Source organism: Natronomonas sp. (genome assembly GCF_046483325.1).
Taxonomy (GTDB): Archaea; Halobacteriota; Halobacteria; order Halobacteriales; family Haloarculaceae; genus Natronomonas.
The window spans coordinates 1-200,079 of sequence record NZ_JAWODL010000024.1; the positions used below are offsets into that span (position 1 = coordinate 1).

Annotated in this window: 204 protein-coding genes, 3 tRNA genes and 6 pseudogenes; 112 read left to right on the forward strand and 101 right to left on the reverse strand. The window is 62.2% G+C overall.

Features of this window, described 5'->3' with window-relative positions:
• Positions 1-111: 111 nt before the first annotated feature.
• Positions 112-258, reverse strand: a pseudogene (gene rpsK, locus R6U53_RS07485) (30S ribosomal protein S11); the annotation flags it as partial.
• Here rpsK and R6U53_RS07490 point away from each other — a divergent pair.
• Positions 258-476: pseudogene (locus R6U53_RS07490) on the forward strand (transposase); the annotation flags it as partial. The pseudogenes rpsK and R6U53_RS07490 sit on opposite strands and share 1 nt — an antisense overlap.
• A 2-nt stretch (positions 477-478) precedes the next feature.
• Here the strand turns inward: R6U53_RS07490 and R6U53_RS07495 are convergent.
• Entirely contained in the window at positions 479-1,108 is a 630-nt protein-coding gene (locus tag R6U53_RS07495; protein WP_410321740.1) for a hypothetical protein, read from the reverse strand.
• 235 nt (positions 1,109-1,343) lie between these two features.
• Here R6U53_RS07495 and R6U53_RS07500 point away from each other — a divergent pair, with 235 nt between their 5' ends.
• Complete coding sequence (locus R6U53_RS07500) at positions 1,344-1,691, forward strand: cupin domain-containing protein (RefSeq protein ID WP_410321741.1); 348 nt, start codon at positions 1,344-1,346, stop codon at positions 1,689-1,691.
• A gap of 210 nt (positions 1,692-1,901) precedes the next feature.
• Here R6U53_RS07500 and R6U53_RS07505 read toward each other — a convergent pair whose 3' ends face one another.
• The 6 genes from R6U53_RS07505 to R6U53_RS07530 form a co-directional block, all read right to left on the reverse strand.
• The gene (locus tag R6U53_RS07505; RefSeq protein ID WP_410321742.1) at positions 1,902-2,930 is read right to left on the reverse strand and encodes a sodium:calcium antiporter; all 1,029 of its coding nucleotides are present in this window, start codon (positions 2,928-2,930) and stop codon (positions 1,902-1,904) included.
• A gap of 336 nt (positions 2,931-3,266) precedes the next feature.
• Complete coding sequence (locus R6U53_RS07510; protein WP_410321743.1) at positions 3,267-4,667, reverse strand: sodium-dependent transporter; 1,401 nt, start codon at positions 4,665-4,667, stop codon at positions 3,267-3,269.
• A 397-nt stretch (positions 4,668-5,064) separates the two neighbouring features.
• Entirely contained in the window at positions 5,065-5,490 is a 426-nt protein-coding gene (locus tag R6U53_RS07515) for a hypothetical protein (protein ID WP_410321744.1), read from the reverse strand.
• 628 nt (positions 5,491-6,118) lie between these two features.
• Positions 6,119-7,288, reverse strand: a complete 1,170-nt coding sequence (locus R6U53_RS07520) for a CBS domain-containing protein (RefSeq protein WP_410321745.1) — start codon at positions 7,286-7,288, stop codon at positions 6,119-6,121.
• Positions 7,289-7,641: 353 nt separating this feature from the next.
• Positions 7,642-10,344 (reverse strand): cation-translocating P-type ATPase, encoded by a 2,703-nt coding sequence (locus tag R6U53_RS07525; protein WP_410321746.1) that lies wholly within the window; start codon positions 10,342-10,344, stop codon positions 7,642-7,644.
• An 829-nt stretch (positions 10,345-11,173) separates the two neighbouring features.
• Positions 11,174-11,905, reverse strand: coding sequence for a hypothetical protein (locus R6U53_RS07530; RefSeq protein WP_410321747.1), 732 nt, complete (start codon positions 11,903-11,905; stop codon positions 11,174-11,176).
• Between the two features lie 204 nt (positions 11,906-12,109).
• Here R6U53_RS07530 and R6U53_RS07535 point away from each other — a divergent pair.
• Positions 12,110-12,383, forward strand: a pseudogene (locus R6U53_RS07535) (amphi-Trp domain-containing protein).
• A gap of 1,716 nt (positions 12,384-14,099) precedes the next feature.
• Here the strand turns inward: R6U53_RS07535 and R6U53_RS07540 are convergent.
• Genes R6U53_RS07540 through R6U53_RS07555 form a run of 4 tightly spaced genes read right to left on the reverse strand, consistent with a single transcriptional unit; the run spans position 14,100 to position 17,542 of the window.
• Positions 14,100-14,948, reverse strand: coding sequence for a sugar phosphate isomerase/epimerase family protein (locus R6U53_RS07540; RefSeq protein WP_410321748.1), 849 nt, complete (start codon positions 14,946-14,948; stop codon positions 14,100-14,102).
• A 6-nt stretch (positions 14,949-14,954) separates the two neighbouring features.
• Positions 14,955-15,905 (reverse strand): UbiA family prenyltransferase, encoded by a 951-nt coding sequence (locus R6U53_RS07545; RefSeq protein ID WP_410321749.1) that lies wholly within the window; start codon positions 15,903-15,905, stop codon positions 14,955-14,957.
• Between the two features lie 4 nt (positions 15,906-15,909).
• Positions 15,910-16,740, reverse strand: a complete 831-nt coding sequence (locus R6U53_RS07550; RefSeq protein WP_410321939.1) for a sugar phosphate isomerase/epimerase family protein — start codon at positions 16,738-16,740, stop codon at positions 15,910-15,912.
• Between the two features lies 1 nt (position 16,741).
• The gene (locus tag R6U53_RS07555; RefSeq protein WP_410321750.1) at positions 16,742-17,542 is read right to left on the reverse strand and encodes a TatD family hydrolase; all 801 of its coding nucleotides are present in this window, start codon (positions 17,540-17,542) and stop codon (positions 16,742-16,744) included.
• A 243-nt stretch (positions 17,543-17,785) separates the two neighbouring features.
• Between R6U53_RS07555 and R6U53_RS07560 the strand changes: the two genes are divergently transcribed.
• Both R6U53_RS07560 and R6U53_RS07565 read left to right on the forward strand, forming a co-directional pair.
• A complete protein-coding gene (locus R6U53_RS07560; protein ID WP_410321940.1) occupies positions 17,786-19,054 on the forward strand; it encodes an inositol-3-phosphate synthase in 1,269 nt (422 codons plus the stop codon).
• A complete protein-coding gene (locus R6U53_RS07565; protein WP_410321751.1) occupies positions 19,051-20,406 on the forward strand; it encodes an alkaline phosphatase family protein in 1,356 nt (451 codons plus the stop codon). The genes R6U53_RS07560 and R6U53_RS07565 overlap by 4 nt, the downstream gene beginning before the upstream one ends.
• A 463-nt stretch (positions 20,407-20,869) precedes the next feature.
• On the opposite strand, the gene R6U53_RS07570 is transcribed toward R6U53_RS07565, so the two are convergent.
• Positions 20,870-21,277, reverse strand: a complete 408-nt coding sequence (locus R6U53_RS07570) for an NAD(P)-binding protein (RefSeq protein WP_410321752.1) — start codon at positions 21,275-21,277, stop codon at positions 20,870-20,872.
• Positions 21,278-21,888: 611 nt separating this feature from the next.
• On the opposite strand from R6U53_RS07570, the gene R6U53_RS07575 reads away from it, so the two are divergent.
• Both R6U53_RS07575 and R6U53_RS07580 read left to right on the forward strand, forming a co-directional pair.
• Complete coding sequence (locus tag R6U53_RS07575; RefSeq protein ID WP_410321753.1) at positions 21,889-22,038, forward strand: hypothetical protein; 150 nt, start codon at positions 21,889-21,891, stop codon at positions 22,036-22,038.
• Positions 22,039-22,041: 3 nt separating this feature from the next.
• The gene (locus R6U53_RS07580) at positions 22,042-23,061 is read left to right on the forward strand and encodes a sulfite exporter TauE/SafE family protein (RefSeq protein WP_410321754.1); all 1,020 of its coding nucleotides are present in this window, start codon (positions 22,042-22,044) and stop codon (positions 23,059-23,061) included.
• A 37-nt stretch (positions 23,062-23,098) separates the two neighbouring features.
• On the opposite strand, the gene R6U53_RS07585 is transcribed toward R6U53_RS07580, so the two are convergent.
• Complete coding sequence (locus tag R6U53_RS07585; RefSeq protein ID WP_410321755.1) at positions 23,099-23,941, reverse strand: universal stress protein; 843 nt, start codon at positions 23,939-23,941, stop codon at positions 23,099-23,101.
• A gap of 453 nt (positions 23,942-24,394) precedes the next feature.
• Positions 24,395-25,102: an enoyl-CoA hydratase/isomerase family protein gene (locus R6U53_RS07590; protein WP_410321756.1), complete on the reverse strand. Its 708-nt coding sequence runs from the start codon at positions 25,100-25,102 to the stop codon at positions 24,395-24,397.
• Between the two features lie 152 nt (positions 25,103-25,254).
• Between R6U53_RS07590 and R6U53_RS07595 the strand changes: the two genes are divergently transcribed.
• From R6U53_RS07595 to R6U53_RS07620, 6 genes are all read left to right on the forward strand, one after another.
• Positions 25,255-25,926, forward strand: coding sequence for a hypothetical protein (locus tag R6U53_RS07595; protein ID WP_410321757.1), 672 nt, complete (start codon positions 25,255-25,257; stop codon positions 25,924-25,926).
• Positions 25,927-26,276: 350 nt separating this feature from the next.
• A complete protein-coding gene (locus R6U53_RS07600) occupies positions 26,277-27,470 on the forward strand; it encodes a tyrosine-type recombinase/integrase (RefSeq protein WP_410321758.1) in 1,194 nt (397 codons plus the stop codon).
• 92 nt (positions 27,471-27,562) lie between these two features.
• Complete coding sequence (locus R6U53_RS07605) at positions 27,563-28,192, forward strand: MjaI family restriction endonuclease (protein ID WP_410321759.1); 630 nt, start codon at positions 27,563-27,565, stop codon at positions 28,190-28,192.
• Between the two features lie 48 nt (positions 28,193-28,240).
• Positions 28,241-29,344 carry a DNA-methyltransferase gene (locus tag R6U53_RS07610; RefSeq protein WP_410321760.1) on the forward strand — a complete coding sequence of 368 codons (1,104 nt, stop codon included), beginning with the start codon at positions 28,241-28,243 and terminating at the stop codon, positions 29,342-29,344.
• A 217-nt stretch (positions 29,345-29,561) separates the two neighbouring features.
• Positions 29,562-29,633: transfer RNA gene (locus tag R6U53_RS07615), tRNA-Thr, on the forward strand.
• A gap of 225 nt (positions 29,634-29,858) precedes the next feature.
• Complete coding sequence (locus tag R6U53_RS07620; protein WP_410321761.1) at positions 29,859-30,275, forward strand: DUF4870 domain-containing protein; 417 nt, start codon at positions 29,859-29,861, stop codon at positions 30,273-30,275.
• A 43-nt stretch (positions 30,276-30,318) separates the two neighbouring features.
• Here R6U53_RS07620 and R6U53_RS07625 read toward each other — a convergent pair whose 3' ends face one another.
• Positions 30,319-30,747, reverse strand: a complete 429-nt coding sequence (locus tag R6U53_RS07625; RefSeq protein ID WP_410321762.1) for a PaaI family thioesterase — start codon at positions 30,745-30,747, stop codon at positions 30,319-30,321.
• 100 nt (positions 30,748-30,847) lie between these two features.
• On the opposite strand from R6U53_RS07625, the gene R6U53_RS07630 reads away from it, so the two are divergent.
• From R6U53_RS07630 to cofG, 5 genes are all read left to right on the forward strand, one after another.
• Complete coding sequence (locus R6U53_RS07630; protein ID WP_410321763.1) at positions 30,848-31,813, forward strand: complex I NDUFA9 subunit family protein; 966 nt, start codon at positions 30,848-30,850, stop codon at positions 31,811-31,813.
• 98 nt (positions 31,814-31,911) lie between these two features.
• Positions 31,912-33,087 carry a tubulin/FtsZ family protein gene (locus tag R6U53_RS07635; RefSeq protein ID WP_410321764.1) on the forward strand — a complete coding sequence of 392 codons (1,176 nt, stop codon included), beginning with the start codon at positions 31,912-31,914 and terminating at the stop codon, positions 33,085-33,087.
• Positions 33,077-33,838, forward strand: a complete 762-nt coding sequence (locus R6U53_RS07640) for a hypothetical protein (RefSeq protein ID WP_410321765.1) — start codon at positions 33,077-33,079, stop codon at positions 33,836-33,838. The genes R6U53_RS07635 and R6U53_RS07640 overlap by 11 nt, the downstream gene beginning before the upstream one ends.
• Positions 33,838-34,446, forward strand: a complete 609-nt coding sequence (cofC, locus tag R6U53_RS07645) for a 2-phospho-L-lactate guanylyltransferase (RefSeq protein ID WP_410321766.1) — start codon at positions 33,838-33,840, stop codon at positions 34,444-34,446. Before R6U53_RS07640 ends, cofC begins: the two co-directional genes overlap by 1 nt.
• Positions 34,447-34,501: 55 nt before the next feature.
• Positions 34,502-35,590, forward strand: coding sequence for a 7,8-didemethyl-8-hydroxy-5-deazariboflavin synthase subunit CofG (cofG, locus tag R6U53_RS07650; RefSeq protein WP_410321767.1), 1,089 nt, complete (start codon positions 34,502-34,504; stop codon positions 35,588-35,590).
• Here cofG and R6U53_RS07655 read toward each other — a convergent pair.
• The 9 genes from R6U53_RS07655 to R6U53_RS07695 all read right to left on the reverse strand — a co-directional run bounded on the left by R6U53_RS07655 (position 35,587) and on the right by R6U53_RS07695 (position 45,058).
• Positions 35,587-36,126: a hypothetical protein gene (locus tag R6U53_RS07655; protein ID WP_410321768.1), complete on the reverse strand. Its 540-nt coding sequence runs from the start codon at positions 36,124-36,126 to the stop codon at positions 35,587-35,589. The two genes, cofG and R6U53_RS07655, sit on opposite strands and share 4 nt — an antisense overlap.
• A gap of 55 nt (positions 36,127-36,181) precedes the next feature.
• Positions 36,182-37,528, reverse strand: a complete 1,347-nt coding sequence (gene cofH, locus R6U53_RS07660) for a 7,8-didemethyl-8-hydroxy-5-deazariboflavin synthase subunit CofH (RefSeq protein WP_410321769.1) — start codon at positions 37,526-37,528, stop codon at positions 36,182-36,184.
• Between the two features lie 110 nt (positions 37,529-37,638).
• A complete protein-coding gene (gene rnhB, locus R6U53_RS07665) occupies positions 37,639-38,271 on the reverse strand; it encodes a ribonuclease HII (RefSeq protein WP_410321770.1) in 633 nt (210 codons plus the stop codon).
• A 58-nt stretch (positions 38,272-38,329) separates the two neighbouring features.
• Entirely contained in the window at positions 38,330-39,955 is a 1,626-nt protein-coding gene (locus R6U53_RS07670) for a PKD domain-containing protein (protein WP_410321771.1), read from the reverse strand.
• A gap of 56 nt (positions 39,956-40,011) precedes the next feature.
• The gene (locus tag R6U53_RS07675; protein ID WP_410321772.1) at positions 40,012-42,810 is read right to left on the reverse strand and encodes a hypothetical protein; all 2,799 of its coding nucleotides are present in this window, start codon (positions 42,808-42,810) and stop codon (positions 40,012-40,014) included.
• A gap of 51 nt (positions 42,811-42,861) precedes the next feature.
• Complete coding sequence (locus R6U53_RS07680; RefSeq protein WP_410321773.1) at positions 42,862-42,993, reverse strand: hypothetical protein; 132 nt, start codon at positions 42,991-42,993, stop codon at positions 42,862-42,864.
• Positions 42,994-43,119: 126 nt separating this feature from the next.
• Positions 43,120-43,407: an ArsR family transcriptional regulator gene (locus R6U53_RS07685; protein WP_410321774.1), complete on the reverse strand. Its 288-nt coding sequence runs from the start codon at positions 43,405-43,407 to the stop codon at positions 43,120-43,122.
• 60 nt (positions 43,408-43,467) lie between these two features.
• Positions 43,468-43,710 carry a hypothetical protein gene (locus R6U53_RS07690; protein ID WP_410321775.1) on the reverse strand — a complete coding sequence of 81 codons (243 nt, stop codon included), beginning with the start codon at positions 43,708-43,710 and terminating at the stop codon, positions 43,468-43,470.
• Positions 43,711-43,789: 79 nt separating this feature from the next.
• Positions 43,790-45,058 (reverse strand): tRNA pseudouridine(54/55) synthase Pus10, encoded by a 1,269-nt coding sequence (locus R6U53_RS07695; RefSeq protein ID WP_410321776.1) that lies wholly within the window; start codon positions 45,056-45,058, stop codon positions 43,790-43,792.
• Between the two features lie 186 nt (positions 45,059-45,244).
• Between R6U53_RS07695 and R6U53_RS07700 the strand changes: the two genes are divergently transcribed.
• Both R6U53_RS07700 and glmS read left to right on the forward strand, forming a co-directional pair.
• Positions 45,245-46,429 (forward strand): sugar phosphate nucleotidyltransferase, encoded by a 1,185-nt coding sequence (locus R6U53_RS07700; protein WP_410321777.1) that lies wholly within the window; start codon positions 45,245-45,247, stop codon positions 46,427-46,429.
• Complete coding sequence (gene glmS / locus R6U53_RS07705; RefSeq protein ID WP_410321778.1) at positions 46,429-48,225, forward strand: glutamine--fructose-6-phosphate transaminase (isomerizing); 1,797 nt, start codon at positions 46,429-46,431, stop codon at positions 48,223-48,225. Before R6U53_RS07700 ends, glmS begins: the two co-directional genes overlap by 1 nt.
• A 21-nt stretch (positions 48,226-48,246) precedes the next feature.
• Here glmS and R6U53_RS07710 read toward each other — a convergent pair whose 3' ends face one another.
• Entirely contained in the window at positions 48,247-48,939 is a 693-nt protein-coding gene (locus R6U53_RS07710) for a hypothetical protein (RefSeq protein ID WP_410321779.1), read from the reverse strand.
• A gap of 115 nt (positions 48,940-49,054) precedes the next feature.
• On the opposite strand from R6U53_RS07710, the gene thrS reads away from it, so the two are divergent.
• Positions 49,055-50,983 carry a threonine--tRNA ligase gene (gene thrS, locus R6U53_RS07715; protein ID WP_410321780.1) on the forward strand — a complete coding sequence of 643 codons (1,929 nt, stop codon included), beginning with the start codon at positions 49,055-49,057 and terminating at the stop codon, positions 50,981-50,983.
• Between the two features lie 18 nt (positions 50,984-51,001).
• Here thrS and R6U53_RS07720 read toward each other — a convergent pair whose 3' ends face one another.
• On the reverse strand, positions 51,002-51,814 hold the full coding sequence (locus tag R6U53_RS07720; RefSeq protein ID WP_410321781.1) for a PspA/IM30 family protein: 813 nt from the start codon (positions 51,812-51,814) through the stop codon (positions 51,002-51,004).
• Between the two features lie 77 nt (positions 51,815-51,891).
• Positions 51,892-53,400 carry an amidohydrolase gene (locus R6U53_RS07725; RefSeq protein ID WP_410321782.1) on the reverse strand — a complete coding sequence of 503 codons (1,509 nt, stop codon included), beginning with the start codon at positions 53,398-53,400 and terminating at the stop codon, positions 51,892-51,894.
• Between the two features lie 104 nt (positions 53,401-53,504).
• Here R6U53_RS07725 and hmgA point away from each other — a divergent pair, with 104 nt between their 5' ends.
• Positions 53,505-54,713 (forward strand): hydroxymethylglutaryl-CoA reductase (NADPH), encoded by a 1,209-nt coding sequence (gene hmgA, locus R6U53_RS07730; protein WP_410321783.1) that lies wholly within the window; start codon positions 53,505-53,507, stop codon positions 54,711-54,713.
• A gap of 19 nt (positions 54,714-54,732) precedes the next feature.
• Here the strand turns inward: hmgA and R6U53_RS07735 are convergent, their stop codons facing one another.
• Positions 54,733-55,209 (reverse strand): universal stress protein, encoded by a 477-nt coding sequence (locus R6U53_RS07735; protein ID WP_410321784.1) that lies wholly within the window; start codon positions 55,207-55,209, stop codon positions 54,733-54,735.
• A 95-nt stretch (positions 55,210-55,304) separates the two neighbouring features.
• Here R6U53_RS07735 and R6U53_RS07740 point away from each other — a divergent pair.
• A pseudogene (locus R6U53_RS07740) lies at positions 55,305-56,270 on the forward strand (formate/nitrite transporter family protein); the annotation flags it as partial.
• 146 nt (positions 56,271-56,416) lie between these two features.
• Here R6U53_RS07740 and R6U53_RS07745 read toward each other — a convergent pair.
• The 3 genes from R6U53_RS07745 to R6U53_RS07755 form a co-directional block, all read right to left on the reverse strand.
• Positions 56,417-56,728 (reverse strand): hypothetical protein, encoded by a 312-nt coding sequence (locus R6U53_RS07745; RefSeq protein ID WP_410321785.1) that lies wholly within the window; start codon positions 56,726-56,728, stop codon positions 56,417-56,419.
• Positions 56,729-56,994: 266 nt separating this feature from the next.
• The gene (locus tag R6U53_RS07750) at positions 56,995-57,387 is read right to left on the reverse strand and encodes a glutaredoxin family protein (RefSeq protein WP_410321786.1); all 393 of its coding nucleotides are present in this window, start codon (positions 57,385-57,387) and stop codon (positions 56,995-56,997) included.
• Positions 57,388-57,453: 66 nt separating this feature from the next.
• On the reverse strand, positions 57,454-58,251 hold the full coding sequence (locus R6U53_RS07755) for a sulfurtransferase (protein WP_410321787.1): 798 nt from the start codon (positions 58,249-58,251) through the stop codon (positions 57,454-57,456).
• Positions 58,252-58,343: 92 nt separating this feature from the next.
• Between R6U53_RS07755 and R6U53_RS07760 the strand changes: the two genes are divergently transcribed.
• From R6U53_RS07760 to aglJ, 13 genes are all read left to right on the forward strand, one after another.
• A complete protein-coding gene (locus tag R6U53_RS07760; protein ID WP_410321788.1) occupies positions 58,344-59,552 on the forward strand; it encodes a carboxypeptidase-like regulatory domain-containing protein in 1,209 nt (402 codons plus the stop codon).
• Positions 59,553-59,841: 289 nt separating this feature from the next.
• Positions 59,842-60,708: a sulfurtransferase gene (locus R6U53_RS07765; RefSeq protein WP_410321789.1), complete on the forward strand. Its 867-nt coding sequence runs from the start codon at positions 59,842-59,844 to the stop codon at positions 60,706-60,708.
• A 153-nt stretch (positions 60,709-60,861) separates the two neighbouring features.
• Positions 60,862-61,488 carry a rubrerythrin family protein gene (locus R6U53_RS07770; protein ID WP_410321790.1) on the forward strand — a complete coding sequence of 209 codons (627 nt, stop codon included), beginning with the start codon at positions 60,862-60,864 and terminating at the stop codon, positions 61,486-61,488.
• Positions 61,489-61,571: 83 nt separating this feature from the next.
• Positions 61,572-62,537: an NADPH:quinone reductase gene (locus R6U53_RS07775; protein WP_410321791.1), complete on the forward strand. Its 966-nt coding sequence runs from the start codon at positions 61,572-61,574 to the stop codon at positions 62,535-62,537.
• A gap of 26 nt (positions 62,538-62,563) precedes the next feature.
• Positions 62,564-63,325: a nucleoside phosphorylase gene (locus R6U53_RS07780; protein ID WP_410321792.1), complete on the forward strand. Its 762-nt coding sequence runs from the start codon at positions 62,564-62,566 to the stop codon at positions 63,323-63,325.
• A gap of 70 nt (positions 63,326-63,395) precedes the next feature.
• Entirely contained in the window at positions 63,396-64,229 is an 834-nt protein-coding gene (locus R6U53_RS07785; protein WP_410321793.1) for an NOP5/NOP56 family protein, read from the forward strand.
• The gene (locus tag R6U53_RS07790; protein WP_410321794.1) at positions 64,226-64,852 is read left to right on the forward strand and encodes a fibrillarin-like rRNA/tRNA 2'-O-methyltransferase; all 627 of its coding nucleotides are present in this window, start codon (positions 64,226-64,228) and stop codon (positions 64,850-64,852) included. Before R6U53_RS07785 ends, R6U53_RS07790 begins: the two co-directional genes overlap by 4 nt.
• Positions 64,853-64,913: 61 nt before the next feature.
• Complete coding sequence (locus R6U53_RS07795) at positions 64,914-65,990, forward strand: glutamate--cysteine ligase (protein WP_410321795.1); 1,077 nt, start codon at positions 64,914-64,916, stop codon at positions 65,988-65,990.
• A gap of 184 nt (positions 65,991-66,174) precedes the next feature.
• Positions 66,175-67,782 (forward strand): exo-alpha-sialidase, encoded by a 1,608-nt coding sequence (locus tag R6U53_RS07800; RefSeq protein ID WP_410321796.1) that lies wholly within the window; start codon positions 66,175-66,177, stop codon positions 67,780-67,782.
• Between the two features lie 6 nt (positions 67,783-67,788).
• Positions 67,789-70,245 carry an efflux RND transporter permease subunit gene (locus R6U53_RS07805; protein WP_410321797.1) on the forward strand — a complete coding sequence of 819 codons (2,457 nt, stop codon included), beginning with the start codon at positions 67,789-67,791 and terminating at the stop codon, positions 70,243-70,245.
• 66 nt (positions 70,246-70,311) lie between these two features.
• Entirely contained in the window at positions 70,312-70,809 is a 498-nt protein-coding gene (locus tag R6U53_RS07810; RefSeq protein ID WP_410321798.1) for a winged helix-turn-helix transcriptional regulator, read from the forward strand.
• A gap of 68 nt (positions 70,810-70,877) precedes the next feature.
• Positions 70,878-71,378, forward strand: coding sequence for a phosphopantetheine adenylyltransferase (locus R6U53_RS07815; protein ID WP_410321799.1), 501 nt, complete (start codon positions 70,878-70,880; stop codon positions 71,376-71,378).
• Positions 71,379-71,429: 51 nt separating this feature from the next.
• The gene (aglJ, locus tag R6U53_RS07820; RefSeq protein WP_410321800.1) at positions 71,430-72,365 is read left to right on the forward strand and encodes an S-layer glycoprotein N-glycosyltransferase AglJ; all 936 of its coding nucleotides are present in this window, start codon (positions 71,430-71,432) and stop codon (positions 72,363-72,365) included.
• Between the two features lies 1 nt (position 72,366).
• Here aglJ and R6U53_RS07825 read toward each other — a convergent pair whose 3' ends face one another.
• Complete coding sequence (locus tag R6U53_RS07825; protein WP_410321801.1) at positions 72,367-72,696, reverse strand: hypothetical protein; 330 nt, start codon at positions 72,694-72,696, stop codon at positions 72,367-72,369.
• A gap of 89 nt (positions 72,697-72,785) precedes the next feature.
• Between R6U53_RS07825 and R6U53_RS07830 the strand changes: the two genes are divergently transcribed.
• Positions 72,786-72,995 (forward strand): ribbon-helix-helix domain-containing protein, encoded by a 210-nt coding sequence (locus R6U53_RS07830; protein ID WP_410321802.1) that lies wholly within the window; start codon positions 72,786-72,788, stop codon positions 72,993-72,995.
• A gap of 4 nt (positions 72,996-72,999) precedes the next feature.
• Here the strand turns inward: R6U53_RS07830 and R6U53_RS07835 are convergent, their stop codons facing one another.
• The 5 genes and pseudogenes from R6U53_RS07835 to R6U53_RS07855 all read right to left on the reverse strand — a co-directional run bounded on the left by R6U53_RS07835 (position 73,000) and on the right by R6U53_RS07855 (position 77,456).
• Entirely contained in the window at positions 73,000-73,410 is a 411-nt protein-coding gene (locus R6U53_RS07835; protein ID WP_410321803.1) for a hypothetical protein, read from the reverse strand.
• Positions 73,411-73,466: 56 nt separating this feature from the next.
• The gene (locus tag R6U53_RS07840; protein ID WP_410321804.1) at positions 73,467-74,882 is read right to left on the reverse strand and encodes a methyltransferase domain-containing protein; all 1,416 of its coding nucleotides are present in this window, start codon (positions 74,880-74,882) and stop codon (positions 73,467-73,469) included.
• Positions 74,879-75,610, reverse strand: a complete 732-nt coding sequence (locus tag R6U53_RS07845; protein WP_410321941.1) for an NAD(P)-binding domain-containing protein — start codon at positions 75,608-75,610, stop codon at positions 74,879-74,881. Before R6U53_RS07845 ends, R6U53_RS07840 begins: the two co-directional genes overlap by 4 nt.
• A gap of 171 nt (positions 75,611-75,781) precedes the next feature.
• Positions 75,782-76,231: pseudogene (locus tag R6U53_RS07850) on the reverse strand (IS200/IS605 family accessory protein TnpB-related protein); the annotation flags it as partial.
• 46 nt (positions 76,232-76,277) lie between these two features.
• A complete protein-coding gene (locus R6U53_RS07855; RefSeq protein ID WP_410321805.1) occupies positions 76,278-77,456 on the reverse strand; it encodes a M24 family metallopeptidase in 1,179 nt (392 codons plus the stop codon).
• 78 nt (positions 77,457-77,534) lie between these two features.
• Here R6U53_RS07855 and aroA point away from each other — a divergent pair, with 78 nt between their 5' ends.
• Both aroA and R6U53_RS07865 read left to right on the forward strand, forming a co-directional pair.
• The gene (gene aroA / locus R6U53_RS07860) at positions 77,535-78,848 is read left to right on the forward strand and encodes a 3-phosphoshikimate 1-carboxyvinyltransferase (RefSeq protein ID WP_410321806.1); all 1,314 of its coding nucleotides are present in this window, start codon (positions 77,535-77,537) and stop codon (positions 78,846-78,848) included.
• A 104-nt stretch (positions 78,849-78,952) separates the two neighbouring features.
• Positions 78,953-79,243: pseudogene (locus R6U53_RS07865) on the forward strand (formate transporter); the annotation flags it as partial.
• A 173-nt stretch (positions 79,244-79,416) separates the two neighbouring features.
• Here the strand turns inward: R6U53_RS07865 and R6U53_RS07870 are convergent.
• Positions 79,417-80,481: a guanosine monophosphate reductase gene (locus R6U53_RS07870; RefSeq protein WP_410321807.1), complete on the reverse strand. Its 1,065-nt coding sequence runs from the start codon at positions 80,479-80,481 to the stop codon at positions 79,417-79,419.
• Between the two features lie 122 nt (positions 80,482-80,603).
• On the opposite strand from R6U53_RS07870, the gene R6U53_RS07875 reads away from it, so the two are divergent.
• The 3 genes from R6U53_RS07875 (at position 80,604) to R6U53_RS07885 (ending at position 83,414) form a co-directional block, all read left to right on the forward strand.
• Positions 80,604-81,071, forward strand: a complete 468-nt coding sequence (locus R6U53_RS07875; RefSeq protein ID WP_410321808.1) for a hypothetical protein — start codon at positions 80,604-80,606, stop codon at positions 81,069-81,071.
• 67 nt (positions 81,072-81,138) lie between these two features.
• Complete coding sequence (gene aroC / locus R6U53_RS07880; protein WP_410321809.1) at positions 81,139-82,326, forward strand: chorismate synthase; 1,188 nt, start codon at positions 81,139-81,141, stop codon at positions 82,324-82,326.
• An 80-nt stretch (positions 82,327-82,406) separates the two neighbouring features.
• Positions 82,407-83,414, forward strand: a complete 1,008-nt coding sequence (locus tag R6U53_RS07885; protein ID WP_410321810.1) for a TIGR04024 family LLM class F420-dependent oxidoreductase — start codon at positions 82,407-82,409, stop codon at positions 83,412-83,414.
• A 25-nt stretch (positions 83,415-83,439) separates the two neighbouring features.
• On the opposite strand, the gene R6U53_RS07890 is transcribed toward R6U53_RS07885, so the two are convergent.
• From R6U53_RS07890 to R6U53_RS07900, 3 genes are all read right to left on the reverse strand, one after another.
• The gene (locus R6U53_RS07890) at positions 83,440-84,027 is read right to left on the reverse strand and encodes an MBL fold metallo-hydrolase (RefSeq protein ID WP_410321811.1); all 588 of its coding nucleotides are present in this window, start codon (positions 84,025-84,027) and stop codon (positions 83,440-83,442) included.
• Positions 84,024-84,230 (reverse strand): hypothetical protein, encoded by a 207-nt coding sequence (locus tag R6U53_RS07895; RefSeq protein ID WP_410321812.1) that lies wholly within the window; start codon positions 84,228-84,230, stop codon positions 84,024-84,026. Before R6U53_RS07895 ends, R6U53_RS07890 begins: the two co-directional genes overlap by 4 nt.
• Positions 84,231-84,689: 459 nt before the next feature.
• Positions 84,690-84,872 carry a hypothetical protein gene (locus R6U53_RS07900; protein ID WP_410321813.1) on the reverse strand — a complete coding sequence of 61 codons (183 nt, stop codon included), beginning with the start codon at positions 84,870-84,872 and terminating at the stop codon, positions 84,690-84,692.
• A 175-nt stretch (positions 84,873-85,047) separates the two neighbouring features.
• Here R6U53_RS07900 and R6U53_RS07905 point away from each other — a divergent pair, with 175 nt between their 5' ends.
• The 9 genes from R6U53_RS07905 to R6U53_RS07945 all read left to right on the forward strand — a co-directional run bounded on the left by R6U53_RS07905 (position 85,048) and on the right by R6U53_RS07945 (position 94,669).
• Positions 85,048-85,536, forward strand: coding sequence for an Lrp/AsnC family transcriptional regulator (locus tag R6U53_RS07905; RefSeq protein WP_410321814.1), 489 nt, complete (start codon positions 85,048-85,050; stop codon positions 85,534-85,536).
• Positions 85,533-86,675 carry a pyridoxal phosphate-dependent aminotransferase gene (locus R6U53_RS07910; protein WP_410321815.1) on the forward strand — a complete coding sequence of 381 codons (1,143 nt, stop codon included), beginning with the start codon at positions 85,533-85,535 and terminating at the stop codon, positions 86,673-86,675. The genes R6U53_RS07905 and R6U53_RS07910 overlap by 4 nt, the downstream gene beginning before the upstream one ends.
• Positions 86,676-86,775: 100 nt before the next feature.
• Positions 86,776-89,472: an ATPase, T2SS/T4P/T4SS family gene (locus R6U53_RS07915; RefSeq protein WP_410321816.1), complete on the forward strand. Its 2,697-nt coding sequence runs from the start codon at positions 86,776-86,778 to the stop codon at positions 89,470-89,472.
• Positions 89,469-91,484, forward strand: coding sequence for a type II secretion system F family protein (locus R6U53_RS07920; protein ID WP_410321817.1), 2,016 nt, complete (start codon positions 89,469-89,471; stop codon positions 91,482-91,484). Before R6U53_RS07915 ends, R6U53_RS07920 begins: the two co-directional genes overlap by 4 nt.
• Positions 91,481-91,987 carry a hypothetical protein gene (locus R6U53_RS07925; protein ID WP_410321818.1) on the forward strand — a complete coding sequence of 169 codons (507 nt, stop codon included), beginning with the start codon at positions 91,481-91,483 and terminating at the stop codon, positions 91,985-91,987. The genes R6U53_RS07920 and R6U53_RS07925 overlap by 4 nt, the downstream gene beginning before the upstream one ends.
• A 1-nt stretch (position 91,988) precedes the next feature.
• Positions 91,989-92,579 carry a hypothetical protein gene (locus tag R6U53_RS07930; RefSeq protein WP_410321819.1) on the forward strand — a complete coding sequence of 197 codons (591 nt, stop codon included), beginning with the start codon at positions 91,989-91,991 and terminating at the stop codon, positions 92,577-92,579.
• Positions 92,567-93,460, forward strand: coding sequence for a hypothetical protein (locus tag R6U53_RS07935; RefSeq protein ID WP_410321820.1), 894 nt, complete (start codon positions 92,567-92,569; stop codon positions 93,458-93,460). The genes R6U53_RS07930 and R6U53_RS07935 overlap by 13 nt, the downstream gene beginning before the upstream one ends.
• Positions 93,453-93,911: a hypothetical protein gene (locus R6U53_RS07940; protein ID WP_410321821.1), complete on the forward strand. Its 459-nt coding sequence runs from the start codon at positions 93,453-93,455 to the stop codon at positions 93,909-93,911. Before R6U53_RS07935 ends, R6U53_RS07940 begins: the two co-directional genes overlap by 8 nt.
• Complete coding sequence (locus R6U53_RS07945) at positions 93,908-94,669, forward strand: hypothetical protein (RefSeq protein WP_410321822.1); 762 nt, start codon at positions 93,908-93,910, stop codon at positions 94,667-94,669. The genes R6U53_RS07940 and R6U53_RS07945 overlap by 4 nt, the downstream gene beginning before the upstream one ends.
• 6 nt (positions 94,670-94,675) lie before the next feature.
• Here R6U53_RS07945 and R6U53_RS07950 read toward each other — a convergent pair whose 3' ends face one another.
• Positions 94,676-96,058 (reverse strand): hypothetical protein, encoded by a 1,383-nt coding sequence (locus R6U53_RS07950; RefSeq protein WP_410321823.1) that lies wholly within the window; start codon positions 96,056-96,058, stop codon positions 94,676-94,678.
• Positions 96,059-96,209: 151 nt separating this feature from the next.
• Between R6U53_RS07950 and R6U53_RS07955 the strand changes: the two genes are divergently transcribed.
• Positions 96,210-96,440: a hypothetical protein gene (locus tag R6U53_RS07955; RefSeq protein WP_410321824.1), complete on the forward strand. Its 231-nt coding sequence runs from the start codon at positions 96,210-96,212 to the stop codon at positions 96,438-96,440.
• On the opposite strand, the gene R6U53_RS07960 is transcribed toward R6U53_RS07955, so the two are convergent.
• Together R6U53_RS07960 and R6U53_RS07965 are read right to left on the reverse strand one after the other, a co-directional pair.
• Positions 96,441-96,776 carry a hypothetical protein gene (locus tag R6U53_RS07960; RefSeq protein ID WP_410321825.1) on the reverse strand — a complete coding sequence of 112 codons (336 nt, stop codon included), beginning with the start codon at positions 96,774-96,776 and terminating at the stop codon, positions 96,441-96,443.
• Positions 96,777-96,819: 43 nt separating this feature from the next.
• Entirely contained in the window at positions 96,820-97,386 is a 567-nt protein-coding gene (locus R6U53_RS07965) for a GNAT family N-acetyltransferase (RefSeq protein ID WP_410321826.1), read from the reverse strand.
• A gap of 50 nt (positions 97,387-97,436) precedes the next feature.
• On the opposite strand from R6U53_RS07965, the gene R6U53_RS07970 reads away from it, so the two are divergent.
• On the forward strand, positions 97,437-98,006 hold the full coding sequence (locus R6U53_RS07970; protein ID WP_410321827.1) for a class I SAM-dependent methyltransferase: 570 nt from the start codon (positions 97,437-97,439) through the stop codon (positions 98,004-98,006).
• On the opposite strand, the gene R6U53_RS07975 is transcribed toward R6U53_RS07970, so the two are convergent.
• The gene (locus tag R6U53_RS07975; RefSeq protein WP_410321828.1) at positions 97,993-98,406 is read right to left on the reverse strand and encodes a DUF3054 domain-containing protein; all 414 of its coding nucleotides are present in this window, start codon (positions 98,404-98,406) and stop codon (positions 97,993-97,995) included. The genes R6U53_RS07970 and R6U53_RS07975 overlap by 14 nt on opposite strands.
• 55 nt (positions 98,407-98,461) lie before the next feature.
• Complete coding sequence (locus R6U53_RS07980) at positions 98,462-99,736, reverse strand: MFS transporter (RefSeq protein WP_410321829.1); 1,275 nt, start codon at positions 99,734-99,736, stop codon at positions 98,462-98,464.
• 184 nt (positions 99,737-99,920) lie between these two features.
• On the opposite strand from R6U53_RS07980, the gene R6U53_RS07985 reads away from it, so the two are divergent.
• Positions 99,921-100,181 (forward strand): hypothetical protein, encoded by a 261-nt coding sequence (locus R6U53_RS07985; RefSeq protein ID WP_410321830.1) that lies wholly within the window; start codon positions 99,921-99,923, stop codon positions 100,179-100,181.
• A gap of 37 nt (positions 100,182-100,218) precedes the next feature.
• Positions 100,219-101,217: an ornithine cyclodeaminase family protein gene (locus tag R6U53_RS07990; RefSeq protein WP_410321831.1), complete on the forward strand. Its 999-nt coding sequence runs from the start codon at positions 100,219-100,221 to the stop codon at positions 101,215-101,217.
• A 1-nt stretch (position 101,218) separates the two neighbouring features.
• Here the strand turns inward: R6U53_RS07990 and R6U53_RS07995 are convergent, their stop codons facing one another.
• From R6U53_RS07995 to R6U53_RS08010, 4 genes are all read right to left on the reverse strand, one after another.
• A complete protein-coding gene (locus tag R6U53_RS07995) occupies positions 101,219-102,250 on the reverse strand; it encodes a presenilin family intramembrane aspartyl protease PSH (RefSeq protein WP_410321832.1) in 1,032 nt (343 codons plus the stop codon).
• A gap of 69 nt (positions 102,251-102,319) precedes the next feature.
• Positions 102,320-102,547 (reverse strand): H/ACA ribonucleoprotein complex subunit GAR1, encoded by a 228-nt coding sequence (locus R6U53_RS08000; protein WP_410321833.1) that lies wholly within the window; start codon positions 102,545-102,547, stop codon positions 102,320-102,322.
• Complete coding sequence (gene srp19, locus R6U53_RS08005) at positions 102,544-102,822, reverse strand: signal recognition particle subunit SRP19 (RefSeq protein WP_410321834.1); 279 nt, start codon at positions 102,820-102,822, stop codon at positions 102,544-102,546. Before srp19 ends, R6U53_RS08000 begins: the two co-directional genes overlap by 4 nt.
• A 59-nt stretch (positions 102,823-102,881) precedes the next feature.
• Positions 102,882-103,943 (reverse strand): PGF-CTERM-anchored ABC transporter substrate-binding protein, encoded by a 1,062-nt coding sequence (locus tag R6U53_RS08010; protein ID WP_410321835.1) that lies wholly within the window; start codon positions 103,941-103,943, stop codon positions 102,882-102,884.
• 59 nt (positions 103,944-104,002) lie between these two features.
• On the opposite strand from R6U53_RS08010, the gene btuC reads away from it, so the two are divergent.
• Positions 104,003-105,049: a vitamin B12 ABC transporter permease BtuC gene (btuC, locus tag R6U53_RS08015; RefSeq protein ID WP_410321836.1), complete on the forward strand. Its 1,047-nt coding sequence runs from the start codon at positions 104,003-104,005 to the stop codon at positions 105,047-105,049.
• Positions 105,046-106,224 (forward strand): heme ABC transporter ATP-binding protein, encoded by a 1,179-nt coding sequence (locus R6U53_RS08020; RefSeq protein ID WP_410321837.1) that lies wholly within the window; start codon positions 105,046-105,048, stop codon positions 106,222-106,224. Before btuC ends, R6U53_RS08020 begins: the two co-directional genes overlap by 4 nt.
• Positions 106,225-106,239: 15 nt before the next feature.
• Here the strand turns inward: R6U53_RS08020 and R6U53_RS08025 are convergent, their stop codons facing one another.
• The 4 genes from R6U53_RS08025 to R6U53_RS08040 form a co-directional block, all read right to left on the reverse strand.
• Entirely contained in the window at positions 106,240-106,398 is a 159-nt protein-coding gene (locus R6U53_RS08025; protein ID WP_170964419.1) for a hypothetical protein, read from the reverse strand.
• Between the two features lie 101 nt (positions 106,399-106,499).
• Entirely contained in the window at positions 106,500-107,003 is a 504-nt protein-coding gene (locus R6U53_RS08030) for a cupin domain-containing protein (RefSeq protein ID WP_410321838.1), read from the reverse strand.
• Positions 107,004-107,239: 236 nt separating this feature from the next.
• Positions 107,240-107,312: transfer RNA gene (locus R6U53_RS08035), tRNA-Thr, on the reverse strand.
• Between the two features lie 63 nt (positions 107,313-107,375).
• Entirely contained in the window at positions 107,376-108,365 is a 990-nt protein-coding gene (locus R6U53_RS08040; RefSeq protein WP_410321839.1) for a class I SAM-dependent methyltransferase, read from the reverse strand.
• Between the two features lie 105 nt (positions 108,366-108,470).
• Between R6U53_RS08040 and dph5 the strand changes: the two genes are divergently transcribed.
• Entirely contained in the window at positions 108,471-109,271 is an 801-nt protein-coding gene (gene dph5, locus R6U53_RS08045; RefSeq protein ID WP_410321840.1) for a diphthine synthase, read from the forward strand.
• A gap of 98 nt (positions 109,272-109,369) precedes the next feature.
• Here the strand turns inward: dph5 and R6U53_RS08050 are convergent, their stop codons facing one another.
• The 3 genes from R6U53_RS08050 to R6U53_RS08060 all read right to left on the reverse strand — a co-directional run bounded on the left by R6U53_RS08050 (position 109,370) and on the right by R6U53_RS08060 (position 112,537).
• The gene (locus R6U53_RS08050) at positions 109,370-110,386 is read right to left on the reverse strand and encodes a hypothetical protein (RefSeq protein ID WP_410321841.1); all 1,017 of its coding nucleotides are present in this window, start codon (positions 110,384-110,386) and stop codon (positions 109,370-109,372) included.
• Positions 110,383-111,336, reverse strand: coding sequence for an archaeosortase A (artA, locus tag R6U53_RS08055; protein WP_410321842.1), 954 nt, complete (start codon positions 111,334-111,336; stop codon positions 110,383-110,385). The genes R6U53_RS08050 and artA overlap by 4 nt, the downstream gene beginning before the upstream one ends.
• A gap of 85 nt (positions 111,337-111,421) precedes the next feature.
• Positions 111,422-112,537, reverse strand: coding sequence for an OBG GTPase family GTP-binding protein (locus R6U53_RS08060; protein ID WP_410321843.1), 1,116 nt, complete (start codon positions 112,535-112,537; stop codon positions 111,422-111,424).
• A 117-nt stretch (positions 112,538-112,654) separates the two neighbouring features.
• Here R6U53_RS08060 and R6U53_RS08065 point away from each other — a divergent pair, with 117 nt between their 5' ends.
• From R6U53_RS08065 to R6U53_RS08075, 3 genes are all read left to right on the forward strand, one after another.
• Positions 112,655-113,146: a 50S ribosomal protein L11 gene (locus R6U53_RS08065; protein WP_410321844.1), complete on the forward strand. Its 492-nt coding sequence runs from the start codon at positions 112,655-112,657 to the stop codon at positions 113,144-113,146.
• A 126-nt stretch (positions 113,147-113,272) separates the two neighbouring features.
• The gene (ribH, locus tag R6U53_RS08070; protein WP_410321845.1) at positions 113,273-113,689 is read left to right on the forward strand and encodes a 6,7-dimethyl-8-ribityllumazine synthase; all 417 of its coding nucleotides are present in this window, start codon (positions 113,273-113,275) and stop codon (positions 113,687-113,689) included.
• A complete protein-coding gene (locus R6U53_RS08075; protein WP_410321846.1) occupies positions 113,686-114,834 on the forward strand; it encodes a pyridoxal phosphate-dependent aminotransferase in 1,149 nt (382 codons plus the stop codon). Before ribH ends, R6U53_RS08075 begins: the two co-directional genes overlap by 4 nt.
• Positions 114,835-115,094: 260 nt before the next feature.
• Here the strand turns inward: R6U53_RS08075 and R6U53_RS08080 are convergent, their stop codons facing one another.
• The 3 genes from R6U53_RS08080 to R6U53_RS08090 all read right to left on the reverse strand — a co-directional run bounded on the left by R6U53_RS08080 (position 115,095) and on the right by R6U53_RS08090 (position 117,995).
• A complete protein-coding gene (locus tag R6U53_RS08080; protein ID WP_410321847.1) occupies positions 115,095-116,678 on the reverse strand; it encodes a bacterio-opsin activator domain-containing protein in 1,584 nt (527 codons plus the stop codon).
• 85 nt (positions 116,679-116,763) lie between these two features.
• Positions 116,764-117,168 carry a hypothetical protein gene (locus R6U53_RS08085; protein WP_410321848.1) on the reverse strand — a complete coding sequence of 135 codons (405 nt, stop codon included), beginning with the start codon at positions 117,166-117,168 and terminating at the stop codon, positions 116,764-116,766.
• 56 nt (positions 117,169-117,224) lie between these two features.
• Positions 117,225-117,995, reverse strand: a complete 771-nt coding sequence (locus R6U53_RS08090; protein WP_410321849.1) for a DUF2797 domain-containing protein — start codon at positions 117,993-117,995, stop codon at positions 117,225-117,227.
• A 93-nt stretch (positions 117,996-118,088) separates the two neighbouring features.
• Between R6U53_RS08090 and R6U53_RS08095 the strand changes: the two genes are divergently transcribed.
• Positions 118,089-118,415: a BsuPI-related putative proteinase inhibitor gene (locus tag R6U53_RS08095; protein ID WP_410321850.1), complete on the forward strand. Its 327-nt coding sequence runs from the start codon at positions 118,089-118,091 to the stop codon at positions 118,413-118,415.
• 1 nt (position 118,416) lies between these two features.
• Here R6U53_RS08095 and R6U53_RS08100 read toward each other — a convergent pair whose 3' ends face one another.
• Positions 118,417-119,346, reverse strand: a complete 930-nt coding sequence (locus R6U53_RS08100; protein ID WP_410321851.1) for an NAD-dependent epimerase/dehydratase family protein — start codon at positions 119,344-119,346, stop codon at positions 118,417-118,419.
• Between the two features lie 97 nt (positions 119,347-119,443).
• Between R6U53_RS08100 and R6U53_RS08105 the strand changes: the two genes are divergently transcribed.
• The gene (locus tag R6U53_RS08105; RefSeq protein ID WP_410321852.1) at positions 119,444-119,986 is read left to right on the forward strand and encodes a tRNA (cytidine(56)-2'-O)-methyltransferase; all 543 of its coding nucleotides are present in this window, start codon (positions 119,444-119,446) and stop codon (positions 119,984-119,986) included.
• Positions 119,987-119,993: 7 nt separating this feature from the next.
• On the opposite strand, the gene R6U53_RS08110 is transcribed toward R6U53_RS08105, so the two are convergent.
• Positions 119,994-120,350 (reverse strand): HesB/IscA family protein, encoded by a 357-nt coding sequence (locus tag R6U53_RS08110; RefSeq protein WP_410321853.1) that lies wholly within the window; start codon positions 120,348-120,350, stop codon positions 119,994-119,996.
• Positions 120,351-120,499: 149 nt separating this feature from the next.
• On the opposite strand from R6U53_RS08110, the gene R6U53_RS08115 reads away from it, so the two are divergent.
• The 5 genes from R6U53_RS08115 to R6U53_RS08135 all read left to right on the forward strand — a co-directional run bounded on the left by R6U53_RS08115 (position 120,500) and on the right by R6U53_RS08135 (position 123,459).
• Positions 120,500-120,769, forward strand: coding sequence for a hypothetical protein (locus R6U53_RS08115; protein ID WP_410321854.1), 270 nt, complete (start codon positions 120,500-120,502; stop codon positions 120,767-120,769).
• Positions 120,770-120,826: 57 nt separating this feature from the next.
• Positions 120,827-120,901: transfer RNA gene (locus tag R6U53_RS08120), tRNA-Val, on the forward strand.
• Positions 120,902-121,125: 224 nt separating this feature from the next.
• A complete protein-coding gene (locus tag R6U53_RS08125; RefSeq protein WP_410321855.1) occupies positions 121,126-122,412 on the forward strand; it encodes a hypothetical protein in 1,287 nt (428 codons plus the stop codon).
• A gap of 310 nt (positions 122,413-122,722) precedes the next feature.
• A complete protein-coding gene (locus R6U53_RS08130) occupies positions 122,723-123,208 on the forward strand; it encodes a DUF5796 family protein (protein ID WP_410321856.1) in 486 nt (161 codons plus the stop codon).
• Positions 123,208-123,459: a hypothetical protein gene (locus tag R6U53_RS08135; protein ID WP_410321857.1), complete on the forward strand. Its 252-nt coding sequence runs from the start codon at positions 123,208-123,210 to the stop codon at positions 123,457-123,459. The genes R6U53_RS08130 and R6U53_RS08135 overlap by 1 nt, the downstream gene beginning before the upstream one ends.
• Position 123,460: 1 nt before the next feature.
• Here R6U53_RS08135 and R6U53_RS08140 read toward each other — a convergent pair whose 3' ends face one another.
• Entirely contained in the window at positions 123,461-123,595 is a 135-nt protein-coding gene (locus tag R6U53_RS08140) for a hypothetical protein (RefSeq protein WP_410321858.1), read from the reverse strand.
• A gap of 105 nt (positions 123,596-123,700) precedes the next feature.
• On the opposite strand from R6U53_RS08140, the gene R6U53_RS08145 reads away from it, so the two are divergent.
• Positions 123,701-125,824 carry a CDC48 family AAA ATPase gene (locus R6U53_RS08145; RefSeq protein ID WP_410321859.1) on the forward strand — a complete coding sequence of 708 codons (2,124 nt, stop codon included), beginning with the start codon at positions 123,701-123,703 and terminating at the stop codon, positions 125,822-125,824.
• On the opposite strand, the gene R6U53_RS08150 is transcribed toward R6U53_RS08145, so the two are convergent.
• Both R6U53_RS08150 and R6U53_RS08155 read right to left on the reverse strand, forming a co-directional pair.
• Complete coding sequence (locus R6U53_RS08150) at positions 125,821-126,405, reverse strand: DsrE/DsrF/DrsH-like family protein (RefSeq protein ID WP_410321860.1); 585 nt, start codon at positions 126,403-126,405, stop codon at positions 125,821-125,823. The two genes, R6U53_RS08145 and R6U53_RS08150, sit on opposite strands and share 4 nt — an antisense overlap.
• A 2-nt stretch (positions 126,406-126,407) precedes the next feature.
• Positions 126,408-126,662: a sulfurtransferase TusA family protein gene (locus R6U53_RS08155; RefSeq protein WP_410321861.1), complete on the reverse strand. Its 255-nt coding sequence runs from the start codon at positions 126,660-126,662 to the stop codon at positions 126,408-126,410.
• Between the two features lie 243 nt (positions 126,663-126,905).
• On the opposite strand from R6U53_RS08155, the gene R6U53_RS08160 reads away from it, so the two are divergent.
• The 6 genes from R6U53_RS08160 to R6U53_RS08185 all read left to right on the forward strand — a co-directional run bounded on the left by R6U53_RS08160 (position 126,906) and on the right by R6U53_RS08185 (position 131,479).
• The gene (locus tag R6U53_RS08160; RefSeq protein WP_410321862.1) at positions 126,906-128,105 is read left to right on the forward strand and encodes an MBL fold metallo-hydrolase; all 1,200 of its coding nucleotides are present in this window, start codon (positions 126,906-126,908) and stop codon (positions 128,103-128,105) included.
• Positions 128,106-128,144: 39 nt separating this feature from the next.
• Positions 128,145-128,657 carry a YeeE/YedE family protein gene (locus R6U53_RS08165; protein WP_410321863.1) on the forward strand — a complete coding sequence of 171 codons (513 nt, stop codon included), beginning with the start codon at positions 128,145-128,147 and terminating at the stop codon, positions 128,655-128,657.
• On the forward strand, positions 128,654-129,115 hold the full coding sequence (locus R6U53_RS08170) for a YeeE/YedE family protein (protein ID WP_410321864.1): 462 nt from the start codon (positions 128,654-128,656) through the stop codon (positions 129,113-129,115). The genes R6U53_RS08165 and R6U53_RS08170 overlap by 4 nt, the downstream gene beginning before the upstream one ends.
• A gap of 262 nt (positions 129,116-129,377) precedes the next feature.
• Positions 129,378-129,863, forward strand: a complete 486-nt coding sequence (locus R6U53_RS08175) for a peptidase dimerization domain-containing protein (protein ID WP_410321865.1) — start codon at positions 129,378-129,380, stop codon at positions 129,861-129,863.
• Positions 129,842-131,026 carry an inorganic phosphate transporter gene (locus R6U53_RS08180; RefSeq protein WP_410321866.1) on the forward strand — a complete coding sequence of 395 codons (1,185 nt, stop codon included), beginning with the start codon at positions 129,842-129,844 and terminating at the stop codon, positions 131,024-131,026. The genes R6U53_RS08175 and R6U53_RS08180 overlap by 22 nt, the downstream gene beginning before the upstream one ends.
• Before the next feature lie 75 nt (positions 131,027-131,101).
• The gene (locus R6U53_RS08185; protein WP_410321867.1) at positions 131,102-131,479 is read left to right on the forward strand and encodes a thioredoxin family protein; all 378 of its coding nucleotides are present in this window, start codon (positions 131,102-131,104) and stop codon (positions 131,477-131,479) included.
• A 6-nt stretch (positions 131,480-131,485) separates the two neighbouring features.
• Here the strand turns inward: R6U53_RS08185 and R6U53_RS08190 are convergent, their stop codons facing one another.
• Positions 131,486-132,859 carry a geranylgeranyl reductase family protein gene (locus R6U53_RS08190; RefSeq protein ID WP_410321868.1) on the reverse strand — a complete coding sequence of 458 codons (1,374 nt, stop codon included), beginning with the start codon at positions 132,857-132,859 and terminating at the stop codon, positions 131,486-131,488.
• A 51-nt stretch (positions 132,860-132,910) separates the two neighbouring features.
• A complete protein-coding gene (locus R6U53_RS08195) occupies positions 132,911-134,089 on the reverse strand; it encodes an MFS transporter (RefSeq protein WP_410321869.1) in 1,179 nt (392 codons plus the stop codon).
• A 274-nt stretch (positions 134,090-134,363) separates the two neighbouring features.
• On the opposite strand from R6U53_RS08195, the gene R6U53_RS08200 reads away from it, so the two are divergent.
• The 3 genes from R6U53_RS08200 (at position 134,364) to R6U53_RS08210 (ending at position 136,384) form a co-directional block, all read left to right on the forward strand.
• The gene (locus R6U53_RS08200) at positions 134,364-134,642 is read left to right on the forward strand and encodes a hypothetical protein (RefSeq protein WP_410321870.1); all 279 of its coding nucleotides are present in this window, start codon (positions 134,364-134,366) and stop codon (positions 134,640-134,642) included.
• A 117-nt stretch (positions 134,643-134,759) separates the two neighbouring features.
• The gene (locus tag R6U53_RS08205) at positions 134,760-135,548 is read left to right on the forward strand and encodes an aldo/keto reductase (RefSeq protein WP_410321942.1); all 789 of its coding nucleotides are present in this window, start codon (positions 134,760-134,762) and stop codon (positions 135,546-135,548) included.
• Between the two features lie 86 nt (positions 135,549-135,634).
• Entirely contained in the window at positions 135,635-136,384 is a 750-nt protein-coding gene (locus R6U53_RS08210; RefSeq protein WP_410321871.1) for a hypothetical protein, read from the forward strand.
• A gap of 19 nt (positions 136,385-136,403) precedes the next feature.
• On the opposite strand, the gene R6U53_RS08215 is transcribed toward R6U53_RS08210, so the two are convergent.
• Together R6U53_RS08215 and R6U53_RS08220 are read right to left on the reverse strand one after the other, a co-directional pair.
• On the reverse strand, positions 136,404-137,465 hold the full coding sequence (locus R6U53_RS08215) for a M42 family metallopeptidase (RefSeq protein WP_410321872.1): 1,062 nt from the start codon (positions 137,463-137,465) through the stop codon (positions 136,404-136,406).
• A 41-nt stretch (positions 137,466-137,506) separates the two neighbouring features.
• The gene (locus tag R6U53_RS08220; RefSeq protein WP_410321873.1) at positions 137,507-138,253 is read right to left on the reverse strand and encodes an NAD(+)/NADH kinase; all 747 of its coding nucleotides are present in this window, start codon (positions 138,251-138,253) and stop codon (positions 137,507-137,509) included.
• Positions 138,254-138,376: 123 nt separating this feature from the next.
• On the opposite strand from R6U53_RS08220, the gene R6U53_RS08225 reads away from it, so the two are divergent.
• The gene (locus R6U53_RS08225; RefSeq protein ID WP_410321874.1) at positions 138,377-139,438 is read left to right on the forward strand and encodes a polyprenyl synthetase family protein; all 1,062 of its coding nucleotides are present in this window, start codon (positions 138,377-138,379) and stop codon (positions 139,436-139,438) included.
• Between the two features lie 38 nt (positions 139,439-139,476).
• On the opposite strand, the gene R6U53_RS08230 is transcribed toward R6U53_RS08225, so the two are convergent.
• Positions 139,477-139,887 (reverse strand): DUF5778 family protein, encoded by a 411-nt coding sequence (locus R6U53_RS08230; RefSeq protein ID WP_410321875.1) that lies wholly within the window; start codon positions 139,885-139,887, stop codon positions 139,477-139,479.
• 107 nt (positions 139,888-139,994) lie between these two features.
• Positions 139,995-140,189: a cold-shock protein gene (locus R6U53_RS08235; RefSeq protein ID WP_410321876.1), complete on the reverse strand. Its 195-nt coding sequence runs from the start codon at positions 140,187-140,189 to the stop codon at positions 139,995-139,997.
• A gap of 125 nt (positions 140,190-140,314) precedes the next feature.
• Here R6U53_RS08235 and uppS point away from each other — a divergent pair, with 125 nt between their 5' ends.
• Positions 140,315-141,232, forward strand: coding sequence for a polyprenyl diphosphate synthase (gene uppS / locus R6U53_RS08240; RefSeq protein WP_410321877.1), 918 nt, complete (start codon positions 140,315-140,317; stop codon positions 141,230-141,232).
• 27 nt (positions 141,233-141,259) lie between these two features.
• Here uppS and R6U53_RS08245 read toward each other — a convergent pair whose 3' ends face one another.
• Positions 141,260-141,868, reverse strand: a complete 609-nt coding sequence (locus R6U53_RS08245; protein ID WP_410321878.1) for an undecaprenyl diphosphate synthase family protein — start codon at positions 141,866-141,868, stop codon at positions 141,260-141,262.
• An 83-nt stretch (positions 141,869-141,951) separates the two neighbouring features.
• Here R6U53_RS08245 and R6U53_RS08250 point away from each other — a divergent pair, with 83 nt between their 5' ends.
• Positions 141,952-143,277: a DUF92 domain-containing protein gene (locus R6U53_RS08250; RefSeq protein ID WP_410321879.1), complete on the forward strand. Its 1,326-nt coding sequence runs from the start codon at positions 141,952-141,954 to the stop codon at positions 143,275-143,277.
• Positions 143,274-143,681 (forward strand): GNAT family N-acetyltransferase, encoded by a 408-nt coding sequence (locus R6U53_RS08255; RefSeq protein WP_410321880.1) that lies wholly within the window; start codon positions 143,274-143,276, stop codon positions 143,679-143,681. Before R6U53_RS08250 ends, R6U53_RS08255 begins: the two co-directional genes overlap by 4 nt.
• Here R6U53_RS08255 and dnaG read toward each other — a convergent pair.
• Positions 143,658-144,938, reverse strand: coding sequence for a DNA primase DnaG (gene dnaG, locus R6U53_RS08260; protein ID WP_410321881.1), 1,281 nt, complete (start codon positions 144,936-144,938; stop codon positions 143,658-143,660). The genes R6U53_RS08255 and dnaG overlap by 24 nt on opposite strands.
• Positions 144,939-145,096: 158 nt before the next feature.
• Positions 145,097-145,522, reverse strand: a complete 426-nt coding sequence (locus tag R6U53_RS08265) for a bis(5'-nucleosyl)-tetraphosphatase (protein WP_410321882.1) — start codon at positions 145,520-145,522, stop codon at positions 145,097-145,099.
• Between the two features lie 124 nt (positions 145,523-145,646).
• Here R6U53_RS08265 and R6U53_RS08270 point away from each other — a divergent pair, with 124 nt between their 5' ends.
• The gene (locus R6U53_RS08270) at positions 145,647-145,976 is read left to right on the forward strand and encodes a 30S ribosomal protein S10 (RefSeq protein WP_410321883.1); all 330 of its coding nucleotides are present in this window, start codon (positions 145,647-145,649) and stop codon (positions 145,974-145,976) included.
• A gap of 55 nt (positions 145,977-146,031) precedes the next feature.
• A complete protein-coding gene (locus R6U53_RS08275; RefSeq protein ID WP_410321884.1) occupies positions 146,032-147,303 on the forward strand; it encodes an amidohydrolase in 1,272 nt (423 codons plus the stop codon).
• Positions 147,304-147,307: 4 nt separating this feature from the next.
• Here R6U53_RS08275 and R6U53_RS08280 read toward each other — a convergent pair whose 3' ends face one another.
• Positions 147,308-147,805, reverse strand: a complete 498-nt coding sequence (locus tag R6U53_RS08280; protein ID WP_410321885.1) for an NYN domain-containing protein — start codon at positions 147,803-147,805, stop codon at positions 147,308-147,310.
• 53 nt (positions 147,806-147,858) lie between these two features.
• Positions 147,859-148,599, reverse strand: coding sequence for a proteasome assembly chaperone family protein (locus R6U53_RS08285; RefSeq protein ID WP_410321886.1), 741 nt, complete (start codon positions 148,597-148,599; stop codon positions 147,859-147,861).
• A 128-nt stretch (positions 148,600-148,727) separates the two neighbouring features.
• On the opposite strand from R6U53_RS08285, the gene R6U53_RS08290 reads away from it, so the two are divergent.
• Together R6U53_RS08290 and R6U53_RS08295 are read left to right on the forward strand one after the other, a co-directional pair.
• Entirely contained in the window at positions 148,728-149,639 is a 912-nt protein-coding gene (locus R6U53_RS08290) for an RsmB/NOP family class I SAM-dependent RNA methyltransferase (RefSeq protein ID WP_410321887.1), read from the forward strand.
• Positions 149,636-150,157 carry a hypothetical protein gene (locus R6U53_RS08295; RefSeq protein WP_410321888.1) on the forward strand — a complete coding sequence of 174 codons (522 nt, stop codon included), beginning with the start codon at positions 149,636-149,638 and terminating at the stop codon, positions 150,155-150,157. The genes R6U53_RS08290 and R6U53_RS08295 overlap by 4 nt, the downstream gene beginning before the upstream one ends.
• Here the strand turns inward: R6U53_RS08295 and R6U53_RS08300 are convergent.
• On the reverse strand, positions 150,154-151,656 hold the full coding sequence (locus tag R6U53_RS08300) for a DUF790 family protein (RefSeq protein ID WP_410321889.1): 1,503 nt from the start codon (positions 151,654-151,656) through the stop codon (positions 150,154-150,156). The genes R6U53_RS08295 and R6U53_RS08300 overlap by 4 nt on opposite strands.
• Positions 151,657-151,757: 101 nt before the next feature.
• On the opposite strand from R6U53_RS08300, the gene R6U53_RS08305 reads away from it, so the two are divergent.
• Complete coding sequence (locus tag R6U53_RS08305) at positions 151,758-152,105, forward strand: hypothetical protein (protein WP_410321890.1); 348 nt, start codon at positions 151,758-151,760, stop codon at positions 152,103-152,105.
• Between the two features lie 12 nt (positions 152,106-152,117).
• Here R6U53_RS08305 and nth read toward each other — a convergent pair whose 3' ends face one another.
• Both nth and R6U53_RS08315 read right to left on the reverse strand, forming a co-directional pair.
• Complete coding sequence (gene nth, locus R6U53_RS08310; RefSeq protein ID WP_410321891.1) at positions 152,118-152,930, reverse strand: endonuclease III domain-containing protein; 813 nt, start codon at positions 152,928-152,930, stop codon at positions 152,118-152,120.
• Between the two features lie 75 nt (positions 152,931-153,005).
• On the reverse strand, positions 153,006-153,425 hold the full coding sequence (locus tag R6U53_RS08315; RefSeq protein WP_410321892.1) for a DUF371 domain-containing protein: 420 nt from the start codon (positions 153,423-153,425) through the stop codon (positions 153,006-153,008).
• Between the two features lie 276 nt (positions 153,426-153,701).
• Here R6U53_RS08315 and R6U53_RS08320 point away from each other — a divergent pair, with 276 nt between their 5' ends.
• Both R6U53_RS08320 and R6U53_RS08325 read left to right on the forward strand, forming a co-directional pair.
• Positions 153,702-154,592 carry a coiled-coil protein gene (locus R6U53_RS08320; protein ID WP_410321893.1) on the forward strand — a complete coding sequence of 297 codons (891 nt, stop codon included), beginning with the start codon at positions 153,702-153,704 and terminating at the stop codon, positions 154,590-154,592.
• Positions 154,593-154,683: 91 nt separating this feature from the next.
• Positions 154,684-155,532: a succinylglutamate desuccinylase/aspartoacylase family protein gene (locus R6U53_RS08325; RefSeq protein ID WP_410321894.1), complete on the forward strand. Its 849-nt coding sequence runs from the start codon at positions 154,684-154,686 to the stop codon at positions 155,530-155,532.
• Positions 155,533-155,538: 6 nt separating this feature from the next.
• Here the strand turns inward: R6U53_RS08325 and R6U53_RS08330 are convergent, their stop codons facing one another.
• The 3 genes from R6U53_RS08330 to R6U53_RS08340 are packed head-to-tail and all read right to left on the reverse strand — an operon-like array spanning position 155,539 to position 157,662.
• Positions 155,539-155,985, reverse strand: coding sequence for a UPF0179 family protein (locus tag R6U53_RS08330; RefSeq protein ID WP_410321895.1), 447 nt, complete (start codon positions 155,983-155,985; stop codon positions 155,539-155,541).
• Between the two features lie 58 nt (positions 155,986-156,043).
• Positions 156,044-156,496: a Zn-ribbon domain-containing OB-fold protein gene (locus tag R6U53_RS08335; protein WP_410321896.1), complete on the reverse strand. Its 453-nt coding sequence runs from the start codon at positions 156,494-156,496 to the stop codon at positions 156,044-156,046.
• Entirely contained in the window at positions 156,493-157,662 is a 1,170-nt protein-coding gene (locus R6U53_RS08340; RefSeq protein WP_410321897.1) for a thiolase C-terminal domain-containing protein, read from the reverse strand. The genes R6U53_RS08335 and R6U53_RS08340 overlap by 4 nt, the downstream gene beginning before the upstream one ends.
• A gap of 111 nt (positions 157,663-157,773) precedes the next feature.
• Here R6U53_RS08340 and R6U53_RS08345 point away from each other — a divergent pair, with 111 nt between their 5' ends.
• On the forward strand, positions 157,774-159,387 hold the full coding sequence (locus R6U53_RS08345) for a long-chain-fatty-acid--CoA ligase (RefSeq protein WP_410321898.1): 1,614 nt from the start codon (positions 157,774-157,776) through the stop codon (positions 159,385-159,387).
• A 16-nt stretch (positions 159,388-159,403) separates the two neighbouring features.
• Here the strand turns inward: R6U53_RS08345 and R6U53_RS08350 are convergent, their stop codons facing one another.
• The 3 genes from R6U53_RS08350 to R6U53_RS08360 are packed head-to-tail and all read right to left on the reverse strand — an operon-like array spanning position 159,404 to position 161,771.
• Entirely contained in the window at positions 159,404-160,516 is a 1,113-nt protein-coding gene (locus R6U53_RS08350) for an acyltransferase (RefSeq protein WP_410321899.1), read from the reverse strand.
• Positions 160,517-160,570: 54 nt separating this feature from the next.
• Positions 160,571-161,338 carry an enoyl-CoA hydratase/isomerase family protein gene (locus R6U53_RS08355; RefSeq protein WP_410321900.1) on the reverse strand — a complete coding sequence of 256 codons (768 nt, stop codon included), beginning with the start codon at positions 161,336-161,338 and terminating at the stop codon, positions 160,571-160,573.
• A gap of 46 nt (positions 161,339-161,384) precedes the next feature.
• A complete protein-coding gene (locus R6U53_RS08360; RefSeq protein ID WP_410321901.1) occupies positions 161,385-161,771 on the reverse strand; it encodes a DUF5820 family protein in 387 nt (128 codons plus the stop codon).
• Between the two features lie 338 nt (positions 161,772-162,109).
• Here R6U53_RS08360 and R6U53_RS08365 point away from each other — a divergent pair, with 338 nt between their 5' ends.
• From R6U53_RS08365 to R6U53_RS08390, 6 genes are all read left to right on the forward strand, one after another.
• Positions 162,110-164,182 carry a PrkA family serine protein kinase gene (locus R6U53_RS08365; protein WP_410321902.1) on the forward strand — a complete coding sequence of 691 codons (2,073 nt, stop codon included), beginning with the start codon at positions 162,110-162,112 and terminating at the stop codon, positions 164,180-164,182.
• Complete coding sequence (locus tag R6U53_RS08370; RefSeq protein ID WP_410321903.1) at positions 164,179-166,455, forward strand: PrkA family serine protein kinase; 2,277 nt, start codon at positions 164,179-164,181, stop codon at positions 166,453-166,455. Before R6U53_RS08365 ends, R6U53_RS08370 begins: the two co-directional genes overlap by 4 nt.
• Before the next feature lie 12 nt (positions 166,456-166,467).
• Positions 166,468-167,799, forward strand: a complete 1,332-nt coding sequence (locus R6U53_RS08375; protein WP_410321904.1) for a YeaH/YhbH family protein — start codon at positions 166,468-166,470, stop codon at positions 167,797-167,799.
• Positions 167,796-169,784, forward strand: coding sequence for a SpoVR family protein (locus R6U53_RS08380; protein WP_410321905.1), 1,989 nt, complete (start codon positions 167,796-167,798; stop codon positions 169,782-169,784). Before R6U53_RS08375 ends, R6U53_RS08380 begins: the two co-directional genes overlap by 4 nt.
• 51 nt (positions 169,785-169,835) lie before the next feature.
• Positions 169,836-170,384, forward strand: a complete 549-nt coding sequence (locus R6U53_RS08385) for a hypothetical protein (protein ID WP_410321906.1) — start codon at positions 169,836-169,838, stop codon at positions 170,382-170,384.
• Positions 170,385-170,461: 77 nt separating this feature from the next.
• A complete protein-coding gene (locus R6U53_RS08390) occupies positions 170,462-170,977 on the forward strand; it encodes a High potential iron-sulfur protein (RefSeq protein ID WP_410321907.1) in 516 nt (171 codons plus the stop codon).
• 36 nt (positions 170,978-171,013) lie between these two features.
• On the opposite strand, the gene R6U53_RS08395 is transcribed toward R6U53_RS08390, so the two are convergent.
• Positions 171,014-171,403, reverse strand: a complete 390-nt coding sequence (locus tag R6U53_RS08395) for a DoxX family protein (RefSeq protein ID WP_410321908.1) — start codon at positions 171,401-171,403, stop codon at positions 171,014-171,016.
• Positions 171,404-171,609: 206 nt separating this feature from the next.
• Here R6U53_RS08395 and aceA point away from each other — a divergent pair, with 206 nt between their 5' ends.
• The 4 genes from aceA to R6U53_RS08415 all read left to right on the forward strand — a co-directional run bounded on the left by aceA (position 171,610) and on the right by R6U53_RS08415 (position 175,917).
• Positions 171,610-172,674 (forward strand): isocitrate lyase, encoded by a 1,065-nt coding sequence (gene aceA / locus R6U53_RS08400; protein ID WP_410321909.1) that lies wholly within the window; start codon positions 171,610-171,612, stop codon positions 172,672-172,674.
• 378 nt (positions 172,675-173,052) lie between these two features.
• Positions 173,053-174,363: a malate synthase AceB gene (gene aceB / locus R6U53_RS08405; RefSeq protein WP_410321910.1), complete on the forward strand. Its 1,311-nt coding sequence runs from the start codon at positions 173,053-173,055 to the stop codon at positions 174,361-174,363.
• Between the two features lie 83 nt (positions 174,364-174,446).
• On the forward strand, positions 174,447-175,091 hold the full coding sequence (locus tag R6U53_RS08410; RefSeq protein WP_410321911.1) for a non-canonical purine NTP pyrophosphatase: 645 nt from the start codon (positions 174,447-174,449) through the stop codon (positions 175,089-175,091).
• A gap of 256 nt (positions 175,092-175,347) precedes the next feature.
• On the forward strand, positions 175,348-175,917 hold the full coding sequence (locus R6U53_RS08415) for an MFS transporter (RefSeq protein ID WP_410321943.1): 570 nt from the start codon (positions 175,348-175,350) through the stop codon (positions 175,915-175,917).
• Positions 175,918-176,104: 187 nt separating this feature from the next.
• On the opposite strand, the gene R6U53_RS08420 is transcribed toward R6U53_RS08415, so the two are convergent.
• The 3 genes from R6U53_RS08420 to R6U53_RS08430 all read right to left on the reverse strand — a co-directional run bounded on the left by R6U53_RS08420 (position 176,105) and on the right by R6U53_RS08430 (position 179,343).
• Entirely contained in the window at positions 176,105-176,617 is a 513-nt protein-coding gene (locus R6U53_RS08420; protein WP_410321912.1) for a PIN domain-containing protein, read from the reverse strand.
• Between the two features lie 84 nt (positions 176,618-176,701).
• Positions 176,702-177,784 (reverse strand): putative sulfate/molybdate transporter, encoded by a 1,083-nt coding sequence (locus tag R6U53_RS08425; RefSeq protein ID WP_410321913.1) that lies wholly within the window; start codon positions 177,782-177,784, stop codon positions 176,702-176,704.
• Between the two features lie 344 nt (positions 177,785-178,128).
• Complete coding sequence (locus R6U53_RS08430; protein ID WP_410321914.1) at positions 178,129-179,343, reverse strand: MFS transporter; 1,215 nt, start codon at positions 179,341-179,343, stop codon at positions 178,129-178,131.
• Between the two features lie 151 nt (positions 179,344-179,494).
• Here R6U53_RS08430 and R6U53_RS08435 point away from each other — a divergent pair, with 151 nt between their 5' ends.
• The 8 genes from R6U53_RS08435 (at position 179,495) to hflX (ending at position 188,350) form a co-directional block, all read left to right on the forward strand.
• Positions 179,495-179,803: a transcription initiation factor IIB family protein gene (locus tag R6U53_RS08435; RefSeq protein ID WP_410321915.1), complete on the forward strand. Its 309-nt coding sequence runs from the start codon at positions 179,495-179,497 to the stop codon at positions 179,801-179,803.
• A gap of 98 nt (positions 179,804-179,901) precedes the next feature.
• Positions 179,902-182,754: an oligosaccharyl transferase, archaeosortase A system-associated gene (locus R6U53_RS08440; protein WP_410321916.1), complete on the forward strand. Its 2,853-nt coding sequence runs from the start codon at positions 179,902-179,904 to the stop codon at positions 182,752-182,754.
• A complete protein-coding gene (locus tag R6U53_RS08445) occupies positions 182,751-183,695 on the forward strand; it encodes a DUF368 domain-containing protein (RefSeq protein ID WP_410321917.1) in 945 nt (314 codons plus the stop codon). Before R6U53_RS08440 ends, R6U53_RS08445 begins: the two co-directional genes overlap by 4 nt.
• A 79-nt stretch (positions 183,696-183,774) precedes the next feature.
• Positions 183,775-184,509 carry an RNase P subunit p30 family protein gene (locus R6U53_RS08450; protein WP_410321918.1) on the forward strand — a complete coding sequence of 245 codons (735 nt, stop codon included), beginning with the start codon at positions 183,775-183,777 and terminating at the stop codon, positions 184,507-184,509.
• 423 nt (positions 184,510-184,932) lie between these two features.
• Complete coding sequence (locus tag R6U53_RS08455; protein WP_410321919.1) at positions 184,933-185,418, forward strand: Rpp14/Pop5 family protein; 486 nt, start codon at positions 184,933-184,935, stop codon at positions 185,416-185,418.
• A gap of 2 nt (positions 185,419-185,420) precedes the next feature.
• Positions 185,421-186,194, forward strand: a complete 774-nt coding sequence (gene psmA, locus R6U53_RS08460; RefSeq protein ID WP_410321920.1) for an archaeal proteasome endopeptidase complex subunit alpha — start codon at positions 185,421-185,423, stop codon at positions 186,192-186,194.
• A 59-nt stretch (positions 186,195-186,253) separates the two neighbouring features.
• Positions 186,254-186,979, forward strand: coding sequence for a ribosome assembly factor SBDS (locus tag R6U53_RS08465; RefSeq protein WP_410321921.1), 726 nt, complete (start codon positions 186,254-186,256; stop codon positions 186,977-186,979).
• A 63-nt stretch (positions 186,980-187,042) separates the two neighbouring features.
• Complete coding sequence (hflX, locus tag R6U53_RS08470) at positions 187,043-188,350, forward strand: GTPase HflX (protein ID WP_410321922.1); 1,308 nt, start codon at positions 187,043-187,045, stop codon at positions 188,348-188,350.
• Between the two features lie 25 nt (positions 188,351-188,375).
• Here hflX and moaC read toward each other — a convergent pair whose 3' ends face one another.
• The 4 genes from moaC to R6U53_RS08490 form a co-directional block, all read right to left on the reverse strand.
• Positions 188,376-188,861: a cyclic pyranopterin monophosphate synthase MoaC gene (gene moaC, locus R6U53_RS08475; protein WP_410321923.1), complete on the reverse strand. Its 486-nt coding sequence runs from the start codon at positions 188,859-188,861 to the stop codon at positions 188,376-188,378.
• Between the two features lie 97 nt (positions 188,862-188,958).
• Positions 188,959-190,404 carry an NAD(P)H-hydrate dehydratase gene (locus R6U53_RS08480; protein WP_410321924.1) on the reverse strand — a complete coding sequence of 482 codons (1,446 nt, stop codon included), beginning with the start codon at positions 190,402-190,404 and terminating at the stop codon, positions 188,959-188,961.
• Between the two features lie 70 nt (positions 190,405-190,474).
• Positions 190,475-190,753 carry an acylphosphatase gene (locus R6U53_RS08485; RefSeq protein WP_410321925.1) on the reverse strand — a complete coding sequence of 93 codons (279 nt, stop codon included), beginning with the start codon at positions 190,751-190,753 and terminating at the stop codon, positions 190,475-190,477.
• 63 nt (positions 190,754-190,816) lie between these two features.
• On the reverse strand, positions 190,817-191,731 hold the full coding sequence (locus R6U53_RS08490; protein WP_410321926.1) for a DNA-3-methyladenine glycosylase family protein: 915 nt from the start codon (positions 191,729-191,731) through the stop codon (positions 190,817-190,819).
• 121 nt (positions 191,732-191,852) lie between these two features.
• Here R6U53_RS08490 and R6U53_RS08495 point away from each other — a divergent pair, with 121 nt between their 5' ends.
• Positions 191,853-192,314, forward strand: a complete 462-nt coding sequence (locus R6U53_RS08495; protein ID WP_410321927.1) for a DUF555 domain-containing protein — start codon at positions 191,853-191,855, stop codon at positions 192,312-192,314.
• A 107-nt stretch (positions 192,315-192,421) separates the two neighbouring features.
• Here R6U53_RS08495 and R6U53_RS08500 read toward each other — a convergent pair whose 3' ends face one another.
• Positions 192,422-192,658, reverse strand: coding sequence for a UPF0058 family protein (locus R6U53_RS08500; protein ID WP_410321928.1), 237 nt, complete (start codon positions 192,656-192,658; stop codon positions 192,422-192,424).
• 167 nt (positions 192,659-192,825) lie between these two features.
• On the opposite strand from R6U53_RS08500, the gene R6U53_RS08505 reads away from it, so the two are divergent.
• Positions 192,826-193,230, forward strand: a complete 405-nt coding sequence (locus R6U53_RS08505) for a translation initiation factor IF-2 subunit beta (RefSeq protein WP_410321929.1) — start codon at positions 192,826-192,828, stop codon at positions 193,228-193,230.
• Here R6U53_RS08505 and R6U53_RS08510 read toward each other — a convergent pair.
• The 6 genes from R6U53_RS08510 to R6U53_RS08535 all read right to left on the reverse strand — a co-directional run bounded on the left by R6U53_RS08510 (position 193,227) and on the right by R6U53_RS08535 (position 197,780).
• Positions 193,227-194,297 carry an ATP-NAD kinase family protein gene (locus tag R6U53_RS08510; protein WP_410321930.1) on the reverse strand — a complete coding sequence of 357 codons (1,071 nt, stop codon included), beginning with the start codon at positions 194,295-194,297 and terminating at the stop codon, positions 193,227-193,229. The two genes, R6U53_RS08505 and R6U53_RS08510, sit on opposite strands and share 4 nt — an antisense overlap.
• 251 nt (positions 194,298-194,548) lie before the next feature.
• On the reverse strand, positions 194,549-195,247 hold the full coding sequence (locus tag R6U53_RS08515) for a competence/damage-inducible protein A (RefSeq protein WP_410321931.1): 699 nt from the start codon (positions 195,245-195,247) through the stop codon (positions 194,549-194,551).
• A 72-nt stretch (positions 195,248-195,319) separates the two neighbouring features.
• Positions 195,320-196,141 carry a DUF5803 family protein gene (locus tag R6U53_RS08520; protein ID WP_410321932.1) on the reverse strand — a complete coding sequence of 274 codons (822 nt, stop codon included), beginning with the start codon at positions 196,139-196,141 and terminating at the stop codon, positions 195,320-195,322.
• A 6-nt stretch (positions 196,142-196,147) separates the two neighbouring features.
• Positions 196,148-196,819, reverse strand: a complete 672-nt coding sequence (locus tag R6U53_RS08525) for a DUF2110 family protein (RefSeq protein ID WP_410321933.1) — start codon at positions 196,817-196,819, stop codon at positions 196,148-196,150.
• The gene (locus R6U53_RS08530; protein ID WP_410321934.1) at positions 196,819-197,367 is read right to left on the reverse strand and encodes a transcription factor; all 549 of its coding nucleotides are present in this window, start codon (positions 197,365-197,367) and stop codon (positions 196,819-196,821) included. The genes R6U53_RS08525 and R6U53_RS08530 overlap by 1 nt, the downstream gene beginning before the upstream one ends.
• A gap of 80 nt (positions 197,368-197,447) precedes the next feature.
• Positions 197,448-197,780, reverse strand: coding sequence for a 2Fe-2S iron-sulfur cluster-binding protein (locus R6U53_RS08535; protein WP_410321935.1), 333 nt, complete (start codon positions 197,778-197,780; stop codon positions 197,448-197,450).
• A 103-nt stretch (positions 197,781-197,883) separates the two neighbouring features.
• Here R6U53_RS08535 and R6U53_RS08540 point away from each other — a divergent pair, with 103 nt between their 5' ends.
• Positions 197,884-199,635: a DNA mismatch repair protein gene (locus tag R6U53_RS08540; protein ID WP_410321937.1), complete on the forward strand. Its 1,752-nt coding sequence runs from the start codon at positions 197,884-197,886 to the stop codon at positions 199,633-199,635.
• Between the two features lie 75 nt (positions 199,636-199,710).
• The gene (locus tag R6U53_RS08545) at positions 199,711-199,854 is read left to right on the forward strand and encodes a hypothetical protein (RefSeq protein WP_410321938.1); all 144 of its coding nucleotides are present in this window, start codon (positions 199,711-199,713) and stop codon (positions 199,852-199,854) included.
• Positions 199,855-200,079: the final 225 nt, after the last annotated feature.

Below are 200,079 nucleotides of genomic sequence, written 5' to 3' on the forward strand. Positions count from 1 at the left end.
TTTGAAAACGGATCATTTAGGGCCACGATCACCTAACTGAACTAGCATCCCTGGTGATCCGAGAGTCAAACTGAAATACTCGATATACTCTTCAAGTATCGTTAAACTTCTCTAATTCTCATAGAAAACCTTCATTATCCTTCCTATCCTGAGGCCGGCCCTTGACAGAGACCTGATAACCCCCTGAGCACCGGGTCCCGGGGAGCTGGGTCCGTTACCTCCGGGTGCCCTGACCCTAATATGGATGTTGCTTATTCCCATTGATTAAACATCGGGAGTTCCGGCCCATCGATCACGCGCACAACGCGCGGATCGATGGGCCTCGCTACCGCCAACGAGCGATGTGTGAAACCGTCTTCTCGACGATCAAGCGCACGCTCGGCGACGCCGTGCGTGCGCGAACTTGGTACGGTGAATTTCGTGAACTCGTTCTGATGTGTGCCGTTCACAACATCAAGCAATCACTGAAATCGTGAAATCAAGCTACGTCTGGCGATTCACCACGGCCGATCCCGTTGACCGTCGGGAATTTCGAGTCCTCAGTTGTTTCCTGATCGAGGTTTCGGATCTCGTTGTTCGTGATTTCGATACCATCGTGATCGCCTTGACCGACGGTGATCCCGGTGACGCCAAAGCGTCCGGTCGGACCGATATTTTCGACGGTGTTACGTTTGATTGTCGTGTCGTCGTATCCTTTTTCGACTTTGATTCCGAGGAGTCCGCCTGGATTCGTGACGGTGAATCCCTTGACCGTCACATCATCAGCCGCGATACTGATCGCCGCACCAGTCCCACCGTCGCCTTCGATCGTTGGATCGTCGGTCGCTTCCAGTGTGATGCCGTCCTCAATCGTTACGGAATCGTACGTTGCAGAGTCCGTCACGACGACTGTGTCGCCGTCATTAGCGTTGTCGATCGCGGTTTGAAGTGCAGCACCACCCCCACTAACAGAAACTGAGTCGCCAGCGACAGTGCCGACGCTGCCGAGTCCGAGCGCGGCGACGCTCGTTCCGAGACCTAGTCCGCGGAGGACATGTCGTCGATTCAGTAGCTGTGTTACTTGATTCGACTTGACCGGTGGATTGATAGACTGGTCGTTATTTGTCATCGCTTCACTCTATGTGAGTCTTGTAACATAAAACACCTAGCTAGTATTTCCGAACGGCTGTCCTGGTCGACCCCGGGGATAATTCCGTGCAACATTGGCGTTTTGTACCTTGCACGCGTCGAACTGACCTATCTAGAGACAATCAGAAACTGGTCGCAGCGTACGGATGCTTCGGGGCTGTCCGCAAAGAGGCAAGCGAAGTTTGAAGATTTAGAGGGCATAATGACAAGTCGGTATGACCCACGTTTCTACGGGAGAGTTGATAACGGAACTCGAAAATGAAGATATCCAGCACGCTGAAGTGCTCGATAAAGAGTCCGTATTCATCGAGATAGGGAGATATCCAACCTCCTCGCCAAAGAATCCCCACACGGAGGACGAAATCTACTACATCATTTCCGGATCGGGAATGATTCGTGTTGGTGACGAAACATACGAGGTCGAGGCTGGCGATGTGGTTTTCGTTGATCAGGGAATCGAACACGACTTTTTCAATATAGATGAAGAGATTACTGCGCTGACAATCTTCGTCGGATCTGACAACCCGAGTTCGTATAGCATTCGTGAGCACAAAAACGATTGAGCTCGTCGCAACAACGCTGTATTACTGTTGCGGCTTCAACTCAAACAAGATGGTGTATTAACGGAGTCACTCCCCGTTTTGTTGCTCGGGATCAGTACTGCATATGTCGTGATACTACACCGATGGACGCGTTCTACATTTAAATGAGGTTGAAACTACCGCTGCCATACGAAGGGACGAGAGCGATCGTACGTCGAAAAGACCTCGATCTCAGATAAATATGAGAACGATCCCAGATACGTATATGACGAAGATCAGATAGCTTTCCGTTCCGACGTCTGTCCCGAAGTCCTCTGTCTTCCGGCGGATCAACATGATCATCAAGACGCTATTCATGAGGATGGCTATCCCGGTGAGAAACGGCACTTCAGGACTTACGTCCCCGTAGATCGGGGCCGCCGAATAAGCGAGGTCACCAAGCGCAATCATGAGTGTATCGAACACGTTTCCCCCGATGATATCGCCGATCGCCAACGCGACCGCACCTCGCTTGACGGCTGAAACGGCTGTGACCAGTTCGGGGATCGATGAGGCGATGGCCATTCCCGTCATCCCCACGAGCATCGGAGAGGTTCCGGTCTCCGCGACTAGCCCCTGACCACTGTACGAAATCAACCACCCAGCCCCGCCGATGAGCCCAGCGATCACGAGATACTCTCCGAAAAGGCCCAGTGATAAGAGCGAGTCACGACGGGTACGTTTGGACTCGGAATGAGCATCCTGCTGAGTGGTCCGCCCAGTTAACCGGCGGGCGTACCACTTCGGTTCGACTTCAGACGTCTGAATCATCCGGAACCCGAGAAACACAGCGGTAACGAGAACGAACGTCGCCGGGTGAAGACCGAAGATGGTGAACACGGTGGGGACCAGCATGGCCAGTAACGCGAGGGTCAACAGGAACAGAAGGATCGCTAACTGCATGAGACTCGCAGACGCTGTTACCTCTTCACTGAGCGGTCCGCGTCGCATCACGACGTCCGCAACGGCGATGAATACGGTCTGGGCTGCGATTCCGCCGACCGCATTACTTACGGATAACGTTGCTTGCCCACCGAGTGCTGTATCAAACGAAATAATGATGCCGGGTAGCGAGGTACTCGCTCCCAGAAGGATCATCCCTCCGAGCGACTGCCCGATGCCGAAGGCATCGGCGAGGTCTTCTGCGAGGTGGCTGAGCCGGGGACCCGTGACTAAGATAACGATGGCTCCCAGCACAAAGAGCCCGACGTCCTGCCACATACTCAGCCTTTACATATTCAAAAAGTGTCTACAAAAAGTCTCGGTTAACGCGGACGAATATCGATATCGAGAGTTGAACGATATTATATACGAACTGGCCATGGCGCAGTCGAAGCAACGGCCGCCCCTGTGTCAGGAACACTCCGACCAAGAGAATCTGAGGAATCTCGACGTCGCCTCCGGGGACTCCGTGTTTCGGGGGCAAACTACTCCAGCCGAGGGTACCTCGGACACAGCATAGTCAGGCGACGTTACCCGAGTCATCTGTACATATTACTAGTGTTCTGAACAGCAAGTACATCTCAGACGATTTGGTTCGGTCAGAACTGGGTTTGGTCACCTAGCCACTACTCCTCGGAGACGGACCAGAAGGTAGCCGAAGCCCCCGATAAGTACGAGGGCTCCGACAGACAGCAGCGCTCGATCCCGTGAATTCCCGGGGAGAATGTGCCAACTCGGGAAATCAACCCCGAGGAGCAGTTGCGACACGATGATACCGACGAGAACCGGTGGGAGGAGATACTTCGTCGAAAGGGCGGTCAGTCGCTCAGTACGCGATACTCGCGTCTCGTCTCGGGTCACAAAATGCCCGAACGTGAGCGAGATTACGAGTGCCGCGACTGGTAGCCCGAGCGTTCCAACAGAGTCGTCCAGGAGGTCGAGGAATGGCGTTCCGAAAACCCGGAATTGGAACGGCGTGTAACTCAACAGCGACGGCATCCCGAGGACAAAGACCAACAGAGAAACGAGAACAGTGGCTTGCCTCCGAGAGAGTCGCGTCGAACCTCGAACTGTCGAAACCCCGACTTCCATCATGGACACAGCAGAAGTGATAGCGGCCGCGAACAGAAGCCCAAAGAATGCCCCGGCAACGATCCGTCCACCGGGGAGGAGCGAGAAGGCCGCGGGGAGTGTCGAGAACGCCAGCTCAGTGCCGAGTGACGGTTCGAGGTCGAACGTAAAGACAATCGGGAAGATGACGATACCGGCCAAGACGGCGACGACCACATCTGCCACGGCAATGATGACCGTCGCCTCGGGTATATTCATATCTTCGCCGACATAACTCCCATACGTGATGAGAATCCCCATGCCCGCAGACAGAGAAAAGAACGCCTGACCAAACGCGGCACTCCATATTAGGGAATCGTCGAGGACAGAGAGATCCGGTGTCAAAAAGAATGCAACCCCCGCGGAGAATCCCGACAACGTCATTGAGAACGCCGTCATCCCGAGGAGAATCACGAACACCAGTGGCATGAGAACGGTGGTCAATCGCTCGATCCCTTCCCGCACGCCGAGTGAGAGGACGCCACCAACGAGGACAAGTGAAGCAGTGAAGCCGACGAGCGGGGTATACGTGCTTGTTAAGCCACGCAGCGAAATGTCGCCCCCAGCTAGCGCTGACACCAGAAACGCGAGAATCCAGCCCGTGATAACGAGATAGTAACTGAGGATCAAGATAACGATCGCCACGATAAACCATCCAAAGACTTGGAAGCCCGGTCGGACCCCTCGAAACGTGGCGACGATGTTAGCACGCGTCCGCCGTCCGCTGTCGATTTCGAGGATCATGAGCGGCACCGCGAAGACGAACACCGCGACGAGGAATGGAATCAGATACGCGCCACCGCCGTTTCGACCGACGACTGACGGAAAGCGCCAGATGTTTCCAATACCAACGGCTGCACCGGTGGCAGCGAAGATAAAACCAGTGCGTGACGACCACAGATCCATTATGCTGTTCTCTTCAGATCCTGGTTTGTTATAGCTCAGTATTTCCCAACGCGGTATCGGAAGCCCAATTGGTCGTTTTATAACAGTGACGGAACGGATGCACGGCGAACGACGGTCTCTGTGACGATTCCGAGCACCCGTCTAGCGACCCGTCTCGTCCGTGACATCCGGTCACCACGTGATCGACGTCGATCCCTTCTTCTGTATCGGCTGCCGACCCGGTGACGCGAACGGTCGCGACATCGGCCGGCGGGCCGCCGGCATCGAACGAGAGCCGCACGCGCAGTTCGACGGCCGTGACAGCCCCCTCGCGCGGTTCATCAGCGGCCGCAGCACGGGTCACTTCCGTTTCGACGATCGGGAGACCGTTCTCGGTTATGAACGGCTTTTCGACCAGTTACAACTCGTAGCACGTCTCCGATGGGAAGGCCTGCACGTATACGAGGCGACCGCCATCCTCGAACGGTGTCTCCTGAATAAACGCCCGCACCTCGTCGCCCACGTCGTCTACGCCACCGAAGTACTCGGCAGCGACGCTCTGGCTGGCGACGAACAGCCCCCACGCGCCCGAGTCAGACGCCGGCTCCACGTCGGGCGCAACAACGGCGGCGCTCACCGTATATCCGGTCAAATCTGGCACCGAATCGGGGTCGCTGAACTCGCTACGTGGCGTCATCCCCGGTTCTATCTCGCCGGCTGTCGTGTACCGGGTATCGACGTATCCGTCGAAGACGTCGTCGGTCGGCTCGATAGCAATGGTGAGCGTCTCGGACAGCTCCGTCTCGTTGACGGCGACCGTGAACGTCTGCGTGGCTCCAGCCACCCAACCCGCAGCGACCCGCTCAGTCCCGCCCCCGGCGCCTCGAAGGCATCGTCCGTGAGGACGTACCCCTCTTCGGTCTCGACGGTTACGTCGAACGTGTCGGTCTCTTCCGTGCCATTGTGCAGTCGACCGTCGGTCGATATGTTCCCCGGATCTGGGCGCGCCGGCCCGCCGTCGTGCGTACCACCCAGACACCCGGCAAGCACGCCAGGGAGGGTAAGCCCCGTGCCAGTGACGAACGCACGCCGGTTGACGGTTGGTAGATACAGGTAGAGACGGCACGTCTAAAGCCCTCTTGGAAAATCGAACACTATTTTAATGCTAACTGATATCACTGGCCATTCGGGTCAGACACTGGCTGGATGAACGACTACTGACCGAACCGAATATTGACCCCCTCCCGCGCCTGAAAACGCGGGAATCCGGCCACGGGATTTCAGACCGAGCGAAGCGAGCGGGGTCTGGAACCGCTGTGCCCCGGGGTGCAAGTTCCGTAGTTGTCTCCACACCGTGGGCCGGAGATACTCTCGATTCACGTCGGAGACCTCCGTATCCCCGGTAATTCACGTGCTTCGCTCCCACCGTGAGAATGTAGCATTCGCCGCAATTTTTCCGTAAGAGCCAGTTCTCACTGGAGATCGGGTTCGGAGGTCGGCTGGCCGAGCGTCCGTGGCGGCCCGCCACCCTGGATCACCTCGAAAGCCCGCATCATGTCGGTCCGGGAGACGATTCCAACGAGGTCGCCTGCCTCGTTGACGACCGGCAAGCGGCCAACGCCGTTCTGCTGCATCTGCTCGAAGGCGGTCATCGCGTCTGCGTCGGGGGTGATGGTATAGAGTTCGGTTGACATCACGTCCTCTACGCGATATGCATCTCGTTCGACCTCCTCGACAGCACCCGCGTCGTCCAACGTCACCATCCCGATGAGGGAACCGTTTCGCACCACCGGGTATCCGATATGCCGCTCGGTGAACATCCGTGCCAATAGCTCAGAGATAGTGGTCTCCTCGGAAACCGTTATGAGATCCTCTTGGCGTGTCATCAAATCTTCGACAGTGACGTCTTCGAAGGCCGCTTTGATCGTTGTCTGTTGAGCCTCGCCGGATGCGGCGATGTAGATAAAAAACGCCAGTACGATGAGAAACCAGTTAATAAACAACCCGAGAAGGCCCAACCCGAAGGCGAACAGTTTCCCAACGGCTGCGGCCTGTTGGGTAGCCTTTGCGTGTGGTTGGTTTCGAGCGAGAAGCGCTCGGAGGATACGCCCACCGTCCATCGGAAATCCGGGTAGCAGATTGAACGCGGCGAGCACCACATTCAAGATTGCGAGATAGCCGAAAACGAACCGGACTTCGTCGACGCTCGGCGGAAGACTGGTAAAGATCACGTAAGAACCCACCCCGAGAAGGATGCTCACGACCGGGCCAGCGATAGCGATCACGAGTTCGTGACGCCAGTCTTCGGGGAAGTCGGTAAAACTCGCGACACCGCCGAGTAACCAGAGCGTGATTGAATCGATCTCATATCCATATCGGAGGGCAACTACCGAGTGGCCGAACTCGTGCAACAGGACGCCTCCGAACAATCCCAAAGCCGAAGCTAGTCCGAGCAACCACGGAAGGTTTCCTTCGGTCAATGGGTCCGGATCCATCGTCGCACCAAGCATCTCGTTTATTATCACGGCTAACTCGGCGATATCCCAGGCAATGAATACGGCAAAGAGCGGGAGGACGATCAGAAAGGTCCAGTTGAGCCTGACCGGGATACCAAACGCCGAACCGATTCGGAATCCACGCATACGTGAACGATTACCGACGTAGCGTGTTAAAACAGTCTGTTGAGTAAAACGGCAGTTATTGGTAAAATGATATATTTCGCCTGAGGTGCGTGTATCTATCCCGCTGTAAATACGCGTACTACATCGAAACGTGGCACAGTGGCCCGATGTCCAGCGGTGTCGAACTCAACTCATCTACGCGGACCGAAGGCGTTCCGGGGGTTCAACGCCGGCGTAGACACTGTGAATCGAGAATCGTTACCCGACTTTATCCGATTGCCGACCTAACGTGTCGTATACAGAGCGTATGGGAGTATTCGGAGAGTTCGGCCCTTTAGATCTCCAATTCGTGGGGTTCGGAGATCGATCGGGGTCTATTCCCTCGTCCGGGGGTACCGCATTTTCCAACTCAGTTTGTGGAGTTCGATTGCGACCGCTATGCTCAGGGCAACGCCACCGAGGACAAGCCATTGTTGCAAACTAACCGGTGCCGTCCCCAAAACCGCCTGGGCGGGTGGGAAGTACATCGCTCCGAGGTGGATTAGAAACGCTACGATCGTCCCGGTGAGCAAGATCGGGCTCTGCAGGGGCGACAGCCGGAACAGAGAGGTCGTCTCGGAGCGTGCGTTACCGATATTTACGATCTCGAACAGGACGATTAGCAGTAGCAGGTGGTTACGGGCGGCGGCCTCTGAGAGCCCCTGATCCAGAAACCGGATAAACGTTCCAAACCCGATTACGCCGATCACGAGCGCGGCGACGAGCGTCCGTTCGATCATTATCCGATTGAAGATCCGCTCGTCCGGCGACCGTGGGGGCCGATTCAACACGTCGCCTCCTTTTGGTTCGAACGCCAGAGCAACGTCTTGGATTCCGTTCGTGACGAGGTTCAACCAGAGGATTTGGACGGGTAACAATGGGAGCGGAAGCCCGGCGGCGAGGCTCAACACGACGAGTACCACTTCGCTGGCGCCGGTGGAAATGAGTAAGTAGATCACCTTGCGAATGTTGTCGAAGGCGACCCGGCCCTGTTCGATGCCGGCGACGATGGTTGCAAAGTTATCGTCACTGATTACCAACTCTGCCGCATCGCGGGCAACGTCAGTTCCCATCTGTCCCATGGCGATACCGATATTCGCTTGCCGGAGTGCTGGTGCGTCGTTGACGCCGTCGCCGGTGACAGCCACGTAGTGCCCAATACGACGGGCCGCTTCGACGATTTTGAGCTTTTGATCCGGCGAGACGCGCGCGAACACCCGCGTCGTTTCGAGGGTCTCCTCAAGTTGTTCTTTGGAGGCATCGATGAGTTCGGCCCCGGTTGTAACCTCCTCTAGGGACTCGGCAAGTCCGATATCACGGGCGATCGCGAGTGCGGTTTCCGGATGATCTCCGGTAATCATCGTGACCGAGACGCCAGCGTGTCTTGCAGATACTATCGCCTCCGCGACACCTGATCGAAGGGGATCGATTAACCCGAGAAACCCCAAAAACGTCAGATCGGTCGGTTCGGATGGCGGCTGTCCGGGTTCGGTGTCTGGTTCCAGCGATCCCTCGGCGACAGCGAGTACACGATACCCATCGTGAGCCATCTCGTTTGCCTGCTGCCGGAGCGTCTGTTGTGAGAACTCGCCCTCACTGCTAGCCGTGCACATCCCCAGAACGCGCTCGGGCGCGCCCTTGACGAACACCCGTGTCTCCTCGTCTGTCCGGTGGAAGGTCGCTGCATAGCGCTGTTCAGGTTCGAACGGGATTTCGTCGGTTTTCGGCTGCCCATCGAGCGCCGACCGGCGGGACCACCCGAGCTTGCGCCCGAACGCGAGGAGCGCGATGTCCGTCGGATCACCGCGCCACGTCCACTCGTCGTTGCGTCGAGATAGGTGGCCCTCGTTGCAGAGTACGGAAGCGCGGGCGAGACGAGACAACTCGTCTGCGAGATCGGGCTCTGGGGGGTGCCCGTCTCGAAGCACGTTTCCTTCCGGGGCGTACCCCTCGCCGGTCACCTCAAAATCGCTCCCATCGGGGAGTTGGACCTGTTTGACGGTCAGTTCGTTAGCGGTCAGTGTCCCGGTCTTGTCCGAGGCGATCATCGTACAGCTTCCGAGTCCCTCGACAGCCACCAAGCGCCGAACGATGACGCCGACTTTGGCCATCCGCCGACTGGCGACACCCAATGCGACCGTGATCCCCACGGGGAGGCCTTCGGGAATCGCCGACACAGCCAGTGCCACGGCGAATAGGAACATCTCGACGGCGTCGTACTGCTGGAGAAAAATCCCGAGGAGTGCGGTAATCGCTGCAGCGACGAGCACGACGAGACCGACGATGCGGGTGAATCGCTCCATGCGCGTCACGAGCGGTGGTTGCCCGCCCTCGACGGCCGTGACGTCCTCGGCCAATCGACCGACAACTGTGTCGGCACCGGTTTCGACGACCACGCCGCGCCCCCGCCCGCGGTTGACCACCGTTCCGGCGTGTGCCATGTTGTGTCGATCGCCCAGTGGAGCCCGGTCGTCGCCTTCCCACTCCTCGTCTTTTAGTACAGGTGCAGACTCACCCGTGAGTGCTGACTCATCGATCTCTAGACCGTGTGTCGATACGAGTCGAATGTCCGCAGGAACGCGGTAACCAGATTCGAGGAGGACGACATCACCCGGAACGACTTCCTCCCCGTCGATGTCGCGTGTCTCTCCGTCCCGGATGACCGTCGCGCGGGTTCGAATGAGTTGCTGAAGCGCCTGGCTACTGCGTTCTGCACGCCACTCTTGGACTCCTCCCACGAGCGCGTTGATCAACAGTACCGCAGCGATGAATCCGCCGTCAGTCCCCTCTCCGATGGCGAACGAGACGATTGCAGCGATAGCGAGAATGTAGATGAGCGGGTTCTTGAACTGATGCAGTAATATCTGCCAGATTGTGACCGGCTTTGATTTCGGCAAGCGATTCGGTCCGTATTCAGAGAGGCGATCTGCGGCTTCTTCCGTCGAAAGACCATCCGGATCAGCTTCGAGGGTGCGATAAACCTGGTTACGTCCCCGCGAATACCACGGCTCGGTGTCCCTCGACGAGGAGCCAGCCATTGGATACCGGATGTACGCTGTGGGACGACTTAGTGGTCAGTGATCACTCGAGAACGAAAGCCCCGTTGAAATCCTCAAAGCGTTACAATCTCAGCCGGCAATCCAACGGGATGGACGACCTCCCGAAGCCGCGGTTATCTTATTCACCGAGACTGTAAGCCATGGATCCCGGCGCGCTGTCGCTTGGTACTGTTCGAAATTCTCCAAACATCGCCATACAATTCCTCAACATGTCGTTCCACCGTGTCTCAAGGTGCCGACGAACACGAAGTATCGAGGGACCGCTTGACGAACTCATCGAGATGTCACGGACCCGTCGTACCATTGACTTGGTTGAACGTCCCTCACGATCGGCGGTGTGTAAAGCGTTTGAGCGGTTCGATATGGCGACCTGGTGCGTGTTATTATTTCTCTCGGAGACGATGGTTATGCCGATCAGAACTTCCGGGCACTCGCCCACCGACTCGGAGTCGACCCGCTCATTCAATTACCGTGAGTTTACGCCGCTGGAAAAAGCCTGGAACGCTTGGATAGACGCTGATTTCTATGAACAGCCCAGCCGATCCGAGTTACCAAACTCCACGCTCGAGCCGAAGTACGGTGCCTCCGAGTGGTCACGACGATGGCGAAAGCAGTTCCGAAAGCTCACCACCGCTTGTGCTACTCACGGCATTGACCGCTCTCACCGAACGGGCAACTCTGGAGCGTGGTATGCGACGCTACCTAGAGAGTGACAACTGAAGCTGCATTCGCATCGGGGGGAGTGAACCGATCAACAAGCCGTTGAGAAGCACGCTCTTGGAGTTCCGGTTCGGAGGGACAGGTCGGTTCACTCGCTTGGCAGACTCGAAATAATCGACTTTGTAAGTGCGGCTTCTAATCCAGTGTTTCGGTATCCCGCTGCCAGATTGACATCGAAAGCCCAATACTGCCCGTCGTCATCTTTGACAAGGTCAACCCCGACACCCCGGAGGTCGAACCGCTGAACAAGTCGTCGGAGGGACGCTGCAAGCGCTGGCCTGTTCCGTATCTGACCGAGGAACTGTTTTTCGCCATAGAGCTTCGAGGTGACGCGCCTCCCCGCGACGTGTATCCGTGTTCCGTCATCAACAGCATAATACTTGTAATCGATCGGTTCCGTCGGGATAAGCTTTTGATAGAAATCTCCCTCACCGTTGAGTTCGGGTTCGCCGTTCCATATGTAGTAGCCTTTTGCGACGTATTCGCCCTCGGGTTTCTCAAAGGTGACTTCGGGTGTGCGAAACCCCAGCTTCGAAAGCGCTCGAAGACCGATCAGTCGTGAACTGAACAAAACCGTCGCCTGGAGGTTGTTCCACAGAGGCGTCCCCTCCTGTCGAGCATGCCTGAGAGCCGGGAGTGCGCTCGGGAGCGTCTTTTTGTTAACGATCAACGAGAGGTCGACGACATGATCCAGTGAGAGACGAGATCGAGGATGGAAGAATCGAACCCGAAAGCCTGCGTTCCGAAGACGCTCGGCCACCTCGCTGAACACTGGCTTGTGCTTTTGACACAGGATACCGATACTGCCGTTTTTTCCCATGGTCGGGATCTATATCGCTGTTCAAGTGCGAATATGAATAACATTCGGGTACGTGGTTGAACGAATTCAACCACACAGCGGGTGTCGTGGAGAGTGGGAGGGGTCCGGAAAGGCTGACATGCACTGACCAACTCATCTACACGATACGGCGGACGGATCTATCCATTGAGGCTCTGTAGCACCTAGTGTGCGACCGAGGAAGTCTTGTTCAAATCGGAGAGCGACCAGAGCCGAGAAGATATCGCCTCGTATCTTCGGAAAATCGCGGATAATCTCGACTGAGGACACGGAATCACGCTCACGTCCGGTTCGGAGTCCGTGACGATGGAGCCGCCGGCCCGCCCGACGTTCCAGGTCAAAGCCGAACGAGAGGGGCCGAGAGACGGACCGGCGGAATTTGAGTATCGAGTTCGAACTCGAATGGGCTGAGAACGGCAGTGGGGAGAACGGTGGGAGCGACCAGTTGGACATCGAGTGAGCAATTCGTGGCTCTATCGAGTAGTCGGCTCACCTGTTTCGACGTGACACAAACGATGCCGACGTGCTGGATTCTATCCTCTGTATCGGTCGTGTTGACGTTTGACGATTAATAGATATATCGACCCGGATCGTCCAAGACGTACGGCGCGCATCCCGTAGACCCCAACTGATAGAGGTTACTACAAAACGTCTGACTCAGTTTCACCGTGCTCCTACAGAGCAACGAGGCGAGTGGGTACAACTTCGAATCGGGGACGGCAGAAGTGTTTGTCAGCCATTACTATTTTTGATTTGATATTAATCTGCCTCCGCGGGTGGACGAGGATGTTGAGACGTTCGCTGATCGATTCTTGCTCCACAGCCGGGGCAAACGAGTGAGCGGCTGTTTTCATTACGGACTTCGAGCCAGTCTTGGGAGAAATGTCCCCTGTACTCACATTTAAAACAGAAGAGAGTCCCCTTCTGTTGGGTGATTTGATCGGGGTCGGTATCGTTTGGTGCCATCAGCTGTAATTAGACCTCAACGAGTAAAGCGCTTATTTGCGATCAACGATGGTTATATACTCATGGCTGGGGCGCGTATGGGTATCCACCCGATGCGTGTGGGAGACTTTTTGATATTTTCCACGCTATCGGTTGACAGGGATTAGATAAATAAAACGACCCACGGAGGGCGCGTACACAGCGGGCAGATCATTGAAATCGCGCTCTGCGAGAAGGTGTACCTGAACCGGATTTTCCTACACTGGGTTCGCCTTCCTCGTACGAATCGACAGGGGTCAACTAATTGAGACCCGACTCGACGATGTCGGTTCGCCAATCGCGCCGGTATTTGTTTCCAGGTGCCGGCAAAATAGCGCATATCCGGGTACGACATCCGCTACTGGTACTACGTCGAGGTTCAACAGGGCAAAAACGTGAACACTCGGCCGAGATCCTCGACGACCCGGAACTGCCAGTGGTGTCCGAGCTTCGCACCCACGAGTAGCCGAACTTAGCGATCGGTCCAACGCAGCGTCGACGGCGCGCACCACCGACGCGATGGTTGACGGCGTCTCCCGACTATATTCTGACGGTGTTCTGCGCGGGCCGTTCAGTTACGAGCGCAATGGAATCATAGTGGAGGGCGGATCTCGGTCAGTGATACGGTTTCTCTTCGTGCATACATAACTTGTTACTCTCCTTGGGGCTTGGATGAGCGGCATGGATCGCGCCGGGGGCGTCCGACCGACCCGCGCGCGTCGACGCGACGAGTCTTCAGGCGTCGGGTCAGAGGACAGACAGCAGTGCTTCGCGAAGCGCTCAGGTCCGGTGCGTTCGACGGCGGATTTCGACTCGGGGTTGAGTTCACGGTCTACATCGTGGATTACGCTCGATAGCTTGCGCTGTCTTTGACCTACCTCTGTCGTCGGTCTGTGAACGCGAACTGGGACGGCACAACGCCGAGGCGAACACGCCGGTAGTGACGCCGTGGGGTCGAACGTAACCCGGAGGCCGGCGGCGAGGTCGAAGCGCTCGAACGCTGCGGGCGTGAGCTCGCGGTCGGGTGCAAGCCGTCAGATGCTCGGGTCCGGTGCCCAATCGTACATCCCACCAGCAATCGATAGCCGGAGCCCGCTGGTGGGGAGCTCGAACTCGACCGCTTCGCCGAACGACCGGCGGGCTGACCGGAGGGGACGAAATCGTCGGGAGGTCCGTCCTGACGGGGTGAGTCTCAGATGTACGGTGCCAGGGCCTCGTAGGCCCTCTGTGCCGCGTGGTCCGGCCTCTGAGAGTATGTGTACAACTCCAAGGTGACGAACCCGTCGTAGCCGATGTCATCGAACGCGTCGAACATCGGAGCGAACGAGAGCTCCCCCTCACCGGGGATGAGGTGGTAGTGCTTTCCACGTATCCCGCCGGCGATGTCCTCGAGGTGGACGCCGGTGATGACGCCCGCACACTGGTGGACAGCGTCGACAGGGTCATTCCCGTGCACCGCCGCGTGACCGAGATCGAGGTTGACACCGAGGTTATCGCGGCCCATATCATCGAGCAGGGCCAGCGTCTCTTGGACGCTTTCGACGATCAGTTCGGGTTCGAACTCGACACCGACCTCGACCCCTCGCGGTTCCGCGTAGTCGAGGATCTCGTGGAGTGAGCCGACAAAGTAGTCATACGCCGCCCCGGGGCGCGTGCCGGGAAGTGCTGCCCCCGAAGCGACGCAGACGGCCGGCGCGTCAACCAGTTCGGCGAGGTCGATCGCCCGCTTCGTGTACTCGATACGCCACCGGCGATCGTCCTCGTCGGCCGTCGAGAGGCTCGGATCGAAGAAGGCCGAGGGTGGAGGGTCGTCGTAGAATCCCGTCGCCGTGTTGGCATTGATGTTCGACACCGCGAGACCGGTGTCCTCGAGAACCTCGCGGACCGCATTCTGATCCGCATCACCGAACTCCGGAAAATAGGCGTGGGGGACGTCGCCGAGCAGTTCGACCCCGGTGTAGCCGTGGTCTGCGATGCGCCCGATCGCTTCGGGGAGGTCGTGCTCTGTGTACGCGTTCGTGGAGAATGCGAGTCGTGTCATGATCGATCAGCTTACATCGAACCGCTTGGAGAGGACCGTCGCGGGGACGAGAAACGACAGTGCCGTGATCGCCCAGCCGAGGCCGCCGGCCGCCGCCGCACCCCCGACGAGTAGCGACTCGCCGACGACACAGGTCCCGACCGCGGGAACGACCCTCTCGGGTACCGGGTCGGTGTACGCCCGACGGAGCGCCAGCCAGTTGCGCGCGAGGAACGCGCCGAGCGAGAGGAGGCCCACGACGACTGCGAGCGCCGACGGACGGGCGGCAAAGATCGCGCCGGCGGTGACGACCGCCGCGAGTACCGACGCCGCGCCCACGGCGAGAATGCGCCGACGGGAGCCGCCGGTCGCCTCGTCGTCGGCCATCGCAGTAACGGCCGCGATGTAGCCGAAAACCGCCGTCGCGACGACGAGGCTCAAAGCCCCGTCGGCCACATGACCGTCCAGCGCGGTGAGAACCTCCCCGCCCGCGACGCTGGCACCAAGCAGAACGTTGAGCCCGCGAGCCGCGCCCATCGCGAGGAACCCGGCCGAGGTCCCCTTCAGTAGGGCGTCGTAGCCGACAACGACGGTCGACAGGAGGCCGGCGACTGCGGCGGGCGCCGGGCCGACGGTCACTGCGAGCGCGACGCCGCCGCCGAGTGCCGCGAGTCCCACGCCGAGTGCGGCCCGTCGAGGAACGACCCCGGAGGGGACGGGACGCCAGGGGCGCTCCTCGGCGTCGACGGCGGCGTCGGCCCAGTCGTTCAGCGATGTCCCGCCGGCGTACAACAGCATCGAGGTGACCGCGAGAACCGCAATATCGCCGGATGGGACGGGACTGCTGACGATTCCGGCGGCAGTCACGAGCGCTGCACCGGCGACGATGTCCGGTGGCGCGGTGAACAGGTTCGGCACGCGGACGAGCTCTGCGTACCCCGCGAGTCGGTCGCGGACTGTCGGGGACACCGTCGCCATCACCCTACCCCCACCCGTGGTCGCGGAGGTAGTCAATCGCCTCCCGAGCCGTCTCCGCGGCGGTCTCCTGGTATGGGTACAGTTCGACGGTGACGTACCCATCGTAGTCTGTGGCCACGACCGCGTTGAGGAACGCGTCGATGTCCATCGCCCCGTCACCGAGTTGGGTGTGCTCGTGACGCCGGTCCGCCGGGATGTCTTCCAAGTGGTAGTGCTGGGTGTACGGCGAGAGCTTTTTTATCTGTGCCGCGGGCTCCTCGCCGACGCAGAAAAGATGGCCAGCGTCGAAGTTACAGCCGACGACGTCCGTGTCCACCCGGTCGACGAGGGCGAGAAACTGGTCTGTCGTCTCGATCAGGAGGTCCGGTTCCGGTTCGACGAGGAGGTCGACGCCCGTCTCCCGGGCAACCGGCGTCAGTTCCTCGATAGCGGCGACGAACCGATCCATCGCCCACTCGCGGGACTTCCCGTCTGGAACGGGACCGCCCGGTTCGATAGAGATGTACGGCTGGTCGATCGCCGCGGCGACCCGAAGGGCGTCGGCGGTGTAATCGATCCGTCGCTGCCGGTAGTCATCGTCGGGTTCGACGTACGAGGGGTGGTGAAACCCCTCGATAGCGGTCAGCATGAACGCGTTACAGTTACTGATCTCGACGCCCGCGGCCGCGAGCTCCGCCTGCACGCCGTCGAGATCCGCGTCGGTGGCCGTCGTGGGATAGAGGTGCGGCTCGTCGAACAGCAGTTCGACGCCGTCGTATCCCGCGTCCGCGATCGTCTCGATTGCCTCACCCAGAGCGTACTCCCGGAAGGCGTTCGTCGAGAAGCCCAGTTGCAACTCAGAGCTCATACTCGAAGTTCGGCGATTGGCTGAAGAACTCGTATGGGTTCTCGAGGACGACCTTTCGAACCTCGTCGCGGCTCCAGCCGCGGTCGAGCATCTCGTCGCGGGCCTTCGGCACCGCGAGCGGGTCCGAGGGGTCCCAGTCGGCGGCGCTGTTAAACAGCATCTTGTCGGTGCCGTACTCCGCCAAGAGATCGATCGCCGCGTCGACTTCGATCTTTCCCGGGTAGAGCGTGAAGCCGATCCAGCAGTCGGTCCGCAGGCTCGTCTCGATCGTCTCCTCGGTGTTGTGGTCGATGATGATGCGCTCTTGGGTAACGCCCTCCTCTTCGATGACGTCGACGATGCGCTCGGTCCCCGAGGGCTTGTTCTCGTGGGGTGTGTGGACGATTACGGGGAGTTCCCGCTCTTCCGCCATGTGGAGCTGGCGACGAAACGCCCGGTCTTCCGCCTCCGTCTGCTGGTCGTAGCCGATCTCGCCGACGCCGACGACGTTCTCGCGGTCGAGGTACTCCGGGAGCCGTTCGAGCACCGACTCGGCCATCGCCTCGTAGTTCGCCTCCTTCGGCTCGAGCCCAATCGTGACGTAGTGGTCCATGCCCCCCGACCGTTTGGCCCGCTCTGTCTCGAACTCGATGATGTGCTCGAAATAGTCGAAGAACGACCCGGCGTGTTGCTTGTCGGTTCCGCTCCAGAAGGCCGGTTCGATACAACACTCGACGCCTGCGCGCCGCGCTCGCTCGTAGTCGTCCGCTGAGCGCGACACCATGTGCATATGTGGATCAATGATCCGCATGAGAATGTTCAGTTAGCGAACAGTATTAATTATCTACACACTAAACAGCAGCTCGTCTGTTACACGAAGTCGGTATCGGGCATTAATGGGTCATATAATCCTGACAACATTAGCGAGATATCCGTTAGCCAGCCTATTCCTTAGGCGGTGGGATTGAAAATACGTCGAGATGACATCCAGCATTTACCACGGCGCCGAACCGACGTGGTTCAGGCTCCAGCGGCGACCGGCATGGAGGCGGCTATGACCGTCGGCGTTTGGTTGGTCGGAGCGCGCGGAAACGTCGCGACCACGGCAATGGTTGGTGCCAAGGCCATCGACCGCGGCGTGGTCGACACGACGGGCCTAGTGACCGCCCGGGAACCATGCGCCCGTCTTGACCTGCCCGCTATCGAGGAGTTAGTCTTCGGTGGGCACGACATTCGAACCCAGACCCTCCGAGAACGGGCGAGAGCCCTTTCGAAAGACGGCGGCCCGCCGGCGTCCGTGGTCGACGTCGTCGCCGATGATCTCGACCGAATCAACGATCGGATCAGAACCGGGACCGCAGTGAACTGCGGCCGCGCGCTTGAGTTGGCCGGTGACGACCTCCTAGAGGACGACCACTCGCTCCGCGGCGTCGTCGAACAGATCCAAGCGGACCTGACCGACTTCGAGCGGAGCCACGACCTCGACCGCGTCGTCGTGGTCAACGTGGCCTCAAGCGAACCGATGCCCGCTGCCCCCGACCGATACGACACTCGAGCGGCGTTCGAGGCGGCGCTGGAGGATGACGACGACATCCCCGCCAGTTCGCTGTACGCCTATGCCGCGCTATCGGACGGACGGCCGTTCGTCAACTTCACGCCGAACACGGGGAGCGCACTCGGCGGCCTCGAGGAGATAGCCGAGACCGAGGGTGTCCCGCACATGGGTCGGGACGGCAAAACCGGCGAGACGCTACTGAAGTCCGCACTGGCCCCGATGTTCGCCGGTCGGAACCTCCACGTCATGTCTTGGGAGGGCCACAACATCCTCGGTAACGATGACGGTCTGGTGCTCGAAGACGAGGAAAACCAGGCAGGCAAACTGGCGAGCAAGGGGGGCGTGCTCACCAGCCTGCTTCCTGACTTGGAACACAACCGGGTGCGTATCGATTACACCCCCTCGCTCGGCGACTGGAAGACCGCCTGGGACCACGTCCACTTCCGGGGCTTCCTCGACACCGAGATGAAGCTCCAGTTTACCTGGGAGGGGAGCGACTCGGCACTGGCAGCACCGCTTGTCCTCGACCTAGCCCGACTTGCCGCCTACGCCGACGAACGGGACGAGGGCGGTCTCCAACCACACTTGGCTTCCTTCTTCAAGTCGCCGATGGGCGTCGACGAACACGACCTCTCCCAGCAGTTCGCCATGCTCGAAGCTTACGTCGAAGCGCACGCGGGCGAGGGGTCGGTGTCGTCCGCCGATCGGGATCAGACCACGGCCGTTGGAACGGGTGTCGCCGGTAGTCGGCCGGAGGTGGAAGAGTGACGGCCGATACCGGTCGCGTGCTCGTTTTCGACGTTGTCGGCCTCCAGCCGCACCACGTCACCGTCGACACGATGCCCGCGATGGCCGACCTGCTCGACGCTGTCGTGGCGACCCGTCCCGCATTCCCAGCGCTGACAGTCCCGGCCCAATCGACACTCGCGACCGGGACGGACCCCACAACCCACGGCGACGTGGCGAGCGGACGGTACGACCGTGCGACCGACACGGTCGAGTTCTGGGGACGGGACCGTCCCGACCGGCAACGCCTCTGGGAGGCAGCCCGCGAGGCGGGCGCGACGACCGGGGCGCTGTTCTTCCAGCACCTGATCGGTACCGACGCCGACGTCGCCGTCACGCCCTCGCCCATCGAGGACGCGGACAACAACCTTATCGAGATGGACTGCTGGACGAACCCAGACGACTTCTACGACGACCTCCGGGATGACTTGGGTCATTTCCCGCTCCACAACTACTGGGGACCGACAGCCAGCGTCGAGGCGACCCGCTGGATCCTCGCTGCCGCAGAGCGAGCCGTCGACCGCGTCGATCCAGACCTGCTATGGGTGTACGTCCCCCATCTCGACTACACCGGCCTGGCAGAGGGGCCCGGAGACGCGTTCGAGGCGGAGCTCTCGACCGTCGATACCCTGATCGGCGAGTTCCTCGAGGCCCGCCGAGCAGACGACCGGTGGGACGAGACGGCCGTGGCCGTCGTGAGCGAGTACGGATTCAACGCCGTCGACACGCCGATCTTTCCTAACCGCGCCCTGCGCGAGGCGGGGCTGCTCTCGGTGGTCGACGACGGCGAGGGGGGCGAGGAGGTCGACCTCGACGCCTCTGCGGCGTTCGCGATGGTCGACCATCAGATCGCGCACGTCTACGTCGACGCAGACGCCCGAGCGGCAGCCCACGCCGCGCTCGACAGGCTCCCCAAGGTCGACGCCGTGCTCACCGCTGAGGAGGACGCCCTCGCGGCACACCCGAACGCGGGCGACTTTGTCCTCGTTGCCGATCGAGACGCCTGGTTTCAGTACTACTGGTGGGATGACGACGAGGATGCTCCCTTTTATGCCACCGGCGTCGACATCCATCGGAAGCCGGGGTTCGATCCCTGTGAACTGTTTTTCGGCGAGGAGGGGTTGGTCTCGCTCGATCCGACGAAGGTCGGCGGCTCCCACGGTCGCGTCGACCCGGAGACGTTCCCCGTGTTCGGCGTCGGCGGCCCCGCCGCGCCGGCGCTCCCTGAGGGCCCGGTCGACGCCCGTACCGTTACACCCACCCTCGCGGACCTGCTCGGGGTCGCGAACGACTCCCTTCTCAACGCCGAGGGCAACTCGCTGCTCTCCGAGTGAACGAGGAGACCCGGCCCCGGTCGTCCGAGCCCCTGGATCACACTATGGGGGGTCTCGAAGGTGTGGCAAAGAGGTCCTTTCTCCGAGATGGGGTCCGAAAGGATCCCCCACGCCATCGGCGATACGCCCTGAGCGGACGACGGTGGCGTGGTCGGCACCTCCGTGGACCGCCTCAGGCGGAGACGGCGGGTCCCGAGGCGACGCGAAAGCTCGGCCCCTTGACCGACGGACGGTGGGGGCACTACACTCTCGGACTGGGCGACTCCTTGGCGGAGTCGCAGTCCACGCGCGATCGGATGTGCAGTGACGTCGCGTATACACCACCTGGCGAGTAACGGTATTCCCCACTGCCGGTCGTTCACTACAGAAGAGTCTCCTGTGCGCTCGCTCTACAGTCGGGATCGTATAAATCCATACTAACTGTATATAAACTCGAAAACCTCTACGCCTCCTTTTATCGGCTTCACTCCCGGGTGATTCGGTCAACGGCGTCAGCTGCACCCGCAGCAGCGGGATACACAATGCTGTCAACGAAGCGACGGTATCCGTAATCCTCTTGCCCGTCCCGAGAAATCCGAAGGACCGTTCGGGTATCGGGGGCCGTCTCGTGGGCCATCTCACAGGCAGCAAGGTTCACATCGGGGTCATTTGTGAGGGCGGCAAAGACGTCGGCGGCGACCAGATCAGTTCGTTCAAGGATGTCGGGGTCCGTTGCATCACCTTCGATTACGTGGCTGACTTTTGCTGACACCTGCTCGCACTTTTGAGAATCCAATTCAACGATAGTGACCATGTTCTGTTCCTCACTGAGTTGTTCTGCGACACGGCGGCCAACGCGACCCGCTCCGATGATGATAATATTTCTTCGCAATGTTCTAACCCTGTGGTAGTATGGGTCAAGAAGTCTGTTAAATGTTGCCGCGAATCAGTCGACACGGCACAGACATTTCGTGCTCGAACTCCTCGAGTTGTCCGTCGGTTTGCGGTGCTGCAGTCCCAGGGTTTCCACCGACCATGCGTTCCATTCATACTGGAGGACATTCGGTGGTAATTCTCGCCGGGGGGAACCACTGCCCAATCGGCGCTCGTGGATTGGCTATCGAGGGAGGGCTCGGCGTGACCAACAGCAACGGTGATGGATACACACTCTCCCTCGCACGGCGGTTCTGACGTCCCTGGCTAGTTTGATTCGACCATACGAGACACAGGGAACACATTCCATACCGGCCAAGTTCGTTCGGGGCTCACCCGAACCGGTGCGACTCGTTGCTAGCAGTACTAGTTGACCATGGCGTAAAAGAAACGTCCACAATGACTCGTACATTCGTATATATTATACAAAAATTCACGTGTATCCCTGCCTACGTATGCAATTATGATATTGTGCATCATTCCCAAAACTATTATGACGGTTCCCGTCGTAGCTAGAAATGTCCAGAAAAGTATGTACGACGAACACTTCTCTCGAAGAGTGCTCCAGCGATGATCGAGTCCCTCCCGGCACCGACGGCAGTGCAGGCGCTGCTCTTACTCGTCGTCGTACTCATCGAAGCAGTGGTGCTTTATTTGGGCTACGGGTACGTTGAACGATTGCTCGCACCCTTCGTGATCAAAACAATCAAAAACAAGTGACACATGGAATTTCTGGGTCTCGGTCCGGCTGTTTTGATCCTGTTCGTCAGTTTTGGCTTCATGGTCGGCGTGTTTTTCGGGTTCTTCGGGATGGGCGGGGCCTTTCTCGTGACACCTGCCCTGCTGATCCTCGGATATCCCGCACCCGTGGCGATCGGATCGAGCATGGCGTTCGTGTTCGGAACTGCAGTTATCGCGACGATGAAACACCACGAAGTCGGACAGGTCGGGTACAAACTCGGCGCGCTGATGTTCGCTGGGATCGTGCTCGGTATCGAGGCCGGAAAGAGGGCCGTGTTCTTCCTCGACGGGCTCGGCCGGGCGGAAGTAGTCGTTGGCAGTCTCTACATCCTGTTGCTCGCCGGGGTCGGTCTGCTGTTCACCCGGAGCGCGCTCAATCAGGGAGAGACGGACAGCGACGAGGTCTCAGACGATGATATTCCGGAGATCGCAAAGAAGATCAAATCGTACGACGTTCCCCCGATGGTCACGCTTGCCGACGGCACGAAGGCATCGTTGTGGACTATCTCGGGTGTCGGCGCCGGGGTCGGCGTTGTGTCCGGGTTTCTGGGCGTCGGTGGCGGGTTCATCCGGATGCCCGCGATCTACTATCTGATCGGGGTCCCGCTGGCTGTCGCAGTCGGGACGAGTCTGTTCGGGGCATTGATGTCCGGCGCTATCGGTGCCTTCTCTTATGGGCTCTTGGGCGTGATCGACCTTGGAGTCGTCACCGCCCTACTCGTTGGCTCCGCACTGGGTGCCCGGATCGGCTCGGCCGCGACCGCCTACGTCGACGAGGACGACGTGACCATCTACTTCGGCCTCATGCTACTGTTGGCCAGTGTGGCCGTTGGGTTTGGTGAACTTGCGACTTGGCTCGACATGCCCATCTTCCGCAGGGTGAGTTTCGTTCTCCTCATCAGCTCCGCTGTGTTCGTCACGCTCGTCATCTTCTATTTCGGTGCGCGTGCCGTCCGGAACGATCCAACGGCTTCGGCCGCGACACCCGACCACGGCGACTAACTGATCAAACCGAGCCCGTTCGTGTCAGTCACTTCGCTCAGGCTTTCCGCTCGGGGGGCACCAACAACACGTTCCCACCAGACCGTGCGACGATTTCTTCCGAGACACTGCCGAGTAACAACCGCCGGAGACGGCTGTGTCCCCGGGACCCGAGCAGGACCGTCGCTGGTTCGTAGGCGGCCTCGGCGGCGAGGATTTCCGCCGCTGGGTCCCCCTGCCGGATCTCTGTCTCAATCTCGATTCCCCATTGTTCGAGTTCGGACGCGAGTGAGGCGAGCCTCGCCGCCCCGTCGGCGTTCTCCGGGTCGGGATCTTTCGGCGTTCGCACGTGTACGAGCAGCACCTCCTCGGTCGCATGGCGGAGATACGAGAAGGCGTCGAACGCCCGTGCGGCGTTCTCCGAGAAGTCGGTAGCGAACAACATCCGCCGAAAGAGGTGTTGTCTGATCACGTCGGGGACCTCCGCCTCGCGCTCGATTCGGTTGACCAGTAGCGGGACGACGCTGGTCCGAGCGAGGTTTCGGGCAGTCGATCCGATGACACGGTTTACCAGGGGGCTCTCCCCGCGGGAACCGACGACCGTCAGGTCAGCACCCACCGTACTCGCAATCCCATTGATGCGTCTGTGTGGCGTCCCACGCACGACGTGTATCTCGACCGCGAACCCAGCGTCTTCGATGACCGATCGGTACCGCGACAGCGCACGTTTGCGCCGTTTCTCGAAGTTGATCCCCGGCATCCCTCTGTGAACGTTCGAGGGGATTACCGTCACGAGATGCATCTTCTCGACCCCGATACGACCGAGACACTCCAGACACGTCTCGTTCTCGATGGCTGCCTCACTCGCAGCCGACAGGTCGGTTGCACAAACCGCTTTCATAGGTACAGTACGGATCGGGCCTACAATATTGTTTTGTTTTTTCAATACTATTTGCGGTGAAACACGGGCGTACTATCGAACGAGAGACAGGATGGTGGGTTTACTGCAGGCACTGTCCGGAACTGGCGTTCGCCCGTCGAGCGTTTCTTGTTCGTTCGTGGTTGTAGCAGCCTCTAGTCGGCCCGAGGAGTGTGAGACGCGTGGAGACTGCTGGCCCGACGTTGAACGCAGTCTCCGTGTTCTGCACACTGCTCCTACCCGCGTCTTGATAGGTTACTTAGATGTGTCCGATGGTGCACAGTGTGTCTCTTCCACGAGGGAGTGATCGATCGTTGGCGGTCTCTGTTCCGGTAGGTCGTCGGTTCCAGTATCACTCCTGGGTGTACACGGTATGAACCGTTGTCACTTCTTCGTTGCCGCCGGCGCTACTTCGTTAGCTGGTCGTAATCGGCGCTACGGTGAGTCGCCGAACTCCCGCAACTTCTCCGCGTGCGTTTCGACGAGCGTCCGGAACGATTCGATTTCGGCCGTTTCCTTGATCTCTTTGCCCGATCGGTCACGGATGCGTGCCTTGATGTGTTCGAGCGCCGCCGGATCGTTATCTGCCACCTCTTTTGCGACCGCAAGCGGGTCGTCGATGACCCGCGAGATTAGGCCGATCCGGAGCGCCTCCTCGCTGTCGAGCACCCGACCCGACAGCGAGAAATCGAGCGCATCACCCATTCCCACGATCTCGGGTAAGCGAACCGTTCCACCCCACGACCCGAACAACCCGAAGGTCACGCCCGGTTCACCGAACGTTGCCTCGGGGGTTGCCACCCGAATATCGCAGGCGAGTGCGAGTTCGATCCCGCCGCCTCGAGCGGCCCCGTCGATCCCCGCGATGACGGTTGCGGGACTGTTTTCGATCGCGTCGGCCGTCCGCTGGCCCTGTCGAACGAACGGTTCGACGTTCCCTTCGGTTGCGAGGGTCCCAACGGTCCCGAGGTCCGCTCCGGCGCAGAACGCCTCGCCGGCGCCACGTAGACAGATCACTGGTGCCCCAGGGTCGCTCACAGCTGTTTCGAGCGCTTCGAGCCCCGCCAGCGTGATCGCGTTCCGCCGGTCCGCTCTGTCGAGAGTGACGATGCGAACGTCGCCTTGATTATCGATGCCGATCATTACCACATGACCGACCGTGATGGCGGTAAGTGCTACGATCTGATCGGTCGGACTGCTCCGCACATCCGGTACCCTCCGGTCGATTCGGTGACGGATCGGTATATCGACTCTTTCCAAACTGATTTGGCTCTCCCGTCCCTACACGGCAGTAGATGGACGAAACCGCGCACGCTCGGGCCGCGTTCCGCGAGGGGATCGGCGACATCGTTCCCGACCCCCTTCGACGACGCCTCGAGGGAGTGCTCGAGTCGGCGTCGATGACTCCTGGTGCACTCACGGTATTGGCTGCGACGACGCTCGACGACGCCGCCGACCTCGATATCGCTGCACGTCGCGGCGCCGGCGTCCAGATGAGCTACGAGGGGCTTCGACTCTCACGCGATCTCATTCACACGGATCCGTGGGCGAACGGCGATCGAACGGAGGGCGATCTGAACGCGATCGCCGCCGAGGTGCTCGTCGCTCGCGGGTTCGAATACCTCGCCCATACCGGCGTTGCGATGGATGTCGTGGAAGCTGTCCGGCAGTTCGGACGCGACCAGACGCACCGCGAAAACGCGACCCAAGCCGAGCGGACGTCGCTCGACCGGCAGTTGGAAGCGGCGTTCGTCCGCATCGCGGTCCGTGCAGGTGCCGACGTCGCGCTCGGGTCGATCCCCGATCAGATCGACGGGGTCGCCGACGAACTCGCCGCGGAGTTGAGTACCGATCCGCTGCCGCGCTCGGAAACGGCGCTCGTCGGCGTCCCCGAGCGCCTTTCGACCGCGATAGCGAGCCCAGACACCACTACACCCGGCGAGTTTTCACAATCCTCCGGGACGTAGTGTGAGTCCGTGGCGCTGGCGAAACCGTCCCACGGCTGCAGTAAATCGAAACGACTAACAGTAAAACCCGGCTACCAGAGAGTGCCTGCCTGGGTAGCTTAGCGGTAAAGCGCGTCCTTGGTAAGGACTTCGCCGATATTAGGGACGCGCGGTTCCATTTCAGGGGACTCAGGCCCTCACACCCCATTTTGCGTCTTCTCTGAAAGAGAAACAAGGTGTGAGCAAATGGTCGAAAACGCTAAGCAACGAACAGACCGCAGTATTGCGATTTCGAGTGTAACTCAGGAACAGAGTGCAACGACCCCGAGTGTAACACGAGGGGAGTGTTGTTCCTTTGCTCGGAGGCTCGAATGACTTACCAAGGCGACCCCCTCGACAATCTTCCCTCGGAAGTTGGTGAGGATGCGGGCATCCTTCCAGCGCCCGAACCCATCGAGTTCCCGTTCCCTCTCGTGAGCAAACGGACGAAGGAGGACTTGGAGAAGTTCGGCGTCAACGTCGCGGAAGATTACCGCGACTTCAAACAGGAGGTGCTGACGTGGCTCGCCACCTACGGTAAGAACCCCGAGAAGGGCGAGGGACTGGCCGATACCACGCTGAAGTCTACTCACTACAAGCTGGAAACGGTCTTCCGCTGGCTTTGGGACTACGAGGAGCGGTACACGACGGAACTCACTCCGGCGGAGGCAGACCGATTCATCCGCCTCCTGAATATGTCCGACTCGATGATTGATTCCAGCGTCCTCCACCACCTCAAGGTCATCAAGCGGTACTTTAAGTACCACAACCACACGCACGGGACTGATTGGGACTGGGAACCCGACCTCGACCTCAGCCAAGCGAACGGCGAGGAACGTGACTACCTACATCGAGGGGCATTCAAACAGCTATACAGCGCCGCCCTCGAATACGGGTCGGTCAAGAGCTATCACTCGGTGACGCCCGAGGAACGCGACCGTATCAAGACCTACCTCGCTCGGCTTGAGGGAGTTCCGAAGGAGAAAATCGGCCCTGAGGAGTTCAAAGAGGCGAACTCGTGGAAAGTCCCGTCGCTTATCGCAGTCACGCTCGACACCGGGCTTCGACCCATCGAGGTGGGGCGGGCGTCGGTGGACTGGGTTAATCTGGAATCCCACGAGCTGAACATTCCAAAAGAGGAATCCACGAAGAACGAGGCGTACTGGAACTGTACCCTCAAGAATCGGACTGTCAACGTCCTGAATCGCTGGCTCGATGAGCGGGCGACCTACGAGAAGTATCAAAACCGAGACGAACTGTGGCTCACGAAGAAGGGCACGCGGTACAGCTCGAAATCGTGTAACTACCTCCTGCGCCGACTCATCGAGGAGGGGAACGTCTCGATTCCGAAGAACAAGGACGTGACGTGGTACTCTATCCGGCACGGCGTAGCGACTCATTGGGCGAATCACGTCGGGCCGCACCACGCCAAGGAGCAACTTCGCCACAAGAGCGTAACGACGACGATGAAATATCTACATTCAGACTCGGAAACGCGGTCGTCGGCGGTAGAACAAATCTGGTAAGCTGATTAGCAGTTTTCACATTTTTCGTCAGGGATTGGTGGAAATAGCGGGTGTCGGTAGAGTAATGGGGATTACACTAATCATCCTCGCATATGTCTCGGACTATCCGACTCTCCGAAGACGAGCGTGAGGAATTGGTAGCAGACATAGACCCTGAATTTCCCAAGTACACGACTCAGATAATGAATACTGCAAATCAGAACTCTCAGGGGACACGTCCTACTACGGTCGGCCAGCTCAACGAGATTATTGAGGAATACAAAGAGCAGTACCCGGATGGTGATTTTGGGGATTGGAGACAGTTCTACTTTGAGAATTATGACGGAGACGAGAATATCGAGGAAGCGACGGACAAGGTGTTCAATATGGTCGTGAAAATGAGAGAAGCGGCAGAAGAAATTGACCGAGAGATGGTTAATCGTTGGGTCAAGGACTTGGTTCTATATAAGACGTACACCGGGCTTGGGCGCAATGAGGAGGCAATTCTGAAGAAGTTATCTGAAGAATACGATTTACCCTACGAGCTTGGAACAGCAGAAGACGAATCGAAAGGGATTGACGGCTATCTCGGAAGCCAGCCTGTCTCAGTCAAACCAATCACGTACAAGCAGAAGGCGAGACTACAGGAAGACATAGATGCTCCAATCGTCTATTACGAGGACTACTCAACAACTAATGCTCTGAAGTTACATTTAGACGAACTCGATGAGGTTATGCGCTGAACCGCTCTCACGAAAAGTTAAGGGGGTAACGCGGGGAAGTCGTACTTAATGGAGACGACTCATCGCATCGTTACCGGAGACTCTCGCTCACTTTCAAAAATAGACGACGACTCCGTTGAACTGGTCGTTACTTCTCCCCCTTATCCAATGATTGAGATGTGGGACGAGCTATTCGCTGAACTCAATCCGGAGATAACAGCTTCTCTCGAAGCGGGAGAAGGGCAAGCCGCCTTCTCTCAGATGCACGAGGAACTTGAGAGGGTCTGGAAAGAGGTCAGTCGGGTACTGGTCGATGGTGGCATCGCGTGTATTAACATTGGTGATGCAACACGGAAAGTGGACGGAAGCTTTCGCGTTTTCCAGAACCATTCTCGAATTATCAACGCTTTCGAAGACCTCGGCTTCGAGCCTCTACCTGAACTTCTGTGGCGCAAACCCGTTAATTCGGGAGCCAAGTTTATGGGTTCAGGTATGCTCCCACCCAATGCCTACGTAACGCTGGAACACGAGTATATCCTCGTCTTCCGTAACGGAAAGGATAGTCGAACCTTCGAGCCGGGGTCGGAGCGACGCTACAATTCGGCGTACTTTTGGGAAGAAAGGAACCAGTGGTTTTCGGACGTTTGGATGGAAATTAAAGGGGAGCTTCAAGCTCTTGAACAAAGCGAATTAAGAGAGCGTTCTGCGGCGTACCCATTCGAGATACCGTATCGACTCATCAATATGTATTCTGTCTATGGAGACACGGTACTTGACCCGTTTTGGGGAACAGGCACGACCTCATTCGCCGCGATGGTCGCGGGGCGAAATTCCGTCGGATATGAATTGGACGAGGAGTTCGTACAGTTGTTCAAGCAACGAGTCGAAGACATTCCGGAATACTCGCGTGAGGTCGTCAAACAACGATTAGACGACCACAAAGAGTTCGTCGAGGAGCGTCTGTCCGAGGGGAAGGACTTCAAATATCAGGCTGATAACTACGACTTCCCCGTCACGACGAAGCAAGAGAAACCGATTCAGTTCTACTCTGTCTCGGATGTTCGAGAAACTGAGGATGGATACGAAGTGTCACACAACCCCGTGGAGGATACGGATGTCCAGATTGAAGAAAACAAACAGGGTGGCGAAGTAGCTTCACTTTCGGATTTCTAACCGGTTTTCGTCGCTTTCAGAGTTGCTTGACGGACAACCAAATAGACACTTTGATTGAGTGGTTCACCGCATCGAGGGGGGAGCTTCGGGAAGGTTCCAATTGCGGCATTGGCACGTCACGGTACGGCACGCCCGGTGGCTTTCATCACATTCTTATACGGCTGTGTAATAGAATCGAGTGCAGAAGGCGGAAAAGCGGGGTGTACGCACCCTGAGTGCCTGGGTAGCTTAGCGGTAAAGCGCGTCCTTGGTAAGGACGAGAGCCCGGGTTCAAATCCCGGCCTAGGCTTGAACCGTCGCGGCCACGCGTTTTTGCGACTCCATCGTATCTGATCAAACCACTCCGTCCTCGTCTATCACATACGCATTTCGATATTTACCACAATGTAGCGGATCTATACATGCAATATTCGTCTGCGTGAGTCAGTAATACCGACATTCTTCCGTTAGCGATTGACTTCGAATACATAGATTTATTCCGACAGGTGTCTATATAAGATCGGGTGGATCAACAATGGCAACTGAATCCTCAGAAGAGACGACCGACTTGGAGACGGAACGCGAGAGTACCGCGAGCGGCTTGGACCCGAACGTTGCAGGGGCGCTAAGCTACTTGCTCGGCCCGATCACCGGTATTTTGTTTTACGTATTGGAGCCGGACGACGAGTTCATCCGGTTTCACGCCGCACAGAGCACGATCGTCTTCGGGGGGCTGTTCGTGGTCTCGGTCGTGCTTTCCGTCGTGATGACGGTGCTCGCGTTCGTTCCCGTCATCGGCTGGATCTTCGGGGCACTCGTCGGGCTCGTGAGCCTCGTCGTCTCGCTCGTGGGCGTCGTCGCGTGGCTTTTTTTGATGTACAAAGCCTACTCGGGAGCGATGTACGAAGTGCCGTTCGTCGCGCCGCACGCGCACCGGTACGCCGAAACGTGAGACGCCCACGAAGGGCCGCCGGCCGCTCCCGACTGCGCCCCGACTACTCGTAGCCCATATTGGGGTCGAGTTCGACGCGGCTTTTCGCGAACGTGCCGGTCCCTCTCGCCAATTGATTCCGCTCGTCGTCGTAGAGGACGCCGTCTGCGATGAGCTGTTTCGGGTGGTCGTTGACGACGGTTGCCTCCGCGACGAGATCGCCGTCGGTGACCGGTCGCATAAGCTGGAGGTGAAAATCCGTCGTGAGTACGAACACGTCCTCGACGAGCGAGTTCGCGGCGAAGAACGTCGCGTCGTCGAGCGCCTTGAAATAATAGGAGCCGTGAACGCCGCCGCCGGCGTGGTGGTCCGATTCGTCGACGCCCAATCGAATTTCGGCCTCGCCGGGGCCGGTCACGGAGAGCGTGATATCGAGATGATCGTTGCACGGGGTGCCGTGATACATCCGTTCGAGCTTTCGGTAGTGATCCATGTCCCGAATCGATGGCCGACGGTCTTATCGGTTCCCGTCCTCGGGGGTCCCTCCGTGATCTGCCACGATGGTTTATACGGCGGCCGATCATATGTCCGATATGCGAATACTGGTCGTGGGCGGAACCGGATTCATCGGCACGCATCTCTGTCGGGAACTCCTCGATCGCGGCCACGAGGTGACGGCGCTGTCGCGGTCACCGGACGACGGCGATCTCCCTGAGGATGTGCGGACGGTGATGGGGGACGTGACGGCGTACGACTCGATCGAACGGGCCTTCGAGGCCCAAGACGCGGTCTTCAACCTCGTAGCGCTCTCGCCGCTGTTCCGACCCGCAAGTGGGAACGAAATGCACTACCGCGTCCACGAGGGCGGCACGGCGAACGTCGTTCGAGCGGCCGAGGAACACGGTGTCGGCTTGATCGTCCAGATGAGCGCCCTCGGTGCCGATCAGAACGGCGAGACGGCGTATATCCGTTCGAAGGGATTGGCCGAGGGGGTCGTCCGCAGTTCGGAGTTAGAGTGGGTCATCTTTCGTCCCTCCGTCGTTTTCGGCGATGGCGGGGAGTTCATCCCCTATACGAAACAGCTCGCGCTCCCGTACGTGACGCCGCTCCCCGGCGGTGGAAAGACGCGATTCCAGCCGATCTGGGTGAATGATTTCGCCCCGATGCTCGCCGACGCTGTCGACGGCGGCGATAGAGGCAGTGACGGAACAGGCGAAGACGAAAACGGCGATAATCCCCACGTAGGCCACGTCTACGAGATCGGCGGTCCAGAGGTGCTGACGCTAGCGGAGATCGCCGAACTCGCACACGGTGCGGACGGTCGATCCGTCGGAATCGTCCCGATCCCAATGTCACTCGCGTCGGTCGGGCTCACATCGCTCGACTTCGTCCCCGCGTCGGTACTCGACGCCCTTCCGGGAGTCCCGAGGATGGGCTCCGATCAGTACCGATCGTTGCGCTTCGATAACACGGTGGTGGAAAACGACGTAACCGCGTTCGGGGTCGATCCGGACGACCTACTCACCCTGGCCGAATATCTTACACCGAACGCCGACTAGTCCGAATGATCGAATGATGAACACCAGTGTCGGCTCAGTGTCTGACGTTGGCCGAAAGCTTATCAGGTCCGTGGGTCCGTATTCGGACAAGGACTGATATGAAACTAGCAATGATCGGCTTCGGGCAGGCCGGCGGGAAGGTTCTCGACCGGTTCCTCGAGTACGATTCCAGCCGAGGGACCGGCATCATCGGCCACGCCGTTGCCGTTAACTCTGCCAAGGCTGACCTGATGGGTCTCGATTACGTACCGAACGAGAATCGGGTTCTCATCGGCCAATCGGTCGTGAAGGGACACGGTGCTGGCACCGAACCGGAACTGGGTGAACAGTGCGCAAAGGAGGACATAGAAGAGATACAAAGCGCGATCGATCAGATGGTTTCGAGCGAGATCGACGCGTTTCTCGTTATCGCCGGACTTGGCGGCGGGACCGGCAGTGGCGGCGCGCCCATTTTGACCGAACATCTCCAGCGTCTCTACATCGAACCCGTGTACGGCCTCGGTATCCTCCCGAGCCGCGACGAGGGCGGCATCTACAATCGGAACGCAGCCCGGTCTTTCCAGCAGTTCGCCGAGGCCGTCGACAACCTGTTGACATTCGACAACGATTCGTTCAAAACCGGCGGCGAGAGCCTCGATCAAGGCTACGCCGAGATCAACAAGGAGATCGTCACCCGATTTGGGGCGCTCTTTTCGGCCGGTGAGGTCGACGCGCTCGGCGACAACGTCGCCGAAAGCGTCGTCGACGCCTCCGAAATCATCAACACGCTCGGCGATCACGGGATCTCAAGCGTCGGCTACGCGAGTGAGCCCGTCGACCCCCACAAGGAGAGTAAAGGGCTACTCGATCGACTTCGCGGCGGAAACGAGGAAAACGGCTTCTCGTCGTCGGGCGACGCGACCAACCGGATCACCTCGCTCGTCCGGAAAGCGACGCTCGGGAAGTTGACACTTCAGTGTGAGGTCAGTAGCACCGAGCGGGCGCTATTGTTGGTCTCTGGGCCACCGGATGCGCTCAACCGCAAGGGAATCGATAAAGCACGCAAATGGCTCGAAAACCAGACGCAGTGTATGGAAGTCCGAGCGGGCGACTATCCGCTTCCCAACGAGCAGAAAGTGGCCGCGATCGTGGTTCTAGCCGGCGTCACCGACGTGCCCCGCGTCAAGGAGATGCAGCGAATGGCGATCGAGGCCGAAGAGCGACGCGAGGAACTCAAATCGCAGAGCGAGGGAGACTTAGAGGACCTCTTAAAATACGGCGACAATGAGCAATAAGAGGACAGTCGTCGCCGCATCGGTCGCGGTGTTGTTGATCAGTGCGCTGTTTTCCGGCTCCGCAGTCGCGGTGCAGAGTTCCCCGGATGATCTCCCCGAAGAGTCGGAAGTCGGGACCGAGTTCGAGGCGACTTTCGAGGTAACCGATCTGTTCGATGAGTTCGAGCGGTGGACGCTGCTCTCGAGTACGGAACTCGATAACGCCACGTGGACGATTAGACAGTTCAACCAAGCCGGCGACGAGACCTCGCGTGAGGATATCGACGGACAGAACGCGACCCAACAGGTCGATCTCGATGACGGAACGGCTACGGTCGAAGTTCGCGTAACGGGCACAACGCCCGAGATCGAGACGTTCAGCTACGATCCGCCGGACAGATTCGTCGCGGCGAACTTCACGTTACAGCGCGAGGGCGGTTCCGAACGGGCGATTAGCACTCACGAGAGCCACCACTACACCCAAGAGAGCAAGGAAGCACGAGGTGAGATCGATCGCGCACGCGATACGGTCGGCGAGTCGGGACCGGACGACGCCAGATCGTCGCTCGATAGCGCGATCTCCGCTTACGAGAGCGGGAACTTCGAGAACGCGATCAACAACGCCGAGCGGGCCGAAGACGAGGCCTCGGAGAGCCAACTTATTCGAAACGCACTCCTCGGCGTCGGAGCCGTCGTCGTCCTCGCGATCCTCATCGGGGGCGGCTACTGGGTGTATAAATCCAGACAGCAGGGTCCGAGTCGCTTGAAGTGATGGACGTTCTCGTCCCGTTCGCGGCCGGCGAGCCGAAGACGCGGCTCGCGAACGTCCTAGAACCGAACGAACGAGCCGAGTTCGCCCGAGCGATGCTCCGCGATGTCTGTACTGCGATCGACGAGGCAAAAGCATCTCCCACGGTCCTCTCGACTGCACACATCGATTCCGAGTGGCCGGTCATCGTCGACGACCAACCGTTGACCATCGCTGTTAACGATCGATTGGATCCCCCGATCGCCGTCGTCATGGCCGACCTCGCGCTCGCCACGCCGGACGCGCTCTCTCGACTGTTCGAGTCCGAAGGACTCGTCGTCATCGCCCCGGGACTCGGCGGTGGGACGAACGCCCTCGTCGTCCGTCACCCAGATTTTTATACGGATTATCACGGCGCGTCGGTGACCGACCACCGGCGGATCGCGTCGGAGATCGGCGCCGAGACGGAAACGGTCGATTCGTTCCGTCTCGCGGTCGATATCGACGAGCCCGACGACCTCGCCGAACTGTTGCTCCACGGCACCGGCGAGGCCTCCGAGTGGCTCCGGTCGGCCGGCTTCGAACTCTCGGTTACCGATGGGCGCGTAACTGTCCAGCGACGCACGCGATAATGTGAGTCTCTCGGATAGCGATTGTTTTAATGCCCCCTCCCACCGATGAGGGTACGTGTTTGGCGCGGAGGAATACGGGGTCGATCTCGAAATCTCGACGACGGACGTAGACCGGTTGGTAGACGTCACGCCGTCCGACGTAGAACCGACCGACGAACTCTCGTTTGCGCGAAACGTGTTCGTTCCGCTGACGACCGCGTGCCGGTACACCTGTACGTACTGCACCTACTACGATCCACCGGGGGCGGCGTCGCTTTTGTCCCCCGACGAGATACGCGAGATCTGTGAGAGGGGCGCGGCGGCCGGCTGCACCGAGGCGCTGTTCACGTTCGGCGACGATCCTGACGACCGATACGTCGAGATTCACGAGCGACTCGCGGAGTGGGGGCACGATTCGATCCACTCGTATCTCCGGGAAGCCTGTGAGATCGCCCTCGATTGTGGTCTTCTCCCGCACTCGAACCCCGGCGATCAGACCCGCGAACAGATGGAGATAGTCGCCGACGTGAACGCGTCGATGGGCGTTATGTTGGAGACGACGGCCGAAGTGCAAGCACACGGCGGCCCACGCGCGAAAGAGCCCGGTCAACGCCTCGCCACGATCGCCACCGCCGGCGAGTTAGGGATGCCGTTTACTACGGGGATCCTCGTTGGAATCGGCGAGACGATGTGCGACCGTGCGGAGAGTCTCCTCGCGATTCAGGAACTGCACGAACGATACGGTCACATCCAGGAGATCATCGTCCAGCCGGTCGTCCCGAACGATCGCTGGCGCGACGAGTCGCCGGATCTCGAGACGATCCGACGCGTGACCGCCATGGCTCGGGTCGCGTTGTCCCCGGAGATCAGCATCCAATCCCCACCGAACCTCGCACCGGTCGAGGACCTCCTCGACTGCGGGGTCGACGATTTCGGCGGCGTTTCGCCGGTCACCGACGATCACATCAACCCCGAGTACGCCTGGCCGGCGCTTCGGGAACTCGAAGAGATCGCCCAGTCGGCCGATGTACCGCTCGTCGAGCGCTTACCCGTCCACGAGCGATACGTCTCCGAGGAGTGGATCTCGTCGCGAATCGAAGCGGCGATCGAAGCCGAGGATTCGGCTGGGCGACGGTATCGGTCGCTGTTGGGTAACGCGGCCTAGATCGCGCCGTACTCCGATCCGTCGAGGATCGCCTGTACGTCTTCGAGTGCGAGCGTTTCGACGAGTGCGGTCGCGCGCCCCTCGAGGAGCGCGAGACCGTAGTCCGGCTCAGTCTCCACAACCGACAAACCGTCCGTTTCTTCCGCGTGGGATTCGATCGCCGAGACGGCTGTCGAGAGCAGTTCCTGTTGTGTCTCTTCGAGTTTCGATTGGGCCTCCTCCACGAGTGCTTGTGCTTCCTCTTGATCCATCTCGCCTTCCTCGACTCCCTCTTGGGCTTCTTTTTGGGCCGCTTGTACGTTCTGTTGAGCGTCCTCGAGTTCCGATTGGTCGACATCGGCGACGACCATCACTTCGAATGCGTTCTCGGAGTCGTCGGTTCCATCGACACCGGACCCATCCGCGTCGGATCCGTCCGACCCGTCGTTCGCGAAGCTACACCCGGCGATCGAGAGCGAAGCTGCCGTTCCACCGATGCCGAGCAGCTTTCGTCTTGAGACTGGCGGTTCCATCGCATAGGTCACAGAAGCGGGCACACCTAAGACTGTTGACGTGCGCGTCGAAAGGGTTCGATCAACGGCAGCTGCGAACTCACAAAAGCGGCGTTCCGTCGGCCTTCGGCCCGAGCATCGGTCCGAACGGACCGTCGCCGGGATCGATTCGGCGGCGCATTTCGTAATCGGTCGATCGCTCGACGGGAGCACGACCGATCGAGGTGATCATGTCGACGTACTCTTGTACCGATCGGAACTCGCCGTAGCCACCGCCGGCCCGCTTCGTGATCTCCTCGGAGAGAATCGTCCCCATAAAGTCGTCCGCGCCGCAGGTGAGCATCTTCAACCCCTGTGCGTCGCCGTATTTGACCCACGACGACTGGATGTGATCGACGTTGTCGAGATACAGCCGCGAGACGGCGATCATCAGTTCGTCCTCGTGAATCGATGCGCCGTTCTCGACCATCCCCTGTTCTTTCAGCGGCGTCTCTTGGTGGATGAACGAGAGTGGGACGAACTCAGTGATAGCGCCGGTTCGGTCCTGTAACTCGCGGATTCGGTCGAGATGTATCGCCCGGTGGGCCTCGTTTTCGACGTGGCCGTACATGATAGTCGCCGTGGTATCGAGCCCGACGGACGCAGCGGCTTCCATCGCTTCGAGCCACTCGTTTGTCCCGACCTTTCCAGGGCAGATGACCTCCCGAACTTCCTCGACGAGAATCTCGGCTGCGGTGCCAGGAACCGAATCCAACCCGGCGTCACGCAACCGTTCGAACACGTCTTCGTAGCTCCAGTCGGTTCCACGGCAGGCGTGGTAGGCCTCCTCGGGCGTCATCGAGTGGACGTGAACGTCGTCGACGCTCATCGCCTCGATCTGCTCGACGTACGTGCCCGGATCCACGTCGTAGGCCTCCGGCGATTTGTAGTTGTACTCGCCGTTGAGCCCCGACAGAATCTCGTGGTGTTCGTCGTCGAGGGCGAGCGCCGGATGGAGTCCGGAGACCGAACAGACCTCGTAGATACCGCGTTCGACGGCATCTTGGACGATCTCTCGCGATTCGCTTGGCGTCTTGGTGAACCCGTTGTTCTCGCCGTCGTGGGTCGATTCGAATCGCTGTGCCGCGTCCTTGAAGTTACAGAACAGACAGCCGACGTTGCAGGCGGTCGTGACGTTGTTGTTGAGGTTGACGACGAAGGTGACCTCGTCGCCCACGACATCCGCGCGGCGTCGATCGGCCGTTTCGAGTACCTGCTCCTTTCGCGCAACGTCGATCCCCGGCGTGTCGGTCCCCGTCGTCAGCAGTTCGGTCGCGTCGTCGACGTCGAGTCGAATCCCCGTTCGAGCCTTCTCGAGAGCGTTTTCGAACGACTGGTCAGTCTCGGGTTGGTGGTCGAATTCGAACCCCTCTCGCGGGACGTTTGTCGACGCCTCGAACGCATCCATATCCCCTCTCCCGACTGAAAGGTAATAGGGGTTATCGTCCACCCAGATTTCTTCCGGGGACGATATTGCCTACCACGATATCGAGGATTCTTCGCTCCCGGTTCCCTGCCTTAGTGGTCTCCGAGCTCGGTCTGTTCGACCGCCGAACGAATCGCCCCGCACGTCGACCACGATAGACGGGTCGGGGGTGGAAACTCGCCGTGGTCTCTGAAGTACCGCGACAAGAACGTCCGAGTCGTGGAGTCGCTCGGATAGCCGCTACCGACCTCGCCGAACTGCTCGCAGAGGGAGTCGACGTGCGCCTCGCGTTCGCTTTTAGCGATGATACTCGCCGCCCCGACGAGGGGATCAGATTCATCTGCGCGGTGCATCGCATCGACCGAGACGAACGTTTCTATCCGGGATTCGACGCGGGTTCCGAATCGACCGGCATCCACGTCTCCTGCGTCGCAGAGACCGGAATCTCCAGGTTGTACGACGATTTCCGCTGCACTCGCGTGTGCTGAAACCGTGAGATCGTTCATGTTTCCGGCATCGATCCGTGCCGGCGTGATCTCCGCGATGCCGATCTCGACGCGCGGGCTCTCCCGGAGGCGGTCCGCGATCGCCTCTCTCCGTCGCGCGGACAGACGCTTCGAGTCGTCGATTCCCTCCGGAAGCTCCGCTTTTGGCGCCCGTATCGCCGCTGCGAACATCGATCCTAGTACCGGCCCTTTACCCGCCTCGTCGACACCGAACTCCATGACGGCGTTTCACGCAGTGACGATAAAACGGTTGTTCAACCGCTCGGAAATCGTCCGATCACCGTCGTCGACGCGGAATGAATATCCACCCAACGAGGCCGGTGACGACGAGCAACGCGATCAGCGCCGCAGTCGGCCGATCGAGCATGGACTCGTCGAAAGCGAACGGTTGGCGTTCGCCCGATTCATCCGAGCCCTCGCTCGTTTTTTGTACGGCGGTTTCTCCCGTTTCGTCCGGCTCCCTCGAGTTCGGGTGGTCTACCGAATCGGTCCTCGGCTCCCCGGTCCGTTCTGGCGCGATCGGACCGGCGATGACGAACTGCGAGAATCCCGGCGTTTCGGCTTCGACGAGGACCTCCCCATCGACGTCCGTCGCCTCCGTCGGGAGCGGCTGCCACTCGTCGGTACTGTCGGGCAGTCGATAGACCGATAGTTCGTGTGGACGGAGTTCGTTCTCGGCCAGCCACCCGGGATCGACGAAAGCCCGAAAGATCGCAGATTCGTTCCTGTACGCCGCCGGAACGGTGATGATCGACACTGAGACGACTCGGAGATCGTTCGGAAGTGGCGGCGATTCGCCGGCGGTCGAATCAAACTCCCACACGGATAAGTTACCGCTTGCCGAGTCGTTTTGCAAAACGATCTCGCGAATCGTCGGATCGCCGAGACCGATCACCGTTCCCGGCGCGTCCGGCGCACCGTCCTCGATTTCGACCCGCTCCTCGGCAACTGGATCCTCGGGGATGACGAATCCGCCACTCGTTTCCGCTCCGGGTTTCAGTTTCGGGACCGACCTCAGCTCAGAATCGGTCTCACCGGCATCAGATGCAGATCCATCGGCCGTGCCCCCGCCCGAAGCGGTTCTACCGCTACTCGCTTTTCCTCCACCGCCGGAGGAGCTTCCTACTGTTTCTGCTTCTGCTTCTCCGCCTGTTGTTGGGTCGTTGGACGCGTCGGAATCGACCGTCGACGTGGATCGTGTACCCGTCGTTTCGCTACTGCTGCTGTCCCCGGTCTCGTCAGTTTCGAGCGTCGGATCGACCTCGAATGTGGTTTGTGTACGATTCGTTCGTCTCGCTTCGTCGGTAACCGTGAGTTCGACGTCGTATGTCCCGTTCACCTCGAATCGCTTCGAGACCGCCTCCCCGTCGAGCGTCGCGACCGCGTTGCCATCCCGCGTTATTTCCCATCGGTACGCATCGATCGCTACACTTTCGTGCGCTGTCGAATTGGATCCGTCGAGGATAATCTCCCCATCTGGTGCGATCGCCGCTGGGTCGACACTCGCGACGGCATCCGGATGAATATACTCGACGGTATTCGCCGGGAAGGTCAGGTTTCTTTCGAACACGCCGGCCTCAAGTTGGGCGGATTCGGCGTTTGGTCCGTCGGAATCGGCGAACCGGAACGTCACCTCTTCGCCGGCCGCGCTGTCGATCCGGAGTTTGTCGTCGAAAGCTTCCTCACCGCCGTATCTCCCCTCGGAATCGACGGTGATCTCGCCTTCAGCCTCGCCGTTCACCACGGCAACTATGGTCGTTCCTGACGGGATCGCATTGCCGTCTTCGTCCACCGCCGTTCCGAAGAACGATGCCGGCTCGCCGGGGGCTCCATCGTCGGCTTCGACGGTTCCGAGCGGGATCCCACCGAGGCCTATGGCGGTTATTACTGTGAGACATGCCACGAGGCGTAACCCTACGTCGACTGACCGAGTTCTCCGGCCCGAATCGGCCGGCCGAATCATTCCTCTCCCCCATCATCGTCTCCTGAAAACGTTGGCGAGACGATCCGTCGAACGACGGGGGTGTCACCGCCGTCTTCGATCCGTATCCAGTAGGCGTCGTCGTGCTCGATCGGTTCGTCTGAACCATCGATTTCGATGCCCGCAGTACTGTCGTGAAGCCTATCGGTCCGGTTCTCGTCCCAGATGACGAACGTATCGCCCGCACCGCTGAAGTCGGTATCGACCCAGTTCGCGTCGGCCTCGAGGCCGCGCTGTCCGTGTGCGGAGATATCGTAGTTCGAACTTCCGAAGTGCCATCCGGGATCGAGTTCGATCGATTCGGTGTCGATCGACTCGTCCGCGGAGGTTGCATACTCGAATCCGATCCGGATACCCTCGTCGCCACCCCCTGCGTACGCGTAGTAGCCACGGTGTAGTTGATCGTGACCGATCCGGTGGGACTCGAGCGTGTCGGACGAGCCGTTCGAGGCGATCCCATCGTAGGTTCTCGTTTCGGGGTTCCACTGGGCGAGATCCCGTGGACCGTCTGCATCGACGTACAGCGTCGCCGGTTGCGATATCGATCCGGCCCGCCACGACCCGCTCGAACGTTCTATCGCCCGATGCACGAGCGTGACATCGGTTTCGCTTCGCTGGCTCCCGTCTGCGAATCCGATCGCTATCGCCGCGTCGGTTCCGGTCTCGACTGCATCTCTGTCGATCGTGGTCGGATCGAAGCGTACCGTAGCCGTCGGTTCGCTCCTGGTCGGCCCGATCTCGCCGACAACTGTGTCACCGAACCGGACCGAAACCGTCTCATCGGTGTTGGTGACGGCGTTTCCGTTCGCGTCCTCGAACCCGGCGAGTTCGACGACGACGTCGGTCCCCTCGTCCGATTCGATGCCGACGAACTCGTAGTCGGTCCGAACAGAGACGTTCGAAATCGCGTCGATCGGACCGGTAGCGACGACCGCGGTTTGCCCCCGGTTCGCCGCTCCAGGATCGTCAGCCAGCGACGTTTCGATGGCCGATGCGTCGGGGACGAGTCGCTCCTCGTGCGGCATCGCGGCGACCTCGATGTCGTATCGATCGACCACGTCGGCGTCGAGAGTGTACCGTCTGGTACCGTCCTCGAAATCCGTCGCTGTGAGCCCCCGCTCGATCATCCACGCGTTCTCCTGTCCGAGGTGGTCGTCCCCGCCGTATCCGGTCCCCTCCCACGGGTCAGTTGACGTCGGTGCTCCGCTGGCGGCATCGAAACTCACGTTTCCGGCGCCGCTTTTTCGCCTGAGCTCGAGATCCACCCGATCGATACGCTCGTCGGCAACGCCGAGGTCGACTTCGACTTCGATTCTGGCATCCCCGTCGACGTCGAAGTCGTCGTGAGCCGTCGTCGTGGCGAGCGCTACGTCGTCGGGGTAGACGGTGAAATTCGACACGCGCTCCGTAACGTCAGGGCCGGTGTTTCGCGACTGCGTCGCCGCCCCGGGGACGTCGATCACCTCGACTGACAGATCGAACACCCCGAGTCGGGCGTCGAGGTCACCACCTTCCTCGACGGCCATCCGATTGGTCCCGTCGGTTTCCGTCCAGATCCCGTCGTACGCGTAGTCGTCGTTCCCGCTCAGCGTGACGTTCACCTTCGCGGTCGGTATCTCGTTTCCGAAGCGGTCTTCGAGACCATCTATCCCGAGCGTTCGCCCCGCCGTGATTCCGACCTCGTCGCCCGACGCGATCCCGTCGAGTTCGAAGCCGTCCGAACTCGCCTCGCCGGGATAAATGTCCAAGACGACCGGTGATTCGGTTCGCACGTCGCCGTTGTCCGTCAACTCCGCGTTGTTTTCGCCCTCGACGTCCACCGTGAGAAAGTCGACACTCCGGTATCGATCCGCCGCCCGCTTCATCGATTCGGTCTCGACGGACAGTTGGATCCCGACGGCGACCGCCTCCCCCGAGACCAGTTTCGGCTCGCCGTCGACGGTGTTGATCGTGACTGTGATCTGATCGTCGTGGCCGTCCAACACGTTCGCATCGCCGGACGTGGTGACGTCTATACTGGATATGTTTTTGTTTTGAGTAGCTCTTTCAGCAGCGTTTACAATCCTTAGTCCAGCTTCATCACCCTCGCTAATTATATCTGGATTAACTGAAAGATTGATATTTTCTCCATCGTCAACGGTAACTGAATCACTTGAGAATGTTACAATAAAGACATCATCATCGAGTGTTTGCAGATTTTCACCGATCAAATCCTCATCAATAGTATCCGCATCAAACGAGATCGCTGCCTGTCCGTCGATACTGACCCGCATGACCGCTTCGCCGACGAGCCTGCCGCCCGCCTCGTCGGCCGCCACGCTTGCGATCGGAGTGGAATCGTACGCCACTGCGCTTCCGGCGACGGCGTCGGTTGCCACCAGATCCACGTCGACCGAGATCGTCGTCTCAGAGAGCTCGTTCCTCCCGTTCAGATCGGTGAGTTCGACCACGATCGCGTCGCCCGTCGTGTCAGTCGAGATGTCGATCTCGTCGCCAGTCGCGTCCGCGACGGCGGCGATCTCGAATTCCGAGTGATCGTCGTCGAGTTCGATTCGGATCGTATCGCCCTCCGCGGCCGTCCCGTTCGGGGTGAGCGTCAGCCGACCGCTCCGCGTCACCGATTCCTCGATTAGCATCTCGCTGGCGTCGTACTCGTAGTCTGCCGGTTCGACGCTCGATGCCGCCGCCGGCGATGCGAACGCGAGAGACATTGACAGGAGTACGCCCAGGCCGAGAAGCGCGATCCCGAGGCGCACGCCGTGATTACTGGTAGTCATGTACCGCCGTTCGACGGTCCGTCGTCACCGTCACGTTTCCCGCCCGAGATGTCACGTGATGCCGACGTTTCGATCGACGCGACACCGCGACGACCACGACCCTTCGATCGGATAGGTCGGTGCCCTCGGTCGATCGTATTCGATTCGGCATGCGAGCGAACTCTCGTGTGTTCCGACAGCCATAATTCCATCGCCGGATCTAATAGTACATACGTATAATATCTACCTAAAGTATATAATTTCGAAACGGAGGGTGAGTCGCGGATGTCGATCCACCGAGCGCCGCCACTATCGAGGCCGGTGCCCGCGTCAGTCGTCGAGTTTCGATTGGATGAGCGCCTCGAAATCCGTCTCCTCGTCGTGATACGCCTCCCGATGTCGGTATGCGAGTTGTCCTTTTTTCGTGATCTCGTAGAGTCCGCTGTTCGGTGCGGGACCGATGCGTTCGAGCAGTCCGTGATCGGCGAGCAGCGGCAACCGCGTGTTGATGTACGCGCGGTCGCGATCGATCTCGATCGCGATGTTGGCCGCGGTGTTGCGTTTCCCGTCGGAGAGCGCCTCTAATACGTCGAAGTCGGTCGGGGATGCCAATTTCATCGTCCAGTGGGGGTAGATTCGGGCGTTCCGACCGTTATACTATCGGCCGTCTCCCGCGAGCTACCGAGCGTTCGCTTTGACGTTCTCCGATGCCAATTCGAGCTGCTCTATGACCCGCTCGTGGCGTTCGATAGACCGTTCGAGGAACTCGCGGATCCGCGCGGGATTGTCAGCCACCTCGGGGTGCGTCGCAACGAGTAGATACTCCTCCATTGCGCGCATCGACGCTCCGTTGGCCGCCTGGATCGATTTGAGCACCGTCCAATCGACGAACTCGTCATCGTCTCCGTCTTCGGGACTCATCGTGTGTATCGATGGATACGAACGCGGGTTTTTATACCCGTTGTTTGTTTTTCCGTGCGATCTGTCGACATCGTCGCTCCTATTTCCCCACGGTCCCGTCGGTCGATGCTGCATCCGAAGCAGTGACCGGCGTTCCCTCCGGGTCGAGGCGGAATTCGGGCAGCAAGAACGGTTCCTCGACGCCTTTTACGTCGACCACGTCGAGCGCGGAAACGGATGCTCCGACGCCGAGGAGAGCCGAGAGACTCGGTTCCGTTCGCCCCTCGTCGCCGCTCACGAGTTCCTTTATATATAGCCCCCCCTCGCCGTGGACTTCGACCGTCGCAGTGTACTCGTCGATCAGCGACCCCTCGATTCCGAGGACGGTTCGTTCCCTGATGAGGTCTGCCCGTCGGTGATCGACGCGGTTCGGCGTCCGTTGCTCGACCTTCGCGCCCTCGAGCGCCTCGATTGCGGTATCGAACGACGCCTGGTCGACAGCGTCGATGAAGTCAACCGTCGCCCGATAAGTCTTCGACGCGTCGTGTTCTTTGACCCGTCCGATCATCTCGTGGGTGGCGAACGCCAGCCCCTCGATCTCGACCTTTCCGTCGGTCCCCTCGTTGACGGCCGCCCGGAGCTCGTCGAGGTCGACCATCCGACGGCGGGGTTCTTTAATTTCGAGGACGAACGGCCGACCCGATCCGAGCATCAGGGCATCGACGTCCTCGCGACCGGCCCCATGAAAGATCGCGTCCGTCCCGCGAAACGCGCTCAAAAACGGCGGGGCGACGAGTTCCTCGACGCTCTCGTCGAATTTGTCCCACTCGGTCTGTGGGATGTCGCGCTCGAGTTTCCGATATCGGCCGTAGATCGAGACCGAGTTACGCTGCACGTCGATTTCGTCGGCCTCTATATCGACGAGGAACTGCACGTCCGGTCTGTGAAAATCGACTTCGATCCCGAGTCGGCGGCCGATACGGCGACCGACCTCACGGTTGAGTTCGCTGCCGATGTCCTCGCCAGCATCCGGTTCGAAGCCCGCGTCGACCCGGAGGAGTCGGTCGTTTTCCTCCAGTAGGGGCGGGACTCGGCTGCCGACTTGATAGGTGTACAGTTCGGTTTCGCCGAGCGCATCGATGGCGCGCACCGCGAGGTCGTCGAACCGTTCGCAGAGCCCTTCGCAGACCCAACACGCGTCCGGTTCGGCGTACGGTTCGTCGTCGGCCAGCGCGAGCGTCGTCCGCAGCGCGCGACCGCGTTCGGCGTTGGTCAGTCCGAAACTCCGGTCGGCGACGGGGCGACCGAGGCAGGCGTCACAGATCGGTCCCGACGCCGAGAGTGCGCGCGTATCGTCGATCAGACTCATTGGGTAGATTCACCGCCGCGCGGCCTTCGGTGTTGTGTTCTCGAGGCGGTCAGGTGCGATAAATTCGGCTACAACGGATCCGACGCGGTCCCACCGAACGTTCGGATACGTCGGTTCGAACGTTTCGATTCTCTTTTATCACCCGTCTGCCGATACTTTCATTCCCTGGCGGGCGGTGAGTTATGTATGGCGATCACCACAGGAATCGTCCTCGCTGCGGGGGAGGGGACTCGGCTTCGGCCGCTGACTGCAAACCGGCCGAAGACCATGCTCCCGGCCGCCGACCGGCCGATACTCGAACACGTCCTCGACGTTCTCGTCGAGTGTGGTATCGAGCGGCTCTGTCTCGTCGTCGGCTATCGGCGCGAGCGCGTTCAGGAATACTTCGGCCACAGCTACCGGGACGTTCCGATCACGTACGTTCACCAACGGAAACAACTCGGCAGTGCGCACGCGCTCGGGACCGCGGCCGATGCCGTCGATGGTCCCGTCCTCGTACTCAACGGGGACCGCGTCATCGGCGAGCGAATCGTCGAGGACGTTCTCGAGAGATTCGACGGCGATCCCGCGCTCGCAGTGTTGGAACATTCGACGCCCTCCGAGTACGGTGCCGTTCGAACCCACGGCGATCGGTTGACCGAGTTCGTCGAAAAGCCGGATTCCGACGAGTTTCGGTTTATAAACGCCGGGGTGTATGCGTTCGATTCGTCCGTGTTTGACGCCATCGATCGGACCCCGCGACGCGATGGCGAACTTCAACTCCCCGACGTCATCGAGGAATTGATGAACGATGGGTCGGTCAAAGCCGTCATCACGGACGGGTTGTGGGTCGATGCCACGTATCCGTGGGATCTCCTCTATCTCATGCGCGAACTGTTCTCAAGGGGGCGAATCTCCCAACCGAAAGCCGACACCCGCGTCTGGGTGGCCGAGAGCGCTCGGATTCACCCCGACGCGACCCTTCAGGGACCGGTCGTAGTCGGCCCCGACTCGGAGATCGGAGCCGGTGCAGTGCTCGGCCCGAACGTCGCCGTCGGCAGAAACGCCACTATCGGCGCCAACGCGACGCTTCGGGACGTCCTCTTTGGCGGCGACTGCCGAGTCGAGGCCGGGGCGACGCTACTCGATTGCGTGGCCGGCGAGACGGCCAGTGTGGGCGCGGGAACGGTGGTTCCGGGCGGTCCCGGCGATGTTCGCGTCGGCGATACGGTCTTCGAGGATCAGCGCCTCGGTGCGGTGCTCGCCGATCGGGTTTCGGTCGGCGGCGGCGTCACCTTCTCTCCGGGGACGCTCGTCGGTGCTGGCGTCGAAATCGGACCCGGCGTGTACGCCAGCGGAACGATCGCCGACGAGACGGAGGTCGTCCGGTAATGTGCGGGATCATCGGCTGTGTCGGTCGCGGTGACGACACGCTCGATACGCTCGTTCACGGACTCTCCAAGCTCGAATACCGGGGATACGACTCCGCGGGAATCGCCCTCGCCGGAAACGGCTCGATCCAGATCCGCAAGCGAGCCGGCGAGCTCGATCGTCTCGAAGAGGCGCTAGGAAGCGAGAACGATCTGTCCGGCACGATCGGAATCGGCCACACTCGATGGAGCACGCACGGTCCACCGACCGACGAAAACGCCCACCCGCACGCCGACTGTACGGGGTCAATCGCGGTCGTCCACAACGGTATCATCGAGAACTACCAGTCGCTTCGTGACGAGCTCGAGGCCGACGGTCACGAGTTCGAGAGCGATACCGACACCGAAGTCGTCCCGCATCTCGTCGAAGCCGAACTCGACGCGGGAGCTTCCCCTGACGAGGCGTTTCGAGCGGCGATCGATCGGCTCGAAGGCAGTTTCGCGATCGCCTGCGTGCTCGACGACAGTGGCTCCGTCTTCGTCGCCCGGAACGACTCACCGCTCGTCTTGGGCCTCGGCGAGGAGGAGACGTACCTGGCGAGCGACGTGCCCGCATTCCGCGAGTTCACCGATCAAGTCGTCTATCTCTCGGACGGGGAGTTCGCGGAACTGTGGGCCGATGGCTGGCGAGTGACGGACGCCTCCGGCGACCGGATCGAGAAGTCGATCGAGACGATATCGTGGGATCCCGAAGATACGGGCAAGAGCGGCTACGATCACTTCATGCTCAAGGAGATCCACGAGCAGCCTCGGGCGCTCCGGCAGTGTCTCCGCGGGCGAGTAAACGAACTCGAGGGCGACGTGACCGTCCCGGAACTCGACGACCTCGAACTCGAACGCGTCCACCTCGTCGCCGCAGGGACGAGCTATCACGCTGCCGTCTACGGGTCACAGCTCCTGTGTGCCGCCGGGATCCCCGCACAGGCCCACTACGCACACGAGTACGCCATCTCTCCGCCGCCGCTCGAAAACGCGACCGTCGTCGGCGTCTCCCAAAGCGGCGAGACGGCGGATACGCTCGCGGCGACCCGGGAGGCCCGGCGACTTGGTGCGGAGACGCTCGCGCTCACCAACACGGTCGGTTCGACGATGGCCAGAGAGTGCGACAAGGCGTTCTACATCAGATCCGGCCCGGAGATCGGCGTCGCGGCGACGAAGACGTTCGCCGGCCAACAGACCGCGCTCAATCTGCTCGCGGAGGCCGCCACGCCCGGCCTCGGTGACCGCGATCTCGTCTCGGCGCTCAGAGATCTGCCGGGGAACGTCCAAGAGATCCTCGACGAATCGGACGCCGAAGCGGTCGCCGAGGCGTATCTCGACGCCGACGCGTACTTTTTCATCGGTCGCGGGCTGAACTTCCCCGTCGCGTTGGAAGGGGCGCTGAAAATGAAAGAAATCAGCTACGAGCACGCAGAGGGATTCGCCGCGGGGGAACTCAAACACGGTCCGCTCGCGTTGGTCACCTCCAAAACGCCCGTGCTAGCGACCGTCACCGGCGACGGGGAGTTCGCGAGAAAAACGATCGGAAACGTCAAGGAGGTCGAAGCGCGAGACGCGCCGGTCGTCGCCGTGACCGACCGCCGATCCGACGTCGCTCGATACGCCGATCACGTCCTCGACGTTCCGGGGACACACCCGCGGGTCGCGGCCATCCTGGCGAACGTGCAACTCCAACTCGTCTCCTATCACACCGCCGCGAAACTGGGCCGGTCGATCGACAAGCCGCGAAATCTGGCCAAGAGCGTCACGGTGGAGTGACCGCGTTCGTGCGTCCGTCGATTACGCCTCGACCGATTCTGACGACCCCTCGTACTCGACTCTCACGATGGCCATTCCGTTCGGCGAGAATATATCGACCGATTCAGCGAGGTTGTCGCGAACGTGGGATGTCCATGTTTCCATCGCCTCATCGAGCCACGTCTCGATCGTCGTCTCGTCCGGCTCGTCCTCTTCGAGTTCTTCGATCGCGAGCCGCCGCGTCGGACGCTGTTCGATCACCTGGCGACCATCGACCACGAAGCGGAACGGTCGAAGGTGGATCTCACCGTCGACTTTACCCTCCCTCGAATCTTCTTCGAGGTGACGAAGCGTCGGCTCGACGGCTTCGGTGAACGGCGGGGTGAGACTGAACACCACCTTACCCTTCTCGCTGATGTCCTCCTGTCCGTTGTACGCGAAGGCCCGAACCAGTTCGTCCGCATCCATAACGATCCGCTCGATATTCGAGATGGACTTCGGGTCGATCGTTTCTTCGCCGTCCTCGTCCTCCGCACTCGCGTCGGTCTCCGTCGATTCGTCAGGGGGTTCGCCCGTCCCTGCGGGACGTACCGGATCGTCCGAGTCGTCCGATCCGCTCGCTTGTTCGGGCTCTTCGCTCTCGGCCGTGGCGGTCGCCGGTTGCTGATCGGCAGACTCGGACTTGGGTTCGGATTTGGGCTCCGACTCGTCGTCGAGTGGCTCCTCCGGTGACATACCGATACGTAGTGTCGAGAGACACATAAATCGGCTGCAATCGGGTCGTGCCGGTCGGTCGCGGCCGCCACATCGAAAGGTTGGACTTATCCGAGTGCCCGAAGTTGAGGTAGCCATGAGCCAAATCGTCGTCACGTTGCCGGACGGTTCCGAACTCGAAGTCGAGGCCGGATCGTCCGTCGAGGACGTGGCCTACGAGATCGGGCCGGGGCTCGGTTCGGATACGATCGCGGGTATCGTCGACGGAGAACTTACTGCCAAGAGCGAACCCCTGTTCGAGGACTGTGAACTCATAATCGTCACGGAGCAATCCGAGGAGTACTTGCGGGTGCTCCGTCACTCCGCTGCCCACGTCTTCGCGCAGGCGCTCCAGCGACTCCACCCGGAGGCGAAACTCGCCATCGGCCCGCCCACCGACGAGGGGTTTTACTACGACGTGACGGGCGTCGACCTCGAGGCCGACGATCTCGAAGCGATCGAATCGGAGATGGAGGCCATCATCGAGGCCGACTACCCCATCGAACGCGTCGAGCGCTCCCGTGAGGAAGCCCTCGAGATCTACGACGAGAACGAGTACAAACGCGAGATCCTCGAGACCGAGGCCGCCGGCGAGGAGACCGTCACGTTTTATACACAGGACGACTGGCAGGACCTCTGTCGCGGCCCGCACGTCGATTCCACGGGCGAGATAGGCGCGGTTAAACTCCTGAACATCGCGGCGGCGTACTGGCGCGGCGACGAGGACAACGACACGCTCACGCGCGTGTACGGGACGGCCTTCGAGAGCGAGGCCGACCTCGAGCGGTTCCTCGAACAGCGCGAGGAGGCGAGAAAGCGCGACCACCGAAAACTCGGTCGAGAACTGGATCTGTTCTCAATCCCCGACGTGACCGGCCCCGGACTCCCGCTGTACCACCCGAACGGAAAGGCGATCCTCCGGGAACTCGAGATGTTCGTCGACGCCCTGAACGACGCTCAAGACTACGACTTCGTCGAGACACCGCATCTGTTCCGCACGGAGCTGTGGAAGCAGTCGGGTCACTACGACAACTACGTCGACGACATGTTCCTCCTCGATGTGAACGACGAGGAGTACGGTCTCAAGCCGATGAATTGTCCGGGTCACGCGACGATCTTCAACCAGGGCAACTGGTCGTATCGCGACCTGCCGGTCCGGTACGCTGAGAACGGAAAGGTCTACCGAAAGGAACAGCGCGGCGAACTCTCGGGGCTCTCGCGCGTGTGGGCGTTCACGATCGATGACGGCCACCTCTTCGTGAAACCCGAATCGATCGAGAGGGAGGTGAACGTCGTCATGGATCAAATCAACGAGGTCCTCGACACGTTCGACCTCGACTACGACGTCGCCTTCGCGACCCGCCCCGAGAAGTCGGTCGGCTCCGACGAGATCTGGGAGCAGGCCGAATCCCAACTTCGTGACGTGCTCGAAGCGAGCGGGATGGACTACGACGTCGAAGCCGGCGACGGCGCGTTCTACGGGCCGAAGATCGACTTCGCGTTCCGGGACGCGCTCGGCCGCAACTGGGACGGCCCGACCGTGCAGCTCGATTTCAATATGCCCGAGCGCTTCGATCTCTCCTATACGGGCGAAGACAACGAGGAACACCAGCCGGTGATGATCCACCGAGCGCTCTACGGCAGCTACGAGCGGTTCTTTATGGTGCTCATCGAGCACTTCGACGGTAAGTTCCCGACGTGGCTCGCGCCCGAGCAGGTCAGGATTCTCCCCGTTTCGGACGACAACATCGGCTACGCAAAACAGCTCAAGAACCGATACTTGGGTGAGTTCCGCGTCGAGATCGAGGACCGATCGTGGACTGTCGGCAAGAAGATCCAGACTGCCCACGACGACCGAGTTCCATACATGCTCGTCGTCGGGGACAACGAGGAGGAGGCCGGCACCGTCTCCGTCCGGGACCGTTTCGAGAGGGAGGCGAAGGACATCGACGTCGGGACGTTCAAAACCCACCTGGAAGGTGAAGTCGAGGAAAAGCGTATCGAGCCGGATTTCGTCGACGAGTAGTCGTCGGTCCGTTAGCGCTTACTCGTCGTCGTTTTTGATCTCGTCGAGTTCGGCTTCGATCTCGGGATCGACCTCGCCGTCGGCCTCGGTGTCGTCGTCGAGTTCCACCGACACGTCGTCACCGCTGGACTCGCCTTTCCCCGCCTCCGCTTTCAGCGTCTCCAGTTCGGCATCGACCTCACCGCTTTGACGCATCTCCTCGAGTTCGCGGTCGAGATCGTCCTCGTCCGAGAGGGCGCTCTCGAAGGCCCCGCTCTCCTCGAGTTCGTCCATCGCGGCGGCGCGAGCCTCCATGTCTTCGGTGCGCTCTCTGGCACGCTCGATCGATCTGGATATGTTCTCCATTTCGTCGCCGGCTCCGGTCATCGCCTCGCTGACGCGGGCGCTGGCTTCGGCCGCCTCGTAGCGAGCCTTCATGGTCTCTTTTTCGGTGCGGAACTGCTGAATCCGGTTTTGGAGCTCGTTTTTCTTCTCGACGAGGTTGTCCTGGGTGTTCTGGAGGCTCGCGATCTGCGATTCCAGGTCCTCGATCTGATTCATTTTCTGCTTTTTCTTCTCGAGCGCTCGGCGCGCGAGGTCGTCGCGGTCCTGCTCGACGGCCTGTCTGGCTTGGTCGTTGTGTTTCTCGACGTTCTCTTCGAGTCGGCGTTTCTGAATTTCGAGCCGCTTCTTCTGTGTCGTCAGGTCCGCGATTCCCTTTTTAACGTCCTGGAGCTCGTCTCGAAGCTGTTCGTAGGAGTAATCGAGCGTTTCGTGGGGGTCTTCAGCCCGATTCAGGACGGCGTTGACTTTCGAGCGGATGACGTACGAGGCCCGCGAGAGGATACCCATATACCCACCGTTTGTGGCCGCAACCCTTAAAACGCTACTCTGCACTCGCCGCTTCGCTCCGATAGAGCGATCGGGAGCTATGCCGGTTGCTCGTAGGCGACGGTTCCACCGACGACCGTCGTCGTGACCTCAATATCCGCTATCGCCTCGGGATCGACGTCCCACGGCGACTCCGAGAGGAGCACAAAGTCGGCACACATACCGGGGGCGATCGCCCCGAGCCGATCCTCGTCGTGCCCGGCGTAGGCCGCCCCTGACGTGTAGGCTCTGAGAGCCTCGGTGACCGACAGCTGCTGGCTTTCGCGTGGTGCGGTGACCGCCTGTTCTATACCGTAGAGCGGATCGAATGGCATACAGTCGCTCCCGAACGCGAGTGGAACTCCCGCGGCGAGTACGTCCCCAAACCGGTTCGACTCGGCCGTTCGGTCGTCCCCAAGTCGGGCCTGATAAAGGCCGTCTTCGCGGGCCCACCGCAGAAAGTTCGGCTGCATCGAGGCGACCGCGCCGAACGTGGAGAGGTCGTCCGGAAGTAGCTCCGCGTGCTCGATCCGGTGTCGAAGCGTCGAGTCGGCTGGCAGCGCTTCGAGCGTCTCGGCGATCGCTTCGTCGCCGATCGCGTGAACGGCCAATTGGAGGTCGATTGCAGTCGCCCTGTCGGCGATCTCGGCCAGTTCACTCGGATCGACGACCCACTCGCCGGTCCCCTCGCGATCCGCGTAGGGCGTCGAGAGTTTCGCCGTCCCCGCGCCGATAGACCCGTCGGTGAAGGTCTTGACGCCGCCGACCTCCACGTACTCGTTGCCGCCGTTCGTGACGAGGCCGAGTTCGTCGATCGCGTCGAGATGATCAGCCCAGTAGTAGAGCCGAACTCTGAGATCGAGGTCGCCGTCGCGCGCCAACTCGCGGTAGGCCGCCGGCGCATCTGAGTGTCGAACCATGTCGTGAACCGCGGTGACGCCGAGTCGGTGCGCGTAGTCGCGGGCGGCCTCAACGAGCCGTTTTGTCTCTTCGCGATCGGGGGAGGTTTCTGCTCTGAGGAACTCCGCGGCGTCCTCGGTGACGACGCCCGTCGGCTCGTCGGTATCGCGTTCAACGCCCGATCCCGGTAGGTCACCGACGTAGCGTTCGAGAACGACGGAGTTGACCGACGCCGTGTGTAGATCCTCCCGGAACGCCACCACGGGACGGTCCGTGGAGACGCGATCGAGATCCTCGCGGGTCAGGTATCGCCGATCATCCCACGTCGACTCGTCGTAGCCGTAGCCAAGCAGCCACTCGCCGTCGGATTCCGTCCCGAGCAGCTCGATAGCCTCCGCCCGACTGCTCGCTGCGCCGAGGTCTGCGTGGATGAGTCGACGACCGACGATCTCCATGTGGGCGTGCGCGTCGATGAATCCCGGCACCATCGTCCGTCCGCAACAGTCGATCACCTCGGTCTCGACGCCCTCCAAGAATCGAACCTCGTAATCGCTCCCGATCCTGACCACCCGCCCGTCTCGAACAGCGACGGCGTCGAACGTCTCGTCCGTCGGGCCGAGGGTGTGGCCGTCGGCGTTCTGGAAGATCCTGTCCGCGGCGCGTGTCATATCGGAGAGGCGGATGCCACCGTCTTGAATCCAGCCGTCCGTCGCGACGTTCGCGGCGACCGGCGGACGGAAACCCCTTTGTCATCGGACCTCGACCCGCCGGTATGGACGTCGACGCGCTCGTCACCGCCGTCAGAGACGGCGACGTGCGGTTACACGAACTCGAACAGCACGCCGATCCGGACGATGCGGCCGCCGCTCGGAGGCGGCTTCTTACAGCCAAGACCGACGCGGACCTCGACACGATCGGCTCGTACGCCTTCGATGCTGCCGTGGCCGAACCGAACATCGAGAACATGTTCGGAGCGGCGCAGATACCGATGGGAGTCGCCGGCCCGATCGAGGTCGACGGTGGCGCGATGAAGGGGAAAAGGTACCTGCCGCTGGCGACCACGGAGGGAGCGCTTCTCGCGTCCGTCAACCGCGGCTGTGCCGCGATTCGGGCGGCCGACGGTGCGACCGCTCGTGTGTTGAAAAACGCGATGACGCGCGCGCCGGTCTTCCGCGTCAGCGACGTGGCCGAGGCGAGCGAAACCGCCGCGTGGGTCCGCGAGCACGTCGACGAACTCGCGGCGGTCACCGAATCGACGACGAACCACGGCGAACTGCGCGGCGTGACGCCGTACGTGGTCGGCGACAACGTCTTCTTCCGGTTCGCCTACGACACGAAGGATGCGATGGGCATGAACATGGCGACGATCGCGACGCAGGCCGCCTGCGAGACGATCGAAGCCGAGACGCCCGCGGAACTCGTCGCGCTGTCAGGAAACCTCTGTAGCGACAAGAAGCCGGCGGCAATAAACAGCGTCGAGGGCCGGGGCCGGACGGTCGCAGCCGACGTGTCGATCCCTCGCGATGTCGTCGAGGGCTACTTCGGGACCACGCCCGAGGCGATCGCCGAGGTGAACACGAGAAAGAACCTGATCGGATCGGCGAAAGCCGGCGCGCTCGGCTTCAACGCGCACACGGCGAACACCGTCGCTGCGGCGTTCCTCGCTACCGGGCAAGATATCGCCCAAGTCGTGGAGGGCTCGAACGCGATCACGACCGCTGACGCCCGCGAGGACGGCCTCTACGCCAGCCTCACGATCGCGTCGCTCGAAGTCGGGACCGTCGGCGGCGGCACGAAACTACCGACCCAACGCGAGGCGCTCGATATCGTCGGCGTCCGGGGCGGCGGCGACCCGCCAGGGTCGAACGCCGACGCGCTCGCGGAGATCGTTACGACCGCCGCGTTGGCCGGCGAACTGTCGCTTCTCGGTGCGCTCGCGTCGAATCACTTGGCGAGTGCGCACGAGGAGTTGGGCCGATGAGATGCCGTCTCGGATTTCGTTATTCCACGTTCTCGTCGTCGCTGTAGACGCCCTCCCTGACGAATAACACCGGACACGACGAGTTCATCATGATCCGGTGGGAGATGCTCCCGAACACTGCCTTCCCGGTCGGGGACCGCTTTCGACCGCTTATATACAGCAGGTCTCCGCCGACCGCCTCGGTCGTTTGCAGGATGGTATCCCCTTCAGCGCCGATCTCTCCTCGAATCTCGCAGGGTACATCCGCCGCGTCGAGCGCCTCCGAGATGATATCGATCCCTTCGAGCCGTTCGGCGAGTTCGTTCGCCGACGGAGACTCGTCCGGATCGAACCCGGCCTCCTCGATTCCCTTCTCGTATGCCCGTTCGTCGAACGCGTGGAGGAGGACGACGCTCGAATCGGTCGGGATCGCGACATCGAGAACCGCCTCCGTCAGTTCGTCCGTTCGGGTGTTGTCGTTCGGACCGACCGCTACGACGAGTGTCTCCAGAGCCATACGCGACACACAGGTTCCTGGCTAAAATACCGCGCGGTCCAGCGGCGTCGATAGGAGGTATTTTTTACCCCCGTAATGTAACGGCCAGTACTCTAATGGACGACGAACAGGTTTCTTCGGGTGAAGAATCCGTCCGCGATGCGGTCGAGCGATCCAGAAGCGGTGCGCCGGCGGTCGGCGAAGTCGTCCGCGATCGTTTCGACACCGACGAGGTGTTTCAACGCATCATCGCGGCTGCCGACGAAGAGATCGACACCGGTACGCGGGAACTGTTCTTCAGTGCGCTGGCGGGTGGCTTCGCGATCACGCTCACCTTCTTGATTTACTCGTCGATGACCGCGAAAACGGACAGCCCGGTCATCGCCTCGCTCCTGTATCCGATCGGATTTATATATATCATCCTCGGTGGGTACCAACTCTACACGGAGAACACGCTGCCACCGGTCGCGCTCGTGTTGGAACGATTGGCGAGCTTCCCGGCGCTGTTGCGAACGTGGGTCATCGTCGCGATCGGGAACTTCGCCGGGGGCGCGATTGGCGCTCTCATCCTCGCGTACACCGGCGTGTTTTCGCCCGAAGCCGCCGCCGCCGCGTTCGAAATCTCCGAGAAGGGCCTCGCGACCGACTTTTGGGACCTTTTCTTCAAAGCGGGCTTCGCCGGATTGATCGTCGCCGGCGTCGTCTGGCTCGATTTCGCGGCGCGAGATACGATCTCGCGATTCTTTTTGGTGTATATAGCGTTCCTCATGATCCCGCTGGCTGACCTCTTTCACGTCGTCGTCTCTTTCACCGAACTCATGTACCTGTTTTATCTCGGTGAGGCGGCGCTCGTCCCCGGCCTCGTCGGGTTCGTCCTTCCGGTCTTCCTCGGAAACACGATCGGCGGTGTCCTGCTCGTGACCATCGTGAACTACTTCCAGACCACCGAACGCCGTCTCGAATCCGCCCGTGAGGACGGCATCGAACGGCAACTCTCCATGCGGGAGTGGCTCGGCGGCGGTAGCGTCGGCCGGACCTACGTGCCGGTCGACAAACCACGGCGTCGTCGCGACGACGAGGACGAATAATACGTATTCTCACAGAGATGCGAGGAGGAAGCTCCCAGGAGTTCATTCGCGATAGTCGGATCCACCGGTGGCAGTTACGGTGACGACTGGAGCGATTTACACACGGATCGTGCGATCGCGCGTTCGTTGACCCTCGGTGGCTACCCGAGTTCCGCCGGGAAAATCTCCGTGTCAGGCGCGTCGAACGGGCTATCCGACCCGGTGAGCCATGCAGTGAGGTAGACGATGCAGGCCGCGATGACAGCAACGGGGAGTTCGAGAGTGAAAACGCCGTACATGAGCGTGACGACGATCGTTGTGCGAGTGAGTGTTGGCCGGTTGATGCCCCCGTAGTACACGAAAAACGCGATGACGAAGAACGCGAACGCGATACCGGTACCGAAGAGGAGTCGCTGGGCGACAAGCACAGAGTACAGAACCGCTGCGATACCGATCAGGACGAACGCTGCCACTATCGGGACACGTTTTCGGGAGGACATACAACCAGTATGCCTCTGCGATATATTTAAATAACACGTCTTTTCCCCGCTGGAGCAAAGATTAAATGAAAAGCCCGATACCGGCTGTGTACGTCCACCGGATGATGCTTTGGATACCCGAGTATGTACGAATGAGAACGTCTCAACGGAGCCGAGAGATACATTTCGTCGAGGAAGTGTGCGGCTCCACTACATCTCGCCGGGGGACACGCGCTATTTAAAACGATCGGACGATTCGTTTAAAAAGGCGCTTCGAGCCCGTCGTCACCTGCGCCCGGATCGACGTCGACGCCGAGTTCGTCGGCCAACTCGCCTCGCTGGTGAAGCTCTTCGAGGATGTCGCTGCCACCGATGAACTCGCCGTCGACGTACGTCTGTGGGATCGTTTCCCAGCCGCTGTGTTCGCTCAGGGCGGCTCGATAGGCGTCCAGCGCCGGGAGCACGTCCTCGGTGACGATGTCCTCGCCGTCGTGGTACCGTCCGAGGATATCGAGGGCGTTCTGAGAGTAGCCACACTGAGGCATCAGTTTGTTCCCCTTCATGAACAAGACGAGTTCGCTCTCCTCGATGAGGCTGTCGACGCGGTCCTGTACGTTCTCGGGGTCGACGCCACCGCTGGGATCGAATGTCATAGACCTCGCTTGGGACGCGAACGTCAAAACAGTTGTGCAGCGCCGAGCGAAGCGGATCGAGTGAGCTCAGTCGTCGGTTTCGAGCGCACCACCCTCACGCTCCCACTCGGTGAGGCTTCCCTCATAGAAGGAGAGGTCCGAATAGCCGAGCGCTCGAAGGACCGTGTAGGTGTGGCTGATCCGGCGGGCGGTGTTGCAGTACAGAATGATCCGTTTCCCCGGAACGATACCCCGTTCTTCGAGCAGATCCCGAAGCGCGGGTTCCGGCCGTATCGTCCGCGCATCGGTGTCGACGAGTTCCCGCCAATCGAGCCGAACTGCGCCGGGGATGTGTCCCTCCTCGTACTCGTGTGGTTCGCGGGTGTCGACGACGACCGTCTCCGGGTCGTCGACTGCGGCTTCGACCGTCTCGCGTTCGATGAGCGGACCGTCGGCGCGGAATTTCGCCGGATACTCGACCGGTTCGCCCTCGGGTACGTCGGTCGCCGTCGGCTCCGAGCGATTCCAGACCGAGTAATCCCCGTCGAGGAGGTGTAGTCTGTGGGGGTCGTGACCGTACAATTCCGCCGTCACGAGCAACCGGGCGGCGAACACGCCGTGAGTGTCGTCATAGGCGACGACGTCGTCGTCGGGGGCGATCCCCGCCGATCCCATCAGTTCGGCGAAGACGCCCGCGCCCGGGAGCATCCCGGCCTCCGCCGCGCCGTGCTCGTCCGCTCTGAACGTATCGAAGGGGACGTTGACCGCACCCGGAACGTGGCCGATCCCGTCGTACTCCCAGGCGTCGCGAACGTCGACGACGGCTACCCCTTCCGTTTCGAGACGCTCTGCGAGCCACTCGACCCCGACGACTCTATCGTTCATATTGGAACGTTCGTGGGCGTGGATTAAGAATTGGCGGTCCGTCGACGGATTACCGTCTGTATAACTATTATTGAACTCGGTCTGTGGTCCGTATGCGATCGTGGATTCTCGCGGTAATCACTGTCGTCGTGCTTTGTCTCGGTTTGTCGGCGACTGTGGCCGCCAACGACGAGGTATCGCTTACGGTCGCCGTCGTCGATCAGACCGAAGCGCCCGTTGGGGATGCGACCGTCGAAGCGAGTTGGGACGGCGGCGAGGCGACCGGCACGACGGCGAGCAACGGAAAGGTGTTCATCGACGTCCCGCAGGGCGCCGACGTTGACCTCGATATCGACGACGACCGATACGTCAGAAACCGTCCGCTCTCGATCTCGGATGCCGACGAGCGCGAGGTCGAGTTGCAGGTGCTGCCGCAGGGTACCGCAACGGTAACTGTGATCCAGTCGGACGGCCAACGACTTTCGGATGCGAACGTCCGGCTTCGACAGGACGGGGATACGATCTCCTCGGGCGAGACCGACGGCGACGGCACGTTCCAAACCGATACCATAGAGCGCGGCGAGTATCAGTTGTCGGTAGTCAAACCGGGCTTTTTCCGAAACGAAAGTGAACTGACCGTCGGCGCTGCGACCGAAAGGACGACTGTCCTGCAACGGGGTCGTGTCACGCTCGAAATCGATGTCATCGACGACCACTTCGAGCCCCCGCAAACGCTCACCGGAGCCCGTGTTAACATCGAGGCCGATAACTTCGACGCCAACGTGAGTGCGAGCGACGGTTCCGCGTCGTTGAACGTACCGGTCAACACCCGATACCGTATCGTCGCGACGAAGGACGGATACGAGGGAACGCCGCACGTTCAGACCGTCGGCGAGGAGTCTCGATCGACCACGGTGGCAGCGCAGCGCGTTCACGAACTCACCCTCACGGCGTCGAACGATCGGATAATCGTCGGCGAGACCACGCGAATCGAAGTGACGAACGCTTACGGTGAGCCGGTTCAGGGCGCTACCGTCCGACTCGACGGCGAAGCCGTCGGTGAGACCGACGATCGCGGCGAGACGACCGTCCGGATCGAAACCGTCGGCGATCGGACGATCGACGCGAGCGACAGCCGAACCGAATCGGATCCGATCACGGTGACCGGGATCGATCCCGACGCCGAGACGGAACCTCCCGAAGCGACGCCGACTGCAACGCCGGAGGAAACGCCCGGATTCGGCGTGGCGGTGACGGTCCTTGCGTTGGCTCTCGCGGTCGCGATGGGTGCAACGGCGCGCCGCCGGACGGACGATCGATAACGTGGACGTGTCCAGATCGACTTGAGCTCCCCCGACGGCGGTCGGTTCGTCGATCCACGCGTCTGACTGTCCCGATAAACCAGCAAAATTCTCTTCTATCTGGAACGCGATCCTCCCCCAGAAACTGCGAGCTCCGGGGCGTACATCACCGCTCCGGTCCGAACGTCCCTCACCGTTCGAGTCGGGGCGGTTCGCCGTTAGGGGCGTACGTTGCCGTGACCGATGAGGTGCGGCGGAGTGTGCCGTCACGGACGGGAGTATATGTGTGGGGCTCGTACCGGTATATGCAATGAGTAACTCCGATTACGCGAACGACGTGCTCGTCTCCGCAGACTGGGTCGAAGATCATCTCGACGATTTCGAGAGCGACGACGCCGCCTACCGTCTCATCGAAGTCGACGTCGACACGGAGGCCTACGACGAGTCGCACGCGCCCGGAGCGATCGGTCTCAACTGGGAGACCGACCTCCAGGATCAGACGACGCGCGACGTCCTCGACAAGGCCGACTTCGAGGCGCTGCTCGGCGAGCACGGTGTCACCGAAGATACGACGGTCGTCCTCTACGGTGACAACGCGAACTGGTTCGCCGCCTACACCTACTGGCAGTTCAAGTACTACGGTCACGAGGACGTGAAACTGCTCGACGGCGGCCGCGAGTACTGGCTCGAAAACGACTACCCGACGACCGACGAGACCCCCGAGTTCTCCGCGGTCGAGTACGAGGCATCCGGCCCCCGCGAGTCCATCCGAGCCTACCGCGAGGACGTCGAGAACGCGATCGACCGCGGCCTCCCGCTCGTCGACGTTCGCTCCCCAGAGGAGTTTAGCGGCGAGGTGCTCGCCCCGCCGGGACTCAACGAGACGGCCCAGCGCGGCGGGCACATCCCCGGCGCACAGAACATCTCGTGGGCGGCCGTCACGAATGACGACGGGACGTTCAAAGATGCAGATGAACTCAACGAGCTCTACGCCGAGTACGGTATCGACGGCGACGAGACGACCGTCGCCTACTGCCGAATCGGCGAGCGGTCGTCGGTCGCGTGGTTCGCGCTGCACGAACTCCTCGGCTACGAAGACACGGTCAACTACGACGGTTCGTGGACCGAGTGGGGCAATCTGGTCGGCGCGCCGATCGAGAAAGGCGAGGCAGAGTGACGAAGGAAGGCGGCCTCGAAGCGGAACGGTGAGAAGGGAGGCCTCGTAGTGGACGGGGAAATCGGCTTTTTGCGACCGGCGACCGTGGACGGCAGACGCCGGTCCGCTCCGAGGACCGCTGCATACAAAACGGATACGATCGTATCGATCAGTATGAACGCCGACGAATTCCTCGACGCCGTTCGCGATGAGAACCAGACCGCGCTCTCGCGCCTCGGTTCGTCGAAGTCGCTGTACGCCGACACCGGTGGGGAGATGGAGACCGAGACGGTGCTCGCCGCCGCCGCGACGGCCGAGCACCGCGCCGCGGAGACCTACGACGCGTGGGCCGACGCCGAGACGGGCACGGTCGCCGATGCGTTCGACGAGACCGCAGCCGAGGAGCGTTCCCACTACGAAACCGTGGCCGGGAAACTCGATTCGCACGATCCGGGCGATGTGCCCGCGATACAGGCGTATCTCCGCGATCTCGACGACACCGTCGAACGCCTCGGCGGGTTCGTCGGTCGGACGCTCGCCGCGGAGCAGTCCAAGACGCAACTCACAGGATTCTTCGTCGGTAACGCAGATCCCCAAACTGCGGCGCTGTTTCGCGGGATGGGCGACGACCTCGACGCCCAGATGGCGCGTGCTCGGGAACTGCTGGAGGGCGAGTGTGGCGACGACGAGGCGTGTTGGGAGCGCGCTCTCGAAGCCGCGACCGGCGCGATCGAGTCGGCATACGACGAGTACACCGAAGCCCTCGAATCGATGGGCGTCAATCCGAAGCCGGTCTGCTGACGGCGATCTCCGCCGTCTCGCTGCCGGCTACGCGACGTCTGGCCGACATCCACGTTTATTATGTTCCGTCGAGAGCATCCACTATGCGAGCCGTTCGAATCGCGGATCACGGTGGCCCGGATGTACTGCGCGTCGAAGAGCCCGATCGCTCCGAACCGGGCGGACACGAACTCCTCGTGGAGGTCGAGGCTGCGGGCGTTAATCCAGTAGACACGTACTTCCGGGACGGCTCGTACGTCCCGGTCGGCCTGCCGTTCACACCGGGCGTCGATTTCGCCGGGACGGTCGCGAAAGCCGGCGAGCACGTCGACGGCTTCGAGGTCGGTGACCGGGTGTACGGAACCGGGATAGGAAACGGTGAGTATCAAGGATCCTACGCCGAGTACGCGACCGTTCCGGACGACCGAGTCGTCGAACTCCCCGACGGCGTCGACATGATCCAAGCCGGCGCGGCGGGCGTCGTCGCCTGCACGGCCTGGCGAGCGTTGGTCGATCACGCGGATCTCGGACCCGCAGAACACTGCCTCGTTCACGGCGGTTCCGGCGGCGTCGGACACGTCGCCGTCCAGATCGCAGCGGCCGTCCACGCGCGGTGTATCACGACCGCCGGCCCGGAGTACCACGACGATCTGACCGCGTTCGGTGCGGAAACGGTACTGGACTACGGGCGTGACGATCTCGCGGACGCGGTACTCGACGCCTCTGACGGCGGCGTCGACGTGATCTTGGACCACCGACTCAACGACTACCTCCAGTTCGACGCCGACGTCGCCGCGACGGATGCGACTGTCGTCGGAATCGGCGAGAACGACCCGGCACCCGGCTTTTCGGCCGTGGCCAGTGCCCGCGCGAAGGACGTCGGGTACAAGATGATGAGCATGTTCAACACGCCCGATCTTCGAGTGCCGCTTCGCGGCGTCGCCCACCTCATGGAGGCCGGCGCGCTCGAAGTCGAGGTCGCCCGAACGTACGACCTCGAAGAGGCGGACGACGCACAACGTGACGTGATGAACGAAAGTTTCTTCGGCAAACTCGTCGTCGAACCCTGACCGCCAACGGATCTACCACACACGTCATGATCCCCGACTACGGACCTACGTACGACGCGGAAGCGCTCTTTTCGCCGATGGAGTCGGTCTCGTCGACGGAGGGTCGGCCCGACCTTCCACCCGCGATTATCCTCGGATTTCAGGACGCTCTCTACGAGAAAATAAAGGATACCGGAACGCCGATCGATCCCGATACGCGGCGGCCCTTCGAGTACCACGCCATCTCGGACTCCGTCGGGTTCATTCCGGTTCAGCGGATGGGTGTCGGTGCCCCCGTCGCCGCGATCGCGACGGAGAAGGCGATCGGCAGCGGCGCGGAGTGCGTCGTCATGCTGGGTGGAAGCGCGGCGCTACAACCGGACGTTCCGGCCGACGCCGCCCTGCTTCCGACACGGGCCGTCAGAGATGAAGGGGCGTCCTATCACTATCTCCCGCCGGAGGAGACGGTACGTCCCACCCCGGAACTGCTAGGCAGACTCGGGGATGCGTTTTCGAAGCATGCGGTCGAGACCCGCCGCGGTCCAACGTGGACAACGAGCGCGCTGTTTCGCGAGACGATCCCTCAACTCGAACACTACCGAGGTGAGGGTTTCGTCTCGTTGTGCATGGAGACATCGGCCATCTGGGCCGTCTGTCGGTATCGCGGTGTCGATACTGCGACCGTTCACGGGATCGACGGCTACGCGGTCCCGGGTGAGCAGATACCGACCGAGGCGTTCACGAACCACCTGCCGGAGCTGCTCGGACCGACCGTCGAGGCGCTCGAAGCCCACGTCGGAGGGGGATGAACGGCTCATCTCTATCGCGATCTCCATTCCATCGAGGAACGCCTATACGTGCCGAGAGGGGAGTAAACACATGAGCGACAACACCCACGCGGGGTGGTTTCGAGGCGTCGATCCTGACGATCTCGACGGTGCCCGCGAGGCGATAGAGGGCGGCTCCGCCGACGAGCCGCGAGCGTGGCCGACGCTCGCCGTCGAATCGGGATTCGCCGCCGACGAGGACGAGTACTACGAACGTCTGCACGAGGCGACGACGTACGCGACCCGCGAGGCCGTCAACGCGGCCGAAACTGCTGACGACAAACAACTCATTCACGCCGTTCGAGCGATGGACGACTGCGAGCGTGTCGCGAACGAACTGTCCGAACGCGTCGCCGAATGGGCGGGGAGCCGACGCGATGACGCGGGAACGGGCGTTGGATACGCGAGACAGCTCGCGCAGGATGAGCATTCGGCTGATCCTCTCTTCTCGCTCGCACGCCGGGTCCGCGATCTCGCCGACGAGACGGACGCCCTTAGACGCCACGTCCAACGGACCGCACCCGAGGTCTCGCCAAACCTCGCCGCACTCGCCGGACCGGTGCTCGCCGCGCGACTCATCGCCCTCGCCGGCGGGTTGAAACAACTGGCTCGAAAGCCCGCGGGGACGGTCCAGGTGCTCGGCGCGGAGGAGGCGCTGTTCGCACACCTCCGTGGTCGGGCCCCCTCGCCGAAACACGGCATCATCTTCACCCACGAGGCGGTGAGCGGAACGCACCCCCAACACCGCGGATCCGCCGCCCGAGCGATCGCCGGAAAGCTCGCGATCGCGGCGCGTATCGATCACTACTCGGGGGATTTGCGCCCCGACCTCGAAGCCGAACTGCACGATCGGATCGAGACGATACAGGAGCGTGACGTCGAATGAGTCTACCCGAGGGTGTCGAGCGGCGCTCGTTCGGCGGGACCGAACGGCTCGCGACAGAGGGTAAACCCGTATACGGTGAGCCGACCGACGGTTCGTGGCGGCGGTGGGATCCCCGGCGGTCGAAGCTCGGCGCGATGTTCGAACTCGGCATCGAGACCGGCCTCGACGGCGGCGAGACCGTGCTGTATTTGGGGGCCGCAGCGGGGACGACCGTCAGCCACGTCGCGGATTTCGCCGGCCCGACGTACGCCGTCGAGTTCGCGGCCCGCCCGGCCCGTGATCTGCTCGATGCGGCCGTTCCTCGGGGGAATCTCTTCCCGCTGTTGAAGGATGCACGAAAGCCCGATACGTACGCCCACGTCGTCGAACCGGTCGACGCGATCGTTCAGGACGTCGCGACGCGCGGCCAAGCGAAGGTCGCGCTCGCGAACCGCCGATTTCTCAAAGACGGCGGGCATCTGTTGTTGGCCGTCAAGCCCCGAAGCGAGGACGTCGTTCGCGATCCCGAGGCGGTCCGCGCGGACGTCGTCGAGACGCTCGAAGCCGACTACGAGATCATCGAAACCCACTCGTTGGAACCGCTCCACGGCGATCATTTTGGGATCGTTGCCACGACGCGGTGATCGACGCCAGTTTCGGCCGCGGTCACATGGTATTTAACGGCGCACGCTGAAGTGACCGACGATGGATCTGGGTTCGCGCGACGCCTTCGATCGGACGGGGACGCTCGGCATCGAGGAGGAGTTCTTCATTGTCGACGCAGACGGGCGTCCCACGTCCGGAACTGACGAACTCGTCTACGGGAGTGAGCCGCCCGAAATCCTCGACGGACGGCTCGATCACGAACTGTTCAAGTTCGTGATCGAAACGCAGACGCCGACGCTCGACTCGCTCGCGTCCGCCCGCGAGGCGCTGACCGAGGTCCGGTCCGCGCTCGTCGATCACGCGAACCGCCACGGCTTTTCGATCGCCGCCAGCGGCTTACACCCGGCCGCGAAGTGGCGCGAACTCGAACACGCCGAAAAGCCCAGATATCGTGCTCAACTCGACCGCATTCAGTACCCACAACACCGGAACACGACCGCGGGATTGCACGTCCACGTCGGTGTCGACGACGCCGACAAGGCGGTGTGGATCGCGAACGAACTCCGATGGTATCTGCCGATCATGCTGGCGTTATCGGCGAACTCCCCGTACTGGAACGGCTTCGACACCGGGCTACAGTCGGCGCGGGCGAGGATCTTCGAGGGGTTGCCGAACACCGGTGTACCGACCGCGTTCGAGGATTTCGAGGCGTTTCAGCGATTCGAACGGACGATGGTCGAGACCGGATCGATAAACGACCGGGGGGAGCTGTGGTACGACGTCCGGCCGCACTCATCGCACGGCACGGTCGAGGTTCGGACGCCAGACGGACAGGCCGACCCGGATCGCGTCCTGGCTTTCGTCGAGTACATCGAGGCGCTGGTCGACGACCTCGGTGAACGGTACGACGACGGCGAGTCCGGCCACGATCACCGGCGGGAGTTCCTCGATGAGAACAAGTGGCGCGCGTTGCGACACGGTCACGGCGCCGAACTGCTCTCGATGGATTTCTCGGAGCCGATCCCGCTGGGTGAACTCGTCGATCGGGAGCGGAGCCGGCTCGGCATCTCGGGCATCGGTGACATCTACGACTGCGAGAGCGGCGCGGAGAGGCAGCGCCGGCTCAAAGAACAGGGTGGATTGGACGCCGTCTGCGAATCGCTGTTGATCGGCTGAACTCGTCTCGGGCCGTTACCTCGGCTGTCTGCCGTTAGCACGGATCTTTGCTCCGGGAAATAAAAGATTATCACGAATGCGGCCGGTAGCTTTATCATCACATGTTCGAACGCAGATCGGCTGCCGGTTGGTCTCCGGTACCTCCACACTCGTACAGATCGGACCGCCGCTGGCGGGATAGCTGATGGGTGGGACACGGGGTATCGCTCTCGTCGTGGCCGCATTGCTTACAATTTCGATCGTCGGACCGACCGTCGCCCTCGCGCAGACGAACGATCCGTTGTTCGTACAGGGGCAACCTGATCTCACAGTCGATGCTCCGGACGCGACGCTCCCGCCCGGACAAACGTCGGAGCTAACGCTCCAGGTCTCGAACGACGGTCGCATAATCCGCGGCTCGCCGGCCAATCGCGATATCGTCACCTCGGCTCGCAACGTTCGCGTCGAGGCCGACGTCGAGGGGCCACTCGAGGTCGAGACCGGTCAGCAATCGGTCGGGACCGTCACCGAAAACCAACCGCGAAACGCGCCGATCGCGGTCACCGTCCCCGAGGACGCGGAGCCGGGGACGTACGAACTCGAAGTCGAACTCCGCTACCGACACACTTCACAGCTGTACCAACGGACGGGGGTCACGAACGAACGGCGCCGAACCGTCACGCAGACGATCGACATCGAAGTCGACGACTCACCGCGGTTCGAGATCACCTCGACGTCGACCGACACGCCGATCGGTGACAGCGGCTCGATGGAAGCGACGATTCGCAACGTCGGCGCCGAACCTGCGACCGACGTGCGCCTCGCGCTCGAATCGACCAGTTCGATGTTCGCCTTCGGGAGCGGATCGGCCGAAACTACCCGAGTCGGATCGCTCGACCCCGGTGAAAACGCGACCGTCGGCTTCGACGTCGCAATCGATCCCGAGGCATCGGGTCGCGAGTTCGCCCTCGACGGGACGGTCCAGTACGCCGATTCCGATGGCGTCGACGGCGTCGACGAGGGGTTGACGGCCGGCGTCCAAGCGGCCCCGAAACAGCGGTTTAGCTTCGAAGACGTCGAATCGGCGCTTCGGGTCGGCGAGGAGGGAGACGTTCGAGGAACGCTCAGAAACGATGGGCCCGCCACAGCTCGAAGCGTCGTCGTGCAGTTCGCCGACGAATCGCCGAACGCCGTCCCGATCGAGTCGTCGGTCGCAGTCGGATCGCTCGCCGCGGGCGAGACGGCTGAGTTCAGGCTGCCGATCGAGCTGACAGAGGAGGCAGAACCCACCCCGAAGAACTTCGATATGGCCATCGCGTACCGAAACGAGGACAACGAGCGCCGACTGTTCGAGGACATCGACGTGTCGGTGAACGTCGAACCCAATCGCGACGAGTTCCTCCTGGAGGTCGAGGATCGGGAGCTTGCCGCCGGTTCATCTACGATCGTCGAGGTGAACGTGACGAACAACCTCGACGAGACGGTCTCGAACGTCGAGGCCAAACTGTTCACCGACGACCCGATCGCGAGCGACGACGACGAGGGATACACCGAGTCGCTCGCCCCCGGCGAGACGACGACCGTGTCATTCAGCGTGAGCGCCGACTCGGGTGCGACGCCGCGAACCTATTCGCTCCAGATGGACTTCCGCTACGATGACGAGAGCGGCACGAGCAAGATTTCGGACACGTATCGAACCGCGATCGTCGTCACAGAAGCCGAGGAGGGCGGGATCCCGTGGCTGCTTGTCATCGGTGCGATCGTCCTCGTCGTCGTGGTCGGCGGTGCACTCTACTTGCGCCGGCGGAGCTAATCCCCGATGTCACCCGGTTCGTCCTTCGACGCGCTCGTCGACCGAGTGAACGAGACGGCACTACAGCGGCCGCTCGCGATCATCGCCGTGTTCGCCCTCCTGACCGCGATGATGTTCGGCGGGTTGCCGCTCATCGTCGTCGACGAGGAAGCCACCGATGCGTTCACCGAGGGGCTCCCCGAACAGGAAGCACTCGACGCAATCAACGAAGAGTTCGGCGACCGATTCGAGGAGGACGACGCTTCGACGCAGCTCATTCACGTCGGCGACAACGTCCTCGCCAAGCCCGAGTTGATCCGGAGTCTAACGGTGCTCGAACGAACCGAGCGACGCGCGTCGCTCCGATACGAGGGGGCCGCCGGTCCCGCCGTGCTCGTCGCACAGTCGATCGATCCGACCGCCACGACACCGGCCGAACAACGCCGGGTGATAGAGCGTTCCTCGGAGAGTCAGATCCGAACCGTCGTTCGGGGACTGGCCGACGAACCGCGGTTCCGATCGCTGCTGTCCGAGGATTTCAACCCGACCGCCGCCTCGGCGTCCGCGTCGATCACGGTGGTGACTCACGACGTACCGGCGAGTGACGCACAGGGTCCGGACGGCGGCGGCGGCGGTCAAATACAAGAGATTCAGGTGTCGATGCAGACGATCACCGACGGAGTCGGCGGCGATATTCGCGTCTTCGGTTCGGGGATCATAAGCGAGGAGTTCGGGAACATCATCGGTGATTCGTTGACTATCGTCGTTCCGGTCGTTCTCCTGTTGATACTGGTGTTTCTCGTCGTCGCCTACCGGGATCCGATCGATCTCGTGCTTGGATTGGTCGCGCTTTTGATGACGCTCGTATGGACGTTCGGGACGGTCGGCTACGTTGGCATCCCGTTCGATCAGAACATGATCGCCGTGCCTGTGTTGTTACTCGCAGTGGGGATCGACTTCGGGATCCACATCATCAACCGCTACCGAGAAGAGCGCGTCAAAGGGATCGCCGCCCTGCCGGCTATGACGGAGGCGAACCGGCAGTTGATCGTCGCGTTTTTCATCGTCACGGTCACGACAGTCTTCGGGTTCGGCGCGAATGTGATCAGCGATCTCGGCCCGATCAGTAACTTCGGGCTGGTCGCAGCGATCGGGATCTCCTACACCTTCTTCATTTTCGGCGTGTTTTTGCCGGCGCTAAAGGTTGCCACGGACCGCGTTCGGATTCGGTTGTCCGTTCCGACCTTCGGAACGAGCCCGATCTCCTCGGAAGATTCCACGTTCGGTCGGATTCTCTCCGTGGGGGCGACGGTGACTCGAGTCGCCCCAGTGTTCTTCGTCGTTCTCACGCTCGTGATCGGGGGAGGGGCGGCGGCGTACGGACAGGACGTCGATCGGTCGTTCGACACCGACGATTTCCTTCCGCCGGAGGAGCTTCCGGCGTACATCACCGAACTGCCGGAGCCGTTCGCTCCCGGCGAATACACCGTCACCGGAAATCTCGATCTCCTCGAGGAGCGTTTCGACGCGAGCCAACAGGATACCGCGATCCTCTACGTCGTCGGGCCGTTCGAAGAAGATCACGCGCTGGAGTCCATTTACAAGACAAATCAGGACCCGCCCGACTCCTTCGTCGCGACCGATCGACGAGCCGACACCCAGAGCATAATCACCGTTATCGAAGCGCGCGCCGAACGCGATCCGGAGTTCGCCGCCCTCGTAGCGCGCAACGACCGATCCGGGAACGGCGTCCCCGATCGAAACCTCGATCGGATCTACGACGAACTGTTCGCCGTCGACGGCGGACGCGCAGACGAGTTTCTGACCGAGGATCGGCGTGCAGCCAAGATCGAGTACACCGTCGAGAGCGACGCCGATCAGGCCGAAATCACGGCCGACGCCCGTGAGTTCAGTGAGGAGTTCCGGTTCAGCGCGACGCCCACCGGTGGCGTCCTCGTGTTCAACGCGATCTCCGATACGATCTTTGCGTCGGCCATCCAGAGTCTGGTTATTGCGGTGTTGCTCACGGCGATCTTTCTGATCATCGTCTACGGAGTGCTCGAGCGTCGACCGTTGCTCGGCCTCGTCAACCTCTTTCCGATCCTCGTGACGGTCGCGTTACTGCTCGCAACGATGCGGGCGATCGGACTTCCGTTGAACGCCCTGACAGCGACACTCCTCTCGATCACCATCGGGGTCGGTGTGGCCTATTCGGTTCACGTCACCCATCGATTCATCGATGAGTACAACGAGACCGAGGACACGTATCGCTCCCTCTTGATCACGCTCAGCGGGACCGGCGGCGCGCTGACCGGCAGCATGCTCACGACTTCGATAGGCACCGGTGCGCTCGTGTTGGCGATCACGCCGGTCCTCGGGAATTTCGGGCTGTTGATGGCGGTGAGCGTCTTTTACTCGTATCTCACCTCGATTCTCGTGTTGCCGCCGACGCTGTTCGTGTGGGGGCAGTTTGCGACCCGGTAGCCGTCTCACGGCGACCGTCACAGAGTTTATATCCGGGAACACCCTGTCTCCGGCTGAACACAACGTATGTCTACGGATGACTCTTCCGAGGGCGGTCACGACACGGCCGCCGACGAAGCACAAGAGGGGGTACGGGATCGATTAGAACAGGAGGCCGGGCGGGCTGTCGAGGGGTTCGACGATGGGATCGTTGACCTCCTCTCGTGGGTGCTCGATACCGAGACCAGAGCGCGCATCTACGTGTATCTCCGCCAGAATCCGGGGAGCACGAGCGAAGAGATCGCTGACGGAACCGGGCTGTACCCGAGCACCGTTCGGGAGGCGCTTGCCGCGCTCACCGAGGAGGAGACGCTCGAACGTCGGAAGCGAGAATCCGACGGGGCCGGGAACAACCCCTACGAGTACACGGCGATGGCTCCGAGCGAACTGGTCGGAAGCGTCGTCGGCGAGATACAGGACGAACTGAACACCGTGTTCAATCTCGACTGTCATCTCGGCGTCCGGACCGAGGAAAACGACGAGCCGGTCCAGATAACCGTCGAGGACGACGATTCGAATCGCTGAGAGCGGCGGCGTGGATCGCGCCGGTCTCCACCGAAGCCACTAAACCGCCACCGACCAATTCCGAGGATATGGATGTCGTACTGGGCGGGACGTTCGATCCGGTGCACGACGGGCACCGGGCGCTTTTAGAACGTGCGTTCGAACTCGGGGACGTAACCGTCGGATTGACCAGCGACGACCTCGCCCCCAAGACCCGGAGCGCCGATCGGTTCGTCCGCCCGTTCGGCGACCGAAAAGCGGAGCTCGAAGCGGAGCTCGATGCGCTCGCGGACGAGTACGATCGCGAGTTCGAGGTCCGCGAATTAACCGAACCGACCGGGATCGCGACGGAACCGGGATTCGACGTACTCATCGTTTCGCCGGAGACCAAATCCGGTGGCGAGATGGTCAACGAAGAACGGATCGAGAAGGGGCTCTCGCCGCTCGAAATCGAGGTTGTCGACCACCGATACGCCGAAGACGGCGAGGTAATCTCCTCGACGCGCATCGTCGCGGGCGAGATCGACGAACACGGGAACCTCACGCCCGACTCGGACGGCAGACCGCCGGTTCGAGATCGACAACAGTGACGCCGAACGAACCCTCTGTTTTTTTGACGCCCGGTGTCGCACGAACTGACGATGCCTGACCGCACGGACGTCTGTGTCCTCCTGCCGACGCTCGACGAAGCCGAGACGATCGGCTCCGTCATCGGCGGCTTTCGAGACGCCGGATTCGAACACATCCTCGTCATCGACGGCCATTCGAGCGACGGAACGCGCGAGATCGCCGAAGAACACGGCGCTCGCGTTCGCGTCCAGTCCGGGCGCGGCAAGGGACAGGCGGTCCGCGAGGGCGTCCGGGCGATCGAGCGACCATACGTGTTGATGGCCGACGGCGACGGCACGTATCGCCCCGAAGACGCCGACGCGATGCTCGAACCGCTGTTCGAGGGGCGAGCCGAGCACGTCATCGGTAACCGGTTCGCCGACATGGAGGAGAACGCGATGACGCGACTCAACGCGGTCGGTAACTCCCTGATAAATCGATTGTTCGCCGGCGTCCACGGCCGCGATCTTCGAGATATCCTCTCGGGGTATCGGGCGTTTACCCGGGCGTCGTTCGACCGGTTCAACCTCGATGCCGACGGCTTCGGCATCGAGACCGAGTTGGCCGTCGAATGCGTCAGACAGGGCGTCTCGACCGAGGTGGTCCCGATCAGATACGAGGCGCGTCCCGGCGACTCGGAGACGAACCTCAACCCGATCTCCGACGGCGGTCGGATCATCCTGACCCTCTACACACTGACGAAGACGAACAACCCCATATTCTACTTCGGGAGCGTCGCGACGATCGGGACGCTCGCCGGCCTCGTCGTGGCCGCGTTCGTCGGGTACCGATACTTCGTCGTCGGGATCTCACACGAGGTGCTCGCGTTGCTCTCGGCGTTTTTGATCCTCCTTTCGGTGCAACTGCTCATGCTCGGTGTCCTCTCCGATATCATCGTCTCCGTGAACCGAGAGCAGACGCGCCGGCTGGAGGAGGTCGCCGATCGATTGCGAGATCTCGAAGAGTAGGTTAAAACGGTAGTAGCGACCGGAGCCGCCCGACGAGGCTGTTGTTCGCGCGCTCGCGATACGCTTCGAACACCGGGTGGAGCGCGTTCATGAACTCCTGTCTCGTCTCGAATCTCGATTTTGGCGTCTCCTGAAGTACTTCGGAGAGCCGAACCTCGCTCCCCGCCACGTCGTAAGGGATGCTCGGATCCCCGACGGTTTCGAGCAACTCGTCGCTCGTCATCGGGAAGATGACGTCCGATCCCTCGAGGTGTTCGTCGAGCGCCGCGATTCCGAAGGCGACGATCTCCGGACCGCCGTCATCACTCTGTTGCGGTGGCCGAACTCCCATTGTCGTCCCGTAGATACTACAGCCTCGTAAATACCCCCGTCTCGGTGGCGGTAGACAGACATATTCGACTCGAACCCGACGATCCGTCCATGACCGAGTACACCACGGTTTCGATCCCGAAGGCGCTCTCCGAACGCGTCGAGGAGACGATAGAAGGAACGAGTTTTTCGTCGACAAGCGATCTCGTCCGGTTTCTGCTCCGGAGTATCGTCATTCAACATCAAAAGGAGGGATCGCTCACGGAGGCGGAGTTCGACGAAATAACCGAACAGCTCCGCGACCTCGGCTACCTGGAGTAGCCGATCACTCCGAAAACTCGATCTCGCCCGCCGGTGGTTCGGCGTCGACGATCACCATCGAGCGGCCCGTCCCGGAGCGGTCGAACGCCGCCACGCTTTCGATGTCGTACGGCGGTACCGCGACGAACACCGTCTCGTGGAGGTCGTCCGCCTTCGTCAACGCGAGCGTTCCGTCGGGATGGGTGATGAATCGGCCGGCCGCTCCCGGCGTCGAGAGATCCATCCCGAAGACGGCAGTCACCGACCCGCCAGTGTCCGGGAGATACATGTCGGTGAATACGACCCGATCGGGTGGAAGTCCGGCATCCAGGTCTCTCGCTGGCGTCACCGCCAACGAGACGGTGACGGACGACGGGTCGCGGTCCTCGCCGAGTTCGAGAAGCGCGGTCAGGAGCGCTCGCGTGATGTAGACCACGAAGGGAGTTCGTCCGTCGCCGATATAGGGATTATCCTCCCCGCGCTTTCGCACGTTCAGGCCAGTCTGTCGACCACCGTCTCACCGTCGACGACGAGGTTGTACGCGCCCTCGTCGTCGTTCCAGAGCACCAGAACGTTCTCGAACAGGAGCAACGCGCCGTAGGGGGCGTCCGCGAGCGTCTCGTTGAGCGCGGATCGGTCGGTCAACACCGCGTAGTGATCCACCGCTTCGGAGCCGTCGCTAATCTTGAACAACGGATGGCCGTCGGACGCGAGATTCGGCGACAGTTTCAGCGCGGCGAGGTCGATCCGTTCGGTGACGTGTCGTTCCATCTCCGCCATCTTCGCCACCCGGCCGGGATCGGGTTCGTACTCGATCGCCCGGTTGCCGTCTTTTCGGAGCAACAAGTACGCAAACTGGACCGCCGGTTTGGCGTACGTCCCGTCCCCCGGCTTCGAATCATCGTCCGGCGGACGATCCTCATCGAGCCGGCGCTGAAACCCCGGCACGTCGAGTTCGGGTTTTCGGGTGAACGTCCAGCCGCGATCCGTCGGTTCGTACCCGTCCCAAAGCCGGATGGTCGGGGCGTAGACGGTCAGATCGTCGTTCCGATCGACGAGTTCACGTTCGATCCGTCGAAGCCGCGTCGCGGTCCGCTCCTCGGCCGGCGCGATCGCGAGGACCGTCCCGTCCGGCGCGAGCGGGTCGAGATACCGCTCGCCGATCTCGACGGGCGAGGACAACTCCGAGAGCACGTTTCCGAAGACGATCAGATCGTACTCCCTCTGGGGTTCGAACGCCTCTGCCGTTTCGCGGTGGACGGTCGTCGTGAATCCGTTTCGGGTCCCCTCGAGCATCGCCTCGAACACGCCGGCGGCGGCGCTGGGCTCGACGGCGTCGTACTCGACGAGGGTGTCCTCGGGGAGATAGTCGTGGACCCCGAGCGCCGGCCCGCCCGCGCCGGCGCCGATATCCAACACCCGGAGACGACGCGGCAGCCGTCCGGCACGGCCGAGGACGTCGAGGACGTACTGGACCGCCGCGTAGTAATCCGGAAGATGATACAGCGCGTACGCGAGGGCGGTTTCCTCGTCGTAGGTGACCCGCTCGTCGGCGAAGTACGAGACCTTCAGGCGGTCGATCAGTTCTCGGAGCCGGTCGCCCGATTCGCCGCTCGGCCACCCCGGCCCGTACCGATCGACGAGTAGCTCCTCGAACCGCCGCGCGTACGCCTCCGGGAACCCCCTGACACCGCGAAAGGTCGGCCGGATCGTGCCGTCTTCGATCGGGACGAATGTCCCGTCGTCGCGTTCGCGAAGTCCCAGCTCGAAGGCGTGGTCGCGCAGCGTCTGTCTGACGACCGCCGGATGCGGCGTTCCTTCGACGTACTCGAAGATCTCCTCGGGATCGATCGGTCGGACGTTGCGGAGGTACTTCGCCGTGTCGACGATCGGATCATCGCTCGTCACTTTCCGGCCTCCTCGTAGAGTTTGAGAAACGCCTCGCGATCCGCCTCGGCGATGGACGCTGCGGACGCAGCGACCGACGAACTCCCTTCGAAGCGCTCCTGTATCTCGGCGTACACTTCCGGCGTGTTTCCGACGACGTTCTCGACCAGCTCCGAAAGCGGCCCCGAAAGCGACGTGTGAAATCGCGGATCGACGTCCTCAGCTGCAAGCGCGTACGCCAACACCGCGGTGTGCGCTTTCGCTTGGACGGTCTCCATCGACCGATCGTGCGCAGAGGGCGTCGTTTCGAACACGTCGTTGCCGGCCGCGGTGAGGGATTCACGAATCCGATCGACGGTCGGGCCCCCTCGATCCACGACGACGGGGATGTGTCCGGGCGCGTTCGAGGCCGAAAACAACGGGTGAAAACTCGCCCGTTCACATCCCTCGGCGTGGGATCGAAGCGCCGCAACCGAATCTCGCATCTCACCGGATACGTCGACGACGGCTTCTCTCGCTCTGTGTGCGTGTTCGGCGATCGCCTCCGGAACGGCGGACATCGGGACGGCGAGACAGACGACGTCGAACGCTTCGTCAGTGTCCAACGACACGGCACGCGCGTTTTCGATCGTCGCCGCCGCGGTCCGCGCCGTCTCGAACTCGCGGTCGGCGAACGCGACCGCGGCGGCACCGCTGTGGCGGGCGAACCACCGACCCATTTCCCCCGCCCCGACGACGAACAGTTGCATGCCACCCGATTGCTTCCGATCGTTCAAAAGGGGTTCGCCTTGCCACACCGGGCGCCATTCGTTCGATACCGAAATCGCGGCGCAGAAGTGAGCGTCATCACACGGGCTCAGAGCGGCGTTGACATCCTCCCCACGCTGAAGGGCGAGGATTCTCGACCGCGTGGGAGCGTACGGTTCGCGGTTAACCACCTGTTTCCGTGGGACGAAAACACCTTCACGACGGTCGAACAGGTGAACCGCCGGCTGTGCCAACCAGCCGGGATCCCTCTCGCCGCCATCCGTGGCGAGACTCGGGAGTACCGTTTGTCGAATAGGCTCCACGCCGATGCCTTCCGATTCGGCCTTGTAGTCGAGAAGCGTCGTGAAGCGGTCGAACGCCCACCCGTGCAAATCGAGCGTCCCGTAGTCGCCCCACTTTCGAGACTCACCATTTTCATCGTCTTCTCGGATACCGCCGAGGTCGCCGCCGACAACCGTACCGACACCGTGTTCAACGCACTCCTCGACGATCGATTTCGAGAGTGCGTGAAAAAAGTGTGTCCGGCGTCCCGTTCGGTTGCGGTCAAGACGAGTGGCCTCTCGGGACGACGAATCGTCGCACGTGGCTTTCTTCTTCATAAATCCGTCATCACGGCCGCTACGCGTGGATACGCGAGGGGTTTGTACCTTATCGACTCCCGATCACGAGCTCTTTGGGATACTCGGTCAGGTTATCGTAGCCGTCCTCGGTGACGACGACGAGATCTTCGATCCGGACGCCACCGATCTCCGGATCGTACAGCCCCGGCTCGATCGTGACGACGTTGCCCGCTTCGAGTTCGACGGGGTCCTCGGAGATCCGTGGATACTCGTGGATATCGAGGCCGACGCCGTGGCCAGTCGTGTGAATGAAGCCGGTCTCGGTCGTCTCGTCCGCCCGTAGCGTCGGCAAGCCGGCCGATTCGTACACGTCACAGACCGCATCGTGTACGTGACTCGCCGACACGCCGGCTTCGATGGCGTCGAGCGCCGCGGTCTGCGCTTCGAGGGTGAGACCGTACCACTGCTCGATGGTGGCGGCGGGCTCGCCGACGCAGAACGTTCGCGTCATGTCGGCGTAGTAGCCGGTCTCTTTCGAACGGGGGAATATATCGACGATGATGGCCTCGTCAGCTCGGAGCGGACCTGACCCGCGATCGTGCGGATCGGCGGCGTCCGCACCGCAGGCGACGATCGTCTCGTCGAGCGCGCAGTCGTTTCGTAGGAGTTCGATTTCGATCTCCCGCTTGACGCGCTCTGCGGTCAGCGGGTCGTCATCGAGATGTAGCGTTCCGCCAACAGTCCTCGAGTCGGCGAGCAGCTCCTCCGCGCGGGCCATGGCCGCTTCGTTGGCCCGCTGGGCCGCCCGAATGTGTTCGACCTCCTCCTCGTGCTTTCTGGCTCGGATCTCCCCGAGGACGCCGTCGATGTCCGCCTGAACCGTCACGTCGAGGCGTCGAAGACCGTCGGCGGTGCCGGTCGGGAAGTCGGCCGGCACCGCGACGGCATCGGTTCCGTTGGCGTCGAGAAACGCCGACAGGGTGTGGTACTTCCCCTCCGGGGACCCGTACTCGGCGACGTTGGAGCGGTGATCGTAGTCGGCGTGTCGTTCGACGGTCGCCGCACGGGCGGTACGCGTCGCGCGGCCGTACTCCAGCGCGGAGACGAGGAGACGTACCTCACCGGTGTAGAGCGTGACGAACGGGTCGGGTGCCGTAAATCCCGAGAGATACCGTTGGTCGGCGGCGTCACTGTCGGCTTCGATCAAATACCCGTCGACGCCGATCTCGTCGAGGAAGGCGTCGAGTGTCGATAGATCCGGATCCATACGGGTATCCCGGTCGGCGAGCACAAAGCACTTGCCCGAGTCGGCAGGCATTTGCCGGCCGCACGCAACGCGGCGAGTATGAACGTCCGGATCTCCCCATCGCGAGTTCGCGGCACCGCGCGTGCGCCGCCGTCGAAGAGCTACACGCATCGGGCCGTCCTCGCGGCGGGATACGCCGACGGCGCGCTCATCACCAACCCGCTTTTCAGCGCCGATACCAGAGCCACCGCTCGTGCGGTCGAGGCGTACGGCGGATCGGCCGAACGCGGGGACGAAACGTGGAAAATCGTCGGCTTCGACGGCGCTCCGGAAACGCCGGCGGACGTCATCGACTGTGCCAACAGCGGTACGACGATGCGGCTGACGACCGCAACCGGCGGCCTTGTCGGCGGACTCTCCGTGTTGACCGGCGACGGCTCGCTTCGATCCCGGCCGCAGGGTCCGCTGCTCGACGCGCTCGATCAACTCGGCGTCCGGGCCGACTCGACCCGGGGGAACGGACGGGCTCCGCTCGTGGTCGGCGGCGGGACGCCGGGGGGCGACGTCTCCATCCGTGGAGACGTGTCCTCCCAGTACATCACCGGCTTGTTGATGGCCGGCGCGGTCACGGAAGACGGGATCGACATCGAACTGACGACGGGACTCAAATCCGCACCGTACGTGGATATCACGCTCGAGGTGCTCGACGCGTTCGGCGTCGAGGCGACGGTCATCGGGGGCGACGACTCGGATATCCGATCGGCTGGAGCGGACGGCTTCGAAATAACTGGCGGGCAATCGTACGCACCTGACGGCGGCAGCTACGACGTGCCGGGGGACTTCTCGTCGATGTCGTATCTCCTCGCGGCGGGCGCGATCGCGGGCGACGACGAACTCACGGTCGAGGGCGCGTATCCGAGCGCCCAGGGCGATTCTCGGATCGTCTCGATCCTCGAATCGATGGGCGCGGCGATCGAGTGGGACCGGGCGAACGGGACGATCACGGTCGGTCGATCCGAGCTCGAAGGCATCGAGGTCGGCGTCGCCGACACGCCCGATCTCCTGCCGACGATCGCCGCGCTCGGCGCTGCTGCCGAAGGAACTACCCGCATCACCGACTGTGCGCACGTTCGACTGAAGGAGACGGATCGGGTGGCGGCGATGGCGACCGAACTCGAACGGATGGGGGTCGAGACGGAGGAGTACGAGGACGAACTCGTCGTCCACGGCGGCGATCCGGTGGGTGCCACGGTTCGCGGCTACGAGGATCACCGAATCATCATGTCGCTCGCGGTGGCGGCGCTCGTCGCCGACGGGGAGACGACGATCGAGGGGGCCGAAGACGTTGACGTGTCGTTTCCAGACTTCTTCGCCGCGTTCGCTGAACTCGGCGTCGAGTGTGTCGAGACGTAGGTCCGCCTTCAAGAATGTCGGCCATTGGACGACTGTCGTGCCGATCGGCGTCCTCGGTGTGAAGCCAAGTTGCTTGTCTTTCGCCCGCGGTCACCCAGCCAGCGATGGACGGGACTCCCTCGAACGGTCGGCTCCGGTCGAGTGACGAGTCTGACGAGCGCAGTACGCGGTCGGAGGTGGACGTCCTCTCGGATCACCTCTCCACGGACGAGGTGTTCCAGCGCGTCGTCGCAGACGCGGACCACGAGATCACGTCGGGAGCGCGGGAACTATTCTTTAGCGCGCTGGCGGCCGGTTTCGTGATCACCGTGACGTTCCTGCTGTACGCGTCGATGACCGCGACGACCGACGTCAAACTCGTCGGCGCACTCCTGTACCCGCTCGGGGTCGTCTATGACTCACTCCACCTCGACGTCGTCAAGCAGGTCGATTGCTCCGTGCTTCTCGCCGAGCGTCGGTCGAGGCGGTCATTTTGGGATCGGCTGTTCGGCTTGGGGGCCAGCGAACAACGCCCCGCCGAGGCGTTTCGAGAGCGAGCCGAGGAGGCCGTCACGAATGACCGATAGAATCAATCGCCGCTCTGTTCTCGCCGTGTCGACACGCCACCCCGTGCGAATCCGTGGGCGCCGTTGCGCTCCCGCGTCGTCGCTCGCACCTTCATGAATTCCGCGTTCTCCCGTGCGGTTTCGAGGTCGTGGGCACCCGCATAGGAAAACCCCGATCGGATACCCGCGGCGAACTCCCTGAGGCGCGGTTCTACCGGGCCGGTGTACTCCGTGAGGGCCTCTACACCCTCGGACGCTTCGACGGTGCCGTCTTTGTCTTCGCGGTCCTCCGCGGCGGCGGCGGTCGACATTCCGCGCGAACGCTTGAACTGCTCGCCGTCGATCTCGACGACCTCGCCCGGTGCCTCCGCACATCCGGCGAAGTACCCGCCCATCATCACGGCATCCGCACCGACGAGGAGCGCCTTTACCGCGTCCCCGGAGGTCCGGATCCCGCCGTCGGCGATCGTCGTGACGCCGCGTTCGCGGGCGGTCCCAGCACACCGTTCGACCGCGGTAAACTGTGGAACGCCGAAGCCGGTGACCTCCCGCGTCGTACAGTGGGACCCCGGTCCGACGCCGACTTTCACGCAGTCGGCTCCCGCTTTCGCGAGATCTTCGACACCTTCCTCGGTCGCGACGTTGCCGGCACAGATCGGCGTGTCCGGAAACTCCGTCGCCAGTTCGGCCGTCGCCTCGACCGTCCGTTCCATGTGGCCGTGGGCGACGTCGAGTACGAGCAGCGCGGCTCCGGCGTCGACGAGCGCCTCGGCGCGGTCGAGGTGGTCTTCGGCGATTCCGACCGCACCGGTCGCCGGAACGCCGTCGCTCGTGATCTCCCGGACCATCCTCGCCTGTTCATCGATCGGGAGAAAGCGATGGACGACGCCCAGACCGCCCGATTCGCCGACTGCTCGCGCCATCTCGGTCTCGGTGACCGTATCCATCGCGGCGGTCACGACGGGTGTCGATAGTTCGAGTCCGTCGGCCAATTCGGTCGTCAGATCCACATCGTCGCGGCTCCCGACCGGCGAGTGCTGTGGAACCGCGAGTACGTCGTCGTATGAGAGCCCCGTTTGGTAGGACATGTGCAAACCCTAATTCGGTATCGCTTCGACCCTAATAAGGGCGTCGATGGAAATTGAACGCGTTCGCTCTTCCGACACACGACCGCACAACGGTTTTTACGTCGGTGACCGACTCCTCGGCGATGGACGATTCGGCCTCGCTCTCGACGATGCGACTGTACGGTGCGACGATCGCGATCGTTTCGGGACTCTACTCGGCGTATCTGTCGGTTTCGGGAACCCAGATGAGCACGGGCGCGTGGTTCATGCTCGCGCTCGGTGTCGTGGTCGTCGTCCACGGGATCGTCCTGTTGACGCCGATGGCGGCTCGTCTCGGAACCTTGAGCGGCCCGCTCATGCTCGGATACGCGGGACTCATGTTGCTCGATCAGCTCCGGCTCTCGATGAACTGGACTTTCGCGGCGATCAACGACGGAGGAATGGACGGTATGGGATCGGGAACCGGCGGGATGGGTATGGATGGGGTCGGGCCATCAACCGAGATGGCGATGATGGGTGCCGACGCTGGAATGATCGCCATCGCCGTACTGATGCTCGCGAGCGGGCTCATCATGACCGTTCGCCGCGGGATGATGCCGGCCGACGGCTGAGCGCCCGGCGCCCGTTCGCCCCCGGTAAGTGGAAAACATAAACCGTCCCCGTCCGTACGGCCCGGTAATGAACGGAAATCGATTCGGCCGGCTCTTTCAGATGACGACCTACGGCGAGAGCCACGGCGAGGCGATGGGCGTCACGATCTCCGGCTGTCCGGCCGGCGTCGAACTCGACGAGGACGCGATCCAACACGAACTCGACCGAAGAAAGCCCGGTCAATCGACGATCACGACGAGCCGGGGCGAACCAGACGAGGTTACGATCAACTCCGGGACGCTCGAGGGCTACACGACCGGGACGCCGATCGGGATGGTCATTCAGAACAAGGACGCCCGTTCGGGCAAATACGAGCCGTTCATCACGGCACCGCGACCGAGCCACGGCGACTTCACCTACTCCGCGAAGTTCGGGACGCGAAACTGGGGCGGCGGCGGCCGCTCCTCGGCCCGCGAAACCGTCAACTGGGTCGCCGCCGGCGCGGTCGCAAAGCAGGTCCTCGAACAGTCCGATTACGACGTACAGATCAAAGCCCACGTCAACCAGATCGGTGACGTCGAAGCGCCCGACGTGACCTTCGAGGAGATGCTTGAACACACGGAGGAAAACGACGTTCGCTGCGCCCACCCCGAGACGGCCGAACGGATGCGCGAGCTGATCGACGAGTACCAGAAAGCGGGCGACTCTATCGGCGGCTCGATCGCCTTCGAGATCCGCGGCGTTCCCCGAGGGCTCGGCGCGCCGCGGTTCGACTCGTTCCCCTCCAGATTGGGTCGAGCGCTGTTTTCGATCCCGGCGACGACGCACGTCGAGTTCGGGCTGGGTGCGGACGCCCGGACGGTCGCCGGCTCCGACAGGAACGAGGATTGGACGTTCGACGAGGGCGACAATCCGGAGACGGTCAGCGAGGAAGGCGATCCCGTCCCCGTCGGCAACGACCACGGCGGCCTGCAGGGCGGCATCACGACCGGCCAGCCGATCTGGGGCGAGGCGACGTGGCACGCGCCGACATCGATCCCCAAAACCCAACAAACCGCCGATTGGGAGACCGGCGAGATCGTCGACGACGCGCAGGTCATCGGCCGCCACGATCCAGTGTTGCCGCCGCGCGGCGTCCCGGTCGTCGAAGCGATGCTTTATCTGACCGTGCTCGATTTCATGCTGCTGGGCGGTCGGATCAATCCCGACCGTATCGACGATCGCACCGGCGAGTACGACACGGAGTATCATCCGTCGAATCCGCGAAACGAGTAGCGCTCGTCACCCGCACCCATCCCGAAACGTCTGCTCGTTGGATGACTGGTTTGATGTAAGGAGCCACCGAGTGTCGAGATATGTCATCACAGACGAGTCGCGACGTGGTGTTACCGTTCGGGCAGTACGACGACGTGTCAGCCGCCGTCGAACTCGCCCAGTACGCCGAGGAGCTCGGGTACGGCTTTGTGACGACCGGGGAGACGACCGGCTGGAACGTTCCGATGATTCTGGGAATCATCGCCCGCGAGACCGACGAGATCGGAATCACGAACGACGTCCTCTCCCCGTACTCCCGCTCGCCGTCGCTTATCGGGCAAACCGCGGTGACGATGCAGGAGTTGAGCGACGGTCGGTTCCGACTCCGGATAGGTGCGTCGTCGCCGGCGCTGGCCGAGCAGTGGCATGGGCTCGAATTCGACCGCCCGCTTCGGCGGATCCGCGAGGCCATCGAGATCGTTCGACAGGTCCAATCGGGCGAGCGGCTAGAGTACGACGGCGAGATCTACACCCCCGATGGATTGGCACTGGGCTGTGAGGCTCCCGACAAACCGGCTCCCGTCGACGTCGCCGCACTCGGCCCGAAATCGACCGAGATGGCGGGGCGATTCGCCGACGGCTGGGTCCCGCAGTTGATCCCCTACGACGGCTTCATCGACCGCATCGGTGATCTCGAGCGCGGCGCGGAACTCGGCGACCGGAGCGTCGACGACATCAGAGTTGCGTACACGATCCGGTGTTGTGCGCTCGAAGACGGCGAGACGGCGCGTGAGTACGCTCGCGCGCAGGTGGCGTTCATGATCGCCCTGTACGGACCGTTTTATCGGCAGGCGATCGCGGACGCGGGTTGGGAGGACGTGACGGAAACCGTCCGCGGGACGTGGCTCAACGGCGACAAAGCCGAGGCGATCGCTTCGGTCCCCGACGAGTTGCTCGATCAGGTCGCCGCGGCTGGGACCCCCGAACGGGCGAACGAACTGATCGAACGGTTCGAGGCGATCGATGCGGTCGACGCGGTCCAGATCGGGTTCTTCGACGGCATGGGCGAGGACGAGCGACGGCAGACGCTCGAAGCGCTCGCTCCCTGAGATGCTCGCGGAGCCTCGTTCCCTCTCAGGCGCTCATCCGGGCCGCGTGAAGCGCCAGTTCGATGTGGTACTTCGGGTCGGCATCGACGGTCGGTCCGTGGCCCACGTACATCGTCGAGAGCGTGTCGCTGACGACCGATAGCAGGTACTCGATGCTTTCGATCAGGGCGACGTGATCCCCTTCCTCGAGATCCGTTCGACCGAAGCCCCCGTTCGCGAACACCAGATCGCCTGCGAAGAGCGTTCCGCCGGCGGATGAGTACAAGCAGACGTGATCGTTCTTGTGTCCAGGGGTGTGGAGTACGTCGTAGCGGTCGTCACCGATCAGCACGTCGTCGCCGTCGGCGATCCCGTGGTCGACGAGGTCGTGCTCCGCATCGAACCCCCAGACGTCCACGTCGAACGCGTCGACGATCAGTTCGGCGTTTCCAACGTGATCGGGGTGCGTGTGCGTGAGGACGACCGCGTCGAGTTCGTCGACCGTATCACCGATCCGGCCGACGGCGTCGAAGTTGCTCCCGGCGTCGACGAGGACGGTCCTGTTGCCGTCGACGAGGAAGGCGTTGCTGGTGAACGATTGAACGCCACGTGCGACGTTTCGAACGGTGGTCATACGCCCCGTATCCGGTCCGTCCGCTTTTGTGTTTCCATGCCGACTACGACGATCGCGCCCGTCCGACCACGAGCGAGAAGCCGTGTGAGGCTATCGACCGCCGCTGTCGCGACGAATGCCGTTCCGGCACTCACGGTTTCGATCGCGTAGCCGAAGACGAACGGGGCGATCACGCCACCGGCTGAGACGCCGAGCGTGATCATGGCGAAATTCCTCACGACATCAGTTCGCCGTGATGTAAGGTCGGCCAGCGTCGCGCTGGCGGGGCGGGAGAGGTCGATCGTCGCACCCGGAAGGGAACCCGCTCCGATCGCAGCTAACGCGGGGAGCCGTCCGATCCCGATTATTCTCGAGAGCACGACGAGTGTACCGTATCATATAAAAACGGGCCAGAGGCCCGATCCAGTCGGCGAGATAACCGTCGAGCGGTGGTTTCGTTGACCCCCCAAGCGAGAGGCCGGCGGCGGTCACGAAGACGCCAAACTCGTTCCGAAAGAGGGGAAACGCCGGGACAAAAAACGGCATGTAGGCGTGGTTGACGGCGTGAGATCCCGCGACGAGTCCGATGACGAATGCGACCGGTCGTCGTGACACGGCGGGCGGTTCGAAACAGCCGGGTAAGTCGACTCGGGCATTCACCCGATAGGCGCGGCGTTACGTGATCAGTCGGCAGTCACGGAGATCCGTTCGACCGTCGATCCGGTTGCGGTGATCGAGCCGCCGGCACGGCGGACTGCGCGGCGAAGCCGGTCGGGGGTGACACCTGCTTGATTGGCCGCCGTCTCCAGATCCAATGTCCCACCCTGGTACAGTGCCATCGCGGTCTGCAACGCGTGCTGCTTCATACTCCCATCGATGATCGTGAAGATTATAATAGTATCGAGAGATAATATGTCAACCCATGACCTTATATGACAAACCAGATGAAAAATCATTATATTAATCTGGTGTATCGTCGGCTCCATTCCGTGGTTCGCGTTGGCTCGCAACGCTTTAGTTGACGGTGCCGTCCTACTCTGTATGGAGCACGCCGACGAACTGTTGGAGCTTCTGTGTGAGAACGCCCGATACGAGACGGCCGACCTCGCTCGGCTGACCGGTCTCTCCGAGGCCGCGATCGAGGAGACGATCGCGGAGCTCGAAGCGGCAGGTATCATCCAGGGGTACACGGCAGTCGTCGATTGGGACGCAGTCAGCGACGACCGCGTGCAGGCACACGTCGAGATCAACGTCACGTTGGACCGCGAAACCAGCTACCGCGACGTCGCCGAGCGGGTGGCCGGATTTCGGGAAGTTCAGGGACTCCGTCTCGTCTCCGGTGATTACGACTTCGCCCTTGAGGTCGAGGGCGAGAACATGCGGGAGGTCTCGCGGTTCATCAGCGATAAAGTCGCCCCGCTGCCGGAGATCACGCAGACGGTCACCCACTACATCATGGAGACGTACAAACAGAGCGGCCATCGCTTCGACGACGGGGACGACGACGATCGTCTCTCGGTTACCCCATGAGTCTGCGACCGTCCGACCGAGTCGCCGATGTCCCGCCGTCGGGGATCCGCCGCTTTTTCGAACTCGCAGAGGAGATGGACGACGTCATCTCCCTCGGCGTCGGCGAGCCGGATTTCTCCGCGCCCTGGTCCGCCCGTGAGGCCGCGATCACGGCCTTAGAGCGGGGGCGGACGTCTTACACCGCGAACCGCGGCAAACGTGAGCTCCGCGAGGAGATCGCTTCGGACGTTCGGCGGTGGGACCTCGAGTACGACCCCGACACCGAAATTTTGGTCACCGCGGGTGCGAGCGAGGCCATCGATCTGGCGTTTCGAGCGCTCGTCAACCCCGGTGATACCGTTGCGGTCGCCCAGCCGTCGTACGTCTCGTACGTCCCCGGCGTCATCTTCTCTGACGGCGAGGTGCTCGACGTCCCCACGCGCGTCGAGGACGAGTTCAAACTCACCCCGGAAGTTCTCTCCGCGGCGGGCGCCGAGTCGGCCGACCTGCTCGTGTACTGCTACCCGAACAACCCGACGGGAGCGACGATGAACCGCGAGGAACTCGCCGCGGTCGCCGACTTCTGTCTCGAACACGACGTGGCAGTCCTCGCCGACGAGATCTACGCCGACCTCACTCACGACGGCGAACACGTCTCGATCGCCGAGTTCGACGGCATGCGCGAGCGAACGATCGTGTTCAACGGCTTCTCGAAGTCCCACGCGATGACTGGGCTCCGACTCGGCTACGCGTTGGGGCCCGATCACATCGTCGCCGCGATGAATCGGGTTCACCAGTACACGATGCTTTCGGCTCCGACGACGGCTCAACACGCTGCGATCGAGGCGCTTCGAAACTGCCGGGACGACGTAGTGGAGATGCAGAGGCAGTACGATCGTCGTCGTCGGTTCGTTCTCTCGCGATTCGAGGAGATGGGAATCGATTGCTTCGAGGCGACCGGGGCGTTCTACGTCTTTCCGGAGTGTCCGGGCGACGATGCTGAGCAGTTCGCCGAGGACCTTCTCGAGGCCGAATCCGTCGCAATGGTCCCCGGAAACGCCTTCGGCGTCGGGGCTGACGGCCACCTCCGAGCCTCGTACGCGACCGGTCTGGATGAACTCAAAGAGGCGATGAATCGGCTCGAACGGTTCGTCTCCTAGATCGCATCGTCCTCGTCCTGCCCGGGTCCCGTCTTTGGGACGACTCACGCCTCGATTCTGACGGAACCCTTTTTCAACGAGACGCCGAATGGCGGCTATAATGGCCACTCACGATTCGGACGAGGGAGCCGCCGGCGACTCGCCCCCGACGACCGGGGAGGAGTCGGCGTCCGAATCGAACGAAGACGCGTCCCCGAGCGGTACCGACGAGGAAGCCGACTTGGGACAGAAACGAACAACCGAGACGGCTCCCGAGGCCGATTCCGGCACCGATTCCGGCACCGACTCCAGAACCGATGCGGGGATCCGTGCCGATTCGAGCATGGGTGAAGATCCCGGTCCCGACGCTGATAGGGAGAGCGTGATCGGCTCCGAAACGCCCGCCCAAACCGGAGAAGGTGCGGACTCTGAAAGCGACCCTCTGCCACCAGTCACCGTCGGACGGTACGGGTGGGAGGACTTCAAGCGGGAGTTCTACTACGACGAAGAGGGGAATCCACCCGAGGACGAGTCATTCGACCCCGGGTCGTACCTCGGGTTCGACCCGGACGAAACCGACCCGCGTCTCGGAAGCGGCGCGATCGCAGCCGAGATACTCGAGGAGCTCAAAAACGAACGAACCGTCCGGGTCGATCCGGATCTCGACGAGGATGCCTTCTTTTCGAACGCCGACGGCACCACGACCGTCGTCACCAGATACGACCTCGAAAAGGTCGTCCCCGAAGAAAAAAAGGGACATTTCCGGGAGGTCGATCGCTACTGGGTCCACAAGCCTTACGCGTTCGTGATCATCTTTCACTCCGAAAAGGAGAACGAAAAAAAATACTACCTCGTTGAACCGTACCTCACCGACATCGAGTCTGACCTACGGGAATTTCTCGTCGGAAAGCTCAAGACCGCGATCAAGTATTCGGACGATGAAGTCGTTGTCCAGGGTGGTTCCGACGCCAGAGCGGCGGTCATCGAGAGCGAAACACACACACTCCTCGAACGGTACGGACTCTACGCGGTTGGGGCGCGCCCCGAATCGGATGGATTGCTCGATTCGGTCCGCGAACTCGTCGGATTCGGTCGCGAAGAGGACATCGAGGACGACGGCCCTCGGGACTTGCAGGGTATCTCCGTCCGCCCCGAACCCGCGCTCATCGAGGAGGATTCCCCGACGCTCACCGAACACCAAATCGAGAAGCTGTTTTATTTCCTCAAGCGCGATTTCGTCGGGTTCGAGCGCATCGACGGTATCAAACACGACATCAACATCGAAGATATCTCCTGCGATGGGTACAACTCGCCGGTGTTCGTCTACCACTCCGAATACGAACAGATCATATCGAACGTCTATCACGGCGAGGGCGAACTCGACGAGTTCGTGGTCAAACTCGCACAGCGCTCCGGAAAGGGTATCTCGAAACGGAGTCCACAGGTCGATGCGACGCTTCCGGACGGTTCTCGGGCGCAACTCACGCTCGGTCGCGAGGTCTCCGACCACGGGACGAACTACACGATCCGCCAGTTCAAAGACGTCCCGTTCACCCCGGTCGATCTGATCAACTGGAACACCTTCTCGCTCGACGAGATGGCTTTTTTGTGGCTCTGCATCGAAAACCAAAAATCGGTCGTCTTCGCCGGCGGGACGGCGTCCGGGAAGACCACATCGCTGAACGCGGTGTCACTGTTTATCCCGAGCAAAGCCAAGATCGTTTCCATCGAGGACACGCGGGAGGTCGAACTCCCCCAGCGAAACTGGATCGCGAGCGTCACTCGGCCTTCGTTCAGCGACGACGACAAAGGCGACGTCGACGAGTTCGACCTCCTCGAAGCCGCACTGCGACAGCGCCCCGAGTACATCGTTATGGGCGAGATCCGTGGCGAAGAGGGACGGACGCTCTTTCAGGTCATGTCCACGGGCCACACGACGTTGACGACCTTCCACGCCGACTCCGTCGGCGAGGTAATAAAACGGTTCACGACCGAACCAATCAACGTTTCCAAGACGATGTTCACCGCCTTGGACCTCGTCTCCATTCAGACGCAAACCCGCGTCCGAGATCACAAGGTAAGACGGAACAAATCGCTTACCGAGATCAACCACTACGACCCCGAAAACGACGAGATCAACGTACAGGACGTCTACCAGTGGCAGGCGGAAACCGACGAGTACCTCCAGATGGGACAATCGAACACCCTCGATGGGATCGCCTTCGATCGGGGGTGGCGCCGCGACCGACTCGAAAGCGAGTTGCTCGCTCGTGAGATCGTTCTCGCATACCTCATCCACGAGGGATTGAATACCTACACGCAGGTCGCGGCGACGTTACAGGCGTTCCTAAACGATCCGGAGACGATATTGACGCTCATCGCAAACGACGATCTGGAACGCTCTCTCGAGGACCTTCGGGAGATGGAGTCCGTCGAGATCGATATCGATCCTGACAAGGAGGCGATGGTGCCGCGTCCGGATGCGAGCGACGAGATGCTCGAAGAGACCGAAAAGGTTCTCGAAAAGGCCGACCCGGTCCTCGAGGAGTATCGCGGCACTGAAACTGGAATCGATATAACCGAGGCGCTCGACCTCGGCGCGGTGGACGATCTAGAGGTGATGGGAGGCGCAAGCGGTGGTTCGGCCGAAAGCGGTGTCGGCGCGGCTGTCGGCAATGATACCGACGTCGATGACGAGGACGCGTTCGAATTTCGATCGGCGATCGACCTGGAGTCCGACGCCGCGTCCGATCCCGAACCGGACCTTCCGAACCTCGACGACCTCCGGCCCGATGGGGATGACGAGCAAGACCCATGAGCGTTGGATCCGCGCCGCGGTCGATCGGGATGGAAACACTCGCCGACGCGTGTTATCCGCTCGCTCGCCGGTTCTTCGCCGACGATAGCGATTTCGTCGGCAATCTCGAACGAAAGCTCGCGGAGGCCCGCATCGCCCAGACCGTCGAGTTGTATCTCTCGAAATCACTCGCTGTCGGCCTCATTGTAGGTGGATCCCTGTGGACCCTCGGGACGCTTCTCGGGTGGTTTCTCGTCACGTTCGTCATCAGCGAGCCTCCGATCCTCCTCGGGTTGCCGTTTCCGGAGCCGTACCTCTCGACGATCAACGCGTTGAAACTCCCGTTTCTGATCGTGTTTTCGGGACTCGTGTTCGGTTCGATCGGGTTCGGGATCGGATTCGGCGGAATGGTTGCCAAGCCGTACCTCGACGCCGACGCCAGAAAGCGCGAGATCAACGTGTTGCTCTCGGACTCGGTTTCGTTCATGTATGCGCTATCGGTCGGCGGACTCAACCAACTCGAGATTCTACAGGCGATGGCGCGCGCCGACGACACTTACGGCGAGGTCGCAAAAGAGTTTCAGTCGATCGTCCTCGAAACCGAGTACTTCGACACGGACTACCGAACGGCCGTCCGGAACCAGGCGATGCAGACGCCATCGGAGGAGTTGAGCCAGTTCCTCACGGACATGCTCTCGATCATCAACTCCGGCGGCGACATGGAGCGGTTCCTCGAAGATCAAAAGGAAAAGCACATGCGGACCTCGAAGCAGGAACAGGAGGTCGTCCTCGAGACCCTCGAACTCTTCGGGGAGATGTACATGACCCTGTCGCTGTTTCCGCTGCTTCTCATCATCATCCTGGTCATCATGTCGATGCTCGGTGAGGCTCAGGATATGTTGCTATACGGCACGGTTTACGGGCTCATCCCCCTCATTGGAGTCGGCTTTCTGGTGCTCGTTTCGACGGTCGTCGCAGACGAGGTCGGCGACGGCTATCTCCGAAGTGACGACGGTGCTCCGGACGAGGGATCCGGAGGTGTGTTCTCATTGGGGCTCATCGAGGCGTACACGGGTCGGTACTCGATATTCGACCGGATCAAAGCCCGCGAAGGCACGTACGTCACGGGCGAAATCCTCAAACGGCCGGACCTGTTCTTCCGGGATCACCCGCTAGCGGTGCTTGCGATCACGCTCCCGCCGTCGATCATGCTCGTCGCCGTCTCGGTCAGTTCAGGTGCGGCCCCGACGACGGTACAGGGGATGATCGACGAGCCGATCCTCGGGACGTTCCTGTGGATCTACCTCCCGCTGTATCTCAATCTCGTCCCGCTCACGGTGTTCTACGAGTGGAACGTGCGATCGCGCCGGACGATCACGAACAACCTCTCGGACAATCTCCGGAAGCTCTCCAGCGCCAACGACACCGGGATGACGATCCTCGAATCGCTGAAGGTCGTCGCGGATACCTCCTCGGGTCGCCTCGCGAACGAGTTCCGGACGATGTACGCGAAGGTGAACTACGGGACGAGCCTTCGGACGGCGCTTCGGGAGTTCAACAACTCCTATCACATCCCCCGACTCGCCCGGACGGTCAAGCTCATCTCGAAGGCTCAGGAGGCGTCGAGTCAGATCACGCAGGTTCTCTCGACGGCGGCACAGGCCTCCGAGAATCAAGACGATATCGAACGCGACCGGAAATCCCGAGCCCGGATGCAGATGGTCATCATCATCATGACCTACGTCACGTTGCTTGGCGTGATGGCGCTGTTGAAGGTCGAGTTCCTCGATACGATGGCCGCCCTCGTCGACAGCACTGGCGGAGACGGGGGTGGCACACCGGGGGCGGGCGACGGATTCGGCGGGGGTCTCGACGTCGACGAGTTGACGATGTTGTTCTTTCACGCGGTCACGCTGCAGGGCATCATCTCGGGCGTCATCGCCGGTTACATTCGCGAGGTAAGCATATTGGCCAGCCTGAAGTTCGTCGTCGTGTTGCCGACGCTCGCGCTGGTGGTGTTCATGTTTATATGATCAGCACGACGCGCGGACAGACGACGCTCGATTTCGCGGTCGGCACGGGAGTATTCCTCCTCGCTGTGCTCTTCGTCGTCACGTACGCACCGACGATGTTCGACCCCTTCGCGGGCGGGTCTGGGACGGAACTCATCGTCGCGGACCGCGCGGCGACGACGCTGTCGAGCGATCTGCTCGCGGCTTCGACGAGCGATCCCGGAATTCTCTCTGCGGGATGTGTCGCCGAATTCTTCGAGGTAGATGCCGACGAGGCGACCTGCGAGGCGGGAGCCAGTTTCACGGATTTCGACGGGGCGCTATCGCTCGACGGTCGGAGTGCCGACGTGACGATCCACGACCTCAGCGCGTCGGCTTCGGATCCCGCCGATCCAGACTGGACCGACGGCGGCGACGAGCTACACCGTTCGAGCGATGGCTCGACCCCGACCGATATCGCCGTCGCTACGCGTACCGTCTCCATCGACGACCAACAGTATCGGCTGACGGTTCGGGTGTGGTAGCATGCGAGGACAGGCGCATACTGTCGAGGCGTTCGCCGCTGCCGTATTGATTATCGGGGGGCTGATTTTTGCGACACAAGCGACCGCCGTGACACCGCTATCGGCGAGCACTTCGAACCAACACATCGAAAACCAACAGAAGGCCTCGATCGAGGGGTTGCTTTCCACGGCCGCGAGGGACGGCAGTTTGGCGGAGGCACTCCTGTACTGGGACGCCGAAAACGAGACGTTCTTCGACACACCGGATCCAGGAACCTACTCGGAGGGACCGCCGAACGAGTTCGGCGAGGCGCTGAACAGTCTCCTCTCGGACCGTCGGATCGCTTTCAACGTCCGCGTTCGATACCCGACCGACGATGGCGGGATCGACGTCGAGGAAATGGTTCACATGGGCGAACCGAGCGCGAACGCGGTTTCAGCGACTCGGACATTCGGACTCTATGACGGCTCATCGCTGTCGGCTCCCGACGACGATCGAACGCTCGAAGACGTTCGGAACGACTCTAATAGCGAATTTTACGCCCCCGAAACCGGTACCGACAGTCGTCTCTACACCGTCGTGGAGGTGGAGGTGATCGCGTGGCGAAAGTGAATCGCGGACGAAACGGTCGCGGATCGGACGACCGTGGACAGATGCTGCTCGTCGCGGGGATCGCTCTCGCGATCCTGTTCGTCGCATTGGCGTTGCTCGTCAACGCGGCGATCTACACCGACAACGTCGCAACTCGCGGCGGGGATTCAGCCGGCGAAGCGCTCGAGTATCAAGCCGGCGTCGTCGGTTCGGTGGGGGAGTTGATCGAGGGCGAGAACGCCAACGGGAACGGTGTCGACGCGGACTCCATCGACTCGAACGTCTCAAACGGAACCGCGACCATCGATGAGACCAACCGGCGATACCACCTCAGGCGCGCGGCGGTGACGAACACGTCGATCGTCTCCGGAAGCAGAGAGGACGGGCTTTTGATCAGCGAAACGGATTCCGCGGACTTCAGCGACTGGAGCGCCAACGCGAGCGCGGTCCGGGCCTTCACGATCGACCTCGACACGAACAACATGACCGACGGTTCGCCGTTCGTACTCGATCTGAACGGGACTACGCTCGACGTGACGCTGAACGAGACCGATGGTGTCGAGTACATTACCGTGAGCGGTGGAACGGAGAACATCGAGTGCAATAGGGAGGTTCCGGCCGACAACACGGTCCGATTCGACGTGACTGCCCAGCGGCTCGGCGGTGGTGTTTGTTCGTTTGGGTGGCCGGACCTCGATAGCGACAGCGAAATCGGTATACTCGATGGCATCAACGGCGGCGGATCGTACGAGCTGACCGTCGACTCCTCCGATGACACGACTGGACTACCGGCCGACTCCTGGACCGCGATCTACAGCGTTGATCTCGATATCCGCGTAGACACGGCGAAACTGAGCTACGAACGAACCGTCCGAATCGCGCCGGGTGAACCCGATGTATAGCGACGATCGAGCCGTCTCGATAACGGTCGGCTACGTGTTGAACCTCGCCGTCGCGTCGATTTTGATCTCCGGGCTGCTCGTCGCCGGTGGCGGGCTCATCGAGAGCCAAACGAAACAGGTGACCGCGGACGAGCTGGCGGTCGCCGGCCAACAGCTCGCCGAGGAGCTTTCGAGCGCCGATAGGCTCGCCCGCGCGGGCGAGTCGGCGGTGCCGTCGGAGCTCTCACTCGAGAGCGACCTCCCGGCTCGAACCGCTTCCGGTGGCTACAGCATCGAGATCGAACACGCCGATAGCGAGGGGACGATCGAACTTCGGAGTGCGAGTCCGGAGGTCTCCGTAGTGATTCCGTTTCGAAGCGAGACGGACGTCGAGAGCGTAGCCGTCGACGGCGGGCCGGTGTGGATCGAGTTCGAGTACACGAGCGAGCAGCTAGTGGTGGAATCGACATGAGTGGACGGAGCGGCCGATTTAGCACGACCGACCGCGGCGTGAGCGACGTGGTCGGTTACGTCCTCGTTTTCTCGCTCATCGTCGCCACCGTCGGGGTGGTGACGGTGGCCGGCTTCGGAACGATAGACGACAGACAGGCCGCCGAACGGATCAACAACGTCGAACGAGCCTTCGACGTCTTCGCGGCGAACGTCGAGACCGTCTACCGGGACGACGCACCGAGTCGGGCAACGGAGATGCGATTGGCCGGTGGATCGCTCGGAGTCGGCGAACCTGTCGTCATCACGGTCGCAGATGCGGACGATCCGACGGTGAACGTGACGGCGTCACCTCGTCCGCTGATCTACGAGGACGGCGACACAGAAATCGTCTACACTGCGGGGGCGATGCTCCGATCTGAGGGGGACTCGTCTGTGATGCTCCACGAACCGCCGTTCAGGACGGATACACCGACAGCGTCGTTTCCGATCGTCGACACGTTCCAGTCGTCGGGGGTGACGTCCGTCTCCACTGACGGGACGATTCGCGTTAGGAGCACCGCCAGAGGAGTCAACACGACCACCCCGTCGTCGTTTGATACGTCGGGGACCTACACCGTCACCGTCGAGTCGCGGCGAAGCGACGCGTGGGCACGGTACTTCGAGTCTCAATCGAGCGTAACCGTTCTCGAACACGAGGCCGATCGCGTCGTCGCCGAAGTTAGCACCGACGGAGTCGCAGCGCCTCGGTTCCCGGTTCGGCTGCGATTCTCCCGGTGACCCGGTTCACCCGATTTCGACCTCGATGCCGTTCTCGGAGACGTGAAGGTACGTGAGTGGACGGTCACCGCCGCCGATCTGATACCCCTCGAGGTCCGGGTCGGGCTGGAAGTCGAACTTGTCGATATTCCCGTTGAGGTCCATATCTTCGGCGACGAGCGCCCCGGTGTACGAGATGGCAGGCGAACCGTTGAACTCCATGTCCGCCTTCGGCGCGTAGATGATGCCCGTGTACTCGGAGTTCCCGTCGAATCTGACTGATCCCTCGGAGTGAACGAGGGAGATGAGTTGTGTTGCATTTCCTCCGTCGTTCACCGCCGAATCGACCGTGAGTTCGCCGCGAACGTACAGTGTGACGTTGCCGTCGCCCGCGATCGTGATGTCGTTAAGTTCGAGGTCTCCGTCGGTTACGACCGTAACGTCGCCGCCGTCCGTGTCGAACGTTTTTCCGTCGAGTATGGTCGTTTCGGAGGCGTTGTACGTCCCAGCAGTGAACGGGTCGCCTGTTCCCGGCGGGGCATCACATCCGTCGGTGGCGCACGATTCGAGTTTTGCATCGACCTCGGGGCTGATCGAGGATGCGACGGTGCCTTCGGTCCATCCATCGGGAATGCCGCTACCGCCGTTCGGATTGATCGTCTTGGCCATCACCGGTTCCTCGCCACCGATGCTGAACGGCACGGTCAGATCGACGGTGACCGTATCGTCGTTACCGCACGACTCCGCGATTGCCCCCTGGGATCGTTCGGTGAAAAACGACTCCCAGCCCGCACAGTAGCGGCTCTCGATCTCGACGAGAACAGTGCCCTTCTCCAGCGGGTTGGATCTGGTTTCGTCGCCCTCGATCGGATACCAGTCGGTCGATTCGCCGGTCGATCGAACCGTTCCCCCCACGCTGCCGCTCGAGTTGCCTTCGCCGGAAACGGTCATGATCGGAAACGTGAGCGTCTCGAACTGATAATGGTACTCCGGCGGTGAGATCATCCAACTCGACCCGCCGCGACGCTGCCAGACGCCGCCGCCCTGATAGGCGACCTCGGTGTCACCGTTCTCGTAAACGACCGCACCGAGGGACGTACTGTCGAGTTCGGTTTTTGATCCATTCTGTTCCACGTACAGCGCCACCTGCCCGGTGTTCGATTGGACCTCGACCTCCCCTTCGGAAGCTCGCCCCAGCGAGAACCGCTGATCCCCGGACTCCCCCAATCCGACGAGACTCGCCTTCGAACTGAAACTCGCCATGGAGTTCTCCATTTGCGACCGTTCGGCGTCGGCGCGCGTATCGCCGATCACGGTTCCACCGACCGCGAACAGCGCTGTCACCGAGGCTATCGTCATTCCGAGGATGAGGATGACTCCGATCGGACTCGAGACGGCGCGATCTCTCATTCGGAAACGGTTCACTCGCTTCCGTAATCAACATCAGCTTGCACTCAGCTCTCGAAACGGGAGATCGCCGGGGGCCATCACAGTGGAGCAGTTAAACGAAACCACTTATAAGCCCGCGAGATTGAAGGGGGAGGCCCCCGCTTGGTCGGGTATGGACATCGATACAGACGAACTGTTGGCGTCGCTGACGCCCCGCGAGGAGAACTCGGCGATCAAGACTTACCAGAACACCGTCTCGGTCGCCTGTCCGGCGTGTGAGAAACCGTTCGACGACCTCGTCGTCTGCAAACAGAATCCCACGAGCCTCAACCTCTCGAAGCAACTCGATCTCTGCGTCGGCGTCGAGGACGGCCAGGCGTTCATATTCACGCACAAACCCTGATCAGCCGTCCTCAGGTGGTTCAGAATCCGATGTCGCCCACGGTCCGATCCCCAAGATCCGGCCGACGAGCCACCCGGTCAAAAGCGGCGTGACGATCACCAGTCCGAGGAGGCCGACGTACCGGGTTGGCGGCGGCTGCAACGCCAGATACAACAGGTACACCGACCCGACGAACGGCCACGTCGCGGAGATGAACGACCGGACGGATCCGAGCATATCGGTCACTCCCGGCGGGTCGACCTGAACGTTCCGAAGCGGACTCGCGAGCCGAGTCGCCATCGTTACCTGCGCGTCACAGTCCGGACACATCGCCCGATAACGCGCCCTCTCGCCCATGCGCGATGCTATGCGGAGGCACAGAAAAATCGATGGGTGCCTCTCAGCGACGCATCCGCGGTGGCGCCCGCCCTCGCTTCGCGCCGAGAAACGTCCGCTCCTCCGGCGAGAGATCGCGCGCTCGATACTCGTCGAATCCGGCTTGATACGTCTCCGTCGAGCGGTCGTCCGGCACCCGTTGGGCCGGGCGTTCGAGCACGAGTTCGGCGATGCCCGTCGTTTCGCCCGTAAACGAGAACCCGGCCCGGTAGAGCGCCTCGTAGGCGAACGGGTTGTTCACCGCGATCCGAACTCGGTCGTACCCTCGCGCTGCTGCCCGATCGACGACGAATCGGCAGAGGTCCGGTCCGAGGCCCTCACCGCGTCGATCCTCCCTGACCGTGACGTAGCGGAGCCAAAGCGTTCCGGGGTCGGTTCGGTCGGCGTTGAACGCGACGGCGGCGAGCACGTCGTCGTCGAACTCGCTCCCGATCGTCCCCGATCGCTTGGGATCGCGGATAACCGCCTTTCCGGTGTTCGACATGACGAACTTCCCCGCGTAGCTAAATCGGCGGTAGTCGAGTCGGAGCATCGGGCTGTCCGATGGCCACCCGAGAAGGACGGGGTCCATATCGAGAGATGGGGGGCAACGGTGTTATGTTCGGCGCTCGAACCTCGCTCATGCGTTGGGATGTGCGAGCGTTCGATCTGTTCGCGCCGCTGTACGATCTGTTCATGCCTCCGGCGGACGAGGCGGAGATCCGAAAGGGGTTTTTCCTCGCCGACAGGGACGTCGAGCGGATCGTCGAAATCGGCGGCGGATCCGGGCGAGTCGCGAGGACGGTCGATGCGACGGTCGTCGATCCGGCAGCCGGAATGTTGCGACGTGCCCGACGGAGGGGACTCGAAACGGTTCGAGCGAGCGCGACCGATCTGCCCCACCCTGACGGCTCCATCGACGCCGTTCTCGTCGTCGATGCATTCCACCATTTCCCCGAACAGCGGCGGTGTCTCGAGGAGATTGCCCGCGTGCTCGCCCCCGGCGGCGTGCTCATCGTCCGCGAGTTCGACCGCGGCACGCGGCTCGGTCGAGCGCTGGTCGCCGCCGAGAGGCTCGTCTGGTTCGATTCGACTTTTTATACTGCCGAGGAACTGGAAGACGCGATCGAAGCGGTCGGTCTCGACGTCAGACCGATCGACTACGGCTTCGAGATGACGATTGCGGGCCTCAAGCCCTCTACCGGAGTTTGAAATAGAGGAACCGCCAGACCGACAGAGCGAACGCCCCACCGACGAGCATCACGATCACGAACACCACCTCGACGCCACGGTCGGGGAGCGCGAACTGACGGATCAGGAGGCCGACGATTGCGGCGGGAATCCACGATCTGATCGCGAGCGGGATCGAGGAGTTCGGCGCTGAACCACCACCCGGCGAGTACGCACCGACGAGCGGCGCACAGAGCACCCATCCGAGAATGAATGGGCCGGCCGCGAGGAGATAGATCGTCGGATCGGCGCTCAGCTGTTCGACGGTCCAATGTTCGAGCGTTCCGACGAGGAGGAACAGTAATAGGGCGACGAGATCACCGACCGCGATCGGCCAGGTGCTCGCGTCGAGACGCTGTTCGAGGAACGACTGATCTGCCATACCGTCCGTTCGACGGCGCCCTTTCAAATCCTTGCGGATTCGATCACGCGTGGGATCACCCACCGTCGAGGTCGGCTCCCGGCGGCGGGCGGAGAACGAGCGCTGCCAATCCGGCCGCGAGTGCCAAGACGGCACCGAGCGTGAACGTCGGAATCCAGCCGAACGCCGCGACGAGGAATCCGACGACCGTGCCCGCGAAGACGCCGCCGCCGACCTTCGCAGTGTAGAGTACCGCGTAGTTACTCGAGGAGTGTTCGGCCCCGTAGTAGTCCGCGATGACGGACGGGAAGTAGACGTATAGCGGCGAGGAAAAGAACATCGCGCCGACGACCATCGCGACGAAGGCGATCGAGGCACCGGCCGTACCGGCTCCGATCAGCCCGAACCGGAAGAGTCCGGCGAGGACGAAAGATCCGGTCATCACGTGGATACGGTCGAACCGATCTGAGGCCTCGCCGAGTATCATTCGCGAGACGCCCGCGGAGAGGGGGAGCAGAGTGGCCGCAGCGGTCGCGACGATCGCCGCAAGACCGAGGTGTTCGGCGAACCGGACGACGTTCGCGATGACGATGAGGTCCGCGGCGGCGGTCGCGACGAACATCGCATACAGGAGCCAGAACTGCCACGTCTTCAGCATCTCCTTCGTCGTGTAAGCTCGTCCGCGGAGCGAGGCGGCGAGTTCGCGTCCTCCCACCTCGTCCTTCTCGTCGTACCCGAGCCAATCGTCGGGGGGATCACGAAGCAATACAGCCCCCACGAGCAACACGAGGAGGATCCCGCCCCCGACGTTTCTGAGTACGTCGGCGTACCCTACGACGGTGGCGTTCGCCCGAACGTACGGGACGACGAGCGCGCTTCCGCCCGCAAAGGCCATCGTCCCGATTCCGGTCGTGAGTCCCGTCCGATCGGGAAACCACTTGACGGCAGTGTTAACGGCGACGGTATAAATAATCCCGACGCCGATCGCACCGAGCGAGTAGAGGACGTACAGTTGCCAGACCGCCGTCGCGTACGCCAACCCGATGTAGCCGCCGCCAGCGAGAATCGCGGCGAGATAGGTGAGTTTCCGAGGGCCGCGCCGATCGCGCCACCAGCCGGCGGGGAGCTGCGATAGGGATTGGAAGACGACATAAAAAGAGAAGACGGCTCCGAGCGCCGGCAGTCCGATGTCGAGACTCTCGGCCAACGGTCCCTCGATCGAGGACCAGACGTACTGATACGGGCTAACGGCGGCCATCATCGCTGCCGCAGCGGCGATCTGCCACCACCGCGAGAATCCGAGGACACTCTTGGCCCGTTCGGCGTATTCGACGCCCGCCTTCTCACTCATCGGAAACGGCTTCTCGCCGGGGGGTGGTTAAACTGGTTGTCGGTGCGTCGTCGGAGATATCATCCCATAAGTTATGAGTATATAATCCGGTGGCTACTTGTAATCGAAGATAATCTATTCAGTGAAGTATCAATACGCCATGGAAAATTTTTATGTGAGTATCGGTCCCATTTACGGTCGTATTATGACTGACTACTACGACATCGTCTTGGGACTCATCCCCGTGTCGCTCGCCGGCTTGACCGCCCTGCTCGTGTCCGCCGGAATGTCGTTATCAGTCTCCATCCCGCTGGCCTCGACCGTGACGCTCGGACTGATCGGCCACGCGATGTTCATCAACGGCCCAAGCGTCCCACAGACCAGTCCCGAGACTGGCTCCGAGATACCGACAGACTCGGCGGAATCGAAGCGAAACACCAAGGCGAATCGTTTTTCCGCCGAGTAGCCGGAGCGACTATACCGGACGGCGACGAACCGCGAACATGACCGACGTTCTGTTCCTTCGGAGCGACGAGCTCTCAGGACTCGCGACGCCTGCGGAGTACGTCTCGGCCGTCAGATCCGGATACGAGAGCCACGGAAACGACGGACGCGCGGAGCCGCGAACGAAACTCGTATCGGAGGATCCGCCGGGGATGTGTACCGGCTATCTCGCCATCCTCCCCGAGCTCGGGGCGATGGGCGGATACACGTACGCCGCCGGCTTCGGCGACGAAGACGCCCACTTCGCGTTGCCGCTATTCGACGCTGAGTCCGGACGTCTGCTCACGTTGTTGGACGGGGCATCGATGAACCCGTTCAAAACCGGCGCTACAGGTGCACTCGCGGCCGACGAGTTGGCGCGCGACGACGCGACGACGTGTGCGGTCATCGGTTCCGGCGCGCAGGCGCGCGGCCAACTCCGAGCGACCGCGACGGTTCGTGAGTTCGAGGACGTGCGCGTCTTCTCTCCGACGGCTGCAAGCAGGGATGCGTTCGCGGAGGAGTTCGACGAACGACTCTCAGCTGACGTGACGCCGGCAGCGAGCGCAGCCGCGGCCGTCGAGGATGCAGACGTCGTTATCACGGCGACGACCGCGACGGATCCGGTCGTCCGCAACGCCGATCTCCCGGACGGCGTCCACATCACCGCGATGGGCCAATACGATCGCCGAAAGCGAGAACTCGACGCCGATACGATCGCCCGGGCCACGTACGTTCCCGATCTCCGCGATCGGGCGTTTCAGGACGCCGGGGCCTTCCTCGCGGCACTGGATGCCGGCGTGGTCGACGAGGATCACATCCACGCCGAACTCGGCGAGATAGTCGCCGGGCACGAACCCGGACGGACCGCCGCCGACGAAGTCACCGTCTTCGACAGCGGCGGGACCGGCATCGAAACGGTCGCCTCTGCGTGGATGCTCTACGATCGCGCAAAAGAGCGGGGCTTGGGCGAAACGATCGAATTCGCACCCGCCAGCGAGGCGCTGACAGGCGAGTAGGTCACAGGTACGGCGCGAGTCCGAGCGACTCGACCAGCGCGATTCCGGCGGCTATCGCCCCGACGAGGTAGCCGGCGATGGCACCGGTGTTCAAAAGCGGGAGGCCCGCGTGAGCCCGACCTTTCATCACCATCCACAGTAACGCGATGAGTCCGCAGAGCGTCCCGACCATCGCCCCGAGCGCGGGGACCGTCATCGCGACTCCCGGCACGTCCAACAGCGCCGCGCCGCCGGGGCGGAACACGGCCGCCGAGGCGACGAGAATCGTCGGGATGACCGCATCGCCCAATCCGATGAAAAACGCGTCGCGTGCGAGCGGATCGTCCGACTCTTGTGGAGGATCCGTACTCTCTGCGCCCTCGTCCGATCGTTCGCTCTCGTCGCCAGCTGCTCCAGCTGTCTCGTCTTCCTCGCGATCGAGCGTTTCTGGACCCGTCTCATCGAGAAACGAATACGAGAGCGTCAGCGGAATCACGAGCACGACCGGCAACCGAAGATCCATCACACCGGAGGCGAGCGTGAGCATGTGTTCGGTCCCGTAGACGGAGATCGCATCGTAGACTGCCAACACTACCAGTAACACGAGCGCGGGCAGGAGTCCGAAACTGATGCCGAACAGGCCGGCCGCGCCCGCGCCCATGACGATTCCGGCGGCGTCAATCACGTACCACTCGGGATACACGAGGAGTCCGACGCCGAGCGCGAGCGCCGCGAGTACCGCGAGAACGTTGAGACCGGCAACGGAGACGATCGATGGAACGACGATGCTGAACACGTAGAAGGCGAGGAACACCGAGGCGAAGACGATGAGCCCCTGCAGGAGCCGGTCGACACCGAACTTCATCGCCGCGAGCATCACGGCCGTGGCGACGAGAATCGCACCGATGTACAACAGACTGTTCGTCGGATCGGAGGGGTCCTCGACGGTCTGGTAGCCGGCGTCAATGAACGGCTCGACCAGCGCAAGCGAGCCGAGTTGGATGAGGACGAAAAGCCCCACGGTGGCGACGACGGCGACGGCGGCCCGGTTCATACGGTACCGTTCTCCGGCGGTCGTTTGGACGTTGCGGTTCGAGAACGATGGACGAAAGACCGGCGGGAATTATCTCGCGTACAGCTTCTCGCCGAGCAGCGTCGCTAACGGAACGTTTCGATCCGGCGACACGGCGATGTACGGACCATCAACGGGGCCGAACACGTCCACGACACGACCGACGGTTTCGAGATCCGAATCGAGGAGCTCCGTCCCGATTCTCGGGTGTGAGTCGTCCGACGAACGGACGATGGCCAGTCCCTGGGCGGTTCGGACGATCTCACCGACGCGTTTCATTCGCGGAGGGCGACGACGTACGCGGCGACCGCCCCAAGCAGATCGGATTTCGACGCGTCGTCGGCCCCTTTGACGACGACTCGTCCGCGTGGTTCGTACTCCCGTGGGTACGTTCGATCCCGATCGATTACGGCGTCGTAGCCGACCTGTTGGACCGCGCTCGCGATCTCGTCGACGGTCGGTTCCGAGACGGCGAGATCCAAGGGGACCCGTCGCCCCTCGCTTCGGGAGAGGTCGGCATCGAGGTAGGCGGGCCAGATGACGTTTTCGACCATATCCGAGCCTGCGCGTTGGGAGCCTAAAAACCGGGCGGTCCGCGCTTGTCGGTCCGCGGTTATCGACTTCGAACGAAGAAAATGGCGACCGAGAGCGCAACGAGTGCCGTTACGACGCCGAACCCGGATTGGTCTTCGGGGGAGCCGTCCGTCGGCGTCTGTTCGTCCTGCGTCGGCTCCGTTCCGGGTTCACCCTCGCGCTCGTCTTCGAGTTCAGCCTCGCGTATCGCCGTTGCGACCTCCTCGATCGCGATGGCGATTCGCGGGGCCGGCTGACTCAGGTAGTTACCGTTGACGACCGCGATCTGATCGTTCTGAACGGCGAACGTCGATTCGAACGCAGGCGAGTCCGGAACGCCCGGCCCGTCGTCGGCGACGACGATGACCTCGGGGTTCCACTCGACGACCGCTTCGTCGTTCACTTGGCCGTAGCCCTCGACACCGTTTTCTGCGGCGATATTCTCACCGCCCGCGGCCGTGATGACCTCGTCGATGAAGGTCCCTGACCCGGCCGTGAAGTTGTCCGTGTAGTGGAGTACGCGCGGGGCGTCGCGATCCTCTGTTTGTGCGCGTGCCGCATCGATCCGATCCCAGTACTCTTCGTTCACTTCGGCCGCCTCCTCGCACGATCCGATGAGCCGCCCAGTCGACTCAGTTTTTTCGGCGATGAACTCCAGCGACGTGCCGAAGCCGAACTTGAAGACGGTCTGGTTCGCGTCCCGAAGCTGTTCAACGGTCTCATCGGGGACGATGTTCGGCGCGAGCACGATGTCGGCGTCTAACTCGACGACCGCTTCCTGATTGACGGCGAACTCGTCGAGGTTCAGTACGTTCTCTTTGTCCTCGACTCCTTCCAGGTAGTCCGTGTAGGAAGCGATCGGAGCCCCGACGACTCGATCCCGGGCGCCGAGTTCCCAGACGGTCTGTGCGGCACTCGGCTGTAACACGACGATTTCGTCGGGGCGCTCTTGGACGGTCACCGTCACGCCGGTCGCATCGGTCTCTGACACCGGGAACGAGCACTGGGTATCGTGGCTCTCCGCAGCGGCCATCGGAGCACCAGCGGCGAGCGACGCGACGAGAAGCATCGAAACCAAAAGGAGTGAACTTCGGGAACTCATGGTTTGAACAGAACGACGAGGACAATAAGTATTTGACTAACGCAAACTCAGTTGCGAACATGTCCTTGCGGCGGACGCTCGCTTGGTCGGGTGCGTTGAGCACGTTGCTCGTCGTGATCGTCGTCGTGAGCGCCGCCCTCGGTTACGCCGCGATTGGTCCAATGGAGGTCGCCTACGTCCTGTTGAACGAGATCCGGTTGCCAAGTCTCGACGGAACGACACCGGTGTGGATTCGTCCGTTCCACTTCGAGGTCGCCTCCTCGACTGCGCTCATCGTCCGGCAGATCCGACTTCCGCGGATCGTTTTGGGGGCGATCGTCGGCTTCGCGCTCGCGCTCGCGGGAACGGTCATGCAGGGATTCTTCCGAAACCCGATGGCGGATCCCTCGATCATCGGGGTCTCCTCCGGCGCCGCGGTGGGTGCCGTCGCGTTCATCGTGCTTCCGCTTTCGGTGCCGTTCGGCCGGACTGCGTTCGCCTTCTGTGGCGCTCTCATCGCTGCCTTCGCCGTGTATGCTATCGCCACCGAGGGCGGCCGGACGCCCGTCTCGACGCTTCTGTTGGCCGGTGTCGCCCTCCAGACGTTCCTCGGGGCGGTCATCTCGTTTATGCTGTTGAACGCGGGTGACAACCTCGAAACGGCCGTCTACTGGCTCATGGGTCACCTCCACGACAGCACCTGGGGTCGCGTTCGATTGGCACTCCCCGTCGTCGTGTTGTTTTTCGCGGTCCTGCTCGCGTACGCTCGCGATCTCAACGTGTTGCTGTTGGGCGAGGAAGACGCCCACACGCTCGGTATCGAGGTCGAACGGACGAAACGGATCCTGCTCGCGACGTCGAGCGTCGTCACGGCGTCCGCGGTCGCGGTCGCGGGCGTGATCGGGTTCGTCGGGCTCATCGTGCCGCACATGATGCGAATCGTCGTCGGGCCCGACCATCGGATCCTCCTCCCGACGAGCGCGCTGGCCGGCGCTGCCTTCCTCGTCGCGACCGACACGGTGGCGCGGTCGGGTCCCACAGAGGTCCCCGTCGGTATCGTCACCGCGGCGATCGGCGCGCCCTTCTTTTTGTATCTGCTCCGAAAACGCGAGGTGCACGCGCTGTGATCGAGTTCGATGGCGTTGGTGTCGACTTCGGCGACGTGACCGTTCTCGACGACGTCGACCTGCCGGTCGGGAGCGGGGAGTTCCTCGCGTTGGTCGGGCCGAACGGCGCGGGAAAGACCACGTTGTTGGGAACCTGCAACGGACTGCTCTTACCTGATCGTGGCGTGGTCCGCGTAGATGATCGGAACGTGGCCGACTGTTCGGCCCGGGAGATCGGTCGATTGGTCGCGACCGTCTCACAGGAAACGTCGGTCGCGTTCGAGTTCGACGTTGCAGATATCGTCGCGATGGGCCGGACACCGCACCGTTCGCGATTCGAACCGGCCGACGACGCGGATCGGGCGGCCGTCGAGGCCGCGCTCGAACAGACGGATACAGCACGGTTTGCCGACCGTTCCATCGAGGAATTGAGCGGCGGTGAGCGACAACGCGTCATCGTGGCTCGTGCGCTCGCACAGGAGACTCCCGTTCTCCTCCTCGACGAACCGACGGCCAGCCTCGATATCAATCATCAGATCAGGACGCTCTCGCTGGCGAGAACGCTCGCCAACGACGGGCGGACGGTGGTCGCGGCGATTCACGATCTGGAACTCGCGGCGCGCTTTTGCGACCGGATAGCGTTGCTCTCGGACGGGACGATCCTCGCCGAAGGATCGCCTGAAACGGTCCTCACGTCGGAGCGACTCGAATCGGCGTTCGGCGTTCGAACCGCCGTCTCGACCAATCCGATCACAGGCACTCACGCGGTGACGCCGCTCTCGGACGAACCGCCGAACGGAATGTGCGTCCACGTGCTTGGATCCGGTGAGTCAGCGGCTCGAACGATCGGGAGATTGGTCGACGCTGGCATATCCGTGACAGTTGGCGTTCTTCCCGAGGGTGACGTCGCAGCGGTCACCGCACGAGGACTCGCTCGGGAAGTCGTGACCGCACCGGCGTTCGAACCGATCTCAGCGGACCGACTCGCAACCGCCGAGTCGCTCGTTACGGCCGCGGATGCGACTATCGTCGCGGGTCCGATCGACGGCTCGAACGAGCGACTCGCTCGTACCTCGGAGCCGCTCTTCGTCCTCGAAGGTGTGTCGAACCCGCCAGCGGAAGCCCACGTCATCGCAGAACACGACTTTCACCAACGGATCGAGTTGCTATCACCCGATCCAACACCGCCACAATGAAACCGTTCGGCCGGGTCAGTTCTGCCGCGTCGAGCGCGCTTCTCGGACCTCTGCACCGTCTCTGAGTTTATCCTCACAGTTCGGACAGACCCGAACCGTCGACATCCCCTGCGGAGCGAACACGCGCACGTAGTTGTCGGTCACGAACGCGTCGCAGTTGCGGCAGTGTGGCATATTGTACACTCTCGAAGAGAGTGTCAAATATCTTTCCCCATTCCAGGGAAAATACGATATCACGGCTCGGTCGGTTCCACCTGCTTGGCGGTGTCACTCGTTCAGATAGCGAACCGATGACCACACGCCATACAGGTGTACTCGAACTGTCCCTCCTCGCTCAGCGAGACGCCATGTCCGGTCTCCTCACCGCACTCCCGGCAAGGGATCGCCGCCTCTATCTCCTCCCAGTCGTGTTTCGATGCCGGCGCGCCGAGGGCGAACCCGACGACCGGTTCCTCGCTCTCCTCGTCGTTGTATCCCGTCTGAAACTCTCCAGCGGGGAACCGGATCACTTCACCCGCACCGACGGTGACCGATTCGGTAGCCTCGCTGTCGGGGGCGTCGGCCACCTCGAACGTTGCCTCACCCGATCGGATGTAGAACACTTCCTCTTGATCGTGGTGAGTGTGAAGCCCCCCGGAAAACGCTTCGCCGGGTTCAAGTTCGAAGTAGTTCATCGCGAAGTGATCGGTATCCAGCGCCTCGGAGACCGGACGCCGAACGCTGTGTATCCCGTGGGGGTGTACCTCGACATCGACGTCTTCGATTGCGATCTTGCGCATACCGATTCATCCGTGGGTATGTGTTATGGGTTTTATCACCTCACGGTGGGTGTAGCGCCAAGTGCCGTCGATTGCCCTCCTCCCGCGGCCAAAGACGCGGGGATGCGCTCGCACTATGTATCAGAGTGATAAGACCTACTCGAACGTCTCTCGAGGAAATCCCTCTAAAAGGAATATTGAACCGTTATGCGCTCTAATAGCCATTAACCGTCATTCGTGAGGCGTAGCCGAACGAAAGCCGGAGGAGGGATTTGAACCCTCGACCTAATCCTTACGAAGGATTCGCTCTGCCAGCTGAGCTACTCCGGCGCACATCCGGTAGTGGGGGCATACGCCAGATAAGGGTTGCGAACTCGTCCGGCCGCAGTCGGGTCATCGCCGTCGCAATCGAGCGTCGAGACAGAGGTTCAACTCGTGGGGTGCATACGAGCGGACCTCGTGTCGCGTCTCGATCTCAACCGCGTACTCCGGCTCCGCAGCGTCGCAGATCGCCGCCTCGCCGGGACCGAACGGGTCCGAATCGGGCTGGATATCGTAGTAGTGGAGCCGACAGTCGTCGCTCGCGAGCTCGATGGCGGTGTCGAGGAATTCGTCGGCCCTGTGGGGGAGATTCATGACGATTCGATCCGCCCAGCCGTCGTAGCCGGTGACGTCCCGCACGTCACCACATATCGCTGTCACCCGATCGGTGACCCCGTTTCGCTCGGCGTTCCGTCGCAGGTATTCGATCGCCGCCTCGTTCAAATCGACGCCGACGCACTCCGCGCCGCGTTTCGCCGCCGGGACGACGAACGGGCCGACGCCGGCGAACATATCGAAGAACCGCTCCCCGGACTCGACCTGCTCGATCACGCGGTGCCGTTCGGTGGCGAGCCGCGGCGAAAAGTACACTTCTGTGATGTCGAGTTCGAATTCACAGCCGTACTCGCGATGGACGGTTTCGGTGTCGTCCCCACCCAGCACGTCCCACTGTCGAACGCGGAGTTCACCCTCGATGGGCGACGCTCGGTTGACGACGGTCTCGGCTCGAACGTCCGAGGCCAATATGGCGTCGGCGATCGTCTGCGCGCGCTCGTCGTCGTCCTCGGCGACGATGACGACGTCGCCGAGGCGCTCGTAGGAGGGTTCGAAGCCGAGGATGTCCGCCGGAAACGTCTGTGCCTCCCGACGAGGTAGGTCGCGCTCGACGACCTCCAACTCGGGGTCGATCGACCGGGGATCGGCCGCCGGATCGAGCGGGATGTATATTTCACCGTCGACGACTTCGATCTCGTACTCGCCCGACAGCGCGTCCGCTTCGACGAGCAGTTGGCGGACTTCCTCGCCGTCCTCTCGGGCGGTGCGAACGCAACGAACCGACATACCGAACGGTCGGAGAGCCCCGGCGGTAAGTGTACCGCTCCGTTTCGACTGGCCGTCTCATCGAAGAAACGCGGGGCTTTTGCCCGGCGGGAGTCGACGGAAGGTATGCTCACGTTCGTCGGTCTCGGACTCTACGACGAGCGGTCGATCACGGTCGAGGGCCGATCCGCCATCGCCGACGCCGACCGCGTGTTCGCGGAGTTTTACACCAGCAAACTCGTCGGAGCGACCGTCGAGGAACTCGAAGCGTATCACGAAGCGGAAATCGAAGTTCGCGATCGGTCGGGCGTCGAGGGGACGCCGGAGCCGATCCTCGACGCCGCGGCGGACGGTGACGCGGTCTTTCTCACGGCCGGCGATACGATGATCTCGACGACGCACGTCGATCTTCGCCTCCGGGCCGCGGACCGAGGCATCGACACGCACGTGATTCACGGGACGACCGCCGAGGCGGCTGCCGCCTCGCTGACCGGCCTGCAGAACTACCGATTCGGGAAGGCGACGACGCTCCCGTTCGCCTACGCCCACGGCGGCGACGGCGTCCCGGGGAGCGTCGTCGACACGATCGCCGACAACCGCGAGCGGGGGCTTCACACGCTCGTCTACCTCGACATCAAGGTCGGAATCGGTCCGATGGGGCCGGACCCCGATCACGAGGAGTACATGACCGCCGACCACGCGGCGGGCCGACTGGCCGACGAACTCGACACCCTCGGTGTCGTCGTCGCCCGGGCCGGGAGTCCGGAGCCGGTCGTCGCCGCCGATCGGCTCTCGGCGCTCGCCGAACGGACGTTCGGCGATCCGTTGCACTTGCTCGTCATCCCTGGTGATCTCCACGTTATCGAACACGACGCGCTTGTCCGACTCGCAAACGCGCCCGAATCGGCGGTATCGGCTCCGATGTAAACTACCCCACTCCACTCCACTCCTTCGGCGCATACGCGCCTCGATCCTCGAGGCCGGAGGCACCACCTTGAATCACGCTGAACCGGCGAGACGCCCGTTTACCAGTACACCTCGTCGGCGCGGTGGCCGTCGTCGTACGCCGCGAGCCCCTCGCCGAGAATGCGAGTTACCCGAACGTCGTCGTACAGCGTCGAGTGGGTGTAATCGAGAAACGTCATCGGGAGTCGAAGCTCTCCGTCGACTCTGAGCGCACTCAAGAGCCCGGTGAACGCGTGTTTGTGTCGCCGGTCGCTCACGTAGCATGCTGCGACGGGGATCGACTGTCGAGTCGGTCGGAGCGCCTGGAACCCTTCGATGGATCGATACACTAACTCCCAACAGAAGATGCCGGTCCCCTCCGACTCCAGCAACGCCTCGAACGTGACGTCGTCTTCGAAGTGCTCTCGGAGATCGGCCGCGCCGAAGATGACGTTATCCTCGATCGATCCCGCGAGATAGCGCGGAACGTCGTAGCTCGTGTGTTTTCGGAAGCCCTCGGTGAGTCCAGCGACGAGCTCTGCTACATCGCTCGGATCGGTCCCCGTGAACTGCTCGACGATCGCCGGATCGACCGTTCGATCCGCGTACCGTCGAATCGCGGTGACGACTTCGCGACGCGGTTCACCGTCGTCGAAGCGGTCGAAAAACCCCGACGGCTGGTGAAACTCGAAGGTGTACTCGCCGGCGTGAAACGCCGAGAGGTCGTCGAACAGCGATCGAAGGCGGTCGTCGAGTCCGAACTCGGCATCGAGTTCGGCGGCCTCTCGGCTCGTTCCCTCATCGAACGTCAGCCAATCGGTCTCACCGACGAAGACGGCGTTGCCGTCGGCTTGGACCTGAGTTCCTTCGATCTCTTCGTCGTACCGCGGACTCAAGTGCTCCGTGACGACCGATGGCAGATCCTGCGCCTCGAGGTTCGTTCCCCTCCCGAACTGGCCGTAGCCGAGAGTCGTATTGTACAGCGCTCGACCCCCGCCGATCGCGGCGAGCGACGTGCCGCCAGCGAGCAGCACGCGTCGCCGAGTGATCCCTTCGTTATCGGACGCGTTGGCTCCGCTCGAACCGTCCTCACTCACGACTCCGGTTCACCCCCGTCCGGGGCAGTTTCGGGCTCTCGGAGGGTTACGTCGCGGCCCAACAGCACGGAGAGGAGTTCCTCGCCGATATCGAGCAGTTCCGGAACCCATCGGGAGACGAAGAACGCGATACCGACGAGCGCGAAGACGGCGAGCCCCTGCGAAATGACTCGATCCGCGACGAAAAACGAGACGCGCGCTGGTTCGGAGATGCCGAACAGGAACATCACCGGCCCTTCGATCCACGAACCGGCGAACCACTGATAGCCGTTGGCTACGGCGATGAAGACGTTTCGGCCGATGTTGAGCACCCAGATGATCGCGATCGAGACGACGATTCCGATCGCCTTCTTGCGCCGTGACGCGTCCACGGCCGCGATGAGCCCGCCGAATATCGCCATCGCCTCGATGCCCGTGCACGCGAAGACGATCCGCGAGGCCTGTCCCGTCTCCGGGAACCAGAAGGTGTTCATCACCGTCGAATCGGGAGCCGGATCCTGGATGAATTGAATCCCGTCGCCGATCCCGAGGGCATCGATCACGAAGGACGTCTGAAATGCGACGGTCTCTATGAGCATAGTCCGGGCGAACGCGGAGGTCTGGAAGGGCAGATAAATGATCGTCATGAACGCGATCGCGCGGGAGAGCGTTAAAAGCGAGTCCCGGCCGTTGAGCACGCGCCAGCCTACGTAGAGACACGCCGGAACGGCGATGACGATGAGTACGGTTTGAACCGCACTCCGATGGATGAGCGCGAAGTGGTGTATCAGGAGGAACCAAAAAATCGCGAACAGCCCCCACGCGGCGGCCGTCAGTTTGAGCGCGAGGGCTCGTTCCCCACGTCGATCGGCGATAACCCCGCCGACGAACACGGCCATCACGATCCACGCGAGCATGTCGGTGTAGGGCAGCACCGAGAACTCGGTGAGCGACTGCAGCGGGAGCGCCATTACCGGAAGAATGCGCAACGATGCGTATATGTTTTGTTGTCGGCGGTGCGGCGTCCGCACGACCCCCGCCGCCGACACGGTGTGATCACTTTCTGGCGACGATCCGCAACACGTCCTCGTCTTTTAATTCGTGGCCGCGGCCGACCTGTTGTTCGTCGTGTTTCGCCGACGGGCCGCTGACGCGTGCGAACCGGAATCGATCGTCGAAACTGCCGCCCAGTTTCTTCAGCGCGTCGTCGACGGTGTTTTCGGATTCAGTCAGAATGAGCGGCTCGTCGTAGTCGATCCCGCGCCCCGGTTTGTCCATGTAAATACGAATCAGTCCGAGGTCGTTCCAGATCGTCTCTTTGAGCGAATCGAGCCCTCGACCGTCCTCGGCGCTCATAAACACGGCTTCCTCGGGATCGATGTCGTGAGCACGGAGGTTCTCCTTGACGGTCTCGACGTAACTCGGATCGATGAGATCGACCTTGTTGACCGCGACGGCGGAGGGGAGGTACTCGCGGTTGTCCTGGAGGGAGTCCACGAGCTGGTCGATCGTGAGATCCTCGCGGATCGTCACGTCGGCGTTGATGTAATCGTACTGTCTGAGCACCGCCATGATCGTCTCGTCGTCGAGCGTTACTCGATCCGAGGTCGTGAGGTTGATCCCGCCCTTGTGGGTCTTTCTGACGGTGACTTGGACCGGCTCGGTGTCGAGTCTGACCTTGTTGTTGTACAGCTCCGTTCGGAGCCGCTCGTATTGGTCGATCTCGAACGCCGAGAGGACGAAGAGAACGAGGTCTGCGGTCCGGACGACCGAAAGGACCGCTTGACCGCCGCCGCGGTTTTCGGCCGCCCCCTCGATGAGCCCCGGCACGTCGAGCAGTTGGATGTTCGCCCCCCGGTAATCGAGCATTCCGGGGTTGACGTCGAGCGTCGTGAACTCGTAGGAGCCGACCTCGCTGTCGGCGTTCGTCAGGGCGTTGAGGAGCGTCGACTTGCCGACGGAGGGGAAGCCGACCAGCGCGACCGTCGCGTCGCCGTGCTTTTCCACCGCGTACCCGCCACCGCCGCTTCCTGAGGACTGTTGACGTTCGAGTTTCTCCTTTTTTTCCGAGAGCTTGGCCTTCAGCCGACCGATGTGCTGTTCGGTCGATTTGTTGTACGGGGTGGTAGCGATCTCCTCTTCGATCGCCTCGATCTCCTCTTTGAGCCCCATTAGCTGGATTGTGTCGCTGATAGCGAAAAAGGCGTTCGGTTGTGCGCCGCAGGGGAGTGCGTGTCATGCCGGAGCGAATCGGTAACCCTTAAAGTCGCCCCGACACTCCGTTGATGTATGGCTGGAACTATCGAAGTGCTCGTCCCCGGCGGGCAGGCCAACCCTGGGCCGCCGCTCGGCCCGGAGCTCGGCCCGACCCCGGTTGACGTGCAGGCGGTCGTCAACGAAATCAACGAACAGACTGCGGCGTTCGACGGCACCGAAGTCCCCGTTACCGTCACGTACGAGGACGACGGTTCCTTCGAGATCGAAGTCGGTGTCCCGCCGACGGCCGCGCTCATCAAAGACGAGGTCGGGTTCGAGACCGGCTCCGGCGAACCGAACGAGAACTTCGTCGCCGACATCACGGCCGAACAGCTCAAGAAGGTCGCAGAGCAGAAACTTCCCGACCTGCTGGCGTACGACGCGCGGAACGCGGCGAAGGAAGTCGCGGGGACCTGTGCGTCTCTCGGCGTCACGATCGAGGGCGAGGACGCCCGGACGTTCAACGAGCGGCTCGACCGCGGCGACTTCGACGGGACGTTCGACGAAGCGAAGGCGGCCGCCTGAACGAGTCGAACGGGTCGAAGCACGAGCGTGGCGATCGATTCTGCGACGTGGCGACGTCGAACGGATCGTAGCACGAGGGGGGAGCGTTTCGGCACTTCTTTTACGTGGCGATACCCATCTTCAGGTATGGTAGCGCTCGGATTGGTGGTCGCGCAGTTCAACAAAGAGCGGCCGGTGACCCACGAAATGGCGTCTCGCGCTCGTGGTGCGGCCGACGAGGCCGACGCCGAGATCGTCGAGACCATCGAGGTCCCGGGTTCGTACGACACGCCGCTGGCGGCGGATCGGCTCGCCCGTCGTGACGACGTCGATGCCGTCGCGGTCCTCGGTGCGATAATCACCGGGGACACGGATCACGACCGGGTGATCGCCGACGCGGCGGCCGCTGGGCTCACGGACGTCTCATTGCGTCGGGACACGCCCGTCACCCTCGGTATCATCGGGCCCGGCATGAGTCTGGCCGAGGCCCAAGAGCGCGTCGGCCACGGCGCGAGCGCCGTCCGAAGCGCTATTTCACTCGCAGAGGAACTCGATACACAATGACACTGAAATTCACGGAGCGCGTCGGCCGGGTCGAACCCAGCGCGACGCTCGCGATCAGCAACCTCGCATCGGAACTGGAAGCCGACGGCGTCGACATCGTCGATCTCTCGGTCGGCGAACCGGACTTTCCGACGCCCGAAAACGTCGTCGAGGCCGGAAAAGCCGCCCTCGACGCGGGACACACCGGCTACACGCCGTCCGACGGTATCCCCGAACTGAAAGAAGCGATCGTCGAGAAACTCGCCGCGGACGGCCTCGACTACGGCACCGACGAACTCATCGTCACGCCCGGCGCGAAGCAGGCGCTCTACGAGACGTTCCAGACGCTCATCGACGACGGGGACGAGGTCGTCCTGCTCGATCCCGCGTGGGTCAGCTACGAGGCGATGGCCAAACTGGCGGGCGGTAGCCTCTCCCGCGTCGACCTCTCCGAAACCGACTTCCAACTCGAACCCGCGCTCGATGACCTCGCGGAGACCGTCTCCGACGACACCGAACTGCTCGTCATCAACTCGCCGTCGAACCCCTCTGGGGCCGTCTTCACCGACGCGGCACTGGAGGGCGTTCGTGATCTTGCTGTCGACCACGATATCACGGTCATCTCCGACGAAATATACGACGCGATCACGTATGGCACGAAGCAGACCTCGCTCGGCTCCCTCGACGGGATGGCCGACCGGACCGTCACGATCAACGGATTCTCGAAGGCGTACTCGATGACCGGCTGGCGACTCGGCTATCTCGCCGCGCCGGAACCGCTCGTCGAGCAGGCCGGAAAGCTCCACTCGCACTCGGTCTCCTGCGCCGTGAACTTCGTCCAACACGCCGGTATCGAGGCGCTACGCAACACCGACGAGACGGTCGCGGAGATGCGGGACGCCTTCGAGGACCGCCGCGACATGCTCGTAGACCTCTTCGACGAACAGGAGATCGACGTTCCCGTGCCGGACGGCGCGTTCTACATGATGCTCCCCGTCGACGACGACGATCAGTCATGGTGTGAGGGCGCGATCGAAGAGGCCCACGTCGCGACGGTTCCAGGCAGCGCGTTCGGGACGCCGGGCTACGCACGGTTGTCCTACGCCGCCAGCGAAGAGCGACTCCAAGTGGCCGTCGAGCGACTCGCCGACGCCGGATACTTGTAACTCGGGATTCCCCCGCGACAAAATTTCCCGCTAATCCACACTAATCCACAAAAGGACCCGTGGTGCCGCCGATCGACCAGCCAGTCCCACTCGGAACGGCCGGTCGATCGATGCCACGGGTGGTGCATCCCCAGTCCACCACCTGATGCCGGCAGAATTCGCCGCCGAATCGGTCGGATCAATAATGATGCGCCCCGATGGTTGTCGGGTTCATCCCCTCGCACAGTAATTTATAGCGCGCACGTTTATTAACAGCCGCTCTAGGTATCTAGATTCTCGAAGTACGCCTCGACGAGCGCCCGCTGTGCATTCCGAATGTGGTAGTGAAACGTTGGAGAGCTAACGCACATCGAACCGGCGATCTCCTCCGCGGTTGCATCGCGCGGCCACGAAAAGTACCCGCGCAGGTGTGCGTGCCGGAGGGCCGTCCGTTGTCGTTCCGTCAGCTGATCTGAGACGGTCTTCCAGAACTCTCCGGCGGTGCGTATCGGCCGATCGAGCTCGCGCTTCGAGACGAGCGTCGCATCGTAGCGACTCTCGGCCATCTCGACGAACGCACGAATATCGGCGCGGCCGGGCACTTCGACCACGAACGTCGCCACGCCATCTCGCGCCACGATGGAGACCAACACCGCACCGGCGTCGAAGAACTGCTCGATGAGCGGATTCAACAGGACGAACTCGTAGATACCTTCTTCGCGATCACCCGAGAGATGAGAGATCTCCTCGATATCGGACCGATCTCTGGCTATTTCGAGAACTCTGTCCGGTTCCAGTCCCCGTATGGTGATCAGGTGCCGATACGTGCCGACGCTAGTCGATTGGGACCACTCGTACGTACACTCACCCGTCGCTTCCATCGACAGTTCTCCGAGAAGCGTCTCGGTTTTTTCGGCCCGAAACGTCAACTCCGTCGACGTCTCAGCGAGTACCAACCGCTGTGTCCGTATGATGTGAATACCGAAGCCGATGATCTCTCCGAGGCGCTCGAACGCGGCCTGTTCATGTCTGCCGAACGCATCTGGCCGGGGTGAGTAGACGCCCAGAACGCCGAGAATGGTATCTTGATAACTGATCGGGACGGCGATCCCCGATCGAGTGTTGCGCTCTTCGGCCATCTCTTTGAGTTGCTCCGGGATATCGAGCTCAGAGATCCGTTGGGACACTTGAACCTCGCCCGTCTCGATGGCTTTTGCCGCCGGACGGTCCCAGTCAGCATCGTTGAGCGCTTTCACCGCTGAAAGGAAGTCGTCAGACGGGCTCACACCCACGCTGGGAGTAACGTCGGCGTTCGGCTCGGTCCGTCCGATCCAGACGGAGCGATACAGATCCGACGCCGACAGTCGTTCACACACGGCCGCTTCGAGTTCGTCCCGGTCCGCGGCGTCGATCACCGCGTGTATGACATTGTAGACGGTTTCGCTGATCCGATTCAGTGTTCCGAGTTCGTCTCTGTGTCTCCGTATTTCGAGTTCGCGCTTGTTCCGGCCAGTGAGTTCGCGGCCGATACAGACGATTCCCGAGCCGAAGTCGGTCTGGATGGGCCGCCCGTTGAACTCGTACGGCCGTCGTTCGCCATCCTCCGTTCGGACGTCGATCGCCACGGTTCGATCGGGCGGTTTGTCGTCGATCCGTTCGAAGGCCACTCGAATGATATCTCGGTCGCTCGACGCCACGAGATCGAATACGTGGCGGTCCTCCAGCGCCTCGTCCCCGTATCCGGTGACCTTCCGAAACCGATCGTTCCACCACTGTAACCGCCCTTCTCGATCGATGACACACGCCAGATCAGGCATGGACTCGAGCACTTCGATCCCCGATATTCCCAGTTCACCCTTCGACATATTCACCTCTCTCTTCGCTCTGGTTTGGCACTGCGCCTTCGGGAGACAAAAAACGATCTGTTGAACCCGTCGATCAGTTTAATAGCTAGTCTTCGAGTGCGTCGGCGATTCGCTGGATCTCACGGCGGATGTCGTGGAGTTCGTCTCTGACTTTCCGGACCTCCCGAACGACCTCCTCGTTGCCGCCTTCCTCTTCGGCTGCACCGGGATGACCGCCCATACCGCCGGGACCGCCACCCATACCGCCGGGACCGCCACCGCCCATCATACCGCCCATCATCTGTGCGAAGGGGCTGCCGCCCATGCCCCCGCCCATACCGCCGGGACCGCCACCGCCCATCATCTCCTGCATCTTCTCCTCGCGACTCAACTCCTCGCCGTCCTCGCCCTCTCCTTCCTCCGCGCGCTGTTGTCGTATCTCCTCGACGCGCTCGCGGAACGATTTCTCCTCGCTTTCTCCGTCGGTCTCGGAATTGTCCTCGTCCGTCATAGCCACCACTTTCGGCTCATAATAAAAAAGTCCACAGGGTATGGGACCGCGATCGGCTACGTACCGAACGCACCGAGGTCGGATTGCAGCGCTCGCGGCGTCCTCCCGAGTTCTATCTCGTATCCGAGCAACGATCGCATATCGACGGCGAATCGCCCGCTGGAACGTTCGAGTACGAGGATGCGCCCTTTCGTCCCGAGGACCGTTCCCGTCGCGAGCGTTTCGGCGATCGGCGCGGCGTCGAGATCCAGTCCGTACTCGAAGTCGCAGATCGCCTCCACTTCGAACGGATCCAGAAGCCGCCGCCACGCGTTCTCGTCGATGGCTCGACCCATTCCTTCGATCTTCGTCGACACGCGGACGGAATCGGGAATCGGCGTTTCGGCGGCGATCTCGGCTTCGAGTTCCCTGGCGGTTCGGCCATTCTCGACGTATCGGAGTATCGCCCCTCGATCCGCACCCTGCTCGCGAAGCCGAACCGTCGGGTCCGATCGCCCCGTCACGCCGACTTTGAACGTCGCGGGAGCGAACGCCGCGAGATAGATCGCGTGCTCGCGATAACAGTCCATCTCCGCTTTGAGACACGTTCCGGTGCAGAGTGCACAGATCCACGTCGCGTCGTGGTACTCGCAGTACGGTGTCGCTGGGTTTTCACACTGAACGTGTTCCTCGCCGTCGATCGTCCCGGCGCAGTGGCGATCGCCGAGCGTGTAGGCGAGTTCGTTACCGATCGAGAGCGGTTCGTACTCGACGTCTCCGCCGTTCGAGAGAACGAGCGATGGCTCTCGATCGGTTCCGGCGCCAGTCTCGTATCCGACGATCTGCACGTAGCGTACCTACTCGATCGAGCGGTTTATCGGTTGCTACCGATCACTCCCGAATCGGGGCAACCCTTTTGTTCGACAGCCCGAATTGGTGGTATGCTCGACACGGCGCTGGAGGTGACTGTCGGTGATGGCGTCAGTTTTTGCTTTTCAGTGGTCAACGGCGGCGATACGCCCATCGAGCTCACGTTCACCGACGCTTGTAGGGCCGATTTTGCGGTGTTCGACGGTGGTGCCGAAGTGTGGCGATACAGCGACGGGCGCGCGTTCGAACAGACACTCACGAACGCGGACCTCCAGCCCGGTGAAGCCGCCGATTTTGAGCGACGCTGGCCGGAGTCGATCCCCGGCGATTACACGGCCGAGGCAACGCTCAGAGTCCGCGAACGACACGTATCCGCACGAACGCCGTTTTCAGTTTAACTCACGTGTCGGAGAGGAGTTGTCGAACTGCCTGCCGAACGGCGTCGTCGGAGGACATTCCGGGGGTCCAGCCGGTCGCCGCGAGTTTCTCGATCGAGAGTCGCATTCGCGGGACGTCACCGACCCAGCCGCGCTCGCCGCCAGTGAACTGATACGTCGGATCGACGCCCATTTCGTCGGCGACGATATCTGCGATCCGGCGGACCGAGGTCGTGGTTCGCGTACCGAGATTGTAGGTGTTCATCGGCGCGTCCGCGTGATCGACGACGTGCACGATCGCGTCCAGACACTCATCGACGTGCATGTAGGATTTCTCTTGCCGCCCATCACCCAGAATCTCGAGTTCGCTCGGATCATCGCGCAGTTTATCGATGAAATCCGGGATGACCGCGCCGAGTTGGAGCCGCGGCCCGACGATGTTCGCAAAGCGAAAGTTCCAGACGTCGAACCCGTAGCTGTGGGCGTACACCGACAGCAGTGACTCCTCAGCGAGCTTTGCGGCCCCGTACATGCTGATCGGTTCCAGCGGGGCGTAATCCTCGGGCGTCGGTCGGGGAGCCTCGCCGTACACCGTCGACGACGAGGTGAAGACGATCCGGTCGCAGCCGACGTCGCGCATGCGTTCGAGAACTGACGCCGTCAGCCCCGTGTTCTCGCGGAACTGCGCGTTCGGATCCTCGCTGTCGACGGCCTTGTCGGCGGCGAAATGAAATACCGTGTCCGTTCGACCCGTGATCGCTGCCTCCAGAACGGCTGGCTCCCGAAGGTCCCCATCGACGACCTCCGCACCGTCCGAGATCCACTCTCTGCGACCGTTCTCGAAGTTATCGACGACGACGAGCTCGGTGTCTCCGACGAGCCGATCGGCCAGATGCGAACCGACGAACCCACCGCCACCCGTGATGCAAACGCTCGATCCGGTTCCTTCCATTGGTGGGACTTCTCTCGGGGTCGATAAGTCGGTTTCGACGACACCGTGTTCGCCCGCCGATCGAAACCCCCTAACGCCTCCCGACGAAACGGAGGCCATGCAAGCCGAACACGAGGTCGTCGTCCTCCGATTGGGTCACCGTCCGGGGCGGGACAACCGAATGACGACCCACGTGGGACTGACCGCCCGGGCGCTCGGCGCCGATCGAGTCGTCATCGCCGGAGCGGCATCGGGGTCGAAGAAAACGATCGACGATATCACGGACCGGTTCGGCGGCCCCTTCGACGTCGAATTGACCGACAGTCCGCGGCGAGTGATCCGCGAGTGGGAAGGGACCACGGTCCATCTGACGATGTACGGGCTGCCGATCCAGAACGTCGAGGACGACATTCGACGTGATCTCGACGACGACCCGCTCTTGGTCATCGTCGGCGCCGAGAAAGTTCCCTTCGACGTCTACGAACTATCGGTGTACAACGTCGGCGTGACGAACCAACCGCACTCGGAAGTCGCGGGACTGGCGGTCTTTCTCGATCGGCTCTTTGACGGCCGGGAACTGGGTCGAGAGTGGGAAAACGCCACCCACCGGGTCATCCCGAAAGAGACAGGAAAGAAGGTCGAACCGGTCGAGGAGGCGTGACGGCGTTTCAGGTTCGGAACGATTCGCCGCACCCACACTCGCTTTCGACGTTCGGGTTCTCGACGCTGAATCCCTTCCCCTGCAGTCCGCCCTCGAAGTCGAGGACCGATCCGTCGATGTACTTTTGGCTCGCCGGATCGACGAACACCCTGAGTCCGTGGTGACGAGTGATTGCGTCGTCCTCTTCCGGTCCGATGTCGAACCGTAGGCCGTAGGAGAGTCCGGCACAGCCGCCCTGTTGGACGAACAATCGGAGGCCAGCCTCGTCGGTATCGTACCCCTCGTTTTCGATGAGTGAGAGCGCCTGATCGGCCGCGGCTTCGGTCACGGATACGGGGTCGTCCGATTGAATGCTTTGGCTCATGACTCACCTTACAGTGGCGAGGTCAATAACCCTAACGCCCACCGACGGGTACTCGCCGGACGCTCGATCCCGAATCGGCACAGATCGGAACGATATGTCAGCGCAGCCACAACGGTTTTATTTATTCTCGCCGTATTTTCGCGTGCATTATGAACAAACATTTCGACGATGCGAAATATTATCTGAAACGCGCCGGAGAGACCGCCAAAGCGGGCGTCTCCGAGGAACTCGAACCGCTCCGCGAGCGGATCAACGAACTCATCGACCGCGAGGAGGAGGAACCGGAACCGGGGCGCTTCGACGAGGTTCGACGTGATCTCAAGGAGCTACAGGCCAAAGCCGAGGGCGAGACCCGCGAGGCCATCGCCGACGCCCGCAAGCGGATCGACAACTATCGAGGCGAGCGAGGCGACGCCTGACGGACTCGCCTCCGGTTGAAAAGGGTTAAGTCCGCGGCGGCGATACTCCCGACCGCCGGGTCGGTGGTCTAGCTCGGTTACGACGCCGCCTTCACACGGCGGAGGTCACCGGTTCAACTCCGGTCCGACCCACTTTTGATATCTTTTATACCGGTATCGACGGCACTGCCGAAACGGGCCCGATGTCGTTATCCACCTGTCCGTCGTCGTTTAATAAACGGGCCACATGTATGTAATTCAACGAAACAGTGTCCCACATACTCATTAAAATACCACACATAAATCGGTTTCTAACCGTCTCGAAGCTGTCAATGTTAATAAACGTTTTTTATCATTGCGTATGATTACCAATACCTATGGATGCTTCCACAACGAAACTCCTCGCGCTTGCGATGGCGGCGATAATATTGGTCCCCGCGGTTGGGGTGATCAGTGCCCAAGAACAGCCACCGACGACGAACGTCTCCGACGCTGCGGTATCGTTCTCAGATCAGACGACCGATGGAACGACGGTAACGGTCGATTCGGTCAATACGACCGACGGTGGATTCGTTACGATCCACGATAGCACGCTTCTCGAGGGAGAGGTCCTCGGAAGCGTCATCGGCGTCTCCGAGTTCCTCGAACCGGGGCTGAACGAGAACGTCACGGTCACGTTGTTCGACGTGCCCGGCGCGGAATTCGACCGGACTGCGCTCACCGAAAACGAGACGCTGATCGCGATGCCCCACCGAGATACGAACGACAACGGTACCTACGACTTCGTCGCTACGGAGAGTGCTGAAGACGGTCCATACTTCGATGGCGATGATCCCGTGACCGACGCAGCGAACGTTACGGTGCTCACGGAACAAACGTCTGATGAATCGTTCACGGTCTCCGACCTTTCGGCCCCGGCTTCGGTCGAACAGGGCGAGAGCGCCAATATCAGCGCGATGATCACCAACCCCAACGACGTGGTCGAAACTCAATCCGTCGAGTACCGGTTCGACGGAGAAGTGCTCGTCCGCGAAGAGGTCAGTCTCGAAGCGAACGAATCGACCAACCTCTCGATGACGCTCGATACCTCCGACGTCGAGGTCGGCGACTCGATTCACGGCGTGTACACCCGTGAATCGGGCATCCCAGCACAGATCGCGATCGTCGAAGAGATCGACTCGTTCAGCGTGTCCGAACTGACGGCTCCGGTACGTGTAACTGCGGGCGAGACCGTCTCGGTGAACGCGACGATCACGAACCCCAACGAGTTCGCCGCCGAACAACCCGTCCAGTTCCGATTCAACGGTGCTCTCCTCGAGACGCAAGACGTTTCGCTCGACGGAAACGGCTCTGCGCCCGTCGAATTCACCGTTGATACCGAGGAGTTAGAACCGGGCACGTACATCCACAGCGTCTTTACGATCGACTTCGGTCAGGATGCGCTCATCACGATCGAGGCAGCGGACGACGAACCACCTGTTGAGACGCCCAACGGTAGCGACGGACCGCCCACCGAGACGCCCGAAGATGGCGACGAAAACGGTGACGACACGACGGAGACGCCCACCGAGACGCCCGAAGACGGCGACGAAAACGGTGACGACACGACGGAGACGCCCACCGAGACCGCGACTGACACCGAGGAGGCCGACACCGAAGAGTAGCCGCACACTCGCCGCTCGAAGCGAATGATCTCCACTCGCCTCGAGGAGGATCGTACGTCCCGTCGGTTCTCTTCATCCCATCGTTGTACGCCTCAACGATGCGTTCAAGCGAAGATCCTGACGACCAAACGTTACCGATGAATCCACCGTCCGACTCTGTCCCCGACGATACCGCCCCCAAACGGCCGCCGATCGCGTCGGTCGACCGTTCTCGTGTCGTCGAGGGGGCTTCGACTACCCGGTTTTGGGACTGATGTGATTATACGTCGTACCGTCCCCCTTTTGTCGAGGCGCTTCGAACTCCCGTACGATGACCGAGCGAAGCGACATTGCACCGCAAACGCTCCACGTCTCCCTCGAACCCGAAGGCGTCGAAGTGGAGTACCTCGACGGTCGATCCGTGTTCTATCACGGGGTTCCCCGGAAACGGGGGGGCTCCGTCGTCTGTCCACCCGGCCGTGAGGTACACGTCCTCGTCACGTCGCCCGAGGAGACGGAGGGCGTGATGGTCTACGTCAACGATCGAACCACTCACGACGAGATCCTCGAATCGACCGGAGTCGGGCGAGTCATACTGGAACGCGAGGAGGGAACGTCGTTGTTCCCGGGCGTCGAGGTCACGAATCACGGGTATCGGATCGAGGTCAGGGCCGATCCGGAGATCGCCCGGGGTCGCGTGTTCGTCTTCGCGGAGGATCAAACCGGAGAGACGTCCTACGAACTCGTCTCGCCGGGCGACGACACGAACGGGTCCGATGGGGGAGCCACGGGAGACGGCTCGATCGGGGGTCGCTGATGCCGTTAAAGAAGGCCTGGGAACCGCTCGAACGCTCGACGATCGGCCGCGTCCCTGATCGATACGGCGTCTACGAACTCGGAGACGACGATGGGACCATCATCGCCGTCGAGCACGGTCCGTTGCGAGACGAACTGAAAGAAGCGCTCGCCTACGGGGACGGACGCCGGGTCCGGTGGCAAACGACGCGAAACCGCGCGGAAGCAAAACGCTTGGCGGACGAGCACCGCGACCGGTTGGCGTCTCGGTAGGTCACTGAATATAGCTCGGCCCCTCGGCGTCGCAGTTCTCCTCGTGTCGGGCCGCATCGGTCCGGTCGTCGAAGAGCAGTCCGCATTTTTCGCACTCGTACCACGTCGACCCGTCCCGCTCTGTGGTCGCGACCATACCTAAACGTGCGATATGATCCCGTATAACCGTTGCCCCGTCACCCCGGTCCGACCGTGTGATCGGGGCGGAACGGTAAAGCGGTCGGCGCCCGGAATGAAACGCATGGCCCGGCAGGTCACGCTGACGGTGAAGAGTGCCGAAAAACGGGATGCGGGACGCGGTGTCGCCCGCCTGCCGGAGTCCGCTCGACGCTCGCTCGGCGTATTGAGCGGTGATACGGTCGTTATCGAGGGCGGGCGGCCGACCGTCGCGAAGGTATGGCCCGCCGGAGGAACCGACGGCATCGTCCGTATCGACGCCGAAACACGCGCCAACGCGGACGTCACCATCGGCGACACGGTGACGGTCGCTCCCGTCTCGATCGTCGACGCCGATCGCGTCGTCGTCGAGATCCCCGTGCACGCGGATGACGAACTGCTCGATTCGATCGCGAGCGGGCTTCGAGATCGCCCGCTACGGGCGGGCGAGACGGTCCGCCTCGAACGCCCCGGTGTCCGTGCGACGGTCGTCGAGACGACCCCCGACGGGACCGTTCGGGTGACCGGACGGACAACGATTCGTGTCCGCGAACGTCCCGCCCCCGGTCGGGACGACGCGACGGAGGCGGGGACACCGACATCGACCGACCGCACGGCCCCGGAGCCGACCTCTGACGTGACGTACGAAGACATCGGCGGGTTGGACGAGGAACTCGAGCAGGTTCGCGAGATGATCGAACTGCCGCTGTCCGAACCCGAACTGTTCAGAAAGTTAGGCGTCGATCCGCCGTCCGGCGTCCTCCTGTACGGGCCGCCCGGGACCGGTAAGACGCTCATTGCGAAAGCCGTCGCCAACGAGGTCGACGCCCACTTCGAGGTGATCGACGGACCGGAGATCGTCTCGAAGTACAAAGGCGAAAGCGAGGAGCGGCTCCGGGAGGTGTTCGAGCGCGCCATCGAAAACCAGCCCGCAGTCGTCTTCATCGACGAGATCGACTCCATCGCCGGCACCCGAGACGAGGACGCCGACATGGAGAATCGGGTCGTCGCCCAACTGCTGACGCTCATGGACGGGCTCGAAGATCGGGGACAGGTCATCGTCGTCGGCGCGACGAACCGGGTGAACGCGATCGATCCCGCGTTGCGGCGCGGCGGTCGATTCGACAGAGAGATTGAGATCGGTGCCCCAGACGAGCGGGGCCGCCGAGAAATACTCGACGTTCACACTCGAGGGATGCCGCTCGCCGCCGACGTCGACCTCGAGTATCTCGCCGCCAGAACGCACGGGTTCGTCGGAGCCGATATTCACTCGCTGGCGACCGAGGCCGCCATGCGGGCGCTCCGGGATCGCGATTCCCGCGAGGAACTGTCGATTACGAAGGCCGACTTCGAGGCCGCACTGACGGCCGTCGATCCGTCGACGATGCGTGAATACGTCGCGGAAACGCCACACGCGACGTTCGAGGACGTCGGCGGACTCGACGAAGCAAAGAGGGTACTGACTGAGGCGGTCGAGTGGCCGCTCTCGTACACCGCACTCTTCGAAGCGACGAACACCGATCCGCCCTCCGGGATCCTCCTGTACGGGCCGCCCGGGACCGGCAAGACGCTGTTGGCGCGGGCGCTCGCGGGCGAAAGCGACGTCAACTTCGTCTCCGTCGCCGGTCCGGAACTGCTGGATAAGTACGTCGGTGAGTCCGAAAAGGCCGTCCGTGAGGTGTTCGATCGCGCCCGCCAGGCGGCTCCAGCGATCGTCTTCTTCGACGAAGTCGATGCGCTAGCCGGGGTTCGAGGAAACGCGAGCGAGGCCACGGAGCGCGTCGTCTCGCAGTTGCTCGCGGAACTCGATGGGCTCTCCGAGAACCCGAACGTCGTCGTCATCGCGGCGACGAACCGTCGCGACGCGCTTGATCCAGCGCTGTTGCGTCCCGGACGACTCGAATCACACGTCGAGGTTCCGAATCCCGACATCGATGCCAGACGCGAGATACTGGCGGTTCACACGGCCGGAAAGCCCATCGATGACGACGTGGCGCTCGACGATCTGGCCGATCGGACGGACGGCCTTTCGGGCGCGGAGATCGAATCGCTCGTCCGCGATGCGTCCATGCGAGCGATCCGGGAACTGGCCGACGAGATCGGTCCCGAGGAGGCTACTGAGCGAGCCAACGAAATCAGAATCGGGCGGGACCATTTCGAGACGGCACTCTCGGCTATAGAGACGAAACGATCAGAAAAGTCCGCTTAGACCAGCAGTTGAATGTCGGCATCGACCATCTCTTGAAACGCCGAGGCGGCGCCGACGCCGGTTGTGACGCCGTCGTAGAAGTCCCCTTCGTCGTAGCCGAGCAGGTCGATAGTCATCTGGCAGGCCTGCAGATCGACGCCGCTCTCGAGGGAGACCTCGATCAGTTCCTCGACGCTCGCGACGTCGTTGTCCGCGATCTTGTTCCGCATCATCCGGGTCGTCATCCGATCCATTCCCGGGAGGGCCGCGATCGCGTTCGGAACAGGCATGTTCGGGTTCCCGACCGAACTCAATTTGAGGTTCTTCGAGTTCTCCTCGTGGAGGATTTCGAGCCCCCAGAACGTGTGGAAAACGGTCACATCGTAGCCGAACGCGGCGGCCGTGCTCGCGAGGATGAGCGGCGGGTAGGCCATGTCGAGCGTCCCTTTCGTCGCGATGATGACCATCTTCTTGGTGTCGTCGTCGACTTCCGTTCGAACCTCCGACAGTTCGGACTCGAGATCGTCGACGCGGGCCTGTAACTCGGCGATCTCCTCGGCCGACAGCGTCGCGTCCGATCCCGTTTGTGTGTCCGTGCTCATGCTCACTCTGCCTTCTGGATGTAGTGTTTGTACACCGATTCGCCGCCCTCGGTCGCTTCGACCTGGTCGAGCAATTCGGCATCGTCGGTCGAGTTTGCCCACCCGGCGATGTCGCTCATGCTTCCGGAGTCCGTCGAAATGACTTCGAGGGACTCGCCCGCTTCGAGCTCCTCGAAGGCACCTTTCGTCTTGATGACCGGCATCGGGCAGTTCTGTCCTTTCACGTCGAGCGTCTCGGATGTGGTTTCCGTACTCATTGTTTTGATTCCCCTGTATTGGGGTTAATGCACAATATTAGCCCGGTTCCAATAAGTGTATCGATTTTTGTAGAGTATTTGAATAACCGGGACATGCTGGGGTATCCGACAATTGCCTCATCACGTGCACTTACGCGTGCTCAAGGAAGGTATTAATGCGAGAATGCGCCCACATCATATTGTGTAATAGTTGAATAACTATGCAAACTCTTAAGTTAGTCTGGTGAATACGTGGTAGTACAGATGGACCTAGAAGCGATGGACTTCCCGACCCCCGAATCGGACGTCGAATCGATCACACCGGAATCGCTCAAAGCACGCATCGATAGCGGCGAGAACGTGACGATCCTCGATGCGCGCATGGAGGGCGACTACGAGGAGTGGCGGATCGACGGCGAGAACGTCGAGTCGATCAACGTCCCGTACTTCGAATTCCTCGACGAGGAGATCGACGACGACGTGCTCGCATCGATCCCCGACGACGAACACGTGACTGTCCTTTGTGCGAAAGGCGGCGCGAGCGAATACGTCGCGGGTGCGCTTGCGGATCGGGGTTACGACGTCGATCACCTCGAGGAGGGAATGAACGGCTGGGCGTCGATCTACGAGGCTCACGAGGTCTCCGAGTACGACGGTAGCGGGACGCTCCTGCAGTACCAACGTCCCTCGAGTGGCTGCCTCGGTTACCTCGTCTATGACGGCGAGGAGGCCGCCGTGATCGATCCGCTTCGGGCGTTCACCGACCGCTATCTCGCGGACGCCGAGGAACTCGGCGTCGACCTCAAATACGCCTTCGACACGCACGTTCACGCGGACCACATCTCCGGGCTTCGTGAACTCGGTGCAGCGGGCGTCGAAGCGGTCCTCCCGGAAGCCGCTGTCGATCGCGGCGTCACCTACGCGGACGAAGTCACGCTGACGGCCGACGGAGACACCTTCGAGGTGGGCAACGCGACCATCGAGACGGTTTTCACGCCCGGACACACGACCGGAATGACTTCCTACCTCGTCGACGATTCGTTGCTCGCGACCGGTGACGGGCTCTTCATCGAGAGCGTTGCTCGACCCGACCTCGAGGACGGCGACGAGGGCGCACCCGACGCGGCGCGCATGCTGTATGACTCCCTGCAGAACCGCGTCCTCACCCTCGACGACGACGTGCTCGTCGGCGGCGCCCACTTCAGCGACGCCGCAGAAGCAGCCGAAGACGGTACCTACACGGCACCGATCGGCGAGTTGAAGTCGCGGATGGATGCGCTCTCGATGGACCAAGAGGACTTCGTCGAACTGGTGCTCTCGGATATGCCGCCTCGCCCGGCCAACTACGTGGACATCATCGCGACCAACCTCGGTCAAGAGGAGATCGACGACGACGAAGCGTTCACCCTCGAGTTGGGGCCGAACAACTGCGCCGCAAGCCAGGATGCGCTCACGAGTGACTGAGGGCGCCATAACGATGACGGCTAAGATGGGTGTACATCGATGATCACGCAACTCCTCGGATCCGGGGCGGTCGAAACGCTGTTCCCGAACGGGATCTACCGCTACGCTATCGGCGGGATCCTCGTCGGTGCGGCGACCGCGCTGATCTACTTCGGCACTGGAATCGCCGCCGGAGCGAGCACGTTCCTGGAGTCGACGCTGTCGTACGTTTCGGATCAAGAACGGTTCCAGCAGTATCGACCGTCCCGCGATTGGCGGGTCGTGTTCACGATCGGCATCGTCGGCGGCGCGGCGATCTACGCGCTGATCTACCAGGGAGAACCGTGGTCGCTGACGGGTAGCGCGTGGGTCACCGAGATACAGCCGTGGCGGCTGTTCTTCGGCGGGATCCTCGTCGGGATCGGCACCCGGATCGGGAAAGGGTGTACGTCCGGTCACGGGATCTGCGGCGTCGGGTCGGTTTCTCGAACCTCGCTGGTCGGGGTCGTGACCTTCCTGATCGTCGCGATCGTCACCGCGAACCTCGTCGCCGCTGCGGGGGTGACGCCATGACATCGGATCGCCATCCGTTGTTTATGCCGCTGATCCTCGTCGGTGGGCTGATCTTCGGGTTCGGACTCGGATTCAGTCACATGGCTCGGCCGGAGGTCGTCATCGACTTCCTGACGTTCGAGGACCTCGGCCTGCTGTTCGTGATGTTCGGCGGCTCGATCGTCGCTGGACTCGCCTTCTGGACTCTCCCGCGGCTTCGAGACGGTGCACCGCTGACCGGCAAACCGTACGGACGCCGGCTGAAGTCGTTCGACCGGAACGTCCTGATCGGCGGGTCGATCTTCGGCGTCGGTTGGGGGCTGTCGGGAATCTGTCCCGGCGCAGCCTACGCCAGCCTCGGCATCGGTAACTGGGTGATCCTCTATGCGATCGGCGGAATGTTCCTCGGCGCCTACGCCCAGGGCGTCTGGCGGAGCCGACAGACGACCTCGAACGCCGCCGTTCCGAGCGACGACTGATCGGACTCGCCCACGAGCTTTCTAAGATCATGCCCCACGAGAACCCGGTTTCGACGATCTCGACCGAGCGTGTCCTCGGTATCGCGAGTGAGCTGGTCGCGAGCGATACGCGGAATCCGCCCGGCGCCACGCGTGTACCCGCCGAGCAGGGGGGATGTGTTCCTTGTCGAGATAGGCTCCCGTCAGACGCTCACGGCTTTCGGCGCGCGAGTTACCCATCTCGCCGATCATCGACGGGACCCTCACCTACTGCGAGGAAACGATGGACGCCGGAACGGCTCGAGGCCGCACCGAACGACCGATCGTCAACCTCGGCCCGATCGGGGGCGGTGAAAGCGTGACCACGGTCCCGCGAACAGCGGACACGCAGGTGGAGATTCGGCTGACTGCGGGCGCCGAAATGAACGAGGCGCTCGCCGATATCCGAGACAGCCTCCCCGAGCACCCGTACGTCACGATCACTGACGTCAGTTGGTCCGCGGGGACGTGGGAACCGCTGTACAGTCCGCCTCTAGATGGTGCCACGAGGACTACGCGGACAGTCATCGACGGGCGGATCTATCGGCGGAGCGCGACCGGTGGCGGCGACGCGAAGGGGTATCGAGAGGTCGGTATTCCGACTGCGGAGTTCGCGCTCGGGACCGACACGGCACGCGCCGTCGACGACCACACCAGCGCTGACGCGCTCACGCTCAACGCTGAAGTGTACATTCGTCTCCGTGAGATATGGATGATCTCGATCGAATGACGGAGTTCATCCCCCCGTTTGTGGTTGCCCTCGTCGCCAGTGCCTTCATGTCCTGGGCGCTCGGTGCCGGCTCCAGCGGTTCGACGCCGTTCGCTCCGGCTGTCGGCGCGAACGCGATTTCGATCATGCGCGCGGCGTTTCTCGTCGGTTTCCTCGGATTCGCCGGCGCGAGCCTACAGGGTGCGAGCGTCTCCGAAGCGGTCGGCAGCGAGTTGATCGTCGGACTGACGCTTCCCACCGTCGCGGTGATCGTCGTGTTGGTGACCGCCGCCGGGCTGATGGCGATCGGCATCGTGACCGGCTACCCGATCGCGACCGCATTCACCGTTACCGGGGTGGTTATCGGTTCGGGACTCGCACTCGGCGGTGATCCAGCGTGGGCGAAATACGCCGAAATCGCGACGATGTGGCTGCTCGCTCCCATAGTTGGCGGTGGAATCGCGTTCGGTATCGCGCGTATCCTCCCGAGAGACGACGTACCGGAGCGGTTCAGCGTCCCGGTTATCGCGGCCGCCGTCGGCGCGATCGTCGTCAACGTCGAGTTCGCGCTTCTCGCGTCCGGCGAGGAGATGGCTTCGGTGGCCGCCACCGTGGGGGCCACGTTTCCAACGCCGTGGCTCGGCCGGATCGCCGTCTCGGGTGTGGCCGCAGGCGTCGCTCTTGTGATCGTCTACGCTCAGATCACCTCGAACGTTGAGAGGGGGCTTCGATCCTTTTTGCTCCTCCTCGGCGGTCTAGTTGCGTTCTCGGCCGGTGCAAGCCAAGTCGGACTCGCCGTCGGGCCGCTCGTTCCGTTGGTCGAAGGGACGATGATCACGGTGACGGCGCTCGCGACCGGTGGCGGTGTCGGATTACTCCTCGGCTCGTGGACCGCCGCTCCACGGATGATCAAAGCGATCGCACAGGATTACGCCTCTCTCGGGCCGCGCCGATCCATCGCGGCGCTGTTTCCCTCGTTTGCCATCGCACAAGTCGCAGTCCTGTACGGGATCCCCGTCTCGTTCAACCAGATCGTCGTGAGTGCGATCATCGGCGCCGGCGTCGCAGTCGGTGGATCCGATGTCATCAGCAAGCGAAAGATCGGCGTCACGATCGGCGCGTGGATCGGATCGTTCCTCCTCGCGTTCGCGATCGGATACGGCGTTTTGAGCGTCTATCCGTGACGGGTCTCACGATCAGCACGATAAGCGGTCCTCCGACGAGAGTTTATATATGCGCGTCGTGTAGTATTGCGCATAATGGGCAACAATGAAGCCGCAGAGCAGTCGTCATCGGAGAATCGACCGGCGAGGCTCGTCGACGGAGACGATCTCGACGCCTTCGTCGAGGGTTCAACCGTCGCACTGGTCGAGTTCTACACGGAGGGATGTGGGATCTGTCGGAGCATGGAACCGGTTCTCGGTAACCTCGCCCGCGAACTTGATGCCGCCGTCGGCCTGATAAACCCCCGCAACGATCCGCCCCTCGTCGAGCGGTTCGATGTCCGGAGCGTTCCGCTGTTCGTTCTCTTCGTGGATGGATCACCGGTCGCTCGCCGCGCGGACGGATTTATCGGCGGCGACGAGCTCGCGATGTGGGTGTCGGAAAACTCGACGGTACCGGCTACTGATCTGTAATTCCAGTCAGTACTTCGGCTCGGCGCCGGTCAGTTCGTAGACGTCGTTCATCAGGCTGTCCCGTCGGGATCGCCAGTTTTCGAATCCGTCGCTCGTCGTCGGGTAGTCGTCGTAGATCGATTTGAGTTCGGTCGCGAGGTCGTTGAGCTTTTTCAACTCGAAGAGCGTTCCCCAATGACCGAACGTCTTGACGGCTGTTTTGATCTTCAGCGGCCAGCTCATCGAGGCGGTTCCTTCCAGCGCCAGGGCGTCCGCGAGCTGTTGACCGGGCATCGCGCTCACGATGTCGACGAGTTCGTCGACGTCGTAGGTGCCTCCCCAGATGTTGTACAGATCCATCGCGGCGAATCGCTTGCCGAAATCCGTCTGCACGCGGCGGTTGTACTCCCAGAGGGCGTCCTCGTCGTCGGTCGTTCCGTCAGCGATGGCTTCCATCGCCGCCTCCGCGGCCCACGTCCCGGCCTTCGCCGCACCGGGGATCCCGCCACCGGTACAGGGGTTGACGTGCGCGGCCGCGTCGCCGACCGCCATGTACCCCGGCGCGACCGCCGAATCGAGGGGTCGACGCGTCGGCAGGGCGGCACCAAGTTTGTCTTTGACGGTCGCGCCTCGGAACTCCTCGCGGCTTCGGATATCGCGCTTGAGGTGTTCGACCAACTGCATCGGCTCTTTGTTCATCTGAAACCCTAACCCGACGTTGATCTCCGTCGGCGTCCGCGGGAAGTACCACAGATAGCCGAGTTCGGCGGTCGGCTTGAACACGATGGCGTTGTGCCAATCGACCGGTTCGTCGAGTTCGATGACTTCACGGTAAGCCGAACAGAACTGCTGGTAGTTGACGTTCGTATCGAACGTTGTCCCGTCGAAGTCGGCCTTGTCCTGCAGGACTGACAGCGAGCCGGCGGCATCGAGCACGACGTCCGCTTCGTACTCGACGACCGAGCCACGTTCTGTCGCCGTGACGCCGCGAACCGCGCCGTTTTGCACGACGTCTTGAACGACGGTCTCGTAGTGGATATCCGCGCCGGCCCGTTCTGCTTCCTCCAAGAGCACTTCGCCGTAACGCTTTCTATCGACGATCGCGCCGCTCCCGCCGCGAAATCCGATGTCGAGGTTCTTGTTCGTCTTCGGGTTCTCGAAGCGAGCGAGCGTGATTCCCTCGTTGGTGAACGATTCTTCGCGGAGGTAGTCGAGATCGATGACGTCGGGGAACGTGCTCGTTCCCTTGATCGCGTCGCCGCAGGCGATTTGGCCACCGTCCTCCTCCGTTTTTCGCTCGAGGAGGGCCACGTCGAGGCCCTCTCGGGCAGCCGTCGCTGCGGCGAAACAGCCAGACGTTCCGCCGCCTACGACGACGATGTCGTACGATTCGGGGGGCATGTGTTCGAGATTACACGGTCCGACATAAATAATCCATCCGTTACGAGCGTTTTAAATGGGGTCCGCCCCCGGTCGCCGACCCTCGAGTACCAAATACACCGTGAGTAGACATTCGAACGCTAACACGGCGGCGACAGCGCCAAACGCGATTCGCCATCCGGCAACGTCGGATAGCGACCCGACGACGACGCTCCCGAGCGCGCCGACAGTCATGTACACCGTTCGGACGAGTCCGAACCCCGTAGCGCGCTCGCTGGCTCCGAGAATGTCTATGAACCTGGATTGGACCGGCGCACCCCACGACATCGCCAATCCAACGAGCGGAATCGCCGCCAAAACGACCGCTCCCGACCCGACAACGAGAGACCCGTACCCGAGGACGCCGGTACCGAACGCGATCGCGGCGATCCGGTCGCGCCCGAAACGATCCGAGAGCGTACCCAACAGCGGTTGTGTGAGCCCGTGAACGACGAAGTACCCGGAAAAGAGCACGCTCGCCCCCGCCGCCGAGTAGCCGTGGTGTTCGATGAGGAACGTCGGCAGAAACGACGCGGTCGCCTGCCAGGAAAACGCTCCACCGACCGAGAGGAACATCGTGTATCTGATCTGCGGTCGACCAAGCAGTTCGCGGAGTGGGGCGACCTCGAACCGGGAACGCATTCGAACGTTCGGTCGCGCCGGCGGTGTCGGGTCGATCCGGAGCCAAAACAGCGTGAAGGTGGGGATCGCGACCGCCGCACCCAACAGCAGCGCCGGCCGCCAGCCGTAGCGCACACCGACCGCAGCCGCTGCGATGGGCGCGAGCAACCCCGCGATCGGGCCACCCGTCATGTGAATACCGATCGCCCGGCCAACTTGATCGAAGTGCCGAGCGAGAAACGAGGTCGCGACGCTGTAGTGGAGGCCGGCACCGGCACCGAGGGCGACGGCCGTTATCGCGAACACCGGGTATGAGGGGGCGAGCGCCAACAGGGTGCTCGCTGTCGCCGTCAGTCCGAGCGCGGTGAGGATGACTCGCCGCTCCCCGAGTCGGCCCGAGAGGATCCCACTCGGAAACTGCGAGAGAGCGTAGGCCGCCCACATCCCCGTTAGTGCGAGACCGATGGTCCCCTTCGAGACGGCGAAGTCGGCCGTGATCTGTGGGACGACGGGGCTGATGACGAGACGAGCGACCATCGTCGCAGTGAACGCGAGGGTACACAGCGTCAGGGCGACATATCGGTACTGCACGACATCACACGTTCCAGTTCGGGGGGAAACACCCTTTCGATCCGATGCGACCCGAACTCGGATTCGCGACAGCGATCGCCGAGTGAATTATGTGCCCACAGTCGTGACGGATCGGTAACCGATGAGGTTCCCCACACTCGCTACACGTGCTCCGGACGGTTCCAGACGAGACGTTCTTTCGATTGTGAGTATGGCTACATCGTCCCTGTTAGCCGGGTGTAGCGATCGTATCGTACCCGATGGGTCCCGAGGAGAGGGTGATACGATCGAGGTCATGGTCGAAAACCGAACGAATGAACGTGCAGCGATCGGCGTCCGAGTGGAAAATGACGACGGGGGAGTGCTGTTCAGTCGCGTATACGAGATGGAGCCGGGCCACCTCGATTCGTCTGCCGGCATCGAAACGACTCCAGCGACCGTGACCGCGTTCACTCCCGAGGGTACCTCCAGAACGTGGCGATATGCGCCCAATCTGGCCGCGGATTGCGATGGTGAGGACATCGGGATCCCCCTCCAATCGGACGGATCGATCGACTCGTGGTACGCCTGTTGAGTACATCTCATGCATCATCGAACGCCGCTGCGACGATGCATTCGCAATCGTCTTTGGGTCGACAACCGGAGTTCAACCATGTCGAGTCAACACCACGAAGCACCCGATCGAAGCGGCATGCCGGGCCTCGGTCTCGGTACATGGCAAAACGACGATCCTGACGCCTGCGCCGAATCGGTTCGTATCGCGGTCGAGATGGGGTATCGGCACGTCGATACGGCCCAGATCTATCGCAACGAGGGCGCGGTCGGTCGCGGACTCACCGAGGCGTCGGTCGACCGAGATGACGTCTTTCTCGCAACGAAGGTATGGATCAACAAACTGGCGTACGACGACGTGATCGAATTGACCGAAGAGAGCCTCGAACGGCTCGGGACCGACTACCTCGATCTGCTGTACGTCCACTGGCCGTCCGGCGAGTACGACCCCGAGGAGACGCTGTCCGCGTTCGAACAACTCAGAGACGACGGTCTGATCGAACGGATCGGTGTCTCGAACTTCGAGCCGAACCACCTCGAAGCCGCCCAAGCCGCCATCGACGCGCCGATCTTCGCGAATCAAGTCGAGATGCATCCGTTGCTCCAACAGCACGAACTCCGCGAGTTCTGTGCGGACGTCGGGGTCGAACTCGTCGCGTACTCGCCGCTGGCCCGCGGGGACGTCTTCGAGGTGGACGTACTCTCGGACATCGCCGACGCGAACGATGTCAGCGAAGCGCAGGTTAGCCTCGCGTGGCTCCGCGAGAAGGGCGTCACGACGATCCCGAAGGCGACCGGTTCGGAGCACATCCGCGACAATTGGGCGTCGCTATCCCTCGAATTGAGCGGTGACGAGATCGAACGTATCGACGCGATCGACACCGAACGCCGGAAGATTAATCCCGACTTCGGCCCGAGCGCGTGGTAACCTCCCGCGACCGTGAGAACTCGCTCGGGAGATGCACCGAGTGAGGAGGCCGGAACCTATTTTTATGCGCCACGGAAGGATGTAGTATGACCGAGGGCGGCCTCATCGAGGGACTGAAGATCGACGTCCTGCGGCTTCACGAGACTTGGATGGAACTCGTCTTCCCCCGACAGCGGACGGCCGTCCACCAGGTGCTCGGCAAGTGGAAACCTCGCACGCGCGGGGACACGATCAAATACCGAATCTGGTCCGTGATCGGCGTCCCGCTCGTCGCGTTACTGTATCCGTTCTTGCTCGTCGGATTCGCCGTCAGATTCAACGCCCGGCGCTTCAATACGGCGACGACCCGACTCGGCGTCGTCGGCGTGGTGATCCTCACAGCACTGATCTGGGGTGGACTGACGGCGCTCGCGCGGGTTCGGCTCGACTTCGACGGCTTCCTCGCCGTCGGCGCTGCGAGCGCCGTCGCCGTCGTCTCCGCCGGACTCGCGGCTATATTTACCCGGATCGGGGGACGCGGAACGACCGTCGTTTTGGGCTATCCGTTCGCGATGAACGCAGTCTTCCTCCCACCGGTCGTCGCGGCGCTGTACGATCCCACGCTGACCGGCGTGCTCGAACGGAGCGAATCGCTCGCGATATTCCTCCTCGACAACCTGCTGTACGTCTACGATATCAACGAGTATCTTCGGACGAACTTCAGTCTCGAGGGGATCGGCGTCGTACTGATGTGGGTCGGTATCGCGACCCCGCTGGGGTGGTTCCTCGGACTCGTCGTCACGCTCGCAGACCTGATTCGTCCGCGGTCGAACGGCGGAGACGGCGGTGACGGCTAACCCGCGGTTCGAGCGGGGCTCAAAGCGTGTAGTCGTGCGTGCCGTCCTCTGTTTCGAGGGTGGCAACGAGGAGGTCGATCGTCGCCGCCACGTCCCCGTGGTGAACGCTTTCGGTCGGCGTGTGTAGATATCGCGTCGGAACGGAGATCGCTCCTGCGGGTCGTGCGCCACCGGCCCGTTGTAGCCCGCCCGTGTCGGTCCCGCCAGCCGGTAACACTTCCAGTTGATACTCGATGTCCCGGTCCTCGGCTACCTCCCGAATCCGTCTATGGAGCTTGTGGTTGGTGATGACGCTCGAGTCTTTCAGTTTGATCGCCGCCCCGTCGCCAAGCTGGGTCACCTGTTCGCCGGGGTCGAACCCGGGGACGTCGTTCGCTACAGTGGTATCGATCGCGAGCACGAGATCGGGGTCCAGATCGACGCCTAGGGCGGACGCGCCGCGGAGGCCGACCTCCTCTTGGGTCGTCGCGGCCAAGTGGACCGTCACGTCGGGATCGTCGAGACGACGTGCGGCCTCGATCATCGCGAGGACGGACACGCGGTTGTCGAGTGACTTCGCCGTGAGGCAGTCTCCGACACGGCCGAGTCGTCCGTCCATCGTGACGAGATCGCCGACGGAGACGCGCTCCTCGACCGTCTCGGCGTCGAGACCGACGTCGATTCGGACGTCTTTGACTTCGGGGATCGATTCTTTTTGCTCCTCGGTCAGGGTGTGCGGCGGAACCGCGCCGATGATTCCCGGTAGCGGTTCGTCGTCGGTGTGGACGGTGACGCGTTGGGCGCGAAGCACCCGCGGATCCCAGCCGCCCAGCGCATCGAGTTCGAGGAACCCCTCGTCGTCGACGTGTTTGATCATGAAGCCGATCTCGTCGACGTGGGCCGCGACGACGACCTCGTACCCCGGTGTCGCTCCCTCGATCGTCCCGACGAGGTTACCCATCGAGTCGGACCGAAGCTGATCGACGTGGGGTCCAAGTTCGTCGCGGACGAGCGCCCGAATTAGGTCTTCGTATCCCGGGACGCCCGGCGTTTCGACGAGTTCCGTGAGCAGTTCGTGATCGAAGTCGAAGTCGCTCGACATACGACGATCTGCGGTCGCGCGCATCATAACACCGTCGCGCGTTACTCGTCGACGGTCGGCCCACTCCGATTTCCGAACGCTCCGGCGGAGTCCGCGAGGACGTACGTCTCGATAGTGCCGGTCGTCGAGAGCGTGATCGGATCGCCCGCCTCGACGAGCAGTTCTCGACGGCCGTCCGCGAGCAGTTCGACGGGTGTTTCGTCGCGTTCGATGCGGAACTCGACCGAGTCGATTCGAAGCACCCAATGGCCGGCGGCCGTCGCAAACGGAGCGATCGGCACTACCGAGACGACGCCGAGCCCCGGCTCGATAACCGGGCCGCCAGCGTTGCGGTTGTAGCCGGTGCTCCCCGCCGGCGTCGAGGCGACGACGCCGTCGGCTCGGAACCTCGAGACCCGTTCCCCATCGCAGCAGACGGAGAACTCCGAGATCCGCGCCGGTTCCGCGGCCATGAGTGCGACGTCGAAGACCGTTCGAACGGAGGGGAACGAGCCGGTGACCGCGACGACGGGGTGACCGACCGTCGGTGGCTCGTCGCGTTGGATGCGTTTAATCGAGGCTTCGAGCCGGTCGAGTTCGATCGACGGAACGCCGCTTTCGACGTCGACCGCGAGTATGGGTACATCGACACCCACGTCTGCGAGGTCGCGTATCGCCGGTTCGGCGTATGCGACGACGAACGCTACGTTGTCGAAGGTCGACATGTCTTCGATCGGCTCTGCACCGGCGGCTTCGATGACCTCGACCGCTCGTTTATCACCGACGATTCCGACGCGCTGTCCGCTCATCGATCCGATCGACGGCCGGGGGGATGAAAAGTCTCCCCGTCGGAGACCGTCGTCGGTGCAGTTGCTGGCGACGACCGGAGACACACGGGAGAGTTTTTATTCTATCACCGCAAGTCTCGTCACATGTACGGCGTGCTCGCGGAGTGGCGGCCCGTTGTCGATGAGACCATGGAGTCGCTGCTCCCCCGAACGATCGACGACGCCTATCTCGCGGATTTCTTCGGGGAGCCGACCTACTCGTACGATTCGACGGCGCTTCAGGAGGCGCTCTCTGATCCGATCTGGAATCTCCTCGATCGCGGCGGAAAGCGCTGGCGTGCAGTCCTGTTTTTGATGTTCGTCGAGGCGTTTGGCGACGATCCGGAGTCGTATCTCGAATACGCCGTCATCCCCGAAGTGTTACACAACGGGACGATCATCGTCGACGACGTCGAAGACGGCGCGACGCATCGGCGAGGTGAATCGGCGTTACACCACACCCACGGGACGGATATCGCGCTCAATGCCGGCAACGCGATGTACTTTTTACCGCTGAAGATCATCATCCGAAACCCCGCCCAACTCCCCGCCGACGTTCGTCTCAACGCCTACGAAATGCTGATGTACGAACTCAATCGGACGCATCTCGGCCAGGGGATGGACATCCGGTGGCACAATCAAAAGGAGATCGATATCACGGAGTCGGAGTATCTCGAGATGTGCGCGTGTAAGACGGGGTGTCTCGGTCGTATCGTGGCGAGGCTGGCAGCGATCGTAACCGATAATCCGGACGCCGAGTCAGCCGTCGCGGAGTACGCTGAGGACATGGCTATCGCCTTCCAGATCGCCGACGACGTGCTCGACGTGGAGTACGCTCTCGAAGAGGGCGGGGACTTTGGGAAAGGGGTCGGCAACGACGTTCGGGAGGGGAAAAAGACGCTGATGGCGATCCACGCCGCGGAACACGCTTCCCCAGAAGACGCCGCCCGCCTCGAAGAGATCCTCTGGGCCGACGGGAACACGGACGATGAAGTGCGCGAGGCAGTCGACATCCTCGAATCCACGGGGAGCGTCGAGTACGCCCGGACGGTCGCAGAGGATCTCTCGGAGTCGTCGAAGGCTCGCCTCGACGCGCTCGATCTCGAACCGGATCCGGCGTCGAAGCTCACCACGTTCGCCGAGTTCGTCGTCGAACGGGACGTCTAATCGTTGCGTCGAACATCTCGGAGAAACACGGAACACCTCTATGACGGTTCGCTCTCGACCCCCGTCGCGCCGAATCCGAGTTCCTCGACGCCCCGTACGATCGCGTCCTGATCGGCGTCGGCTTCGTAATAAAAGACGATATCGTATGTCGATTCACGCATGAGTTGTTGACACTCCCAGACGAACTCCTCGCCGTCGAGCGTGAGTCCCTGGTGTTGATTGACGCCGAATCTGTCGTCGTCGTTCCCGGAGTAGACGTAGGTATCCTTCGGCTCGATTCCGGCCGCCTCGGCGATGACGTTGCCGATGTCGAGCGTCGCCTGATGAAGCGTCGGCTCCTCCTCGCTCGTTAGATCGGTGTCGACGATCACGCCGTTGAGTTGAATCTCGCCGGGTTCTAAGAGCGCTCTCGTCCGCTGATACAGATCGTCGTCGATGGCCTCACCCATACCGGACCCATCGCTATCGAGGGTAATACAGGTCACGGTCCGTGGCGGTACCGCCCGCACCGCGCCGCTATCGGAATTCTGTGCCGTTACTGGGGTAGACCGGGAAGCTAGACCCGTTTTAGGTTCTTCGCTCGCGGACCCTTGTCCGCCTGCTCGATGTCGAATTCGACCTCGTCTCCCTCCTCCAGATCGGGGCCGCCGACGTCCTCCATGTGGAAGAAGACGTCTTCGTCCGAGTCTTCGGTTTCGATGAAGCCGTAACCGCCAGTATCGTTGAAGAAATCAACCACGCCTTTCGCCATAACGTGCGAATAGACGGCGGTATGATATAAAAAATCTACGCCGATCGTGATCGCGACGATTTTTTGCTCCTCACCGGCCGAGAAAAAACAACACTCATGCGTTCTCCCCCCGTCAGCCCGGATAGATGGTGCAACGGTTTCGGAGGACGTTCCGGCGACTCTACGAACGACTGTTGGAGCGCGAAATCTCCGGGGTACCAACGCACGTAGCCGTCATTCAGGATGGTAACCGTCGATACGCGCGCGAACACGGCGAGGAGAAGACGGCGGGCCACCGCGCCGGTGCGGATACGACCGAACGCGTGTTGGAGTGGTGTGCCGACCTCGGAGTCGAGGAGTTGACGCTCTACGCGTTCTCCACCGAGAACTTCGACCGGCCGCGGGAGGAGCGGGAGGCGCTGTTTGATCTCATTACCGAGAAGCTCCGTGGGTTCGCGGATCGGGCAGAGGTACACGACCGGGAGGTTCGGATCCGCGCGATCGGCGAGACACAACGACTCCCCGAGCGCGTTCGCGACGCGATCACGTACGCCGAAGAGCGCACCTCCGACTACGATTCGCTGCACCTGAACGTCGCGCTCGCCTACGGTGGGCGTGCGGAACTACTCGGCGTCGCCCGCGAAATCGCTCGCGAAGCCGCGAACGGCGATTGTGATCCAGCGAACGTAACCGTCTCGGAGATCGAGACCCGCCTGACGACGGGGCCGACGCGAGCCGTCGATCTCATCATTCGAACGGGCGGCGACGAGCGGACGTCGAACTTTCTGCCGTGGCACGCCAACGGGAACGAGGCCGCCGTCTACTTCTGTACACCGTATTGGCCCGAGTTTTCCCGCGTCGACTTTCTCCGGGCGATCCGGACGTACGAATCCCGGCAGGAATCGTGGAGACGAACCCGGGCACAGCGGGCGGCAGCACTCATCCGGGCGGCCGGCGATATCGACCGCAGTGGCGGGATCGGACTCGACAATATCGACGACTCCGCCCTCGAGGGAGGAGACGATGTCGAAGAACCGACAGATCCGGATTCATCGATCGCCTGATCGATTTTCGAGCCCTCGACCCGCATCTCAGCGGCCGAATCGACGCTTCCGTTCTTGGAACTCACGGACTGCGCGGAAAAAATCTCGCCGTCTGAAATCCCGCCAGTTGACGTCGGTGAAGTACAGCTCCGAGTACACCGACTGCCAGATGAGGAAATCCGAGAGGCGTTCCGCACCGGTCTTGATGACGAGATCCGGGGGAGACTGAAACACGAGCCGTCGCTCGATTTCCGACTCGTCCACGTCCTCCGGGTCCAACGCTCCAGCTGCCGCGTCCTCCGCGATCCGTCGAACCGCCGTTGCGAACTCCTGGCGGCCGCCGAGACCGATACTCACCTGTACCGGCGCGTCGGCCACGCTCTCGGCACCTGGTTCACGGATCGCGACTTCGTGGGGGCACTCGAGATCGGAAAGCGCCGTTCGGAGCGTCGGTATCACGGCCTCGTCCAGCACACTCACGTAGATTAGCACTTCCTGGCCGCCGATCTCGAACGCCCACTGGAGGAACGACGCGAGCGTGTCGTACGCACCCCGTTCGAGGAGGTCGTGCTCCGTGATGACGAGCGCGATCCGTTCCGGAACCCCGCCGTCGCTCAGACGAATCCGTGTGGCGAGGTAGCGATCGTACAGTCCCACGAACGGACGTTCGTCCCCGTCGGCGTGAACGTGTCGGTCCGCTCTTCGGGAAGGTTAAGTGATCAACGGGGATATCTCGGTGCGTGACCGGAGACATAGCGCGCGCCATCGGCTACCTCCTCGTCGGGAGCGCAACGCTACTCGCTCCGGTTTTGGACGGACGGGTGGACGGGTCGGCCGCTGCCATCGGGACCATCGCCCCCTTCGCGCTGCTCGCGGCCGTCGCGCTCGTATCGAACGACGGTCCGCTATTCGAGTTCTTCGCCCGCGACGGTGATCGAGAGGAGAACCGGCTGTATAGCCTCGCCTCCTTCGCGTTCGCCGTCGCGGCCCTCGCATTGCTCTTCGTCGGGTTGAATCTGCCTCTCGTCGCCTTCGTCGCGGCGGTATTCGTGTTGACTGGCGGCAATCTCGGGCAGCGCGTGGCCGTCTCTCGGATGCCGGTCCCCGTCGTCGGGGCTTCGGTGTTCGCGGCCTTCGGAACGATCGTCGCGACGCTTGCGGTGTTCGTCGCCGGCCGACTCGGCGGCACCGTTCCCTCGTTCCCGCTCGTCCTCTTCGTGGTCGCGAGTGGGGCGCTCGTCGGCGCGCTCGTCAGAACGACGCTGTCTCCGCTAGACGACTCGCTGGTACTGCTCTCGACCGCGCTCGTCATCTGGTTCCTGCTCGAATTGGGCCTCGACCCGGGCCTCGGTCGGATCGCGATCGGCCTCTCGGTGACGATCGCGCTGGGCTACGTGGCCTACGCACTCGGGACGGCCTCGACGACCGGAACGTTGAGCGGCGTGTTGCTCTCGCTTTGGGCAATCGTTCTCGGCGGGTACGGGTGGTTCGTCCTCCTCATGACCTTCTTCGGCCTCGGTGGGTTGGCGTCGAAATACCGCTACGAGGAAAAACTGGCCCGCGGTATTGCACAGGAAAACGAGGGCGCACGCGGCGGCAGCAACGTGCTCGCGAACTCCGCGGTCGCTCTCGTGGCCGTCGTCGCCTACGCCGCCTCCGACGGGATGGGCGTCGACGCGGTCTTCTTTCAATTCGCTTTCAGTGGTGCGGTCGCGGCGGCACTCGCGGATACGTTCTCCAGCGAATTCGGTGGCCTCTTCGACTCACCGCGGCTGATAACGACGCTCGAACCCGTCGATCCCGGAACCGACGGCGGCGTCACGTGGCAGGGCGCACTCGCCGGGGCGGCAGGGTCGGGGCTCATCGCGGCGCTCGCGTTGTTCTTTTTTACGTTCGAATTCGTTGCCGCACTCGCAGTCCTCGGTGCAGGTGTCCTCGGGATGGTCGTCGACAGTTTCCTCGGCGCGACGCTCGAAGGGGATCGCTTCGGCAATCAGGCGGTCAATCTGCTCGCGACGCTCTCCGCCGGGCTGAGCTGTGGCCTCGTCGCGTTCGCCCTCGTATGATTCGCCCAATAGAACCCTCCGACCATCCGATGGTCCAAACGCTCCAAACGAATCTCACGTACGCAGATCCGACGTGTCTCGACGCCGCGATCAATGGTCCGTTTCTCGGCCGAGTCGCGACAAATCGAGGCCGAGTCATCGGCTATGCGGTCGCTTTCCCCGGTGATCCGGCGACGCTCTCGGAACTGGTCGTCGCCCCCGACGTGCGTCGCGAGGGATACGGCCGCCAACTCGTCGAATCGATCGTCTCGGCGACCGCCGCCGAACGAACCGTCGTCACGACTCCGATCGAAAACCGGGAAGCGAGACGGTTTTATGCGACCCTCGGATTCGAGCGCGAGAAAACGCTCGTCGGTTTTTACGCCGACGGCACGGACGCGTTACGCCTCGCTCGGCGCGAGTAATTGATCGACGGTTCTGATCCGGACGCTCGTCGGGCGCTTGACGAACTCACCCATCGACGCGGCGACCACGTGATCGACGCCGCGTTGGGCGGCGACGTCGAGGATCTTTTGGGTCAACTCGCCGTCGAAGACGACCGCGGTTGGGACCGACTGCTCCTCGACCAAAAGATCGAACGCGTCCCCGGCGTCGCCCTCCGACATCACGCCGAAGTCGTCGTCGAGTAACCTGACGTGGCCGGTTTGCTCACCGATGATCTCCCGGGTGTGATCACGCAGTGTTTCCGGATGGGACGATGTCTCCGTCGAATGCTCACCTCCGCGATTTTCGCTTTCGGCTTCGTCGCTAACCGCTTCGACTGTCGGTTCGGACTCGGCTTCGTCTGACCCAGTGTCGGTTTCGGCCGAGCCGTCCTCAGTTTCGGGATCCGCTTCGAGTCCGGAGTTCGGATCCGAGTGTGCGACCCGATCGTACGGGGCCTTCTCGCGGAGCGCGGTCATCACCTCGTGCCGGGCGAGATCCTCGACCGATCGCCCCTCGGGAGCGAACGCGACGTAGTCGATGTCGCCGACCTGCGCGAGCTCCTTCCGAATGAGTTCGCCGCCCCGATCGCCATCGAAAAAGGCGGTTACTGTCCTGGATTCGGTCAGTTTCGCGATCGCGTCCGGAACGTCGGTCCCCTCCACGGCGACGGCGTTTTTGATGCCGTACTGGAGGAGGGTGAGTACGTCGGCCCGTCCCTCGACCACGATGATCGCGTCGGAATCGGCGACTCGGGGGCCCGCAGGGAGCCCTTCGTATTCCGTGATATCCTCGATCCGAACCGACTCACGGACCTCCTCGACGAGGTCCCGACTGGAGCGCATCGATTCGTCGAACGCGCTTCCGAGGAGCGACTTCGCGCGTTCGACGACCTCACGGCGCTTGGCGGCCCGGACGTCCTCGATCTTTCGGACCTCGATCGTCGATCGGCACGGTCCGACTCGATCGATCGTCTCGAGGGCCGCGCCGAGGATGGCTGTCTCGACCTGATCGAGGCTCGTTGCGATCGTAATCCGCCCGAACGATTGCCCGTTTTGGGAGTCGATTTCGACGTCGATGCGGCCGACTTTCGAGGCGTCCTGTAGCTCCCTGAGATCGAGCTCGTCGCCGAGGAGGCCCTCGGTCTGTCCGAAGACTGCCCCGACGACGTCCGAGCGTTCGACGACCCCCTCCGCTGTGATGTCCGCGTGTACGAGATATTTCGCTGTGTCTTGCATTGGTGAACTGCCCGTTGCCGGGCGATGATGGTGATTGTCGTTCCATGAGTGTCCCCATGGCCGTTTTAAATACGGCTGTAGGCACGTATAAATGATGCGACCCGAAGCGCCGAGTGGCGTCGCTATCGAAGGGGTGTCGAGTTCCGGTCTCGTTCGGGCTACTCCTCGAACTCCTCGTCGATGAACTCGTGGGCTTCCTCGAGTATCTCGCGGGGTCCGTCCTGAGTGATCGTATTGAGCGCCTGCTCGTAGTCGCGCCACTGCAGATCACGGTGTTCCGACGAGAGCTCAGCCGACGCCTCGTAGGATTTCGCGATGAACAGGTGGACCGTCTTGTGGATCGTGTTACCGTTCGCTTCGAACACGTAGTCGTAATCGTCGCGGAAGCCGTTCAAGAGCCGGAAATCGTCGATTCCGGCTTCCTCTTTCACCTCGCGGATGGCGGTCTGCTGTAGTTCCTCGTCGCCCTCGACACCGCCTTTGGGAAACTCCCAATCACCGGGTCGGGACTTGAGCAGCAGGTACTCACGCCGGCCACGCGTATCGCGAAAGAGGATGGCTCCCGCGCTCGTGGCCTCTATCATTACCCATTGGTAAACGGTCATGTAATAAATGGGTATCGGAGGACCGTGACGCCGATCGTTCCGTAATTGACTGCGCCTCGCGGCGATGGATGCGCTTTTGACGGTCGAGCGTCCACAAACGTACATGCCTTTCGTCACCACGTTGACGCTCCAAAGCGGAGATCGGGACGTACTCGAACGGGTCGTCAGGGATATCAAACACCGCGCCGAGCGGAAAGGGGTCGAACTCAGAGGTCCACACGCCGAGTCGCCGGTCGATCGATCCGTTCCGCAGGCAAAGCGGCTCGATGCGAGCGGCCAGTCGTTTCGTCACTGGGCGTACACTGTTTATGAACGTCGTATGGAAATCGTCGGTCACGACGACTTCGCGCGCGACGTCGCCGGCCAGGCGTTCCCCGACGGGATCCACCTCGACGTCGATATCGAACGGATCTCCGCCCCCGGAAGCCGCTAGTCTCTGAGACATCGAATCGCGGGGTCTTATACCGTCTCGGGACCACGATCACGGTATGAGTTCCGAACGCGAACGACTGGTCGAACTACGCAGGGAGTTCCATCGTCACCCCGAGCCCGGTTGGCGGGAGTTTTGGACGACCGCTCGAATCGTCGACGAGGTCGAACGGATCGGTGTCGACGAGCTCCACGTCGGACGCGACGTGCTGGCCGATACGCGACTCGCGGTTCCCGGAGGGGACGAACTGAGCGATTGGATGGATCGGGCCCGCGACGCCGGTGCCGACCCCGACGTACTTGAGGCGCTCTCGGGCGGTTGGACCGGCGCTATCGCGGTGTTGGAGCAGGGCGACGGCCCGACCGTCGGGCTCCGGGTCGATATCGACGGCCTCCCGCGAGAGGAGTCGACCGACGAGGACCACGATCCCGCGCGTGAAGGCTTCCGGTCGGAGACGGGGGCGATGCACGCCTGTGGTCACGACGCACACGCGACGATCGGCCTCGGCGTCCTCGAATCGGTCAAAGGGAGCGATTTTTCGGGGACGTTCAAACTGTTCTTTCAGCCCGCAGAGGAGATCATTGGCGGCGGAAAGCCGATGGCGGATTCGGGACATCTCGACGACGTCGACTACCTCTTTGCGATTCACATCGGACTCGACTATCCGACGGGCGAGATCGTCGCCGGCATCGACGACTTCCTCGCTGTCACCCAGTTTTACACGGCCTTCGAGGGGTATCCGGGTCACGCCGGCGCGCGACCCGAGGAGGGAAGAAACGCGGTTCAAGCGATGGCGACGGCCGTCGGCAACCTCTACGGTATCGAACGCCACAGCGAGGGGGAATCGCGCGTCAACGCCGGTCGAGTCGGCGGCGGCACCGCTACGAACATTATTCCGGAGGAGGCGTTCATTCACGGCGAGGTTCGCGGCGAAACGACCGATATCCGCGATTACGTCTTCCGACGGGCCGAACAGGTTTTCGAAGGGGCGGCCCGCTCCCACGATTGTAGCGCGGACGTGACGATCGAGGGCGAAGCGCCGTCGGCCGAAAGCGACGAGGAGTTGGTCGATATCCTCCACGGGGCCGCCCGGTCACATCCGGACGTCGAGCGGGCGACGCGACGCGGCTCGATCGGTGGCAGCGAGGACGCCACGTTCCTGATGCAGCGCGTCCAACAGCAGGGTGGATTGGCTACGTACGCCTGTATCGGCACTGACCATCCCGGTGGTCACCACACGTCGACGTTCGACGTCGACGAGGATTCGCTTGAACTCGGCGTCGACGTGCTCAGCGAGGCGATCGTCGACGTGTCGCGGATGCGACCGTAGAAGCTTACAACAGATACCGCTCCTGATCGTCGCTCATATCGATGACAGAATCGGCCGCTTCGATCAGTTCGTCGGCCATCGACCCGCCGAACCCGAACACTTCCGTCCGGACTCCCTCGTGACGGAGATGTGTACACAATCGCGCGAAATCACCGTCACCGCTGCAGAGGACGAACGTGTCGATCTTCCCCGCGAGCGTAACCGCGTCGAGACACATCCCGAGATCCCAGTTGGCCTTCTGTGAGCCGTCGGCAAACGTCTTGATGTCCTTGATCTTCGTTTCGAACCCGATATCCCGGAGCGCCTCGAAGAAGTCCTCCTCGGCGGGCGAGTCGGCTCGAATCACGTAGGCAATCGCCCGGACGAGTTCGCGGTCGTCGACCGCGGCGTCGAGCATCGCGGTGTAATCGACGTTCCGTGAGTAGAGACTGTGCGCCGCGTGATACAGATTTTGCGAATCAACGAGAACTGCAACGCGTTGGGCCGCATGAATCGGTCGCATACCGGCTCTCGTCCCGCGTCGATTATAGGTCTTGGTGTCCGGCGACGTATCCCCTACTGGAAGCCGCGGATCGGCTGGGCCTGCGTGCTCTCGTCTTGGTCCATGTCCTGGAGGCGCTTTGCGAGTTGCTCTCTGGCCTCCTGTATCTCGCCGGCCTGTTCGACCAGCCGGTCGGTGCTCACGTCGATTTCTGCGATCGGCCCGATCCCGTGTTCGAGGACGACGCGCGCCGCTTCCGGATCGGGGAACCGCGGATCCGTTTGGGCGATGAGACCGACCGAGTCGAGCCCCGTCTCGACGGCCCGGTGTAACAACGCTCCCGTCGGTCCCGAGACCAATCCGCCGTCACTCGGCGGTGTTATGTTAACGCCGTCTAGCACGGTCGCGCCGGCTCCAGTCGCGACGCCGTACAGTTTCGGAACGTCGTCTTTCTCCTCGGCCAGTCCGCTGAGATACAGCGGAAACGCGTCGTTCGTGTCGATCCAGCCGGTGACACAGCTCGCGAACTCGGAGGCCTGCTTGGGTGATACGGGCACGTCGCTTTGAAGTACGACGAGGTCGTGTTCCTCGTTGGCGTACAGACGCACCGGCGGTCGGAGGGCTCGTGACTCCCCTTCGTAGACGGCGACGCGCGGAAGCCCCTCACAGAGCAACGCGCCGTAGTATTCCATCTCGAACTCGGTGACGAGGTGATCGGCGGCGATCTTTCCAACGAGACCCGCACCGGGAAGCCCTTCGATGAGCGTCGGCGAGTCGAGGTCGATGCCCTCGTCGATGATCTGAACGCGTGCCATACGCCGACCGACGCAATCGAGCATCATAATAGTGAGCCGTCTGGGTTGTGCATCCGCCGAATCGCCGGGGACACGCGATCAGCAACCGACACCGACACCGACAAACCACCCCCGGGCCGACTGTGCGCATGGAGCCGCTTTCGCGATACGACCCGATCGTCGGCGACCCGTCGGCGTTTCACGCCGCGTGTGAGCGTCCGCTGCCGTCGGTCGTCCGGGTCAACGAGATCAAATCGACGGCCGACCGAGTACGGCGGGCGTTCGATGAAGCTGGCGTCGAATACGTCCCCGTCGATTGGCACGACGGGCTCTTCCGGCTCGGCGGCGGGGAATCGCCCGGGAACTCCTGGCCGTTCGTTCACGGCTGGGTGTACGGCCAAGAGGAGGTCTCGGCGGTCCCCGCGATCGCGCTCGACCCTACTCCCAGCGAGCGAGTGCTGGACTGTTGTGCCGCGCCGGGAAGCAAGACCACGCAACTCGCCGCGCGCATGGACGACCGCGGCACGCTCGTCGGCAACGACAACAACCTCGGACGCCTGTCCGCGTTGCGGTCGAACGCCGAACGCTGCGGCGTGACGAACCTCGTCGTGACCAGACAGGACGCGAGAAATTTCTCGTTGAAGCCGTTCAGCGGGGAGCAGTTCGACCGTACGCTCGTCGACGTCCCCTGCTCGTGTGAGGGGACGATCCGAAAGAACCCCGACGCGGTCGACAACTGGTCGATGGATCACATCGAGGGGATCGCGGGCGTCCAGAAGGGGATTCTCGAACGGTCGATCGAGATCACCCAGCCGGGCGGCACCGTCGTCTATTCGACATGTACGTTCGCCCCCGAGGAGAACGAGGCAGTGCTCCAATACGCGCTCGATCGAGCCGACTGTCGTCTCGTCGAGTACGACCTCCCGCTCGAACACGTTCCGGGGCTCCTCGAGTGGGACGGCGAGACGTTCGCCGACTCGATGCGCAAGGCCAAACGGATCTACCCACACCACAACGACACTGGCGGGTTCTTCTGTGCAAAACTGGAGGTGGGCGAATGAGCGGAGACACCGGAGGGGACGAAAACGTCGGGCAGCGATTCGATCGATTGCCCGGAACGGCGGCCGACCGAGAGGTCGAGGGGCGAGCAACCCGCGAGGAGGTCGTCGGCTGGTGGGTCGAGCGTTTCGATCTCGATCCAGAACGGTTCGAGCGATATACGTTCTGGGAGAAGGGCTCGGGAAAGATCTGGGCCTTCGCGGGGGAGGTTGACTCACCGGCCGAGGTCGAGGGGCTCGGAATGACGTTCCTTCGGACCAGACAGGAGCACTGGAAACCGACTACCGACGCCGTCCAACGATTCGGTCGCGGGACGACGAAGAACGTGATCGCCCTCGACGACGAGGAGGCGAAGGCGTTCCTTCGTGGTGAGGATATCGACCCCGAGTGGGACGGCGATTGGGGTTATCTCATCGCAGCTCACGAGATTGCAGGGGGGGTCGAACCGATCGGCGTCGGGCTGTACCTCTACGATGAGCTTCGATCGCAGATGCCGAAGGGTCGCCAACGCGACCTCTAATCCCGCTCAACGATCGTCCCACCGCTGAGGCCCTCCCACTCGACGCGGTACCCGAGGCGGGCGAGAAACGCGCTCGTCTCCTCGATACCGTAGTCATCCAGTATCGTCTCGACGTCGTCGAGATGCGTTCCGGTTTCGAGTTCGTCGGCGAGTTCGTCCAACAGGGCCGGCCTGACCAGCGTTCGACCGACGAGTTCGTGTTCCGGAAACTCGACCGCCTCGATTGCGCGCTCGGGGACGTCGTGCGCCTCGGAGAGCGACGCGAGCGTCACGACGTCGGCGTCCGGTACCACGCTCTCGGGGAGCGCAGCGGCGCTTTCGGCCCGTAGCTCCGACTCGTAGGGGCGGAGCGCGTCCCGAACGTCCGCGACGCTAACCGTTCCCGTATAGGGGATCGCTCGATGGCCGAGCGCTTCGATCTCTTCGCCGACGCCGAGCGAATCGTCGTACGCGACGACGAAGGCGACGTCCTCGAGCTCCTCGAACCGTGAGAGCTTCTTCTCGACGTACTCGGGCGTCCAAAAGCCCATGATCTCGAAGAAGACTCGGAACTCACCGTAGCGCCACTCGAAGGCGAAATCGGGGATCACCGCGTACTCGCCGGATTCGAGCATGGAGGGCTCCCGGAGGAGCCCCCAATCGAGATCTAACGCGTCGAAGCGGGCGTAGAAATCGGACTCGACGCCGCTATCGAAACTCGGCTCGACGACCGGCTCGGCCGTCGGGTGTCGGAGATCGTCCGAATCGAGCCGCAGGATTCGCTCCGTCCCGCGATCGTCGATCGTGGCCTCCAGCCGCCACTCGGCGGCTTTCGTCACGGTCCGAAGCAGCCGAGCGAACCGCGTCCCGTAGCGTCTCGACCGACGAAAGAGGGCGTCAGGCCCGGTGACGATCACGGCCCGTCCACGGTCGGCTCGTCGGATCTCGTACATCAGCCGGAGGCGTTTCACCGCCGAGACGAGCGCCTTCGGCTCCGAGGTTTCGATTCGGACCGACACCGCGTCGAAGAGCGCCGTCTGTGCGAGCGAGAGATCGTACTGCTCGCGGAGCGACTCGGGATCGTAGTCGGTCTCGATCGCGTCGAGAACCGATTCGATCTCCCGATCCGAAAAGAGCGACGCGTCGATGTGCTCCGCCGTCTCACCGAGACGGTCGGCCGCCACAGCGAGCGCCCGTGCCCTGTCGTCCCCGGTCACGACGCCGACCGATTCCGCGGCTTCGAAGGCGGCTTTTCTGGCCCGACGCGGCGGAATGGGCGCATCGACCCCGAATTGCGCGTCCCGTTCGAGCAGCTTCGCGAATCCACGAACGAGCTTGAAATCGTCGACATCGCGCTCGAGACCGGCGAGTGCGCCGTCGAGTTCGCGTTTCGGCTCCCCCACGTGACCTTGATAGACGCCAAGGACCCGTGCGGCGAGGGCCTCGTCCGACGGATCGGTGAAGCGAGGCTGGTATCCCCCACCGCCCCTCGAAACGCGGAGCAGGTCCTTCGTAAGCATACGCACGTTCGGTCGGCGGCGGACAAAAACACCGTGGGACGACGACCGCGACCGCCTGGGTCGTCCGTGGTTTGATATCCGGGACGGTCCGAACGTCGGACATGGAATCTATCCCACTTTCCCTCCAGGCGACCGGCGACTGGATCGGGTACCCGGAGTCCGTACTGCTGTTCGCCGTTCTCGCGCTTGCGGGGGTCGGGACCGGGATCCTTCTGGTGCTTGCACTCGTCGCATACACCCGTCGTCGGACCCGAACGTACGCGCTCGTCACGCTCGCCATCGGGACGCTGTTTTTTCGATCGATCGTCGGGCTGGGGACCGTCTCCGGGGTCGTTCCGATGTCCGTTCATCACCTGATCGCCCACGCGATCGACTTCGTGATCGCCGGACTGATACTCTATGCGGCCTACGGGAGCGGTCCGAGCGGCTCCACCACGAGTTTCGATTAATTCACCTCGCGGTCACCGGCTCGAGCGGGGTGCCTCGGCGGGGTCGATAACCGCACCCGTCTCCGGATAGACGCCGACCTGCTCGCATCGATCCGCCAGCGGACAGGCCTCTGGGTCCTCGAGACACGCCGGTTTACGCGCTGAGCAGTACTCGCGACCGAACTGGATCATAGCCGTATGACCGAAGCCACACTTCGCCGCTGGAACGGCGGATTCGAGCGCTTCGCGCACGCCCTCGTGGTCGGTGTCGGCGCGTGCGAGGCCCATCCTGCGCGCGATGCGGTGAACATGCGTGTCGACGGGGAAGACCCCGCCGCGCCCACCCGCAAACAGGAGCACGCAGTCGGCGGTTTTCGGTCCGACACCGTTCATGTCGAGGAGCGTCTTCCGGACCGTCTTCGGCGACTCCTCGCGGACGAACCGATCGAACGCCTCGGTACTCCCGTACTCGTCCAGAACCAGGTCAGCGATCGCGATGATTCGTTCGGACTTTTGATTGTACAGCCCGGCCGAGGAGATCGTCTCCGCGAGTTCGGGTTGGACGGCTCCCGCAAGCGTCCCAGCGAGGTCGCCCCCACCGCCGTAGCGATCCATCAAGGCGTCGTGGGCCGGTTGGCTCGCCACGTCAGAGGTGTTCTGACTGAGGATGGTCCGAACGAGACATTCGAAGCCGTCCCGGCCCCCGTAGCTTTTCTGCCAGTACATCTCGCCGAGCCGGTCGACGACCGCTTCTGCTCGGGTCCCCGAACCCGAGGGATCGAACCGGGCGAAGTCACCCCCGCCCGATTCGCCTCCGGAGATGTTCTCGGCCGGTTCGTCGTCCATACGAGTCGTTGTATCCGCTGGGAAAAAAGCACTCCGTAACGCAACGACACCGCTGTCGATCCGCTGAAGGCGGTCCTACTCGGCGTCGACTTCGAGAACACACTCCAGTTCCGAACCTGCTTCGAGTTCCTCGATGATATCGCGGTCGATGTCCGCGGCGGCGGTGTCCGCGCCGACCATTACAGTTCTGTCGTCGACGTAGTCGCTGGTCCGGACGACCATACTCCGATCGTTCTCGAAGCTCAGACCGGGGTGGCCCGATCCTACGATCACCTGCTCGCGGTCGCCGACGCGGAGTCTGGCGGTGATCGTCGCGTCGTGGGATCGACACGCCGAAACGAACGCGTCGTCGAGCGCCGCGGGCGTCCCATCGGCTTCGATACCGAGAATGCAGTCGCCGGCGGGTGTCAGCCAGTCGTCGCTCGTCAACTCGAAGGTGCTCGCGTGTTCGGCGCTGACGTGTTCGTGGCCGCTCGCGCGAATGCGTTGTCTCACGTGCTTCCGAAGGAGCCTGTTATTTATATACTCGTCCAACTGATGTGCCAATGCATAACGCAGGGCACTCCCCTCGTGGTGGCCGTTTACACGGGGTTCGGTCTGCAAAAAATTTAAATACGGCTATATCGTAAGTTTACCTACCAGAACGCGTCCGGCGTTCGGCAGCATCGTCAGCCGACCAGAATGACAGGGAACTTTCCTCACACGGTGACCGATTTTTCAGCAGCGGTTGCTGTCCGCGGCCGGAGCGGTAATGGAGTAACGTGAACAACCATGGCAGAGTCAATCGATAAATCCGACAACGTAGAACTGACAGACGACGACCTCGAAAACAAATCCAAGGGCCAACTCATAAAGAAAGCCGGCCAGCTTCGTGACCGACGAAACGAGCTGAACCAGATGGCCTCCGAGCGCGCCTCCAAACGGGACGAATTCAACGCGAAGACTCGCGAGAAGGTCGACGAGGCCCAAGAGCACCGCGAGAACCGCGACGAGCTCAACGAGCAGGTCCAAGAGCACAAAGAAAAACGCAACGAGCTCAACGCGAAGGCCAACGAACTCTTCGACGAGGTCGACGGTCTCAAGGACGACCTCGAGCTGAACGAGGGCAAAAGCGTCGACCAGCTCAAAGAGGAGATCGAGGATCTGGAGTTCAAACAGCAGACCGAGGTGCTCTCCAGCGAGGACGAGCGCGAACTGATCGAGAAGATCGAGGCGAAACGCGAGAAACTCTCCGATAGAAAGGAGAAACTCGACCAGGGCGGGGATCTCGAAGAGATCAAATCAGAGGCTCAGGAGGTCCGCGCGGAAGCGTCAACTCACCATCAGAAAGTCACCGAACTGGCCGACAAGGCCCAAGAACACCACAACAAGATGATCGAGGCCTACCGCGAGGCCGACGACATCCGCGACGAGGCCGACGAGTGGCACGAGAAGTTCGTCGAGGCCCAAGAGGCCGCCGACCGTCACCACGAGGACTTCGTCCGCGTGCAAAAACGTCTGCGCGAGCTCGACAAGGAAGAGGAAGCCGAGCGCAAGGACGAGCGCGCCGAGAAGCGCGAGGCCGCAAAGGAGGAAGCAGAGGAGATCTATCAGAAGTTCAAGGAAGGCGAAACCCTCGACACGGAGGATCTGATGAAGCTGCAGAAGGCCGGCAAGCTGTAACCGTTTCGGACACACTTCTTTCGGTTTTACCCTCCTCGAGCCCGACGCAAAGCGGGGGGTTCATAGAGCCGGAGACGCTACGAGCGAACAGATGCGCGTTGAGACGCTGGGCGACGGCGAACCGGAATTCGCTATCGTTGGCGGGATTCACGGGGATGAACCCTGCGGTCGGGTCGCCGTGGAGTCTCTTATCGACGAGGACCCGGACGTTGAGCGACCGATCAAACTAATCCTCGCCAACGAACTGGCACTCGAACGCGACGTTCGGTACGTTGACGAGGATCTGAACCGTGCCTTCCCCGGATCGCCCGACGCCGATACGCACGAGGGGCGACTCGCTCACGAAGTGATCTCCGAGATCCGCGGCTGTGAGATCCTCTCGCTGCACTCGACGCAGTCACACGCGGCACCCTTCGCGCTCGTGGACGAACTCGACGGCCACGCGCGATCTATCTGTCCGTATCTCTCCGTCGAGGCGCTCGTCGAGACGGCCGATTACAGCGATGGACGGCTCATCTCCTACCAGAACGTCATCGAACTCGAGTGCGGCCTCCAACGATCGGCTGCCGCCGCCGAGAACGCGAAACAACTCGTTCGGGAGTTTCTCGTCGCAGTCGGAGCGCTCACCAACCGTTCGAAGCCACCGAGACACCACCCGCTCCCGGTTTTTCGGCTCGATCAACAGATTCCCAAACAGCGCGCCGACGAATACGAGGTCTTCGTCGAGAACTTCGAGCGAGTCGCAGCAGGCGACCGGTACGCCGCGATGGATGGCGAACCGCTGGTCGCAGAGTCCCCTTTTTATCCCATCTTGTTGTCGGCGTACGGGTATCGACACGTGTTCGGCTACGCTGGATCGCTCGTCGGGCGACTCGACGGCGAATCGTCGGCATACGGGGGAGGCGAGGCGTCAGCGCACGTCGAGAGCGGGACTCGCTGACGGCGATTACTCGCTCTCGGGAGCGAACTCGATCAGCGTCAATTCTCGATCTAGCATGCAGTGGTCGTGCGGTGGTTCGCCAACGACTTCCGCGATCTGATACTCGGTGTCGAAGTCGGCACCCGCCGGCTCACAGAGGTCGTGGCTCGGACACTCGGTGTAGGGACACGGCCCCTCGAGTTTGGCCTTGCTCCCCGCGTAGGCAGCGTTGGAGGCGACGTTCGCGAGTACCGAAGCCGGTTCGACCTCGACGGCAGTCACACCAGTCGCGTGGACGGCGCACTCGAGCGTCCCCGAATCGCGGGTTTCGGTCACTCGGTACCGCCGTCCTTCCGTCAGGTTGAGACACTGGTTCCGATACGGGCATCCCTCGCAGGCCGTCGATTCGCCACCGTATACGAACTCGGTCCCGGCCGACGCGAGATGCTCACCGAGCAGCGTGACCTTCGCCATACCTCTCATTTCGGTGGTGAGGTGTTAAGGTCGTCGCCGGGCGGTTGGGGTCGTGGCCTCACTCGATGCGCTCGAAGACGTGGATCGGCCATCCCGACTCGTGTTCCAACGCGAGCAAGCGTTCCCCCTCCGTCGGTGCCCTGACGCGCAGTTCGACCCGATCGCCGATCTCGACGACCTCGTAAGGGGATTCGACGCGCCCCGTGAGTCGACCGCCGGACTCGAGTTCGACGATCGCGATCGTGTACGGCGCGTCGTCTTCGAGCGCCGGCGGGGGCGTGTGAACCTCCGTGTAGGTGTATATATATCCGATTCGAGGCCGCGATTCCACGTCGATCGATCGGCTCCCACAATTGTAACAGGCCGGACGCGGGGGGAGCAACACCTCCCCACAGTCGGCACATATCCCGCCCAGCAGCTCCCCCTCGGCGAGCGCGTCGAAGAAGCCGGGAAGCGTGAGGGGGTTGTCGGCATCGAGTTCCGGTTGTCCCTCGTGGCTTTCACGGCTCATTGTACCCCCTCCGCCGAGAGGACGTGCGTAACGGTTACCGCATCGGCGACGCCGCCCTCGTTGAGGATCAGCGCGCGTTCGGCGTCCGGGACCGCGCGATCGCCCGCCGCTCCGGTCAACTGTTCGTAGGCTTCGATCGCCTGTAACACTCCCGTCGCACCGATGGGGTGGCCCCGAGCCTTGAGCCCGCCGCTCGTGCTGAGCTCGACGTCGGTCCAGCCGTCTGATCGTTCCCCCGTTGGGAGGTAGCTCTCGTAGCCTGCTCCCTTCGGTGCGAATCCGACCGCTTCCGCGAGAAGCGCCTCGCTAACGGTGAAGGCGTCGTGAACCTCCGCGATATCGATGTCCTCCGGTCCTACGCCGGCCTCCTCGTAGGCGGTCCCGGCGGCGACCGCCGCTCCCTCGATATCGGTCAGATCCCGCTCGGCCACGGCGATGTTGTTCGCCGCCGCGCCGGTTCCGTCGACGGTCACTGCCGGGACGCCGAGGTCGTCAGCGATGTCGGCGGTCGTCACGAGCACCGCCGCGGCCCCGTCGCCGACCGGGGCGCAGTCGTACAGCTTCATTGGCGGTGCGACCGGCGGCGATTCGAGTACAGTCCCGGTATCGATTTCCTGTTGGAACTGTGCTCGTGGATTCGCGGCCGCGTTTCGATGGTTCTTGACCGCGATCTCGGCGAGATCCTCCTCGGTCGCGTCCGTCTCGTGGAGGTATCGCTGTGCGAGAAGCGCGTACTGGCTCGGCGCGGTCACGCCCGATCGCTGCTCGATCGCCCGATCGAAGGCCGCCGAGAGCGCGTCGGTTGCGCCGCCGGTTCCGCCGGCGGTCATCTTTTCGACACCGCACGCGAGGACACCGTCGTGTTCACCGTTTCGAACGTCCTTCACGGCGTGCCTGAGAGCGAGCGCGCCGGCCGCAGCGCAGCCTTCGACGCGTTCGGCGGGGACCGTTCCGACGCCGGCCCATTCGGCCAACAGCGTCCCGTACATGATCTGGTGTTCGTAGCTTTCGGATTGGTTGCCGACGTAGACCGCTTCGACGAGTTCAGCCGGATCCGGCAGCCCGTCGAAAGCCTCCGCAAGCGCGATGGAGAATAGATCGCGCCCGGGGAGTTCACTCCGGCCGATTGGGGAGGTGCCAACGGCCGCGATTACTGGTTGTCTCATCGTGTCACGCGATACCGATCGCCCCCGTATAGTTCTTTGGCCGAGCCAGTCGGATATCCGCCAGCGCGTATCTACATGAATTATTACGACGGACTCCGAGGACTGCGATGTATGCGAAAACCACTACTGACGACGCAGTTTCTCGACCGTGCTCGTCGCGACTACGGCGACCACGAGGCTGTCGTGGCGACGACCGGCGAGCGCTTCACGTACGAGGAGGTCGGTGACCGCGCGGACCGGCTTTCGGCGGCGCTACAGGAACGCGGCATCGGAAAGGGCGACGCCGTCGCCGTCCTCGATCCGAACACCCACTACCACCTCGAATCTGCCTACGGCATCATGCAGTTGGGCGCGATACACACGCCGCTGAACTACCGGTTGTTGCCCGATGACTTCGAGTACATCCTGAACGACGCCGAGGTCAAGGCGATCATCGTCGACTACGAACTGGCCGAGAAGATCGAGGCCGTTCGGGACTCGGTCCCGACTGAAGTGTTCATCACGAACGACGTCGACGAAACCGAGGGTGAATGGGAGGACTTCGACACCGTCATCGACGACGCCGAGCCGACCTACGACGCCCCGGAGATGGACGAAGACGACGTAATCACGATCAATTACACCTCGGGGACGACCGGCGATCCGAAAGGCGTCATGCGGACCCACCGGACGGAAACGATCCACGCCTACCTCGTCGCGATCCATCAAGAGATTCGCGACGACGACGTCTATCTGTGGACGCTGCCGATGTTCCACGTCAACGGCTGGGGACATATCTACGCACTCACCGGGATGGGCGCGAAACAGGTCTGTACCCGCGGTATCGACGCCGAATGGATCTTCGACACCATCCAATCCGAGGACGTCTCGTATCTCTGTGCCGCGCCGACGGTGTTGAACATGCTTCTCGATTACTACGGGGATCACGACGTCGAGACGACCGGTGACGCCGACGTCCGGGTCGCGACGGCCGGCAGCGCCCCGCCGGAAGCGACTATCCGAACGGTCGAAGACGAGTTCGGCTGGTACCTCAAACACGTCTACGGGGCGACCGAGACGGGGCCGCTCATCACCACCTCGGACGCCCGTCGGTACTTCGAGGACGACTCGCCCGATCGGTTCGCGGTGAAAAAGACCCAGGGGATCGGCTATCTCGGCACCGAGATCCGTGTCGTCGACGAGGACGGTACCGACGTGCCCGAAGACGGCCAAACGATCGGCGAGATCGTGGTCCGCGGCAACCAGGTCATGGACCGCTATCTCGGTAAGCCCGAGGCGACCGAAGAAGCGTTCAACGATCGAGTCGATGGGTACTACCACATGGGAGACCTCGCGGCGGTCGACGAAAACGGGATGATCAGGATTCAGGATCGAAAGAAGGACATCATCATATCCGGCGGCGAGAACATCTCCTCGATCGAGCTCGAGGACACGCTTTTCGAACACCCCGAGGTATCGGAAGTGGCGATAATCCCCTCCCCCAGTGAGGAGTGGGGCGAGACGCCGAAGGCGTTCGTCGTTCCGACCAGCGGTGACCCGGAGGATCCGGGTATCTCCGAGGACGAACTCACCCAGTTCACCCGCGACCACCTCGCGGGCTACAAGGTCGTTCGCCGCATCGAGTTCGTCGCTGAGTTGCCGACCACGGCGACCGGGAAGATACAAAAGTACGAACTCAGAGAGCGCGAGTGGGAGGACGAAGACTCGATGGTCGGGCAGGGATAGTTCGCGGGACTACGTCTCAGTTCGATCGCTCCGCTCGAAGCCGCGGGAGCGACGGGAAGTGCGAGCCGCCGATCTCTATTACTCGAAGCCGGTGGGCCGCGAAATACACGGCGAGCGCGCCGAAGAACGTCGCAGGCGTGTACGCGAGGTGCCACGCGATCGCTCCCGCAAGCCCCGAATCGGCGATGCCGAGCGACCCCTTGAGGATCGCAAAGAGCTGTAACACCGGCGGGTGCGCGACGTAGATGCCCACCGCGTATTTTCCCCAGGACGGCAACGACGTTCCCGCCCCCAGATCGGGCCGCGAGAGGAGAAAGACGAACAGCGAGAGCGTGAACAACGCAGTGGTGATCGTGTACGTCGGTGAGTACACGCCGCGTGCGAAGCTATCGCCGGTGATGACGTACCCCAGCACGTATCGTTCGGCGAGATGTGCGATCCCGAGCAGGGCCGTCATCGCGAGATAGCGCTCGCTTCGGTCGCCGTTCGGTTGCCAGTCGTGAGTGCTGATGTAGTACCCGAGACTGGTATAGAAGAACCCGAAGAACAGGGCATCCCTGATCTCAAACGGCACGTCGACGAACATCGTGTAACTTGATCCCAAGAGGCCGACTATGTGGACACCGAGCGCCACTGGAAGTAGATATTCGACCCGGTCGAGTCTCACGAATAGATGGATGAACACGAGCGAGAACAGTAGCGCCGGTAGAAACCACAGGATCTCTGAGGCCGAGGTTCCGTAGTAGAGGAGGTCGATCGGCGAGAGGAACGCCGTCACGCGCTCGACGACGATCGCTGTGACGTCGGCTCCCGAGCTAAGCGCGAGTGCAGTATCCCCCCCGAGGAAGACCGGAAACGAGAGGACGATACCGAAGACGTAGAGCGACGAAATCGTCCTCACACGTCCTTTGAGATACGCCGTCGAATCCGTCCGGCGCGTCCCGACGGCGAAGAAGTATCCCGACGCGATGAAAAAGAACGGGACGGCGAACCGAGCTGTCGTCTCGACGACGAAGTTGAGCCCGTTGCCGTACATCCCGACGCTTTCGAAGGGGTTCGTGTGAATGATCACGACGAACACCATCGCGACGATCCGCATCGCATCGAGGCTGTGGATGCGCCGGTCCATTACCGGATCGATGGGCGCTTGGAGTATTTCCTTTTCGTCTTCCGCTGATGAGTCCTACTCGAAATCGGGCTCGCGGTTATCGACGAACGCGTCCATCCCTTCGCGCTGATCGGGCGTGCCGAACAGCCCGCCGAAGGTCCGTTTCTCGTAGTCGAGCCCACCGATGTCGCTGTACCCCTGCGCGATGGCGTCCTTCGCGGCTTGGAGCGCGAAGGCCGGCTTCTCGGCGAGTTCGGCGGCGAGTTCCGCGACGCGGTCGTCGATCTCGTCGTCGGGAACCACTTCGCCGAGGAGCCCCTCCTCGTGGGCGGTCTCGGCGTCGAGACGCTGGCCGAGGTAGATCATTCGTTTCGCCGTCTCCTCACCGACGAGTCGCGGGAGCCGCTGGGTGCCGCCCCAGCCGGGGATGATGCCGAGATCGATCTCGGTGTTGCCGATGAGCGCGGATTCGCTGCCGACCCGGATGTCACAGGCCATCGCCATCTCGCAGCCGCCGCCGAACGCGTAGCCGTCGACGACAGCGATCGTCGGTGCCGGGAACCGTTCGAGCGCGTTCGCGACGCTGTGACCCAGTTCCCCCCAGGCCTGCCCTTCCGGAGTCGAGAGGTCCTTCATGTACTTGATGTCCGCGCCAGCGATGAACGCGTCGTCACCGGCCCCCCGGACGACGAGTACCCGGGCCTCCTCGTCTTTGGCTTCGGCGATGGCCTCGCCCATCGCTTCGATCGTCTCGACGTTCAGCGCGTTGAGGGCTTCGGGCCGATCGACGGTCACCGTTGCTATGTCACCACTCCACTCCAGATCGACGCTATCCCACGTCATACTCGCGGGTTTGGGAGGCGGCTGAATAAAGCTACCTGACCGCGAGTTACCCTTCGAGCAGCGAATCAAGCGCGTCGAGGTACGGCTCCCGAGGGATCTCGTACAGCGACCGGTAGTCGATGTTTCCAGCGGAAAACCGCTTGGTCAACTGTTCGGTCCCTTCGATGGCTTCCGTTCTCGACTCGTATGCATCCGGCTTCCGCTCGACGTCCGGTTCCAGACGGAGTCTGACGAGCCACGGGGCGTCGGGTGGGAGGTTTCGGTCCCCTTCCGGACGGCGAGCCAGGCGTCCGCGACTGACGTACACCGTCGGAAGGCAGGGTGCCGGAAACGTCGATCCGTCGAAGACGTCCGGGCGGTACGCGAGCACCGCCCGCTCATCGTCGGCGTTCCACACCTGCCATCCGTCGCCGAGTAACGATTCATCGAACATACCGTCCCTTGGATACGGCGATGTATTACATTCACCTTTTATAAATCCCCGTCGACACTCGTCGAACTGCGTATCGTCACGTCTAAGCATAAACGGGCTTCGTTTGCCGGTTTTATCGAAAGATAGACCATCGTTGTCGAGCCTCATGGTAGCAATGCTTAAATATATCCAGTACTCGTATACAATATAGTATCGGTATCGACTCGTCAACCGTCGCCCGTCGTTCCTGTGCCGTCACGTCGCTCAATGGGGAGTCCGTCCGGTGGCGAGCGTGAACCGATATCGCTGCGGCCAGCCCGGGACACCGGGTGGGACGCCTTGTGCGTCTCCGTGATAGAATGAGCGATATGGAAACCCTCGAGGAACTCAGCAAGGAGTACAGAAGCACAATCCCGTCGGACCTCCGTCGAACGCATTCGTTCGGATGGTATCTCGAAGAGCTGTACGAGGACCCGAAGGTCGCCCGCAATGCCCACCAACGGTTGGCGGATATGTTCGACCACTACGGGACCTCCTACGACGAAGACGCGGGGATCGTCGAGTACGAGATCGCCTCCACGGATACGCTCGGCGATGGTCAAAACACCTTCTACGGCCGCGTGATCCACGAGGCGATCCACGAGTTCACCAACAAAGTAAAATCCGGCGCCCGCGGACTCGGCCCGGAAAAACGGATCAAGCTGCTGCTCGGTCCCGTCGGTTCCGGGAAGTCCGATTTCGACCGGCAGGTCAGACGCTACTTCGAGGATTACACTGCGAGCGACGCGGGCCGGATGTACACGTTCCGCTGGACGGGCCTCTGTGACGTACTTTCCGACCAGGATCCGGCTGACGACGTCGTGCGCTCGCCGATGAATCAGGATCCGATCGTCCTTCTTCCTCTCGAGGGGCGTCAGCGGGTCATCGACGATCTGAACGAGATGCTCGATGCGCCCTACACGATCCGCAACGAGCAGTCGCTCGATCCGGCGAGCGAGTTCTACATGGACGCGCTGCTCGAACACTACGACGATAACCTGCAGACCGTCCTCGAGAACCACGTCGAGGTCGTCCGGCTGCTGGCCGACGAAAACAAGCGGCAGGCCATCGAGACGTTCGAGCCGAAGGACAAAAAGAACCAAGACGAGACCGAACTGACCGGCGACGTCAACTACTCGAAGATCGCCGTCTACGGCGAGTCCGATCCGCGGGCGTTCGACTACTCGGGGGCGTTCTGTAACGCCAACCGCGGGATATTCTCCGGCGAGGAGCTACTGAAGCTCCAACGGGAGTTCCTCTACGATTTCCTCCACGCCACCCAAGAGCAGACGATCAAACCGAAGAACAACCCGCGGATCGACATCGACCAGGTGATCGTCGGTCGGACGAACATGCCCGAATACCGCGATAAGAAGGGCGACGAGAAGATGGAGGCGTTCAACGACCGAACCAAACGGATCGACTTCCCCTACGTTCTGCAGTACGAGGAGGAGGCGAGGATCTACCGGAAGATGTTGAACAACGCGGACGTACCGGATATTCACGTCGAACCGCACACGTTGGAGATGGCCGGACTATTCGGTGTGTTGACTCGGATAGAAGAGCCCGACGGCGGCACCGTCTCGGTCGTCCAGAAGGCGAAAGCGTACAACGGCGAGATCGACGAGGGCGAGGACATCGACGTGAAGAAACTCCGCGACGAGGGCGCTGAAACCGCCGATATCGGCGAGGGGATGGATGGCGTTTCACCGCGCTTCATCGGCGACGAAATCGCCGAGGCGATCATGGATTCGATGCATCGCGGCCGGATGTTCCTCTCGCCGTTGACCGCGTTCAACCACCTCGAGGGGAATCTCGAAAATCACGGTTCCATCCCCGAGGAGAACTTCGAAGACTACTACCGCTACCTCGAATCGGTTCGCGAGGAGTACAAAGACCGGGCGATCGAGGACGTGCGACACGCGCTGGCGTACGATCTCGACGAGATACGACGACAGGGTGAAAAGTACATGGACCACGTCATGGCCTACATCGACGACGACACGGTCGAGGATTCGATCACGGGCCGCGATCAAGATCCCGACGAGACGTTCCTGCGCGCCGTCGAGGAGAAACTCGACGTGCCGGTCGATCGGAAGGACGACTTCCGACAGGAAGTCGCAAACTGGGTCAGCCGACGCGCTCGCGAGGGTGAGACGTTCGAACCGCAGGATAACGATCGACTCCGCCGGGCCCTCGAACGAAAACTCTGGGAAGATAAAAAGCACAATATCAACTTCTCGGCGCTCGTCTCCAGTGGCGACCTCGACGACGACGAGCGAAACGCGTGGATCGAGGCGCTCGAAGAGCAAGGGTACAGCACGGACGGGGCGAAGGAGGTGCTCGAGTTCGCCGGCGCCGAAGTCGCCAAAGCGGAGATGGAAGACGAATGAGTGGCGAGGCTTACATCCGACGCGCGGACGAGGCGCTCGAAGAGACCTACGAGCCGCCGATGTCGCTCTCGGCGTACGTCGATCTGGTCCTCGAACGGCCCGGATCGGCCGCTCATGCCTCGAAGTATCTCCTTGCGGCTATCGAAGCCGCCGGGACTCGATCCGTCGTCGAAGAGGGCGAACGGAAGGAGCGCTATCGATTCTTCGACGATCCACACAACGACGGCGAACACGCCATCCTCGGCAACACGGAGGTGTTGAACGCCTTCGTCGACGATCTCAGATCGATAGCCGCACGTCGCGGAAAAGAGGAGAAGATACTGTGGCTCGACGGGCCGACCGCGACCGGGAAATCAGAGCTCAAACGCTGTCTGATAAACGGTCTCCGGGAGTACTCGAAGACGGATGCCGGCCGTCGGTACACGGTCGAGTGGAACATCGCCGGCACGGACGCGTCGCCGGGGATGACCTACGGTGACGTCTCCGCACCCGACGAGGACGATTGGTACGTCTCGCCCGTTCAGGCGCACCCGTTGTCCGTCTTTCCGGAATCGGTTCGCGAGGAGCTTCTCGCGGAACTGAACGCTGCCCTCGATGACCACATCCCGGTCCACCTCGACACCCACCTCGATCCGTTTAGTCGGGAGGCTTACGACCACCTCGAAGAGCAGTATCGTCGGAAAAACGCGGACGAGCTTTTCTCCGCCGTCACGGACGGCAAACATCTCCGCGTAAAGAACTTCGTCGTCGACGTCGGTCAGGGAATCGGCGTCCTCCACAGCGAGGACGACGGATCGCCGAAGGAGCGGCTGGTCGGCTCTTGGATGGCCGGTATGTTACAACAACTCGACTCGCGAGGCAGAAAAAACCCCCAAGCGTTCAGCTACGACGGCGTTCTCTCGCAGGGAAACGGGCTGCTCACGATCATCGAGGACGCCGCTCAACACGCTGACTTGCTTCAGAAGCTTCTGAACGTGCCCGACGAAGGAACGGTGAAGCTCGATAAGGGGATCGGGATGGATCTCGACACCCAGATGATCATCATCTCCAACCCGGATCTCGAGGCCCAACTGAATCAGCACGCGGAGATGGAAGGGTCGGACCCGCTGAAAGCGCTGAAGCGGCGGCTCGACAAGCACGAGTTCACCTACTTGACGAATCTCTCACTGGAGGCCGAACTCCTCCGCCGCGAGCTCACGAACGAGACGGCGATCTGGGAGGCCGACAGGTACGAGGAAATCGAGTCGATGCTCCAAGAACCGGTCGACATCTCCGTCCGCGGCGTCGACGGCACCGTTCGTACCCGCGAGATCGCACCCCACGCTATCGAAGCCGCGGCGCTGTACGCAGTCGGGTCCCGACTGGATATCGATGCGCTTCCACCTGGGTTGGACCTCGTCGACAAGGCGTTAATATACGATCGGGGCTACCTGCTGGATGGCGACGAGCGCCGCTACCGCGATGAGTTCGACTTCGGCGAACCCACCGACGGAATCGGTGGAATCCCGGTCACGTACACGCGCGATGTCATTGCTGATCTCCTTCACGAGGAGACTGAGCGTCGGCACTCGTCGCTTGCCGTAGAGGACGTCATCATGCCGCGTGACGTACTAAACGCGATGGTCGATGGGTTCGACGACGCACCGGTGTTCTCGCCGAACGAACGGACCGAGTACGAGAATCGGCTCGTCCCGGTGAAAAATCACGTATTCAGCTGTCAGGAATCGGACGTCATCGACGCGATCATGCGCGACAAACGCGTCGACGAGGCGACCGTCGAGGAGTACATCGAGCACGTGTACGCGTGGGTCGAGGGAGAACCGATCGAGAACGATCGCGGCGAGTTCGTCGATCCGGATCCGTTGAAGATGAAGGTATTCGAGATCAAACACCTCGGGCGATTCGACGAGGACGACTACGACGGCTCCGATCCGACGGACGGCGTCGAAGCATTCCGCGCCGAAAAGATCATCACGGCGCTGAACCGCCACGCGTGGCGAAATCGGGACGAAGATTTCCGCGTTTCGGACGTCGACCCACGCGAGATCCCGGTCATACGGACCGTCCTCGGGAGCCACGACTGGGACGACGTTCGCCGAACCTACGAGGATTTCGACCCCGGTCAGTGGGACGACCCACCATCGGGGACGGAGACCGAGTCGATCAAGACTCGGACGCTGAAGAATCTCCAGGAGATGTTCGAGTACTCGGCCGCCTCCGCGGAGCTGACGAGTCGACACGTCATGGGCCAGGTGAGTTACAGATGGGACTGAAGGTGTGTGATCATGGGACTTAAAGACGACCTCGAACGGTATCGCGAAGTCGGCGAGGCGAAGCGACAGGACCTCGCCGAGTTCATCCAGTACGGCGACCTCGGGAGCTCCCGATCCGACGAAATCAAGATCCCGATCAAGATCGTCGATCTACCGGCGTTCGTCTACGATCCGCGCGACATGGGCGGCGTCGGCCAGGGACAGGGCGGGACCCCTGACGTAGGTGATCCCGTGGGCGAGCCGCAATCCGGTGACGGCGACGGTGACGCTGACGGTGACGAGGATGGCGAACCGGGCGAGGAGGGCGGAGAGCACGAGTACTACGAGATGGATCCCGAGGAGTTCGCACGGGAACTCGACGAGGAGCTCGGCCTCGATCTCGAGCCGAAGGGCAAGAAAGTGATAGAGGAGAAGGAGGGCGATTACACCGATATCACCCGGACCGGACCGGCGAGTACCCTCGATTTCGAGCGCCTGTTCAAGGAGGGCCTCAAGCGAACGCTGGTGATGGACTTCGATGAAGCGTACGTCGAGGAAGCGCTCCGCGTGGGCGGGTGGGGCCCAGCGACGGTCTTCGAGTGGGCACGCGGCGAACGAATCCCGGTCTCGCGGGCGTGGATCGATGACGCCTACGATTCCATCCCCAAGTCGGAGCGCTCTCGGTGGTCGTCGATTGAGGAGATGGAAGCGAACGTCGAACGCGAGTCCACCGCCACCCGAATCCGTCGCGACGGGATCGACGAAATTCCCTTCAGGCGTGAGGACGAACGATACCGATTCCCCGAGATCGTCGAGGAACGCGAGCGAAACGTGGTCGTAATCAACATCCGCGACGTGTCGGGGTCGATGCGGGAGTCGAAACGCGAACTCGTCGAACGGACGTTCACGCCGTTGGATTGGTATCTGACCGGCAAGTACGACAACGCCGAGTTCGTCTACATCGCCCACGACGCCGACGCCTGGGAGGTCGAGCGCGAGGAGTTCTTCGGTATCCGGTCCGGCGGCGGCACGCGGATCTCGAGCGCATACGAACTCGCCGCGGAAATTCTCGATGAAGCGTACCCGTGGAGCGAGTGGAACCGCTATGTCTTCGCTGCGGGCGATTCGGAGAACTCCTCGAACGACACCGAGGGACGGGTGGTCCCGTTGATGGAATCCATCCCGGCGAATCTCCACGCCTACGTCGAGACGCAACCGTCGGGCAACGCGATCAACGCGACGCACGCAAAGGAGGTCGAGAGCCACTTCGCGGACGATTCCAACGTCGCCGTGGCCTACGTTCAAGGCCCCGAGGACGTCGTCGACGCGATATACACGATACTCAGCACGGAGGACAACTCATGAGCACGGACGACCGATTCCACAAACAGCGTATCGCGAGGGGGCTCGAAGAGCCGGTGCGCGAGGCGAACGAGCTCGCCCGCAGACTCGGCCTCGAACCCTTCGAGGTGAACTACTGGATCATCGATTACGACGAGATGAACGAACTCATCGCTTACGGCGGCTTTCAACGGCGATATCCGCACTGGCGGTGGGGGATGAACTACGACCGCCAGCGCAAACAGCGGCAGTTCCTCGGCGGCAAGGCCTTCGAAATCGTCAACAACGACGAGCCCTCGAACGCGTTCTTACAGGAGTCGAACTCGCTGGCGGATCAGAAGGCCGTTATCACACACGTGGAGGCGCACGCGGATTTCTTCAAGAACAACGAGTGGTTCCGGATGTTCGGCGAGTCGCCCAACGCCGCCGCCATGCTGGAGCGTCACGCCGACGTCATCGCCGAGTACATGGACGATCCCGACGTTTCGCGGGAAGCCGTCGAGGAGTGGATCGATCACGTCCTCTGCTTGGAGGACAACATCGACCAACACCGCCCGTTCTCGACGGAACTCGACTGGGACGACCCGTCGTCGATGACGGCGGATCTCGACGAGCGACTGAGCGATCTCGATCTCTCCGAGGAGGTCCGTCGCGAGGTGTTCGACGAGGCGTGGCTCGATTCGATGGCCGACGACCGCGACGGTGTACGGTTGCCCGCTGAGCCCGAACGGGATCTGCTCGCCTTCCTCGCGGCCAACGGAATGGCTTACGACGAGGATTCGAAGAAAGCGGTCGAATTCGATGAGTGGCAACGGGAGGTGCTGGAGCTGCTGCGAACGGAGGCGTATTACTTCGCACCCCAGAAGATGACGAAAGTGATGAACGAGGGCTGGGCCGCCTATCACGAATCCCGGATGATGGCCGACGAGAACTTCGCCGACGACGACGAGTTCGTATCCTACGCGGATCACATGGCGCAGGTGCTCGGGTCGCCCGGGTTGAATCCCTACAAGCTGGGCTTCGAACTCTGGCAGTACGTCGAGAACCGCCGCAACCGTCGGGAGGTTATCGAACACCTACTCCGCGTCGAGGGGGTGAGTTGGCGGAACTTCGCCGACACGGTCGACCTCGATCTCGTGTTGGAGCATCTGGAGCCGGATTCGATCGTCGTCGATCCGGTCGGCCATCTCGACGCGCTCGATTCGGACGATCCGCGAGTCGACGCTGACGCGCTCGAACGCGCCCGAAACGGGGATCAAGCGATCTTCGAGCGTCGACCGTGGCAACTGCTCACCTACGAGGGGATGGCCGAGCGTCACTACTCGCTCACGAAGCGGGCGAACCGTGGGTTCCTCAAGCGAGTCACGCAGGCCGAACTCGAACGGACCGCCCGATATCTGTTCGATACCGAACGGTACCGTTCGATCGAAGCGGCGGCCGAATCGGTCGATCGGGCGGCCGGCTGGAGCCGGATGTTCGAGATCCGAGAGAGCCACAACGACGTGACGTTCCTTGACGAGTTCCTCACCGACGAGTTCGTCGAGGAGAACGACTACTTCACCTACGAGTACACGCACACGACTGAGGATTTCAGAGTCACGTCGACGGCCGCCGAGGACGTAAAAAAGAAGCTCATGTTGCAGTTTACGAACTTCGGCAAACCGACGATCACGATCCACGACAGCAACTTCAAGAACCGAAACGAGTTGCTTCTAGCACACCACTACAACGGGATCCAACTCGATCTCAAAGAGGCCAAGCAGACGTTGGAGCGTGTCTTCGAGTTGTGGGGTCGACCGGTCGCGCTGAAGACTATCAGAAAGGATTTCGACGAACACGACGTCGACGTGGCCAGACGACGCAACCGGGAGCCGGAGCCGACTGAGCAGGGTATGCTAATCCGATTCGATGGCGAATCCTTCGACGAGGAGCCGCTCTCGGACGCTGAAATCGACGATATCGCCGCGACTGACGTCGATTACGATACGAAACCCGACGAGTGGCTCTGAGCGGACCCGGGGATTCCATAATTTCAATACCCCTCCGCCGCAACGAGAAGTGTGTCACGGACTGTGGGGGGAAAACCGGACGCTAGCGATCTCGACGAGGCGATGATCCACGACGTCCTTCGTAACGATCGTCGTCGTCTGGTTATCGAGACGCTTCGAGAGGGAGAGGGAACCGAAGCCGTGAGTGATCTCGCGGATATCGTCGCCACACGTGAGTCCGGGGACGATCCGCCCCGAAAAAACAAACGGCAATCGGTTTACGTCTCACTTCATCAGACGCACCTTCCGAAACTCGATACGTTGGATATCGTCGAGTACGACCCCGACAGGGGGCGCGTGCGATTGCTCAACCGCGTTGAGGAGGTCGAGGTGTACATGGAGGTCGTCCCGGAGTACGGCCTGTCGTGGGGCGAGTTTTATTTCGGTTGGGGACTGTTAGGCTTGCTGACCGTGATCGCGGTCTGGATCGGCGTTCCCGGCGTTTCGACGGTCGATCCGCTAGCGATCGCCGGCCTCTCTTTTTGTGGATTGATGATCGCGTCGGCATATCACGTCTACGCCCAGCAGGATCGAATCCTGTTTCAACGACTCCTCGATTGAGTTGGGGTAAGCCGTACGGGAACAGTCTCGGTTTCGGACAAGGATTATGGGGCCGGGTGTCAAATGGTCTTACGTAAATGGTTGATGAAAGCTTTAGTCAAGTTGGGGAGAACGCGTGTACCGACTCAACCACACCGAGACGGCGTTTTCTCCAGTTGATGGGCGGTACCTCGATCGGGGCCACGGCGGGGTGTCTCGGATTTGGTGGATCTCCCGAGGAAGAGGAGGAACCGGGTCGGGCCGACGATTGGTGCGTCGAGGAGAACGACACTGATGTCCCGGAGGCTTTTTTGACTGCGGAGAGCATCAACGGGATCGTCCGCGACCCGGACGAGCTAAGCTCACGGGAGGAGGCCGCCTACCAGTGTCACCCACAGGGGTATCAGCTCTGTGCGAACTGCCGATACTTTATTCCAGCTAAACCGGGCGAAACCGATGATAAGCGGGACGTGGGCGCGTGTGCGATCGTCGAAGGGCGTGTTCGGTCACAGGACTGGTGTGCGCTGTATCAGGAAACCGAGCAGCTCGCGGAGTTTCCGAACCCCGATCCCCTCGGGGAATCGGGGCAGCAGAAACCGCCGGAGCGTAATTAGGTTCGGCAGCGTTTGAACCGCGGGTGAAAGCGGGGCTCAGCGATACGCCTTCCGAAGGAACGCGAGCGCCGCGCCGAACATCGCGAGGTTTCCGAAGAACGCCAGTCGTTCGCCGTCGCGGTCGTCTGGGTCGGCGTTCCAGAAGTCGTGCATCCTCAGCGTGACGACCGCCAAGAACGTCGCCGCCGCGCCCGTCGCGATCTTCGGAAGCCGCCACAGCGCGATCCCCGTCCCCGCGACGACCATCATTCCCGAGGCGAACGGGGCCGCGTACTCGGCCATTGGCACACCGGCCGATTCCGCGTATTCGATGGTGTCGTCCATGTCCCGAAAGTCCTCCGACGCCTGTAGTGCGAGCCCGAGCCCGAACAGCACGCGCCCGAGTCGCGAAATCTCGTCTGGTTTGGATTCCGTCTCCGTAGTCATCGTTCCACCCTAGCTTTGAGCGTTATTCGCATAGGTGTACCGCTGTTTCTCGGTGTCCACGGATCGTGCACGAACGTTCGTGCTAGATAATGACAGTCCATTATATTGATTTACCACCACCAATGAATAAAAACAGTATATTTAATATTATCATTATAATTCATAAGGAATTTATACCCGTCGCGATTCTTCCCAGACGCACACCAATGACGAAGGACACCGACGGAACCGACGAAGTCGCGAGTCGCGTTCAAAACACCGAATCGATCACACGGGACGTCGACAATCCCGCCGCTCGCGAGCTCCGACGGAAGTTCGACGAGCAGAATTTCACCTTCGCCCCCGGTCTCTACCACGCCCTCGATGCCAGACTGGCGGAGATGGCCGGACTGGATGCCGCCTACATGTCGGGCTACTCGACGGTGCTCGGCCAGTTCGGCTTCCCGGATCTCGAGATGGTCACGATGACCGAGATGGTCGAGAACGCAAAGAGAATCGTCGAGGCGACGAACCTTCCGGTCATCGCCGACTGCGATACCGGCTACGGCGGCATTCACAACGTCCGTCGCGCCGTCCGTGAGTACGAGAAGGCCGGCGTGGCCGCAGTCCACATCGAAGACCAGACGACCCCAAAGCGCTGTGGACACATAGCGGGCAAGCAGATCGTTTCGCGCGAGGAGGCGGAGGCCCGATTCTCCGCGGCCGTCGACGCGAAGCAATCCGAGGACACGATCATCATCGCCCGGACGGACGCCTACGGCTCCGCGAACGGCGACTGGGAGGAACACCTCGAGCGCGGCCGCATCTACGCCGACGCCGGCGTCGATCTGGTCTGGCCCGAGATGCCCGACCCCTCCCGAGAGGACGCGGTCAACTACGCCGAGACGATCCACGAGACCCACCCCGAACTCGATCTGGCGTTCAACTACTCCAGTTCCTTCGCCTGGTCCGAAGAAAAGGACGCGCTCACGTTCGAAGAGCTCGGCGACCTCGGCTACCAGTACATTTTCATCACCCTGTACGCGTTGCACTCCGGCGCACACGCCGTGTACGAGGACATGGCCAACATCGCCCAGAACGACGAAAGAGCTCAGTTCGATCTGGAGGGACGATATCTCGACCACCCGACCGAGAGCCACCACGAACTCTCGTTCGTCTCGCGGTTCCAGGATATCGAGGCCGAATTCGACGCCGACGCGAAGGCTCGAATGGAACAGTCTGCGGGCTTCACCGAAGAGGAGAGCGATCCGCTGACTTCCGGCGACGACTGATAGGGATTACCGTAGCCAGCCGGAGGTTTCGACACTCGCATTCGACACTGTGTCTCGATTCTTCTCGGGAACACTGTGACATCCTGCGATAAGCTCTATGAACTGGGGCTATCGGCTGGCGGGGATGGAGGGATGCACCGAACGATTTTCCAGAGATGGACGCGTCGACTACGGAGACCGCTCTTGATACGACGACGGATCGAACGCGTTTTCATCCCGTTTCTTAATTACGAACGCAGTTTATTTGACCTACAACATCGAATATGATGGATAGGGCACTGGTCGCCGCATCAGAACGGCGTTATGAGGTCTGAAACCCGCGCGAACAATCGATTCGGCCAGTTTTAATATACCCCCGCCAGTCGGTACGAACGACTCATGGCTGCAATCGACAAGCGCACACACGAGCGAACGTTCGTTCGGACGTTCTTTACCACACCCACTGCCGTCGAGGGCGAAGACGACTCGGCGAAAATGCTGGAAGGCGCCGCGGGGCTCAGCGGGATGGAAGCCCCCGACGTCTGGGTTCCGGACAACGAGGACGCCACCGCGCCGAACATGCGCGACGAGGGCGCGCAGAACATCATCGATGTCGTCTCGGAGTACGGCCCCGACTATCCCGGTGAGATCCACCCGCGCGTCGTCTGGCACCGCGACAGCCCGTCGACGCGGTATCAGGGCTTCCAACGAATGCTCGAGATCACCGATCCGGACAACGGTGCGGTCGAGTACATCGACGGTTTCGTTATCCCGGAAGTCGGCGACATCGACGACTGGAAGAAAGCAGACGAGTTCTTCACCATCATCGAGAACGAGCACGGCCTCGAAGAGGGAAGTCTCAAGATGTCGGTCATCATCGAGAGCGGGGCCGCAGAACTGGCGATGGGCAAGCTCCGCGACGAGATGGGCAAGCCCACGAACAACCTCCAGCGGATGTTCCTCCTGGTCGATGGCGAGGTCGACTACACGAAGGACATGCCCGCGATCACGCCGACCGGCGGACTCCCCGCGTGGCCGGAACTGCGACACAACACGTCCCGCGGCGCGAGCGCGAACGGTCTCATCGCGGTCGACGGCCCCTACGACGATATCCGGGACGTCGAGGGCTACCACGAGCGGATGACCGAAAACCAGGCGAAAGGGATGCTCGGCATCTGGTCGCTCACGCCCGGGCAGGTCGTCGAAGCCAACAAATCCCCGCTCCCGCCCCAGGAGGGCTACTGGATCCTCGACGCCGACGGCCGCGAGGTCGAACTCGAACGCGAGGATGGCGTCGAAGTCTACGCCGGTAACCGCGTCTCCCTCGAGGAGACCGATGACGGCTACGTGCTCTCGGTCGGATCGGACGACCTCGAGTTGAGCGAGGGGGAACTGCGGGAGGAACTGCTGGATCTGCTCGATTACGTGCCGAGCCTCGACGACATCGTCGATTCCATGGAGGAGTTCGAGGCCGCGAAGGAGTCCGGTAAGGGCGCGATCGCCATGACCCAGTCGGCAACCGTCGAGATCGACGGCGTTCGAGTCGACATCGGCCGCGACCGTATGTGGGACGAGGCGACCTACCAGGCGCTTCAGACCCCGATCACGCTGTTCCAGGACGTCTACGAGAATCGCCCCGATCAGCACGACGATCTCGCCGAACTGTACGACGAGGCGGTCGTCGAGCGCGCGATGGACGTCGGGAACTAACCCGGTACCTACCAACCCTTTTTGTGACGCGGTCGCCGCGACGTACCGATGGTGCTTTTCGCACCGACGCCAAAGCGCAGCGCATGCTTCGATACGTGACGACGAACGAGGGGAAGGTTCGGGAGGCCGAGGAGTACCTTGGCGGTGAGATCGCGGCGTTCGAGTACGACTACACGGAGATCCAGGCCGACTCGCTGGAATCGGTCGCAGCACACGGCGCGCGCGAGGCGTTCGAACACGTCGGCGAACCGGTCATCGTCGACGATGCGGGACTGTTTCTCGATGGCTTCGACGGCTTTCCGGGGCCGTACTCGGCGTACGTCGAGGACACACTCGGCGTCGAGCGTGTCGGAAGACTCGCCCGTCGTGAGGACGAGACGCGGGCCACGTTTCGGTGTGTAATCGCCTACTGCGACGGCGAGCCGTTCGAGGCATCGCCCGAACCAGTCGATCTCGACGACCGGAGAGGACAGGACCTCTCCGCGGAGACCCGATCCACGGCAGCGACGGACGACACGGTTGCCGGAACCGATCTACCGGTGAAACTCTTTACCGGTGCCGTTCCCGGACGGATCGTCGAACCGCGTGGTGACGGAGGGTTCGGCTACGATCCGATCTTCGAACACGATGGAACGACGCTCGCGGAGATGACGGCGGCGGAAAAAAACGCCATCTCGCATCGGGGAAGGGCGCTCGGGAAGTTCGTCGAGTGGTTCGCAGAGCGGTGAACGCCCACTGACACCGAAGGGATCGTCGGCTGGAAGGTCGAGGCCTATCATCCCCGCCGGAGTGCCATTCGCGTGTCGAGAAATTAGCCCCCCTCGCGTGGTCGCCGATCCTCGCCGCGCTCGGGATGGCGGGCTTCTACAACGTCAGTTACGCCACGCTTCCACAGTGGTTCGATAGGCGTCGCGGTCCCGCGACAGGGGTAGCGTCTGCCGATCTGGGGATCGGCCTCGTGGTGATCCACCGGGAACTGATCGACTGCTTTCGGCGTTCGGGTGGCGGACGGCGGTGGTCGCCCTCGCCGGGCTCATCGCACTGCTCTCGATCGTCACGGTCCTCCTATTTGGGACTGACTCGGACGACGTCGGCGCGAATCTGAGCCGCGAGTTCGGCAAACATCCGACTGCCGAGGACGGGGGTATCGCCGATCGAGACGTCTTGGCTGTCATCGCCTTCGTCCCGCACGTGTTGGTGCTCGTGGGGTGGACGCTGATCTTCGCACCGATGCACGTCGTTTCCGGTCACGTCGTCCGCCACACATCTGAACTGGGGATCGGTCGATCGATCGGTGTCCTGTCGATCGCCGGGATCGAAGTCTCCACGACCGTCGCACGGGTCGGCGTCGGTCCGTTTTCGGACCGATTCGGGCGACCACGGACGTTCGTCGCGAGCAGCCCCCTCCTCGGCGGATCGACCGCGGCGTTAGTCGTGAGTCCTTCGGCGGGACCCCCTCCTCGTCGTGGTTGTACTGTTCGGAATCGGCTACGTCGGCAGCGGCGGACTCATCGGCGCCGTTACCGCGGACCTCGTCGGGAACAGATCGGTTAACACCCTGTTCGCCGTCCTTTCGTTTTCCCTCGCGATCGCCGGATTGATCTCCCCGCCCACCGCGAGGCTCTGGTTCGAGACGCAAGGCAGCTACCGCCCCGCCTTTCTCGCTCTCCGATTTGGCGGTTCGTCGGACCGAGGGGACCGATAGTGCTCGCCGGTCGCGTCGCGTACGCACTGACCGCGGTCACCGAACGTCCCGGTTGGGGCCCGGATACGCCTCCTCGAAGACGAGTTCGTAGATCGCCGCGGGATCGACCACGGAGACGAACGCGTCGGGGGATCGAACGCTCACGTCGAATAGGCCGCGGAGGTTCGCCCCCGCTTCCGGGCTCCGAAGGGTCTCCTCGAACGTTACAACGTGTGCCGCGTTCCCCCGATAAGCAGCCGCCAACGCCGGATGGTCGCCGGGGGGTTGGTCGACGACGATGGCGAGCGTCTCGATTTCGCCCCGCCACGCGCTCGCCAATTCGCGGTCAGCGAGTGACCCGATGATCGCCTCCGCGTCGTCGAGGAGCGGATCGGTCGCGACCAGTTCGAGCCACGAGTGCGTTCGGAGGACGTCCATCGTCCGTCGCGCCGATCCACCGACGAGCAGATCCGCGGCGAGCACGTCCGCATCCACGACGATACGGGTCGGGTCGGGTTTGCGTTCTTCACTCACGACGACGACGCTCCCGAAGGGTGCGTTGTATCTCATCGGCGTCAGTCTCGTAGGCATCCGCCCGTTCGAACAGTTCCGTCCACGACATACACGGACGGAGTCGCGGACGGAACAAAAACTTCACCCGCGGAAGTGCCACCACACCAATCCGGCAACGAACGCGACGCCGACGTTCGTTACGACGGCGAGCCCCCCGATGGAGACGACGAACAGCGGTCGATCGGTCGAACCGAGAGCGACGCGGGCGAGCGATGCGGCGACCACCAGCAGGAGGACACCGAGAAGCGCCATCGGGAACGCGATCAGGAGCCCCGAGACGAGCGCGAGTCCGAGATACAGCGCGCCCGCGACGATGTTCGCCGTTCCCGTGCGCGCTCCGAAGGCGTACTTCCCCGCGAGGCCGCCCGAACCGTGACACATCGGGAGCGCCCCGAAGGGAACCGCTATGAGGTTCATAACGCCCATACTCTCGGCGAGCCGATCGGCTGACACGTCCACGTCGTAGAGATCCGAGAGGAGCAACGAGGTGGCGATAGCGGCGTTCCCGACAGTCATCGCAAGTTGTGCGGTGAGCCCTTCGATGGCGGCGCCTGAGACCGTCGGTTCGCCGGTCGGGAAGAGTCCCATCTCGGGGAACGTCGGTTGCGGAGCGCCGACGACCGCGAACGCCCAGAGCCCACCGATGACGAGGAGTGCGAGTGCGACCGCGCGTCGCGACACGAGAGCGATCAGCGCGGCGGCGACGATGCCGACGCCGGCCGCGGCTGGCGCGGCGACGACCAGATCGACGGCGGCGACGACGAGCAGACACGCCACAGCGAACTGAACGCCGCGAACGACCGGTTCACCGAACGCGCCGCTCACGTGTCGGAGCCAGTTTCGTCGCCCGGCGACAAGCAGCGATCCTCCGGCGAGCAGCCCCGCGGCGACGAGTTCGCCGTACGTGATCCCGCCGGCGATCGCGAGTCCGGCGAGGGCCTTCATCGGTTCGACGGACAGCGGAACGCCATATATACATCCCCAGACGACCTGAAAGACCGCGAATCCGACGAGTAGATGCGGAAGCGAGGCCGGTGTCAGCAATCCGAGGGAGACGACGAGGGGAAGCACCGTAATCGAATCTCCTATCGCGCCAGTTACCTCACCGGTGCTAAATTCGAGCGGTCGAAATATCTGGAAACGAGATTCGGTCGACACGAACACGCTTATACGCGGTTCGTGAAGAGTATTTCCAGAAGCGGTACAAGTGTATCCTAGTCGTTCGTGTAACTGTTTTGAGTTACTTGCGAGTGCCATTCGCCCTCACCGGACAGCCATCGCACGCGGGTCACACGCCCGTCTGACGTGGATTTATGGCGATTCGCGACGTCTCCCCGCTGGGCGCGCTCCGACGGCCTCGGATTTCCCCATCCTCCCCGCGCGCCCGAACTTTACCAGCCGAGTCGCTTTCCACCGGCGAAGCGATAAGACTAGACACAGAACCACGATCTCCGGATCACGGCGCAGTAGTCCCGATTCGTGCGGGAACCGTTCGCTATCCGTTGGGCCTACGGTCCGCTTCTCAGGAGGGGGTACGCGCCCGCACCAACGACGAAGATCGCGATGCCGCACGTGACGAGAAGCAGACGATACCCCCTGGTCGGCGTGGCGAACGAGCCCTCAGCGAGGTACGTGAACGACACGGGACCGAGCGTCTGTCCGAGTCGGAGGACGCTCGTTCGCATTCCCATCATCCCCGCCCGAAGTCGACCGGAGACGGCGGTTATGATCGTGGTGTCGATGGATGGCATCACGAGGCCGAATCCGACGCCGAACGCGAGTAACGAGACGCCGACGCCGATCGGTGACGTGGCGATCCAAACCCCGACCAGACTGCATCCGTACGCGACGAACCCGAGCGCGATCAGCTCGGGAGCGGTGCGCCACTCCGAAATCCGACCGTACTGCGATGAAACCGCCGCGCTGGCGATGGACACCATCGCCAACGTGAGCCCGATCTCCCCCGACGAGAGGGCGAACTCGTCGCTTAAAAGGAGCGGAAGGACGGTCTGGACGGCGCCGTAAAAGACGAAGAAGACGACGAAGATAGCGCTGAATATCGCGAGTGCTTTCGGATCCGCGACGACATCACGGAGGCCACCGAGATAGGTCCGAACGTCGCTAGCCGCGCTTCCGTCGGGTTCGGGGAGGAATACGACGGCGACGAGTCCCACGAGTATGCCGATCCCGTAGAACAGAAACGGGAAGCTCCAGCGGATGCCGGCGAGCGCGCCGCCGATCAGTGGATACATCGCCGCGCCGGTCCCGATCGTACTCGAGTTGAGCCCCATCACGGCGTTCTGTTGAGCACCGTCGTAGAAATCCCCGATGAGCGTTACGGCGAGCGTGACGAGGGCGCTCGCGCCGATTCCCTGCAGGAATCGGAAGGCGAGAACCTGCGTGAAACTCCCCGCGAAGGCGATTCCTGCGCCGCCGATGCCGAATATAAATAAAAGTGGAATGATGACGCGACGCCGGCCGATCCTATCGGCTATCAGTCCGATAAACGGCGTCAAAAACACGCCGGGCAGGGTGTAGACCGTAATGACGAGCCCGACCTGCGAGTCGGTGACATCGAACGCTACTCGGAGGTCGGGGAGGATCGGACTGATGAGCGAGACTCCCATGACACCGATGAGCGAACTCGCGAGTATCAGATACAGCGCCGCGGAATCCCACGGAACCGCGGCCATCCCCCGCTTCCCACCGGTCTCGTCGCCCATTTCCCGTACGCCATCCGGTTCGTCCGGGAGTATTTAAAAAAGCGCGGATTTGTGTGTGGGCCCCAGCGGGTGGTACTGAGCCGGAAATCCCCGTGGATCGACTGCACATTGCCACGGACCATTTATATATCTCTCCGTCTCACCATCACGTATGTACCGCGCCCGGGACCAGGTCGAAAACGAGGAGTGGCTGGCCACCATCGACGACGCGGCCGAGCGACTCGATCTGGGCGGCGAAGCGAAGTCCCGAGCGACCGATCTGTTCCTCTCGACGGTTCCGGTGGCGGATCGGTCCAAGCGTGCGACGGTCGCGGCCAGCCTCTATGCGGGCGCGCTCATCGCCGGAGATCGACGGTCACAGTCGGCCGTGGCGGACGCGGTCGGCGTTTCCAGACTCACCGTCCAAAACCGATGGAAAGACCTGCTCGAAGAGGCCGGCCTCGAGCCGCCGAAGTGGTGACCACGACGGTCAGTCGTCGCACGGGTGCGTCCAGTCGGGGACCCCTTTCGAAGCGTAATGGAAAAGGCTTATGCGCGTTTTGACAGTGTGTCCGTTCAATGAGCCAGCGGTTTGAGGCGATCGAAGAGCGACTCGACGGGTACGAGTCGCAGATCGACACCGTATATCGTCTGTACCACATCCCCGTCCTCGCAGCCCTCATGGTCTTTATGTTGTGGGTTCGGGCGCGAAACTACTCGAATCACATCGACTCGGACGGACAGCCGCTCTACCGGGGGAACGATGGGTACTACCACTACAGGTCGACGAACTACGTCATCGAGAACTTCCCGTTCACGATGCCGTTCGATCCGTGGACCGGCTTCGACACCGGGACGCGCGTCGGACAGTTCGGGACGATCCTCGACCAACTGGTGGCGACCGCCGCGTTGGTGATCGGTCTCGGATCGCCTTCCCAAGAGACCGTCGTCCTCACCACGCTGTTCGCGATCCCCGTCCTCGCCGCGCTGTGTGCGATCCCGATGTATCTCGTCGGGAAGCGTCTGGGCGGGCGATTCGGCGGGATCATCGCCGTCGTCGTGCTCGCGATCACTCCCGGTCGGTTTCTCAGTTACAGCGTCGCGGGATCGTTCGATCACCACATCGCCGAGGCGTTCTTCACTCTCATCGCGCTGGTCCTCGGTATGAAGATGCTCTCGGTCGCCCAGCGCGAGCAGCCGATCTACGAGTTCGTCCAAACCCGGGAATTCGAACTCCTCCGCGAACCCGCCAAGTGGGCGGTCGCCTTCGGGATCGCGCTCGTGCTCGCAGTGTTGAACTGGCCGCCGGCGGTCTTCCTCTTCGGCGTCTTCGGTGCGTTCCTCTTCGTCGTGCTCTCGATCGAGTTCGTGCAGGGCCACAGCCCCGATCACGTCGCGATCCCCTCGGTGGTCGCGATGGTAACGGCGGCGGTGTTGCTCCTCCCGTTCATCCAAGTGATCGGGTTGGATGCGACCGACTACTCGGTTCTGCACCCGCTGTTCGCGCTCGCCGTCGCCGGCGGTGCGATTTTCATGGCCGGCGTCGCCCGCCAGTGGGAGGGACGCGATCTCCAGAGAATCGCGTATCCGGCCGGCATCGTCGGCGTGGGCGTCGTTCTCATCGGGGTCGTTGCGGTCGTCTCCCCGGAGGCGTTTGACTTCTTCGTCACGCAGTTCGAACGCGTCGCCGGATTCGGCTCCACGGACACGGCCGCGACGGTCGGGGAGGCGCAGGCGGTGGCCAACCCGGTCTCGTTCTTTTACGGGAACTACGGGCTGGGCTTTTATACCGCGGTGGTCGGTTTCGGGCTCGCACTGTTTCATCAATTTTCGCGCGATCGAGCGCGCGCCGAGCACCTCCTGATAGTCGTTTTCGCCGCGTTCATGCTCGTGTTCACGCTCACGCAGAACCGGTTCGATTACTACCTCGCGATCGCTATCGGGGCGGGGAACGCATACATCGTCGGATGGATTTACCAGTTCATCGATCTCGACAACGTCCGGACAGACATAACACGGATCAAACCGTACCAGATGCTCATCGTTATCGCGATCCTGTTCGTGATCACCGGTCCGATCGTCGCGACGGGCGCGACGCTATCGACCGCTGACGGGGCGTCTCAACCCGGCGAGATCGACCAGTGGACCGAGAGCCTCGATTGGCTCTCCGAGGAGACGCCTGAAGTCGGATCGTACGGAACCGGTGACGATCCCAGACTGGACTACTACGGCACCTACGAGAACACCGACGACTTCGAGTACGAAGCGGGCGAGTACGGCGTGCTCGCGTGGTGGGACTACGGCCACTACATAACGACACGCGGGGAGCGAATCCCGGTCGCGAACCCGTTCCAGCAGCACGCGACCGAATCAGCCGACTTCCTGCTCGCCGACGAGGAGGACGAGGCCGTCGACATCCTCGAAGAGGATCAACCCGACGGCGAGAGTGCCCAGTACGTGATGGTCGACTACCAACTCGGCTACGCGGGAACGCAAAAGTACGGAGCCCCGACCGCCTTCGAGTCGCGTCACGACGTCTCGAGTAACGACGTCGGTATAAATGTGGTCCAGCAGAACGAGGCGACTGGTGAACTCAGCCAGGTTTACGGTGCCCACACCCAGCGCGGCTACGAGAGCATGCGCGTGCGGATGTATCAGTTCCACGGCAGCGCCCGGGATCCCGGAACCGTGACGCTCAACTTCGGAGAGTATTTCGAGGAAGACGGGATCGCGACGCTCCCGGAGGACGCCACGACGGTCGATGACCTCCTCGAGGAGCACGAAAGCGCCGAGGAGGCCAGCGAGGCGGCAGAAAACAACCCGAGCGTCTTCCACGGCGGCGTCTTCGGCCAGCCGTCAGAACGGGTCGAGGCGCTCGAACACTTCCGGTTGGTCCACGCCGGCGGTCCGGTCGCGTCGTCACCCTTCGATCGGGTCCTCGGTCGGCAGCCGGTCAACGGATACGACTCGTGGGTGAAGACGTTCGAGCGCGTCGACGGCGCCACTGTCGAAGGGAGTGGTCCTGCGGACACCGAGGTACGGGCATCCGTCGAGATGGAGATCCGATCGACGGGGCAGAACTTCACGTACACCCAGTACGCCGAGACGGACGCCGACGGTAACTTCGAGATGACCGTCCCATACTCGACGACCGGTTACGACGAGTACGGTCCCGAAAACGGCCACACAAACGTCGACGTTCGGGCCAACAGCAGTTATCAGTTTGTCGCGCCCGACGCCCCTGCGATCGGTGAGTCGGACGTGACGGAGGCACAAGTCGTCGGCGACGACGAGACGCCGGTCACCGTCGAGCTTCAGACGCCAGAAATCAGGCCAGCAGACGGCTCCGATAGGGATGGATCGACCGACGGTGGCTCGACGACCGATGGCGACGGTGCCCAATCGAGTCGGGCAGCACAGATACCTGAATGAACCGGGCGAGTGGCGTCCGCGCGTGGCTCGTGGTGTACCTCAAGGGCGTCTGCATGGGTTCGGCCGACACGGTCCCCGGCGTCTCCGGCGGCACGATCGCCGTTATCTTGGGGATCTACGAGCGGCTGATCGCGGCGCTGACGGCGCTCGATCCGGCGTTCCTTCGACATCTTCGGACGATCCGCACGGCCGATGGGCGGGCTGCTCTCGCCGCCGATCTCGTCCACGCGGACGTTCCGTTTCTACTCGCGCTCGGTGCAGGTGCGCTCTCGGCCGCAGCGACCGTGGCCACGGCGATGAACGTCGCGGTGACGCAGTATCCGGCACCGACGTACGCGTTCTTTTTCGGACTCATCGGGGCGTCGGCGATCGTCCTCTACCGGTACGTCGAGATCGGCACTCCCGGACGGATCATCGCGGCCGCAATCGGATTCCTCCTCGCGTTTTCCATTACCGACCCTTCGCTCGCCAGTACGGGCACGACAACACTCCCGATACTGTTCGTGGCGGGCGCGATCGCGATCTCGGCGATGATCCTCCCCGGGATCTCCGGGGCGTTTTTACTCCTCATAATGGGCCAATACGAGTACGTGAGCGGGATCCCGAGGCGGGTGTTCGCGGGACTTCTCGACGCGTTCGGCGGGAACATGAATCCGCTCGTCGACTCGCTCGTTCCGTTCGTCGTCTTCGCCTCGGGCGCGGTCGTCGGGCTCTTCTCGGTGGCATACGCCGTCCGGGCGGCGCTGAACAGCTACCGTGAGGCGACGTTCGTCTTCCTCGTCAGTCTCATGATCGGTGCGCTCAGACTACCGATCCACGAGGTCAGCGCCAACGTCGCGACCGTTTCACCGGCGACCGTCGCCGTTGTCGTCATCCCGGCAGTCGTCGGTGTGGTTGCGGTGTTAGCACTCGACTATTATACGGAAGATTTGGAGTACTGATCGCTGCTCCGGATCGAGTTTCCCGCGAATTGGGCGATCGAGACACAACAGCAAAGGGCCACAGCGTCCACGGGACCGTATGTACGAAGCCGTCCACGCGTATCCCGACGGATCGGCCACGGTTGCCCGCCTCGCGAAGACCGCGGCGAGATACGGGTACGACGGTATCGTGATTCGAAATCACGGGGACGCACAGGCCACCTACGACGCGGGCGGTATCGCCAGCGAGTACGATATCGAGGTCGTCTCCGGAATCGAGATCAGGACCGAAGATCCCGGACGCGCGAGCGGGTTGATCGGCAACTACCGCTCGAAGCGGACGGTCGTCTGCGTGCACGGCGGCGCGTTGAACCGGTTCGCTCTCGAGCAGCCACAGGTCGACGTGCTAGCTCATCCGATGGACGGCGGCGACGTGAACCACGTTCTCGCGAGGAGTGCCGCTGAAAACGGCGTTCACGTGGAATTCAACCTCTCTCGCGTCCTCAGAGCCGACGGTGGTCCCAGAGTCGAAGCGATCTCCGACCTCCGCAAACTCCGAGAACTCGTCGAGCAGTACGATGCACCGTACGTCGTGTCCGCTGATGCGCGATCACATCTCCAGCTCCGTGGTCCTCGTGAGCTGATCGCACTCGGAGAGACGATCGGCTTCGACCGCGAAGCGATCGTTGGGGGGGTACGAGCCTGGGGAGAGATCGCTTCACGTAACCGGGAGCGGCAATCGGAAACGTTCGTCGAACCCGGTGTCCGAATCGTCCCAGGTGACCAAGGAGACGGGGAGGCCAAACGCGAAAGCCGGTGTGGACACGAGGAGTGACATCCTCTCACGGTGAACGACGGGGTTTCCCACGAGCGGAGGCTTGGTGGTCTGGGAGAGTTACGCCTTCACCTCCCCGAAAGAATGTTCACAGTGCCACGCTACCGTCACCCCTCTCTCCTGTCGTGAGACGGGACGGGGATTCAGGGGTAGCCCTTGCTTTCTGTACCCTGTTCGTCCGATGGAAGGGGTGTCTTCGGCGACGAACGGGCGACTCCCGGTATTGTCTCAGTAGCAGAGGGTGGATAGCCCGCCTCGGTCGGCGTCCAGTACGCCACAGAACCGCTTAGAAGCTACGTGCGGGTGCTGTATCACCGGCGCTGAACCGCGAGGTTGTAGCGCCCTCCCACGACAGATAACACCCGACGCGTTCGTCTGTCCTCGATCGTCGGAACTTTGTGCGCTGTCCCCGAACGCCGCCCAGTGAAACACCTGCCGAAGCACGTCCGTCCGCGGTGGCGATATCTCGCCATCGAGCTCGAGTCACACCCGAGCGTAGACGTAGACCGTCGTTCGTTCCAGCGCACGCTGTGGTTCGCGACGCAGAACCTCATCGGGGACGTCGGGAGTGCAGCGCTCGATACGAGCTTGTTCGGATTTCGATTCGAGGCGGGTGACGGGACCGCTGTCATCCGGGTTCGCCGGGGCGAGGTCGAGCGGCTCCGTGCCGTGTTGGCGACGATCGACGAGATCGAGGGCCGACCGATCGGCCTGTTCGTCCGCGGCGTTAGTGGGACGGTACGAGCCTGTGAAGAAAAGTATATACGGCGTCCGCAGGTAGAAATTGAAGAGAGAACCGTTGCGTTCGCGGGTGCCTCCGAGCCTGCCGTTATCCGGAACGACCGGATCGACCTCGGGCTTTCGGACGGCACCGTGGGCGCGACAGCACTCGATATCCGCGACAACTAACAATGCAGGGACAATCGCAGCAGCAGGCGTACGACCGGGGAATCACCATTTTCTCGCCGGACGGCCGTCTGTACCAAGTCGAGTACGCGCGCGAGGCGGTCAAACGAGGCACGGCGTCAATCGGTATCCGAACGAAGGATGGCGTCGTGTTGGTCGTGGACAAACGCATCCGCTCACCACTAATGGAGCGGACAAGCGTTGAGAAGATCCACAAAGCCGACGACCACATCGGTATCGCGAGCGCCGGCCACGTGGCCGACGCACGTCAGCTTATCGACTTCGCGCGCCGTCAGGCACAGGTCAATCAACTTCGCTACGACGAACCGATCGGCGTCGAGACGCTGACGAAATCCGTCACCGACCACATCCAGCAGTACACGCAGGTCGGTGGCGCACGGCCCTTCGGCGTCGCGTTGATCATCGGTGGAATCGAGGACGGCGAGCCGCGTCTCTACGAGACGGACCCCTCCGGGACCCCCTACGAGTGGCAGGCGCTGGCCGTCGGAGCCGACCGCGGCGACATCGAAGATTACCTCGAGGAACATTACAGCGAGGAACTCGACCTCGACGCTGGGGTCGGACTCGCCTTGGAAGCGCTCGCCTCCGTCAACGACGGCGAGCTCACGCCGGAAGGGATCGGTCTCGCAACGATCTCCGTCGGGGACGAGGGCTTCCGTCAGCGAACCGACGAAGAGATAGAGGCGTATCTCACGGAACACGACCTCCTCGCCGCCGAAGACGACGAGAACGAGGGCGAAGCGGACGCCGACGAGTAACGGCACGGTCCGGTGCGTTTGGGAACATCTTTTATTTTCCGCCACGCGTACCGGTACGTATGATATCTCTTGACGAAGCGGTGACGGCCCGGCTCGAATCCCACGGCCAGCGGTTCGAAGTGCTCGTCGACCCGGACGCCGCGCTGGCGATCAAACGCGGGGAATTCGACGGCGTCCTCGAAGACGTGATCGCGGCCGAGGACGTCTTCGAGGACGCCTCGACGGGCGACCGACCGCCGGAGGACTCCCTCACCGAGGTCTTCGAGACGACCGATCCGCTCGAAATCATCCCGGAAGTAATAAATCGCGGGGAGATACAGATCACGGCCGAACAGCGCCGCGAGATGCAAGAACAGAAGCACAGACAACTCGTCAACATGATCTCCCGTAACGCGGTCAACCCACAGATGGACGACGCACCGCATCCGCCCGAACGGATCGAGCGCGCCCTCGAGGAGGCGGGGTTCAAAATCGATCCGATGGAGCCGATCGAAAACCAGGTCGACGACGCACTCGAGGCGCTTCGTCCCGTCCTCCCCATTCGGTTCGACGAGATCGTTATGGCCGTCCAGCTACCGGCGGAGTACGCCGGCAGCGCGCAGGCCCAGGTTCGGCAGTTCGGTGAACTCGAACGGGAGGAGTGGCAGTCGGACGGCTCCTGGGTCGGTGTCGTTCGATTCCCCGCTGGTCTACAAAACGAGTTCTACGAGTTAGTCAACGAGCACACGAGCGGTGAGGCCGAAACCCGAATCGTCAAGGACGAAGACGAGATCGGGACCCGGTAGCCAGAGACCGTTTGTGCCGTCCCGCCTGAAAGTTAAATAGCGTGGCGACGTACGTTCGATCGAGTGACTGGAACGAACGGTCGGGCAGTCGTCGCAAAGCGGAACGACGACGGCTACCCGGACACGGCTGAGATACGAGACCTGGCCACAGCGGCCGGGTATACCGTCTTCGGCGAGGTATCACAGGAGCGAACGGAAGATCCGGCGCTCTGTCTCGGGGCGGGGAAGGTCGACGAGCTCGCGGATCTCGTCGTCGAAACCGATGCGACGACGGTGATCTTCGATAACCGTCTCGGCCCCTACCAGACGTTTAATCTGGGAAACGAACTGCCCGAGGGTGTCGAGGTCATCGATCGATTTAGACTCATCCTCGATATCTTCGGCCAGCGCGCACAGACCAAGAAGGCGCAACTCCAGGTCGAACTGGCCGAACTCCGCTATGAGTTGCCGCGGGCCGAGGCGAAGGCGTCGCTCGCGAGGCGCGACGAGCGACCGGGATTCATGGGCCTCGGTGAGTACGACGAATCCCGTGAACGAGATATCAAAGCCCAGATCAGCCGGATCAGCGACGAGCTAGAGCGGATCGAGCAGACGGAGGCCCACCGTCGAGAACAGCGTCGCCAGTCGGGGTTCGATCTCGTCGCCCTCGCCGGCTATACGAACGCAGGGAAGTCGACGTTGCTGCGACGGCTGGCGAGTGATCTCTCGATCGACGAAAACGAGGGATTACACCCGGATCTCGATACGACTGCGGAGTCCGAAAACCAACTGTTTACGACTCTCGGGACGACGACCCGACGCGCCGAGTTCGACCGACGCGACGTGTTGGTGACCGATACCGTCGGCTTCGTCTCCGACCTCCCACACTGGCTCGTCGAATCGTTCAGATCGACGCTGTCGGAGGTGTATCGGGCCGACCTCGTGTTGCTCGTCGTCGACGTTTCCGATCCCATCGAAGAGATCAGAGAGAAACTCGTGACGTGTCACGACACGCTGTACGAACGCAACGAGGCCCCGATAGTCACGGTGTTGAACAAAGCCGATCTCGTCGACGACGGCGAGTTGGAGACGAAGCGGGATGCGCTCGCGGCGTTAGCACCGGATGCGATCGTCATCAGCGCGAAGGCGGGACTCGGGATCGACGACCTGCGAGCGCGGATCGACGAGGAGTTACCCGAGTGGCGTCGCGAACGACTCGTCGCTCCAATGACCGACGAGACCATGAGTCTGGTGTCGTGGGTTCACGACCACGCGCACGTCGAGGACGTCGAGTACGGCGACGACGTCGTCCTCGAGTTCGAGGCGCGCCCGGCGATCATAGAGCAGGCTCGCGCCAAGGCGCGGGAACTGTCGGTCGCCCCTGCGGAGTGACCGAGTCACAGTATGCGTGTCTCGTCTACGATTTGGTTCGCTTTTCCTTCGAGACGACCTCTACGTCCGTGATTCGCGTCTCCGGATACTGCCCGTCACCGCTCTTTTCGGCGGACTTCACCATGTCCCACACGACGTTCAACCCGGTCGTGACCGCTTCGAGAGCCTCCATCTCACAACCGGTCTTCCCGGTTGTCTCGACGGCGACGGTGAGTTCGACGCCCGCGTCTTCGACGGCGAACTCCGTCTCGACGTTCGTGATCGGGATCTGATGGCACATCGGAATCGCTTCCCAGGTGTGCTTGACCGCGTTGATCGCACCGACGCGGGCGACGGCGAGGACGTCGCCCTTCTCGAGTTCGTTCGTGCGAATCGCCTCGATCGTCGAGGAACGGAGGTCGATTCGTCCGCGCGCGACCGCTCTGCGCGCGCTGTCCGGTTTGTCGCCGACATCGACCATCTGTGCGTCACCGGTGTCGGTGACGTGTGTGAGGTCGGATTCGTCGCTCATGCGTCAGCCTACGACCGAGCGGCGAAGAAACCATCGGGACACGTCGGTCACCTCCTCCGGTGGCGTCTCTCAGTTCTCGCGGGACATCTGTGAAGTCCTACGATACGCTCGATGCCTCCGGCCACAGCGCCGCGGGCAGCGCGTCGAGGAGGTCCGTCGCCAGCAGTCCGTATCCGTTCTCTTCGACGACGATATCCCCGGCGCGCCCGTTCGCGTACGCGCCGATCGCCGCCGCGTGTATCGGTTCGAAAACGCAGGCCATCGCACCGGTCACGCCGGCGAGGACGTCGCCGGTTCCGCCGACGGTCATGCCTGGATTTCCCGTTCGATTGAGTCTGGTTCGCCCCCCGCTGGAAACCACGTCGTACGCCCCCTTCACCAGAAGCGTCACGCCGAGTTCCAGGGCAAACGACTCGACGAGTTCGGCGCGCTCGTAAGGGTCCTTTGCCGTCGTTCCACCCATGGCTTCGAGCTCCCCCTGATGAGGCGTACACAGAAGCGTCGCGTCCGTCTCTACACGTGGTACCACCTGGAGTGCGTCGGCGTCGACGATCGCTGTGCCGTCGAACGCGGTGAGAAACGCCTCGACCGCATCCAGCGTTTCGTCGGCGTCACCGAGGCCGGGCCCAAACACCACGGAGTCCATTTTCGCCGCCAGTTCGAGCAGTTGCGGTACGTTGGATGGATCGAGCCGTTCGCCCGTCTGCGGTTCGACGATCAGGTTCTCACTGTATCCTTGCACCTCCCTCGCGATCGTCTCCGGACAGGAGACGTAGGCCAGATCGGCCCCCGATCGGAGTGTGGCTCGCGCGGAGAGAGCTGGCGCGCCGGTGTACGGGCCCCCCCCGACGACGAGGACGCGCCCGAAGTCCCCTTTGTGGGCGTTGGGATCGCGTGAGAGTCGACGGAGATCCCCGCGTTCTACGAACCGCTCTGCGGCGTCTGGAATACCGATGTGCGCGACCGTCACGTCGACGTCCAGATTCCGAAGTCCGGGCTTCTCGTCGTGGAACGTAACCACGTGGTCGGCGTCGACGGCGAGGCCGTCGCTCTCACCCGTATCGGCGTCTATCCCCGAGGGTACGTCGACGGCAACGACTGTCGAATCCGCGGCGTTGATGGCTACCGCCGCGGTCGCTTCCGGCTCTCTGAGCGCACCGGTCACGCCGGTTCCGAGCATCGCGTCGACTATGACGTCTGGAGAACGGAGATCGATTGCGGTCGAGTCCTCAACCGTCTGGCGGTCGATTTCAGCCCGTTCGAGCGCCATCCAGTTTCGCCGGGCGATGTCGGTCGAGATCGTTTCGGGACGGCCGAGGAGGTGAACTCGAACGTCGTGTTCCGAGAGAAACCGGGCCGCGACGAACGCGTCACCGCCGTTGTTCCCACGCCCACAGACCAACGCGATCGACGTCCCCGGATCTGCGATCTCACGGACGACGCGCGCGACGGCGTTCCCCGACGATTCCATCAGCTGCTCGCGTGGCACGCCGAGCGCTTCAGCGTTCTCGTCCACGACCGCCATCTCGGTACTCGAGATCATATCTCGACTTCTCACCGAATCGCACTAACCGTTGTGCCGTCGTGGGGGCGAGACGGCGATCGAGTCTCGGTCACCGTCTGATTTCGAACCCCTCGAGGCCACTCGGCTCGGCGTACTCGACGGATACGTCGTCGACGCGCGCGTTCGGGCTCCCGGTGGCACACCACTCGATCATCGTTTCGACGGAGTCGCTGTCGCCTTCGAAGACCGCCTCGACGCGACCGTCCTCGAGGTTTCGAACCCATCCGTCGACGCCGGTCTCGCGTGCGGCGTCTCGCGTCGTCGCGCGGTAATAAACGCCCTGTACGCGGCCCGAAATGACTACGTGTGCGCGCACTCGATCGGCCATGGTCGACGGTTGACGGTGCGGATGCAAAATCCCTCCGACGCGGTCGACGACGCCCGGCGTCGATCAGGCGCCGTCGCCGGTTCGGAGGTGGTGAAACACGTACGTTTGTGCGTACCCGGCGTAGGTCCCGCCGAACTGTGCTCGGATCGCTCTGGACGTCTCGGTGTAGCTTCCGCGCTCACAGTCCGGGTAGTGTTCCTCGATCGCGCTTTGGATCCACGTATCCAGCGGGACGGCCTCCAAATAGCCGAGCGAGAACAGGAGCACGCAGTCGGCCACCTTGTCGCCCACGCCGACGAACCGGGTCAACGACTCCCGGGCGGCCTCGTACTCGAATTCGGCGGCTTCGTTTGGATGCGCCTCGGCCGCCGCGACCATCTCGGCAGTGCGCTGGACGTACGGTGCGCGATATCCCAACGAGAGCTCGCGAAGTTCGGCTTCGGTTGCCTGCGCCAAGCTATCGGGCGTCGGATACGCGCTGTACTCGTTCCCGTCGAAGCCGACCGTTTCGCCGTACGCATCCGCGAGCGCCGTCTGCATCCGGTGGATTCGCCCGACGCGCATCTGTGCTGAACAAATAAACGAGATCAGGCACCCAAACGGCGGGTCGCGAACGAGTCGCAGTCCGCGGTGGGCCTCGTAGGCGCTGTCGACGAGCGGATCGTCCGGTGTGGCCTCGACGATCGAATCGAGGTCATCGTCGAGCCGTAACAGGTGTTCGAGCCGCGCGTAGGCTTTCGGGCTCGAGGATTCCCACTCGAGCCGTTCGTCGGTCTGTCGGACGCGGATGACTTCCGGCTCGTTCGTCTCCGTTACGGTCTCCGGAAGGACGGTGTAGTACCACGGGGATCCGTTCGTCGCTTCTTGATACATTCGCCCGTCCTCTCGCCGCCACAGGTACGACTGACCGCTTTCGAGTGTGGTCCGCAGGTCGAATCCGCCGTCGAAAGACTCGATCGGACGGCTACCGGTCTCCATACTCCCCGCACGCGTCGGGGCGTGTTCGACCTTTCGAATGCGTTCGGTCGGATCTCCGCACCTGACCCCCGCCGTACTGTGGGGGCGAAGGTTCTTGTCCCAGGCGACGCAATACCATACCATGGACTGCCGAGTTGTCGTCGAAGCCGCGGTCCCCGTATACGACGTAGGAACAGCCGATGAGGCGGTTCGAATCGCGATTTCGAAAACCGGGGAGATGTTGAATCCCGACCTCAACTACGTAGAGATCAACATGGGGGAACGGACCTGTCCGCACTGCGGGGAGTCCCAAGAGACGGCGTTTATCGCCGCCGACGAGGGACTCGTGGCCCTGGAGCTCGAAATGACCGTATTCAACGTCGAACACGACGAACACGCGTCGCGAATCGCCCGCAAGGAGATCGGACAGCGGCTCCGGAATATCCCGCTCGAGGTCCTCGAAGTCGAAGTGATCGAAGACGATGGCGATGAGGATGACGAGGAAGAATCCACTTCGGACGGGGGAGACGAAAGCCGAGCGGGTGACGAGGAAGATAGCGATGACGACGTACTACCGGAGTTCGAGGACCTCTTAGACGAGTGAGCCGGCGCGCGCCACGGATATCGCCGTGCGCCGTTACAACCTCGAGCGGATCGCAATGCCGTAGCTCGTCGGTTTGACTGCGTTCTTTAGAACGTCGCGGTGGCGATTCAGTCGGCGGCAGCCGAGACGGCCGGCTCCGTCTCGCGCTCCATCTCTTCTGTGATACCGTCCGCAAGGGCGAAAACGGCGGTTTTGTGATCCGTTTTCGATTTGTGAATCGAGGTGGGTCGTACACCGAGTTCGGTGTATTTCGCGTGTTCTACGTTACATTCTGCCATCTGCTCGTAGTGGTTACATACCTCTGCGAGCAGGCCGTGGAGGTGAATGAGCTCCTGCTTTTTCATAGTCGTCTTCGCGTAGCGACTCAGGGCATATAGTAGTATCCTGACACAAGTTAACACGTTTCTGATGACCTGACGCGCTGAAATTCGGCGTTTTCGGTGCTACGTTCGGACATCGATCGCTTTGGCCCCGGCTGAACATTTTTTTTACTCGACATCGTAATTAACGTATGGAGTACGATGAGAGACTCGACCGGGCACTCGAATCGACTCCCGAAATGGAGGAGGCCACGAGGCGCTTTTCGATTCCCGCCCCCGACGTACAGCAGGAGGGGAACGTCACGGTGTACGAGAACTTCCAGCGGACGCTCGACGTATTCGACCGCGAGGCCACACACCTGATGAAGTATCTCCAAAACGAACTCGGGACGAGCGCGACGATCGACGATCGGGGACGACTCCGGCTGACGGGAGAGTTCCGACGGGGGCGAATCGAGGACGCGATCGAGTCGTACGCCGACGACTACGTCCTCTGTCCGGAGTGTGGGCTCCCGGACACGATACTCGAGACCGAAAACGGCGCGGAGATCCGCCGCTGTACGGCCTGTGGCGCTCGATCCTCGACCGAAACCTAAACGACTTTCAACAGCTGTCTTTCGAACTTCCCGACCCGAACTCGCCGCCAGCCGCGCAGCTCCCTGTCGAGTTCCGGATCACCGGTATCGACACGCAACACTCCGATGTCGGAGAGCTTCTGTTTGGAAGCGATAATCTCGATTTCCGAGCGGCGGATAACGTCCGGTGAGATCTGATCGTTGCCGCGACCGAAGATGAACCCTTGACCGCCGATCGGGGTCACGACGATCACGTTCCGCTCGCCCAACGCTTCGATGATCTCCGCTTCGCCGCCGTCGCGGGCCAACACGTCTCCGTCCCGCCAGACGTCGACGCCCAGCGGTGAGCCGTCTATCCCGAGTTCGGCTTTGACGGCGTCGAGGGTCGATCCCGGACCGAGTACGTACGTCGCATCAGCTTCGCGTATCGCGGCCGCAACGGCGGCTGCGAGCGCTTCGACGCTCCCTCCCCCGATCTGCTTGGACGATTGGATCTCGTCGCCGACGGGAACGGTCGCGAGCGCTTTCAGTTCGGTGTTCACCTCTCCTCCTCGATAGGCGTCCTCGTCGATATCGTTGACTTCGCGGGTCTCGGTCCGATCGAACGTCGCCGCGATGCGACCGGCCGCTCTGGGAGTGACGGCGAAGACCGACGAGTAGACCTTCACTCCGCTGGGAATGCCGAGAACGGGCGTTTCGTCGTCGAGTGCCTCGAGCGTTTCCGCGACATCGACCGCCGTCCCGTCTCCCCCCGCAAAGAGAATGATATCGACGTCCCTCTCGACGAAACACCGGACGGCCGCCCGGGTGTCATCAGCACTCGTCTCCTCGCGCTCGGGGGATCCGACTACGATCGGAGAGAAGCCGGCCGCGACCGCTTCGTCCTCACCCATCATCCCACCGAAGACGTACAACTCGATCGCCTCCGGCTGTTTTTTGAGATGTTCGAGGGCTTCGCGGGCTCGTTGCGGGGAGCGCGGTTCCGCACCGCGGTGTCGGGCCTCTTCGACCTTGTTGTCGGTCCCCTTCAATCCGACCCTGCCACCCATTCCGGCGATCGGATTAACGACGAGCCCAACGAGTCGCATACGTATTCTCCGCGTCGCCGGGGGAAAAACCGACCGGTGTCCGTGTGTGGTCAGTCTCGGGGTTCGATCCACGATCGCTCGAACAAAAGGAACCGATTAATAACCCCTGGGCGGCAACGCCGGTACATGAACCTCATTATGCAGGCCCTCGAAGACAGTCCGGTCATTATCGACGCCGCGGGCTGGGCCGTACTGCTCGCGAGCCTCGCGATCACGGTCGGATGGCTCTGGTATCTCTACCGCTAATCGTACTACTGCCCTGTCTCCGCGATGACCCCGTTTTCCCGTAGCCACTCGGCGGCTTCCTCGACGGCCGCTCGGTCGGTACTCTCGATCTTTACTCTGACGTTTTCGCCGGGATAGCTCCCGACCTTTACATCGAACTGCGCTTGAAGCTCCCAAAGTCGATCGACGAGCGCGCTCTCGGGCTCGTCGAGTGTAACCGATTCGACGTATTTGGGATCCCCATCGAAAGCCTCGGCGATCGATTCGAACATCGCCCGCATCTCCGTGGGAACGCCTGGCAGCACGTAGATGTTCTCTACGACGCAGCCGGGAGCGACGCCGACGCTGTTGTGGAGCGGGCGGGATCCTGCCGGGAGATCGGTGGTTCCCTCCGTGAGGTCAGACCGCGTGTATCCGCCGTTTTCCCGCAGCCACTCGAGGACCGGTTCCGACCGTTCGAGCGACTGTCCGACGGCCGCGGCGACGGCCTCCATCGTCAGATCGTCGTGCGTCGGACCGAGCCCGCCGGTGACGATCACCGCGTCGTACTCCGCGGCGTGTTCGTTGACGATGCGGGCGATGTCCGCGACTCGATCCGGAACGACTGTCACGCGCTCGACCGACGCTCCGCGCTCCGTGAGTCGCTCACCGAGCCACGCGGCGTTCGTGTTCACCGTATCGCCGGAGAGTAGTTCGTCACCGACGGATACCAACGCGACGTTCATGCGCTTCGTTCGGTCCCGGGGCGAATAAGTGCAGTGACGCGACGCTCGGGTGACGACCGGCCACCGCGGACGCTACCGCATTCCCGGTGGGGGTCCCTTCCGATCGTCCTCGTAGTCGACGTCGAGACCTTCCTCGTCCCGCCGTGTTGCGGCGCGTTTTATCGCTCGGTAGTAGTAGATCGCCCCCACTACGCCGACGAGTCCGGCGATGGCCGCGAGCCCGCCCAACAGCCACAGATCTCGATCCAGGTACCACTGTATCGACAGCGCCGACGCTTCGAGTTGGTCCCACTGTAGATGGACGCGGTCGCCGACCACCACCCGAGCGTCGTTCGACGGTCGGACACGCGATAACAGCGGTACCTGCGCGTCGCGGTCGGGGGGCAACGCGACCTCGTAGCTCCCGTGGACGGCCGGCCTAACGACGAGTTCCTTACCGGACTTCGGGGCCGTAAACGCCAGTTGTCCCTCCCGAGCGGGAAGATGTACGATCGTCCGCTGGCGAGTGGTCTCGACGGTGAGTGCATCGGTCGGCGCTTCGGTTCCGTCCTCGCGGAGCGCTACTTGCTCACCATCGACGTATCTGACGACAGTGCCGTTCGTGTACCTGAACTGGAGTGCGGATATCTCGAGTGGCGTTTCGAGCGTTAACGCGTTCGTCCGCCACAGCTCGATGGTGTCGTTATCGCCGGTCACTTTTGCCGACACGTTGTAGACGGCAGTGTAGTTCTCCCGGTTAACCGTGATGAAGGCGTCTCTGTCCGTGTCGTAGTTGTACTCCGCGTCGCCCGAGAGGGCGGCGGGGTCGCCGATGTCGTCCCCGAAGATGGTCGTACAGCCGGTGAGTCCGAGGAAGGCGACGAGCGCGAGGGTGGCGAGCAGGCGGCGATTCATGACATTCTATGGGACGACGGCGAGCAGTTCGGCTTCGAGGTACGGACCGATGTCGGCGAGGAGGCCGGGGGCGTCGGTGCCCTCTCGACAGATGACACTCGATTCGAGCAGGCCGAGCCGTTCGACCGTGACGATGTCCTCCGCGTGGCCGGCACGGTTGACCGTGGCTCGAAGTTGTGCTCGCGTTATGCTGTTGGCGTTGACACGCCCCGTGCCTCGAGTCCACTCGTAGAGGCGGTCGCGTTCCTCGTCCGCGAGACGGTTCGGCGCATCGCCGCCTTCCACGAAGCGAAGCGGCATGTGCTGAACGAGGCCGAATCGCGTGCGTATCTGTACCGGCGTCCCCTGACCGAGGCCGAGTTCGTCCGCCGGGATTCGGACCGACTCGCCGGCGTCGAGAACGACTCCATCTTCGTCCCACGATTCGAGCGTTCCGACGTAGGTCTCGCCGGGCGTTCGGTGCGGCGTGATCGCACCCCACTCGGCCTCGAGGAGGTTCCGAGCGACCGGAGCGTCCTCGCCGGTAACCGTCACCGAGGGGAACTCGTCGTCACGGAGGCCGACGGTGAACTCCACCTCGAGGTCGCCGAGTTCGTTTTCGACGAGCGATTCGAGCGAGTCCATCGCCCGACGGTGGCCCTCCCCCAGAACGTACACTTTGGTGGCGAGGACGACCATCAGGCGCCCGCGACTCCGTCTACGTCCGTTTCGTCGGTGACGTTCAACTCCTCGCGAAGCTCCTCGATCCGCATCTCCATCGCCTCGACGAGCCGTGAATTCTCCATCGTTTCGAGTTGGCCGCCACACTGCGGACACTCGAAGCCGAACTCCATCGCCTCGCCGAACTCGAACCGCAGCTGGCACTGTCCACAGAGGTAGAACTCGTTGTCTTCCTCGTACTGCTTACGCTCGTGGAGTGCGTCCAGGAGACGGTACATCTCCGATTCGAGCTGTTCGGGGATGGAATCGTACTCGAAGGTCCACAGATACGTCAGCCACCCCGAATCCTCGTCGCGCAGCCGCCGGTACGAGGCCAGATCGTTCTCGTAGAGAATGAAAAGCGCCCGGCGCACGTCGTTGAGTTCGAGTCCGAGTTCCTCCGCGAGTTCTTCGTCGGTCACTTCGCCGTCCGGCGGCGCGGCGGCGACGGGCATCCCCGTCGGCCCGACGAGTTCGTGGAGGTACTTCTGAATCACCGGGTCGTTCAGTAGTTCCTCAAAAGCCATTATAGTAAATGCGCCAGCGAATCGTTTAAAAGCTCCGAAACCGGGGGCTGATCGATTGGTGTACTGGTACCAACGGGGAGTCAGTCGTCCGCAGCGGCCGCGTCGGTTTCGTCTACCGCGGCCATCTCCTCGATACTCGGTGGGTACTTGCCCCGGTCGAGTTTCAGATCCGATTTGGGTCGGGCCATGCAGGTCAGCGCGTAGGAGTCACGCTCCTCCTCGGTGAGTCCACGCGCGGCCGGCTGTGTTACCTCACCCTCGATGATCTCGGCCGAGCAGGCCAGACACATTCCGACGCGGCAGGAGTACTCCTGTGCGATGCCTTCCTCGATGCATCGCTTGAGGATCGTCTGTTTGTCCGAGACCGTGATCGTCTCTCCGGTCCCGACGAACTCGACGGTGTAGTCGGTCATGCTCCCCGTTTCGTGTAACCCGGACAAAACTCTTTACCTCCGTCTTTTACCCCGTCCGAGTATCGTCCGTCAGTCTAATACCGCCAGTGGCCGTTCTCCGCTCATGGAACTGGAGGAGTACTGGGGGATCGGTCCGAAGACGCGCGAGGTGCTCGAAGCCTCGATCGGTACCGAGGTCGCGATCGAGGCGATCGAATCGGGGGACGTGCGGGCGCTCGTCGAGGCCGGCGTGGATCGAAGTCGAGTGACGCGCGTCCTCAGGCACGCCCACAGCGCGGAGGGGATGGCCTTGTTGGCGACGGGTGACGCGCGGGTCGTTTACAAGGAACTCCTCGAAACGATCGCGGCACACGCGGTGAGCGAGGCCGCTGCCGACCGGCTCCGGACGCTGACCCCGCTCACCGAACGTGACGAGATGGACGCGCGTCTCGACGCCGTCGAACGGGGTCGAGATGGATGGAAATTGCTGGGCGACGACTCCAGGACTGCGGTCTTCGACGCGTTCGAACGGTACGACGAATCGCCCGACGGTCGGCTCGCAGCCGTCGAGGCGGCCGTCGATCTCGCTCGACTCGACGCCTCGGCTGCCGTCTTCGAACCGATCGACCGACTCGACACCGACGCGCTGGCCGAGGCCGCAGTCGCTCTCGGCGCGCTGGGCGACGATCGGATCGCCAGCGGGGCCGACGACGAACTGGATCGACTGCGTGACGTCCGCGAAACCGTCGATCGTCGGGCGGCGAACACCGACGCGGTTCTCGACGAACTGCGCTCCGGCGGCGTCGACGACACCGCCGCCTTCCGTGAGGGCTTGGTCGAACTCCTCGGCGGGCAGACGACGATCGACCCCTCACGCGTTCGATCGGCGATGGCACGGGATGCGGTCGACGCGGCCGGGTTCGTCTCCGAGACGCTCCGAGCGCTCCGATCGGATCTCGACGGTTCGATCGATCGACGATCCGACGAGGTTCGCGCCGAGTTGGAATCGGCGATCGAAACCGCGGGCGAAGACGTCGACCGTGCCCGCCCGGCGGTGACGAGGGTCGCCAGGGAACTCTCGTTGGGTCGATTTGCTGCGGCCTACGATCTAGAACGGCCGACGTACATCGACGGGGACGGACTCGCGGTCGTCGGCGCTCGGAATCTCTCGATTCTCGACGGCGGCGGCGAAGTCCAGCCGATTACCTACGCGGTTGGTGATCACGGGGTCGACGCACCGGCCGGCGAGCGCGTTACGGTGCTCACGGGGGCCAACAGCGGCGGCAAGACGACGCTCCTCGAAACGCTCTGTGAAGTGGCGATCCTCGCTCACATGGGGCTGCCGGTCGCTGCCGAGACGGCCGAGATATCGACGCTCGATCGGCTGGTGTTCCACAGGCGACACGCGAGTTTCAACGCCGGCGTGCTCGAATCGACGCTCCAGTCGGTCGTCCCGCCGCTCGTCTCGGGCGACCGGACGTTGATGCTCGTCGACGAGTTCGAGGCGATCACGGAACCGGGCCGGGCCGCGGACCTCCTCGGCGGGCTCGTTCGGCTGACGATCACCGAGGGGGCGATCGGAACCTTCGTCACCCACCTCGCGAACGACCTCGAACCGCTGCCGGAGACGGCCCGGATCGACGGCATCTTCGCGAAAGGATTGACCGATGATCTGGAACTCGAAGTCGACTATCAGCCCCGGTTCGGTGCAGTCGGCCGATCCACGCCGGAGTTCATCGTTTCACGCCTCGTGGCGAACGCCGACGACCGCGCCGAGGAGGCCGGGTTCCGAACGCTCGCCAAGGCAGTCAATACGGAGGTCGTCCAGCGGACGCTCTCGGACGCGGAGTGGACGGCGCTCGCGTCCGATCAGTGACGCGCCCACGGTGGACCGGCAGCGATCACGGTTTCGGGCCGATACCGTTTTATGCTCCCTGAGTGTGGGGACCGTATGTCATCGCCTGACGAGTCAGTCGATATCGAGGTCGCCTTCGACGACGGGCTCCTCGCACGGATGGACCGGCTCCGCCTCTCACCGGGCTACGAGAGCCGATCCGACGTCGTCGTGGCCGCCCTAAAGGCTGCGGGGGAGTAGATCCTCGACCGTAGTCGATCGTCGAGTAGCCTTCGGCTAGGCGGTCCAAACCACGAACGTTTCCTTTCTGGGACCGCGCGGTACGTTCGATCGTGAGAACGAGGTCCATCAGTGTCGCTGCGTTTATTGTCAAAGGAGGTGGTCAGCACCATAACGATGGCGATGCCGGCCTGGAGCAGAATGGAAAAGACAGGGGTCCCATGGGGTTTTCTGATCCGTTTGAGG

What these genes read in the sequence shown, in the direction of transcription:
- R6U53_RS07495 (WP_410321740.1), bottom strand. Translation starts at nt 1,108, where the DNA reads ATGACAAATAACGACCAGTCTATCAATCCACCGGTCAAGTCGAATCAA.
- R6U53_RS07500 (WP_410321741.1), top strand. Translation starts at nt 1,344, where the DNA reads ATGACCCACGTTTCTACGGGAGAGTTGATAACGGAACTCGAAAATGAA.
- R6U53_RS07505 (WP_410321742.1), bottom strand. Translation starts at nt 2,930, where the DNA reads ATGTGGCAGGACGTCGGGCTCTTTGTGCTGGGAGCCATCGTTATCTTA.
- R6U53_RS07510 (WP_410321743.1), bottom strand. Translation starts at nt 4,667, where the DNA reads ATGGATCTGTGGTCGTCACGCACTGGTTTTATCTTCGCTGCCACCGGT.
- R6U53_RS07520 (WP_410321745.1), bottom strand. Translation starts at nt 7,288, where the DNA reads ATGCGTGGATTCCGAATCGGTTCGGCGTTTGGTATCCCGGTCAGGCTC.
- R6U53_RS07525 (WP_410321746.1), bottom strand. Translation starts at nt 10,344, where the DNA reads ATGGCTGGCTCCTCGTCGAGGGACACCGAGCCGTGGTATTCGCGGGGA.
- R6U53_RS07530 (WP_410321747.1), bottom strand. Translation starts at nt 11,905, where the DNA reads ATGGGAAAAAACGGCAGTATCGGTATCCTGTGTCAAAAGCACAAGCCA.
- R6U53_RS07540 (WP_410321748.1), bottom strand. Translation starts at nt 14,948, where the DNA reads ATGACACGACTCGCATTCTCCACGAACGCGTACACAGAGCACGACCTC.
- R6U53_RS07545 (WP_410321749.1), bottom strand. Translation starts at nt 15,905, where the DNA reads ATGGCGACGGTGTCCCCGACAGTCCGCGACCGACTCGCGGGGTACGCA.
- R6U53_RS07555 (WP_410321750.1), bottom strand. Translation starts at nt 17,542, where the DNA reads ATGCGGATCATTGATCCACATATGCACATGGTGTCGCGCTCAGCGGAC.
- R6U53_RS07560 (WP_410321940.1), top strand. Translation starts at nt 17,786, where the DNA reads ATGACCGTCGGCGTTTGGTTGGTCGGAGCGCGCGGAAACGTCGCGACC.
- R6U53_RS07575 (WP_410321753.1), top strand. Translation starts at nt 21,889, where the DNA reads ATGATCGAGTCCCTCCCGGCACCGACGGCAGTGCAGGCGCTGCTCTTA.
- R6U53_RS07580 (WP_410321754.1), top strand. Translation starts at nt 22,042, where the DNA reads ATGGAATTTCTGGGTCTCGGTCCGGCTGTTTTGATCCTGTTCGTCAGT.
- R6U53_RS07585 (WP_410321755.1), bottom strand. Translation starts at nt 23,941, where the DNA reads ATGAAAGCGGTTTGTGCAACCGACCTGTCGGCTGCGAGTGAGGCAGCC.
- R6U53_RS07590 (WP_410321756.1), bottom strand. Translation starts at nt 25,102, where the DNA reads ATGATCGGCATCGATAATCAAGGCGACGTTCGCATCGTCACTCTCGAC.
- R6U53_RS07595 (WP_410321757.1), top strand. Translation starts at nt 25,255, where the DNA reads ATGGACGAAACCGCGCACGCTCGGGCCGCGTTCCGCGAGGGGATCGGC.
- R6U53_RS07600 (WP_410321758.1), top strand. Translation starts at nt 26,277, where the DNA reads ATGACTTACCAAGGCGACCCCCTCGACAATCTTCCCTCGGAAGTTGGT.
- R6U53_RS07605 (WP_410321759.1), top strand. Translation starts at nt 27,563, where the DNA reads ATGTCTCGGACTATCCGACTCTCCGAAGACGAGCGTGAGGAATTGGTA.
- R6U53_RS07610 (WP_410321760.1), top strand. Translation starts at nt 28,241, where the DNA reads ATGGAGACGACTCATCGCATCGTTACCGGAGACTCTCGCTCACTTTCA.
- R6U53_RS07620 (WP_410321761.1), top strand. Translation starts at nt 29,859, where the DNA reads ATGGCAACTGAATCCTCAGAAGAGACGACCGACTTGGAGACGGAACGC.
- R6U53_RS07625 (WP_410321762.1), bottom strand. Translation starts at nt 30,747, where the DNA reads ATGGATCACTACCGAAAGCTCGAACGGATGTATCACGGCACCCCGTGC.
- R6U53_RS07630 (WP_410321763.1), top strand. Translation starts at nt 30,848, where the DNA reads ATGCGAATACTGGTCGTGGGCGGAACCGGATTCATCGGCACGCATCTC.
- R6U53_RS07635 (WP_410321764.1), top strand. Translation starts at nt 31,912, where the DNA reads ATGAAACTAGCAATGATCGGCTTCGGGCAGGCCGGCGGGAAGGTTCTC.
- R6U53_RS07640 (WP_410321765.1), top strand. Translation starts at nt 33,077, where the DNA reads ATGAGCAATAAGAGGACAGTCGTCGCCGCATCGGTCGCGGTGTTGTTG.
- cofC (WP_410321766.1), top strand. Translation starts at nt 33,838, where the DNA reads ATGGACGTTCTCGTCCCGTTCGCGGCCGGCGAGCCGAAGACGCGGCTC.
- cofH (WP_410321769.1), bottom strand. Translation starts at nt 37,528, where the DNA reads ATGGATGCGTTCGAGGCGTCGACAAACGTCCCGCGAGAGGGGTTCGAA.
- rnhB (WP_410321770.1), bottom strand. Translation starts at nt 38,271, where the DNA reads ATGGAGTTCGGTGTCGACGAGGCGGGTAAAGGGCCGGTACTAGGATCG.
- R6U53_RS07675 (WP_410321772.1), bottom strand. Translation starts at nt 42,810, where the DNA reads ATGACTACCAGTAATCACGGCGTGCGCCTCGGGATCGCGCTTCTCGGC.
- R6U53_RS07680 (WP_410321773.1), bottom strand. Translation starts at nt 42,993, where the DNA reads ATGGCTGTCGGAACACACGAGAGTTCGCTCGCATGCCGAATCGAATAC.
- R6U53_RS07685 (WP_410321774.1), bottom strand. Translation starts at nt 43,407, where the DNA reads ATGAAATTGGCATCCCCGACCGACTTCGACGTATTAGAGGCGCTCTCC.
- R6U53_RS07690 (WP_410321775.1), bottom strand. Translation starts at nt 43,710, where the DNA reads ATGAGTCCCGAAGACGGAGACGATGACGAGTTCGTCGATTGGACGGTG.
- R6U53_RS07695 (WP_410321776.1), bottom strand. Translation starts at nt 45,058, where the DNA reads ATGAGTCTGATCGACGATACGCGCGCACTCTCGGCGTCGGGACCGATC.
- R6U53_RS07700 (WP_410321777.1), top strand. Translation starts at nt 45,245, where the DNA reads ATGGCGATCACCACAGGAATCGTCCTCGCTGCGGGGGAGGGGACTCGG.
- glmS (WP_410321778.1), top strand. Translation starts at nt 46,429, where the DNA reads ATGTGCGGGATCATCGGCTGTGTCGGTCGCGGTGACGACACGCTCGAT.
- R6U53_RS07710 (WP_410321779.1), bottom strand. Translation starts at nt 48,939, where the DNA reads ATGTCACCGGAGGAGCCACTCGACGACGAGTCGGAGCCCAAATCCGAA.
- thrS (WP_410321780.1), top strand. Translation starts at nt 49,055, where the DNA reads ATGAGCCAAATCGTCGTCACGTTGCCGGACGGTTCCGAACTCGAAGTC.
- R6U53_RS07720 (WP_410321781.1), bottom strand. Translation starts at nt 51,814, where the DNA reads ATGGGTATCCTCTCGCGGGCCTCGTACGTCATCCGCTCGAAAGTCAAC.
- R6U53_RS07725 (WP_410321782.1), bottom strand. Translation starts at nt 53,400, where the DNA reads ATGACACGCGCCGCGGACAGGATCTTCCAGAACGCCGACGGCCACACC.
- hmgA (WP_410321783.1), top strand. Translation starts at nt 53,505, where the DNA reads ATGGACGTCGACGCGCTCGTCACCGCCGTCAGAGACGGCGACGTGCGG.
- R6U53_RS07735 (WP_410321784.1), bottom strand. Translation starts at nt 55,209, where the DNA reads ATGGCTCTGGAGACACTCGTCGTAGCGGTCGGTCCGAACGACAACACC.
- R6U53_RS07750 (WP_410321786.1), bottom strand. Translation starts at nt 57,387, where the DNA reads ATGACATTCGATCCCAGCGGTGGCGTCGACCCCGAGAACGTACAGGAC.
- R6U53_RS07755 (WP_410321787.1), bottom strand. Translation starts at nt 58,251, where the DNA reads ATGAACGATAGAGTCGTCGGGGTCGAGTGGCTCGCAGAGCGTCTCGAA.
- R6U53_RS07760 (WP_410321788.1), top strand. Translation starts at nt 58,344, where the DNA reads ATGCGATCGTGGATTCTCGCGGTAATCACTGTCGTCGTGCTTTGTCTC.
- R6U53_RS07765 (WP_410321789.1), top strand. Translation starts at nt 59,842, where the DNA reads ATGAGTAACTCCGATTACGCGAACGACGTGCTCGTCTCCGCAGACTGG.
- R6U53_RS07770 (WP_410321790.1), top strand. Translation starts at nt 60,862, where the DNA reads ATGAACGCCGACGAATTCCTCGACGCCGTTCGCGATGAGAACCAGACC.
- R6U53_RS07775 (WP_410321791.1), top strand. Translation starts at nt 61,572, where the DNA reads ATGCGAGCCGTTCGAATCGCGGATCACGGTGGCCCGGATGTACTGCGC.
- R6U53_RS07780 (WP_410321792.1), top strand. Translation starts at nt 62,564, where the DNA reads ATGATCCCCGACTACGGACCTACGTACGACGCGGAAGCGCTCTTTTCG.
- R6U53_RS07785 (WP_410321793.1), top strand. Translation starts at nt 63,396, where the DNA reads ATGAGCGACAACACCCACGCGGGGTGGTTTCGAGGCGTCGATCCTGAC.
- R6U53_RS07790 (WP_410321794.1), top strand. Translation starts at nt 64,226, where the DNA reads ATGAGTCTACCCGAGGGTGTCGAGCGGCGCTCGTTCGGCGGGACCGAA.
- R6U53_RS07795 (WP_410321795.1), top strand. Translation starts at nt 64,914, where the DNA reads ATGGATCTGGGTTCGCGCGACGCCTTCGATCGGACGGGGACGCTCGGC.
- R6U53_RS07800 (WP_410321796.1), top strand. Translation starts at nt 66,175, where the DNA reads ATGGGTGGGACACGGGGTATCGCTCTCGTCGTGGCCGCATTGCTTACA.
- R6U53_RS07805 (WP_410321797.1), top strand. Translation starts at nt 67,789, where the DNA reads ATGTCACCCGGTTCGTCCTTCGACGCGCTCGTCGACCGAGTGAACGAG.
- R6U53_RS07810 (WP_410321798.1), top strand. Translation starts at nt 70,312, where the DNA reads ATGTCTACGGATGACTCTTCCGAGGGCGGTCACGACACGGCCGCCGAC.
- R6U53_RS07815 (WP_410321799.1), top strand. Translation starts at nt 70,878, where the DNA reads ATGGATGTCGTACTGGGCGGGACGTTCGATCCGGTGCACGACGGGCAC.
- aglJ (WP_410321800.1), top strand. Translation starts at nt 71,430, where the DNA reads ATGCCTGACCGCACGGACGTCTGTGTCCTCCTGCCGACGCTCGACGAA.
- R6U53_RS07825 (WP_410321801.1), bottom strand. Translation starts at nt 72,696, where the DNA reads ATGGGAGTTCGGCCACCGCAACAGAGTGATGACGGCGGTCCGGAGATC.
- R6U53_RS07830 (WP_410321802.1), top strand. Translation starts at nt 72,786, where the DNA reads ATGACCGAGTACACCACGGTTTCGATCCCGAAGGCGCTCTCCGAACGC.
- R6U53_RS07845 (WP_410321941.1), bottom strand. Translation starts at nt 75,610, where the DNA reads ATGCAACTGTTCGTCGTCGGGGCGGGGGAAATGGGTCGGTGGTTCGCC.
- R6U53_RS07855 (WP_410321805.1), bottom strand. Translation starts at nt 77,456, where the DNA reads ATGGATCCGGATCTATCGACACTCGACGCCTTCCTCGACGAGATCGGC.
- aroA (WP_410321806.1), top strand. Translation starts at nt 77,535, where the DNA reads ATGAACGTCCGGATCTCCCCATCGCGAGTTCGCGGCACCGCGCGTGCG.
- R6U53_RS07870 (WP_410321807.1), bottom strand. Translation starts at nt 80,481, where the DNA reads ATGTCCTACCAAACGGGGCTCTCATACGACGACGTACTCGCGGTTCCA.
- R6U53_RS07875 (WP_410321808.1), top strand. Translation starts at nt 80,604, where the DNA reads ATGGACGATTCGGCCTCGCTCTCGACGATGCGACTGTACGGTGCGACG.
- aroC (WP_410321809.1), top strand. Translation starts at nt 81,139, where the DNA reads ATGAACGGAAATCGATTCGGCCGGCTCTTTCAGATGACGACCTACGGC.
- R6U53_RS07885 (WP_410321810.1), top strand. Translation starts at nt 82,407, where the DNA reads ATGTCATCACAGACGAGTCGCGACGTGGTGTTACCGTTCGGGCAGTAC.
- R6U53_RS07890 (WP_410321811.1), bottom strand. Translation starts at nt 84,027, where the DNA reads ATGACCACCGTTCGAAACGTCGCACGTGGCGTTCAATCGTTCACCAGC.
- R6U53_RS07895 (WP_410321812.1), bottom strand. Translation starts at nt 84,230, where the DNA reads ATGATCACGCTCGGCGTCTCAGCCGGTGGCGTGATCGCCCCGTTCGTC.
- R6U53_RS07900 (WP_410321813.1), bottom strand. Translation starts at nt 84,872, where the DNA reads ATGAAGCAGCACGCGTTGCAGACCGCGATGGCACTGTACCAGGGTGGG.
- R6U53_RS07905 (WP_410321814.1), top strand. Translation starts at nt 85,048, where the DNA reads ATGGAGCACGCCGACGAACTGTTGGAGCTTCTGTGTGAGAACGCCCGA.
- R6U53_RS07910 (WP_410321815.1), top strand. Translation starts at nt 85,533, where the DNA reads ATGAGTCTGCGACCGTCCGACCGAGTCGCCGATGTCCCGCCGTCGGGG.
- R6U53_RS07915 (WP_410321816.1), top strand. Translation starts at nt 86,776, where the DNA reads ATGGCCACTCACGATTCGGACGAGGGAGCCGCCGGCGACTCGCCCCCG.
- R6U53_RS07920 (WP_410321817.1), top strand. Translation starts at nt 89,469, where the DNA reads ATGAGCGTTGGATCCGCGCCGCGGTCGATCGGGATGGAAACACTCGCC.
- R6U53_RS07925 (WP_410321818.1), top strand. Translation starts at nt 91,481, where the DNA reads ATGATCAGCACGACGCGCGGACAGACGACGCTCGATTTCGCGGTCGGC.
- R6U53_RS07930 (WP_410321819.1), top strand. Translation starts at nt 91,989, where the DNA reads ATGCGAGGACAGGCGCATACTGTCGAGGCGTTCGCCGCTGCCGTATTG.
- R6U53_RS07940 (WP_410321821.1), top strand. Translation starts at nt 93,453, where the DNA reads ATGTATAGCGACGATCGAGCCGTCTCGATAACGGTCGGCTACGTGTTG.
- R6U53_RS07945 (WP_410321822.1), top strand. Translation starts at nt 93,908, where the DNA reads ATGAGTGGACGGAGCGGCCGATTTAGCACGACCGACCGCGGCGTGAGC.
- R6U53_RS07950 (WP_410321823.1), bottom strand. Translation starts at nt 96,058, where the DNA reads ATGAGAGATCGCGCCGTCTCGAGTCCGATCGGAGTCATCCTCATCCTC.
- R6U53_RS07955 (WP_410321824.1), top strand. Translation starts at nt 96,210, where the DNA reads ATGGACATCGATACAGACGAACTGTTGGCGTCGCTGACGCCCCGCGAG.
- R6U53_RS07960 (WP_410321825.1), bottom strand. Translation starts at nt 96,776, where the DNA reads ATGGGCGAGAGGGCGCGTTATCGGGCGATGTGTCCGGACTGTGACGCG.
- R6U53_RS07965 (WP_410321826.1), bottom strand. Translation starts at nt 97,386, where the DNA reads ATGGACCCCGTCCTTCTCGGGTGGCCATCGGACAGCCCGATGCTCCGA.
- R6U53_RS07970 (WP_410321827.1), top strand. Translation starts at nt 97,437, where the DNA reads ATGCGTTGGGATGTGCGAGCGTTCGATCTGTTCGCGCCGCTGTACGAT.
- R6U53_RS07975 (WP_410321828.1), bottom strand. Translation starts at nt 98,406, where the DNA reads ATGGCAGATCAGTCGTTCCTCGAACAGCGTCTCGACGCGAGCACCTGG.
- R6U53_RS07980 (WP_410321829.1), bottom strand. Translation starts at nt 99,736, where the DNA reads ATGAGTGAGAAGGCGGGCGTCGAATACGCCGAACGGGCCAAGAGTGTC.
- R6U53_RS07985 (WP_410321830.1), top strand. Translation starts at nt 99,921, where the DNA reads ATGACTGACTACTACGACATCGTCTTGGGACTCATCCCCGTGTCGCTC.
- R6U53_RS07990 (WP_410321831.1), top strand. Translation starts at nt 100,219, where the DNA reads ATGACCGACGTTCTGTTCCTTCGGAGCGACGAGCTCTCAGGACTCGCG.
- R6U53_RS07995 (WP_410321832.1), bottom strand. Translation starts at nt 102,250, where the DNA reads ATGAACCGGGCCGCCGTCGCCGTCGTCGCCACCGTGGGGCTTTTCGTC.
- R6U53_RS08000 (WP_410321833.1), bottom strand. Translation starts at nt 102,547, where the DNA reads ATGAAACGCGTCGGTGAGATCGTCCGAACCGCCCAGGGACTGGCCATC.
- srp19 (WP_410321834.1), bottom strand. Translation starts at nt 102,822, where the DNA reads ATGGTCGAAAACGTCATCTGGCCCGCCTACCTCGATGCCGACCTCTCC.
- R6U53_RS08010 (WP_410321835.1), bottom strand. Translation starts at nt 103,943, where the DNA reads ATGAGTTCCCGAAGTTCACTCCTTTTGGTTTCGATGCTTCTCGTCGCG.
- btuC (WP_410321836.1), top strand. Translation starts at nt 104,003, where the DNA reads ATGTCCTTGCGGCGGACGCTCGCTTGGTCGGGTGCGTTGAGCACGTTG.
- R6U53_RS08025 (WP_170964419.1), bottom strand. Translation starts at nt 106,398, where the DNA reads ATGCCACACTGCCGCAACTGCGACGCGTTCGTGACCGACAACTACGTG.
- R6U53_RS08030 (WP_410321838.1), bottom strand. Translation starts at nt 107,003, where the DNA reads ATGCGCAAGATCGCAATCGAAGACGTCGATGTCGAGGTACACCCCCAC.
- R6U53_RS08040 (WP_410321839.1), bottom strand. Translation starts at nt 108,365, where the DNA reads ATGTCGGTTCGTTGCGTTCGCACCGCCCGAGAGGACGGCGAGGAAGTC.
- dph5 (WP_410321840.1), top strand. Translation starts at nt 108,471, where the DNA reads ATGCTCACGTTCGTCGGTCTCGGACTCTACGACGAGCGGTCGATCACG.
- artA (WP_410321842.1), bottom strand. Translation starts at nt 111,336, where the DNA reads ATGGCGCTCCCGCTGCAGTCGCTCACCGAGTTCTCGGTGCTGCCCTAC.
- R6U53_RS08060 (WP_410321843.1), bottom strand. Translation starts at nt 112,537, where the DNA reads ATGGGGCTCAAAGAGGAGATCGAGGCGATCGAAGAGGAGATCGCTACC.
- R6U53_RS08065 (WP_410321844.1), top strand. Translation starts at nt 112,655, where the DNA reads ATGGCTGGAACTATCGAAGTGCTCGTCCCCGGCGGGCAGGCCAACCCT.
- ribH (WP_410321845.1), top strand. Translation starts at nt 113,273, where the DNA reads ATGGTAGCGCTCGGATTGGTGGTCGCGCAGTTCAACAAAGAGCGGCCG.
- R6U53_RS08075 (WP_410321846.1), top strand. Translation starts at nt 113,686, where the DNA reads ATGACACTGAAATTCACGGAGCGCGTCGGCCGGGTCGAACCCAGCGCG.
- R6U53_RS08080 (WP_410321847.1), bottom strand. Translation starts at nt 116,678, where the DNA reads ATGTCGAAGGGTGAACTGGGAATATCGGGGATCGAAGTGCTCGAGTCC.
- R6U53_RS08085 (WP_410321848.1), bottom strand. Translation starts at nt 117,168, where the DNA reads ATGACGGACGAGGACAATTCCGAGACCGACGGAGAAAGCGAGGAGAAA.
- R6U53_RS08095 (WP_410321850.1), top strand. Translation starts at nt 118,089, where the DNA reads ATGCTCGACACGGCGCTGGAGGTGACTGTCGGTGATGGCGTCAGTTTT.
- R6U53_RS08100 (WP_410321851.1), bottom strand. Translation starts at nt 119,346, where the DNA reads ATGGAAGGAACCGGATCGAGCGTTTGCATCACGGGTGGCGGTGGGTTC.
- R6U53_RS08105 (WP_410321852.1), top strand. Translation starts at nt 119,444, where the DNA reads ATGCAAGCCGAACACGAGGTCGTCGTCCTCCGATTGGGTCACCGTCCG.
- R6U53_RS08110 (WP_410321853.1), bottom strand. Translation starts at nt 120,350, where the DNA reads ATGAGCCAAAGCATTCAATCGGACGACCCCGTATCCGTGACCGAAGCC.
- R6U53_RS08115 (WP_410321854.1), top strand. Translation starts at nt 120,500, where the DNA reads ATGAACAAACATTTCGACGATGCGAAATATTATCTGAAACGCGCCGGA.
- R6U53_RS08125 (WP_410321855.1), top strand. Translation starts at nt 121,126, where the DNA reads ATGGATGCTTCCACAACGAAACTCCTCGCGCTTGCGATGGCGGCGATA.
- R6U53_RS08130 (WP_410321856.1), top strand. Translation starts at nt 122,723, where the DNA reads ATGACCGAGCGAAGCGACATTGCACCGCAAACGCTCCACGTCTCCCTC.
- R6U53_RS08135 (WP_410321857.1), top strand. Translation starts at nt 123,208, where the DNA reads ATGCCGTTAAAGAAGGCCTGGGAACCGCTCGAACGCTCGACGATCGGC.
- R6U53_RS08140 (WP_410321858.1), bottom strand. Translation starts at nt 123,595, where the DNA reads ATGGTCGCGACCACAGAGCGGGACGGGTCGACGTGGTACGAGTGCGAA.
- R6U53_RS08145 (WP_410321859.1), top strand. Translation starts at nt 123,701, where the DNA reads ATGGCCCGGCAGGTCACGCTGACGGTGAAGAGTGCCGAAAAACGGGAT.
- R6U53_RS08150 (WP_410321860.1), bottom strand. Translation starts at nt 126,405, where the DNA reads ATGAGCACGGACACACAAACGGGATCGGACGCGACGCTGTCGGCCGAG.
- R6U53_RS08155 (WP_410321861.1), bottom strand. Translation starts at nt 126,662, where the DNA reads ATGAGTACGGAAACCACATCCGAGACGCTCGACGTGAAAGGACAGAAC.
- R6U53_RS08160 (WP_410321862.1), top strand. Translation starts at nt 126,906, where the DNA reads ATGGACCTAGAAGCGATGGACTTCCCGACCCCCGAATCGGACGTCGAA.
- R6U53_RS08165 (WP_410321863.1), top strand. Translation starts at nt 128,145, where the DNA reads ATGATCACGCAACTCCTCGGATCCGGGGCGGTCGAAACGCTGTTCCCG.
- R6U53_RS08170 (WP_410321864.1), top strand. Translation starts at nt 128,654, where the DNA reads ATGACATCGGATCGCCATCCGTTGTTTATGCCGCTGATCCTCGTCGGT.
- R6U53_RS08175 (WP_410321865.1), top strand. Translation starts at nt 129,378, where the DNA reads ATGGACGCCGGAACGGCTCGAGGCCGCACCGAACGACCGATCGTCAAC.
- R6U53_RS08180 (WP_410321866.1), top strand. Translation starts at nt 129,842, where the DNA reads ATGGATGATCTCGATCGAATGACGGAGTTCATCCCCCCGTTTGTGGTT.
- R6U53_RS08185 (WP_410321867.1), top strand. Translation starts at nt 131,102, where the DNA reads ATGGGCAACAATGAAGCCGCAGAGCAGTCGTCATCGGAGAATCGACCG.
- R6U53_RS08190 (WP_410321868.1), bottom strand. Translation starts at nt 132,859, where the DNA reads ATGCCCCCCGAATCGTACGACATCGTCGTCGTAGGCGGCGGAACGTCT.
- R6U53_RS08200 (WP_410321870.1), top strand. Translation starts at nt 134,364, where the DNA reads ATGGTCGAAAACCGAACGAATGAACGTGCAGCGATCGGCGTCCGAGTG.
- R6U53_RS08205 (WP_410321942.1), top strand. Translation starts at nt 134,760, where the DNA reads ATGCCGGGCCTCGGTCTCGGTACATGGCAAAACGACGATCCTGACGCC.
- R6U53_RS08210 (WP_410321871.1), top strand. Translation starts at nt 135,635, where the DNA reads ATGACCGAGGGCGGCCTCATCGAGGGACTGAAGATCGACGTCCTGCGG.
- R6U53_RS08215 (WP_410321872.1), bottom strand. Translation starts at nt 137,465, where the DNA reads ATGTCGAGCGACTTCGACTTCGATCACGAACTGCTCACGGAACTCGTC.
- R6U53_RS08220 (WP_410321873.1), bottom strand. Translation starts at nt 138,253, where the DNA reads ATGAGCGGACAGCGCGTCGGAATCGTCGGTGATAAACGAGCGGTCGAG.
- R6U53_RS08225 (WP_410321874.1), top strand. Translation starts at nt 138,377, where the DNA reads ATGTACGGCGTGCTCGCGGAGTGGCGGCCCGTTGTCGATGAGACCATG.
- R6U53_RS08230 (WP_410321875.1), bottom strand. Translation starts at nt 139,887, where the DNA reads ATGGGTGAGGCCATCGACGACGATCTGTATCAGCGGACGAGAGCGCTC.
- R6U53_RS08235 (WP_410321876.1), bottom strand. Translation starts at nt 140,189, where the DNA reads ATGGCGAAAGGCGTGGTTGATTTCTTCAACGATACTGGCGGTTACGGC.
- uppS (WP_410321877.1), top strand. Translation starts at nt 140,315, where the DNA reads ATGGTGCAACGGTTTCGGAGGACGTTCCGGCGACTCTACGAACGACTG.
- R6U53_RS08255 (WP_410321880.1), top strand. Translation starts at nt 143,274, where the DNA reads ATGATTCGCCCAATAGAACCCTCCGACCATCCGATGGTCCAAACGCTC.
- dnaG (WP_410321881.1), bottom strand. Translation starts at nt 144,938, where the DNA reads ATGCAAGACACAGCGAAATATCTCGTACACGCGGACATCACAGCGGAG.
- R6U53_RS08265 (WP_410321882.1), bottom strand. Translation starts at nt 145,522, where the DNA reads ATGATAGAGGCCACGAGCGCGGGAGCCATCCTCTTTCGCGATACGCGT.
- R6U53_RS08270 (WP_410321883.1), top strand. Translation starts at nt 145,647, where the DNA reads ATGCCTTTCGTCACCACGTTGACGCTCCAAAGCGGAGATCGGGACGTA.
- R6U53_RS08275 (WP_410321884.1), top strand. Translation starts at nt 146,032, where the DNA reads ATGAGTTCCGAACGCGAACGACTGGTCGAACTACGCAGGGAGTTCCAT.
- R6U53_RS08280 (WP_410321885.1), bottom strand. Translation starts at nt 147,805, where the DNA reads ATGCGACCGATTCATGCGGCCCAACGCGTTGCAGTTCTCGTTGATTCG.
- R6U53_RS08285 (WP_410321886.1), bottom strand. Translation starts at nt 148,599, where the DNA reads ATGGCACGCGTTCAGATCATCGACGAGGGCATCGACCTCGACTCGCCG.
- R6U53_RS08290 (WP_410321887.1), top strand. Translation starts at nt 148,728, where the DNA reads ATGGAGCCGCTTTCGCGATACGACCCGATCGTCGGCGACCCGTCGGCG.
- R6U53_RS08295 (WP_410321888.1), top strand. Translation starts at nt 149,636, where the DNA reads ATGAGCGGAGACACCGGAGGGGACGAAAACGTCGGGCAGCGATTCGAT.
- R6U53_RS08300 (WP_410321889.1), bottom strand. Translation starts at nt 151,656, where the DNA reads ATGCTTACGAAGGACCTGCTCCGCGTTTCGAGGGGCGGTGGGGGATAC.
- R6U53_RS08305 (WP_410321890.1), top strand. Translation starts at nt 151,758, where the DNA reads ATGGAATCTATCCCACTTTCCCTCCAGGCGACCGGCGACTGGATCGGG.
- nth (WP_410321891.1), bottom strand. Translation starts at nt 152,930, where the DNA reads ATGGACGACGAACCGGCCGAGAACATCTCCGGAGGCGAATCGGGCGGG.
- R6U53_RS08320 (WP_410321893.1), top strand. Translation starts at nt 153,702, where the DNA reads ATGGCAGAGTCAATCGATAAATCCGACAACGTAGAACTGACAGACGAC.
- R6U53_RS08325 (WP_410321894.1), top strand. Translation starts at nt 154,684, where the DNA reads ATGCGCGTTGAGACGCTGGGCGACGGCGAACCGGAATTCGCTATCGTT.
- R6U53_RS08330 (WP_410321895.1), bottom strand. Translation starts at nt 155,985, where the DNA reads ATGGCGAAGGTCACGCTGCTCGGTGAGCATCTCGCGTCGGCCGGGACC.
- R6U53_RS08335 (WP_410321896.1), bottom strand. Translation starts at nt 156,496, where the DNA reads ATGAGCCGTGAAAGCCACGAGGGACAACCGGAACTCGATGCCGACAAC.
- R6U53_RS08340 (WP_410321897.1), bottom strand. Translation starts at nt 157,662, where the DNA reads ATGAGACAACCAGTAATCGCGGCCGTTGGCACCTCCCCAATCGGCCGG.
- R6U53_RS08345 (WP_410321898.1), top strand. Translation starts at nt 157,774, where the DNA reads ATGCGAAAACCACTACTGACGACGCAGTTTCTCGACCGTGCTCGTCGC.
- R6U53_RS08350 (WP_410321899.1), bottom strand. Translation starts at nt 160,516, where the DNA reads ATGGACCGGCGCATCCACAGCCTCGATGCGATGCGGATCGTCGCGATG.
- R6U53_RS08355 (WP_410321900.1), bottom strand. Translation starts at nt 161,338, where the DNA reads ATGACGTGGGATAGCGTCGATCTGGAGTGGAGTGGTGACATAGCAACG.
- R6U53_RS08360 (WP_410321901.1), bottom strand. Translation starts at nt 161,771, where the DNA reads ATGTTCGATGAATCGTTACTCGGCGACGGATGGCAGGTGTGGAACGCC.
- R6U53_RS08365 (WP_410321902.1), top strand. Translation starts at nt 162,110, where the DNA reads ATGAGCGATATGGAAACCCTCGAGGAACTCAGCAAGGAGTACAGAAGC.
- R6U53_RS08370 (WP_410321903.1), top strand. Translation starts at nt 164,179, where the DNA reads ATGAGTGGCGAGGCTTACATCCGACGCGCGGACGAGGCGCTCGAAGAG.
- R6U53_RS08375 (WP_410321904.1), top strand. Translation starts at nt 166,468, where the DNA reads ATGGGACTTAAAGACGACCTCGAACGGTATCGCGAAGTCGGCGAGGCG.
- R6U53_RS08380 (WP_410321905.1), top strand. Translation starts at nt 167,796, where the DNA reads ATGAGCACGGACGACCGATTCCACAAACAGCGTATCGCGAGGGGGCTC.
- R6U53_RS08390 (WP_410321907.1), top strand. Translation starts at nt 170,462, where the DNA reads ATGGTTGATGAAAGCTTTAGTCAAGTTGGGGAGAACGCGTGTACCGAC.
- R6U53_RS08395 (WP_410321908.1), bottom strand. Translation starts at nt 171,403, where the DNA reads ATGACTACGGAGACGGAATCCAAACCAGACGAGATTTCGCGACTCGGG.
- aceA (WP_410321909.1), top strand. Translation starts at nt 171,610, where the DNA reads ATGACGAAGGACACCGACGGAACCGACGAAGTCGCGAGTCGCGTTCAA.
- aceB (WP_410321910.1), top strand. Translation starts at nt 173,053, where the DNA reads ATGGCTGCAATCGACAAGCGCACACACGAGCGAACGTTCGTTCGGACG.
- R6U53_RS08410 (WP_410321911.1), top strand. Translation starts at nt 174,447, where the DNA reads ATGCTTCGATACGTGACGACGAACGAGGGGAAGGTTCGGGAGGCCGAG.
- R6U53_RS08420 (WP_410321912.1), bottom strand. Translation starts at nt 176,617, where the DNA reads ATGAGATACAACGCACCCTTCGGGAGCGTCGTCGTCGTGAGTGAAGAA.
- R6U53_RS08430 (WP_410321914.1), bottom strand. Translation starts at nt 179,343, where the DNA reads ATGGGCGACGAGACCGGTGGGAAGCGGGGGATGGCCGCGGTTCCGTGG.
- R6U53_RS08435 (WP_410321915.1), top strand. Translation starts at nt 179,495, where the DNA reads ATGTACCGCGCCCGGGACCAGGTCGAAAACGAGGAGTGGCTGGCCACC.
- R6U53_RS08440 (WP_410321916.1), top strand. Translation starts at nt 179,902, where the DNA reads ATGAGCCAGCGGTTTGAGGCGATCGAAGAGCGACTCGACGGGTACGAG.
- R6U53_RS08445 (WP_410321917.1), top strand. Translation starts at nt 182,751, where the DNA reads ATGAACCGGGCGAGTGGCGTCCGCGCGTGGCTCGTGGTGTACCTCAAG.
- R6U53_RS08450 (WP_410321918.1), top strand. Translation starts at nt 183,775, where the DNA reads ATGTACGAAGCCGTCCACGCGTATCCCGACGGATCGGCCACGGTTGCC.
- psmA (WP_410321920.1), top strand. Translation starts at nt 185,421, where the DNA reads ATGCAGGGACAATCGCAGCAGCAGGCGTACGACCGGGGAATCACCATT.
- R6U53_RS08465 (WP_410321921.1), top strand. Translation starts at nt 186,254, where the DNA reads ATGATATCTCTTGACGAAGCGGTGACGGCCCGGCTCGAATCCCACGGC.
- moaC (WP_410321923.1), bottom strand. Translation starts at nt 188,861, where the DNA reads ATGAGCGACGAATCCGACCTCACACACGTCACCGACACCGGTGACGCA.
- R6U53_RS08480 (WP_410321924.1), bottom strand. Translation starts at nt 190,404, where the DNA reads ATGATCTCGAGTACCGAGATGGCGGTCGTGGACGAGAACGCTGAAGCG.
- R6U53_RS08485 (WP_410321925.1), bottom strand. Translation starts at nt 190,753, where the DNA reads ATGGCCGATCGAGTGCGCGCACACGTAGTCATTTCGGGCCGCGTACAG.
- R6U53_RS08490 (WP_410321926.1), bottom strand. Translation starts at nt 191,731, where the DNA reads ATGGAGACCGGTAGCCGTCCGATCGAGTCTTTCGACGGCGGATTCGAC.
- R6U53_RS08495 (WP_410321927.1), top strand. Translation starts at nt 191,853, where the DNA reads ATGGACTGCCGAGTTGTCGTCGAAGCCGCGGTCCCCGTATACGACGTA.
- R6U53_RS08500 (WP_410321928.1), bottom strand. Translation starts at nt 192,658, where the DNA reads ATGAAAAAGCAGGAGCTCATTCACCTCCACGGCCTGCTCGCAGAGGTA.
- R6U53_RS08505 (WP_410321929.1), top strand. Translation starts at nt 192,826, where the DNA reads ATGGAGTACGATGAGAGACTCGACCGGGCACTCGAATCGACTCCCGAA.
- R6U53_RS08510 (WP_410321930.1), bottom strand. Translation starts at nt 194,297, where the DNA reads ATGCGACTCGTTGGGCTCGTCGTTAATCCGATCGCCGGAATGGGTGGC.
- R6U53_RS08515 (WP_410321931.1), bottom strand. Translation starts at nt 195,247, where the DNA reads ATGAACGTCGCGTTGGTATCCGTCGGTGACGAACTACTCTCCGGCGAT.
- R6U53_RS08520 (WP_410321932.1), bottom strand. Translation starts at nt 196,141, where the DNA reads ATGAATCGCCGCCTGCTCGCCACCCTCGCGCTCGTCGCCTTCCTCGGA.
- R6U53_RS08525 (WP_410321933.1), bottom strand. Translation starts at nt 196,819, where the DNA reads ATGGTCGTCCTCGCCACCAAAGTGTACGTTCTGGGGGAGGGCCACCGT.
- R6U53_RS08530 (WP_410321934.1), bottom strand. Translation starts at nt 197,367, where the DNA reads ATGGCTTTTGAGGAACTACTGAACGACCCGGTGATTCAGAAGTACCTC.
- R6U53_RS08535 (WP_410321935.1), bottom strand. Translation starts at nt 197,780, where the DNA reads ATGACCGACTACACCGTCGAGTTCGTCGGGACCGGAGAGACGATCACG.
- R6U53_RS08540 (WP_410321937.1), top strand. Translation starts at nt 197,884, where the DNA reads ATGGAACTGGAGGAGTACTGGGGGATCGGTCCGAAGACGCGCGAGGTG.
- R6U53_RS08545 (WP_410321938.1), top strand. Translation starts at nt 199,711, where the DNA reads ATGTCATCGCCTGACGAGTCAGTCGATATCGAGGTCGCCTTCGACGAC.